The organism is Pseudomonas sp. PvP025 (genome assembly GCF_017832155.1).
Lineage (GTDB): Bacteria > Pseudomonadota > Gammaproteobacteria > Pseudomonadales > Pseudomonadaceae > Aquipseudomonas.
This window is the reverse complement of the sequence record NZ_JAFIBJ010000001.1, coordinates 575,760-806,445: the sequence shown is the minus strand read 5'-3', so window position 1 is coordinate 806,445 and position 230,686 is coordinate 575,760. Positions and strand designations below refer to the sequence as shown.

Annotated in this window: 168 protein-coding genes, 4 pseudogenes and 2 riboswitches (1 of these 174 running past the window's edge); of the genes and pseudogenes, 74 read left to right on the top strand and 98 right to left on the bottom strand. The window is 62.8% G+C overall.

The features are described 5' to 3' along the window. The 3 genes from JOE32_RS03310 to JOE32_RS03300 form a co-directional block, all read left to right on the top strand. Positions 1–58 carry the 3' end of a 3-hydroxybutyrate dehydrogenase gene (locus JOE32_RS03310; RefSeq protein ID WP_209981403.1) on the top strand. Its footprint begins 716 nt before the window's first position, so 58 of the gene's 774 nt are visible here — the last part of the coding sequence; the start codon falls outside the window, past its left edge; its stop codon occupies positions 56–58. A 161-nt stretch (positions 59–219) separates the two neighbouring features. Next, entirely contained in the window at positions 220–2,757 is a 2,538-nt protein-coding gene (locus JOE32_RS03305) for a PAS domain-containing protein (RefSeq protein WP_209981400.1), read from the top strand. Positions 2,758–2,800: 43 nt separating this feature from the next. After that, entirely contained in the window at positions 2,801–3,076 is a 276-nt protein-coding gene (locus JOE32_RS03300; RefSeq protein ID WP_057010175.1) for a peptidylprolyl isomerase, read from the top strand. Positions 3,077–3,542: 466 nt separating this feature from the next. Here JOE32_RS03300 and JOE32_RS03295 read toward each other — a convergent pair whose 3' ends face one another. From JOE32_RS03295 to JOE32_RS03260, 8 genes are all read right to left on the bottom strand, one after another. After that, entirely contained in the window at positions 3,543–4,451 is a 909-nt protein-coding gene (locus tag JOE32_RS03295) for a sugar kinase (protein ID WP_209981398.1), read from the bottom strand. Between the two features lie 65 nt (positions 4,452–4,516). Beyond that, complete coding sequence (locus JOE32_RS03290) at positions 4,517–5,725, bottom strand: amino acid deaminase (RefSeq protein WP_209981396.1); 1,209 nt, start codon at positions 5,723–5,725, stop codon at positions 4,517–4,519. Between the two features lie 9 nt (positions 5,726–5,734). After that, positions 5,735–6,499, bottom strand: a complete 765-nt coding sequence (locus JOE32_RS03285; RefSeq protein ID WP_209981394.1) for an IclR family transcriptional regulator — start codon at positions 6,497–6,499, stop codon at positions 5,735–5,737. A 6-nt stretch (positions 6,500–6,505) separates the two neighbouring features. Further along, on the bottom strand, positions 6,506–6,895 hold the full coding sequence (locus JOE32_RS03280) for a RidA family protein (protein WP_209981390.1): 390 nt from the start codon (positions 6,893–6,895) through the stop codon (positions 6,506–6,508). Positions 6,896–6,911: 16 nt separating this feature from the next. Beyond that, the gene (locus JOE32_RS03275; RefSeq protein WP_209981388.1) at positions 6,912–7,694 is read right to left on the bottom strand and encodes an amino acid ABC transporter ATP-binding protein; all 783 of its coding nucleotides are present in this window, start codon (positions 7,692–7,694) and stop codon (positions 6,912–6,914) included. Further along, a complete protein-coding gene (locus JOE32_RS03270) occupies positions 7,691–8,353 on the bottom strand; it encodes an amino acid ABC transporter permease (protein ID WP_003238123.1) in 663 nt (220 codons plus the stop codon). Before JOE32_RS03270 ends, JOE32_RS03275 begins: the two co-directional genes overlap by 4 nt. Before the next feature lie 11 nt (positions 8,354–8,364). Continuing rightward, entirely contained in the window at positions 8,365–9,027 is a 663-nt protein-coding gene (locus tag JOE32_RS03265) for an amino acid ABC transporter permease (RefSeq protein WP_015372301.1), read from the bottom strand. 52 nt (positions 9,028–9,079) lie between these two features. Further along, positions 9,080–9,928 carry a transporter substrate-binding domain-containing protein gene (locus JOE32_RS03260; protein ID WP_209981386.1) on the bottom strand — a complete coding sequence of 283 codons (849 nt, stop codon included), beginning with the start codon at positions 9,926–9,928 and terminating at the stop codon, positions 9,080–9,082. Between the two features lie 319 nt (positions 9,929–10,247). On the opposite strand from JOE32_RS03260, the gene JOE32_RS03255 reads away from it, so the two are divergent. Then, positions 10,248–10,496 carry a hypothetical protein gene (locus JOE32_RS03255; RefSeq protein WP_209981383.1) on the top strand — a complete coding sequence of 83 codons (249 nt, stop codon included), beginning with the start codon at positions 10,248–10,250 and terminating at the stop codon, positions 10,494–10,496. Positions 10,497–10,587: 91 nt separating this feature from the next. After that, positions 10,588–10,941 carry a thioredoxin family protein gene (locus JOE32_RS03250; protein WP_209981381.1) on the top strand — a complete coding sequence of 118 codons (354 nt, stop codon included), beginning with the start codon at positions 10,588–10,590 and terminating at the stop codon, positions 10,939–10,941. Here the strand turns inward: JOE32_RS03250 and JOE32_RS03245 are convergent. From JOE32_RS03245 to JOE32_RS03235, 3 genes are all read right to left on the bottom strand, one after another. Beyond that, positions 10,901–12,466, bottom strand: a complete 1,566-nt coding sequence (locus JOE32_RS03245) for a TerC family protein (protein ID WP_209981378.1) — start codon at positions 12,464–12,466, stop codon at positions 10,901–10,903. The two genes, JOE32_RS03250 and JOE32_RS03245, sit on opposite strands and share 41 nt — an antisense overlap. A gap of 1,061 nt (positions 12,467–13,527) precedes the next feature. Then, a complete protein-coding gene (yghU, locus tag JOE32_RS03240; protein ID WP_209981376.1) occupies positions 13,528–14,361 on the bottom strand; it encodes a glutathione-dependent disulfide-bond oxidoreductase in 834 nt (277 codons plus the stop codon). Positions 14,362–14,451: 90 nt separating this feature from the next. Beyond that, positions 14,452–15,219: an SDR family NAD(P)-dependent oxidoreductase gene (locus JOE32_RS03235; protein ID WP_057010163.1), complete on the bottom strand. Its 768-nt coding sequence runs from the start codon at positions 15,217–15,219 to the stop codon at positions 14,452–14,454. Between the two features lie 137 nt (positions 15,220–15,356). Between JOE32_RS03235 and JOE32_RS03230 the strand changes: the two genes are divergently transcribed. Further along, positions 15,357–16,505, top strand: coding sequence for an aldose epimerase family protein (locus JOE32_RS03230; protein ID WP_209981374.1), 1,149 nt, complete (start codon positions 15,357–15,359; stop codon positions 16,503–16,505). A gap of 115 nt (positions 16,506–16,620) precedes the next feature. Here JOE32_RS03230 and araH read toward each other — a convergent pair whose 3' ends face one another. Genes araH through JOE32_RS03195 form a run of 7 tightly spaced genes read right to left on the bottom strand, consistent with a single transcriptional unit; the run spans position 16,621 to position 24,957 of the window. Next, on the bottom strand, positions 16,621–17,589 hold the full coding sequence (gene araH / locus JOE32_RS03225) for an L-arabinose ABC transporter permease AraH (RefSeq protein WP_069665466.1): 969 nt from the start codon (positions 17,587–17,589) through the stop codon (positions 16,621–16,623). Between the two features lie 9 nt (positions 17,590–17,598). Beyond that, entirely contained in the window at positions 17,599–19,101 is a 1,503-nt protein-coding gene (araG, locus tag JOE32_RS03220; RefSeq protein ID WP_209981372.1) for an L-arabinose ABC transporter ATP-binding protein AraG, read from the bottom strand. Beyond that, positions 19,098–20,102, bottom strand: a complete 1,005-nt coding sequence (locus JOE32_RS03215) for a substrate-binding domain-containing protein (protein WP_015372308.1) — start codon at positions 20,100–20,102, stop codon at positions 19,098–19,100. The genes araG and JOE32_RS03215 overlap by 4 nt, the downstream gene beginning before the upstream one ends. A gap of 44 nt (positions 20,103–20,146) precedes the next feature. Then, positions 20,147–21,010 carry an SMP-30/gluconolactonase/LRE family protein gene (locus JOE32_RS03210; protein ID WP_209981370.1) on the bottom strand — a complete coding sequence of 288 codons (864 nt, stop codon included), beginning with the start codon at positions 21,008–21,010 and terminating at the stop codon, positions 20,147–20,149. Positions 21,011–21,032: 22 nt separating this feature from the next. After that, entirely contained in the window at positions 21,033–22,613 is a 1,581-nt protein-coding gene (locus JOE32_RS03205; RefSeq protein ID WP_209981368.1) for an aldehyde dehydrogenase (NADP(+)), read from the bottom strand. Between the two features lie 13 nt (positions 22,614–22,626). Then, the gene (gene araD1 / locus JOE32_RS03200; RefSeq protein ID WP_209981366.1) at positions 22,627–23,619 is read right to left on the bottom strand and encodes an AraD1 family protein; all 993 of its coding nucleotides are present in this window, start codon (positions 23,617–23,619) and stop codon (positions 22,627–22,629) included. A 15-nt stretch (positions 23,620–23,634) separates the two neighbouring features. Beyond that, positions 23,635–24,957: an MFS transporter gene (locus JOE32_RS03195; RefSeq protein ID WP_209981364.1), complete on the bottom strand. Its 1,323-nt coding sequence runs from the start codon at positions 24,955–24,957 to the stop codon at positions 23,635–23,637. 192 nt (positions 24,958–25,149) lie between these two features. On the opposite strand from JOE32_RS03195, the gene JOE32_RS03190 reads away from it, so the two are divergent. Both JOE32_RS03190 and JOE32_RS03185 read left to right on the top strand, forming a co-directional pair. After that, positions 25,150–26,886, top strand: a complete 1,737-nt coding sequence (locus tag JOE32_RS03190; protein ID WP_209981362.1) for an IlvD/Edd family dehydratase — start codon at positions 25,150–25,152, stop codon at positions 26,884–26,886. Between the two features lie 48 nt (positions 26,887–26,934). Beyond that, a complete protein-coding gene (locus tag JOE32_RS03185) occupies positions 26,935–27,657 on the top strand; it encodes a FadR/GntR family transcriptional regulator (protein ID WP_209981361.1) in 723 nt (240 codons plus the stop codon). Positions 27,658–27,881: 224 nt separating this feature from the next. On the opposite strand, the gene JOE32_RS03180 is transcribed toward JOE32_RS03185, so the two are convergent. Continuing rightward, complete coding sequence (locus tag JOE32_RS03180) at positions 27,882–30,014, bottom strand: TonB-dependent receptor (RefSeq protein ID WP_209981358.1); 2,133 nt, start codon at positions 30,012–30,014, stop codon at positions 27,882–27,884. Between the two features lie 203 nt (positions 30,015–30,217). Then, on the bottom strand, positions 30,218–31,309 hold the full coding sequence (locus JOE32_RS03175; protein ID WP_209981355.1) for an NADH:flavin oxidoreductase/NADH oxidase: 1,092 nt from the start codon (positions 31,307–31,309) through the stop codon (positions 30,218–30,220). A 93-nt stretch (positions 31,310–31,402) separates the two neighbouring features. Between JOE32_RS03175 and JOE32_RS03170 the strand changes: the two genes are divergently transcribed. Beyond that, complete coding sequence (locus JOE32_RS03170; protein ID WP_209981353.1) at positions 31,403–31,702, top strand: helix-turn-helix domain-containing protein; 300 nt, start codon at positions 31,403–31,405, stop codon at positions 31,700–31,702. 1 nt (position 31,703) lies between these two features. Here the strand turns inward: JOE32_RS03170 and JOE32_RS03165 are convergent, their stop codons facing one another. Together JOE32_RS03165 and JOE32_RS03160 are read right to left on the bottom strand one after the other, a co-directional pair. Then, a complete protein-coding gene (locus JOE32_RS03165) occupies positions 31,704–32,762 on the bottom strand; it encodes a GGDEF domain-containing protein (RefSeq protein WP_209981350.1) in 1,059 nt (352 codons plus the stop codon). 26 nt (positions 32,763–32,788) lie between these two features. Then, on the bottom strand, positions 32,789–33,625 hold the full coding sequence (locus JOE32_RS03160) for a hypothetical protein (RefSeq protein WP_209981349.1): 837 nt from the start codon (positions 33,623–33,625) through the stop codon (positions 32,789–32,791). 262 nt (positions 33,626–33,887) lie between these two features. On the opposite strand from JOE32_RS03160, the gene JOE32_RS03155 reads away from it, so the two are divergent. Further along, a complete protein-coding gene (locus JOE32_RS03155; RefSeq protein WP_209981346.1) occupies positions 33,888–34,778 on the top strand; it encodes a bestrophin family ion channel in 891 nt (296 codons plus the stop codon). Between the two features lie 140 nt (positions 34,779–34,918). After that, positions 34,919–36,862, top strand: a complete 1,944-nt coding sequence (locus JOE32_RS03150) for a methyl-accepting chemotaxis protein (protein ID WP_209981344.1) — start codon at positions 34,919–34,921, stop codon at positions 36,860–36,862. Positions 36,863–36,886: 24 nt separating this feature from the next. On the opposite strand, the gene JOE32_RS03145 is transcribed toward JOE32_RS03150, so the two are convergent. Beyond that, positions 36,887–37,240, bottom strand: a complete 354-nt coding sequence (locus JOE32_RS03145; protein WP_307497609.1) for an MFS transporter — start codon at positions 37,238–37,240, stop codon at positions 36,887–36,889. A 241-nt stretch (positions 37,241–37,481) separates the two neighbouring features. Here JOE32_RS03145 and JOE32_RS03140 point away from each other — a divergent pair, with 241 nt between their 5' ends. The 3 genes from JOE32_RS03140 (at position 37,482) to JOE32_RS03130 (ending at position 42,360) form a co-directional block, all read left to right on the top strand. Further along, positions 37,482–39,890, top strand: coding sequence for a glucose/quinate/shikimate family membrane-bound PQQ-dependent dehydrogenase (locus JOE32_RS03140; RefSeq protein ID WP_209981342.1), 2,409 nt, complete (start codon positions 37,482–37,484; stop codon positions 39,888–39,890). Between the two features lie 55 nt (positions 39,891–39,945). Continuing rightward, positions 39,946–41,187 carry a carbohydrate porin gene (locus tag JOE32_RS03135; RefSeq protein ID WP_209981340.1) on the top strand — a complete coding sequence of 414 codons (1,242 nt, stop codon included), beginning with the start codon at positions 39,946–39,948 and terminating at the stop codon, positions 41,185–41,187. Between the two features lie 96 nt (positions 41,188–41,283). Further along, on the top strand, positions 41,284–42,360 hold the full coding sequence (locus JOE32_RS03130; protein WP_209981338.1) for an aldo/keto reductase: 1,077 nt from the start codon (positions 41,284–41,286) through the stop codon (positions 42,358–42,360). Between the two features lie 292 nt (positions 42,361–42,652). On the opposite strand, the gene JOE32_RS03125 is transcribed toward JOE32_RS03130, so the two are convergent. Further along, on the bottom strand, positions 42,653–43,174 hold the full coding sequence (locus JOE32_RS03125; RefSeq protein ID WP_209981336.1) for a chemotaxis protein CheY: 522 nt from the start codon (positions 43,172–43,174) through the stop codon (positions 42,653–42,655). Between the two features lie 214 nt (positions 43,175–43,388). Between JOE32_RS03125 and JOE32_RS03120 the strand changes: the two genes are divergently transcribed. The 10 genes from JOE32_RS03120 (at position 43,389) to JOE32_RS03075 (ending at position 58,517) form a co-directional block, all read left to right on the top strand. Beyond that, entirely contained in the window at positions 43,389–44,072 is a 684-nt protein-coding gene (locus tag JOE32_RS03120) for a molecular chaperone (RefSeq protein ID WP_245228946.1), read from the top strand. Positions 44,073–44,088: 16 nt separating this feature from the next. Further along, entirely contained in the window at positions 44,089–45,069 is a 981-nt protein-coding gene (locus JOE32_RS03115) for a fimbrial protein (protein WP_209981332.1), read from the top strand. Positions 45,070–45,126: 57 nt separating this feature from the next. Further along, complete coding sequence (locus JOE32_RS03110) at positions 45,127–47,925, top strand: ATP-binding protein (protein WP_209990297.1); 2,799 nt, start codon at positions 45,127–45,129, stop codon at positions 47,923–47,925. Continuing rightward, a complete protein-coding gene (locus JOE32_RS03105; protein ID WP_209981330.1) occupies positions 47,912–49,105 on the top strand; it encodes an EAL domain-containing response regulator in 1,194 nt (397 codons plus the stop codon). Before JOE32_RS03110 ends, JOE32_RS03105 begins: the two co-directional genes overlap by 14 nt. Before the next feature lie 83 nt (positions 49,106–49,188). Beyond that, positions 49,189–52,371, top strand: coding sequence for a hybrid sensor histidine kinase/response regulator (locus JOE32_RS03100; protein ID WP_209981328.1), 3,183 nt, complete (start codon positions 49,189–49,191; stop codon positions 52,369–52,371). A 12-nt stretch (positions 52,372–52,383) separates the two neighbouring features. Continuing rightward, positions 52,384–53,031, top strand: a complete 648-nt coding sequence (locus JOE32_RS03095) for a response regulator (RefSeq protein WP_209981326.1) — start codon at positions 52,384–52,386, stop codon at positions 53,029–53,031. A 184-nt stretch (positions 53,032–53,215) separates the two neighbouring features. Next, positions 53,216–53,818, top strand: coding sequence for a fimbrial protein (locus JOE32_RS03090; RefSeq protein WP_209981324.1), 603 nt, complete (start codon positions 53,216–53,218; stop codon positions 53,816–53,818). Positions 53,819–53,890: 72 nt separating this feature from the next. Continuing rightward, complete coding sequence (locus tag JOE32_RS03085; RefSeq protein WP_209981322.1) at positions 53,891–54,619, top strand: molecular chaperone; 729 nt, start codon at positions 53,891–53,893, stop codon at positions 54,617–54,619. A gap of 89 nt (positions 54,620–54,708) precedes the next feature. Continuing rightward, a complete protein-coding gene (locus tag JOE32_RS03080; protein ID WP_209981320.1) occupies positions 54,709–57,219 on the top strand; it encodes a fimbria/pilus outer membrane usher protein in 2,511 nt (836 codons plus the stop codon). 149 nt (positions 57,220–57,368) lie between these two features. Continuing rightward, entirely contained in the window at positions 57,369–58,517 is a 1,149-nt protein-coding gene (locus JOE32_RS03075; RefSeq protein ID WP_209981318.1) for a hypothetical protein, read from the top strand. Positions 58,518–59,141: 624 nt separating this feature from the next. On the opposite strand, the gene JOE32_RS03070 is transcribed toward JOE32_RS03075, so the two are convergent. After that, on the bottom strand, positions 59,142–59,843 hold the full coding sequence (locus tag JOE32_RS03070) for a FadR/GntR family transcriptional regulator (RefSeq protein ID WP_209981316.1): 702 nt from the start codon (positions 59,841–59,843) through the stop codon (positions 59,142–59,144). A gap of 262 nt (positions 59,844–60,105) precedes the next feature. Between JOE32_RS03070 and JOE32_RS03065 the strand changes: the two genes are divergently transcribed. Both JOE32_RS03065 and gudD read left to right on the top strand, forming a co-directional pair. Then, positions 60,106–61,512, top strand: a complete 1,407-nt coding sequence (locus JOE32_RS03065) for an MFS transporter (RefSeq protein WP_245228944.1) — start codon at positions 60,106–60,108, stop codon at positions 61,510–61,512. Positions 61,513–61,525: 13 nt separating this feature from the next. Continuing rightward, entirely contained in the window at positions 61,526–62,875 is a 1,350-nt protein-coding gene (gene gudD, locus JOE32_RS03060) for a glucarate dehydratase (protein ID WP_209981313.1), read from the top strand. Positions 62,876–62,892: 17 nt separating this feature from the next. Here the strand turns inward: gudD and JOE32_RS03055 are convergent, their stop codons facing one another. Continuing rightward, positions 62,893–63,321 (bottom strand): helix-turn-helix domain-containing protein, encoded by a 429-nt coding sequence (locus tag JOE32_RS03055; RefSeq protein ID WP_209981311.1) that lies wholly within the window; start codon positions 63,319–63,321, stop codon positions 62,893–62,895. Positions 63,322–63,425: 104 nt separating this feature from the next. On the opposite strand from JOE32_RS03055, the gene JOE32_RS03050 reads away from it, so the two are divergent. Then, a complete protein-coding gene (locus JOE32_RS03050; RefSeq protein ID WP_209981308.1) occupies positions 63,426–64,124 on the top strand; it encodes an SDR family oxidoreductase in 699 nt (232 codons plus the stop codon). Between the two features lie 37 nt (positions 64,125–64,161). Here the strand turns inward: JOE32_RS03050 and JOE32_RS03045 are convergent, their stop codons facing one another. After that, the gene (locus tag JOE32_RS03045; protein WP_209981306.1) at positions 64,162–65,607 is read right to left on the bottom strand and encodes a mechanosensitive ion channel domain-containing protein; all 1,446 of its coding nucleotides are present in this window, start codon (positions 65,605–65,607) and stop codon (positions 64,162–64,164) included. 339 nt (positions 65,608–65,946) lie between these two features. Beyond that, positions 65,947–66,813 carry a pirin family protein gene (locus tag JOE32_RS03040; RefSeq protein WP_209981304.1) on the bottom strand — a complete coding sequence of 289 codons (867 nt, stop codon included), beginning with the start codon at positions 66,811–66,813 and terminating at the stop codon, positions 65,947–65,949. 278 nt (positions 66,814–67,091) lie between these two features. Between JOE32_RS03040 and JOE32_RS03035 the strand changes: the two are divergent. Together JOE32_RS03035 and JOE32_RS03030 are read left to right on the top strand one after the other, a co-directional pair. Next, positions 67,092–71,922, top strand: a pseudogene (locus JOE32_RS03035) (RHS repeat-associated core domain-containing protein). Between the two features lie 7 nt (positions 71,923–71,929). Continuing rightward, positions 71,930–72,346 carry a hypothetical protein gene (locus JOE32_RS03030; protein ID WP_209981302.1) on the top strand — a complete coding sequence of 139 codons (417 nt, stop codon included), beginning with the start codon at positions 71,930–71,932 and terminating at the stop codon, positions 72,344–72,346. Positions 72,347–72,469: 123 nt separating this feature from the next. Here the strand turns inward: JOE32_RS03030 and JOE32_RS03025 are convergent, their stop codons facing one another. The 7 genes from JOE32_RS03025 to JOE32_RS02995 all read right to left on the bottom strand — a co-directional run bounded on the left by JOE32_RS03025 (position 72,470) and on the right by JOE32_RS02995 (position 80,092). Then, a complete protein-coding gene (locus tag JOE32_RS03025; RefSeq protein ID WP_209981300.1) occupies positions 72,470–73,699 on the bottom strand; it encodes a M20/M25/M40 family metallo-hydrolase in 1,230 nt (409 codons plus the stop codon). A 48-nt stretch (positions 73,700–73,747) separates the two neighbouring features. Further along, positions 73,748–74,806: a diguanylate cyclase gene (locus tag JOE32_RS03020; protein ID WP_209981298.1), complete on the bottom strand. Its 1,059-nt coding sequence runs from the start codon at positions 74,804–74,806 to the stop codon at positions 73,748–73,750. Between the two features lie 354 nt (positions 74,807–75,160). Continuing rightward, positions 75,161–76,042 (bottom strand): LysR family transcriptional regulator, encoded by an 882-nt coding sequence (locus JOE32_RS03015; RefSeq protein ID WP_209981296.1) that lies wholly within the window; start codon positions 76,040–76,042, stop codon positions 75,161–75,163. Positions 76,043–76,160: 118 nt separating this feature from the next. Continuing rightward, on the bottom strand, positions 76,161–76,778 hold the full coding sequence (gene ycaC, locus JOE32_RS03010) for an isochorismate family cysteine hydrolase YcaC (protein ID WP_209981292.1): 618 nt from the start codon (positions 76,776–76,778) through the stop codon (positions 76,161–76,163). A gap of 23 nt (positions 76,779–76,801) precedes the next feature. After that, positions 76,802–78,640: an amidohydrolase gene (locus JOE32_RS03005; protein WP_209981289.1), complete on the bottom strand. Its 1,839-nt coding sequence runs from the start codon at positions 78,638–78,640 to the stop codon at positions 76,802–76,804. After that, the gene (locus JOE32_RS03000; RefSeq protein WP_209981287.1) at positions 78,637–79,227 is read right to left on the bottom strand and encodes an antibiotic biosynthesis monooxygenase; all 591 of its coding nucleotides are present in this window, start codon (positions 79,225–79,227) and stop codon (positions 78,637–78,639) included. Before JOE32_RS03000 ends, JOE32_RS03005 begins: the two co-directional genes overlap by 4 nt. 91 nt (positions 79,228–79,318) lie before the next feature. Further along, the gene (locus JOE32_RS02995; protein WP_209981285.1) at positions 79,319–80,092 is read right to left on the bottom strand and encodes an L-iditol 2-dehydrogenase; all 774 of its coding nucleotides are present in this window, start codon (positions 80,090–80,092) and stop codon (positions 79,319–79,321) included. Positions 80,093–80,337: 245 nt separating this feature from the next. Here JOE32_RS02995 and JOE32_RS02990 point away from each other — a divergent pair, with 245 nt between their 5' ends. The 4 genes from JOE32_RS02990 (at position 80,338) to JOE32_RS02975 (ending at position 83,985) form a co-directional block, all read left to right on the top strand. Beyond that, positions 80,338–81,258, top strand: a complete 921-nt coding sequence (locus JOE32_RS02990) for an AraC family transcriptional regulator (RefSeq protein ID WP_209981282.1) — start codon at positions 80,338–80,340, stop codon at positions 81,256–81,258. A gap of 214 nt (positions 81,259–81,472) precedes the next feature. Beyond that, positions 81,473–82,381, top strand: coding sequence for a nucleoside-specific channel-forming protein Tsx (locus JOE32_RS02985; RefSeq protein ID WP_245228942.1), 909 nt, complete (start codon positions 81,473–81,475; stop codon positions 82,379–82,381). 14 nt (positions 82,382–82,395) lie between these two features. Beyond that, positions 82,396–83,424, top strand: coding sequence for a purine nucleoside permease (locus JOE32_RS02980; protein WP_209981278.1), 1,029 nt, complete (start codon positions 82,396–82,398; stop codon positions 83,422–83,424). Between the two features lie 288 nt (positions 83,425–83,712). Next, complete coding sequence (locus JOE32_RS02975; protein WP_209981276.1) at positions 83,713–83,985, top strand: hypothetical protein; 273 nt, start codon at positions 83,713–83,715, stop codon at positions 83,983–83,985. Positions 83,986–84,169: 184 nt separating this feature from the next. Here the strand turns inward: JOE32_RS02975 and JOE32_RS02970 are convergent, their stop codons facing one another. The 3 genes from JOE32_RS02970 to JOE32_RS02960 form a co-directional block, all read right to left on the bottom strand. Beyond that, positions 84,170–84,340, bottom strand: a complete 171-nt coding sequence (locus tag JOE32_RS02970) for a metallothionein (RefSeq protein ID WP_209981273.1) — start codon at positions 84,338–84,340, stop codon at positions 84,170–84,172. An 89-nt stretch (positions 84,341–84,429) separates the two neighbouring features. Further along, on the bottom strand, positions 84,430–84,882 hold the full coding sequence (locus JOE32_RS02965) for a DMT family transporter (protein ID WP_057009398.1): 453 nt from the start codon (positions 84,880–84,882) through the stop codon (positions 84,430–84,432). A 4-nt stretch (positions 84,883–84,886) separates the two neighbouring features. Then, positions 84,887–85,375, bottom strand: coding sequence for a DMT family transporter (locus JOE32_RS02960; protein ID WP_057009399.1), 489 nt, complete (start codon positions 85,373–85,375; stop codon positions 84,887–84,889). Positions 85,376–85,493: 118 nt separating this feature from the next. Between JOE32_RS02960 and JOE32_RS02955 the strand changes: the two genes are divergently transcribed. The 3 genes and pseudogenes from JOE32_RS02955 to JOE32_RS02945 all read left to right on the top strand — a co-directional run bounded on the left by JOE32_RS02955 (position 85,494) and on the right by JOE32_RS02945 (position 87,295). Next, positions 85,494–86,426: a LysR family transcriptional regulator gene (locus JOE32_RS02955; protein ID WP_209981271.1), complete on the top strand. Its 933-nt coding sequence runs from the start codon at positions 85,494–85,496 to the stop codon at positions 86,424–86,426. Positions 86,427–86,566: 140 nt separating this feature from the next. Next, positions 86,567–86,920, top strand: a complete 354-nt coding sequence (locus JOE32_RS02950) for a type II toxin-antitoxin system Phd/YefM family antitoxin (protein WP_245228939.1) — start codon at positions 86,567–86,569, stop codon at positions 86,918–86,920. Further along, positions 86,917–87,295 (top strand): annotated as a pseudogene (locus JOE32_RS02945) (type II toxin-antitoxin system VapC family toxin). Before JOE32_RS02950 ends, JOE32_RS02945 begins: the two are co-directional and overlap by 4 nt. Positions 87,296–87,322: 27 nt before the next feature. On the opposite strand, the gene JOE32_RS02940 reads toward JOE32_RS02945, so the two are convergent. From JOE32_RS02940 to JOE32_RS02925, 4 genes are all read right to left on the bottom strand, one after another. After that, a complete protein-coding gene (locus JOE32_RS02940) occupies positions 87,323–88,642 on the bottom strand; it encodes an Nramp family divalent metal transporter (RefSeq protein ID WP_209981269.1) in 1,320 nt (439 codons plus the stop codon). 38 nt (positions 88,643–88,680) lie between these two features. After that, positions 88,681–90,237 (bottom strand): DUF726 domain-containing protein, encoded by a 1,557-nt coding sequence (locus tag JOE32_RS02935; protein ID WP_209981265.1) that lies wholly within the window; start codon positions 90,235–90,237, stop codon positions 88,681–88,683. A gap of 87 nt (positions 90,238–90,324) precedes the next feature. Beyond that, entirely contained in the window at positions 90,325–90,630 is a 306-nt protein-coding gene (locus JOE32_RS02930) for an XRE family transcriptional regulator (protein WP_209981264.1), read from the bottom strand. Continuing rightward, positions 90,623–90,988, bottom strand: a complete 366-nt coding sequence (locus tag JOE32_RS02925; RefSeq protein WP_209981262.1) for a type II toxin-antitoxin system RelE/ParE family toxin — start codon at positions 90,986–90,988, stop codon at positions 90,623–90,625. The genes JOE32_RS02930 and JOE32_RS02925 overlap by 8 nt, the downstream gene beginning before the upstream one ends. A gap of 196 nt (positions 90,989–91,184) precedes the next feature. Here JOE32_RS02925 and JOE32_RS02920 point away from each other — a divergent pair, with 196 nt between their 5' ends. Next, the gene (locus JOE32_RS02920; RefSeq protein WP_209981260.1) at positions 91,185–92,993 is read left to right on the top strand and encodes a monovalent cation:proton antiporter-2 (CPA2) family protein; all 1,809 of its coding nucleotides are present in this window, start codon (positions 91,185–91,187) and stop codon (positions 92,991–92,993) included. Between the two features lie 74 nt (positions 92,994–93,067). Beyond that, positions 93,068–93,619: a hypothetical protein gene (locus tag JOE32_RS02915; protein WP_209981258.1), complete on the top strand. Its 552-nt coding sequence runs from the start codon at positions 93,068–93,070 to the stop codon at positions 93,617–93,619. Between the two features lie 599 nt (positions 93,620–94,218). Here the strand turns inward: JOE32_RS02915 and JOE32_RS02910 are convergent. Genes JOE32_RS02910 through JOE32_RS02900 form a run of 3 tightly spaced genes read right to left on the bottom strand, consistent with a single transcriptional unit; the run spans position 94,219 to position 96,305 of the window. Next, positions 94,219–94,938 (bottom strand): alpha/beta fold hydrolase, encoded by a 720-nt coding sequence (locus JOE32_RS02910; RefSeq protein WP_209981256.1) that lies wholly within the window; start codon positions 94,936–94,938, stop codon positions 94,219–94,221. Between the two features lie 11 nt (positions 94,939–94,949). Then, on the bottom strand, positions 94,950–95,705 hold the full coding sequence (cobF, locus tag JOE32_RS02905) for a precorrin-6A synthase (deacetylating) (RefSeq protein WP_209981255.1): 756 nt from the start codon (positions 95,703–95,705) through the stop codon (positions 94,950–94,952). Positions 95,706–95,714: 9 nt separating this feature from the next. Further along, positions 95,715–96,305, bottom strand: coding sequence for a histidine phosphatase family protein (locus JOE32_RS02900; protein WP_209990288.1), 591 nt, complete (start codon positions 96,303–96,305; stop codon positions 95,715–95,717). A 278-nt stretch (positions 96,306–96,583) separates the two neighbouring features. On the opposite strand from JOE32_RS02900, the gene JOE32_RS02895 reads away from it, so the two are divergent. Then, the gene (locus JOE32_RS02895; RefSeq protein ID WP_209990286.1) at positions 96,584–97,252 is read left to right on the top strand and encodes a helix-turn-helix transcriptional regulator; all 669 of its coding nucleotides are present in this window, start codon (positions 96,584–96,586) and stop codon (positions 97,250–97,252) included. 110 nt (positions 97,253–97,362) lie between these two features. On the opposite strand, the gene JOE32_RS02890 is transcribed toward JOE32_RS02895, so the two are convergent. The 9 genes from JOE32_RS02890 to JOE32_RS25090 form a co-directional block, all read right to left on the bottom strand. Beyond that, a complete protein-coding gene (locus JOE32_RS02890; protein ID WP_209981253.1) occupies positions 97,363–99,321 on the bottom strand; it encodes a MacB family efflux pump subunit in 1,959 nt (652 codons plus the stop codon). Positions 99,322–99,324: 3 nt separating this feature from the next. Continuing rightward, on the bottom strand, positions 99,325–100,476 hold the full coding sequence (macA, locus tag JOE32_RS02885; RefSeq protein WP_209981251.1) for a macrolide transporter subunit MacA: 1,152 nt from the start codon (positions 100,474–100,476) through the stop codon (positions 99,325–99,327). Positions 100,477–100,849: 373 nt separating this feature from the next. Then, entirely contained in the window at positions 100,850–115,315 is a 14,466-nt protein-coding gene (locus tag JOE32_RS02880) for a non-ribosomal peptide synthetase (protein WP_209981249.1), read from the bottom strand. Further along, positions 115,312–128,226 carry a non-ribosomal peptide synthetase gene (locus JOE32_RS02875; RefSeq protein WP_209981247.1) on the bottom strand — a complete coding sequence of 4,305 codons (12,915 nt, stop codon included), beginning with the start codon at positions 128,224–128,226 and terminating at the stop codon, positions 115,312–115,314. The genes JOE32_RS02880 and JOE32_RS02875 overlap by 4 nt, the downstream gene beginning before the upstream one ends. Before the next feature lie 1,543 nt (positions 128,227–129,769). After that, positions 129,770–130,501: a VWA domain-containing protein gene (locus JOE32_RS02870; RefSeq protein ID WP_307495564.1), complete on the bottom strand. Its 732-nt coding sequence runs from the start codon at positions 130,499–130,501 to the stop codon at positions 129,770–129,772. After that, the gene (locus tag JOE32_RS02865) at positions 130,426–131,424 is read right to left on the bottom strand and encodes an AAA family ATPase (RefSeq protein ID WP_209981244.1); all 999 of its coding nucleotides are present in this window, start codon (positions 131,422–131,424) and stop codon (positions 130,426–130,428) included. The genes JOE32_RS02870 and JOE32_RS02865 overlap by 76 nt, the downstream gene beginning before the upstream one ends. 228 nt (positions 131,425–131,652) lie before the next feature. After that, on the bottom strand, positions 131,653–135,414 hold the full coding sequence (gene cobN, locus JOE32_RS02860) for a cobaltochelatase subunit CobN (RefSeq protein ID WP_209981242.1): 3,762 nt from the start codon (positions 135,412–135,414) through the stop codon (positions 131,653–131,655). 3 nt (positions 135,415–135,417) lie between these two features. Continuing rightward, a complete protein-coding gene (cobW, locus tag JOE32_RS02855) occupies positions 135,418–136,479 on the bottom strand; it encodes a cobalamin biosynthesis protein CobW (RefSeq protein ID WP_209981239.1) in 1,062 nt (353 codons plus the stop codon). Positions 136,480–136,571: 92 nt separating this feature from the next. Then, positions 136,572–136,772, bottom strand: a riboswitch (cobalamin riboswitch). Between the two features lie 51 nt (positions 136,773–136,823). Continuing rightward, positions 136,824–138,164, bottom strand: coding sequence for a M10 family metallopeptidase C-terminal domain-containing protein (locus JOE32_RS25090; RefSeq protein ID WP_280922745.1), 1,341 nt, complete (start codon positions 138,162–138,164; stop codon positions 136,824–136,826). Positions 138,165–138,414: 250 nt separating this feature from the next. Further along, positions 138,415–138,630, top strand: a riboswitch (cobalamin riboswitch). A 94-nt stretch (positions 138,631–138,724) separates the two neighbouring features. On the opposite strand from JOE32_RS25090, the gene JOE32_RS02845 reads away from it, so the two are divergent. The 4 genes from JOE32_RS02845 to cobM all read left to right on the top strand — a co-directional run bounded on the left by JOE32_RS02845 (position 138,725) and on the right by cobM (position 140,820). Continuing rightward, the gene (locus JOE32_RS02845) at positions 138,725–138,913 is read left to right on the top strand and encodes a CbtB domain-containing protein (RefSeq protein ID WP_209981235.1); all 189 of its coding nucleotides are present in this window, start codon (positions 138,725–138,727) and stop codon (positions 138,911–138,913) included. Between the two features lie 11 nt (positions 138,914–138,924). Next, entirely contained in the window at positions 138,925–139,617 is a 693-nt protein-coding gene (locus JOE32_RS02840; protein ID WP_209981233.1) for a CbtA family protein, read from the top strand. Further along, positions 139,614–140,006, top strand: a complete 393-nt coding sequence (locus tag JOE32_RS02835) for a cobalamin biosynthesis protein (protein ID WP_209981231.1) — start codon at positions 139,614–139,616, stop codon at positions 140,004–140,006. The genes JOE32_RS02840 and JOE32_RS02835 overlap by 4 nt, the downstream gene beginning before the upstream one ends. A 67-nt stretch (positions 140,007–140,073) precedes the next feature. After that, positions 140,074–140,820, top strand: a complete 747-nt coding sequence (cobM, locus tag JOE32_RS02830) for a precorrin-4 C(11)-methyltransferase (protein ID WP_209981229.1) — start codon at positions 140,074–140,076, stop codon at positions 140,818–140,820. Between the two features lie 144 nt (positions 140,821–140,964). Here cobM and nfuA read toward each other — a convergent pair whose 3' ends face one another. Next, complete coding sequence (gene nfuA, locus JOE32_RS02825) at positions 140,965–141,549, bottom strand: Fe-S biogenesis protein NfuA (RefSeq protein ID WP_003190728.1); 585 nt, start codon at positions 141,547–141,549, stop codon at positions 140,965–140,967. A 182-nt stretch (positions 141,550–141,731) separates the two neighbouring features. Here nfuA and JOE32_RS02820 point away from each other — a divergent pair, with 182 nt between their 5' ends. Beyond that, positions 141,732–145,775, top strand: a complete 4,044-nt coding sequence (locus JOE32_RS02820; RefSeq protein ID WP_209981228.1) for a membrane-targeted effector domain-containing toxin — start codon at positions 141,732–141,734, stop codon at positions 145,773–145,775. A 23-nt stretch (positions 145,776–145,798) separates the two neighbouring features. On the opposite strand, the pseudogene JOE32_RS02815 reads toward JOE32_RS02820, so the two are convergent. Further along, positions 145,799–145,980, bottom strand: a pseudogene (locus tag JOE32_RS02815) (fatty acid cis/trans isomerase); the annotation flags it as partial. A 161-nt stretch (positions 145,981–146,141) separates the two neighbouring features. On the opposite strand from JOE32_RS02815, the gene metH reads away from it, so the two are divergent. Then, the gene (gene metH, locus JOE32_RS02810) at positions 146,142–149,852 is read left to right on the top strand and encodes a methionine synthase (RefSeq protein ID WP_209981226.1); all 3,711 of its coding nucleotides are present in this window, start codon (positions 146,142–146,144) and stop codon (positions 149,850–149,852) included. A gap of 36 nt (positions 149,853–149,888) precedes the next feature. Here the strand turns inward: metH and JOE32_RS02805 are convergent, their stop codons facing one another. Continuing rightward, entirely contained in the window at positions 149,889–150,956 is a 1,068-nt protein-coding gene (locus JOE32_RS02805; protein ID WP_209981224.1) for an ABC transporter substrate-binding protein, read from the bottom strand. A 424-nt stretch (positions 150,957–151,380) separates the two neighbouring features. Between JOE32_RS02805 and JOE32_RS02800 the strand changes: the two genes are divergently transcribed. Both JOE32_RS02800 and JOE32_RS02795 read left to right on the top strand, forming a co-directional pair. Then, positions 151,381–153,039, top strand: a complete 1,659-nt coding sequence (locus JOE32_RS02800) for a nitrite/sulfite reductase (protein WP_209981222.1) — start codon at positions 151,381–151,383, stop codon at positions 153,037–153,039. Then, entirely contained in the window at positions 153,023–153,517 is a 495-nt protein-coding gene (locus tag JOE32_RS02795) for a DUF934 domain-containing protein (protein WP_003235539.1), read from the top strand. The genes JOE32_RS02800 and JOE32_RS02795 overlap by 17 nt, the downstream gene beginning before the upstream one ends. Positions 153,518–153,647: 130 nt before the next feature. Here the strand turns inward: JOE32_RS02795 and JOE32_RS02790 are convergent, their stop codons facing one another. Further along, positions 153,648–154,049 carry a MerR family transcriptional regulator gene (locus tag JOE32_RS02790; RefSeq protein WP_209981220.1) on the bottom strand — a complete coding sequence of 134 codons (402 nt, stop codon included), beginning with the start codon at positions 154,047–154,049 and terminating at the stop codon, positions 153,648–153,650. A gap of 71 nt (positions 154,050–154,120) precedes the next feature. Here JOE32_RS02790 and JOE32_RS02785 point away from each other — a divergent pair, with 71 nt between their 5' ends. Beyond that, positions 154,121–155,353 (top strand): NADH:flavin oxidoreductase/NADH oxidase family protein, encoded by a 1,233-nt coding sequence (locus tag JOE32_RS02785; protein ID WP_209981218.1) that lies wholly within the window; start codon positions 154,121–154,123, stop codon positions 155,351–155,353. 77 nt (positions 155,354–155,430) lie between these two features. Beyond that, positions 155,431–157,155, top strand: coding sequence for a ubiquinone-dependent pyruvate dehydrogenase (poxB, locus tag JOE32_RS02780; protein WP_209981215.1), 1,725 nt, complete (start codon positions 155,431–155,433; stop codon positions 157,153–157,155). Positions 157,156–157,221: 66 nt separating this feature from the next. Here the strand turns inward: poxB and JOE32_RS02775 are convergent, their stop codons facing one another. After that, a complete protein-coding gene (locus tag JOE32_RS02775; protein WP_209981214.1) occupies positions 157,222–157,779 on the bottom strand; it encodes an NADPH-dependent FMN reductase in 558 nt (185 codons plus the stop codon). A gap of 227 nt (positions 157,780–158,006) precedes the next feature. On the opposite strand from JOE32_RS02775, the gene JOE32_RS02770 reads away from it, so the two are divergent. Continuing rightward, positions 158,007–158,243 (top strand): hypothetical protein, encoded by a 237-nt coding sequence (locus JOE32_RS02770; RefSeq protein ID WP_057009432.1) that lies wholly within the window; start codon positions 158,007–158,009, stop codon positions 158,241–158,243. 62 nt (positions 158,244–158,305) lie between these two features. Here the strand turns inward: JOE32_RS02770 and JOE32_RS02765 are convergent, their stop codons facing one another. Beyond that, the gene (locus JOE32_RS02765) at positions 158,306–158,650 is read right to left on the bottom strand and encodes a hypothetical protein (protein ID WP_209990280.1); all 345 of its coding nucleotides are present in this window, start codon (positions 158,648–158,650) and stop codon (positions 158,306–158,308) included. A 183-nt stretch (positions 158,651–158,833) separates the two neighbouring features. Here JOE32_RS02765 and JOE32_RS02760 point away from each other — a divergent pair, with 183 nt between their 5' ends. Beyond that, positions 158,834–159,751, top strand: a complete 918-nt coding sequence (locus JOE32_RS02760) for a LysR substrate-binding domain-containing protein (protein ID WP_209981212.1) — start codon at positions 158,834–158,836, stop codon at positions 159,749–159,751. A gap of 31 nt (positions 159,752–159,782) precedes the next feature. On the opposite strand, the gene JOE32_RS02755 is transcribed toward JOE32_RS02760, so the two are convergent. From JOE32_RS02755 to JOE32_RS02740, 4 genes are all read right to left on the bottom strand, one after another. Then, complete coding sequence (locus JOE32_RS02755; protein ID WP_209990277.1) at positions 159,783–160,361, bottom strand: GNAT family N-acetyltransferase; 579 nt, start codon at positions 160,359–160,361, stop codon at positions 159,783–159,785. 283 nt (positions 160,362–160,644) lie between these two features. Beyond that, positions 160,645–161,385 (bottom strand): DNA polymerase III subunit epsilon, encoded by a 741-nt coding sequence (gene dnaQ, locus JOE32_RS02750; protein WP_209990274.1) that lies wholly within the window; start codon positions 161,383–161,385, stop codon positions 160,645–160,647. 72 nt (positions 161,386–161,457) lie between these two features. Further along, positions 161,458–161,910: a ribonuclease HI gene (rnhA, locus tag JOE32_RS02745; protein ID WP_003207474.1), complete on the bottom strand. Its 453-nt coding sequence runs from the start codon at positions 161,908–161,910 to the stop codon at positions 161,458–161,460. Positions 161,911–161,944: 34 nt separating this feature from the next. After that, positions 161,945–162,703 (bottom strand): methyltransferase domain-containing protein, encoded by a 759-nt coding sequence (locus JOE32_RS02740; protein WP_209981210.1) that lies wholly within the window; start codon positions 162,701–162,703, stop codon positions 161,945–161,947. Positions 162,704–162,768: 65 nt separating this feature from the next. Between JOE32_RS02740 and gloB the strand changes: the two genes are divergently transcribed. The 9 genes from gloB to JOE32_RS02695 all read left to right on the top strand — a co-directional run bounded on the left by gloB (position 162,769) and on the right by JOE32_RS02695 (position 173,381). Then, a complete protein-coding gene (gene gloB / locus JOE32_RS02735; RefSeq protein WP_209981208.1) occupies positions 162,769–163,536 on the top strand; it encodes a hydroxyacylglutathione hydrolase in 768 nt (255 codons plus the stop codon). Between the two features lie 98 nt (positions 163,537–163,634). Beyond that, on the top strand, positions 163,635–165,041 hold the full coding sequence (locus JOE32_RS02730; RefSeq protein WP_209981205.1) for a transglycosylase SLT domain-containing protein: 1,407 nt from the start codon (positions 163,635–163,637) through the stop codon (positions 165,039–165,041). A 210-nt stretch (positions 165,042–165,251) separates the two neighbouring features. Further along, positions 165,252–167,081 carry an extracellular solute-binding protein gene (locus tag JOE32_RS02725; RefSeq protein ID WP_209981203.1) on the top strand — a complete coding sequence of 610 codons (1,830 nt, stop codon included), beginning with the start codon at positions 165,252–165,254 and terminating at the stop codon, positions 167,079–167,081. Beyond that, complete coding sequence (locus JOE32_RS02720; protein ID WP_209981199.1) at positions 167,078–168,916, top strand: extracellular solute-binding protein; 1,839 nt, start codon at positions 167,078–167,080, stop codon at positions 168,914–168,916. Before JOE32_RS02725 ends, JOE32_RS02720 begins: the two co-directional genes overlap by 4 nt. Beyond that, a complete protein-coding gene (locus JOE32_RS02715; RefSeq protein WP_209981197.1) occupies positions 168,917–169,990 on the top strand; it encodes a microcin C ABC transporter permease YejB in 1,074 nt (357 codons plus the stop codon). It begins immediately after the preceding gene. Position 169,991: 1 nt separating this feature from the next. Next, positions 169,992–171,011 carry an ABC transporter permease gene (locus tag JOE32_RS02710; protein ID WP_003235508.1) on the top strand — a complete coding sequence of 340 codons (1,020 nt, stop codon included), beginning with the start codon at positions 169,992–169,994 and terminating at the stop codon, positions 171,009–171,011. 1 nt (position 171,012) lies between these two features. Next, positions 171,013–172,623: an ABC transporter ATP-binding protein gene (locus JOE32_RS02705; protein WP_209981195.1), complete on the top strand. Its 1,611-nt coding sequence runs from the start codon at positions 171,013–171,015 to the stop codon at positions 172,621–172,623. A 151-nt stretch (positions 172,624–172,774) separates the two neighbouring features. Beyond that, on the top strand, positions 172,775–173,029 hold the full coding sequence (locus tag JOE32_RS02700; protein ID WP_209981193.1) for a hypothetical protein: 255 nt from the start codon (positions 172,775–172,777) through the stop codon (positions 173,027–173,029). A gap of 22 nt (positions 173,030–173,051) precedes the next feature. Then, a complete protein-coding gene (locus tag JOE32_RS02695; RefSeq protein WP_209981191.1) occupies positions 173,052–173,381 on the top strand; it encodes a DUF6388 family protein in 330 nt (109 codons plus the stop codon). A gap of 7 nt (positions 173,382–173,388) precedes the next feature. Here the strand turns inward: JOE32_RS02695 and JOE32_RS02690 are convergent, their stop codons facing one another. From JOE32_RS02690 to tssA, 16 genes and pseudogenes are all read right to left on the bottom strand, one after another. Beyond that, on the bottom strand, positions 173,389–174,225 hold the full coding sequence (locus JOE32_RS02690; protein WP_209981189.1) for a serine/threonine-protein kinase: 837 nt from the start codon (positions 174,223–174,225) through the stop codon (positions 173,389–173,391). Next, on the bottom strand, positions 174,222–174,941 hold the full coding sequence (locus JOE32_RS02685; RefSeq protein ID WP_209981187.1) for a PP2C family serine/threonine-protein phosphatase: 720 nt from the start codon (positions 174,939–174,941) through the stop codon (positions 174,222–174,224). Before JOE32_RS02685 ends, JOE32_RS02690 begins: the two co-directional genes overlap by 4 nt. Then, a complete protein-coding gene (gene tssM / locus JOE32_RS02680; RefSeq protein ID WP_209981185.1) occupies positions 174,938–178,300 on the bottom strand; it encodes a type VI secretion system membrane subunit TssM in 3,363 nt (1,120 codons plus the stop codon). The genes JOE32_RS02685 and tssM overlap by 4 nt, the downstream gene beginning before the upstream one ends. 14 nt (positions 178,301–178,314) lie before the next feature. After that, a complete protein-coding gene (gene icmH, locus JOE32_RS02675; RefSeq protein WP_209981183.1) occupies positions 178,315–179,181 on the bottom strand; it encodes a type IVB secretion system protein IcmH/DotU in 867 nt (288 codons plus the stop codon). Between the two features lie 5 nt (positions 179,182–179,186). Then, positions 179,187–180,515, bottom strand: a complete 1,329-nt coding sequence (tssK, locus tag JOE32_RS02670) for a type VI secretion system baseplate subunit TssK (protein ID WP_209981181.1) — start codon at positions 180,513–180,515, stop codon at positions 179,187–179,189. Position 180,516: 1 nt separating this feature from the next. Continuing rightward, on the bottom strand, positions 180,517–181,002 hold the full coding sequence (tssJ, locus tag JOE32_RS02665; RefSeq protein WP_209981179.1) for a type VI secretion system lipoprotein TssJ: 486 nt from the start codon (positions 181,000–181,002) through the stop codon (positions 180,517–180,519). Between the two features lie 5 nt (positions 181,003–181,007). Next, positions 181,008–182,180, bottom strand: coding sequence for a type VI secretion system-associated FHA domain protein TagH (gene tagH, locus JOE32_RS02660; protein ID WP_209981177.1), 1,173 nt, complete (start codon positions 182,178–182,180; stop codon positions 181,008–181,010). A 2-nt stretch (positions 182,181–182,182) separates the two neighbouring features. Next, positions 182,183–182,326, bottom strand: a complete 144-nt coding sequence (locus JOE32_RS02655) for a type VI secretion protein (protein ID WP_209981176.1) — start codon at positions 182,324–182,326, stop codon at positions 182,183–182,185. A 68-nt stretch (positions 182,327–182,394) separates the two neighbouring features. Continuing rightward, a complete protein-coding gene (locus tag JOE32_RS02650) occupies positions 182,395–183,915 on the bottom strand; it encodes a sigma 54-interacting transcriptional regulator (protein ID WP_209981173.1) in 1,521 nt (506 codons plus the stop codon). Then, a complete protein-coding gene (locus JOE32_RS02645; RefSeq protein WP_209981171.1) occupies positions 183,912–186,350 on the bottom strand; it encodes an AAA family ATPase in 2,439 nt (812 codons plus the stop codon). Before JOE32_RS02645 ends, JOE32_RS02650 begins: the two co-directional genes overlap by 4 nt. A 12-nt stretch (positions 186,351–186,362) precedes the next feature. Then, complete coding sequence (gene tssG, locus JOE32_RS02640) at positions 186,363–187,370, bottom strand: type VI secretion system baseplate subunit TssG (RefSeq protein ID WP_209981169.1); 1,008 nt, start codon at positions 187,368–187,370, stop codon at positions 186,363–186,365. After that, positions 187,334–189,121: a type VI secretion system baseplate subunit TssF gene (gene tssF, locus JOE32_RS02635; RefSeq protein WP_209981167.1), complete on the bottom strand. Its 1,788-nt coding sequence runs from the start codon at positions 189,119–189,121 to the stop codon at positions 187,334–187,336. Before tssF ends, tssG begins: the two co-directional genes overlap by 37 nt. Continuing rightward, positions 189,111–189,512 carry a type VI secretion system baseplate subunit TssE gene (tssE, locus tag JOE32_RS02630; protein ID WP_209990271.1) on the bottom strand — a complete coding sequence of 134 codons (402 nt, stop codon included), beginning with the start codon at positions 189,510–189,512 and terminating at the stop codon, positions 189,111–189,113. The genes tssF and tssE overlap by 11 nt, the downstream gene beginning before the upstream one ends. A 14-nt stretch (positions 189,513–189,526) precedes the next feature. Beyond that, positions 189,527–191,002: pseudogene (tssC, locus tag JOE32_RS02625) on the bottom strand (type VI secretion system contractile sheath large subunit). Between the two features lie 25 nt (positions 191,003–191,027). Next, positions 191,028–191,525 (bottom strand): type VI secretion system contractile sheath small subunit, encoded by a 498-nt coding sequence (tssB, locus tag JOE32_RS02620; RefSeq protein ID WP_209981164.1) that lies wholly within the window; start codon positions 191,523–191,525, stop codon positions 191,028–191,030. A gap of 36 nt (positions 191,526–191,561) precedes the next feature. Next, positions 191,562–193,115, bottom strand: a complete 1,554-nt coding sequence (tssA, locus tag JOE32_RS02615) for a type VI secretion system protein TssA (RefSeq protein ID WP_209981161.1) — start codon at positions 193,113–193,115, stop codon at positions 191,562–191,564. 472 nt (positions 193,116–193,587) lie between these two features. Between tssA and JOE32_RS02610 the strand changes: the two genes are divergently transcribed. Continuing rightward, positions 193,588–194,103, top strand: coding sequence for an Hcp family type VI secretion system effector (locus JOE32_RS02610; protein ID WP_003235468.1), 516 nt, complete (start codon positions 193,588–193,590; stop codon positions 194,101–194,103). Between the two features lie 69 nt (positions 194,104–194,172). Here the strand turns inward: JOE32_RS02610 and JOE32_RS02605 are convergent, their stop codons facing one another. Continuing rightward, positions 194,173–194,994, bottom strand: a complete 822-nt coding sequence (locus JOE32_RS02605; RefSeq protein ID WP_209981159.1) for an aldo/keto reductase — start codon at positions 194,992–194,994, stop codon at positions 194,173–194,175. Between the two features lie 106 nt (positions 194,995–195,100). Between JOE32_RS02605 and JOE32_RS02600 the strand changes: the two genes are divergently transcribed. After that, positions 195,101–195,595, top strand: coding sequence for a DUF1543 domain-containing protein (locus JOE32_RS02600; RefSeq protein WP_209981156.1), 495 nt, complete (start codon positions 195,101–195,103; stop codon positions 195,593–195,595). 9 nt (positions 195,596–195,604) lie between these two features. On the opposite strand, the gene JOE32_RS02595 is transcribed toward JOE32_RS02600, so the two are convergent. Continuing rightward, a complete protein-coding gene (locus JOE32_RS02595; RefSeq protein WP_209981154.1) occupies positions 195,605–196,804 on the bottom strand; it encodes a TPM domain-containing protein in 1,200 nt (399 codons plus the stop codon). A gap of 130 nt (positions 196,805–196,934) precedes the next feature. Here JOE32_RS02595 and JOE32_RS02590 point away from each other — a divergent pair, with 130 nt between their 5' ends. Both JOE32_RS02590 and JOE32_RS02585 read left to right on the top strand, forming a co-directional pair. Then, a complete protein-coding gene (locus tag JOE32_RS02590) occupies positions 196,935–197,750 on the top strand; it encodes an alpha/beta hydrolase (protein ID WP_209981152.1) in 816 nt (271 codons plus the stop codon). After that, complete coding sequence (locus JOE32_RS02585) at positions 197,740–198,885, top strand: PAS domain-containing sensor histidine kinase (RefSeq protein ID WP_209981151.1); 1,146 nt, start codon at positions 197,740–197,742, stop codon at positions 198,883–198,885. The genes JOE32_RS02590 and JOE32_RS02585 overlap by 11 nt, the downstream gene beginning before the upstream one ends. A 19-nt stretch (positions 198,886–198,904) precedes the next feature. Here JOE32_RS02585 and JOE32_RS02580 read toward each other — a convergent pair whose 3' ends face one another. From JOE32_RS02580 to JOE32_RS02570, 3 genes are all read right to left on the bottom strand, one after another. Then, entirely contained in the window at positions 198,905–201,016 is a 2,112-nt protein-coding gene (locus tag JOE32_RS02580; RefSeq protein ID WP_209981149.1) for a TonB-dependent receptor, read from the bottom strand. Positions 201,017–201,089: 73 nt separating this feature from the next. Further along, the gene (locus tag JOE32_RS02575) at positions 201,090–201,362 is read right to left on the bottom strand and encodes a hypothetical protein (RefSeq protein ID WP_209981147.1); all 273 of its coding nucleotides are present in this window, start codon (positions 201,360–201,362) and stop codon (positions 201,090–201,092) included. A 127-nt stretch (positions 201,363–201,489) separates the two neighbouring features. Next, entirely contained in the window at positions 201,490–202,236 is a 747-nt protein-coding gene (locus JOE32_RS02570; protein ID WP_209981144.1) for a hypothetical protein, read from the bottom strand. A gap of 278 nt (positions 202,237–202,514) precedes the next feature. Between JOE32_RS02570 and JOE32_RS02565 the strand changes: the two genes are divergently transcribed. From JOE32_RS02565 to JOE32_RS02535, 7 genes are all read left to right on the top strand, one after another. Continuing rightward, positions 202,515–202,970 carry a (2Fe-2S)-binding protein gene (locus JOE32_RS02565; protein ID WP_209981143.1) on the top strand — a complete coding sequence of 152 codons (456 nt, stop codon included), beginning with the start codon at positions 202,515–202,517 and terminating at the stop codon, positions 202,968–202,970. Then, positions 202,970–205,207, top strand: a complete 2,238-nt coding sequence (locus JOE32_RS02560) for a molybdopterin cofactor-binding domain-containing protein (RefSeq protein ID WP_209981142.1) — start codon at positions 202,970–202,972, stop codon at positions 205,205–205,207. Before JOE32_RS02565 ends, JOE32_RS02560 begins: the two co-directional genes overlap by 1 nt. Positions 205,208–205,222: 15 nt before the next feature. Continuing rightward, a complete protein-coding gene (locus JOE32_RS02555; protein ID WP_209981140.1) occupies positions 205,223–206,560 on the top strand; it encodes a cytochrome c in 1,338 nt (445 codons plus the stop codon). 440 nt (positions 206,561–207,000) lie between these two features. Beyond that, the gene (locus JOE32_RS02550) at positions 207,001–207,729 is read left to right on the top strand and encodes a response regulator (RefSeq protein ID WP_209981137.1); all 729 of its coding nucleotides are present in this window, start codon (positions 207,001–207,003) and stop codon (positions 207,727–207,729) included. Beyond that, positions 207,726–208,787: an ATP-binding protein gene (locus JOE32_RS02545; RefSeq protein WP_209981135.1), complete on the top strand. Its 1,062-nt coding sequence runs from the start codon at positions 207,726–207,728 to the stop codon at positions 208,785–208,787. Before JOE32_RS02550 ends, JOE32_RS02545 begins: the two co-directional genes overlap by 4 nt. A gap of 241 nt (positions 208,788–209,028) precedes the next feature. Further along, on the top strand, positions 209,029–209,340 hold the full coding sequence (locus JOE32_RS02540) for a hypothetical protein (RefSeq protein ID WP_209981133.1): 312 nt from the start codon (positions 209,029–209,031) through the stop codon (positions 209,338–209,340). 128 nt (positions 209,341–209,468) lie between these two features. Continuing rightward, positions 209,469–210,338, top strand: coding sequence for an oxaloacetate decarboxylase (locus JOE32_RS02535; protein WP_209981131.1), 870 nt, complete (start codon positions 209,469–209,471; stop codon positions 210,336–210,338). On the opposite strand, the gene JOE32_RS02530 is transcribed toward JOE32_RS02535, so the two are convergent. Then, complete coding sequence (locus JOE32_RS02530) at positions 210,328–213,357, bottom strand: FAD-binding and (Fe-S)-binding domain-containing protein (protein ID WP_209990269.1); 3,030 nt, start codon at positions 213,355–213,357, stop codon at positions 210,328–210,330. The genes JOE32_RS02535 and JOE32_RS02530 overlap by 11 nt on opposite strands. A gap of 148 nt (positions 213,358–213,505) precedes the next feature. Here JOE32_RS02530 and JOE32_RS02525 point away from each other — a divergent pair, with 148 nt between their 5' ends. Next, a complete protein-coding gene (locus tag JOE32_RS02525; protein WP_209981128.1) occupies positions 213,506–214,390 on the top strand; it encodes a LysR substrate-binding domain-containing protein in 885 nt (294 codons plus the stop codon). 109 nt (positions 214,391–214,499) lie between these two features. Here JOE32_RS02525 and JOE32_RS02520 read toward each other — a convergent pair whose 3' ends face one another. Both JOE32_RS02520 and JOE32_RS02515 read right to left on the bottom strand, forming a co-directional pair. After that, entirely contained in the window at positions 214,500–219,974 is a 5,475-nt protein-coding gene (locus JOE32_RS02520) for a YDG domain-containing protein (RefSeq protein WP_209981126.1), read from the bottom strand. 45 nt (positions 219,975–220,019) lie between these two features. Continuing rightward, positions 220,020–221,741 (bottom strand): ShlB/FhaC/HecB family hemolysin secretion/activation protein, encoded by a 1,722-nt coding sequence (locus JOE32_RS02515; protein ID WP_209981124.1) that lies wholly within the window; start codon positions 221,739–221,741, stop codon positions 220,020–220,022. A 78-nt stretch (positions 221,742–221,819) separates the two neighbouring features. Between JOE32_RS02515 and JOE32_RS02510 the strand changes: the two genes are divergently transcribed. Continuing rightward, positions 221,820–222,095: a hypothetical protein gene (locus JOE32_RS02510; protein WP_209981122.1), complete on the top strand. Its 276-nt coding sequence runs from the start codon at positions 221,820–221,822 to the stop codon at positions 222,093–222,095. 74 nt (positions 222,096–222,169) lie between these two features. Here the strand turns inward: JOE32_RS02510 and JOE32_RS02505 are convergent, their stop codons facing one another. Then, complete coding sequence (locus JOE32_RS02505) at positions 222,170–222,319, bottom strand: hypothetical protein (protein ID WP_209981120.1); 150 nt, start codon at positions 222,317–222,319, stop codon at positions 222,170–222,172. A gap of 189 nt (positions 222,320–222,508) precedes the next feature. Here JOE32_RS02505 and JOE32_RS02500 point away from each other — a divergent pair, with 189 nt between their 5' ends. After that, positions 222,509–222,745 carry a hypothetical protein gene (locus JOE32_RS02500; protein ID WP_245228931.1) on the top strand — a complete coding sequence of 79 codons (237 nt, stop codon included), beginning with the start codon at positions 222,509–222,511 and terminating at the stop codon, positions 222,743–222,745. Between the two features lie 114 nt (positions 222,746–222,859). On the opposite strand, the gene JOE32_RS02495 is transcribed toward JOE32_RS02500, so the two are convergent. From JOE32_RS02495 to JOE32_RS02455, 9 genes are all read right to left on the bottom strand, one after another. Continuing rightward, entirely contained in the window at positions 222,860–223,747 is an 888-nt protein-coding gene (locus JOE32_RS02495) for a glycine betaine ABC transporter substrate-binding protein (RefSeq protein WP_231421785.1), read from the bottom strand. A gap of 39 nt (positions 223,748–223,786) precedes the next feature. Continuing rightward, a complete protein-coding gene (locus tag JOE32_RS02490) occupies positions 223,787–224,455 on the bottom strand; it encodes an ABC transporter permease (protein WP_209981115.1) in 669 nt (222 codons plus the stop codon). A gap of 2 nt (positions 224,456–224,457) precedes the next feature. Next, positions 224,458–225,429, bottom strand: coding sequence for an ABC transporter ATP-binding protein (locus JOE32_RS02485; RefSeq protein ID WP_209981113.1), 972 nt, complete (start codon positions 225,427–225,429; stop codon positions 224,458–224,460). After that, entirely contained in the window at positions 225,426–226,115 is a 690-nt protein-coding gene (locus tag JOE32_RS02480; RefSeq protein WP_209981111.1) for an ABC transporter permease, read from the bottom strand. The genes JOE32_RS02485 and JOE32_RS02480 overlap by 4 nt, the downstream gene beginning before the upstream one ends. 208 nt (positions 226,116–226,323) lie before the next feature. Further along, positions 226,324–227,253 carry a GlxA family transcriptional regulator gene (locus JOE32_RS02475; protein WP_245228929.1) on the bottom strand — a complete coding sequence of 310 codons (930 nt, stop codon included), beginning with the start codon at positions 227,251–227,253 and terminating at the stop codon, positions 226,324–226,326. Positions 227,254–227,596: 343 nt separating this feature from the next. After that, positions 227,597–228,565 (bottom strand): alpha/beta hydrolase, encoded by a 969-nt coding sequence (locus tag JOE32_RS02470; RefSeq protein ID WP_209981106.1) that lies wholly within the window; start codon positions 228,563–228,565, stop codon positions 227,597–227,599. 34 nt (positions 228,566–228,599) lie between these two features. Next, positions 228,600–229,490 carry an amidohydrolase family protein gene (locus tag JOE32_RS02465; protein WP_209981104.1) on the bottom strand — a complete coding sequence of 297 codons (891 nt, stop codon included), beginning with the start codon at positions 229,488–229,490 and terminating at the stop codon, positions 228,600–228,602. A gap of 236 nt (positions 229,491–229,726) precedes the next feature. Further along, entirely contained in the window at positions 229,727–229,975 is a 249-nt protein-coding gene (locus JOE32_RS02460) for a hypothetical protein (protein WP_003235658.1), read from the bottom strand. A 2-nt stretch (positions 229,976–229,977) separates the two neighbouring features. Beyond that, entirely contained in the window at positions 229,978–230,679 is a 702-nt protein-coding gene (locus JOE32_RS02455) for a glycosyltransferase family 2 protein (protein WP_209981102.1), read from the bottom strand. Positions 230,680–230,686: the final 7 nt, after the last annotated feature.

Sequence of the window (230,686 nt, the reverse complement as noted above, 5' to 3'; positions counted from 1 at the left end):
CGGCAGTCAGGTACGCGGCGCCGCCTGGAACATCGACGGCGGCTGGCTGGCGCAATAGTGCAAGGCTTTACCCCTGAAGATGAAAGGTTTCAGCTCATCGGAGGGTTTTAGAGAAAAACCCCCAGGGCATGCTATTTTTCGAGGGTAGTCACCCGGCCGTTTCCCACGGGATAATGGGTGTTGTCATTTTTTCAAAGCGTCAGGCTCAGGGCTTTTTTCATGAATGGAACATCCACCGGTAGCGAAGCCGGCGCATTGATTGCGCGGCTGGACTGGGCACGAAGCCCCCTCGGTGAGGCCAATGACTGGCCGCAAAGCCTGCGTACCGCAGTGGATATCGTCGTGCATTCGCCGATGCCGATGCTGCTGCTGTGGGGCCACGACCTTATCCAGTTGTATAACGATGGTTTTGCCCAACTGGCCGGCAACAAGCACCCGGACGCACTGGGGCAGCCGGCGCATCACACCTGGCCGGAACTGCAGGACTTCACCGCCCCCATCTACGATGCCGTACTCGGCGGCCAGGTGCGCACCTTCAGCGAGCAGCGCTTTGTGCTGCAACGCGAGGGGCGCGACGCCGAGATCTGGCTCGACCTCACCTACAGCCCGGTGCGCGATGAAAGCCGCCAGGTCGCTGGTATCCTGGTCACCGCCATCGAGACCAACGAGCGCCGCCGCAAGGCCATCGAGCTGCAGCAACGCTCCGAAGACAGCCTCAAGGCCCAGCACAATACCGAGCAACGCCTGCAACTGGCACTGGCGGCGACCGACGCGGTGGGCACCTGGGACTGGGATATCGGCGAAGACCGCTTTATCGCCGACGCGCATTTCGCCTTCCTCCACGGCGTCGACCCCGATCAGGCCAGCCTGTTGCCGATCAGCGACTACCTGTTGGGCGTGCACCCCGAAGACCGTGGCATGGTCACGCGCAGCATCAAGCATTGCATCACCTTCGGCACCGAATACGCCGAGGAATACCGCCTGATGCAGGCCGACGGCGAAGTGCGCTGGGTATTCGCCCGCGGTCGTTGCTACAAGGACCCCCAGGGGCGGCCGGCGCGCTTCCTCGGCGCCGCGCTGGACCTCACCGAACGCAAGCACACCGAACAGGCCCTGCGCCAAAGCCAGACCGAGCTGCAACTGATCATCAACGCGATGCCGGTGCTGATCGGCTATGTCGACCATGAACAGCGGTTTCGCCTGAACAACAGCGCCTACCTCGAGTGGTACGGCATGACGCCCCAGGAGCTGTACGGCAAGACCATCCGCGAAGTGCTCGGCGACGAGGTGTATGCCGGCCGCCAGGACAAGATCGCCGCTGCCCTGCGCGGCAAGGCCTGCAGCTTCATGACCCTCACGCCGCATCGCGACGGGCGCCCGCGCCATGCGCTGATGAAGTACCTGCCGCGCTTCAGCAACGACGGTTCGGTAAACGGTTTTTATATCTTTGTGATCGACGAGACCGAACGCAAGCTCACCGAAGAAGCCCTGCGCCACCTCAACGAGAACCTCGAAGAACGCGTGGCCCAGCGCACCCAGGCGCTGGCCGAGGCCAACCAGCGCCTGCAGAACGAGATGTACGAACGCGAGCGCGCCGAAGACGCGCTGCGCCACGCGCAAAAAATGGAAGCGGTGGGCCAGCTCACCGGCGGCATCGCCCATGACTTCAACAACATGCTCACCGGCATCATCGGCAGCCTCGACCTGATGCAGCGCTACATCGCCGGCGGGCGCAGCGAAGAGATCGGCCGCTTTGCCGACGCCGCCGTGTCCTCCGCCCATCGTGCGGCCGCCCTCACCCACCGGCTGCTGGCGTTCTCGCGGCGCCAGTCGCTCGACCGCCAGCCCACCGACCCCAATCAACTGGTGGCGTCGCTGGAGGATCTGTTCCAGCGCACCAAGGGCGCGCACATCTCGCTCAAGGTGCAACTGGGCCAGGACATCTGGCCGGTCAACACCGACGCCAGCCAGCTGGAAAACGCCCTGCTCAACCTGGTGATCAACGCCCGCGATGCGATGCCCGATGGCGGCGAACTGCTGATCGAAACCGCCAACAGTTACCTGGACGGCACCGATATCACCACCCTCGAACCGGTCAAGGCCGGCGACTACGTGATGCTGGGCGTGAGCGACAACGGCAGCGGCATGGCGCCGAAAATTCTCGCCAAAGCGTTCGATCCGTTCTTCACCACCAAGCCCATCGGCCAGGGCACCGGCCTGGGCTTGTCGATGATCTACGGGTTCGCCCAGCAGTCCGGCGGCCACGTCACCATCCAGAGCGAACCGGGCCAGGGCACCTGCGTGCGCCTGTACCTGCCGCGCCTGCACGGCACCGCACTGGAAAGCAGTTTGCCGACGCACTTGAGCGAAGCGCCGGTGGCCCTGGCCGGTGAAGCGGTGGTGGTGGTCGAGGACGACGCGGCGGTGCGCATGCTGGTGGTCAATGTGCTCGACGAACTCGGCTACACCGCACACCAGGCCGCGGATGCCCGCGCGGCGCTGCCGTTGCTGGAGTCGGATTTGCGCGTCGACCTGCTGGTGACCGACGTCGGCCTGCCGGGCATGAACGGCCGGCAACTGGCAGAAATCGCACGCCAGCATCGTCCCGGTCTGCGCGTGTTGTTCATGACCGGTTACGCCGAGAAAGCCGCCGAGCGCCAGGGCTTCCTCGAGGACGGCATGGACATGGTGGCCAAGCCGTTTTCGATTGATCTGCTGGCCACCAAAATCCGCAGCATGATCGGCGTGACCGAATGAGTTCAGGCATAATCGCGCGCCGTCGCCCACCTGGTAGAACACGATGAAAGCCCAAGCCCGTCATATCCTGGTGAAAACCAGCGAAGAAGCCGAACAACTCAAGCAGCGCATCGCCAAGGGCGAAGCCTTCGATGTGCTGGCCAGGAAGTATTCCACCTGCCCATCGGGCAAGCGCGGCGGTGATTTGGGTGAAGTGCGACCGGGGCAGATGGTGGGGGCGATTGATGCGGTGATCTTCAAGAAGCCCGTGAAGGTGGTTCACGGGCCGATCAAGAGCAAGTTCGGGTATCACCTGGTGCAGGTGTTTTACCGGGATTGAGGGGTTGGCCTTGCACCGCTATCGTGGGCAAGCCCTAATGCCGTTCAGTTAAGCCAATGTGATGCTCGAAGCTACGAGCGGTGCGACTTTTCGGTGTACATATCGGTTTGTTCGGTAACGGCGACTTAGGGTTCCGCCCTGACGGCGGGTCACTTTTGGAAAAGAGCCCCAAAAGTAACCAAAAGGGCTCTTGCCCCAACACTCGGCACCTCGCCCAGGCTCGGTGTGCCCGAACGCAGGCTTTGGAGCGTGGGCCGCCGCGATGGGCCATCCTTGGCCCAGCGCGGCTAACCCGGCGTCCTGCCGGGTTACCCACGCTCCAAAACCTGCGTTCGGCCAGCGTGTTTGACGGGGCGCTCCAGATCAAAAGCAAAAGCGCGGCGGCCTGAGAGCCGACCGGAATGGGGAATGTGAACGCGATTAAATGTGGGAGGGGGCTTGCTCCCGATCCGCCCCGGGCGGCCATTCACCCCCGAGGTATCAGCGCCCCCGGCACCTGAATCACTCGACTCGCCAACCGATGCCCCGCCAGTGCAGCCTCCTGCGGCGAACCGCCCTTGAGCCGGGCGGCCAGGTATGCCGCGCTGAACGAATCTCCCGCCGCTGTCGTATCCACCACCGTTTCGACCTTCAATGCCGGCACGGCAACGCGTGCGCCGTCGCAGCGAATCCGGCACTCATCCGCGCCGCGCTTGAGCACCACCTCGGTGATCGCCGGGTACGCCGCGAACACCTGCTCGCTGTCGGCATAACCGAACAACGCTTGTTCGTCGTCTTCGGTGAGCAAGGCGATGTCCACCTCGGCCATGACCTTGCGATACGCCACCCGCGCTGCCTCGATATCGGCCCACAGGCGTGGCCGGTAATTGTTGTCGAACACCACCTTGCCGCCGCGCCTGCGGGTTTCGGCCAGCGCCAGCAACAAACGCCCGCGGCCGATTTCACCCAATACCGCCAGGGTGATACCGCTGAAATACACCAGGTCATAGCCCGGCAACGCCGCCAGGATCGGCTCGGCCGCAGGCGTGGTGAAACAGTCGCGCACCGCTGCTTCGTTGCGCCAGTAGAGAAATTTACGCTCGCCATTGGCGTCGGTCTGGATGCAATACAAACCCGGCAGACGCCCCGGCAGGCGTTGGACCATGCTCAGCCCCAGGCCCTCGTCGGTCCACTGCCGGCACATGGCATCGCTGAAACTGTCATCGCCCAGGGCGGTGACGTAGTCGACGGTGCCGACTGCGCCCAGCTCGCGGCGCAGGTACACCGCCGTGTTCAGGGTATCGCCGCCGAAGCTCTGGTGCAGGCTGCCGTCGGCGCGGTGTTGCAGTTCGATCATGCATTCGCCGATCAGGGCGATGCGCGGTTGGGTGGTCATGGCGATGCTCTCCGGTGTGGCGGATGGCCTCATCGCAGGCAAGCCAGCGATGAAGGCAACGCGGTCTAAAAACAGGTACGCAGGGACTCGATCACGCGCAACTCGTCATCCACCAGGCAGCCCACCTGCCACTTGTCAAAGGTCAGGCAAGGGTGTGACGTGCCGAACGAAATGATGTCGCCAATACGCAGTTCAACCTGCGGCGCCACCGTCATGAACGCATGCTGGTCCATCACCGCAGTGACCTGGCACGCACTCACGTCATCGCCCTCGGCCGGCACGATGCCAGCCCTGTAGCGTTTGAGCGGCACCGGCAGACCGGCGTCAAAGGCCACGTCGCGCTTGCCCAGGGCAATCACCGCAAAGCCGGGTTCGGGCAGCGACTGCACGTGGGCCCAGACTTCCATGGCCGGGCGCAGCCCTTCGTCGAGGTCACTGCGCCGGTCGAGCACGCAGCATTGCGCGTCCTTGTAGATACCGTGGTCGTGGGCCACGTAGCTGCCCGGGCGCAATACGCTGAGGAAACGGCCGGCGGCGTTCTGCTGTTCGAAGGACGCGGCGATCAGGTCGTACCACGCCGAGCCCGAGGCGGTGACGATGGGCTTGGCGAGGTCGAATGCGCCGTTGTCCTGCAGGTCCACCGCCAGGCGCACCAGGCTCGCGGCGAAGTCGCGGATGCCGCTGATGGCGTGCTCGCCGTGGATCACCCCTTCGTAGCCTTCGATACCGGTGAGGGCCAGGGCCGACTGGGCTTTGATCGCCGCCGCCAGGTCGCGCACCTGCTGCTCGCTGCGGCAACCGCAGCGGCCGCCGACCACGCCGTATTCGATCATCACGTTCAGGCGCAGGCCGCGCGCGGCGAAGAACAGGCCCAAGTCGGCGACGTTGTCCGGGTGGTCGACCATGCAATGGAAGTCGAACTGCGGGTCCTCCAGCAACTCGGCGATCAGCGCCATGTTCGGCGCGCCCACCAGTTGGTTGGCCATCAACACCCGGCGCACGCCACCGGCGTAGGCGGCGCGGGTCTGCACCGCGTTGGCGAGGGTGATGCCCCAGGCGCCAGCGGCAAGCTGACGCTGAAACAGCGCCGGCATCATGCTGGTCTTGCCGTGGGGCGCGAGTTCGGCGCCGCTGCTGCGGACAAAATTCTGCATCCAGCGAATGTTGTGTTCCAGGGCGTCGCGGTGCAGGACCAGGGCCGGCAGGCTGACGTCGCGGACCAGATGGGCACCGACGGCGGCGGCGCCTTTTTCAACGGCGTTGAGGGCGGACATGCAAAACTCCTATTCGTTGATGCGCCGGGCCAACTGGTTGGCGCTGTCGATCAACACCCGGCGGTAATCGTTGTAATGGGTAATTGCGTCGGCCCGTGGCGCGACGATGCACAGGGTGGCAATGCTTACCCCCTGGGCGTCCCGTACCGGGGCGGCGAAGCAGTGGGTGAAGGTGTCGGCCACGCTGTCGAAGGAAAAGAAGCCGTCGAGGGTGGCCTGGCGGATCTGCGCCAGGAAGGTGTCCAGCGCCAGGCGCTGGCCGTCCGGCAGGATGAAGTCGTCGGGGTCGATCAGGTCGATGATCTGCTGGTCGCTCAGGTGCCCGAGCAACAGGCGCCCGGAGGCAGTCCACGGGATCGGCGCGTTTTCGCCGATGTCCGAGGAAATACGGAAATGCCGCTCGCCCTCGCGCATCAGCGCCACCGTGTATTTGCGCCCGTTGAGCAGGCACATCTGCGCGGTTTCGTGGGTCTGGCTGACGATTTCCTGCAAGGCGTGGTCGGCCTCGCGGGTCAGGTCGAAATGGCGCAGGTGCGCCTGGCCGAGAAAATACAGCTGGCGGCCCAGATAGACGTGGCCGTCCTTGCCCACGGTCTCCAGAATGCGCCGCTCCAGCAGCGAGGCGACCAGTTCGTAGACCGTGGATTTGGGGCTGCCGATGCCGCTGGCAATATCATTCGGACGCAGGGGCTGGCCGACCTCCTTGAGAAAATCGAGGATATCGAATGCCCGGTCCAGGCCCTTGGCGCGGCGTTTGATGGGGTCTTCGGTCATGGCAGTTCAGCCCTTTTTCCTGTAGGCCACACAATCGATCTCCACCTTGCAATCCACCATCATGCTGGCCTGCACACAGGCCCGCGCCGGGGCGTGTTCCGGGGTGAAGTATTCGCCGAAGACCTTGTTGAAACTCCAGAAATCGCGCGGGTCTTCCAGCCAGACGCCGACGCGTACCACGTCTTTCAATTCGTAGCCGGCCTCTTCGAGGATCGCCACCACATTGCGCAGGGTCTGCCGGGTTTGCTCGATGATGCCGCCGGTGATGATTTCGCCGTCCACCGCAGGCACCTGGCCTGACACATAAAGCCAACCATCGGCTTCCACCGCGCGGGCAAAAGGACGAGGCTGACCACCTCCGGCGGTGCTGCCGGCTCCGTAACGAGTAATGCTCATAAAAACAGGCTCCTGATTAAAAACGAATGTTCTTCAAAAATTCTGCCAGGCGCGGCGATTGCGGACGCTCGAACACCTCTTTCGCGCTGCCCTGCTCTTCAATGCGGCCCTGGTTCATAAACACGATTTTGTCCGAGACTTCATAGGCAAAGCGCATCTCGTGGGTGACCAGCAACATGGTCATGCCCTCCTCGGCCAGGCCCTTGATCACACTGAGCACTTCGCCGACCAGCTCCGGGTCGAGGGCCGAGGTGACTTCGTCGAACAGCATCAGGCTGGGGTTCATCGCAATGGCCCGGGCGATCGCCACACGTTGCTGCTGACCGCCGGACAACTGGCCGGGAAAGTGATTGCGCCGTTCCAGCAGCCCCACGCGGTCCAGCCATTTTTCGGCCAGTGCCACCGCTTCGTCCCTGGGCATCTTCTTGACTTTCAACAGGCCCAACGTGACGTTCTGCAACGCCGTCAGATGGGGGAACAGGTTGAACTGCTGGAACGCCATGCCGGTCATCGCGCGGTGCCGGGCGATCATACGCTCCGGGTGGCGCACGCGCTTGCCGCTGCTTTCGCTGTAGCCGATGGACTCACCCTCCAGGGTGATCTGCCCGCCCTGGAACTCTTCGAGCAGGTTGACGCAGCGCAACAGCGTGGTCTTGCCCGAGCCGCTCGAGCCGATCAGCGTTACCACGTTGCCGCGCTGCAGGCTCAGGTCGACGCCCTTGAGCACTTCGAGCTCGCCGTAGTGTTTGTGCAGGCCGCGAATGTCCAGCAGCGGCTGGGTTGTTTGAGGCTGGTTCATGGCAAGGCCACCCGTTTTTCAATGTAGCGCCCGAATAATTCAATGGCGTAGTTGATGACAAAGAACAAAAAGCCCGCGAACAGGTAGAACTCCAGGGTCATGAAGGTGCGTGCGATCACCTGCTGGGTGCTGAGCAGCAGCTCGGCCACGCCGATCACCGAGAGCAACGTCGAGGCTTTGACGATTTCCGTGGACGAATTGACCCAGGTCGGCAGGATCTGGCGCAGCGCCTGGGGCAACAGCACGTAGCCCAGGGACTGGTAGAACGTCAGCCCAATCGCCCGGCCCGCTTCGAGTTGCCCACGGGGGATGGCCTGCAGGGCGCCGCGCACGATTTCCGCCACATGGGAACCGCAGAACAGCGTGAGCCCGACCGCACCGGCCTGGAACGCGCTGATCTGCCAGCCGAGCGCCGGCAGCATGTAGAAACATGCCAGCACCAGCACGAACACCGGCGTGCCACGGATCAGGTCGACATACAGGCGAAACGGCGCGCGCATCCAGAACCTGCCGTAGGTGAGGATCAAGCCGGCGACAATGCCGATCAGGGTGCCGAAAAGTATCGCCAGGGCCGACACGTAGACGCTGGCCTGGAACCCGGCCCAAAGCGTGTCACGGGCGATCCACAGTTCCTGCAGCCAACTGGGGGATTGATACATGGAGGCCGCTCCTAACGACGGATCGCCAAGCGCTGTTCCAGGTAGCGGAGCAGCATGGCGATGAGGTAACAGGCAGCCACGTAGAGCGCCGTCGTGACCAGCCAGGTTTCGATCACCCGGTAGCTTTCGACATTGATCTTACGGGCGTAATAAGTCAGCTCGGGCACCGCGATGGCGGCGGCCAGTGACGTGTCCTTGAACAGCGAGATAAAGTTGTTCGACAGCGCCGGCAGCACGTTGCGCAGCATGACCGGCACGCTGATGTACGCGCGAATCCGCCACTCGCCCAGGCCGATGGCCAGGCCGGCTTCGCGCAGGCCCTTGGGGATATTCAACAGGCCGGCGCGGAACACTTCGGTGAGGTAGGCACCGGCGTACAGCGACAGGGTTATGATGAACGAGGGGATCTTGTCCAGGCGGATACCCAGGCTCGGCAAGGCGAAGTAGATCAACAGGATCAGCACCAGGATCGGCGTATTGCGCACCACTGTGACGTACACCGAGGCGAGGATGCGCAAGGCACGGTGCCGGGACAGCATGGCGAAGGCCATCAACAGGCCAATCACGCAACCGATGGCGATCGAGATCAACGCCAGTGTCAGGCCCAGGCCGAGCCCCGCCAGCAAGGTGTCGAAGTCGCGCCACACGGCGGCAAAGTTCAACTGATAGTTCATGGTTGGCAGCACCTGCTCGGGGCGTCGTCGGCGACGCCCCAGGGTTTACGATTTACTTGAACTCAACCGGGAAGCCGATCGCGGGTTCCGGCAGGTCCACGCCAAACCACTGCTTGAACGAGGCCTTGTAGGTGGGGAACTCCACGCCGGTCATGGCTTCATGCAGGGCGGTATTGACGAAGTTCAGCCAGTCCTGATCGCCACGCTTGACCGCGCACGCATAGGTCTGCGGGCTCCAGGCGTAGGTCGGGCTGCGGTAGCGGCCGGGGTTCTGCACCATCAGGTACTTGACCGAAGACTGGTCGGTAGCGGCGGCATCGGCGCGCCCGGAGTTCACGGCCTGGTACATCAGGTCGACGCTGTCGTACTGATCGACCCTGGCCTTGGGCAGTGCCTGGTGCACCAGTTCTTCGGCGTACACGTTCTGCAGCACGGCCACGGTGACGCTGTCGCCTGCGGCCTGCAGGTCTTCGATCTCTTTATATTTGCTGTTGTTGGGCAGCAGCAGGCCCACGCCTTCGCGGTAGTACGGCAGGGTGAACGCCACCTGTTGCGCACGGCTGGCGGTGACGGTGATGAACTGGCACGTCATGTCGACCTTGTCGGTCAGCAGGTTGGGAATGCGCGCGTCAGACGACTGCACCACGAACTCGACCTTGCTCGGATCATTGAACAGCCCCTTGGCGACGATGCGGCCGATATCGATATCGAACCCCTGCAACTTGCCATCCGCGCCCTGGAAGTGCCACGGCGCATTGGTGCTGCCGGTGCCCACGATCAGATGCCCGCGCTTGAGCACGGCATCGAGCTTGCTGTCCGCCGCCTGCACCAGGCCGGCAAGGGACGCCGAGGCGGCGAAAAGAAAAACACACGCGTTGAACACGAAAGGTCGGTGATGCATGGCGAGCACTCCAGGGGCTGTATATTCCGCTATACCGGAACTTGGTATGTAACAACGGAATAGACAGCAGAAAGTGTGCCACTGCCGCTGACAGAACACCATGGCAGGAATAAACCTGTTGATAATCAAGTGGATGAATAGCGCGGCGAAATGCAGCAGTGCGTCGGCATTTCCTATTGCAGTGCTACCCAGGGCCTCATACAGGCGTGACAGCGCCACGCCAGTGCGTCACGCCCTGTTACCGGGCGCAGCGCCCTCTGGAAAAATCCCGGCGCTGGACTAGCCTTTGGCACACCTCTGACGACAAGGAATGCGCCCGATGAAGCTTCGTCTCACCCTGCTGCTGCTCACCCTGCTGGCAGCCAACAGCGCCTGGGCCAGCAACGACCGCCGCGAATGCAAGGAAGAACTGCAGAAACTCAAGGAGGCGTTCAACGTCGACTACACCAGCCAGAACCACCATGGCTACCGCGAGGCGAAGGCGTCCCGCGACAATGAGGAATACCGCAAATGCGCCGGCCAGGCGCGCAAGGCGCGCGAACGCATAGAGCGTGACCGCGATGCTTGATACCTGTGAAGGTTGACAGTAGACGCTGAGGATCGGCCGCTTTAGCGTACCGGTGGCGGCTGTTCAGGCCGGGTGCGCAAGGAGGATCGTCATGGGCGCTGCAAATAGGGTCATCAATGACCTCAAGGAATACGAGAGCATCCTCAAGGAACACGAGCGGGTAATCGTTCTGTTTACTTCACCCTACTGCCAGGCGTGCCTGGGAGTCGGCCCGCGCTTTGAACGCATCGCGGCAAAATACGCCCACAGCATCAAGAGTCTGCTGTTGGACACCACGCAGACACCGAAGATCGAAGGCGTGGACGGCACCCCGACCCTGGTGGTGTATAAAAATGCCCAGGAGGTGGAGAACCTCAAGGGCATCGGTGACCCGCAGGACCAGGAAGCATTTCTGGAGGACGTGTTTAAAGACTACGTGCCGACGGCACCAGCACCACCTGTGTGACCCGCCGCTCCTCCACCGCCGCCACCGTCAGGCGCCAGCCCTCATGCTCCAGGCTATCGCCCAGTACCGGCAGGCGGTCCAGCAGGCTCATCACCAGCCCGGCCAGCGTCTGATAGTCCTCGGTCGCCGCCGCCTTGAAACCGGTGCGCTGACGCACCTGGTTCAGGTTCAACGCACCATTGGCGCGAAAGCCCGCGCCCTCCTCGACGATATCCGGCCCTTCGATCTCGCTGGCGTCCGGTAATTCGCCGGCGATGGACTCGAGGATGTCGGTCATGCTCAGCACCCCCATGAAGTCGCCGAATTCGTTGATCACGAAGGCGATGTGGGTGGATTCCTGGCGCATCTGTTCCAGGGCATTGAGGATCGAGAAACTGTCCAGCAGGTTGATCGCCCGGCGCGCGAGGTGTTCCAGGTTAGGCGCGTTGCCGGCCAGGTACTCCTTGAGCAGTTCCTTTTTGTGCACAAAGCCCAGCGGTTCATCCACCGCGCCGTTGCGGATCAGCGGCAGACGCGAGTAGGACGAGTGCATGAGTGTTCGACGAATCGTCTCGGCATCGTCCGCCAGATCGATGCAGTCGACCTTGGCCCGTGGCGTCATCAGGGTGCGGATCGGCCGTTCGGCCAGTTGCAGCACGCCGCTGATCATTACCCGTTCACGTCGGTCGAACAGTGGGCCCTGGGCGGCATCCGCCTCGCCCAGCAGGTCGGCGACGTCGTCATCCACCTCTTCCACCGCCAGGCGGCGGCCGCCCAGCAGGCGCATCACCGCATGGGCGGTGCGCTCACGCACCGGCAACACGCCCTGCGCCGACTTCTTGCGGCGCGCCCGCGCGATCTGGTTGAAGATCTCGATCAGGATCGAGAAACCAATCGCGGCGTACAGGTAGCCCTTGGGAATATGGAAGCCCAGGCCTTCGGCGGTCAGCGCGAAGCCGATCATCATCAAAAAGCCCAGGCACAGCATGATCACCGTCGGGTGTGCGTTGACGAAGCGGGTCAGCGGTTTGCTGGCCACGATCATCAGGCCGATGGAAACAATCACCGCGATCATCATCACCGCCAGTTCATCGACCATGCCCACGGCGGTAATCACCGCGTCGAGGGAGAACACCGCGTCGAGCACCACGATCTGCGCCACGATCGGCCAGAACATCGCATACGCCACATTGCCGCTGCGCTGGGCCACATGGCCTTCAAGGCGCTCGTGCAACTCCATGGTGGCCTTGAACAGCAGGAATACACCGCCAAACAGCATGATCAGGTCACGGCCGGAGAAGCTCTTGTCGAACACCTCGAACAACGGCTGAGTGAGAGTGACCAGCCAGGAAATACTCGCCAGCAGGCCCAGGCGCATCAGCAGCGCCAGGGACAGGCCGATCAACCGCGCACGGTCGCGCTGCTCAGGGGGCAGTTTGTCCGCCAGGATCGCGATAAACACCAGGTTGTCGATGCCCAGCACCAGTTCCAGCACAATCAGGGTCGCCAGGCCAAGCCAGGCCGTTGGGTCCGCTAACCATTCCATTTGTATAAGTCTCTGTGTTCAGTTTTCAGGAGACCGGGCACGGCAGTGCGCGATCAGTGGACCGGGACAGGGTTGGCAGTCGGAATACGGGGTGCTTGAGCGGGAACAGCGACGGTGCGTGTCTTGGGGAAAGACGACTGGGAGGGTCCAAGAGGGTGTTCATGCAAGTCCTGCGATGGGAAAAGGACTTGAATCCTACAGCTGAAATATAAATTTCCCACAACGCAAAACTATTACAAGATCTGTAAAGGCGCTGTGGCAACGGTGCCCGCAGTGGCGAGCGCCTCTATGGCGAGCGTGCTTGCCCTAATGCCGTTCAGTTAAGCGCAGATTCCCTGTGGGAGTGGTGGTGCGACGATTCGACTTGCCCGCGAAAGCGGTGGGTCTTCAACATCAATGTTTTCTGGGCCGACGCCATCGGGAGCAAGCCCCCTCCCACATTTTGTACAGCGTTCGGCAGACCATTCCGGTCGGCTCTCAGGCCGCCACGCTTTTGCTTTTGCTTTTGCTTTTGCTTTTGATCTGGAAGCGCCCCGTCAAACACGCTGGCCGAACGCAGGTTTTGGAGCGTGGGTAACCCGGCAGGACGCCGGGTTAGCCGCGCTGGGCCAAGGATGGCCCATCGCGGCGGCCCACGCTCCAAAGCCTGCGTTCGGGCACACCGAGCCTGGGCGAGGTGCCGAGTGTTGGGGCAAGAGCGTTTTGCTTACTTTTGCGCTTTTCAAAAGTGAGCCGCCGTCAGGGCGGAACCCTAAGCCGCCGTTACCGCACAAACCGATAGGTACACCGAAAAGTCGCACCGCTCGTTGCTTCGAGCATCACGTTGGCTTAACTGAACGGCATTAGGGCTTGCCCCGCGTTAGGCTGCGAAGCAGCCCCAGTAAAGCACCCCCGCAGGGTAAGACAGATCCGATTGGCAGGTTTTGGGGCCACTTCGCGCCCCAACGCGGGGCAAGCCCGCTCGCCACAACAAATCCACTCCCCACAACAAATCCATTCCCCACTACAAATCCATTCGCCATCATTCGCCACAACGAGCCCGGCAGCCAAAACCGCTGAAATCAATCCAGGTCCGCAGCCTCATGCCGCTCCGCCAGTTGCTCGGAAACCTCGCCGAACACCCGGTTGACCCGACGCCCGCGCTTGACCGCCGGCCGTGAGTCGATCGCCTTGGCCCAGCGCATCACGTGGGTGTACTCATGCACCGAAAGAAACTCTGCGGCGTCATACAGGCGGCCCAACACCAACCCACCGTACCAGGGCCAGATCGCAATATCGGCAATGCTGTATTTATCCCCGGCAATGTATTCACTCTCGGCCAGGCGCTTGTCCAGCACATCCAACTGACGCTTGGCTTCCATGGCAAAGCGATTGATCGGGTACTCCATCTTGCTCGGCGCATAGGCATAGAAATGCCCGAAACCACCGCCCAGGTACGGCGCACTGCCCATCTGCCAGAACAGCCACGACAGGCACTCCGCCCGCGCTGCCGGCTCCGTCGGTAATAACGCAGCGAACTTCTCCGCCAGGTACTGCAGGATCGCGCCGGATTCAAACACGCGAATCGGCGTGGCGCCGCTGTGGTCCATCAGCGCGGGAATCTTGGAGTTCGGGTTCACCGCCACAAACCCGCTGCCGAACTGATCGCCGTCGCCGATCTTGATCAGCCACGCGTCGTATTCGGCACCGGTATGCCCCAGCGCCAGGAGTTCTTCCAGCAGGATCGTGACCTTCTGCCCATTGGGCGTGGCCAGGGAGTACAGCTGCAACGGATGCTTGCCCACCGGCAGCGCCTTGTCATGGGTGGCACCGGCGATGGGCCGGTTGATGCTGGCGAAGGTGCCGCCACTTTCAGCGTCCCAGGTCCAGACTTTCGGCGGCTGGTAGTCAGTCATGCTCGGTTCTCCCGTGGGTTGCAACAGTAGGTTGGAAACATTTCGATACTGCCAGCCGGGCGACGTTCCATCCAGCGCCAATCGGTGTGCCTACACCCAGCCGCCGTCGACAATGAAGTTCTGCGCCGAACACATCGCCGCCGCGTCCGACGCGAGGAACAACGCCATATTGGCAATATGCTCCGGCAACACGCTGCCCGGCAGGCACTGGCTGCGCGCGATCAAGTCCCTGGCGGCATCGTCCACCCACATCGCCAGTTGCTTCTCGGTCATCACCCAGCCCGGCACCAGCGTGTTCACGCGGATATGGCTGGGCCCCAGCTCACGCGCCAGGGCACGGGTCATGCCGTGGGCCGCCGCCTTGCTGGCGGCATAAACGGGGTAGCCGGCCGAGGCCATCATCCAGCCGACGGAGCCCAGGTTGATGATCGAACCGCCGCCCGCCTCTTTCATGCCCGGTACCACCGCCTTGGCGGCAAAGAATGCATGCTTGAGGTTGACCGCGATCAGCCGGTCGAACGTCTCCGAGTCGACTTCCTCCAGGGTGTGGCGCACGTCATTGGCAGCATTGTTCACCAGCACCGTGATCGGCCCCAGCGAATGCTCGAACCGGCCGATAGCCGCGCGATAGCCAATCTCGTCGGTGATGTCGCAGCACACGAACTCGACGGTGTGCCCCTGCGAACTCAACAGCGCCGCCAGGCGTTCGCCCTGGCTTTGCGCGCGGTCCACAAACGCCACCTTGGCGCCCTGCGCGGCAAAGGCTCGCACCATGAACTCACCAATGCCCGAAGCACCGCCGGACACCAGCACGGTTTTGCCCTTGAGGTCGGGATACACAGCCTGCGGAATACTCATATAACGGTTGCCTCGATCAATTAGTCTTATTTTATTTTACGAAATCGGCGTTAAAGGCTATAAATTCGCTGTCACACTGACAAAATATCGCTATTAGTAGAACTATTCCACTCAAAACAACAAAAGGAAGTTCGACCATGAAGCACCCTCGATACCTGCTCTCCGGCCTCGCCCTGTCCATGCTGGTTGCCAGTGGCGGCGCCCAGGCAGCCGGCCTGAGCAGCGAGCACAAGCCGTTCGGCAAGACCCATGACGGCACGCCCGTCGAACAGTACATTCTGCGCAACAGCCACGGCATGCAAGCCACGGTCATCACCTACGGCGGCGTGTTGCAGTCGTTGAAGGTGCCGGACAAGCACGGCAAGGTCGAGGACGTGGTGCTCGGGTTTGATGACGTGCAAGGCTACCAGGCCGGCACCGCGTTCTTTGGCGCGACCATCGGGCGTTTCGGCAACCGCCTGGCCGGCGGCGCCTTTGAACTCGACGGCAAGCGCTTCCAGGTGCCGCTCAACGACGGCCCCAACTCGCTGCATGGCGGCGCCCAGGGCTTCGACAAGCATGTGTGGAAAGCGGCGCAGGTCAAGGACAAGGACTCGGTGGGCGTCACCCTCACCTACCTGTCCAAGGATGGCGAAATGGGCTTCCCCGGCAACCTGAAGACCGAAGTCACCTACCGCCTCAATGACAAAAACGAACTGCACATCGACTACAAGGCAACCACCGACAAACCCACGGTGCTCAACCTCACCAACCACAGCTACTTCAACCTGGCCGGCGCGGGCAATGGCGACATCCTCAAGCAGGTTGCCACCCTGCACGCCAGCCACTACACGCCGGTGAATGCCACGCTGATTCCGACCGGCGAACTGGCACCGGTGGCGGGCACGCCGATGGACTTCCTCAAACCCACGCCTATCGGCCAGCACATCAAGGACGATCACCCGCAGCTCAAGTTCGCCGAGCCCAAGCAAGGCGGGTTCGACTTCAACTGGGCGCTGGATACCAAGGGCGACGTCAGGCAACTGGCTGCCGAGGTGCATGACCCCGAGTCGGGCCGCCGTCTGCAGCTCTACACCAGCGAGCCGGGAGTGCAGTTCTACACCAGCAACTTCCTCGATGGTTCAGTGAAGGGCAAGGCCGGCAAGACGTACCTGCACTGGAGCGGGTTTACCCTGGAGACCCAGCATTTTCCGGATGCGCCCAACCAGCCCAACTTTGCCTCGACCCGCTTGAACCCGGGGCAGACCTACACCCAGAACACAATCTTCAAATTCTCCGCCGATTGAAATTGTGGGAGGGGGCTTGCTCCCGATGGCGGTGGGTCAGCGACTGATGTGTTGACTGATTCACCGCTATCGGGAGCAAGCCCCCTCCCACATTGGTTCCTCGTAAGGCTTGAGGTCAGCGTTGCTTCATGCGGTCGATGACCACCGCCAGCAACAGGATCGAGCCGCGGATCACGTATTGATAAAACGTGTCGATGTTCTTCAGGTTCATCGCGTTTTCAATGATCGCCAGAATCAGCACGCCGGCAATCACGTGGCGGATCATGCCGATGCCGCCGCTCAGCGACACCCCGCCCAGCACGCAGGCGGAAATGACCGTCAGCTCGAAACCCTGGCCGATCATCGGCTGGCCCGAGGTCATGCGCGAGGCGAGGATGACGCCGGCCAGGGCGCCGATCAGGCCGTGCACGGCGAAGATGATGATCTTGGTGCGGTCAACGTTGACCCCCGCCAGCAGCGCCGCTTCCGGGTTGCCGCCGATGGCCATGGTGTTGCGCCCGTAGGTGGTGTAGTTGAGCAGCCAGCCGAAGAACACGAAGCACACGATGGTGATCAGGATCGGCACCGGCACGCCCAGCAACTGGCCGTTGCCGAAGATGAAGAACTGATCCTGGGACACGCCCACCGCCTTGCCGTCGGCAAAGATATAGGCCAGGCCGCGCACAATCTGCATGGTCGCCAGCGTGGTGATCAACGCATTGACCCGCAGCTTGGCGATCACGATGCCGTTGATCAGCCCCACCAGCAGGCCCATCCCCAGGGCGGCGCCGATGCCCAGCATCACGCTGTCGGTGTCGCGCATCACAATGGCCGCGACCACGCCGGCGCAGGCGATCACCGAGCCCACCGATAAATCGAAGTGCCCCGACGCCAGGCAGAACAGCATGGTGCAGGCGGCGATGCCCACCGTGGAAATCGCCAGGCCCAGGCCGCGCATGTTCAGCGGCGAGAGGAAGTTGTCGATGAGCAAGGCGCACAGCACGAAGATGCTCACCGCCGCCAGCAGCATCGCCCAGTTATCCAGCAGCGCGCGCAGGTCCAGGGGTTTGCGCGCTTTGGGCAGCGCGTTGTCTTGGGTCGTCATAGTCGTCTCTCAGTGGGCCGGGCCGCGCGGCAAGGCCAGCTGCAGCAAGTTGGATTCAGTGGCGTGTTCACGCCGTTGTTCGCCGCGCAGGGCGCCTTCGCACAGCACCAGGATGCGGTCGGAAATCCCCATCACTTCCATCAGGTCACTGGACACCACGATCACCGCAATGCCGCTGGCGGCCAGGTTATGGATGATCTGGTAGATCTCCGACTTGGCGCCGATGTCGATGCCCCGGGTCGGCTCATCGAGCAGCAGCACCTTCATCGGCATCGACAGCCAGCGGCCGAGAATGGCCTTCTGCTGATTGCCGCCGGACAGGTACATGATTTTCTGCTCGGCGTTGGGCGTCTTCACCTTCATCGCCTGGATCTGCTGGCCGGCGTTGCTCTTCTCCCACTTCTCGCGCAGCAGCCAGCCAAACGCGGCATGGGCGCCACGGGCGCTGATGTTGATGTTTTCCGCCACGCTGGACAGCGGAATGATGCCTTCCTTCTTGCGGTCTTCCGGGCACAGCAGCACGCCGGCGTCGATGGCATCGCGCGGTGAGCGCAGGTGCAGGGTTTCGCCGCACAGCTCCAGCTGCCCTGCGGTGCTGCGCTCCAGCCCGGAGAGCAGCCGAAACAGCTCGGTGCGCCCTGCCCCCACCAGCCCGAACAGCCCGAGAATCTCGCCCTTGCGCACCGCAAAGCTGACCGGCTCACGCAAGCCTGGCCCAAGCAGCCCATCGACCTTGAGCGCCACCTCACCGTGCTCGCGCGGACGGTAGTCGTAGATGTCCTGGATATCGCGCCCGACCATGCAGGTCACCAGCTGGTCGTGGGTCAGCGCGCTCATGTCCTCGAACGTGCGCACGTAGCGCCCGTCCTTGAACACCGTGACCGCGTCGCAGATGCGGAACACCTCTTCCATGCGATGCGACACGTAGAGCACCACTTTGCCCTCATCGCGCAGGCGCGCGATGATCGCCATCAGCCGGTCGATTTCCCGCGCCGAGAGGCTGCTGGTGGGTTCATCGAAGGCGATCACATGGGCGCCACGGGACAGCGCCTTGGCGATTTCCACCAGTTGGCGCTGGCCCAGGGACAGGCGACCGAGCTTTTCATCCGGGTCGATTTCATCGGCCAGGCCCTTGAGGCAGGCCAGCGCCTGCTTGCGCAGCAGGCCGCCGTTGACCACGCCCAAGCGCGACGGCATATGCCCGAGGAACAGGTTCTCCGCCACGCTCATTTCCGGCACCAGGTGCAGTTCCTGGTGAATCACCGCCACGCCGCTGGCAATGCTGTCAGCGGCGCATTTGAACGCCATGGTCTGCGCGCCGATCTGCACCGAGCCACTGCTGGGAATGTAGGCGCCGCCAAGAATTTTCAGCAGCGTCGACTTGCCCGCGCCGTTCTCGCCCATCAGCGCATGCACCTGGCCCGGCTGGGCGGTAAAGCAGATGCCGTCCAGCGCCTTGACCCCGGGAAAGGTTTTGCCGATACCCTCAAAACGCAGGGCGGCCGCACTCATTTCCACAGCCCGATTTTGGTCAGTTCTTCCTTGAAGTTTTCCCGGGTGATCAGCGTCACTTCGTCCATCGCCGTGTATTTCGGCGGTTCGGTGCCCTTGGTGACCCACTCGTACATCATCAGCGCCGTGTTGTAGCCCTCGATGTGCGGGCTGGGCAGCATCGAGCCGAAGAAACCGCTGTTGGCCTTCTTCAATTCGCCGATGGCGTCGGTGCCGTTGATGCCGATGCCGATCACGTTGGCCGCCGCAAACCCGGCGCTTTCCGTGGCGCGCACGCCGCCGAGCACGGTGTTGTCGTTCATGCCGCCGATGATCAGGTTTTTCGCGCCGCTGGGCAGCTTGACCAGCGCCGAGTTGGTGGCGTCCATGCTGCCCGGAACGTCGAGGGTTTTCAGCGCGGCAGTGAGGATATGGTCCTTGGGAATGCCGGCTTCTTCGAGGGATTTGATCGAACCGTCGGTGCGTTTTTTACCGGTGTCGAGCTCGTTGAAGGTGTTGATCACCGCGTAGGTGTCCTTCCAGTCCCAGCCACGTTTTTTCGCTTCGGCAGCCATCGCGGCGCCCTGCTTCTGGCCCACTTCGAACGCGGCCATCCCCAGGTACGGCACGTCTTCCATGAACGCGCCCTTGGCGTCGACGAAACGGTCGTCCACGGCAATCACCTTGAGGCCGTTGGCCTTGGCCTTGGCGACGATGGCCGGGCCGAGGGACACGTCCGGCGGGCAGATCACAAAGCCCTTGGCGCCGTTGGCGGCCAGGCTGTCGATGGCCGAGAGGGTTTTCTCGCCATCGGGCACGGCGATCTTGATCACGGTGAAACCGTGTTCCTTGCCGGCTTTTTCGGCGAACGCCCATTCGGTCTGGAACCAGGGCTCTTCGGCCTGTTTGACCAGGAAGCCGATTTTTACTTCTTCAGCAGCCAGCAGCAGGCCGCTCAGGCTCATGGCCGACACCGCGACAGCGGCGCAGCACAGGGAACGCAAACCACGACGACGATTCATAGGGTGACTCCTTGTTGTTGTTTTTGAATGTTCGTTTTTAAGGTTTATCCGGCAAAGCGGTGACAGGGCTTGCCTGGCACGTCGACCTCCATGGCCAGCACCGCCCCATCCAGCGGATGGCCCAAGGGGCTGGCGGCACTGGTGATGTACAACGTGGTGAGATCCGGCCCGCCGAACACGCAACTGGTGGGACGACTGACGGGCAGTTCGACGATACGGTCGACCTCCCCGGCAGGCGTCAGGCGCAGCAGACAACTGCCGTCCCAACGCGCGTTCCAGATATAGCCGTCGGCGTCCATGGCCGAGCCGTCGGGCCCGCCGCGCGCGTGCGGGCCGAACCACAGCTGCGCCGGCTCAAGCTGACCGTCCGCCTGGATGCCATGCCGATACAGCGTGGCGTCCAGGCTGTCGCCAAAATGCACCTGACGGCCGTCGTCGCTCCACAGCAAGGTGTTGGGAATGCCCAGCCCGCTCAGCAGCGGCGTGACCGTCGCATCGGCATCGATGCGAAACAGCCCGCCGGAACGCCGGGTGATGGGCAGGTCCTCACCCTGCTCGCCGATGTTGTTCTGCATGGTGCCCAGCCACAGCCGGCCCTGGGCATCGCAGCGCGCTTCATTGCCACGGTTGCCCGCCTGCGGGTCGGCCACGCACAGCAGGGTCAGCGCCTCGGTGACCAGGTCCAGGCGATACACGCCACTGCTCAAGGTCACCAGCGCGTCGCCGCTTTCGCACGGGATAAACGCCGAGACGTGCTCGGGCAATTGCCACACCTGCAGTTGCCCGCCCATCAGGCGCAGGGCCTGTTTGCCGGCGATATTCACCCAGTACAGCGCCTGGGTGGGCGCGTCCCAGAATGGCCCCTCGCCCAACTGCGCACGGTGCGGGGTAACGGCGATAAACGACATGACGCCTCCTGATCCGGGTTGTTTACAGCGCCTCGCGCGACGGCGTGCCGTCCACCAGCCGCTGGATACGCAGCGGGTTGGCATTCTTCAGCGCCTCGGGCAGCAGGCTGTCAGGGTAGTTCTGGAAACACACCGGGCGCAGGAAGCGGTCGATGGCCAGGGTGCCGACCGAGGTGCCACGGGCATCGGACGTCGCCGGGTACGGGCCACCGTGCACCATCGAATCGCACACCTCCACGCCGGTCGGATAGCCGTTGAGCAGGATGCGCCCGACTTTCTGTTCCAGCAGGGGGGTGAGCTCGGCGAACTGTTGCAGGTCGGCCGGCTCGCCGATCACCGTCGCCGTCAGTTGACCGTGCAGGCCGTGCAGGGCGGCGCTGAGTTGTGCCTGGTCGGCCACTTCGACGAACACCGTGGTGGGACCGAACACTTCTTCCTGCAGGACTTCATCGCCGTCGATCAGCAACTGCGCATCGGCCTTGAACAACTGCGGTTGGGCTTGATTGCCGGCCTGCGCGGTGCCTGCCAGATGCTGGATGCCCGGGTGTGCGAAAAGTTTTTCCAGGCCCTTGCCGTAGCTGCCCAGGGTGCCGGCATTGAGCATGGTTTGCGCCGGTTGTTCACCGATCAACTGCGCCACCTGCCGAGTGAATGCGGTAAAGGCCGGCGACGCAATGCCGATCACCAGGCCCGGGTTGGTGCAGAACTGGCCGCACCCCTGCACCACCGAGGCGGTCAGGTCGCGGGCGACGGTTTCGGCGCGGGCTGCGAGGGCCTGGGGCAGCACGATCACCGGGTTGATGCTCGACATCTCGGCAAACACCGGGATCGGTTGCGCACGCGCCGCCGCCATGTCGCACAGTGCGCGGCCACCCTTGAGCGAACCGGTAAAGCCCACGGCCTGGATCGCCGGGTGCTTGACCAGGGCTTCGCCGACGCCACCGCCGAAGATCATATTGAACACACCGGCCGGCATCTCGGTGGCCTCGGCCGCACGGATGATCGCGTTGGCCACCTGCTCGGCCGTGGCCATGTGGCCGCTGTGGGCCTTGAACACCACCGGGCAACCGGCCGCCAGCGCTGCGGCGGTGTCGCCGCCGGCGGTGGAGAATGCCAGTGGGAAGTTGCTTGCCCCGAACACCGCGACCGGGCCGAGGCCGATGCGGTATTGGCGCAGGTCCGGACGCGGCATGGGCTGGCGGTCCGGCAGTGCCTTGTCGATACGCGCACCGTAGAAATCACCTCGGCGCAGCACGGTGGCGAACAGGCGCATCTGGCCGCTGGTACGCCCGCGCTCGCCCTTGATACGCGCGGCCGGCAGTGCGGTTTCGCGGCATACCAGTTCAATGAAGTTGTCGCTCAACCCGTCCAGCTCGTCGGCGATGGCATCGAGAAACTGCGCACGGCGCGCGGCGCTCAAGGCACGGTAAGCCGGGTAAGCCTGGGCGGCGGCCAGGGCGGCGGCGTCGACCTCTTCGGGGGTGGCCTGGTAGAAATCCTGGGGCAAGGCCTCGCCGGTGGTCGCGTCGACGCTGTGCAGCTTGACGCTGCCGTTGGCGCTGCGCTGGCCGCCGATGTAATTGTGGCCGAGGAACTGGGTCATGGTGAGGTCTCCTTTAAAGGGTGATGACGTTGCCGGGTTCGAATGCCGCGGCACTGCTGCCGACACGGTTGACCAGCGGCGCGCCGAATTCGGCCTGGCTGATCTCGAACACATCGCCGGCCTGGGTACGTATACCGTCGGCGAATGACAGCGTGGCGGTGCCGAAGAAATGAATGTGCACGTCGCCGGGTTTGAGGAACTGGCGGTACTTGAAGTGGTGGTATTCGAGGTTTTCCAGGCTGTGGCACATATTGGCCTCACCGCTGAGGAATTCGTTCCGCCAGATTTCTTCGCCGTCGCGCAGGATGCGGCTGGTGCCGGCCAGGTGCTGGGGCAGCTCGCCCACGCGCAACTCCGGGCCGTAGCTGCAACTGCGCAGTTTGGAATGGGCCAGGTAGAGGTAGTTCTTGCGCTCCATGATGTGGTCGGAGAACTCGTTGCCCACCGCAAACCCCAGGCGATACGGCTTGCTGTCGGGGCCGATGACGTACAGGCCGCCGATCTCCGGTTCTTCACCGGCGTCTTCGGCGAACGGCGGCACCGGGAAGGCCTCGCCCGGGCGCACCACGGTGCTGCCGTCGCCCTTGTAGAACCACTCTGGCTGCACGCCCGCCTGACCGGCTGCGGGTTTGCCGCCCTCCACGCCCCATTTGAAGATGCGCATGGTGTCGGTCATCGCGCCTTCGTCGCCGGCCTGCTGGTGCATCTTGTCGCGCGCCGAGGCGCTGCCCAGGTGGGTCAGACCGGTGCCGCTGATCAGCATATGCGCCGGGTCCGGGTGGTCCAGCGGCGGCAGGATCTTCAGGTCGGCGAGCAGCGCCGGGTAATCATGGCGGTCGCCCAGGCCCAGGCGCTCGACGTGCTGCGCCAGGCCCACGCCTGCGTCGATGGCCGCCAGGGCCAATTCGCGCACGCTGTGGGCGCCCTGCACTTCACGCAACGTGTCGCCATCGACAACACCGACGCGACGCTCACCGTTGCGCAATTCGAACTGGACTAAACGCATATCTGTTCTCCTGAGTTAAGTACGTGTGGCGCCACGGGCGCTGGCGGCGAACTGGTCGACAGGCAGTACATGCCGGCGCTCGAGCAGACGATAGACCACCAGGGTCAGCACCAGCCCGAACAGCATCACCGCAGACAAAAAATACAGGCCCGACGCCAGATTACCGGTGTATTCCTTCAGCGCGCCGATCACGAACGGGCCGATGTAGCCACCGAGGTTGCCCACCGAGTTGATCAGCGCAATGCCCGCCGCCGCACTGGCGCCGGCAAAGAACCGCCCCGGCAAGGTCCAGAAGACTGCCGTGCAGGAAAACATCGCGAATGCCGCCAGGCACAGCGCGGCCATCTGCAGCACCGGCGCATTCAGCCAGGCGCTGAAGAACAGGCCGATGGCGCCCAGCACATAAAGCACAGCGAGGTGGCCGTAGCGATCATTCAAACGGTCGGAACTGCGCGGAATCAGCAGCAGGCCGATGATGCCGAACAGATAGGGCACGGCGGAGATGAAACCGGTGGTGAGGTCGCTGCCGCCGAACTGCTTGATCAGGGTCGGCAGCCACAGGCCCAGGCCGTAGATGCTCAAGGTCACCGGCAGATAGAACAGCGCCAGCAGCAACACGCGCGTGTCCTTGAGGGCGTGCAGCGGGTTGCCGTGACGGGTCTGGCCGTAGGCTTGCAGGTCTTTGTGCAGTTCGCCGCTGAGCCAGGCTTTTTCGTCCTCGCTCATCCACTTGACCTGGTGCGGGCCATCCGGCAGGTAGCGCAGCACCGGCCAGGTGAGCAGGATCGCCGGGGTGCCGATCACGATGAACAGCCATTGCCAGCCGTGCAGGCCGAGAATGCCGTCCATGCCGAGCAGGCCGCCGGACACGGGGCCGGTGATCATCATCGCAATGGGCTGGGACAGGATGAACAGCCCGAGGATCTTGCCGCGATGGCGCACCGGGAACCACTGGGTGATGTAGTAAAGCACCCCGGGAAAGAAACCCGCCTCCGCCGCGCCGAGCAGAAAGCGCATCACATAGAAGCTGTGCGGGCCTTGCACGAAGGCCATGCCGATGGTGATGACGCCCCAGGTGATCATGATCCGCGCGAACCAGCGCCGCGCGCCGAAGCGGTCGAGCATCAGGTTGCTGGGAATCTCGAACAGGAAGTAGCCAATGAAGAACAGCCCGGCGCCCAGGCCGTAGGCCGCGTCGCCGATACCCACGTCGGCGCCCATGTGCAGCTTGGCAAAGCCCACGGCGGAACGGTCCACGTAGGCAATCAGGTACAGCAGGATCAGGAAGGGAATCAGTTTCAGCGTAATGCGCCGAACAAGCCGCAGTTCCTGGCTCATGGGGGTCGATCTCCGATTGTTGTTCTTATAGAAGCTCGGGGACGCCTCTGACGAAAAAACGCCAGGGTCATACCTCAATTGAAGCTGACTATATAGTAGGACTATTTACAAAACAACACTTCCAAAGCTGCGAATTTGCGCTTATGTTTAGCCGCAGATAGAACATATAGTCATACAATAAGAGAATCGATCATGTCTGATAAAACGCCCGGCCTACGCTCCGCCCAGTGGTTTGGTACTGCCGACAAAAACGGCTTCATGTACCGAAGCTGGATGAAGAATCAGGGCATTGCCGACCATCAGTTCCATGGCAAGCCGATCATCGGTATCTGCAATACCTGGTCGGAGCTGACCCCGTGCAACGCGCATTTCCGCCAGATTGCCGAGCATGTCAAACGCGGCGTGATCGAGGCCGGTGGTTTCCCGGTGGAGTTTCCGGTGTTCTCCAATGGCGAATCCAACCTGCGCCCCACCGCCATGCTCACGCGCAACCTGGCGAGCATGGACGTGGAAGAAGCGATTCGCGGCAACCCGATTGACGGCGTGGTGCTGCTGACCGGTTGCGACAAGACCACCCCGGCGCTGTTGATGGGCGCCGCCAGTTGTGACGTGCCGGCCATCGTGGTCACCGGCGGGCCGATGCTCAACGGCAAGCACAAGGGTCAGGACATCGGCTCGGGCACCGTGGTGTGGCAGCTCAGTGAACAGGTCAAGGCCGGCACCATTACCCTGGATGATTTCCTCGCGGCCGAAGCCGGCATGTCGCGCTCGGCGGGCACCTGCAACACCATGGGCACCGCCTCGACCATGGCTTGCATGGCCGAGGCGCTGGGCACTTCACTGCCGCACAACGCGGCGATTCCGGCGGTGGATGCGCGACGTTATGTGCTGGCGCACATGTCCGGCATGCGCGCGGTGGAGATGGTGCGCGAAGACTTGCGGCTGTCGAAGATCCTTACCAAGGAAGCGTTTGAAAACGCAATTCGCGTGAACGCGGCCATCGGCGGTTCGACCAACGCGGTGATTCACTTGAAGGCCATTGCCGGGCGCATCGGTGTGGAGCTTGACCTCGACGACTGGACCCGCATCGGTCGGGGCATGCCGACCATCGTCGACCTGCAGCCGTCGGGGCGCTTCCTGATGGAAGAGTTCTACTACGCCGGCGGCCTGCCGGCGGTGCTGCGCCGGCTGGGTGAAGCCAATCTGATCCCGCACCCGAACGCGCTCACCGTCAACGGCAAGTCCCTGGGCGAAAACACCAAGGACTCGCCGATCTACGGCCAGGACGAAGTGATCCGTACCCTCGACAACCCGATCCGCGCCGACGGCGGCATTTGCGTGCTGCGGGGTAACCTGGCGCCGCTGGGTGCGGTGCTCAAGCCCTCGGCGGCGAGTGCCGAGTTGATGCAGCATCGCGGCCGCGCGGTGGTGTTCGAGAACTTCGACATGTACAAGGCGCGCATCAACGACCCGGACCTGGACGTGGATGCCAATTCGATTCTGGTCATGAAGAACTGCGGGCCCAAGGGTTATCCGGGCATGGCGGAAGTGGGCAACATGGGCCTGCCGGCCAAGCTGCTGGCCCAGGGCGTGACGGACATGGTGCGTATTTCCGACGCACGCATGAGCGGCACCGCGTACGGCACGGTGGTGTTGCACGTGGCCCCTGAAGCCGCTGCGGGCGGGCCGCTGGCCACGGTGCAGGAAGGTGACTGGATCGAACTGGACTGCGCCAATGGCCGCCTGCACCTGGACATCTCCGACGCCGAGCTGGCAGCGCGCATGGCTGACCTCAAGCCTGTGCAGAACCTGATCGTCGGCGGCTATCGCCAGCTGTACATCGACCATGTATTGCAGGCGGACCAGGGCTGCGACTTCGACTTTCTGGTGGGTTGCCGCGGCGCGGAAGTCCCACGGCATTCCCATTAATCGGGATGCTATGATGCGCCGAATCTAAGCCAGAGCCTGCCTGTCGTTATGGATCACCAGCCGCCCAAGCCGCGCAAAAGTATGCATGCCCAGATCGTTCAGGACTTGGGCATGCACATCGTTTCCGGTCGCTTCAAGCCCGAAGAGCGGCTGCCCATGGAAGCCACGCTGTGCGAGGAATACAAGGTCAGCCGTTCGGTCCTGCGTGAGGCCACCCGGGTGCTGAGCGCCAAGGGTCTGGTGTATTCCAAGCCCCGGGTGGGCGCGGTGGTGCGACCCCGGCTGAAGTGGCACCTGCTCGACCCGGACGTGCTGTCCTGGTTGATGCAGTCCACGCCCCACAGTGAGTTTTTCAACACACTGGCTGGCGTGCGGCGCATCCTCGAACCGGAAATCGCCGCGATGGCCGCGACCACTGCCACCGACGAAGACATCGCCGGCATCGAGCAGGCCTACCAGGGCATGGAAACCGCGAAAACCCACGAGCAGCTGTTGCAGGCCGACCTGGACTTTCACCGCGCCATCGCCGACGCCACGCGCAACGACCTGCTCGCCTACATGTGCAACATGCTGTCGCTGCCGTTGCGCGAATCGATCAACATCACCAACCGCCGCCCGGATATCCAGGGCCTGAGCCTGCCCCGGCACAAGGCGATCCTCACCGCAATCCAGAACCGCGACGCCCTGGGCGCACGGCACGCCTCGCTGGTGCAGCTGGATGACACCCGTGTGGCGCTGGATACGGTGATGAACGTGTTGACGCCGCTTTAGACTGGCTCCCGGCCCTGTGGGAACAGGGTTGTGGCGAGCGGGCTTGCCCCGCGTTGGGGTGCGAAGCAGCCCCAAGACCACACTGTGCAGTATCAGGTACACCGCGTTTTCCCTGATTGGGGGCGCTTCGCACCCCAACGCGGGGCAAGCCCGCTCGCCACAGTAAGCCCGCTCGCCACAGCAAGCCTACTTGCCAGCCCGTTCGTCATAGGGATAGCTCAGGGTCAGAGGGTGTAGGAAATCCCCACCTGCACGGTGCGCGGTTCACCCGGATACGCATAGAAGTTCAGGAACGAGCCTTCTTCATACTCCTTGTTGAACAGGTTCTTCACGTCCAGGTTCAGCCTGACCTTTTCGTTGACCTTGTAGTAACCAAGCAGGTCGACCACGGTGTAGGAGCCCATGGTGAACGTCGAGTTGCTGGTCTGCCCGGCGCGCTCGGCGACGTATTTGCCGCCTGCGCCCAGCCCCAGCCCCTTGAGCGTGCCGTCCTGGAACTCATACACGTTGAGCAGGCTGAAGCTGTTGCGCGGGATGTTGGCCAGGCGCGTGCCGGTGCGCACCGTGGTGTCCTTGGTAACGGCGGCATCCACGTAGGCATAGCCGCCGATCACCCGCCATTCCGGCGTCAGGTTGCCGGCCACGTTGAGGTCGAACCCGCGACTGCGCACCTGGCCCGTCGCAACGTTGAAGGCTGAGTCGAGCGGGTCGGTGCCCTGCACGTTTTTCTTCTCGATCTGGTAGATCGCCGCGTCAACGCTCAACTGCTCCAGCGCCTCCCACTTGAGCCCCATCTCATAGGACTTGCCCTGCTCCGGATCGAACCCGCCACCCAGGCGGCTGGCTCCGGTGTTGGGTTTGAACGAACGCGCGGCATCGGCGTACAGGGCTACGGTGTCGGTCAGGTCATACAGGATGCCGACCCGTGGGGTGACGGCGTTGTCGGCCGCGTCCCAGGGTTTCACGCCCGGCACATAGGACGTGTACTGATGCTCGAAACGCTCGAAGCGCGCACCGGCCAACACACGCAGGCGTTCGGTCAACGCCACCTGGTCCTGGACGAAGACGGCGTAGGTCTTGAGGTTTTCCTTGTCGTGGGTGGGGGTGCGGGTCAGCGCTGGACGCGGCTGGCCGTAGACCGGATTGAAGATGTCGATGGGGAACGTACCCGTCGCCGCGCTGGAACGCTGGATGATCGACTTGTAGTCGTAGTCTTCGTACTCGACACCGGTCAGCAGCGTGTGCTCGAAACCGCCGGTGGAGAAGTGCCCGGTCAGGTTGAGCTGGTAATCCTGGTCGGTCCATTCCAGCTTGCGGTAGTTGAAGTTGCGCTGCAGGGTGCGGCCGTCGGCGCCCAGGCTGGCGGCGTTGTTTGCCTCGACGCCGTCGCCCTTCATGGTGCCGTCCAGCCACTGGACACCGCCGCCGAGGGTCCAGTTGTCGTTGAGCATGTGCTCGAAACGCAGCTGGGCCATGTTGTTGTCGTTGTGCAGGTCACCGGCGTACTTTTCGCCCCAGAAGGTGTCGCGCGACGGCGTGCTGCGCTGGTTGGCGAAGCGCGTCAGGCCACGATCCAGCGGATGGTTGTTGCGGATGAAGTCGCCTTCGAAGATCACCTTGGTCGCGTCGTTGGCCTGCCAGGTCAGCACCGGGGCCACACCGTAGCGTTCGGTGGATACGTGGTCGCGGAAGGTATCGCCGCCCTCGCCCACCACGTTCAGGCGATAGGCCAGGCGGCCTTCTTCATCCAGCGGGCCGGACGCATCGAGGGTGCCGCGCTTCATGCCCTGGTCATCGAGCTGGCTGCCAAGGGTGACGGTGCGCTCGGCCAAGGGTTGCTTGGAGACCACGTTGAAAGTGCCGCCGGGATCGCCGCGGCCGTAGAGCATGGTCGCCGGCCCACGCAGTACTTCCAGGCGTTCGATGGTGTTGGCGTCCGGCATGGCCGGGTAGCCACGGTTGATCGGGAAACCGTTGCGGTAGAACTCGGCAGTGGTAAAGCCGCGCACGGTGAAGCTGGTGAGGCCCTGACCGCCAAAGTTGTTCGCCCGACCCACACCGCCGGCATAGTCAAGGGCTTCCTGCAGGCGCGTGGCGCCGATGTCTTCGACCACATCCTTGGGCACCACGCTGATGGACTGCGGGGTTTCATGAATCGAGGTGTCGGTACGCGTCGCACTGGCCGAGCGGGTGGCGCGGTAGCCCTTGACCGGCCCCTGCGCGGTTTCGTAGTCGGCCGCGCCGGTCACGTTGGTGGCTTGCAGCTCGATACTGGCCTTGTCGGCGGGAGCATCTTCTGCCCAGGTGAACGGAGAAAACGCCTGAAGCACACAGATGGAAATCAGGGTACGACGCATGGATAACGGACCTAGTAAAGAGCCAGATGGGACGGCATCCCTGCCAATTTCGAGGCGCATGGTATATCAATGCATTCTCGTTTGACATGCATTCTCATTTGTTATTTTTCTTGTGTCCACTTTGTATCAAAGGTTCTACCAAACAAAATCCACGCAAAAAAAAGCCACTCGATCGAGTGGCTCATGCAGCGGTACAGCTCGCCTTAGCGATAGCGCTCCAGCCAATGCGCGTAAGGCGCGGGCAAGGTCCACGAGGCTTTTTCCACACCCAGTTCCTTGGCGGCAAAATACGCCCAGTGCGGGTCGGCCAGGTGCGCGCGGCCTACCGAGACGAGGTCCAGCTGGCCATTTTGCAACGCAGCTTCAGCCAGGTCCGGCGTGCCGAAGCCCCAGGCCGAGGTCACTGGAATACCGGCTTCGCGGCGTACGCGCTCGGCCACCGGCCCAAGGAACGCCGGGCCCCATGGGATGTTGGTGTCAGGAATGGTGAAACCTACGCTGACGCTGAGCAAATCCAGGCCACCGGCCTTGAAGCGGCGGGCCAGCTCGATGGATTCGGTGAGGGTCTGCTCGTCGCGGCCGTCGTATTCGATCACGCCGAAACGCGCGGTCAGCGGCAGGTTCTCCGGCCAGACTTCACGCACGGCGGCCAGGGTTTCGAGAAGGAAACGGCTGCGGTTGTCGAAGCTGCCGCCGTAGGCGTCGGTACGCTGGTTGGAATGCTCGGAGAAGAAGCTCTGGCCCAGATAGCCATGGGCGAAGTGCAGCTCGATCCACTCAAAGCCGGCGTCACGGGCGCGGCGCGCGGCGTCGACGAAGTCCTGCTTGACGCGGGCAATGTCGTCCAGGGTCATGGCGCGCGGAACGTTGGGCAGGTTGGCACCGAAGGCAATCGCCGAAGGCGCAATGGTTTCCCAGCTACGCGGGTCGGAGGGTGGCATGTGGTCATCGCCTTCCCACGGGCGGTTGGCACTGGCCTTGCGGCCGGCGTGGGCGATCTGGATGCCCGGCACGGCACCGGCGGCCTTGATCGCCTTGACCATCGGCACGAAAGCCTGGGCGTGGGCATCGCTCCAGATACCGGCGCAGCCTGGCGTGATGCGCCCTTCCGGTGACACTGCGGTGGCCTCGACCACCAGCAACCCGGCGCCGCCACGGGCCATGCTGGCCAGGTGCACGAGGTGCCAATCATTAACCATGCCGTCATCGGCGCTGTATTGGCACATTGGAGGGATCGCAATGCGATTGCGCAGTGTCACATCCTTGAGCGTGAACGGTTCGAACAGTGCAGTCATCGGGAAACTCCAGAAGTGAAGTGGGTAATTCGATAGTTCGATGGTAATCGAACTATGGTATTCGGCGCTACCCCCCTGTTATCATCCGCCGCCATGCGAGCCTTCAAACACCCAGCCCTGCAAGACCTCACACTCGAGCGCCTGCTGTATGCCCTGAGTGATCCCGTGCGCCTGGATATCGTGCGCTGCCTGGCCGGCGTGCCGGAGGCCTCCTGCGGCGAACTGGACGGTGGGCGCCCCAAGTCGAGCATGTCCCACCATTTCCGCGTGCTGCGTGACGCCGGGCTGGTGCACACCCGCAGCGTCGGCACCACTCACATGAACTCGCTGCGCCGCGAGGAACTGGAGACGCGCTTTCCCGGGCTGCTGGCGAGCATCCTGGCCCAGGGCTGATTCAGACCCTGGTGGTGACGCGAGTGTCCGCGTCACCGCACTGCTCCCGCACCGGCGCGCCGTCCAGATAGACACAGTCCTTGCCGTTGCGCTTGGCCATATACAGGTTGCGGTCGGCATTCTTGAGCACCGTCGACATGTCCGCTCCCGCCGCGAAGCCGGTCATGCCCGCGCTGCAGGTGTAATGATGGGGCGGCGCAACACTGCAGCGAATGTTGTGCAGCAGGCGCAACGCAAACGCACTGGCCACTGAAGGGTCGTCCCCCACCAGCAATACGCCGAATTCCTCACCGCCGATGCGGCCGAAACTGTGACTGCCGGGTGTGGCCTTGAGGCAATCGGCCATCGCGCACAAAATCCGGTCGCCGACATCGTGGCCGAACTGGTCGTTCTTGAGCTTGAAACTGTCAATGTCCAGCATCAGGAAATAGCCGCTCTGCCCCGCAGCAATCAACTTGGCAAAACTCTCCATGAGTGCGCGCCGGTTGAGAATGGAGGTGAGGTAGTCCGTCTGCGCCAACACACGAAACTCGCTTTCCACCAGCAGCACGGAACGCAGGTTCTTCAGGTAGGAAAAACTCAGGATGAACCCGATCGACACCGACGCCGCGCAGAAGATGAACAGATAAACCTGCGCGCCCTCGTAGAACGACTCGGAGAGGATCGGCCACATCACCGCCCACACCAGCGCCGCGCAGAGCAAAAAGTCCTGTACCGAGATAAACAGCAGCGCGCTGCTGACCACCAGGGTCACCGCCAGCGGCAAGGCAAACACGCGCAGCTCCAGGTTGGCGCCGATCACATGGAAGAAACCGACGCACAGCAACACCATGTACACCACACCCAGCACACGCCAGACGAAAAAGTTGGTGGCCACACGGTGGTAGCCGCACACCAGCAGCAGCCCCAGCGTGACCAGCCCTTCCGCAATGCCGGCTGTCTTCAGCGGCCCGGCCAGCAACACGCCCAGCCAGGCGATGATGCCGATCAGTTCGGCTTGAGTCACCGCCGGAGACAACAGACGTTGCATGCGCGGCCTGAGTTTCACGTTATTCGGCATCCCTTGACTCTCCGTGCGCTGGCGGTCTATGTGCGGCTGACATGACTCAGTTTAAGACTGTGCAAGCAAGTGGCAAATGAATACGCCATGAATCTTCGGACCAGGTTTATAAAGGACGGCAGTACTTCCAATTGGGTTTTCGAATGCACCTTGAAATACCCCCGATCAGCGCCTTCCTGCACGAGGCGAATAACATGGGTCTTGGACACGGACAGTTGTTCGGCGATAGACAAATAGGAGGACACGCGGAAACTTGCCCCCGAATTATCCGGTGCACAGGCATCGTTATAAATCGCCAGCATCAACATATGCCCGGCATCGCGCTTGACCAGCCAATAACAGTCAGGCAACAACAGATCAATCGACAGGTCATTGCCGAGCAGGGTCGCATAACCCTTGAAATAACGGGACAGATAGGCGTGATCGTCCAACTGCTCCACGCCCGCAAAAATGTCCTGCCCGGCGCACATCATCTGCGTCGGTTCCACCACCGACCTGAGCAGTAACCTGACCTCCTGACAGGCCTGGGGCGACGGGCCGAATACCCGCAGGCGGCTGTCATCCGGGTGCCCCGCCACCTTCATGAACCCCAATGCGCGAAACAGCAGGAATATCGACTCAAGACTGTTCCGGGAAGAAAAACCGCGCGCCACACAAAACTCTTTGACCTCGGACAGTAACGGCACCGGTTTGGAAAAATAGGTGCCGAGCAACGTAAACGACACCATCAAACGGTTGAACTTCAAAGCCGTCTTATAAAAAAATGCTCTTTTTGCATAGGTCTCCAGCAACATCTTGTAATGAATACGCATGCAAGCGTCAAACTCCACATGCTGCTCAAACGCTTGCACCGACTCTTCCATCGCCAACTTCAACGAACTGCCACACATGAGAAAAAGCCCTGATCAAACAACTTGGATGCACTGATCTCAATTGCAGTACCGATAATGGCGTTTTGCCTTGAGCGCAATCTATAGTGATTAAACAAGCGGACCGCGTCGTTACCAAAATTGTTCCGAAACAACCTAAGTGGCTTAACCGATTCAGTCCCGCGCCGAACCTTCCCCGCACGCTGGCGTCCGAGCTAGAGCATAGTCGCTCACCGCCCCGCCGCGAGGTCCTCATTTGAAAGCCGCCATCCTCAAAAAATACCGCCTGATCATCAAGACCATGGGCTACGTGGGCTGGTCCCTGTTCTGGCTGCTGTTGTGGGATATCGCCGTGACGGTGGACTTCATGCTGTTCCTCAACGCCAAGGTCAACCTGCCGCTGATGCCGCTCACGCTGCTGGGTTCGGCGTTGATCGTGCTGATCAGCTTTCGCAACAGCAGCGCTTACAACCGCTGGTGGGAAGCGCGCACGCTGTGGGGGGCGATGGTCAACAATTCGCGCAGTTTCGCGCGCCAGGTGCTGACCCTGCTTGACGACCCCGGCAGTGACGTGAACCCGATCAAGTCCACCTTGCTGCGCCGGCATGTGGCCTACGTGAACTGCCTGGCCGCTCACCTGCGGGGCAAGCCATGCCCGGATGAGGTCCGTGCGTTTATTCCCGCCGAAGAATTCGCGCGCAATGGCGCCACCAACAACTTTGCCAATGACATTCTCACCGGCTCCGCAGCGATACTGTCGCGCGAATACAAGGCCGGGCACCTGGACAGCATTCGCCTGGCGCGGATCGAATCGACGATGGTCGATCTGTCCAACGCCCAGGGCGGCATGGAGCGCATCGCCAATACGCCACTGCCCTACCCCTATGTGTACTTTCCCCGGTTGTTCATCTCGCTGTTCTGCCTGATCGTGCCGGTGGGCCTGGTGGAATCCCTGGGTTGGTTCACACCGCTGGCGTCCACCGTGGTGGGCTTCATGCTGCTGGCCATCGAGCGCATCGGCACCGACCTGCAAAGCCCGTTCCGCTCCAGCGAACACCAGATCCAGATGGAAGCCATCTGCGAAACCATCGAGAAAAACCTGCAATCGATGCGCCGTGACACCCTCGCCGACTCCACCCCCGGCTGATCCACCACTCTCCTCAAGTGAATGCCCCCTCGGTCGATAAACCGGGGGTACGCATGGCAATCTCCCCTCAAAACAAACCATGCGACATTCAGCGCTAGCGTTTCCCCTTGCCAAAACTATAAATATCCGCGGGTGAAGTCATGAATATCAAGCAGAAGCTGACCTGGGCGTTCGCGGCTATCGCGTGCGTGCCGGTGATCCTCGTCGCGGTGTTGGTCGTGCTCAATGTGCGCGAGGGGGCCAAGGCCAATTTCCTCGACAGCAGCGGCCGCGAAATCCGTCAGATCGACAATGGCATGAAGCAGTTTTTCGACGGCATCAGTCAGAACGTCGACTACCTGGCCAAGGACCCACGCATGGTCGCGGCCAAGGATCTCAAGAGCTACGTGGGCGCCGACGCGGCGAAAATCCCGCTGACCCCGACCAATCAGGAACTGCTGGCGATTTTCGACCAGTTCGCCAAAAGCCATGCCAGCACCGCCTACCTGTCTCTGGGCTTGAGCGACGGCGGCTACGCCAGTTGGCCGGATGACCCCAAGATCAGCAACTACGACCCGCGCCTGCGCCCCTGGTACCAGGCCGCCGTCGCCGCGCCAGGCACCACCGTGCGCACGGGCGCCTATTACTGGGCGGCCGACGATGTGACGCTGATCGGCACCGTGCACACCGTCGCCGATGCCGCCGGCAAGATCGTCGGCGTGGTTGGCCTGGATGTGTCGCTCAAGCAGCTCACCGAACTGGTGCGCAACATCAAGCTGGGCGACAGCGGCTACCTGATGCTGGTGGAAGCCAATGGCAACGTGCTGGTCGACCCAAGCGATGCCAAGCACAACTTCAAGCCCCTGGCCGAGCTGGGCCCCAACTACGCGCAGCTGTCCAAGCGCGGCGACGGCGTGACTCAGGTCGAGATCGACGGCGTGCCCTACATGGCCAACGTGGTCAGCTCCAAAGACCTGGGCTGGCGCTTTATCGGCCTGATCAAACGTGACGAGGTGATGGCCGACGCCACCCGTCTCACCTTGTTGATCGCCGCCATTGCTGCCGCCCTCGCGATTGTCTTCGCCATCGTCGGCGCCAGTTTCGCCCGGGTGATCGTGCGCCCGATTCGCGGCGTGGCCGACGGCCTGCAGGAAATTGCCGAAGGTGAAGGCGACCTCACGCGCCAGCTCAAGGTGCAGGGCAAGGACGAAACCGCCATTCTCGCCGGCTGGTTCAACCAGTTCCTGGGCATGATCGCGCAGTTGGTGCAGCGCATCGGCAACGCGTCCGCCGACCTGCAAACCGCCGCCGCCGACACCAGCGATGTGGCCAACAACCTGAACCAGGCCGCCGGTCGCCAGCGTGAAGCGGTGGAACTGGTGAGCACCGCGTTCAACGAAATGGTGGCCACCGCCAACGAAGTCGCACGCTCCTGCAGCGCCGCCGCCGCGAGCGCCGACCAGGGCTACCGCGACGTGCACACCGGCGAGCAGCATATCGGCGAAGCCACCGGCAGCGTGCTCAAGCTCAGCGAAGACCTGCAGAAGTCGACCCATACCATGCAGTTGCTGGAGCAGGACAGCCACAACATCAACACCATCCTTGACACCATCCGCTCGATTGCCGAACAGACCAACCTGCTGGCGCTCAACGCCGCCATCGAAGCCGCGCGCGCCGGTGACCAGGGCCGTGGCTTTGCGGTGGTCGCCGACGAAGTCCGCGCCCTCGCGCGCCGCACGGCCGACTCCACCGGCGAAATCGACAGCCTGCTCGGCAACCTCGCCCGCCGCACCCAGGAAGTGACCCAGCAGATGCAGGGCAGCCTGCAGGTGTCACACACCAGCGTGGAGCGCATCCAGCAGGCCCGCGACAGCTTCGACAAGATCCGTGGCTCGGTGGATTCGATCCGCGACCAGAACACCCAGATCGCCACCGCCGCCGAGGAACAGCACCAGGTGGCCGAGGAGATCAACCGCCATATCGCGCAGATCCATGCCGATGCGCAGTTGGTCGAAGGCTTCGCGCATTCGGCGCAGACCGGTTCGGGGCGCTTGACGGATATTTCCGCGCAGCTCAAGGGGCTGGTGGGGCGCTTCAAGTTCTAGCCAGCCAGGGCGGCGGCAAGCGTTTTAGCGCCGCCCTTTCTCGGCCCTTTTATGCAGCAACCCACTGCACACCTGGTAGGCCCCCAACAACACCCCCGCCACCAACAGGGTCCATTGCACGTTCAGGGCTGCCGCCAGCAGGCCGGCCAGCAAACCGCCAATCGCTTCAAAGCCGAAACGCATGGCGATATAAAACGCAATGACCCTGCCCCGCAGCGCTTCCGGCGCGGCGCCTTGCAGGGTCATATTGCTGCTGACATTGCTCACCGTGATGCCGAACCCCAGCCCGGCGAGTGCCGCCAGGGTGAACCCCAGCGGCGGGTTGGCCGCCATCGCGCACAGCGACACCGCACGCACCACGGTGCCCAGCACAATGATGCGGCTCAGCCGCGAGGCGCTGCCGGCAAAGGCCAGGAAAATCGTCGCACCGCCGCTCCCACAGGGGAGCTGCGCTTAACTGACTGGCATTGGGGCTTGCCACAGTGATGGCCTCACCCCCCCCCTCTCAATTGACTGTGGCAGTCTCGGTAACAGTCTATTGCGAGACTGTAATGTACTAACCGGTTACTTATGTTGCTAAAATCCGGTCTTTGCCCTCTCTCAATCGAGTCCTTTCGACATGAAACGAGCACCGCGCGCCGCTGGCGTCTCTAGATTCTTCCTGCTGGGCCTGGGCGTGATCATCGCCCTGCTCGGCCTTGCGCTTGCCGTCGGCGGCGCCAAACTGGTCAGCCTGGGTGGCTCCTGGTACTTCCTGATCGGCGGCGTGGCCATGGCGATTGCCGGGCTGTTGATCGCCAAACGCAAAGCGGCGGGCGCGTGGCTGTTCGGCGCGTTCCTCGTCGGCACGGCGATCTGGGCGGTGGCGGACGTGGGCCTGGTGTTCTGGCCACTGTTCTCGCGGCTGTTCATGTTTGCAGCCATTGGCCTGGTGGTGGCGCTGGTGTACCCGCTGCTGGTCGGCCGGCCTGCGCGTGGCGCGTATGGCGTGGCGGCTGTGCTGGCGGTGGGCGTGGCTGTGGCGGCGGGCAATATGTTTGTCGCCCATCCGAGCGTTGCCCCTACCGGCGCCGGTCCTGGCGTCACGCCGGTGACTGCAGCCGATGCGCAGAAAGACTGGGCCCACTACGGCAACACCGAAGGCGGCAGCCGCTTCGCCGCGCTGGACCAGATCAACCGTGACAGCGTCGACAAGCTCAAAGTGGCCTGGACCTACCGCACCGGTGACGTGGCCATCAGCGACGGCAACGGCGCCGAAGACCAGCTCACGCCGCTGCAGATCGGCAACAAGGTGTTCATCTGCACGCCGCACAACAACCTGATCGCACTGGATGCCGACACCGGCAAGGAATTGTGGAAGAACGAGGTCAACGCCCAGTCGGCGGTGTGGCAGCGTTGCCGTGGCATGGCGTATTTCGACGCCACCGCGCCGCTCAAGCAGCCCACCCAACCGGGCAGCTCGCCGGTCATCGCCGCCAGCGTACCCGCCGGTGCGCAGTGCCAGCGCCGTCTGCTGACCAACACCATCGACGCACGCCTGATCGCCGTGGACGCCGACACCGGCCAGTTCTGCGAAGACTTCGGCACCCATGGCCAGGTCGACCTCAAGGCGGGCCTGGGCAATGTGCCGGACAGCTACTACCAACTGTCCTCGGCGCCGTTGATCGCTGGCACCACCGTGGTGGTGGGCGGCCGCGTGGCGGACAACGTGCAGACCGACATGCCGGGCGGCGTGATCCGTGGTTTTGATGTGATCAGCGGCCAGATGCGCTGGGCCTTCGACCCGGGCAACCCCGAAGACAAGCAGGCGCCGGCTGCTGGCAGCACCTACGTGCGCAGCACGCCCAACAGCTGGGCGCCGATGTCCTACGACCCGCTGATGAACACGGTTTTCCTGCCCATGGGCAGCTCGTCCACCGACATCTACGGCGTGGAGCGCACTGCGCTCAATCACAAGTACGGCGCCTCGGTGCTGGCGCTGGACGCCTCCACCGGCGCGGAAAAATGGGTGTACCAGACCGTCCATAACGACCTGTGGGACTTCGACCTGCCAATGCAGCCGAGCCTGATCGACTTCACCCCACCGGGCAGCGACAAAGCCGTGCCGGCAGTCGTGATCGGCACCAAGGCCGGGCAGATCTACGTGCTTGACCGCGCCACCGGCAAACCGCTCACCGATGTGCAGGAAGTGCCGGTCAAGGCCGCCAACATTCCCAACGAGCCCTACGCGAAAACCCAGCCTAAATCCGTCGGCATGCCGCAGATCGGCGCGCAAACCCTCAGCGAATCGGACATGTGGGGCGCCACGCCGTACGACCAGTTGCTGTGCCGCATCGACTTCAAGGGCATGCGCTACGACGGCCTCTACACCGCACCAGGCACCGACAAATCCCTGAGCTTCCCGGGTTCGCTCGGCGGCATGAACTGGGGCAGTCTCTCCACCGACCCGGTGCACGGCTTTATCTTCGTCAACGACATGCGCCTGGGCCTGTGGATCCAGATGGTGCCGTCGCAGAACAAGGCGCTGGCCGCCTCCGGTGGTGAAGCACTGAACACCGGCATGGGCGCCGTGCCGCTCAAGGGCACGCCGTATGCGGTGAACAAGAACCGCTTCCTGTCGGTGGCCGGCATTCCGTGCCAGGCGCCGCCGTTCGGCACCCTCACCGCGATTGACATGAAGACGCAAAAAATCGCCTGGCAAGTGCCGGTCGGCACGGTGGAAGACACCGGCCCTCTGGGCATCCGCATGCACCTGCCGATCAAGATCGGCCTGCCCACCCTGGGCGGCACCCTGTCGACCCAGGGCGGCCTGATCTTCATCGCCGGCACCCAGGACTTCTACCTGCGCGCCTTCAACAGCGGCAACGGTGACGAAGTGTGGAAAGCCCGCCTGCCCGTGGGCAGCCAGGGCGGCCCGATGACCTACGTCTCGCCCAAAACCGGCAAGCAGTACATCGTGGTCACCGCCGGTGGCGCTCGCCAGTCCACCGACCGTGGCGACTACGTGATCGCCTACGCCCTGCCATAACCCTGCGCGCGCGGTGCCCCACGTGGCACCGCGCCTTCTGTATGGAAGTCCCCCCATGACTGCATTTTTTTCCGACCCCCGACTCGGCGGCCTGCTGCTGGGCCTGACATTTGCCACCGCGCTGCCCGCATACGCCGACAACACCACCCTCACCGGCGACTGGGGCGGCCTGCGCCGTGAACTGGAAGCGCAAGGTATCCGCTTCACCGGCGACTACAGCGGCGAGACCGCCTACAACGCCAAGGGCGGCACGCACCGTTCGGCGCGCTACTCGCAAAACCTCAAGCTCGGCGTGCAGTTCGATCTCGGCAAGCTCTACGGTCTGAGCAACAACGACCGTATTCAACTGACCGTCAATGACCGCCGTGGCAACAGCGCCTCCGAGGACCTGGTGGGCAACCGCCTGCCGATCCAGGAAAACTACGGCGGCCTCTACACCCGGCTCACCGAATTGAGTTACGAACGCACGCTGTTCACCCAGGCGCTGAACGTCAAGCTCGGCTACATGGCCATGGGCAACGACCTCGGCGGCCTGGACAGCGGCATCCTGTGCAACTTCATGAACGCCGGACTCTGCGGCCACCCGCTGAACATGTCCGGCGGCAGTGGCTGGACCAACTACCCGAATGCGCGTCTGGGCGTGCGGCTCAAATACGACTTTTCCGCGGCCTGGCAACTGCGGGTGGCGGCGTTCAACGTCGACCCGGACAGCAACGGCAACGCCAGCCGCGCCTGGCACCTGGGGCCCAAACGCACCACCGGCACCGTCGTGCCGGTCGAGCTGGTGTACAAACACGCAGGCGCCCTGCCCGGCGAATACAAGCTCGGTTACTACCACGACAGCTCCGAGGTGAAACGCATCGGCAGCGACCGGCAGGTCAGCGGCCGCAGCGGTCACTACCTGTTGATGGATCAGGCGGTGTGGGCCAGCGACGTGAGCAAGGGCCGCAGCCTGCATGTGTTCGGTCAGTACTCGGCGGCCAGCGAAGCGGCCTCGCCGTTCAGCAAGTGGTACGGCACCGGTGTGGTGCTGTACCAGCCGTTCACCGGCAGGCCGCGCGATACCCTCGCCCTCGGTTACGGGCGCGCCGTGCCAAACCCGCGCAGTCGGGTCGGTGCCGGCTTTGACGGACTGGACAGCGCCGAACAACTGATCGAACTCAGCTACGGCTACCAGGCCACGCCGTGGCTGAGCCTGCGCCCGGATGTGCAATACATCATCGAGCCAGGCGCGTTTACCGGCGAACACATCGACAATGCCCTGCTGCTGGGGCTGCAGGTCAAGGCGGTGTTCTAGCCAGCAACAGCTCGGCGTTTTTTCAGGTAAAAAAATTCAAACTATCGCGCCCTGTGTCGTTCACAACCCTACGTTCAATGTGAAACAGGAGGCGACATGCAGTATCGACAACTGGGCCATTCGGGCTTGCTGGTATCCGAAATCGTCCTGGGCACCGTGCCCTTCGGCGGGCGCGCCGAGTTCGAAAAATGCGGCGCGGTGGATGTGCCCCAGGCCAGGCGCATGTTTGATATCGCGTTCGAAGCGGGCGTGAACATGGTCGACACCGCCGACCTGTATTCCCACGGCCTGGCCGAGGAAGTGGTCGGCAAGGCCCTGGGCGACAAGCGCCACGACATCCTGCTGGCCACCAAGGGCCGCAGCCCCGTGGACGACAACCCGAACAACTCCGGCTCCTCGCGCTACCACCTGATTCGCGCCTGCGAAGCCAGCCTCAAGCGCCTGGGCACCGACCACATCGACTTGTATCAACTGCACAACTGGGACGGCCTGACGCCGATCGAGGAAACCCTCGAAGCCCTGCGCCTGCTGGTGGGTTCGGGCAAGATCCGCTACTTCGGCACCAGCAACTTCACCGCCTGGCAAATGATGAAAGCCCTGGGCAAGGCCGAGTTGCATGGCATGCTCAAGCCCATCACCCAGCAGATCTACTACACCCCGGAATCCCGCGAGGCCGAGTACGAACTGCTGCCGCTGGCGCTGGACCAGAACATCGGCACCCTGGTGTGGGGCCCGATGGGCGAAGGCCTGCTGACCGGTTCGACCCGACGCGGGCAAAAGCCGCCGGCCAACACCCGCCAGGGCAGCGACTGGCCGGAACCCTACGTGCATGACCAGGAACGCGCGCTGGACATCATCGAGACCCTCGCCGCCGTCGGTGACGAGCACGGCGTATCGGTGGCACGCACCTGCCTGGCCTGGCTCAAGGACCGTCCGGGGATCACCTCGCTGATCATCGGCGCCCGCACCGAGGAGCACCTGCGCGACAACCTGGCCGCCACCGAGCTGAAACTCACCGAGGAACAGTCATCGCGCATCGAGGCCGTCACGCGGCGCCAGCCGTTGTATCCGTACTGGCACCGCTTCACCGCCGGGATCGATCGCTTTGACCCGGCCGAGCAGCCGTTCCTGGCGGAGCATCGCAAGACCATGGACGCGCGCAAGGACAAGTAGCGCTTTCGAAGCCTATCAATCCCGCCAGGCGCCGCCACACCTGTCGTGGCAAGCCCGCTTGTTGTGGCAAGCGGGCTTGTCGTGGCGAGCGGGCTTGTCGTGGCGAGCGGGCTTGCCCCGCGTTGGGGTGCGAAGCAGCCCCAAAAACCAGGCACTGTGCAGTGTCAGGTGTACCGCATGCTCGTTGAATGGGGCTGCTTCGCACCCCAACGCGGGGCAAGCCCGCTCGCCACAACCGTGTGACGGTCTGGATAGCGGCCCCCAACAGTGCGGTTACCTGAAATAGCTGCCCTCAGCCCTTGGGCGATAACCCCACCGCGCACGCCACCACCGCCGCATCGCCCTTGAACGGTGTGCGCGGCAAAGCAGCAGGTGGGCTCGGCCGTGTGTCAACCGCGCGCAAGGTTGGCCGCTCGACAAGCGGCAGGCTGTGCGTCGGGTCGACAATCTCCATGCAACAGCGCAGCGAGTTGAAGTCCGGCGATTGCGACAGGGCGAGGTGAAGGGTCTGGCTCACCGACACCGACATCATCGAGGGCTGTGCGCATTGCCCGTCGTAGATCAGCGTGTGGCGGATCAAGGGGTTGTCGTGGCAGTACTTCAACAGGTTGATCTGCCGCGAATGCACCAGCGCGGTATTGATGATCAACAGGTCGAACGCCACACCGCCCGCGCGCGTCAACGCCTGCAGCTCATCGAACGAACTCAGCGGGGCGATACGGTGATAGCCCAGCTGGTTGAGCATTTTCTCGATCTTGATCCGAGGCAGCAGCTCGGCATCGGCAATCACAAGGCGTAAGGCTTTATTGGGCATAGGGTAAACCTGACAGTTGGGCATCAACGTCGATCATTCAACGCCGACCACGTTAACCGTCACGGGTCAGACCTGACTTTAAGGCGATTCTGAAACGGCACAGCGCGGGCGCGCCCAAGGCAAGTGCTTTTAAGAATCGCCTCAAAGCCATCGCGCCGACCTCTCCCTACCATGGCCTGCGTTCCCCTACGCTTCCATGGATGTTCCCGTGCTCATGTTCCTACTCAGAATGCTGCTTCTGGCCAGTGCGCTGCTGGCCCTCGCGCCACCGCCCGCCCATGCGGCGCTGAAAATCGAAGGCACGCGCCTGATCTATTTCGGCCAGGACAGGGACGCCAGCATCAGTGTGGTCAACCAGGCCAACCGTGAAATGGTGGTGCAAACCTGGATCACCGGCGACGCTCCCGACGACCGCACGGTGCTGTTCGCCGCGACCGAACCTTTGGTAAAGCTGGGCGCCGGCGAGCATCACAAGCTGCGCATTCTGTACGCCGGCGAAGGCCTGCCCAGCGACCGTGAATCGCTGCTGTGGCTCAACATCATGGAAATCCCTCGGAAACCGGAAAGACCCAACGCCGTGCAGTTCGCGATTCGCCAGCGGCTCAAGCTGCTCTATCGGCCGCCCACGCTCAAGGGGGGTTCAGCCGAGGCGCTGCCACAGTTGATATGGCGCAGTGACGGCGGGCAAAGCGTTACGGTGAGCAACCCCAGCGCGTTTCACCTGTCGCTGGTGGACGTGCACACCGACACCCAGGTGCTCAGCGACTACCTGCTGCTCAAACCCCGCGAGAGCAAAACCCTGGCCGCACCGAGCCCCTTGTCCGCAGGCGCCACCCTGCACTTCACCAACATCAACGATATCGGCTTGCAGACCCGCCACAGCGCGGCGCTCAAGTAACCAACACGAGGCCCCCATGTCCCTTATCAAACGCTGCCTGCCGCTGCTGCTGTGGGCCTGCGCCGTATTGCCTGCCACCAGCCATGCGCTGGCGTGCCGCGAGGACGGCACCGACTCGATCATCACCCAGGAAGCGCTGGGCACCGCGCTGGCGGTGGCCGCCGACGCGCCCAACGGCACCATTATCTGGGAGTCCGGGCCACGTTCCACCAACGTGATCTGCAAGGACGATTACCGCGTTGGCCGCGAGCTGGTGTATTTCTACGTCAACCCGGCAAACGTGAGCATCGGTAAGGGGATTCGCGTGGGCATCCGTTATAACAACCAGCCGATCACCCAAAGCAGCGGCAAGGTCAGCACCGGGTTCTATTCCGACCGTGGCTGCACGTCCAATTGCATCGGCTGGGACAAGGCGCGCTTCACCCTCAACTTCAGCGTGTTCATCGAAAAATACGACCCCACGCCCCCCAGCGGCCAGGCGAGCACCCTCACGTCCTATCGCGTGTTTCAACTGGACGGCGTGCGCGGGCTCAACTCTCGGCCCAACAGCAACTTCAACTACGTGGTCACCGGCATGAACGACATCCGCTTCGTGCCCTGCACCCCCGACCTGACCATCACCCCCAGCGTGGTCACCTTCCCCACGCCCTCGCGCCAGGCGGCCATCGGCGAAGTCGCCAGCAGCGCCAACTTCAGCCTGAACCTGCGCAAGGGTTGCGACACCCCCTACACCGTCAGCGCGCGCTTCGCCAGCACGGCGGGCGGCGGCAGCGTGATCAACGGCCTGCTGGTGCCGGACAACAACCGTTCGGTGGGCATCTCGCTGTCACGCGCCGAGAGCCAGCAGCCGCTGGCGTTCAATACCTGGTTCACCCTGCAGCAGTTGATGGGCCTGGGCCAGAGCCACGATGAATTTCGCGCCGATCTGAAATGGCGCTCCCTGCCGATTCCCGGCCCGTTCGAGGGCGCCGTGGTGGTGGATATGTACTACAAGTAGCCGGCTTTTAAGGATCGTCTTATGCCCCCGGCGCACACGCCTGCTTACAGTGCGCCGATGCGATTGAAAAGTTACCTGCTGCAGATCAACCCCGTCCTTTCCCGACCCGAAGCCGCCAGGCGGCTGTTGCGAATCTTCGCGGCCGTGCTGCTGATCGGCATCCTCAGCGGGGTCTACACCTTCCTGCTGTCCACCTTCAACAACGATATTTCGCAACGGCGCGGCTACATGAGCAGCGCCATCGCCCAAGCCCACACCTTTTTCACCAACCGCCAGGCCCTGCTCGAAAGCCTCAGCCTGTCGGCGGTACGCAAGCGCTCGCCGATCTACCCCGCCTCCGCAGAAGAACAACACCTGCAACTGGGTGACACGCCGGGCAGCCAGTGGAGCCTCTGGCTGACCACGCGCATGCGCGATTACCTCAAGGCCAGACAAGTCAACCTGCTCTACGTGAGCGCCAGCCCCGTGCCGCAGGTCACACGGCTGTATGACGCCACCGCACAGGTGCTGCCGATTTCCAGGTGCATGCTCAATCGCCTCAAAGCGCTGCAACACAGCGACCCGGCCACGCTCAAGGAACTGTGGCTCAGCGACAAGACCGAGCAACACGCGCACCTCTACATCTTCATTCGCCTCGACGACCGCGACCCCGCCTCCGGCTGGCTGGGCCTGGAAATGGAAAGCCGCGGAGTGTCCCAGGCCCTGGGCGATCACAGCGCCGGTGAGTTCATGATGCTCAACTCCCAGGGCATGCTGGTGTTCAGCAACCGCGCCGATGCGCAGCTGCGCCAGCAACCTCTCAAACCGCGGGAAGACAGCTTCTTCGGTTTCGTCGGCAACGGCTGGCTGCCCGACCACCTGGTGATTCGCAAACACCTGAAGTCCTCGGACTGGCAACTGATGTACTCCATCGACCTGCGCGCAGTGGTCACCGGGCTGTGGAAACAATTGCTCGGCTCGCTGGTGTTCTGCCTGTGCAGCCTGGCGCTGATCTGGCTGGTGATGCGCCGCGTCGACCAGCGCTTCATCATTCCCTCGATCCATCGCATACAGGCGTTGATCGAAAGCGAAGCGTTCGGCCGCGACGTGATCCAGACCGCCCCCGTCGCCCTCTGTGTGCTGCGCCGCACCGATGGCCAGGTGGTGCTGGAAAACACCCTGGCCCAGCAATGGCTGGGCGACGGCCCCGAGCGCGAGGCCCTGCGCGCCGGCTGGATCGAGCAGGCATTCGACGCGCAGGCAAGCGAGCACTGCGATTACTTTGAAACCGTCGACGGTCGCCACCTGTACCTGAGCAGCGCCCCCACCCGCTATCGCGGCGAAGATGTGCTGTTTTGCGCCTTCAGCGACATCAGCACGCGCAAGCAGGTCGAGGCGGCGCTCGAAGACGCGCGGCAGTCGGCAGATGCGGCGAATGCAGCCAAGACCCTGTTCCTGGCAACCATGAGCCATGAAATCCGCACGCCGCTGTACGGCGTGCTCGGCACCCTCGAACTGCTGGCGCGCACGCACCTGGACGCACAGCAGAGAGACTACCTGCAAGCCATCGAAGGCTCGTCCTCGACCCTGTTGCAGCTGATCTGCGACGTGCTGGATGTTTCGAAAATCGAAGCCGGGCAACTGGCCCTGGAGTTGAGCGAGTTCTCGCCGCTGGAGGTGGTTCACGACATCATCCAGGGCTATGCCGCAGCGGCTCAGGGCAAAGGCCTGCAACTGTATGCGTGCCTGGACCCCCAACTGCCCGAGCGGCTGATCGGCGACGTGACGCGCCTGCGCCAGATTCTCAACAACCTGCTCAGCAACGCGGTGAAGTTCACCGACTACGGCCGCGTAGTGCTGCGGGTCAAGGTGCTGGGCCGCGACGGCGAACGCTCCAGCCTGTTGTGGCAGGTGTCGGACACCGGCAAAGGCATCGCCCAGGAAGACCAGCCGCGGATCTTCGAGCCGTTCTACCAGAGTGAAGGCAACACCAACGTGGTTGCCGGCACCGGCCTGGGCCTGCCGATCTGCCAGCGCCTCACCGAGTTGATGAACGGCAACCTCCGCATGGTCAGCGAGCTGGGCCTGGGCAGCAGCTTCAGCCTGATCCTGCCGCTGGAAGAAGCGCCCACCGACCCCATGCCCCCCCTGCTGGCCGAAACCGTCTACGTGGTCTCGCCGATCCCGGAATTGGCGCACGCCATCAGCGGCTGGTTGCGCCGCTGGGGCGCACGGGCCCAGGCCGGCCTGCCGACACTGGCGGACAATCACCTGCTGCTGCAAGTGCACCCCGGCAGTGTCGATCCCTCGCTGGTGCCCGACTGGCCGGGCCCGGTGATCCACGTGAGCGCCAGCGCGTGCACGGCGCTGGAGGTCGACGCCGGCGGCTGGCACGTCAACCTCAATCACCTCAGCGCGATTCACCAGGCCGTCAGCCAGGCACAGGGCCTGTGGGTGGCCCGCACCGATGCACAGACGCGCCCGCGCGACCTGAGCCAACTCAACCTGCACCTGCTGGTGGCCGAAGACAACGTCATCAATCAACTGATCTTGCGCGACCAACTCGAGGAGCTCGGCTGTACCGTGGAGCTGGCCGCCGACGGCCGCGAAGCCTTGCAGTTGTACGCCGCCGGCCACTTCGATGTGGTGCTGACCGACGTGAACATGCCCCACCTCAACGGCTACGCACTGGCACGCGAACTGCGTCGCCAGGGCTGCCCGCTGCCGATCATCGGGGCCACCGCCAACGCCATGCGCGGCGAGGCCGACCTGTGCCTGGCCGCAGGCATGAACCATTGCCTGGTCAAACCCTTTGCGTTGCGGGCTCTCTTCAACTCCCTGGCGCCTTATGCACGGATCACCCATGAAGCCCATTAGTATTCTGATTGTCGAGGATCACCCCCTGCAGCACATCTACCTGCAGCACCTGCTCGGTGAGTTGGGGGATTTCAGGCTCGAAGCGGCCCTGGACGGCAAGCAAGCGCTGGAGCGCCTGCGCCAGAGGGATTTCGACCTGGTGCTGACCGACCTGCTGATGCCCGGCATGGACGGCGTGCAATTTATCCAGTGCCTGGCCGGCCTGCGCTGCAAACCGGCGCTGGCGATCATGAGCGCGGCGTCGCGGCGCATGCTGATGGCCGCAAGCCTGGTGGCGAAGAACCTCGATGTGGAGGTGATCGGACTGATCTCCAAACCGGTCGCCATCGACGCCCTGCGCAGCCTGGTGGACCAATTGCACAACCAGGTGCGCAAGCCCTGCCCGGCGCTGGCCGAGCACCTGGACATCGACCGTCACGCGCTGCTGCAGGCCATGAGCAGCGGCCAGTTGCAGGCGTGGTTCCAGCCGAAAAAATCCCTGGCCAACGGGCGCATCGTCGCCGCCGAAGCGCTGGTGCGCTGGATGCACCCCGAGCAAGGCGTGATGCTGCCGGCCGCGTTTCTGCCGGCGATCAAAGCGTTCGAACTGGAAGAACGCCTGCTGTGGCTGATGCTCAAGCAGGCGATCCAGGCCCAGGAGCGCTGGCGCCAGCGCGGCTACGAAATTCCGGTGTCGATCAACCTGCCCACGCACCTGCTCAACAGCCACGACCTGGCCGACCGCCTGCTGGAATTCGTGCTGCACCACGACGGCATCCCAGGGCTGATCTGCTTCGAATTGATGGAATGCTCGGTGCCCCAGGACATCAGTAATTTCTACGCCGGAGCCTGTCGCCTGCGCATCAAGGGCTTTGGCCTGTCGCAGGATGATTTCGGCAAGGGTTACAGCTCGTACCTCAACCTGGTGTCCACGCCCTTTACAGAATTGAAGATCGACCAGGCGCTGGTCCAGGGCAGCCACGACAACGAAGGCATCGCCCAGGCCCTGGCAAGCATCATTGCCCTGGGCCGCAAGCTCGGCCTGACGGTGGTCGCCGAAGGCGTGGAAACGCCCCAGCAACTGGCCTTGCTGCGCAAGATCGACTGCAACCAGGTGCAGGGTTTCCTGATCTCCCACGCCGTGTCTTCAGAGCAATTTCAGCAACTACTGAACAATGATGGCCCTGCGACATCTCACTAGCAGACGGCCCCGGATTATTTGCCCTTTTATAAGGAGTAAGCTCCATCCAGTGCCGATTTCTCCTGCGCCTGCGGAAACCCTTGATGAAGCACAACAACGCGGTCCTCGAAGCCTTCACCCGTAGCTCCCTGCGCCTGAACAAGGGCCTGATGGTACTGATCGGCATTGCGTTGCTGCTGGTGCTCACCAATTACTGGTCGCTGCAACGGGCCATCGAAACCCGCTACGGCGCCACGCGCTTTCACTTTGCGCGGCTGATGGAAAACCTGCAGGAGCAGGAGTCCTACCTGCGCAGCCTCACCCATCCCGGCATCCAGGCCGAGCTGCTGCGCGCCACCCATGTGCAGGTCAGCCTCAAAAGCCGCATGGTCGACACCCGGCGCACCTTGTACGAAGGGCAGAAGTATTCGTTTTCAGTGCCGTTCGGCGTCAAGTTCGACGAACAGGAAGTCGGCGCCGCCGCCAGACCGCAGATCTTCGCCCTCGGCGCGCACCTGACCAGCTACTACAGCGCCTTCTGGTCGTCGTCGCCGTACGAGGCGCCGCAAACCTTCCTCCTCGATCGGCATACCCGCTACACCATCACGGTTCCATCGGTGGGCTACCAGCGTCGCGAAAACACCGAAGACACCGGCAATCTGGTCGCACAGGTCAACGCAGTCCAGCAAGCCCTGGAGCAGACGCCGCAGCCGCTGGAACCCAACCGCGTGTACTGGCAAGCGGGCCCGGCGCCCGATGATCTGCTGGCCTACATCGGCCTGCCGCTCGACAGCCCGGAGCAGTCGGTGGTCGGCACCTTGCTCGACCTGTCCCGGGTCGACGACGTGCAACGGGTGCTCGAACACTCCGCGTTTGACCGTCTTACCCTGTTTGCGCCGGACGGCAGCCGGCTGGTCGGGCCAGCGACCCAGGCGCCGCTCGGCGATGGCGTGCATTTCACCGCCGACGGTTTTGAATTCAAGATCACCCAGCCCGGCGAGCAACCCTGGAGCGCGGTGTATGGCCTGAACTACTCGCACTTCTTCCACTCGGCGCTGTGGCCGTTGAGCACCCTGGCGCTGTTCCTTGTCGGCCTGGTCACACTGGGCTGGGGCGGCAGCCGCTGGTATCGGCGCCAGGTGATCAACCCGGCGCGCCTGGCACATGAGCGCATTGCCGAGAGCGTGGCGTTCAGCCGCGTGATCATCGACACCGCGCCCACCGGCCTGTGCGTGGTACGGCGCAGCGATGGAAAGGTACTCATCGAAAACCAGCGCGCCCAGCAATGGCCAGGCACTGCACGCCTGGTGGCCGCCATGGCCGGCACCCATGACGGTGCCGACAGCGGCGAAATCCACCTGGAGATCGAAGGCCGGCACCTGCAGATCGGCTTCGTGTCGACCCGCTATCAGGCCGAGGACGTGCGCCTGTATGCGTTCAACGACATCACCCGGCACATCGACGATGCCCAGGCGCTGGAAGATGCACGCCGCGCCGCCGATGCCGCCAACGAGGCGAAGACGCTGTTCCTGGCGACCATGAGCCATGAGATCCGCACGCCGCTGTACGGCGTGCTCGGCACCCTGGAGCTGCTCGGCCTGACCGACCTTGACGCGCACCAGCAAACCTACCTGCAGACCATCCAGCGCTCATCGGCCACCCTGTTCCAGTTGATCAGCGACGTGCTTGACGTGTCGAAGATCGAGTCCGGGCAAATGGCGATCGAAGCCGTGGAGTTCTGCCCGCTGGACATGCTCGAAGACACCTTGCACACCTACGCGGCCTTCGCCCGCCGCAAGGGTTTGCAGCTCTACAGCTGCATTGACGCACAGTTGCCGGACGCCGTACTGGGCGACCCCATGCGCATCCGCCAGATTCTGAATAACCTGGTGAGCAACGCGATCAAGTTCACCGACATCGGGCGCGTGGTGATTCGCGCCAGGGTCACGGCGCGCGACAGCGACCATGTCGAGCTGGAATGGCAGGTCACCGACTCCGGCGCCGGCATTGCAGAGGCTCAGCAGGCCAAGTTGTTCGACCTGTTCTACCAGGCGCCGGCCACCGCCAGCGAAGGCGGCGCGGGCCTGGGCCTGCCGATTTGCCGGTGGCTGGCGCAGATGATGGACGGCGAGATCCGGGTGGTCAGCGAGCCGGGGCTGGGCAGCAGCTTTACCTTGAAAATACGCCTGCCGCTGTGCGGCGGCGCGCTGACCCAGCCGCCGCTGATCGAGCCCAGCGCCACAGCGGTGTATGTGCAGGCGCCGGTGCGCGAGCTGGCCCAATCGGTGACCGACTGGCTCAATCGCCTGGGCATCGCCGCCCACCTTGCCGCCCCCGGTCAGGAACCTGACCCGCGCCATGGGGTGCTGGTCGACCTGCTGCCGGACACGCCCGCGCGGCCCTGGCCCGGCCAGCGCGTGCAGTGCGTGCCGGGCGCCCATAGCCCGCCGTTGCATACCGCCCAGGGCTGGGTGGTCGACCTGCACGACCTGCGCGCCCTCGCCACCACGGTGTCGCTGGCACAGCACGGCAAGCACGAGCAACCGCCAGCCGCCCGCCGGCAAAGCGCCGGGCAATTGGGGCTGCGCATCCTGGTGGCCGAGGACAACCCGGTCAACCAGGCGATCATCAAGGAACAACTGGCGGCGCTCGGCTGCTCGGCGACCCTGGCCGACAACGGCGAGCAGGCGCTGCAACTGTGGCAACCGCAGGCCTTTGACCTGGTGCTGACCGACGTGAACATGCCGCTGATGAATGGCTATGAGTTGGCCAAAACCCTGCGCGAGCACGACCCGCACCTGCCGATCATCGGCGTCACCGCCAACGCGATGCGCGAGGAAGGCGTGCGCTGCCTGGCGGTAGGCATGAACGCCTGGATCGTCAAACCGCTGAGCCTGCAAACCCTGCGCGCCCAGTTGATCAAGCTGTGCCAGGTCAAGCCGCCGCCGGAAGTGCCCATCGCCGCCTTCGTCGACCGCGTGCAGCTGTCGGACGCAATGCGTGCGCTGTTCATCAGCAGCATGCGCCAGGACCTGCAACGCATCGGCGCGGCACTGGCGCAGCGCGATGTGCGCAGCCTGGGTCAATTACTGCATGCGGCCGCCGGCGCCCTCGGTGCCGTGCAGGCGCTCGACCTCGCCCAGGCCTGCATCGAACTGGAAACCGCACTGGACCATGGACTGCTCGACCCCGTACTGGAAGACCAGATAAACGCTGTAATGCAACGACTGTCGGCCGTGCTGGAAACACTCCAGCCCGGGCACGCTCCCCCCTCTGAACCGGCATGACGGACGGTCCTTATGAAAACATTCAACGTGGTTATCGCGGACGATCACCCGATCGTGCTGCTGGGCGTACGCGAATTGGTGGAGCGCGACACGCGCTTTCAAGTGGTCGGCGAGGCAGTGTGCTCGGCCGGTTTGATCGAGCTGTTGCAGCGCCAGGGCGCGGACATCGTGATTACCGACTACAACATGCCGGGTGACTCGCCCTACGGCGACGGCCTCAAGCTGGTGGAATACCTGAAACGGCACTTTCCACAGGTGCAGGTGCTGATCCTGACGATGATTTCCAACCACTTGATCCTTACCCGCCTGCAGGAGCTGGGCGTGGTCGGCATCATCCAGAAAAGCCAGCTGCACACCGAGATTGAACTGGCACTCCAGGCGATTGCGCAGCGCAGCCCGTACCGCAGCCTGGAACCGCCCAGGACCTCGGTGATCGAGACAATCACGGCCATCGACGAACGCTTCACCAGCCTGTCGCCCAAAGAGTTCGAAATTCTGCGCCTGTTTGTATCCGGCCTGAGCGTGAGCGATATTGCCCGTCATCAGAATCGAAGTTCCAAAACCATCAGCGCGCAAAAAATATCGGCCATGCGCAAACTTGAAGTAAGCAGCGATCAGGACCTTCTCGCTTATTGCCTGGCGCGCAATATTTTCAACTAAGCCCGCACTGGCAAGCCATTCTCGCCAATGGCTTGGCCCCTCTCCCGCTGCGCTTTCAGCGGTCCGCAAAGCAACTTTCGCGGCTTATAAGAATCGTCTTATTTTCCCCAGCCCTCGAACTTTCTATTCTTTCCCGGCAGTTCAACAACCGCATTTTCTCCAACTAACACTGACGGACATCATCATGAAGAAGTTCTCCCTGGCTGTTCTTGCCTCGGCCATGCTGTGCACCAGCGGCGCAGCCTTCGCCGAAGGCGAAACACCAAAGCCAATCCTGGGCGGCAGCGGCAAAATCACCTTCACCGGCGTGATCAACAATGATGCGTGTTCGGTCGACGGTGCCAACTCCGACCGTACCATTTCGGTGGACATGGGCAACGTCTCGATCAAGGACATGGGCACTGCAGAAAACCCGACCGCAGGCCGTGTGACTGCCAAGGACTTCAAGCTGAACGTCAACTGCAACCAGGGCACCAAGGTCGCGATGATCTTTGACGCCAACAACGGCGGTTCGGGCCTGGTCACCGGCAAGAACGTGCTGGCCCTGACCCCGGGCTCGGCCACCGCACAAAACGTCGGTATTGCCCTGCTCGACAGCAAAGGCAGCCTGATCAACCTCAGCTCGCCAACCACCGCACGCATCGAAAGCAGCATGCACAGCGCCAGCGGTACCGGCGGCGATGCCACCCTGAGCTTCGCAGCCGCCTACGTCACCACCGGCGCCGCCGGTGCATCCACCGCCGGTCGCGGTGATGCCACCCTGCCGTTCATCCTGCAATACGAATAACCCGCGCGCGACGTGCGAGGCCCTGCGGCCTCGCCATTGTTCAAGCCTTTTTGATACCACCGGATAACCCTCATGCTGCCTCGTTCTTTCGCTGCATGCCTGGGGCTGCTGGGCATGCTTATGGCTAGCCACGCCGCCGCCAGCATTTCCCTGAATGCCACCCGCATCGTGTTCGATGGCGACCACAAGGAAGCCAATATCACCGTGCGCAACGGCAATCAGGATGTGTTGATTCAGTCCTGGGTCGACAACAATGATGCCGGCGCCAGCCGTGCGCCTTTCGCCGTCACCCCGCCGCTGGCGCGGGTGTTTGCCAAGGAGCAGCAGCTGTTGCGCATTCTCTATGAAGGCGCCGGCATGCCCACGGACCGTGAGTCGGTGGTGTGGCTCAACGTGCAGGAAATCCCCAGGGCCAGCGAAACCGAAAACACCTTGCAGTTGGCCATCCGCCAACGCATCAAGATCTTCTACCGGCCTGCGGGCCTGCCAGGCAGCGCGCTGCAGGCACCGGCGCAACTTGAGTGGCGCCTGGTCAAACAGGGTGTGCAGGTGACGAACCCGACGCTGTACCACGTGTCCATGGCCGATCTTAAAGTGCAGACGCAACTGGCCAGCGACTCCACCATGATTGCGCCCGGCGAGGTCCGCACCTTCCCGCTCGGCGCGCCCCTCCACCCTGGCCCGGTGCTGTTGTCGTTCTCCAGCATCAATGACTACGGCGCGCAGAATCACTACAGCGCAGCGCTGTCGGGTAACGCTTCGACCTCGGTGTCCGCGACCGAATCACGCCGCAACCCCTAAGCCGTTTCTCTCACCCACAGGCTCACTTCACGTGCGTAGCTGCGTGCGTGCGCGCCTGTCTGCCAATCCGGGATGCCACAGGTCTTCGCATGTCTTTTCTTTCCAGCAACAGCCCCGCGCGTGGCGCACTGAAATTGAAGACGCTGTGGCTGGCGATGGTCGCCTGCGTGCCCGCCCCGGCGCTGGCCGATGACGCTGCGCAAGGCTTCAACACGACCTTCCTGCAAGGCGCGCAGTCGCAGGTGGACCTGCAACAACTGCTCGCCGCCGACAGCGTGTTGCCGGGCAACTACCGCGTCGATCTGTACAGCAACGAGGTGCTGGTAGGCCGGCGCGATATCGACTTCAAGCGCAACCGGCACACCGAGCGGGTCGAAGCCTGCCTGAACCTGGAGCTGCTCAAGCAACTGGGTGTCGACCTGGCCCGCCTTGAGGCCGAAGGCAAACTCGACCCGCAACACCCGCAGGACTGCTATGCCCTGGCCGACCTGATCGACGCCGCCAGCGTGCGCTACGACAGCAGTCGCCTGCGCCTGTTGGCGAGCATCCCGCAAGTGGCGATGCAGCGCGGCTTGCGCGGCTATGTCGACCCGCAGCTATGGGATGCAGGCGTGCCCGCCGCCTTTATCAATTATCAGCTCAACAGCAGCCGCACCGCCGGCGACTACGCCACGCGCACCACCACTAACCTTGGCCTGCGCAACGGTATCAACCTGGGGGGCTGGCGCCTGCGCAACGAGTCCAATCTGAGCAGCGGCACGGGGCGCTCGAACACCTTCACCAGCAACCGCACCTACGCGCAGCACGACGTCACGGCGATCAAGGGCCAGTTCAGCGCCGGTGAAATCTTCTCCGACACCGACCTGTTCGACAGCGTGCGCTATCGCGGGGTCAAGCTGGCCTCCGACGACGGCATGCGCGCCGACAGCGAGCGCGGCTATGCGCCGGTCATACGCGGCGTGGCGCAGACCAACGCCACCGTGGAAATCCGCCAGAACGACTACATCCTCTATACCGCCAACGTCGCGCCGGGGCCGTTCGAGATCAACGACATCTACCCCAGTGGTTCCAACGGCGACCTGCAGATCACCGTGATCGAAGCCGACGGCAGCCGCCGCGTGACCACCCAGGCGTTTTCCAGCCTGCCGATCATGGTGCGCGAGGGCCAGCTCAAGTACAGCGTCTCGGCGGGCACCTTCAGCAGCAATGCCGATGGGCTGGCGTCGCCGCGCTTTCTCAGTGGCACCCTGGCGTACGGCCTGACCAGCAACCTGAGCGGCATCCTCGGCCTACAGGCCAGCGAGGACTACAGCGCGCTGTCGCTCGGCGCCGGCCGCAATACCGCCTTCGGCGCCTTCTCCCTGGACGCCACGCACTCCTCGAGCAAGGCACACGGGCAAACCACCCAGGGCAGCAGCGTGCGGGCGCTGTACGCCAAGACCTTCACCGGCACTGACACCAACTTCACCCTGGCCGCCTACCGCTACTCCACCGAGGGCTACCGCACCCTCACCGACCATGTGCAGGACAACAGCGATGACCTGCGCTTGCGTGGCGGCCACTCGAAGACCCGCACCGACCTGACCCTCAACCAGAGCATCGGCCGCAACCGCGAACTGGGCAGCCTGTACGTGACGGCCAGCGACCAGCGCTACTGGAACCGCGGCGGCTCGCGCAACTTTACCGCCGGCTACAGCAACAACTGGGGCGACCTGAACTACAACCTCAACGTGACGCGTACCGAGCAGATCGTGACCTGGGGCGAGTCAGGCAGCGACACTCAACTCAACCTGTCGATCTCCTTTCCGCTGGGCGGCCAGGCCCGCGCGCCACGGGCGTTCGTGACCAGCAGCCGACAGCATGGCAACACCACCACCCAGGCGGGCATCAATGGCTATGTCGCCGACGCCAGCGACACCTCCTATTCGGTGCAGGCGGGCCATAGCGACACCAGCGGTGACTCCGGCTCGGTGACGCTCAACAGCCGCACGTCCATGGGCGACGTCGGCTTCGGCTTCAACCAGGGCCAGGGTTACACCTCGCAGAACCTCAACGTGGCAGGCTCGGTGGTGGCTCACGCGGGTGGAATCAACCTGGGGCAGACCCTCAGCGAAACCTTCGCCCTGGCCGAGGTGCCGGGCATTTCAGGGGCGAAAATCAGCAGCTACAGCGGCGTGGAGACCGGATACAACGGCTACGCGGTCATCCCCACGGCGCAACCCTACCGGGTCAACTGGATCAGCCTGGACACTCGCGACCTGGGCGCCAACGTCGAAGTCACCAACGCCACCCAGCAACGGGTGCCGCGCCGGGGCGCCATCGTGGTGGCGCGCTACAGCGGCACCACCGGCCGGCGGGTGTTGTTCGAGTTGTTTGATGCGCAGCACCAGCCGCTGTCATTCGGCGCCTCGCTGGAGGATGCGGCGGGCAAGCAATTGGCGATTGCCGACCCCAATGGCAACGCGCTGGCGTTGGTGGAGCAGGACCAGGGCAGCTTGGTGATCAAGTGGGGCGAACACCGCTGCACGGCAGACTATGCGCTGCCGGCGCAGAACAAGGCATTGAATTATGAGCGCCAGGCGTTGGTGTGCACGCCGTGATGCACGGCAAGCACGGCTGTGGGATCGGCTGAAGGCGATACGGGAGAAGGTGGGAGTACCTGACCGTTCGGCCAGTGCCCGACGCGTCGCGAGTTTGGCAAAATAGCGCTTCACCCTGCCACTGTGTGCAGCCACACAAGGACACGACGATGAACAGCATGGACTCCATTCTTCGACAGTTTTCGGCCGAAGGTGCCACCCATCTCTACTCCAGCCCGCCCTCGGTATTGACCCCCGCCGACCTCTACCGGGCCAAGGATGACGCCCTTTATCGGGAGATGATCGCCGGCAGCAATATCTACCTGATCACTGCGCGCCGACGGGTGCTGATCAATCCTTACGATCTGCAGTTGCAGGGCCGCACCGTGCACGGCAGTTTTTTCCTGGTGATGGACGAGACCGGCGAGCAGCCGATCCCCTTCAGCTACGAGATCCCGCCGATCACGCCGGGGGATCGCGACGCCATCGAGCAGGTGCAGGTCGCCCCCAACGGCACCCATCTGCTGATCACCACCGCCACACGCCAGGTCATCACCGCCGCCCATATCGTGGTCGCCAACGCCAGCAGTGCGCTGCACACCGAGCAACGGGACATGAACGTGCTGTATGTCGGCCAGGGCCTGGGCAAGGTCAACGCGCTGACCGCCGTCGACCGTTTGCTCAACCACACCACCCTGCAACGCATCCTGGCCGAAGCCTCGACCCACACCCCGGAGCTGGAAATTTCGCTGCTGCTGTATCGCTTCGAACACGGGCGCACCGTGATCAGCAATGGCGGCGACCTCAACCTTGATCCCCAGGCCTGCGAGCAAGAGGATCACGCGCACTTCGAACGGCTGCGCGCGGTGCGCCTCAATCGCGACGAGGTGGTCACCCTGGCGGAAGCGGCGCTGATCAACCACTTCAAGCCGCAGTACAACACGCTGCTCAAGTCGACCAACTTTGCCGCCCAGACCCACAAGAAGATCAAGCCGCTTAAAAAGCTGCTGGCCAAGGGCATTACCGGTTTGACCGTGGAGATCTGCAGCGCAAACATCAACGCGCGCCTCTTCACCCGCGATGCATTGCCGCTGGAGCCGAGCGAGCTGATGCCCGCCCATGTCCTGGAGGGGCAGGCGTTTGATAATGAGGAGGATAAACGGGCGTGGTTCGAGCAAGTGCGGGAAATGGCGCATACCCATCTGGCGCAGTTCCCGCTGACCACACCGCAAGAGCGCGAGACGTTCATGCACGGCATGGTGTGGCTGGGGCAGACGCAGCGGGAGCGGATCTGGCCGATGCAGGGCAAGGCTGAATAGCGCGCTGCGTTCGGGCAGTATTCCCATGTGGCGCTTGGGAATACTCTTTCGCGCGGTCATGAAGTTCTTGTCGGGGAATTCCTGGAGTTTTGGGGTGGGGGGGGGTGGGGGGGGTACTTATCCGTTGTTTGGGTGATGGCTGATATGGGTTCCGCCCTTACGGCGGGTCACTTTTGGAAAAGAGCCCCAAAAGTAACCAAAAGGGCTCTTGCCCCACCACTCGGCACCTCGCTTAGGCTCGGTGTGCCCGCACTCCGGCTTGAATCCGTGGGCCGCCGCAATGGGCCATCCCTGGCCCAGTGCGGCTAACCCGGCGTCCTGCCGGGTTACCCACGGATTCAAGCCTGCGTGCGGCCAGCGTGGTTGACGGGGCGCCTCAGATCACGATCAAAAGCCAAAGCAAAGCAAAGCAAAGCAGATCAAAAGCAGACGGTGTTGTATCTGATGCATGGAGATCACATGTGGGAGGGGGCTTGCTCCCGATAGCGGTGGGTCAGCTAACAATAAGCTGACTGACACTCAGCCATCGGGAGCAAGCCCCCTCCCACAGTTTGTACAGCGTTCGGCAGACAACCCCGGTCGGCTCCGGGGCCACCGCGCTTTTGCTTTTGATCTGGGGCGCTCTTACTCCCCGGTCATACGCTCCAGGCTATTGCTCAAATGCAGCAACATGGCCGCACGCGCCGCATCCGGATCCTGGCGGCGGATAGCCTTGAGAATCGCCTCGTGTTCCAGATTGGCCAATTGCCCCAGTTGCACCAGGTCCGCATCACCCCGCTCCTGAGCGTTGATGCGCGAACGCGGAATCACCGAATGGCCCAAGTGCTGAATCACGTCGGTGAAGTAGCTATTTCCCGTGGCCTGGGCGATCAACTGATGAAAGCGCACATCGGGTTCGACGCTGCTGTCGTGGCTGCCCAGCGAATCCTGATAGTCATCCAGGGCCTGGCGCATCTGCTGCAACTGCGCGTCGGTGCGGCGCAGCGCTGCCAGGGCGGCGGCCTGGGTTTCCAGGCCCATGCGCAGTTCGAGGATGCCGCGCACACTCACAGCGGTGTCGTGGGTCAGGTGCAGGCCCTGGCGCGAGTCGCGCGCCAGCACAAACGTGCCGACGCCATGCCGGGTTTCCACCAGCCCGGCCGCCTGCAATTTCGACAGCGCCTCGCGCACCACCGTGCGACTGACACCGTACTCGCCAACAATGGCGGACTCGGACGGCAGCTTCTCGCCGGGCGCCATCTGCCCCAGCAGAATTTGCTGGGTCAGGTCGCTGACGATGTCATGGGCCAGGCCCTGGGAGCGCTTGCGTGGGAGGTCGGTGAGCATGGGCGGGTCCATCGAAAAGACCGCGCAATACTAGCACCCTGCTTGAGCAGCAACTTGTATGACAACAAACAAATTTTCCCCGAAATGCACCCGTCTTTTGTGGGAGCTGGCTTGCCTGCGATGCAGACGCTGCGGTGCGTCAGGTACAGCAATGTGAAGCTATCGCAGGCAAGCCAGCGTCCGCCGGGGTCATCACAGGTCTGGAGATAGGGGTTGCCACTTTAAAAATCTCAGTTGTATGATGTCTGGCAAGTTGTCAGACATGTCCGACGACCCTGAACCCAACCCGCACAACAATAATCAGTGGGAGTTCTACCTCGTGACCCCTTCCAGCCCCGCCACAGCTGCGCCTGCCCACGACCCCGTGCTGGCCCGCGCGATCAAGAAAGTGAAGCGCCATGTGCTGCCACTTTTCGTGATCATGTTCATCGTCAATTACATCGACCGCGTCAATATCGGCTTCGTGCGCACCCACATGGAACATGACCTGGGCATCGGCGCCGCGGCCTACGGCCTGGGTGCCGGTCTGTTCTTCATCGGCTACGCGCTGTTCGAAGTGCCCTCCAACCTGCTGCTGCAAAAGGTCGGCGCGCGTATCTGGCTGACCCGCATCATGTTCACCTGGGGCATCACCGCCACCTTGATGGCCTTCATCCAGAACGAAACCCACTTCTACATCCTGCGCTTTCTGCTGGGGGTGGCCGAGGCCGGGTTCTTTCCGGGGGTGATCTATTACTTCACGCGCTGGCTGCCCGGCGTGGAGCGCGGCAAGGCGATTGCGATCTTTCTCAGCGGCTCGGCGCTGGCCTCGCTGATCTCCGGCCCGCTGTCCGGCGTGCTGTTGCAAATCACAGGCCTGGGCCTGCACGGCTGGCAATGGATGTACATCATCGAGGGCATGGCGTCGGTGCTGCTGTGCTTTTTCGTGTGGTTCTGGCTCGATTCCAAACCCCACGATGCCAAATGGCTCAGCCGTGAGGAACAGGACGCGCTGGTGGGCGAGATCGACCGCGAGCAACGCGAGCGCGATGCCGCCAACACGGTCAAGCCAACCCTGGGCACCTTGCTCAAGGACCGTCAGATCATGCTGTTCTGCGCCTTGTATTTCTGCATCCAGCTGACCATCTACGCCGCCACCTTCTGGCTGCCGAGCATCATCAAAAAGATGGGCGACCTGAGCGACATCCAGGTGGGCTTCTACAACTCGATTCCGTGGTTGATTTCGATCATCGCGATGTACTCGTTTGCGGCGTTGGCCGGCAAGTACAAGCACCAGCAGGCCTGGGTGGCCACGGCGCTGTTGATTGCCGCCGCGGGGATGTTCTTTTCCACCACCGGCGGGCCGATCTTCGCCTTCATCGCCATCTGCTTTGCGGCCATCGGTTTCAAGTCGGCGTCGTCGCTGTTCTGGCCGATTCCCCAGGGCTACCTGGATGCGCGCATCGCAGCGGCGGTGATTGCGCTGATCAACTCCATTGGCAACCTCGGAGGGTTTGTCGCGCCGACCACCTTCGGCTTTCTGGAGCAGACCACCGGGTCGATCCAGGGCGGCCTGTACGGGCTGGCCGGGACGTCGATCCTCGCGGCCATCCTGGTGTTTTTCGCCAAGACCCGCCCCGGCGCCCACACCGCCAGCGTGCTGCACCCTGCCCCCGCCCTGAGCAAATAAGGAACGCTTCTTCATGAACACAGAACATCAGCACCACGCCAGCAACGCCCCGATGGTCACCAGCCTGCAAGTGATTCCGGTGGCCGGCCACGACAGCATGCTGCTCAACCTCAGCGGCGCCCACGGGCCGTTCTTTACGCGCAATATCGTGATCCTGCAGGACAGCGCCGGGCATATCGGCGTCGGTGAAGTGCCCGGCGGCGAGCGTATCCGCGAGACCCTGGAAGACGCGCGCAGCCTGGTGATCGGCAAACCCATCGGCCAATACCAGAGCGTCCTCAATGACATGCGCCGCACCTTTGCCACCCGCGACAGCGGCGGACGCGGCCTGCAGACGTTCGACCTGCGCATCACCATCCACGCTGTAACCGCCATGGAAGCCGCGCTGCTCGACCTGCTCGGCCAGTTCCTCGACGTGCCGGTGGCCGCCTTGCTCGGTGAAGGCCAGCAGCGCGACGCAGTGAAGATGCTCGGCTACCTGTTCTACATCGGCGACCGCAGCCGCACCGACCTCGCCTACCGCAGCGAAGCCGACGCCGACGACTGGTTCCGCCTGCGTCACGAGCAGGCCATGACCCCGGACGCCATCGTGCGTCTGGCCGAAGCCGCCAAGGCCAAATACGGTTTCAACGACTTCAAGCTCAAAGGCGGGGTCCTGCGCGGCGCAGAGGAAATCGAAGCGGTGACCGCACTGGCCGAACGCTTCCCCGACGCGCGCATCACCCTGGACCCGAATGGCGCCTGGTCACTCAAGGAAGCCATCGCCCTGTGCCGCGATCAGCACCACGTGCTGGCCTACGCCGAAGACCCGTGCGGCGCGGAAAACGGCTATTCAGGTCGCGAAGTCATGGCTGAATTCCGTCGCGCCACCGGCCTGCCGACCGCGACCAATATGATCGCCACCGACTGGCGCGAAATGGGCCATGCCATCCAGCTGCAATCGGTGGACATTCCCCTGGCCGACCCGCACTTCTGGACCATGCAGGGCTCGGTGCGCGTGGCGCAGATGTGCCACGAGTGGGGCCTCACCTGGGGCTCGCACTCCAACAACCACTTTGATATTTCCCTGGCGATGTTCACCCAGGTGGCGGCGGCGGCGCCGGGCGACATTACCGCAATCGACACCCACTGGATCTGGCAGGACGGCCAGCGCCTGACCAAGGCGCCGTTGCAGATTGTCGACGGCCACATCCGAGTACCGGCCAAGCCGGGCCTGGGAGTGGAGATCGACATGGACGCCGTGGCGCATGCCCACGAACTCTACCAAGGCATGGGCCTGGGCGCGCGCAATGACAGCGTCGCCATGCAGTTCCTGATTCCCGGCTGGAGCTTCGACAACAAGCGCCCGTGCCTGGTGCGCTGAACCCTCGTTATCAAGGCCTACGGGGCCTGGGTGACAATGTCCCCAAGCCCCAGCACCCGGCCGTCTTCGGACACGATCTCGACCTTGCGCAGCGGCTTGAGCAGACGCGCATCCAGCACCTGCGTACCGACGTCTTCGGGCTCGGTATGCGCCTCTCCCCACTGGGCCAACGTGACCAGCACCGGCATCAGCGCGCGGCCCTTGTCCGTGAGTTGATAGTCGCTGCGCGCGCCGACTTCGCGGGTTTCCAGCAGGCCTTGCTCGACCATGTCCTTAAGGCGCGTGGCGAGAATATTTTTCGCCACGCCCAGGTGCTTCTGGAAATCACCGAAGCGCGTGACGCCGGCGAATGCATCGCGAATGATCAGCAGCGTCCACCAGTCGCCCACCACATCGAGCGCGCGCGCCACCGGGCAGCCGTTCCCTTCCAGGCATTTGCGTTTCATCGTATCCCTGCGCCTGCGTGAAAAATAAGGTTGCATTATAGGACCCAAACGCACAGGATAAAAATGGTTTCATCATTAAACCCAACTGGCGCGTGGAGCATCTCATGGATATTCGTGGAAAAGTGGTACTGGTGACCGGTGCCAATCGTGGCCTGGGCAAGGCGTTCGTCACTGCGCTGCTGGCCGCAGGCGCGGCCAAGGTGTACGCCGGCGCGCGGGATCCGGGCAGTGTCGAGATTCCCGGCAGCACGCCGATTGCGCTGGACATTACCGACCCGGCCAGCGTGCAGCGCGCCGCCGAGCAATGCGGCGACGTCAGTGTGCTGATCAATAACGCGGGCTTCTTGAAGTACGGTTCGTTGCTCGCTGAAGACAGCGTCGAAAACCTGCAACAGCACTTTGAAGTAAACACCCTCGGCACCCTGCGCATGAGCCGCGCGTTTGCGCCGATCCTGGCCAGGCAAGGCGGCGGCGCCCTGATCAATATCCTCTCGGTCCTGAGCTGGCTGAGCCCGCCCGGCTCCGGCGGCTACAGCACTTCCAAGTCCGCCCAGTGGGGCCTCACCAACGGCCTGCGTGGCGAACTGCGTGGGCAGAACACGCTGGTCATCGGCGTGCACCCGGCCTACATCGACACCGACATGGTGGCCGATGTGCAGGCGCCGAAAAGCACGCCGGCCGAGGTGGTCGCGGTCACCCTGCAAGCCCTGAGTGAAGACCGCCAGGAAGCGCTGATCAGTGACACGGCGCAGGGGGTAAAAGCCTCGCTGTCCACTGCCAGCCCGGTCTATCTGACGTTCTGACGCAACGCGGCGGCGCTGTCGGATCGCGACAGCGCCGTTACAGGCCGCGCGTGCGCAACCACTGCAAAAAGCCCTTCTTCACCGGCACCACCGGCGCGTCCTCGGTCAACACCTGTGCGGCATGCAGACGAAAATCCAGCAGCGCCTTCATGGCTTCGCCGATGTCGTGACGCGCATCCAGGCACGGTTTGAGGTATTCGTTTTCGATGCGGTACAGGGTGCAAAACGTCTTCGCGGTAAAGTCCGCCAGCGCCGCCTGATCGGACAGAATGCCCGCCTCGCCGATCACCTCCCCCGGCCCCATGCGTCCGGCTTCGAAGGTGTGCCCGGCCTTGGTGAGCATCACCGACACAACGCCGGACTCGACGATAAACAAATGATCGCTGACCTCGCCTGCCGGCAGGATCATCTCGCCGGCACGGTAGGTGTGCAGGGTCATGTTCTGGCTGAAGGTTTCTTTCTCTTCCTGGCGCAGCGTAGAGAAAATCGACGAGCGCTCCAGCAACGCGCGCGCGCCGGACATCTCGGCCGGCGCGCTGCTCTCGGTCGACGAGAGCAGGCCCACGCCCGCCGCCTGCAAATGCCGGAACGCCAGGTCGTAAAGCTGGTTGCGCACTTCGCGCTTGAGGGTCATGGCCGGCACGAAACCACTGATTTCATACTCCACGCCGCCGCTGGCGGACGCCTTGAACGCCACGCTCGGCGCGGGTTTGGCCAGCAACGGTCGACAGCCCTGCATGGCGCGCTCTAGCGCATCGATCACGGTTTGCGGACGGGCATGGGGGCTGACCTGCAGGCTGACCGTCAGGCCGAACATGTCCGCCGGGCGCGAGAAGTTGATGATCTTGGCCTTGGCCGCCAGCGAGTTGGGAATCACCGCCAGGCTGCCCTGAGAAGTCTGCAACCGTGTGGCGCGCCAGTCGATATCGGTGACACGGCCTTCGGTGCCGTCGATGGAGATCCAGTCATCCAGTTGATAGGGTTTGGTGGTGTTGAGCACGATCCCGGAAAACACATCGCTCAAGGTGCTTTGCAAGGCCAGGCCGACAATGATCGCCACCGCGCCGGAGGTGGCCAGCACGCCCTTGACCGGCAGGTCGAGCACATAGGCCATGGCGGCGATGATCGCGATCAGGAAAATCACCGCGCCCATCAAGTCCTGCAACAACCGCCCGGTGTGCCCGACCCGCTGCATCATCAACGCGCCGAGCAGCACCGTGAGCGTGCGCGCCGCGAACAGCCACCAGCCGATCTGCAAAGCGGTGGCGGCCATATGCAGCGCGGTGTCGTCGGCATAGGGCGCCACCAGCATCGGGTTCATGCCATCGTTGAACAGCACCGCGCTGAACACCGCAAAAATCACCAACCGCGCCGCCAGCTTCCAGTTGGCCAGGTTGGCGGAAATCAGCCGCCACACGGCGATGTCGATCAGGATCAATACCAGTGCGCACAGCATCGGGTGATCGGCGATAAATGAGGGCATCCAGGCGACTCCAGTGGCAATGACGGGAAGATCGCATGAAATCAAGATGGCGGGTATAGCGCAGCACAAAATGTAGAAGGCTGCGCCAAACCTGTGGCGAGCGGGCTTGCCCTAATGCCGTTCAGTTAAGCGCAGATTCCCTGTGGCGAGCAGGCTTGTCCTGCGTTGGGCTGCGAAGCAGCCCCAAAACCAGGCTCTGCGCAGTGCCAGGTAGACTGCGTTTTCCTTGATTGGGGGCTGCTTCGCAGCCCAACGCGGGGCAAGCCCGCTCGCCACGACAAGCCCGCTCACCAGAGGGAGGTGGTTGCCTTCTATGTGGCTGGGCCACCTCCCACAGAGTCAGGCATGCATCTGACCGAATTTGCCGGCCTGGAAATCGGCAAACGCCTGATGAATCTCCTGCTCGGTGTTCATCACGAACGGTCCGTGCCCGACGATAGGCTCGTCGATCGGCTCGCCGCTGAGCAGCAGCACCATGGCGTCGTCGTCCGACGCCAGTGAAAGCTGCTGGCCGTCACGCTCGAACAGCGCCAGTTGCCCTTGGCGCGCCACCTCTTCGCCATTGATCTGCACCGTCCCGCGCAGGATCACCAGCGCGGTATTGCGCCCGGCATGCAGGTCCAGGGTGACGGCCTTGCCGGCATTCAGGCGCAGGTCCCACACGTCAATGGGCGTGAACGTGCGCGCCGGGCCTTGGGTGCCGGCGAACTCTCCGGCGATCAGGCGCAGCTTGCCGGCGTCGTTGGCCAGTGGCAGCACAGGAATGTCACCGTCGACGATGGTCTGGTAACCGGCATCGGCCATTTTGTCCTTGGCCGGCAGGTTGACCCACAGTTGCACCATCTCCAGCGCCCCGCCGCTGCGGGCGAAGGCATCGGAGTGGAATTCCTCGTGGAGAATGCCCTTGGCCGCCGTCATCCACTGCACGTCGCCGGGGCCGATTTTGCCACCGGCGCCAGTGGAGTCGCGGTGTTCGACCTCGCCGTCGTACACGATGGTCACGGTTTCAAAGCCGCGATGAGGGTGCTGGCCGACGCCGCGCCGCTGCTCGGTCGGCGTGAAATCGGCCGGGCCGGCATGGTCCAGCAGCAGGAACGGGCTGATGTGCTTGCCCAGGTTGTCGTAGGAAAACAGCGTGCGCACCGGGAAGCCGTCACCGACCCAGTGGCCACGAGGGCTGGTGTAAAGACCGATAAGCTTTTTCATGATGTACCTCCAAAGTGCATACACCTTAAAACCGATAGCAATTGTGCGCTAGACGGTAAAAACAGCGTTGATCGTTCCATGTATGGAACGATACATCAGTGCGCGCTGTTGCGGAGCATCGTATGGGAGACAAGCTCTACTGAAACATCCCACAGCGCCGCCGGATAACCTCTACTCCCCTCCTACTCCGACCTCTGCAAAGTCCTTCGCCTGATCACACAGTGCGAGGGATTGCAGATGGAGTTGCTGGCTAAGGCCCCCGGTTGCGGGGCTGCTTCATGATTCCGGTCATTGCCAAGCTGGTGCTGACGCCAATGGATGCCAAGGCACCGGACGTCGAAAGCGTTTTTCGTGACTTTCGCGATTGCCTGAACACCTTCGACGCATGGGCCGAGAGCTTCTGGAGCGGCTCGGCGCTGGAGCTTGAACAGATCTTCAAGGTCGGCGAAGACATCACGCTGAGTGCACCGCTGTCTTCGCGCACGCCAAGCGCTGTTGTCGCGACCTGCCCCCGCCCAGGGTTCGCTGACCCTGGTGCATCTGTTCGAAAGCACTCGCTTCGTGCCCATCGGCGATACGCCGGTGATGGTGCAGGCCATCGCCCCGGATGGCAGCGCTCTGGGCGCCCCGCTCCATCGCACGATAGATGCCAGCGGCAGGCTTGAAATCCCGGAATGCACCCGCGGCCAGCCGTATCAAATTACCTTCTACCCCAATGTTTCCAAAGACCACATCAAGGCGCTGTATGCGTCTTATCAGTCGCTGACCGCCGGGCTGGAAACTCGCCTGCGCGAGGAATGGAAAGACACCTTCCAAGCGCAGTGGACTGAGTTCGCCAAAGTCCCACCCTTAAAGCGCAGCGCCCTGCAGGGCGCCGCCTTCGCGGGCGGTTTGGCCAAAGCCCTCTACAACCTGTGGGACAACATCACGCAGCTGTACGACCTGATCGCCAACCTCAAGGCCAACAGCGAGCAGTTATTGCGCTATGTCTCCCAAAGCGAGCTGGATGAGCTGCTCACACTGGGCAAGGACGCCATCGCCCATGGCCTGCTGGTGCTCAGTGATGAGCCGCTGCTGTTTATCTACCTGTCGGCGATGACCAGCTGGATTCGCCTGCTGCCGCCACCGCTGATGGTTGAGCTGGTGGGCGAAATCACCGGCGAGGTGCTGATCAATCTGTTGCTGATCTGGGCCACGCGGGGCATGGGCGTGAAGATTCGCCTGGGCGTGCAGGTGGTGGGTCATATCAAGTCCGGGCGGGTACGCCGCTGGCTGGAGATGCTCGCCGAGCAGTTGGCGCAGCCGGGGTTGGCGCGGCATGTTGAGGCGGCCAAGCCGTTGCTGCTGGGGAGCGCGGCCACGCCGATCAAGACGGTGGCGTCGCTGAAAATTGGCGAGGAACTGGTGCCGAACGCCGTGCCGGCGGTGCGCAGCAAGCAGCAGCGCACCGCACTCGTGCGCGAATCGCCTGTGGATGATGTGCCGGTTTCGGCGAAGAACCCGGCGGGGGATGCGGCTGCGCCTGCGGACAAGACCGTCACCCACGGCTGCCCGGTGTCGATGGTCACCGGCGAGGAATTGCTCACCCTCACCGACGGCACCTTGGACGGAATTCTGCCGTTTGAGTGGACGCGGGTGTATCGCACCAGTGCGGTGGAAATCGATGTTGGGCTGGGGTTTGGCTGGAGCCATGCCCTGGCGCAGCGGCTGGTGGTTGCGGGCGATTCGGTGGTGTGGACCGACCATGAAAATCGCTCGACCACCCTGCCCTTGCCGACCGCTTCGCGCCCGGCGATCACCAACAGCCTGGCCGAAGCGGCGATCTTCCTGGGCGATTTACCGGATGAACTGGTGCTGGCCCAGGCGTCGCGGCTTTATCACTTTCGTGATGGCGTGCTGGTGTCGATCAGCGATGCGTATGACAACCGGCTGCGCATTTCCCGCGACGTGCTGGGGCGCATTGAACGGCTGGACAACGGCGCCGGGCGCTCGCTGTGGTTGCGTTATGCGCAGGGCCGGATTGGCGCGGTGGACTATCAGGTGCATCGCGCCAAGGGGCGTGAGCCTTACGAGTGGGTGACTGAACAGACGGTTGTGTCCTACGCCTACGACGACACAGGCCGACTGGTGTCGGCGACCAATGCTGTAGGTGAATGCGAGGTTTATCGGTACGACGAGCAGCACGTGATTCTGGAGCGTGGGCTGGCCGGTGGGGCGAGTTTCTTCTGGGCGTGGGAACGTTCCGGCAAGGCGGCGCGCTGTGTACGGCATTGGGCCAGTTTTACGCAGATGGACACGCGCTATGTGTGGGGTGATGACGGGCGCGTCACCGTGCATAACGCCGATGGCAGTCAGGAAGTGTATGTGCATGACCCGCGGGCGCGGCTGGTGCAGCGGGTTGATCCGGACGGCGCTCAACACTTCAAATCCTACGATGAAAAAGGCCGGCTGACGGTTGAGCAGGACCCGCTGGGCGCGGTGACGGCGTATCAGTACGACGACGCTGGGCGCTTGGTGGCGCTGTTTCCGGGGGACGATGAGCCGACGTCCTACGAGCATGACAATGGCTTCGTACGGGTGGTGCGCCGAGGCGAGGCGGTTTGGAAGTACGAGCGTAATGAACAAGGCGACGTAACGCGTAAGACCGATCCTGACGGCCATGTAACCGACTACAGCTACAACAAACACGGGCAACTGATTGGCGTCTGGTATCCCGATCACAGTTGCCAGCGGCTGGTGTGGAATGAGCGCGGGCAACTGCTTGAGGAACAGTTGCCCAATGGCGGGATCAAGCGCTATCGCTATGACGACCTGGGACGGGAGGTTGCCCGCGAGGATGAGCATGGGGCGCTGAGCCAATACCAATGGGACAGCGTCGGTCGATTGACTCGCCTGATATTGCCGGGCGGTGCATGCAGGGAATACAGCTACAACGCCTACGGAAAAATCACCGCCGAACGCGATGAACTGGGCCACGTCACTCGCTACGAGTATGCCGACGGGCTGCACCTGATCAGTCGACGGTTCAATGCCGATGGCTCGCAGGTCCAGTACCGCTACGACAATACTCGGTTGCTGCTGACCGAGATCGAAAACGAGGTGGGCGAGACCTACCGGCTCGCTTATCACCCCAACGGGTTGATCCAGCAGGAAATCGGCTTTGACGGCCAGCGTACCGCCTACGTTTATGACCTCAACGGCAATCTGCAGGAAAAGACTGAATACGGCGACGATGGCAGTCAGTTGGTTACCCGCTACGCGCGTGACCACGCCGGACGCCTTGTCAGAAAAACCCTGCCCGATGGCGCCCTTGTTGACTATGCCTACGACCGCCAGGGCAATCTCCTCAGCGTCGTAGACGGTCACTGGGCGCTGGCCTACGAATACGATCGACAAAACCGCCTGACCGCCGAGCATCAAGGCTGGGGCACCTTGCGTTATGGCTATGACGCCTGCGGACAACTGCAACGCCTGCGCCTGCCGGACAACAACCGCGTCACGTTTAACCACGATAAAGGTGGCCACCTCGCGACGGTTCAGCTCAACGGTGAAGTGCTCACTTCGCATCTATTCAAAACCGGTCAGGAGCAGCAACGACAGCAAGGCGAATTAATCAGCCATTACCATTACGACGACCAAAACCGCCTGCACGCCCACGCCATCACGCAACGGGAAAACCGCCACTACCGCCGCCAATACGACTACGACAAATCCGGCAACCTCGCCCGCATCGTCGACACCCGCAAAGGCGAACACCGCTACGCCTACGACCCGCTCCACCGCCTGACCCGCGCCAATCATTCGCAGGACCTGCAGGAACGCTTCGGCCACAACCCGGCCGGCAACCTGCTGATGCACGACCGCCCCGGCCCGGACATCGTCGCCGGCAATCGCCTGATGATCCAGGGCGACCGGCATTACGACTACGACGCCTTCGGCAACCTGATCCGCGAACGCCGTGGCAAAGCTCACGCACTGGTCACCGAATACCGCTACGACTGCCAGCATCGTTTAACCAGCCTCACCCAACCCAGCGGACAAACCGCCCACTACCGCTACGACCCCTTTGGCCGCCGCATCAGCAAAACCGTTGACGGCGTAACGACGGAGTTCTTCTGGCAAGGCGACAAACTGATCGCCGAACACCACGCCGACCGCCACCGCAGCTACCTCTACGAACCCGACAGCTTCCGGCCGTTGGCCCTGCTGGAAGGCTTCGGTCCCAACGCCACCAAACCCTACCACTACCAACTCGACCACCTCGGCACCCCACAGGAACTCACCGCCGCAGACGGCGAAATCGTCTGGTCCGCCCACTACCGCGCCTACGGCCAGATCAGCCGCCTCGACGTCGGAAAAGTCGACAACCCGCTGCGCTTTCAAGGTCAATACTTCGACGAAGAAAGCGGCCTGCACTACAACCGTCATCGCTACTACAATCCGGATGTTGGGCGCTATCTGACGCCGGACCCGGTGAAGCTGGCGGGTGGGATCAATGCGTACCGATATGTGCCCAATCCTACGGGGTGGGTGGATCCGTTAGGCTTGAGTTCATGTCCCGGTGACGGTGGATGTAAACCCACCGCAGGGCTCGAAAACCCAATTGGAAAGGCCAAGGTAAACGAGCGACTGCCAACGCTGCCCATGCCGGTAGGAAAAGAGCGACGTGCGCGCATTGACGAGCTAACGGAGGAAAATGCAAAACGGCGCGTGATGGAAATTGAAAAAAAATATGATATGCATACAGTGGCTAAACACGGAAAAGAAATACCCAGCACCGCCATGCAAATGCGTTCAATAGATGGAACAAATCCCGCAAATGGAAAAAAAGGGAAAGTAAACTCCAGTTCTCAATTCAAAAGCTGGAAGGTGCATCTACACGCGCTTAATAAAGCCATCTATAAAATGCAGGGAGCCAATCCCCGCTATACAGAGCATGACGCTTCTGGCAACCCTGTGATCAAAATGGAAATAACAAACTCCGGACACGGTTACAAGCCCAACAAAAAAGACAAAAACAATCCAAAATATATGGAGAATATGAATAACGCTGAGGTCAGATTTGACAAAAATGATATAACTCGACCATTTACCGCGTTCCCATATTGAGATAATCATGTTGAAGTCACCTTTCAGAGACTCACCGTTCACACCAAAAATCTCCTACATTCTAGCCGCTCTATCTATTTACGACCTTGAAGAAACTAAAGGCGAGGCGCTTTGGGCATATGATCCTAACAGCAGTAAAGACCGGGAAATCATAATAAAAAATTATATCCTCGATGACCTTATGTATTTATCTTACAGGCATCGATTTATTCTGATATCGATGCTTAAAGATTCGCTGGATAGTCCGAATTTTGATTTTGCGAAAGAGTTCGAGAGTGACTATGATGAGCACATCACAATAGCTTGGGATGAAACAGAGATAGCCGACCCTAGAGGTTTTTTCGCCGACATCTACCGCTTAGCCCATGAGGTATGGAAGGATGACCTTCATAAAGCCAGCCTCGAAGATCAATCTACATGGTAGAACCAACACAACTTTTCCTGACACAACTAAGACCCTGTAGCGAGCTCGCAACAGCAACTGACTTTACACAGAGTAGTCTCACAAAAAAGGCTCACTCAACACCGAGTGAGCCCCCCCCCCCACTCACCGCTTCGAAAGTTCCATAATCATCCGACTCAACAAATACACCCGCGGCACCACACTCTCCACCTCCGCATATTCCTCCGGTGTATGAATATTGCCCCCCACAATCCCGAATCCATCCAGCGTTGGCGTACCCACTCCGGCCGACAAACTGGCATCCGCTGCACCGCCGCTGCCTTCGATGGTCAACTGCTTGCCCAACTCCCCATAAATGCCCTGGGCAATTGCCACCAACTTGTCGGACTCTGCTGTCTGCGGCATTGGCGGCAAGCCGCGTTTGAGCGTGGTGGTCACTTCGGTTTCCGGGATCAGCTTGTTGGCGGATACGCGCACCAGGTCCTTTTCGATCCGATCAAACTCTTCCGGCAATGCTGCGCGTACGTCAGCCTTGGCGGTGGCGTGGTCGGGGATGACGTTGGTGCGGTCGCCGGCGTTGATCACGGTGAAATTGATGGTGGTTTTCTTGTCTTCGTCGCCGAGTTTGCCCAGTTGCAGGATCTGGTGCGCAGCTTCCATGGCGGCGTTGCGTCCCAGTTCCGGGGCGACGCCGGCGTGGGCGGCTTTGCCTTTGACGTCGACCACGGCGGTGGCGCTGCCTTTGCGCCACACCACCAGGCCGTCGGCCGGGCGACCGGGTTCCAGGTTGAGGGTGACGTCGTGGTCCTTGGCGGTTTTGCGGATCAGGTCGGACGCGATATCGGAGCCGGTTTCTTCGCTGGCGTCGAGCAGGAACGTGATTTTTGCGTAGTCCTTGAAGCCCTGGTCTTTGAGGACTTTGAGCGCGTAGATACCGGCGACGATACCGCCCTTGTCATCCATCACGCCGGGGCCATAGGCGCGTCCGTCCTTGATGTGAAACGGGCGCTCGGCGGCCGAGCCTTCCTTGAATACAGTGTCCATATGCGCCATCAGCAGGATGTTGGCCTTGCCGCTGCCCTTGAGCGTGGCGATCACATGGCTGCTGTTGGCGGCGGCATCCGGGACGCGTTCGATGCTGAAGCCGAGTTGCTTGAGCTCATCGACCGCGATGTCGCTGACTTGTGTCAGGCCTGGCCCGTAGCCGGAGCCCGAATCGATGTTCACCAGGCGCTCCAGCAGTTTCAGCGCCTGGCCTTTGTATTGCTCGGCACCCGCCTGAATCTGTTTATGGGGTTCGGCGCTGTAGGCCGGGACTGCGAAGGACAAGGCCAGCGTGACGGCCAGAAGGGTGCGCGGGAAGGTGAAAAGCATAAACCGATCCTTGTTAAGTGCTGGTAGGAAAAGTCACACCCTACCCCACTAAACGGACCGCAACCAACTGCCTTGTACACAACTGACGCGGTTGCGCCCGCCGCTTTTGGCCTCGTACAGCGCGAGGTCGGCATCGTTGAGCCACCGGGTGCAATCGGCATGCTCCGCTTGATACGGCGCCAGGCCGATGCTCAAGCTGGCGCGCAAGGTCGGGTCCTGGTCATAGACCAGCGCGTTGAAGCGATCACGCAGGGTATCCATCACGTCGGTGGCACGATTGAGCGGCATGCCCGGCATGATGATGCAGAACTCATCACCCCCGTAACGCCCGGCCAGATCGGTGATACGCAAGTTCTGGCGCAACACTTTGCCCAACTGGCGCAGGACGATATCACCGGTGACGTGGCCGTAGGTGTCGTTGATGAGTTTGAAATGGTCGATGTCAATCAGCGCAATCACCGCGCCCTGCTGCTCCCGGCGACAGCGTTGGAACTCGATCTCCAGATGATCCTTCCACGCGCCATGGTTGAGCAAGCCGGACAGGCTGTCGGTACGGCTCAAGGCCAGCAGTTCGCGCTTATGCCGGGCCAGGGTCCGGGCCTGTCGATAGCAGATCCAGCCCAGTGCCAGCGGGTACAGCATCAGGATTGGCAGGCAGCCATACAGCTGGGCCTGGGTGGTCACGGCGACAAACGCCGGGGCGAACACCAGCAGCGCTGCACAAACGCCCAAGCCCTGCGCGATCCACCCTGCGCACATGAAGCGCGGGCCACCAATGGCGACGTTGTTCATCGTCATCATCGACAGTGTGGTGACGCTGGGCAGCGGATTGAAGTGCATGGCACCGACCCAGAACCCGCCGCAGAAGGAATCGAACAGTAAATTGCGCCGCTCGCTGCGCAGGGTGTGCACCGCCCGCAATGACAATTGAAACGCCACATGGGGCCAGACAAACGCGTTCACCAGCATCCACGCCCACACCCACGGCGATGGATCGAGGGGGTACATGCCAAACAACACGCACACAAAGCCGAGCGTCAGCCCCAGCGCGCGGGATTTATACAAACGGGTAGCGAGCGGAACTTCGTTTCCTCCTGGGGCAGCCATGGTCGCGTGTGATCCTGGATGAATGCCTGGAGTCTATCAGGGTAACGGCCATTAGCCACTAACGCTTATCGGCCGGTCGCTCATGCGCACCGAAGATCGAACGGGAGCCTCTGTGGCGAGCAGGCTTGTCCTAATGCCGTTCAGTTAAGCGCAGATTCCCTGTGGCGAGCAGGCTTGTCCTGCGTTGGGCTGCGCAGCAGCCCCAAAGCCAGGCGCTGAGCCGTATCAGGTACACCGCGTTTTGCTTGATTGGGGGCGCTTCGCACCCCAACGCGGGGCAAGCCCGCTCGCCACAACAAGCCCGCTCGCCACGACAGGCCCGCTGCCACAGGGATAAAGGGTCCATCTCCCCTGTCAGCAGCCACTCGCCAAACGCTCGCGCAAAAACTCAACCAGCGTCTGCACCGGCCTGGAGCTTTGCCGATGCTGCGGGTACACCGCCGACAACGCCAGGGCCTCGGGTGCGAAATCGTCCAGCACCGTCACCAGACGGCCGTCCTTCAACGCTTCACCGACGATGAACGTCGGCAAATAGGTGATGCCCAGACCTGCGATGGCCGTATCACGCAGCAGGTCGCCGTTGTTCACACGCATGCGCCCGCTGACATTCAGCGCCTGCACCTTGCCTTTGAACCGCCATTGCACCTGGCGACCGTGGCCGTAGGGCAGGCAGTCGTGTTCGGCGAGGTCGTCAGGTTTTTGCGGCGTGCCGCGCAGGGCCAGGTAGTCGGGGCTGGCGCAATACACGCGGGGGATGCTGGCGATGCGGCGGGCGATCAGGGTGGAATCTTCCAGGGTGCCGATACGCAGCACCAGGTCGTAGCCTTCGCCGATCAGGTCGACGGGGCGATCGCTCAAGTCGACCTCCACCGCGACGTGCGGGTAGCGCTGTAAAAACAACGGCAACAGGCAGCCCAGGTGCGCCATGGCAAACGACAACGGCGCACTCAGGCGCAGGGTGCCGCGCGGTTCGCTGTTCTGGCCAGCGATGCCCTGCTCCATTTGCTCGACATCGCTGAGCAGGCGCAGGGCGGATTCGTAATAGCGCTGGCCCAGTGGCGTCACATCCAGGCGCCGCGTGGAGCGGTTGAGCAGACGCACGCCGAGGCGGTCTTCGAGCTGGATCAGCCGACGGCTGACAAATTGCTTGGACAGGCCCAGTTGCTCGGCAGCGGCGGTGAAGCTGCCGGACTCCATCACCTGACAGAACAGGCGCATGTCTTCGAAGGGGTTCATTGTCACTTCTCGGTAGACAGTTGGCAGGTTTATAGCGGTTAACCAGGCACACCACAAAACACATTGTGGGAAGGGGCTGGCCCCCTCCCACAGGCAGCATCGGCCTGTTCTAAACGGATTACTTGGCAGTAAACGCCGAGTAGCTGTTCATCAGGTTGCGGTAGTTGGGGATGCGCGGCGACAACAGGTTGGCCAGGCCTTCCATGTCGTTGCGCCAGTCAACCTGCAGTTCGCAGGCCACGGAGAACCAGTTCACCAGCTGTGCACCGGCGGCGGTCATGCGGGCCCAGGCCGCTTGTTGCACGGTTTCGTTGAAGGTGCCGGAAGCGTCGGTGACCACAAACACTTCGAAGCCTTCAGCGAGGGCACACAGCGTCGGGAAAGCTACGCACACATCCGTGACCACACCCGCGATGATGATCTGCTTGCGCCCGGTGGCTTTCACGGCCTTGACGAAATCCTCGTTGTCCCACGCATTGATCTGGCCTGGACGCGCGATGTACGGCGCGTCCGGGAACAGTTCCTTGAGCTCCGGCACCAGCGGGCCGTTGGGACCGCCTTCGAAGCTGGTGGTGAGGATGGTCGGCAGGTTGAAAAACCTGGCGACGTCGGCCAGGGCCAGCACGTTGTTCTTGAATTCGTTGGGCGAAAAATCCTGTACCAGGGAGATCAGGCCAGTCTGGTGATCCACCAGCAGTACCACGGCATCATCTTTGTTCAAGCGCTTGTAGGTCATGGGTCAACTCCTTCAGGGGGGGTTTAAAAGGCAAAGCACGAGCAGCCAAACGCACCCCAGAACCCCTGGAAGTCGCTGACCGGCACGCTGGAAAGGCGCGCTGTTTCATGGCGGTGGGCATGCACGCCACAGGGGCCGCTGCACTGGTGAACCTGAGCCTGCATCGGTGCACCGGGGCGCCAATGGCCGGGTACCTTGACCACCGGCGACCAGTCCGGCAGCACCGGCACGCGTGGTGGCGCGAAATCCTCGAAGTCGCCGGCGCCGTACACCACCTTGCCGCCAACCACGGTGAGCACCGACTCGATCCACTTGATGGCTTCTTCGTCGACACTGAAAAAGTCCGCCGACAACGCAGCGACGTCCGCCAACTGGCCGACCTTGATCTGGCCCTTCTTGCCCTGCTCCGACGAAAACCAGGCGCTGCCATGGGTGAACAGCTCAAGCGCGGTGAGGCGCGGCAGGCCTTCGGCGTGCAGCGCCAGGCCGCCCACGGTGCGGCCGCTGACCATCCAGTACAGCGAGGTCCACGGGTTGTAGCTCGACACCCGCGTGGCATCGGTGCCCGCCCCCACCGGCACGCCTTCGGCGAGCATGCGCTGGATCGGCGGCGTGGCTTCGGCGGCCTTGGCGCCGTAGCGTTCAACGAAGTACTCGCCCTGAAAGGCCATGCGGTCCTGAATCGCGATGCCACCGCCGAGGGCGCGCACGCGCTCGATGTTGTGCGGGGTGATGGTTTCGGCGTGGTCGAAGAACCACGGCAAGCCATTGAACGGGATATCGCGGTTGACCTTCTCGAACACGTCGAGCATGCGCGAGATGGATTCGTCATAGGTGGCGTGCAGGCGGAACGGCCAGCGCTGCTCGACCAGATGACGCACCACCGGCTCCAACTCCTGCTCCATGGTCAGCGGCAGGTCGGGGCGTGGCTCGAGGAAGTCTTCGAAGTCAGCCGCCGAGAACACCAGCATTTCGCCGGCGCCGTTGTGGCGCAGGTAATCATCGCCCTGGTGCAGCGTGACGCTGCCGGTCCAGTGTTTGAAGTCGCTGAGCTCTTCCTTGGGCTTCTGGGTGAACAGGTTGTAGGCGATGCGCACCGTCAGTTGCTCGTCCCTGGCCAGTTGCTCGATCACCGCGTAGTCGTCGGGGTAGTTCTGGAAACCGCCGCCGGCGTCGATGGCACTGGTGAGGCCCAGGCGATTGAGTTCGCGCATGAACTGGCGGGTGGAGTTGACCTGGTACGCCAGGGGCAGCTTCGGGCCTTTGGCCAGGGTCGCATACAAAATCATCGCGTTGGGCCGCGCCACCAGCATGCCGGTGGGGTTGCCGTGGCTGTCGCGCACGATCTCGCCGCCCGGCGGGTTCGGCGTGTCTTTGCTGTAGCCGGCCACGCGCAGGGCCGCGCAGTTGAGCAAGGCGCGGTCGTACAGGTGCAGCACGAACACCGGCGTGTCCGGCGCGGCCTGGTTCAACTCGTCCAGGGTCGGCATGCGTTTTTCGGCGAACTGGAATTCGTTCCAGCCACCGACCACGCGCACCCACTGCGGGGTGGGCGTGCGGTCGGCCTGGTCCTTGAGCATGCGCAGGGCATCGGCCAGGGACGGCACGCCTTCCCAGCGCAGCTCGAGGTTGTAGTTGAGCCCGCCGCGAATCAGGTGCAGGTGGGAGTCGTTGAGGCCCGGGATCACCGTGCGGCCCTTGAGGTCGATGACCTGGGTGCCGCTGCCGCGCAGAGCCATGGCCTCGCCGTCGGTGCCCACCGCGACAAAGCGGCCCTGGTGGATGGCGACGGCGGTGGCGCGCGGGTTTTCACGGTCGACAGTGTGGAACTGGCCATTGAACAGGATCAGGTCGGCGTTCATAGGGTTTCCTTTACGGAGGCTTCGAGCCAGGGCGCGAACAGCCGGGTGGCCGCCGGCATCAACAGGTACACCACCAACAGCACGATGGTCAGGGTGACCAGAAAGGTGGAGACCACGTAATTGGAGAGGAACGGGTGCAGGCGCAGGATCGGCCCCCAGATAAAGGGCAGGATCAAGGTCTGCGGCAGGATCACGCACAGGCTCACCACCGCCTGCTTCCAGCGCGGCGGCTTGGCCGCGCTGTCGGCAAGGGGGGTGAACCAGAATTCGTTGGCGCCGCCGACTTCGGTGTGGTCGCCATCGGCGAGCATCGGCGCGGCTTCGTCGATCAGCAGCTTGCGCTGCGCGGAGTCGAGCCACACTTCAAGGTCGTGGGTGGAGCGATAGCGCAATACGCAGGTGAACAGCGCCTGGCCGTTCTGCGTGACGCGCACCACGTCGACGCCGAGGTGGCCGGGGCGCTCGCCGGCGATGTGCACGATGCGCCGCAGCCAGGCTTCGTAGTCGGCCTCGCGACCGCGCTTGATCAGGTGTTTGACGACCAGGGTGACGACTTCGTCGGGGCCGGTGCCGGATGTTGCGTCCATGGTGTTGAGTCCCCCATGCAGCGTTGAGCAATGGGGGAATTCTGCCGGTATTGGCGGCGCGGGAATTGGATGTATGTGCTGTAAAAAGCGCTCAATTCATCCAGTTGCCACCGTCGACATTATAGGTCTGGGCCACCACGTAATCGGCGTCCGTGGACGCCAGGAACACCGCCATGCCGGTCAGGTCATCCGCCGTGCCCATCCGGCCGTACGGCACCTCGGCAGCGACCCGGCGTTTTTTCTCGCCCGGTGCCAGGCCTTCATGCCTGGCGAACAGGGCGTCGACGCCGTCCCAGTGCTCGCCGTCGACCACCCCCGGCGCGATGGCGTTGACGTTGATGCCCTGCCTGATCAGGTTGAGCCCGGCCGATTGAGTGAGGCTGATCACCGCGGCCTTGGTGGCGCAGTACACCGCCACCAACGGCTCGCCGCGCCGCCCGGCCTGGCTGGCCATATTGATGATCTTGCCGCCATGGCCCTGGCGGATCATCTGCCGGGCCGCGGCCTGCAAGGTGAACAGCGTGCCGGCGACGTTGATCGAAAACAACCGGTCGAAGCTGGCGCGGGTGATATCGACGATGGGCGCCAGGTCAAACAGCGCGGCGTTGTTGATCAGAATGTCGAGCTTGCCGGCGTGGGCCACTACCGCGTCGATGGCCGCATCGATGGAAGCCTGCTCGGTCACGTCCATCGCCACAGCGTAGGCGTGCGGGCCCAGTTCGGCGGCCGTGGCGCGGGCCTGCTGCAGGTTGATATCGGCGATGGCAACCGTTGCGCCTTCGGCAATATAGGCCTGGGCAAAGGCCCGGCCGATGCCCCGCGCCGATCCGGTGATCAGCGCGCTCTTGCCTTGGAGTCGTTTCATGGGGTCAGTGTCCGTCAACAGTCGTTGCGAGAGCCATGGCGGTGTGCGCCTGCTGTTTTTGTTGTGGAGCAACGATTACAGCAGCTTGGCCTGACCCTCACAAACGCCTGGCGCATGCGCGACCGGTACTTTTTTAACCGGCGCGCCAGGCGCAAAAAAGTACCGGTTGCACGCGATAACAGAGGTAGCGCAGGCAGGCTCCGGGCGAGTATTTTGGCGTGACCCAACGCACAAGAGGCAGCCACATGCCCGTTGACCGCGCCACCCTGTTTGAACATCGCCCCGCCGAGCTGGAAGTGATCCTGCCCGAGCCGGAGCATTGTTTCCGCTGGTTCGAACACGACTATCCCTTCGAGCTGGCACGCTGGAACCACCATCCCGAGTTCGAGATCCACCTGATCCGTCAAGGCAGCGGCAAGCTGGTGGCGGGCGACTACATCGGCGCCTTCAGTGCCGGGCACGTGGCCCTGATCGGCCCCGACCTGCCCCACGACTGGATTGGCGAGCTGGCGCCCGGCGACTGCCTGCGCGGCCGCGACGTGGTGCTGCAATTCGACGGCGCCGCCCTGCTGGCCCTGCGCAACACGCTGCCGGAACTGGGCGACTTGCAGCCCCTGTTCGATAGGGCCCGGCGCGGCCTGCAATTCAGCGGCGCCACCGCCGTGCAGGCGGCGGCCTTGATGGAAGACATCGGCCATGCCCACGGCCTGCAACGCCTGATCCTGTTCCTGCAGTTGCTCGACACCCTGAAAAGCGCCCCGGCACCGCAGGTGAAAGCGCTGGCGAGCGCCTGCTACGCGCCAACCCTGGACGCCCGTAGCGCCGAACGCATCAACACGGCGTTCGATTACCTGATGCGTGAGTTGACCGGCGACCTGCGCGTGTCGGTCATTGCCCAACAGCTGCAGATGAGTGAGCCGGGATTTTCGCGCTTCTTCAAGCGCAACACCGGCCACGGTTTTATCGACCTGATGCGCAAGTTCCGCGTGCAGCGTGCCTGCCGCCTGCTGCTGCAAAGCGATCGGTCGGTGGCCGATATCTGTTTTGAAGTGGGCTACGCCAACCTGTCCAACTTCAATCGGCACTTCCGTATCGAGATGCAGCAGACACCGAGCGAATACCGGCGTGGCAGTGCGGTTCATCTGTTTGATCCCGGCGAAAAATGACACCCAGTCATTTCTGATCAACAGGTCGACTAATTTCGCTTTTTTCCATGCCATTCAGTCCATTGGGCAAAGTTGGTACGGCCCGTGCAAACGTTTGCGCTACGAACCTGCCAGGCGGGTTCATGTCGGCCTGAATAATCGGGTCCCCACCGCGTACGAATAGGGATTTTCAATGCACCTGAACTCAAGGCCCCGGGCCTGCTTTGGTGTTTCCATGGTCCTGGCCGCCGTTACGGGAGTACTCAGTGCACCCATTTTGGCGCAGGAAAAGCCCACCGATGACTCGGCACAGGGCGAAACCCTGAGCCCTGAAGCCAGCCCTGCGACGAAAAAGGGCGTTTATCTTTCTGAATGGTTCAACCAGGACCTGACCTTGATCGGCAGCAAGGACATCAGCTTCGGCCCCCGGCCGCAGGATGATGTGTATCTGGAATACGAGTACTTCGGCCGCAAGGGCCCGTTCGAGCTGTACGGCTATGTCGATGTGCCGAAGATCCTCACCATCGGCAACAGCAACGACAAAGGCGTGTGGGACCACGGTTCGCCGGTGTTCATGGAGCACGAACCGCGTATCTCCATCGACTACCTGGCCGGCCGCAGCCTGGCCATCGGCCCGTTCAAGGAATGGTACGTGGCGTTCGACTGGATCTACGACCACGGCAGCCACAAGGAAAACCGCGCCAACACCCTTTACAGCGGCCTGGGCACCGATATCGACACGCACTCGCGGGTCAACCTCTCGGCCAACTTCTACGGCCGGTACCAGTGGGAAAACTACGGCGCCAGCAATGAATACTCGTGGGACGGCTACCGTGCACAGATGAAGTACATCGTGCCCATCGGCAAGTTCGACAACGGCGCCTCGCTGACCTACATCGGCTTTACCAATTACGACTTCGGCTCGGACCTGCACAAGGACAACCCGGCGCGCACCGCCAACTCACTGGTGGCGACTAACGTGTTGCTGTACTCGTTCACGCACCTGCGCTTCACCCTGGTCGGCCGTTACTTTCACAACGGCGGCAACTGGGAAGATGGCAGCGAGTTGAATTTCGGCGAAGGCAACTTTCGCGCACGCTCGGACGGCTGGGGTTACTACGCCGGCGTGGGCTATCAATTCTGATCAAGGAGTTTTGGATGAAAGCGTTTACCCGTCTGTCGATTGCCATGAGCCTCGCGCTGCTGCCCTCTGTGGTGCTGGCGCAGACCGCACCGATCAAACCCAAGGTGATGCTGATCACCATGTTCGCCCCCGAGGCGCAAACCTGGATAGACCGCCTGGCGCTCAAGCAGGAAGTCCGTGTGCCCGGCCTGTCCGCCGAATACCCGGTGATTCGCTGCAACACCCAGGACGTGTGCCTGTTGGTGACCGGCATGGGCCAGACCAACGCCGCAGCGTCGACGCTGGCACTGGCGCTGTCGCCCAAGTTCGACCTGCGCCAGAGTTACTTCCTGATCGCCGGGATCGCCGGCATCAGCCCCAAACACGGCACCCTCGGCACGGCGGCCTGGGCCCATTATCTGGTGGAGTTCGGCACCCAGTGGGAGCTGGACTCGCGGGATGCGCACAAGGACTGGCCAACGGGTTATATCGGCATCAACACAAAAGGCCCCAACGAAAAACCGCCGCTGGACTACAAGACCGAAGTGTTCGAGCTGAACCCCAAGTTGCAGGCCAAGGCCTTTGCGCTGTCGCACAAGGTCACGCTTTCCGAAAGCAAGGAATCGGCGGCCTGGCGCCAGCACTACCCCGCCGCTCCCGCCAACCAGCCGCCGCAGGTGACCCGTTGCGACACCCTGGCGGGCAATACCTGGTTTTCCGGCACGCGCCTGAGTGAGCGCGCCGAGGTGTGGACCAAACTGCTCACCGACAACAAAGGCGAGTACTGCACCACCCAGCAGGAGGACAACTCCACCTACGAAGCCTTGCTGCGCGCCAGCCGTGAAGGCCTGGTGGACATCCAGCGCCTGGCCGTGGTGCGCGCGGGGTCCGACTTCGACCGCCCTTATCCGGGCTACAGCGAGGTGGACAACCTGCTCAAATACGCCGACCAGGGCGGCTTCGTGCCGGCGCTGGAGAACCTCTATCGCACCGGTAACTCGCTGGTGCAGGCGATCCTCAGCAACTGGTCGGCCTGGGAAAAAGGCGTGCCCGAGGTCGAGTAACCTACACACCTTTCCAGACCCGCCGAATGCTTCTGTGGCGAGCGGGCTTGCCCCGCGTTGGGGTGCGAAGCGCCCCCAATTAAGGCGCATACGGTGTGCCTGACACTGCTCAGAGCCTGGTTTTGGGGCTGCTGCGCCCCCCAACGCGGGGCAAGCCCGCTCGCCACAAAGCGCTATCTATTAGGATTAGTGAATTTTTAACCTCCATGGCGATCACTTGTTTACATCACAGGCCTGGCAATAGCGCCACTCGGGACGTGCGCCCAGGCTTGATCAAGGAGAAAAATCATGGACTCAACAGCACAGGTCAACGGCAAAGCGCAGATCGACTACACCCAGGACACCTTGTTCGGGCCACTGGCCAAACACGCGGAATGCCAGGTGAGCGTGCGGCACGAACCCGACGGCCTGGTGCTCAAGGTGCTTCAACCCCTGCCCGACGACCTGCACCATGCGCAGACGGTGGTGTTCGCACTGGAAGGCAAGCGCACCAGCGCCGTGGTCAAGGACCGCAAGCGCCTGTCCGACCACAGCCTGCGTCTGGAGCTGGAGACCCAATAGCCAAGCCGGATGCAATCACACAGATGGGCGGGGGGGCTTGCTCCCGATGGCGGTGGGTCAGCTACACATAAGCTGACTGACCCACCGCTATCGGGAGCAAGCCCCCTCGCACATTTTTTAATATCGCCAGCCAGGAAAACGTCGGTCAACTCTAAGACCGTCGCCTCCCAAAGCCCGTAAGCGTTCAGCTATGGGCCGACTTGGCACACTCACAATTGGCCTGCGCAGCACACGGCTCACCATGCGCATGATGCTGAGCACAGCCCTCACAGCAATAGCCCTTACCGTCTTTCATTACCGCATCAACACCCAACACGCACTTGCAGTGTGGGCAGGCACAGGTTTGATCTGGCATGGTCAGACTCCTTCTTCATGGTCGTCATGGCGCGGCGAACACCGCCACCTTAAGCAGTGACTGTGGCCCGCCGCGGATGGTTCAAACCATCACTCGCTGCGCGTATTACTGCGGTACATGAACACCAGCGCCAGCGCCAGGCAGACCATCGCCACGATGCGGCTGCCCGACAATTCAATGGCCGGATTCCCCAGCCAGCCGAAATTGTCGATCAGCATGCCCATCGCCAATTGCCCGGTGATCACCGCCACCGTGGCGACGGCCGTGCCGACCACCGGCACCGCGCCGACCATCACGATCATGTACACCACGCCGAACAGCGCGCCGGTGAGTTGCCATTTCGGCACGTCCAACAGGCTCACGGCGTGCGCCGGTTCGAAGAAGAAAATCAGCAGCGCCGTCACCAGTGCGCCGATGCCGAAGGTCACCAGGCTGCTGCGCAGCACGCCGACCGTCTGCCCCAGGCGCCCGTTGATCGCCGCCTGCACGCTCAATACCGCACCTGCGGCAACCACGACCACCAGTAATAAAATCAGATTCATCGCCTCAACCCCGCGCAATCAAAACAAGTGCCACCACAATCAACGCCAGGGCAATCCAGCGCTCACTATTGACCCGCTTGCGGGCCGTGCCGAACCAGCCGAAATGGTCGATCAACACGCTCTTGCCCACCTGACCCGAGAGGATCGCGATCATGGTCATGGCAATCCCGATGTGGGGCGTGGCCAGGGTCAGCACCACCACATAGATCGGCCCCAGGAAACCGCCGATCAACTGCCAGCGCGGCAGCTCGCTCAGCGCCGGGCCCTTTCGCGCACCGCTGAAGAACAGCAGCAGAAACAGCAGCGCCGAACCCACTCCGAAAATACTCAAGGTCGCCCACAGATGCCCGACCTGCTCACCCAGCGGGCCGAGCAAACCGGCTTCCATCGACAGCCCCATGCCCGCCAGAATCACCAGCGGCAACAGCAGCAACTTCAAAATGTTTCGTTTTGGCCTGGCCTGCGCCACGCCCTCGACAGAACTTGCCTGCATACATCACCTGCGCTTCAACAAAAAAATGGATGGCGCGCATTATCCAGTGGCTGCCCTGTGCGATAAATGGGAGCATGCGGACAACACCTTTGCGCAATACGCACAACAAGGAGACCTGATGCAGGGTTTGAATGAACTGAGTTTCAAGGCGCTGCGCCTGTTCGTCGCCGTGCTGGACCATGGCAGTTTTTCCGAAGTGGCCCGCCGCGAAGGCCTTGCGCCCTCCTCCATTTCCCGGCAGGTCCAGTTGATGGAGCAGGCCCTCGGCCAGCAACTGCTCTATCGGCACACCCGCGCGGTGAGCCCGACCGAAGCCGGACGCCTGCTCGGGCGGCATGCGCGGGTGATGCTGGAGCAACTGGAAGCCGCTGGCCAGGCCCTGCAGGAACAGGAAAGCGAGCCCAGCGGCCTGGTGCGCATCAATGCCCCGATGGTGTTCGGCCAGCGTCACCTGTCGCCGTGGCTCGGCGAGCTGTGCCGGCGTTACCCCAAGCTGCAACTGGACATCCAGCAAACCGACACCTTCGTCGATCCATTGCAGGATGGCACCGACCTGCTGTTTCGCATCGGCGTACTCAACGACTCCGGCATGCAGGCACGCATCTTCGCGCCCCAGCGCTTCCGTCTCGCTGCCAGCCCCGCTTATCTGGCGCAGCACGGCACGCCCAGCCACCCCGATGAACTGCTCAACCACCACTGCCTGGCCTACAAGGGCGTCACCGGCCAGCAACGCTGGTTCTTCCGCCGCGCCCAGGGCGAATGGACGCCCTACAGCGTCAAAGGCCCGATCACCGGCAACCACGCCGACACCCTCACCCACGCCGCAGAACAGGGCCTGGGATTCGTGGTATTTCCATCATGGCTGATCGGCGAAAGCCTGCGCGCCGGCACCTTGCAGGCGGTGCTGAGCGACTACGAAGTGGCCACCACCCTCGAACCGCAACAGATCGCCGCGCTATGGCCGGGCAGCCGACGGTTGTCGCTGAAGGTGCGTACGGTGATCGATTACTTTGCGGCGTGTTTTGGGACAGTGCCGTATTGGGATCGGTGAGCGTTCAGGCGACGCGGGCGTTATGCGTGAGGAAATTTCCTAGTAGGAAAAGTAGTCCGGGTCCGATTTTACGGGCCACTATTTATGACACCCGTCTTCAAGAGGCAGACTCCAGCAACGTCCTTCTTCGGAGAATTGCCATGAATGTCCTGTACTACAAAAAAATACGATCTGGCCGGTCTGACAGCTGTCTACCCGTCTTTGATAGCTCAGCTGGTTTTGACTATATTTGGCCAAAACATGGAGAGAACTCTATGGTTACCGTACCGCTGGGCGAAGCAAAGAATAATCTGTCAAAACTGGTTGATGAGGCCGCCGCTGGCAACATCATCACCATCGCCAAGCATGGCCGCGCAATGGCCCAACTCGTCCCGATGACCAAGCCCAACGGCAAGAGGGTTGGTGCAATGAAGGGGAAACTCGTCATCCCGGACGACTTTGACGCTCCCCTACCGGACGATCTGCTGGATTCGTTTCAGGGCAAGGCGTTATGAGGGTACTGTTGGACACTCACATCCTCCTTTGGGCACTCAGTGTGCGATCCCAAACTGTCCAGCAAAGCACGAAAGCTCATCGAAAATGCAGCCGACGTTTACATCAGCGCGGCGACATTCTGGGAGATGGCAATCAAGGTAAGCCTGGGAAAGCTCCATGTCGATCTGGACGAAATTCGTGGGTACTGTCTGGAGAGCGGTGTCGTCGAATTAGCCATCACCTCCGAGCATGCCATCGCGGTAAAGGATCTGGAGCATCATCACAAAGACCCTTTTGATCGACTTATCGTTGCAACCGCCATCAGCGAACCGATGAGACTATTGACCACCGATCCGCAGGTTGCTCAGTACACATCGCTGGCGATCCTCGTCTAGATCACCTCCGACACTCGGATACTCAGATCAAAACAACCATTGCCCAATCAACCACGCATTCGCCCCGCTGATCACTGCAAACAGGAACCACGCCAGCAAGCGCGTGGGCAGGCGATTGACGAACGGGCCCATCAGTTGCTTGTCACCCGTCATGCGAATCAACGGGTACAGCGCAAACGGCAACTGCAGGCTAAGCACCACCTGGCTGAGAATCAGCAGCTTGCCGATGGCATCGTCCCCCATCAGCCACACCCCGAGGAATGCAGGGATCAGCGCCAGGCCGCGGGTGATCAGGCGTCGTTGCCAGCACGGAATACGCAGGTTGAGGTAACCCTCCATGATCACTTGCCCGGCGATGGTGCCGGTGAAGGTGGAGCTTTGCCCGGAGGCCAGCAATGCGATGCCAAACAGGATGCTGGCAAACGCGCCACCCACCAACGGGTCAAGCAGATGGTAAGCGTCCTGGATTTCCACGACGTCGGTGTGGCCGGTCTTGTGGAAGGCGGCCGCGGCGAGTACTAGGATCGCGGCATTGACCAGCAGCGCCAGCGCCAGGGAGCCAATGGTGTCGATGCGTGCCAGCTTGACCGCGTCCTGCTTGCTGGCCAGGTCCTTGCCGATCATCCGGGTCTGCACGATCGAGCTGTGCAGGTAGAGGTTATGCGGCATGACCGTGGCGCCAAGGATACCGATGGCCAGGTACAACGGCGCCGCATCGCTGATGGCCGAGAGCGACGGGGTGAATCCGCTCAACACATCCGGCCAGTAGGGTTTGATCAGCACCAGCTCAATAAAGAAACACACGCCGATGGTGGCAACCAGCGCCAGCATGATCGCTTCCAGGCGACGAAAGCCACGGTTCTGCAGGGCCAGGATCAGCAAGGTATCGAAGGCGGTGATGACGATACCGGTGGTCAGCGACACCCCCAGCAGCAGGTGAAATGCCAACGCGCAGCCGAGCACTTCGGCGAGGTCGGTGGCAATGATGGAGATTTCGGCCAAGGCCCATTGGGTGCGGGCCGAACGCTTGCTGTAGCGTTCACGGCACAGCTGCGCCAGGTCCTTGCCGGTGGCGATGCCGAGCCGCGAGCACAGGCACTGCACCGCCATCCCGGCGAGGCTGGCCAGCAACACCACAAACAGCAGGCTGTAGCCATAACGCGAACCGGCTTCGATGGCCGTGGCCCAGTTGCCCGGGTCCATATAGCCGATGGAGATGAGCAGGCCGGGGCCTGCAAACATCAGCGCGCGCTTGAAAAACGACGCCTTGGGGTCAACGGCAACGGAGCCGGCCACTTCCGGCGGGCAAAAGGGGGCGGTAGCGATTTTTGGCAGGCTGAATTTCACGCGCGATTCCAGGTAAACACACAAGACAGGCACGCAGCTTAGCAGTCAGACACAACCGTGCGCATCACCGTGTCCCGAGGCAGATCGAACGCTTCGACCACCTGCACCACCAGGTCCAGCTCCTGGTTCAAGGCTTCGCGCTCCATGCGCTGGCGAATCACCCCGACCACCAACACCGCGAGGGTGGTGATGGAATACGCAGGGCCTGAGAACGCCCGTACGCCACTCACCAGCAACATCGCCGCCGCAAGCGCCTGGCCGACCACCGGAATCGCCGAGGCAGCGCCGCGTCTCAGCATGAATCCGGTCAGCCCCGCCAGCGCAGTGCCGCTCAAGGCAGTGGTGGCCGAGCGGCCGACAGCGAAGCGATTGAACAGGCCCTGCTCCTTTTGCGCCGCGGCCCGCAGTTCGGCGTCGAACCGTTGACGGTCGGCCTGGCTGAGTTTGTCCTTATACTGCTCGATCAGTTTCTCGGCGACCTGCGCTTCAAGGTCGGCAAGCGCCACACTGGCGATCGGCTCGGCGAATTTGATCCCCAGCCGCCCCGCCACGTCCTGGGCGATCTGGCGATAACTCACGCCATGCCCGCGGGCAATGTTCATGAGGCTGTCGCCGCCCATGCGCTGCAGTTCGATGGCCAGCTTGCGGGGTTCGCGCACCGAGGCGTCAATCGAGGCGCTGCGCTTTTGCGCCATCAGCTCGGCCAAAAACTTCAACTCGTCCGGCCGTGCCTGCACCAGCACAGGGAACAGGTCGACATCCTCCTCGGCAAACCGCACCTCGCTGCTGCGCGGGTCAAAGCGGATCATGCCGCGCCGCTCCTGCAACAGGTCGGTGTACTGCACCACCGTCTTCAGCTGGGGCCAATACGCCGCATGGTCGAAGCTGGCCAGATGCACATTGGTCACCTTGGCCTTGAGCGCAGGCGTGACGGGGATGGCATAACGGCCGATACAGCGCTCGGTGTCGGGCTTTATCGCCAATGCCCAGTCCTTGCTGGAGTGGCAATTGATGACACGCCCCGTCAACGGCGCCGCCACCTGCTCCCAGGGGCTCGATGTACAGATGGCGCCGCCCATCAGCAGCACATTGTTCAGCGGCAGCTCGCGCGCGGTTTCAGGGCTGGCGAGCAGGCTTTTGACGAGAATGCGCGCGCCCAGGGAATGGCCGATCAGGTTGATGCGGCGCACCGTCAGTGACTCGCCATGCAGGTAATTGGCCAGCTCCGGCAGCAAGCTTTTGGCCACCTCATCCACCCGCGTCTCGACGCTTTTGTAGTGGTCGAGAAAATACGCAATCGCCTTGCCCAGCCCCACGGTTGCCGCGCCCAGGCCGCCACCGCCGAGCATCGAGGCGATCACGTCCTTGAACGGTGCAAACAGGTTTTCCAGAAAATGCCCGGCCGGCCAGAACAGCATCAGGTTGGTCGAGCCTTCGATACCTGCCAGCTGTTGCTTGAAGTTACCCAGCTGTTGCTGGTTGAAGAATGCCGAGTAACCGTGGACATAGAGATTGAGCACATCGCCCTGAGGCTCGCCACACAATACGAACGTGGGCTTGCGGGTGCGGTGCATTTCATCCCACTGGTGCTGCATGGGGCGGTGACTCCTGGCGACGATGGAAGGCGATGGTAACAAAGGGCAGCCAGGGGCAATGTGAAAAAAGCATGGCGCTCGCGGCCTTCAGCAAGCGAAGTTGTCGATCTTCACCTGCCCGTCGGGAAACGTCGCGATGATTTCCAGCTCCCCCCCCATGGCGCGTATGTAGTCACGCAAGGTACTGATATACATGTCAGTGCGGCGTTCCATTTTAGAGACCGCAGCCTGGTTGATCTTCAACGCCTTGGCCAGGCTCTCCTGGCTCAACTGCTGGGCTTTACGCAGCTCATGCAGCGGCATTTCTCTCACATGCTGCGCGAATATCTGCTCGGCCTCAGCCCGCGATTCGGGTGACATGCGAGCTTGAAGTTCAGCGAATTTTCTAGCCATGGTTACGGCCCTCTCTACGCAATGTTTCCAAATGAACGTCATACAACTTATCTGCCACGGGGACGTGCTCTTCGTACCATCGATGTCGCGATGTTTTATCGCCACCTATCAGCAGCAATGCGCAACGGCGGGGATCGAATGCATACAGCACCCGATAAGGGCGACCGGCGTGCTGCACCCTTAGCTCTCGCAGGTTACCGTGTCGAGATCCCTTGACATCGCTGCTGTGGGGAAAGCGCAGACCTGGTCCAAACAGCCCCAGCAGATCAACGCTGGCAGATACCGAGGATTGCTCTCCTGCATCCAGATCAGCCCACCAGTCTCCGAATTCGTCCGTGTATTCTATGTCCCAACTCATGCAAATATGCCACCCATGGAATATAAACTCAATGGCATAACCCTAGACCGTAAGACTTTCCTCGCCAGTGGCAAATTATTTGTACGTACTACAAGTCTTGGCCGATGCGCACGCGCGGCAAAAATACAATTCTCAGTCGGCAAAAAGCGCTCTAATAGCGCCCTGTTGACTGGCTTTGAAGATTCTGGAGTTCGCAATGCCCCATGAAGGCAACCTGTTACAAGCAGCCGTGGTGTTTCTGCTCGCCGCCGTGCTCACCGTGCCGTTGGCCAAGCGCCTGCAACTGGGCGCGGTGCTCGGCTATCTGTTCGCCGGGGTGATCATTGGGCCGTCGGTACTGGGCCTGGTGCGTAACCCGCAGAGCGTGGCGCAGTTCTCCGAGCTGGGCGTGGTGCTGCTGCTGTTCATCATCGGCCTGGAGCTGTCGCCCAAGCGTTTATGGGTGATGCGCAAGGCGGTGTTCGGCGTCGGCCTGGCGCAGGTGCTGCTTACCGGCCTGGTGATGGGCGCGGTGGCGCTGTGGCTGTTCGGTCAGGCGTGGAACAGCGCGATTGTGCTGGGCCTGGGCCTGGCGCTGTCGTCCACGGCGTTCGGCCTGCAAAGCCTGGCCGAGCGCAAGGAACTCAACCAGCCCCACGGGCGCATGGCCTTTGCGATCCTGCTGTTTCAGGACATCGCCGCCATCCCGCTGATCGCCATGGTGCCGTTGCTGGCCGGCGGCAGCCACCCCACCACCGAGTCCGAAGGCCTGCAGCACGGCTTGCAGGTGCTGGGCAGTATCGCCGTGGTGATCATCGGCGGGCGTTACCTGTTGCGCCCGGTGTTTCGCATCGTGGCCAAAACCGGCCTGCGCGAAGTGTCCACCGCCACCGCGTTGCTGGTGGTGATCGGCACGGCCTGGTTGATGGAACTGGTCGGCGTGTCCATGGCTCTGGGCGCCTTCCTCGCCGGCCTGCTGCTGGCAGACTCCGAGTACCGTCACGAACTGGAGTCGCAGATCGAACCGTTCAAGGGCCTGCTGCTCGGGCTGTTCTTTATCAGTGTGGGCATGGGCGCCAACCTCAGCCTGCTGCTCAGTTCGCCGCTGGTGGTCATCGGCCTGACCCTGCTGTTGATCGGCCTCAAGCTGCCGATCCTGTATGCCGTGGGCCGCATGGCCGGTGACCTCAATCGCGAAAGCGCCCTGCGCCTGGGCGTGGTGCTGGCGGCCGGCGGTGAGTTTGCCTTCGTGGTGTTCAAGATCGGCCGTGACCAGGGCCTGTTCGAACCGCAGTTGTACGACATTCTGGTGCTGACCATCACCCTGTCCATGGCCATCACGCCGCTGTTGCTGCTGATCTGCCCGAAGCTGTTCAAGCGCAAGACCAGGCCGGTGGAAGTGCCCGAGGAATACCGCGCCATCGAAGGCGATGCGCCACGCGTGGTGATCGCCGGCATGGGCCGCATGGGGCAGATCGTCGCGCGAATCCTGCGCGCGCAGAACATTTCGTTCATCGCCCTCGACACCTCGGTGGAAACCATCGAGTTGACCCGCAGCTTCGGCGGGATGCCGGTGTTCTACGGCGATCCGCAGCGTCCGGAAATCCTGCACGCGGCCAAGGTCGACCAGGCGGAATTTTTTGTGATCGCCATGGACGACCCCGAAATCAACATCAAAACCGCCGAACTGGTGCGCAACCTCTACCCGCACATGAAGATCATCGCCCGCGCACGTAACCGCCAGCACGTGCACCGCCTGGTGGACCTCGACGCCTCGCCGATTCGCGAGACCTTCTACTCCAGCCTCGAAATGAGCCGCCGTACCCTGGTTGGCCTGGGGTTGAGCCAGGCACAGGCCGATGCGCGCATCAGCCGCTTCAGGAACCACGACCTGCAAGTGCTCGCCGCCCAGCATGCGGTATACGACGACGCGGCCAAGGTCATGCAGACCGCCCAGGAAGCCCGCACCGAACTGGCGCGGCTGTTTGAGATGGATCGGCTTGAGGAAGAGTCCGACAAGGTGTGAGGCCGGGGGAGGAACGATCTTGCAAATTTTCTGACAGAATAAGGCGCAATTTCGTTTTATCACCGGAGTGCTTCATGGCCACTTTCACCAAGACCGCCGTCCTGCTTGCCCTCGCACTGACCGCCGGCAGCGTGTTCGCTGCCGCCAAGCCAAGCACACAGACCATCTCCACCCTGGGCGGCAAGTTCACCTTCAGCCTGCCCAAGGCCTACGTCGCCGATACCCTGCCGGCCGGCAAGGCCGAGGATGGCACCGGCGACACCCAGGGCACCCTGTACGCCAATCAGAGCACGAAAAGTGTGGTGATCGTCGCCGAAACCGTGCGCAAGGACGGGGTAAAGATCGAGGACAACGACCCCAAGTTCCTTGACGGCGCCGTCGCCGGTTTCATCAAGGACCAGAGCGCCGCCCTGCCCGACTTCAAGAAACAGAGCGAGAAAAAGCTCAACTTCAAGGGCCTGGGCATGCGTCAGGTCGACAGCACCGCCACCCAGGGCGGCGGCAAGACCTTGAACTCCACGTTCCTCGGCGGCTCGGGCAACCAGTTGCTGGTGATCCAGGCCATTTCGCGGGCCGATGATGTGAAGGGGCACGCCGAACTGGTGAAACAGATCACCGGCAAATAACCCACTTCCCACAACCAACACAAAACCCCTTGTGGGAGGGGGCTTGCCCCAATGCCGTTCAGTTAAGTGCAGCTCCCCTGTGGGAGCGGCGGTGCGACGATTCGGCTTGCCCGCGAAAGCGGTGGGTCTTCAACATCAATGTTTGCTGGGCCGACGCCATCGGGAGCAAGCCCCCTCCCACATTTTGTACAGCGTTCGCAAACCATTCCGGTCGGCTCTCAGGCCGCCGCGCTTTTGATCTTGATCTTAGGCGCCCCGTCAAACACGCTGGCCGAACGCAGGCTTTGGAGCGTGGGTAACCCGGCAGGACGCCGGGTTAGCCGCGCTGGGCCAAGGATGGCCCATCGCGGCGGCCCACGCTCCAAAGCCTGCGTTCGGGCACACCGAGCCTGGGCGAGGTGCCGAGTGTTGGGGCAAGAGCGTTTTGCTTACTTTTGCGCTTTTCAAAAGTGAGCCGCCGTAAGGGCGGAACCCTAAGTCGCCGTTACCGCAGAAACGGATATGTACACCGAAAAGTCGCACCGCTCGTTGCTTCGAGCATCACGCTGGCTTAACTGAGCGGCATTAGGGCTTGCCCCCCTCACACATTGCAACCGTGCTCACTTCAGATTCGATTCAAGCCAGGCCTTCAGGTCCTGCACCTCCGCTTCGCTGATCGTGTGGTTCATGCCTTCATAGGTATGAAATTGCGGCTTCAACCCCAACCTCACCAGCACCTCGTTCGCCCGCGTCGCCGACGCATACGGCAGCGCCTGATCCAATGTGCCATGGCCAATAAAGATCGCCAGCCTGCCCAGCGCGTCATCGGGCTTGAGCTCAGCCTTGAGTACCGGCAGCACGCTGCCGCTCAGCGCCGCGATGCCCCGCAGCAGCTCAGGCTTACGCAAGCCCACCTCGTAGGACATGATCGCGCCCTGGCTGAACCCCACCAGGAACACGCGATCACTCTGGGTGTGGTACTTGACCGTGGCCTTGCGCACAAAGTCTTCAATCAGCGCGGCGCTGCGCTGCAGGTCGGCGGTCTCGCCGTTGTAGTCACGCTCGCCGGTGGTCTTGGTGAACCAGCGATAGCCATGGGGGTCGACCGGCGTTGGCGCGCGGGCCGACAGGTAGGTCCAGGTCGAGGGCAACGCGTCCTTGATCCCGAACAGATCCTCCTCGTCGCTGCCGAACCCGTGCAGGAAGATCACCAACGGCTGGTTGCGCGCATCGCCCTGGGTCTGTTCCAGGTAGGACAACGGCAAATCGGTGTGCAGGTTCGAGTCGGCGTGGGCGGCAGCGGCCACCAGGGTCAGTGCCAGGGCAAACAGTTTGAGCATGGGAGGTCACCTCAGGGTTTGCGCAATAGATAAGTGTCCATGATCCAGCCATTTTCCAGGCGCGCGGCCTTGCGCACCCGTTCGATTTCTTCAGCCACTTCACTGACCTTGCCGCTGATCAGGATTTCATCCGGCGTGCCCAGGTAGGCCCCCCAATAAATATCAAAGCCCTGCTCAGCCACGCTGCGGTAGGAGTCTTCGGCATCGAGCATCACCACCAGCGTATCCGCATCACTGGCCTGCCCTGCCGCCAAACGCCGGCCGGTGGTAATTTCGACGGACTTGCCGATGCGGTTCAACGCTACTTTATGTTGCGCGGCCAGGGCCTGCACGCTGGTGATGCCGGGGATCACTTCGAACTCGAATTCGCACTGCCCTGCGGCCAGAATCGCCTGCAGGATACGAAGGGTGCTGTCGTACAGCGCCGGGTCGCCCCAGGCCAGGAACGCACCGACCTCGCCGTCGGCCATGTGCTCATTGATCAGGCGTTCAAAAGTGGCTTGCTTGTCGCGGTTAAGCACCTGCACCGCCGTGGTGTAGTCGATCTCACCGCGCACGCGCTCGGGGCAATCGGCCTCGACGAAGCGGTAGCCGGGTTCGGTGATGTAGGTTTCGCAGATCTCGCGGCGCAGGTCGATCAGCTTGTCCTTGCTCTGGCCCTTGTCCATCAGGAAGAACACGTCGGTGCGGTTCAGCGCCTTCACCGCCTGCATCGTGATGTAGTCAGGGTTGCCGGCGCCAATGCCGATGATCAGGATGCGTTTCATGGGGTGCTCTCAGTGCGGGGCGTGGATGTTGCCATGTTCGGACGGCCAGGGGTGAGTGTCCAGGCGCAGACGCCACACGCCGGTAAAGCGCAGCTCGATGCAGGACAGTGGCGCGACGTCGATCCGGTAGACCATCTCGACCGGCATCTGCAGCACCTGCAGCATCGCCGCGCGGATCACGAACGGATGGGTCACGGCCAGCACATGGCCGGGTTGGGTTTGCAGCTGCTTGAGCCACTGCGCGATCCGCTCGCACAACGCATCCACCGATTCGCCACCATGGGGCGCACCGGCGCTGTCGGCGAGCCAGGCCCTCACCGCGTGAGTGTCGAGCTGGTCAATCGCCTGGCCTTTCCAGCGGCCCATGTCGAGGTCACGCAGAGCGGTTTCCAGCGTGGCCTCGTTACCGAACAGGCTCGCGGTCTGACGGGTTCGCAGCTCGGGGCCGCACACCAGTTGCGGGGGTTTGCTGAAGCGACCGGCCAGGGATAACGCGTCACTCTGCCAATCCATTACCACCGAGTCGTCATCGGCAAATCGCGCGTATTTCTGCGCGGGAGTGGCGGCGTGGCAGACAAGGGTCAACCGGGTGGGTTGCATCGCGGGTTCACTCTGGGTTGGCATGCAGTCCGCCCTGAAACGGCGAAGTTGTATTCATATGTTACAACAAACCTGGAAAAGGCCGCTGGACGCTGGGCCAACAGCCCGCAGCGTGCGGCCTTGAGCCGTTTTTTTCAAATTGGATCCCCTTCCTGTGGCGAGGCTGTACTAGCATAGGTGCTGGCGGGATGGACTATCACTGTGGGTTATTCGTATTGGCACCTGAACCCCGTCGCTGCAAGGCCGAATACCCGCACCTGACACTCATGGACGATTGGATGAACGCTCAGCTGTTTCCTCATATAGGCAAAGTCATTGCCAGCACCGGGAGCCGACATTTCCCGCGCATGCTGCACGACCTGATCCTCACCCAACTGGCGGTGGACGCTACCCATATCACCCAATTGCGAGTGAGCCCCGAGGGGCATACGCGGCGCAAAATCAGCCCGGTCTACACCGATTCGATGGCAACGCTGGGCGAGGAACAGCCCGCAGCGCAACTGCACCTGACTCGGCGCAAGGATGACGTGCGCTACATCCTCTCGGTCTACCGTTCGCACCAGTCCGAAAGCTTTTCGCCGCAGGAACGCAACATGCTGCAGGAGTTTTCCACGCTGTTGCTGCCCATGGTGGAAAAACACATCACGGCGATCCAGCCTGGCAACGACAGCGAGCCGGTGGCGGCAAAACATCAGGGCATCGAAACCCTGCGCAAGCGCATCGAGGAGCGCCTGGTGCAATCGCGGCTGACCCTGTCCACCCGCGAGCTGGAAGTGTGCGTCGGCCTGCTGGCCGGGAAAACCGCGCCAGAGCTGGCCGAACAACTGGCGTTGAAGGTCAACACCATCGAAAGCTACCTCAAGCGCGCGTCGATCAAACTGGGTATCAGCGGGCGGCATTCGCTGTTGCGGTGGATGTATGCCACCGAGAACAACAGCGGTCTTTAAGCCAGCATCCAGCAAATTGTGGGAGGGGGCTCGCTCCCGATTGCAGCGTGTCAGCCACTGCATGTGCGACTGAAACACCGCGATCGGGAGCAAGCCCCCTTCCACCTTTGTCAATCTCTGGCCAACGCCTCAATCGGATCCAGCCGCGCCGCATTCCTTGCCGGCACAAACCCGAACACAATGCCGATCAGCGTGGAACAGGCAAACGCGGTGACCACCGAGCCCACCGAAAACACCATCTCCCACTCTTTCACAAACAGCGAAAACAGGTAGCCGATGGCGTAGGACAGCGAGATCCCGATGATCCCGCCGATCAGACACACCATCACCGCCTCCACCAGAAACTGCTGGCGAATATCCGACTGCCGCGCGCCCACCGCCATACGAATGCCGATCTCGCGGGTCCGCTCGGTGACCGACACCAGCATGATATTCATCACACCGATACCACCCACCAGCAACGAAATCACCGCGATCAGCGACAGCAGCAAGGCCAGGGAGCGGCTGGTGTTCTGCACGGTCTGCATGATGCTGTCGAGGTTATTGGTGAAGAAATCCTTGGTGCCGTGGCGTTGCAGCATCAGCTTATTGACGTTGTCCTCCACCACCTTGCTCGGCTGGCCGTCCTTGATGCGCACGGTGATGCTGTCCAGATGACGCTGACCCAGCACGCGCCCCGCCGCCGTCTCGTAAGGCACCCACACGTTCAGCGACTTGCTGGCGGCGAACATGTTTTTATTCTCGGCCGTCACCCCGATCACCGTGCACGGCAGGTTGCCCACCAGAATCACCTGGCCGAGCGGGTCGACATGCGCGCCAAACAGGCGCTGGCGGGTGTTGTGGTCGATCACTACCACCTGGGCCTGGCGCCGCGCATCGTTTTCGCTGAAGGCAATACCGGCTTCGAGCTTCAGGCCCTTGACCTTGAAGTAGCGCTCGCTCACCCCGTTGACCTGCGCATCCAGGTCGATATTGCCAAAGCGCAGCAGCAGGTTGCGGCCCACCACCGGCGTGGCGCTGTCGACGTAATACAGCTGGTTCAACGCGTCCACATCCGAGGGCATCAGCGTCTCGATGGCCGAAGCGCGGCTGTCGCCGAAACTGGTGCCGGAAAAGATATCGATGGTATTGCTGCCGATGGCCTGAATGTCCTTGAGCACGTAGCGCTTGGCCCCTTCGCCGATGGCCGAGATCGACACCACCGAGGTGATGCCGATGACGATGCCGAGCATGGTCAGCAGGGTGCGCATGCGGTGCGACACCAGCGCGACCCAGGCCATGTTGAACGCCTCCTTGAACAACCCCAGGCTCGCCACCAGCCGCCGCGCACCACTGCGTCGTGACTCGATGGTCGTTTCGCCGGGCAGCTCGAGGCCGACACTGGCATTGGCCTTGTCGCTGACGATCTCGCCATCGCACACCTCGACGATGCGCTGGGCATTGGCCGCCACCTTGGGGTCGTGGGTGACAATGATCACCGTATGCCCAGCCGCGTGCAGCTCGGCGAGGATGCGCATCACCTCCTTGCCGCTGTGGGTGTCCAGCGCCCCGGTGGGCTCGTCGGCAAGGATCACTTCGCCGCCGTTCATCAAGGCCCGGGCGATACTCACCCGTTGCTGCTGACCGCCGGACAACTGACTGGGCCGGTGGCGGGTGTGCCCGGCCAGGCCCAGCCGCGTCAGCAGTTCGCGGGCGCGGCTGTGGCGCTGAGTCTCGGGGGTGCCGGCGTAGATCGCCGGCATTTCCACGTTGTGCAACGCGCTCAGGTGCGCCAGCAAATGGTAGCGCTGGAAGATAAACCCGAAGTAATCGCGGCGCAGCTCCGCCAGTTGCTCATCGCCCAGGGAGCGGGTCTCGATGCCGTTGATTTTGTAGCTGCCAGCGGTGGCGTAATCCAGGCCGCCGAGGATGTTCATCAAGGTGGACTTGCCCGAGCCGGACGCGCCGATGATCGCGACCATCTCCCCCGCCTGGATGGTCAGGTCGATGCCCTTGAGCGCAATGAATTCACGCTCGCCGGCCATGAAACTGCGGGTGATGCCCTTGAGCTCCAACAGTGGCTGGGTCATGGCTCAGTTCCCCGCCACGGCAGGCGTGGCGTCGCCGATCACCACTTTGTCGCCCTCGACCAGGCCGTCGAGGATCTGCACCTTGACGTTGTTGTTGATGCCGGTCTTCACGTTGCGCGCCAGCGCCTTGCCCTTGGCATCCAGCACCCGCAGCGCATAGCTGCCATCGTTGTTGCGCGCGCCCAGCGCCGCCACCGGCACCATCAGCGCCCCCTGGGCGGTGTCGAGCACGATGCGCACCTGGGCGGTCATGGCGATGCGCAGGCGATGGTCGGGGTTGGGCACGTCGAACAGCGCGTTATAGAACACCGCCGTGTTCTGCTTGGGCGTACCGGCGCTCTGGGTCTCAAGGAAGTTCTGCGGCGCCGGCTCCGTGCCGCGCAGTTTGGCGTAGTAGCGCTTGTCGGCCTCGCCGAGAATGGTGAAATACACCTGCTGGCCGGGGCTGATATGAATCACATCCGCCTCGGACACCTGGGCCTTGACGGTCATGGTGTCCAGGTCCGCCAACTTGAGCAGCACCGGCGCCAGCTGGTTGGCGATCACCGTCTGGCCTTCCTGGGTGACGATGCCCACCACATCGCCGTCGATCGGCGCATTGATGCGGGTGTAGGTCAGGTTGACCTTGGCGGTGTCGATCTGGATATGCGCGCTCTTGATCTGCGCATCCAGCGACAGCAGGTTGGCCTGCTGCACCTGGTAGGTTGACTCGGCGTCTTCGAAGTCCTGACGGGACACTGACTCGTCGATCTGCAGGCCCTTGTAGCGCTCGTACACCGACTTGGCCTGCTTGAGCTGCGCCGCCGTGGCGCGGCGCTGGGCCTGGAGGTTTTCTTCGTCGACCTGGGCCTTGCGCAGGGTGTTCTGCAGGATCAGGGGGTCGATTTCGGCGAGCCACTGGCCCTTTTTTACCTTGTCGCCGACTTTGACCTTGAGTGATTTCAACTGGCCGGAGACCTGGGCGCCGACGTCGACTTGTTTGATGCCTTCGAGCAGGCCGGTGGCCAGGACGGCGTTTTCGATATCGCCGCGTTCGGCGGTGGCCGTCAGGTATTGGGGGGTGTCGGCGGGGGCCTGTAGGGTGTAAATGATCAGGCCGATGGCGATGGCCAACAGGGTGAATAAGCCGATTTTGCGGAATTTAGACGTTTGCATAAATGCCCATAAAAGATGATGAGGTTTTTGGGGGTATATCCGTTGCTGCGGTTACGGCTGCTTAGGGTTCCGCCCTTACGGCGGGCCACTTTGGAAAAGCCGGAATGCCGGCCCAGCCCAAAGTAACCAAAGGGCTCTTGCCCCAACACTCGGCACCTCGCCCGGGCTCGGTGTGCCCGAGATCAGAAGTAAGATCAAAGGCCAAAGCGAAAGCCAACGCAGAGCCAAGCAGATTGATACTCTCCTGAAAGATGGCGATCCAAAGGTGGGAGGGGGCTTGCTCCCGATGGCAGTGTGTCAGCTACCAATAAGCTGACTGACCCACCCTCATCGGGAGCAAGCCCCCTCCCACGTTTTGAGCGGCATACACCCGTCACGACACCACCTCCCCAACCACCAACGACTCAAGCCACCACTTGGCCAACCCAGAAACATTGGGCGCCTTGAGCAACGTGAAGTGATTCCCCCCGCCATACCAAACCTCAAAGCCATCCCCCTGGCCACGCCACCCCTCAATCATCGCCCCCTGCTCCCGCAGATTGCCCACCGCATCCAGCGCAGGATCCTGCGCCAACACCAACCTCACCACCCCGCCATACCGCCGCCCAGGCCGATACACCGTGCGCAACGCCGCCGCATACGTACGCGCCGGCCCCACCATCGCCTCCACCGCCGCCCGCGCGGGCAGCAATCCGACCGCCACCATCCCGGCATGCAACGCGAGCCGCTGCGCCACCTCATCGCGCCCGGCAAATTCCACCGGATCAATCCCCAGCGGCCGGCCGGCCGACAACTGCATCGCCTCGATCAACCGCAACAACGCCGCCGTCGACGTATACGGCCGTCCCACCACGCCATTGCCGCCCGGCGCTTCACTGTCGATCACCGTCAACGACGCCACCTCGCGCCCGGCCGCCTGCAAGCGCAGCGCCATCTCCAGCGCCACCCAGCCGCCGAACGAATGCCCGAGCAGATGCACCGGCCCGTGCGGGCATTCCTGTTCCAGCGCCGTGAGGTAACACTGCGCCGCCGCCTCGACCTGGCTGTGAGGCACCGCCTCGCCGTCCAGCCCGCGCGGCTGCAGGCCGAACAGCGGCCAGTCACGCCCGAGCGCTTCGCCCAAGCCGACGAACCCGGTGACGCTGTCGCCCGCCCCCGGTACGCAGAACACCGGCGCAAACCCCGGCCGCCCGCTTTGGATACGCAGCAGCGGCTGATGGGCCGCCTGCGTCACCGGTAACGAGGCTGCCAGGGCAGCCGACATCGCAGCCCCCAGCTCGCGGATATGCGGCGCCTTCATCATGCTCTGGTGCGTGCCAGGCACTTCGATCTGGCGCAGTTGCCCCGGCGCCAGCGCGTCGCTCCAGCCCAGCGAATCACTGCGCCGCGACAGCTCGGTGAGCCGCTCCTGCGCGCTGAACAAATGCACCGCCACCGGCAGCGGGAACAGGCTGTAATGGGCCAGCGCGTGGCCGTGGCCGACCTCGCGTTCGATGAAGCTGATCAAGTCGGCGTCTTCGGCCGCCGCCATTTGCGGGTGCAGCAAACCTTCATCGCGACAACATTGCAGCAAGCCAGCAAGGTCCAGCTGTTGAGTGTCTGCTTCCAGTTGCGCCAGTCTTGCCACTTCATCAACACCTCCTTGTACGGTCCAATGTGCAGTGCACTGCAGTAGCAGATGCCGCTTGAGCGCCTGCGGTCCTTCCCAGCGCGCCTTGCCCTGGTCGGTCATGCGCGGCACGAAGCTGTCGATCAAGCCGAGGAACGCCACCGGCTCATCCAGCCCCAGCAACTGCATCGCCACTTCATAAGCGAGCACGCCGCCAAACGACCAGCCCGCGACCCGGTAAGGTCCGTGCGGCTGAATCTCGCGGATCAGGCCGACCATGCGCGCCGCCAGGCCTTCCATGGTGTTCAGGTGCGACTCGCCCAGCGCCAGGCCCGGCAAGCCGTAGATCGGGTAGTCACCGGCCAGATGCTGGCCCAGCGCCGGGAAATACACGTCCATGCCGCTGAACTCGTGCACCAGAAACAACGGCGGCTGCGTGCCGCTGCTGCGCACGGTGATCACCGTGGTGTCGCGCACCGTCTGCGCATTGCGCTGGCGCAGCATCGATGCCACGTTCGCCACGCTGGCGTGCTCGAACAGTTCGGCCAGGCTCACCGCAAGCCCTGCGTCCTCCATCAGGCTGACCAGACGGATCGCGAGCAATGAATGCCCGCCCAGTTCGAAGAAACTGTCATCGCGCCCCACCTGCTCCAGCTTGAGTACCTCGGCCCACAGGTGCGCCAGGGTCTGCTCCAGAGCATCGCGCGGTGCTTCGAACACGGCCCCGGCCAGGGCCTGCACAGCGGGAACCGGTAAGGCCTTGCGGTCGATCTTGCCGTTGCCGGTCAGCGGCAGCCGCGCCAGTGGCAGGTAGGCCGACGGCACCATGTAGTCCGGCAGTTGCGCCTGCAGATGGGCGCGCAGGCTGTCGCTGCCGACGGGTTCGCCCGCCCAGGTGAAATAGGCCACCAACCGCTTGTCACCCGGCACGTCTTCACGGGCCAGCACCACCACGTCCTGCAGTGCGGCGTGGGTCGCCAGGCGCGCTTCGATCTCGCCCAACTCGATGCGGAAGCCGCGAATCTTCACCTGATCGTCGTTGCGCCCGATGCACTCCAGCAGCCCGTCCGCCGTCCAGCGGCCCAGATCCCCGGTGCGGTACATTAGTGACCCGACATTGAACGGGTTTTGCACGAACTGTTCGGCGCTCAATTGCGCACGGTTCAGATAGCCCAGGGCCACGCCGTCGCCGCCAATGCAGATTTCTCCGCTCACGCCCACCGGTACCGGCTGCAACTGCGCATCCAGCACATAGACCCGGGTATTGGAAATCGGCCGGCCAATCGGCACGCTGTCGGCGTCCTCGGCCAGTGCGCGCACTTCATAAGTGGTCGCGTAGGTGGTGGTTTCCGTCGGCCCGTAGCAATGCACCAGGCGCAGCGCCGGTGCCCGCGCCAACAGGCTGCGGAACGCCGCCGGGTCGGCACGCTCGCCGCCGCACAACAGAATGCGCAACCCCGCCAGCGCATCGGGTATCAACTGCACGTACTGGTTGAACAAGGCCGTGGTGACGAACAGCACCGTCGCCCCCTCCAGCGCCGCGCCAAAGGCGGCCGGGTCGAGCAAGGTGGCGTGATCGATGACCTGCACCTGCCCGCCGTTGAGCAGCGGCCCCCACACATCCATGGTGCTGGCGTCGAACGCCGGGTTGGAGGCGAACGCCACGCGGTCACCGGCGTTGAAGTCGGCGTAGCCATTGTTGATGACCAGCCGGGTGATGCCACGGTGGGGCACCAGCACGCCCTTCGGCGTACCGGTGGAGCCCGAGGTGTACATCACGTAGGCCACACTGTCCGACGCCTGCGACAGGTCGGGGTTGTGCGCCGGTTGCGGATCGAACACCTCGGTGTCGAGGTCCAGGCGCGCAACCGTGTAGTCGACGGCGATGTCGCTGCGGGTCAGCAGCCGCACCGCGCCGCTGTCCTGCACCATGAAACCCTGGCGTTCGGCGGGCGCGTTGATGTCCAGCGGCACATAGGCGGCGGCACATTTCAATACGGCCAACTGGCCGACAATCAAGTCAATGCCGCGCGGCAGCAGGATCGCCACGCTGTCGCCGGCACACACGCCCAGGCCAAGCAGGTAATGGGCCAGACGGTTGGCGCGGGTGTTCAGCTCGCCGTAGCTCAAGCGCTGCTCGCCGTGCACCACCGCCAACGCACCGGGACGCGCCTGCGCCTGGGCCTCGAACAGACGTTGCACCGTGTGCGCACGGGGGAATTCCCGGTCCGTGGCATTGAATGTCTCGATCACTTGCCGGCGCTCGACGGCTGGCAGGATCGACACCGCACTGATGGCGCTGTCGACGTTATGCTCCAATGCCTCCACCAGGTGCTCCAGCGCCGTCTGCAGGTAATCGCACAAACGCTGCGCGCCCTGCCCTGCGGCCGTCAGGCTGAAACCGTCGCCCAGGTCGTCGACGCTCATCGACAGGCCGTAGCTGGAACGTTCCTCGGCCTCGAGCAGATGAATACCCTGCCACGCCATGGCGGCCTCGGCGCTCATCGCTGCCGCCGCCCCGGCACTGTGGCGATAGTTGAACAGCACGTTGAACAACGGCGTGTTCGCCGGCACGCTGCTGCAGCGTTGGGCCAGGGCCAGCGACGCGTGCTCATGACGGAGCAGGCGCGACAGGCGCGCATGGGTGTCGCGCAGCGCACTGCGCACCGAGTGTTCACCGAGGTCGACGCGCAGCGGCAAGGTGTTGATGAACACCCCCATCGCGCGCTCGGCGCCTTCGCCACCCTGCAGGCGGCCCAGCATCACGCTGCCGAACACCACGGTGTCGCGACCGGCCACCTTGCCCATCACCTGCGCCCAGCCCAGGTGCATCAGGCTGGCGGCACTCACACCCGCGCGGCGGGCCTGGGCACGCAGGCGCTGGCTCAGCGCGCTGTCGAGCAGGCGTTGCGCTTTTTCATCCGCGCCCGGCACACAGAGCAGGGTCGGCTCGTCGACCTGACCCAGCATGTCGCAAAAGAACGCTTCGTGCTCCTGCTCGGTCATGCCCAGCCGGGTCTGCGCCACGTAGTTGCGATAAGGCACCGCCGTTCCCAGTGCTGCGCCCTCGCCGCTCAGCAACGCCTGCATATCGTGCTTGAGGATTTCCAGGGTGACGTGGTCCATCACCAGGTGGTGAAACAGCAGGGTCGCGACCACGCCTTGTGCCTGCTCGGTGTAGACCAGGCGCATCACCGGCGCCTGAGTCAGGTCCAGGCGCTGCGGCAACGGCCCGCTTTCAACGCGCAGCGCGGCGCTACGCCACACCACTTGCACCGGTTCCTCAAGGCCTTCCCAGTGGAACGACGAGCGCAGGATGTCATGGCGCTGGATCACCGCCTGCAACGCCTCGGCAAAGGCCTGCAGCCGCACAACGTTGTCGAACGCAAATTGCGCCTGCAACACATACACATCACCCTGCTGCACTGCGCGGTGGTGATAGAGAATCCCCGCTTGCAGGGGCGCCAGCGGGTAGATGTCCTGCACATTCGCTGCACCGCCGGGGATGGCCGCAACCACCCGGTCGATGGCCGGCTGGTCCAGCGTCACCAGGGTCAGCATGTCCGGGGTGATCGCGCGGCAATCGGCGGCGATGCCGTTGGCCGGCACGGCCACTTCGCGACTGCCGCCCAGGGTTGCCGCCAGCGCTGCCAGCGTCGGCTGGCTGAACAACACGTTCACATCCGCCGACAAGCCAAGGTGCCGCAGGCGCCCCATCAGGCTGACGGCCATCAGCGAATGCCCACCCAGTTCGAAGAAGTTGTCGTGACGCCCTACGCGCTCCACCTCCAGCAGCTCGGCCCACAGGCTGGCCAGGGCGATTTCGGTATCCCCCTCGGGCGCCTCATAGTCGCGCGCCATCACCGATTCGGCGCCCGGCGCCGGCAGGGCCTTGCGGTCGAGCTTGCCGTTGGGACTCAGCGGCAGCGCGTCCAGGTGCACAAACGCGGCCGGTACCATGAACGCCGGCAGGTGCTGCGCCAGATGATTGCGCAGCACATCGATGTCGCTCTGCTCGCCGGTGTAGTAAGCAATCAGGCGCTGTTCGCGGGCCAGCACCACGGCTTCGTTGACTGCCGGATGTTCGGTCAGCCGCGCCTGGATTTCCCCCAGTTCGATACGCAGGCCGTGGATCTTCACCTGGTCATCATTGCGCCCCAGGTATTCGAGGGTGCCGTCGGCCAGGTAACGACCGACATCGCCGGTGCGGTACAGGCGCCCACCGGTAAATGGATCGTCGAGGAAGCGCTCGGCGCAAAGCTCGGGCCGGTTCAGGTAACCGCGCGCCACCTGCACGCCGCCGATGTACAGCTCGCCGACCACGCCGAGGGGCACCGGCTGCATCTGCGCATCCAGCACATACATGCGGGTATTGGCGATCGGTTTGCCGATCGGTGTGTTATCCGGCATCTCGGCGCGTATGCAGCGCCATGCCGTCACATCCACCGCCGCTTCGGTGGGGCCGTACAGGTTGTACAGGCCGATCCCCGGCAGTTGCTGCTTGAAGCGTCGCACCAGGCTGCCTGGCAACGCTTCACCGCTGCACATCACCTGCCGCAGCCCCGCCGCCTGGCTGACATCGCCGTGGGCGAGGAACACATCGAGCATCGACGGCACAAAGTGCAAGGTGGTGATCGCTTCGGCTTCGATGACCTCGCACAGATAGGCCGGATCCTTGTGCCCGCCCGGACGCGCCATCACCAGGCGTGCGCCGGTAAACAGCGGCCAGAAGAATTCCCACACCGACACGTCAAAGCTGAACGGGGTTTTCTGCAGCACCGCGTCGGCGGCCGTCAGGGCATATTCGTCCTGCATCCACAGCAGACGGTTGACCACCCCACTGTGGTCGTTGATCACGCCCTTGGGCTGGCCGGTGGAGCCGGAGGTGTAGATCACATAGGCACTGGCCGCGGCCACGTTCGGGTTAGCGACCGGCAGGTGCTGCCAGCACGGCACATCCAGCTCGACCACCGGGACTTCGCCGAGCAAACCACGGGTGGCGACCTGGGCCAGCACCACCTGTGGTGCGCTGTCCTGCAGCATGTAGGCAATACGTTCCCGGGGATACGCCGGGTCCAGCGGCACGTAGGCAGCACCGGCCTTGAGCACTGCGTACAGGGCGATGACCATGTCCAGGCCGCGCTCGGCGCACACCGCCACTCGCGCATCCGGTTGCACCCCCAGCGCCAGCAGGTGATGGGCCAACTGGTTGGCCCGGGCATTGAGTTCGGCGTAGGTCAGTTGCTGGGTGCCGGCCTTGACCGCCAGCGCATGAGGCGTGCGCTCGACCTGTGCTTCGAACAGGCCGTGCACGGTCTGCTGGAGGTTGTAGTCGACGCTGGTCGCGTTGAATTCGAACAGCAACTGCTGGCGCTCGCGCGCGCTTACCAAAGGCACGTGTTCGAGCACTGCCTGGTCGTCATCGACCATCGCCTGCAGCACGCGGGTGAGGTAACCGACGTAACGCTGCGCCGTCGCCTCGTCGAACAACGCCACCGCGTATTCCAGCGTGCCGAGAATGCTGCCGCCGACTTCGCCCAGGCTCAGGGCCAGATCGAACTTGGCAAAGTGACTCTCCTCGACAATCGCTTCCAGCGTCAGGTCGCCCAGACGCAGGGCCGGCGCGCTGCTGTCCTGCCAGGTGAGCAGCGCCTGGAAGATCGGGCTGTGAGAGAGGCTGCGCGGCGGCCGCACGATTTCCACGACTTTTTCGAACGGCAGGTCCTGGTGCGACTGGGCGGCCAGGGTCACCGCCCTGACCCGCGCCAGCAGCGCCTCGGTGCTCGGCTCACCGCTGGTGTCGATGCGCACCGCCAGGGTGTTGACGAACAGGCCGATCAGCCCTTCCACTTCGCTGCGCGTGCGGTTGGCCACCGGCGAACCGATCACCAGATCCTGCTGGCCGGACAGCCGCGCCAGCAAGGAGGCCCAGGCACTCATCACGGTCATGTACAACGTCACGCCGTGACGCTGACTCAAGGCCTTGAGCCCGGCGCTCAGGTGATCGTCCAGGCGCACTTCGACGGTATTGCCGGCATAGTTCTGCTGCGCCGGGCGCGGGCGGTCGGTGGGCAGCGTCAGCAACGGCGGCGCACCGGCCAGGGCCTGCTGCCAATAAGTGCTTTGACGGTGCAGCACTTCACCGCTCAACCACAGGCGTTGCCACACGGCAAAGTCGGCGTACTGGATCGCCAGCGGCGGCAGCGGGTCGGGCTGACCGTGGCTGAACGCCTGGTACAGCGCCATCAGCTCACGGGTCAACACGCCCATGGACCAGCCATCGGAGACAATGTGGTGCAGGGTCAGCAGCAGCACATGATGATCGTCGGCCAGTATCACCAGGCGCCCACGCAGCAGCGGGCCGCGCTCCAGGTCGAACGGCGCCGAGGCCTCACCGTGGATCAACGCGTCCAGCGCCTGCTGCGGCTGCGGATGGCGACGCAGGTCCTGCACCTGCAGCGGCAGCACATCTTCCGGCGCTGCGATCAGCACCTGGGCGTCGTCACCGTGCTGGGCGAAGCGACTGCGCAGGGTTTCGTGCCGCGCGACGATGCGCGCGAGGGCACGTTGCAGCGCCTGCACATGCAACTGACCACGCAAGCGCAGGCCAATCGGAATGTTGTAGGCGGTGTTGGCGCCTTCCAGCAGCGCCAGGAACCACAGGCGCTGCTGAGCGAACGACAGCGGCACCTCGTTATCACGGTTGGCCGGGAGAATGTCCGGCAACACACTGCGCCCCGCCAGGGCCAGCACCTGAGCAACCGCCGCCAGTTCGGCATTGGCAAACAGGTCGGCCAGCAGCAGCTCGACCCCCAGGCGCTGACGCACCTGGGACACCATGCGCATGGCCAGCAGTGAGTGCCCGCCCAGCTCGAAAAAGTGATCGCGACGCCCCACCTGCGCCACCTGCAGCACCTCGGCCCAGATCTGCGCGAGCACGCTTTCAATCTCACCCTGCGGCGCCTCGTAGTCGCGGATGAACAGCGCAGCCAGGTCCGGCGCGGGCAGAGCCTTGCGGTCCAGCTTGCCGTTAGCGGTCAGCGGCAGCGCATCAAGGCGCACGTAAGCGGCCGGAACCATGTAGTCCGGCAGGTGCGCGACGAGGTGGCCGCGAATCTCGCCGGCGGTCAGGCTGCCGGCCGACGGATGCTCGGTGAAATACGCCACCAGCCGCTCGTCACACACCAGCACCACGGCTTCCTGAATGCCCGGCAGTTGGTTGAGCCGGGTCTCGATTTCGCCGAGTTCGATACGCACGCCACGAATTTTCACCTGGTCGTCGTTGCGGCCCAGGTATTCAAGGGTGCCATCGGGCAACCAGCGCGCCAGGTCGCCGGTACGGTACATGCGCCCGTGGTTGAAGGGGTCGCGCAGGAAGCGCTCGGCGGTCAGGTCCGGGCGGTTCAGGTAGCCACGCGCCACGCCGGTGCCGCCCACGTACAACTCACCGGCCACGCCCAGAGGCACCGGGCGTTGCTGTTCGTCCAGCAAATACACCTGGGCATTGGCCACCGGCTTGCCGATATGCAGCGGCCGACCGACTTCGAGCAGGCCGGAGGTGGCAACCACCGTGGCTTCGGTAGGGCCGTAGTTATTGACTAGCGCAAAGGACTGCGCATGGCTGAACTGGCGCAGGCGGTCGCCGCCGATCAGCAGGGTGCGCAGGGTCGGGTGTTCGATGTGCTGGCTGAAGGCGTATTCGGCCACCGGCGTGGGCAGAAAGCACACGTCCAAGGGTTGCGCGCACCACCAGGCCAGCAACGCGTCGATGTCTTCGGCGCCGTCGTGGGCCGGCGGCAGGTGCAAGGTAGCGCCCACGCACAGCGCCGGCCAGACTTCCCAGGCCATCGCATCAAAGCCGAAGCCGGCAACGCTGGCGGTGTGGCACCCGGCGCGCAGGTCGAATGCGCGGCAATGCCAGTCCACCAGGTTGACCACGCTGTGGTGTTCCACCATCACGCCTTTGGGCAGGCCGGTGGAGCCGGAGGTGTAGATCACGTAAGCCAGGTTCGACGGCGCGACTGCGACCGTCGGATGCGCAGGCTGATCCCAGGCACTGCCATCGAGTTCGATCACCGGCACGTCCACGGCGGGCAGGCGCTCGAGCAACGCATGTTGGGTGAGCACCGCCACCGGCGCGCAATCGCTGAGCAGGTAAGCCAGGCGCTCGGCCGGGTGCGACGGGTCGACCGGCACATAACAGGCGCCGGCCTTGAGAATCGCCAGCAGCCCGACCAGGGTGTCGAGGCCGCGCCGGGCAACGATGGCCACGCGGTCGTCGGGCTGTACGCCCAGGCCCAGCAAGTGATGAGCCAGGCCATTGGCCTGGCGGTCGAGTTCGGCGTAGGTCAGCTGCCGCTCACCCGCCTGCGCCGCAATCGCGTGGGGCGTGCGCGCCGCCTGGGCAACGAACCGGCCGTGCAGGGTCTGCTCGTCGCGAGCCGGCATCGCCGTCGCGTTGAACTCCACCAGCACCTGCTGATGCTCGTGCTCATCCAGCAGCGGCACTTGGGCCAGCACCGCCTGATCGTCCGCGACCATCGCCTGCAGCACGCGGGTGAAGTAACCGACGTAGCGGCGCACTGTCGATTCATCAAACAGCGCCACGGCGTATTGCAACGCGCCACTGATGCGGCCCTGCCCTTCGCACAGGTCCAGGGTCAGTTCGAACTTGGCAAACAGGTTCTGTTGGGCAACGTTTTCCAGGGTCAGGTCCCCCAGCGCCAGTGCCGGCGCGCTGCTGTCCTGCCACGCCAGCAAGGTCTGGAACACCGGCGTATGGGCCAGGCTGCGCACCGGCCGGGCGATCTCCACCACCTGTTCGAACGGCAGGTCCTGATGGGCCTGGGCCGCCAGGCTCTGCGCCTTGACCCGCGCCAGCAGCGCCTCGGTGCTCGGCTCGCCGGACGTGTCGATGCGCACCGCCAGGGTGTTGACGAACAGGCCGATCAGCCCCTCAACTTCACTGCGCGTGCGGTTGGCCACCGGCGAACCGATCACCAGGTCGTGCTGACCGGACAAGCGCGCCAGCAGCGCCGCCCAGGCACCCATCAACGTCATGTACAGCGTGACGCCATGGCGCTGACTCAAGGCCTTGAGCCCGGCGGTCAAGCGTTCGTCAAGGCGCACCTCGACGCTGCCGCCAGTGTAGTCCTGCTGCGCCGGACGCGCGCGGTCAGTGGGCAAGGTGAGCAAGGCCGGCGCACCGGCCAGGGCCTGCTGCCAATAATCGCTCTGACGCTGCAGCACCTCGCCGCTCAACCACAGGCGTTGCCACACGGCAAAGTCGGCGTACTGGATCGCCAGCGGCGGCAGCGGGTCGGGTTGACCGTGGCTGAACGCCTGGTACAGCGCCATCAGCTCGCGGGTGAGCACACCCATGGACCAACCATCGGAGACAATGTGGTGCAGGGTCAGCAGCAGCACATGATGATCGTCGGCCAGTACCACCAGACGCCCGCGCAGCAGCGGGCCGTGTTCCAGGTCGAACGGCGCCGAGGCGTCCTGGTGAATCAGGGCCTGCAGGGCGTGTTGCGGTTCGGCGTGATGGCGCAGGTCCTGCACGTGCAGCAGCGCACCCTCCTCCACCGGCACGGTCAGCACCAGGGTATCGTCGCCGTACTGGACAAACCGGCTGCGCAGGGTGTGATGGCGCACCACAATCCGCGCCAGCGCCTGTTGCAAGGCATCTGCCTGCAACGGCCCGCGCATGCCCAGGGCGATGGGAATGTTGTAGGCACTGTTGCCGCCGTCCATGCGCGCCAAAAACCACAGGCGCTGCTGGGCGAACGACAGCGGCACGTCGCTGTTGCCGCTGATCGGCAGAATATCCGGCAAGGTGCTGCGCCCGGCCTCGGCCAGCACCTGAGCAACCGCCGCCAGTTCGGCATTGGCAAACAGATCGGCCAGCAGCAGCTCGACGCCCAGGCGCTGGCGAATCTGCGAGACCATGCGCATCGCCAGCAACGAATGCCCGCCCAATTCAAAGAAATGATCGCGTCGGCCCACGCGTTCCACCTGCAAGACATCGGCCCAGATCTGCGCCAGCAGCGTCTCGATGTCGCCCTCGGGGGCCTCGTAGTCACGGCTGAACACGGCGGCGCTGTCCGGGGCCGGCAGGGCCTTGCGGTCGAGTTTGCCGTTGGCGGTCAGCGGCAGCGCGTCGAGTTTCATGTAGGCGACCGGCACCATGTAGTCCGGCAAATGCGCCACCAGGTGCGCTCGGAGGGTGCCGACATCCTGGGGTTCGAGTTGCGGGTTCTCGGTAAAATACGCCACCAGCCGCTCTTCACGCACCAGCACCACCGCTTCCTGAATACCCGGCAACTGGTTGATCCGGGTTTCGATTTCGCCGAGTTCGATGCGCATGCCGCGAATCTTCACCTGGTCGTCGTTGCGGCCCAGGTACTCGATATTACCGTCGGGCAACCAGCGCGCCAGGTCGCCGGTGCGGTACATGCGGCCCTGGCTGAACGGGTCCTGCAGGAAGCGTTCGGCGGTCATTTCGGGCCGGTTGAGGTAACCGCGCGCCACGCCGCTGCCGCCCACATACAATTCACCGGCCACACCCAACGGCACCGGGCGCTGTTGTGCGTCGAGCAGGTAGACCCGCGCATTGGCGATGGGTTTGCCGATGTGCAAGGCGCGGCCCGCCTCGACCTTGCCGGAGGTGGCGACCACCGTGGCTTCGGTGGGCCCGTAGTTGTTGATCACCTCGAAGGTTTGCCCACGGTTGAACGCGCGCAGGCGGTCGCCGCCGATCAGCAGGGTGCGCAGGGTCGGGTGTTCGATCTGCTGGCTGAACGCGTACTCGGCCACCGGCGTGGGCAAAAAGCACACGTCCAGAGGTTGCGCGCACCACCAGCCCAGCAACGCGTCGATGTCTTCGGCGCCGTCACTGGCCGGCGGCAGGTGCAGGGTCGCGCCCACGCACAGCGCCGGCCAGACTTCCCAGGCCATCGCGTCAAAGCCGAAACCGGCGACGCTGGCGGTGTGGCGTCCGGCGCATAGGTCGAAGGCGCGGCAATGCCAGTCCACCAGGTTGGCCACGGTGTGGTGCTCGACCATCACGCCCTTGGGCAGGCCGGTGGAGCCGGAGGTGTAGATCACATACGCAAGGTTCGACGGCACAACCGCGACCTGCGGATTGCTTGCCGAGTGATGCTGCCAGGTGTAGCGGTCCAGATTGATCACCGGCACGTCCAGCGCGGGCAGGCGCTCGAGCAACGCATGCTGAGTGAGTACCGCCACCGGTGCGCTGTCGCTGAGCAGGTAGGCCAGGCGTTCGGCCGGGTGCGAGGGGTCGACGGGCACGTAGCAGGCGCCGGACTTGAGGATCGCCAGCAAGCCGGCCAGGGTGTCCAGACCGCGGCGGGCGACGATGGCGACGCGGTCATCCGGTTTCACGCCCAGCGCCACCAGGTGATGGGCCAGCAGGTTGGCCTGCTGGTTCAACTCGGCATAGGTCAACTGGCGGCCTTGATGCACGGCGGCGATCGCATCCGGCGTCAGCGCAGCCTGGATCTCGATGCGCCCATGCAGGGTGGTGCCCTGGGGGAAATCGGCGGCGGTCGCGTTGAGTGTTTCCAGCAACAGGTGCTGCTCGGCGGCGGGCACCACCGGCAGTTGATCGAGCGCGGTGTGCGGTGCCTGTTCCAGGGCCGTCACCAGGTTTTCCAGGGCGGTTTGCAGATAGGCGCAGACGCGTTGCGGGTCAACCTGGGTGCTGGCCAGCAAGCTCAGGCCGAAGCCGTCGCCCAGGTCATCGACGCTAAGGGTCAGCGGGTAATTGGTGCGTTCCTCGGCGCGCAGTGCCGAGATGCCCTGCCAGGCCGCAACCGCTTCGGCACTCGCCGCCGGGGCACTGTGGCGATAGTTGAGCAACGCGCTGAACAATGGCGTGGGCGCGGTCACGCCGCTGCAACGCTGGGCCAGGGCCAGCGCTGCATGCTCATGGCGCATCAAGGTGGTCAGCCGCGCGTGGGTGGCCTTGACCCCGGCGCGTACCGCCTGACCGTCGACGTCGACGCGAAACGGCAGGGTATTGATGAAAATACCCAAGGCGCGGTCCGTGGCATGGCTGCCCTGCATACGCCCCATCAGCACGGTGCCGAACACCAACTGTTGCTTGCCGGCCAGTACGCCCAACACCTGGCCCCAGCCCATGTGAAACAGGCTCGCGGCGCTCACCCCCAACAACCGCGCCTGCGTGCGCAGGCGCTGGCACAACTCGGCCGCCAGCGGCAGGCTGACCTCGGCAATGCCGCGCGCATCGCCCTGCACATCCTGCAGGCCAAATGGCAGCGTCGGCTCACTGATGTCGCCAAGCATCTGCCGGAAGAAGCTTTCGTGTTCCTGCTCGCTGATGCCCAGACGGGCCTGTGCCACATAGTTGCGAAACGGCACGGCCTGGCCCAGCACCGCGCCCTGCCCCAACAGGCATGCCTGCATTTCGTGGCACACCACGTCAAGGGCGCTGTGATCCAGGGCCATGTGATGGAACAGCAAGGTAGCAACGAGGCGCTGGTTGGCCAGGTCCTCGGCGTATACCAGGCGCAGCAGCGGAGCCTGCGTCACATCCAGCCGGTAGTGACGAGCGTCGAAGCGCGCGTGCAGTTGCGCGGCGATATCGCCGTCGGCCGGGTCCAGCTCAAGGGCCTGCACCGGCAGGCGCGCCTGGCGCCACACCACCTGCGACGGCTGTTGCAGACCGTCCCACACCACGCCGGTGCGCAGAATATCGTGCCGGTCCATGACACTTTGCAGCGCCTGGGCAAACGCGTCGAAACGCTCAAGGCTGTCGAAGGCGAACTGCGACTGCATCACATAGGGGTCGCCCTGTTCGGCGCTGACGTGATGAAACAGAATGCCTTCCTGCAGCGGCGCCAGCGGGTAAATGTCCTGGATATTCGCCACGCCGCCGTCGACGCTGGCGACAATGCGCTCGATCTCTTCCTGGCTCAGGGTGGACAGGGTCAGCATGTCCGGGGTGATGCGCGTTGCGCCAGCGGGGATGCCATTGACCGGCACCTGCACCTCACCGGCCTTGGTCGCCGTGTAATCGCCGGCCTTGATCAGCTCGATCAGCGCCGGTTTGTGCTCGCGCAGCGCGGCGAGTATCGCCGGCTCGCTCAATGCCTGTTTGTTGCCTTGCACCGACAACTGTTCGCCCTTGAGGGCCAGTTGGATGTCCTTGGTTTTCAGCGTCGCCAGCAGTTGATTGAGGCTCATAGGACGATCTCCATTCGTTCGGTTATAGCGGCGTAGCCGGCCAGGGTTGGCTGTTCGAACAGCGCCCGCACATCGGCTTCCATGCCTTCCTGGCGCAAGCGCCCGATCAAGCTCACGGCGAGCAGCGAATGCCCGCCCAGTTCAAAGAAATTGTCATGCCGCCCTACCCGCTCCACCTTGAGCAGCTCGGCCCACAGCGCGGCCATCAGGGTTTCGGTGTCGCCTTCGGGCGTTGCGTACTCACGCACACTCAGCGCCTGCAGGCCGGGTTCGGGCAGCGCCTTGCGGTCAAGCTTGCCGTTGGGGCTCAGGGGCAAGGCGTCCAGGTGCACGAACAGCGCGGGCACCATGAAGTCCGGCAGGTGCTGCAGCAGGTGCGCACGCAGGCTGTCGATCTCGGCCGGTGCGCCGGTGTAATAGGCGACCAGGCGTTCGTCACGGGCCATCACCACTGCATCCTTGACCGCCGGATGCTCGATCAGGCGCGCCTGGATCTCGCCCAGCTCGATGCGCAGGCCACGGATCTTCACCTGGTCATCGTTGCGCCCCAGATACTCGATATTACCGTCGGGCAAGTGGCGGCCGATGTCGCCGGTGCGGTACATACGGCCGCCGTTGAACGGGTCATCGAGGAAGCGTTCGGCGCTGAGGTCCGCGCGGTTGAGATAACCGCGCGCCACCTGCACCCCGCCAATGAACAGCTCACCCACCACCCCCAGGGGCACGGGCTGCAACTGCGTATCCAGCACGTACATGCGGGTATTGGCGATGGGTTTGCCGATGGGCGTGTTGTCCGGTACGTCCGCACGCGCACAATTCCACGCGGTGACGTCCACCGCCGCCTCGGTCGGGCCATACAGGTTGTACAGGCCGATGTCCGGTAACTGCTGCTTGAAGCGTCGCACCAGGCTGCCCGGCAATGCCTCGCCGCTGCACATCACCTGCCGCAGCCCCGCAGCCTGGCTGACATCGCCGTGGGCGAGGAACACATCGAGCATCGACGGCACAAAGTGCAGCGTGGTGATGCGCTCGGCCTGGATCACCTCGCACAGGTACGCCGGCTCCTTGTGCCCGCCCGGACGCGCCATCACCAGGCGTGCGCCGGTAAACAGCGGCCAGAAGAACTCCCACACCGACACGTCGAAGCTGAACGGGGTTTTCTGCAGCACCGCATCGTCGGCGTTGAGGCCATAGGCGTCTTGCATCCACAGCAGGCGGTTGACCACGCCGGCATGCTCGTTGATCACGCCCTTGGGCTGGCCGGTGGAGCCGGACGTGTAGATCACGTAGGCCTGGTGCCGTGCGGTCAGCGCCGGCACTTCGGGGTTGGTGGCGCGCTGGTGCTGCCAAGTGTCGTGGTCGAGGTCGATCACCGGCACATTCCCCAGCAGTGCACGCGTTGCGGATTGGGCCAGCACCACCACCGGCGCGCTGTCGTGCAGCATGTAGGCGATGCGCTCCCGGGGATAGGCCGGGTCGAGCGGCACATAACCGCCGCCGGCCTTGAGGATCGCGAACAGGCCCACCACCATGTCCAGGCCACGCTCCACGCAAATGCCCACCCGCGTATCCGGCTGCACGCCGAGGTCACGCAGGTGATGGGCCAAACGGTTGGCGCGCTCGTTGAGTTGCTGGTAGGTCAGCTGTTGATGATCAGCCTTCACCGCCACCGCGTGCGGCGTACGCACCACTTGCGCTTCGAACAGGCCGTGCAGGGTCTGGTCAAGGTTGTAAGCCACCTCGGTGGCGTTGAAGCCCTGCAGCACTTGCCGGCGCTCCTGCTCGCCGAGGATCGACAGGCGATTGATCGGCTGCTGCGGTGCCTGCTCCAGCGCTTCGACCAGGCGGGCCAAAGCCGTCTGCATGTAGCCGCACACCCGTTGCGCGTCCAGGCGGGCCAGAGCAGTGACATCGTAACCGTCGCCCAGGTCGTCCACATTCAGGCTCAGCGGGTAGTTGGTGCGCCCGTCGTTGGCCAGGGTCTGCATGCCTTGCCAAGCCTGCTGTGCTCCAGCCGAGCGCGTGGCCATGCCGCGATGGCGGTAGTTGAGCATTGAACTGAACAGCGGCGCCGGGGCCGCCACGCCGCTGCAACGCTGGGCCAGCGCCAGGGAGGCATGCTCATGCCCAAGCAATGCGCTGAGTCGATCATGGGTGGCGCGCACCGCCGTCTTGACGCCCTGAGCGTCGATATCCAGACGCAACGGCAAGGTATTGATAAACACCCCCAACGCACGGTCGGCGCCTTCGCCACCTTGCAGGCGGCCCACCAGCACGGTGCCAAATACCACGTTGTGGCGACCGGATGTCGCGGCCAGCACTTGGGCCCAGGCCAAATGAAACAGGCTCGCGGTGCTCACCCCCAGTAAACGTGCCTGGGCACGCAGGCCGCGATTCAATTGGGCGTCCAGACGCAGGCTGTATTCTTCGATTTGATGGCCGTCGCCGCGCACGTCCTGCCAACCGAACGGCAGCGTCGGCTCGTCAATGTCGCCGAGCATGTCGCGGAAAAATGCTTCGTGCTCCTGCTCGCTGACGCCCAACAGCGCCTGGGCCACATAGTTGCGATACGGCATCGGCGCTGCCGTGGGCGCGCCGTGGCCGAGCAGATGGCCCTGCATTTCGCGCAGCACCACGTCGAATGCGGTGTGGTCCAGGGCGATATGGTGATAGAGCAACACCACCGCTACGCGCCCGTTGGCCGGATCCTGGGCATAGTTCACGCGGATCAGCGGCGCCTGGCTGATGTCCAGACGAAAGCGCCGCGCATCGAAGCGTTCATGCAGCCCTGCCAGTACGTCGCCTTGCAGGTGCAGTTCCATCATGCTCAATCGGGCTTCGCGCCACACCACTTGCAGGGGTTGCGCCAGGCCTTCCCACACCACGCCGGTACGCAAGATATCGTGACGGTCGATCACCTGTTGCAACGCCGCTGCAAAGGCGTCCAGACGCTCGAGGCTGTCGAAGGCCAGGTGCGATTGCAGCAGGTACGGGTCGCCTTGCCCGGCGCTGATGTGGTGGTAAAGGATGCCCTCCTGCAACGGCGCCAGCGGGTAAATATCCTGCACATTGGCGGCGCCACCCGGTACCTGCGCGACCACCTGATCGATCGTCGATTGGTCAAGGCTGACCAGCGCCAGCATGTCCGGCGTGATGCGTTGGCAATCGGCCGCAATACGGTTGGCCGGCACCTGCACTTCGCGCCCGCTGCCCACGGCAGCGGCCAGCGCAGCCAGGGTCGGCTGGCTGAACAACACGCGCACATCGGCGCTCAGGCCGACCTGACGCATGCGCTCGATCAGGCTCACGGCCAGCAACGAATGCCCGCCCAGCTCGAAGAAGTGGTCATGGCGACCGACTTGCTCCACCTGCAACACCTCGGCCCAGATGCGCGCCAGGGTGGTTTCGACGTCACCCTGCGGGGCTTCGTACGCGCGGCTGAGCAAGGCGGATTGATCCGGCTCCGGCAGCGCCTTGCGGTCCAGCTTGCCGTTGGCAGTCAGCGGCAACGCATCCAGGCGCATATAGGCGACCGGCACCAGCGCCTCGGGCAACTGCGCCTGCAGGTGCGCGCGCAGGCTCTCGATATCCAGCGCGCGCTGCTCGGTGAACCAGGCCAGCAGGCGGCCTTCGCGCACCAGCACCACCGCTTCGCGAATGCCATCCAGTGCCGCCAGGCGGCTTTCGATTTCTCCGAGTTCCACGCGCATGCCGCGCACTTTCACCTGATCGTCGTTGCGGCCCAGGTATTCCAGGTTGCCGTCGGGCAGCCAGCGCACCAGGTCGCCGGTGCGGTACATACGGCCCTCGTTGAACGGGTCTTGCAGGAAGCGTTCGGCGGTCAGGTCCGGGCGGTTCAGGTAACCGCGCGCCACGCCGCTGCCGCCCACGTACAACTCACCGGCCACGCCCACCGGCACCGGGCGCAGTTGGGCATCCAGCACGTAGCTGGTGGCGTTGGCCACGGGCCGGCCGATGTGCAGGACCTGCCCGGCGCGCATGCGGCCGGAGGTCGCGACCACCGTGGCTTCGGTGGGGCCGTAGTTGTTGATCACCGCAAAGCGCTGCTCGTGGGTGAACTGGCGCAGGCGATCACCGCCGATCAGCAGCGTGCGCAAGGTCGGGTGCTGCAGCGGCTGCCCGAACGCGTATTCGGCCACTGGCGTGGGCAGAAAGCTCACGTCCAGCGGTTGCGCCAGCCACCAGGCCAGCAGTTCGTCGATGTTTTCATTGCCCACGTAAGCGGGCGGCAGGTGCAGGGTCGCGCCCACGCACAGCGCCGGCCAGACTTCCCAGGCCATCGCATCGAAGCCGAAGCCGGCTACGCTGCTGGTATGTCCTGAAGCTTTCAAGCCGAAGGCCGCGCAGTGCCAATGCAGCAGATTCTCGACACTGCGGTGTTCCACCATCACACCCTTGGGCTGGCCGGTGGAGCCGGAGGTGTAGATGACGTAGGCCAGGTGCGCCGGGGTCAGGTTGGCGAGCTGCGGATTATCAACCGCCTGCTGCTGCCAGCGTGGGTCGTGCAGGTCGATACTGCTGACCTCGCCCAACAGCTCGCGAGTATTGGATTCGGCCAGCACCGCCACCGGCGCGCTGTCCTGCAGCAGGTAGGCGATACGTTCGGCCGGGTACGCCGGGTCGATGGGCACGTAGCCGGCGCCGGCCTTGAGAATACCGAGCAGGCCTACCAGCATCTGCGGGCCGCGCCGGCAGCAGATCGCCACGCGGTCGTCCGGTTGCACGCCCAGTGTCAGCAGGTGATGGGCCAGTTGGTTGGCGCGTTGATTGAGTTGCTGATAGGTCAGTGATTCGCCGTCCTGCTGCACGGCAACCGCGTGGGGTTGGCGCTCGGCCTGGACTTCGAAGGCGCCATGCAGGGTCTGGCCGCGCGGGAAATCCCGGGCGGTGGCATTGAAGTCACGCAGCAGGGTGTCGCGCTCGGCCGGCGGCAGAATGTGCAACTGGTTGAGCGCGGTTCTCGGGCTGTTTTCCAGGGCGCCGACCAGTTGCTCCACGGCGTTGTGCATGTAGCCACACAGCCGCTGCGCGCCGATCTGCGGCACGGCCAGCACGCTCAGGCCAAAGCCTGCACCCAGGTCATCGACGCTCAACACCAGCGGGTAGTTGCTGCGTTCTTCGCCGCCGAGCAGTTGCACACCCTCCCAGATACCCTGGCCATCGCGGGCCATTTCGCCGGGGGTGCTGTGACGGTAATTGAGCAAGGCGCTGAACAGCGGCGTTGAGTTCGCCACGCCACTGCAACGCTGGGCCAGCGCCAGCGACGCGTGTTCATGGCCCAGCAACGCGCTCAAGCGTGTGTGGGTGGCCTTGACCGCCACCGCCGCACTGGCGGCCACATCGACGCGCAATGGCAGGGTGTTGATGAACATGCCCAGCGCGCGGTCGGCGCCGTCGCCGGCCTGCATGCGGCCCATCAATACCGTGCCGAACACCACGTCGTCGCGCCCGGATACCAGCCCCAGTACCTGCGCCCACGCCAGGTGCATCAGGCTGGCGGCACTCACGCCCAGCTGCCGCGACTGCTCACGCACGCGCTGAGCCAGCGCGGTGTCGAGAGGCAACTCGGCCTCTTCGATAGCGCGCCCGTCGCCCTGCACGTCCTGCACGCCAAACGGCAGCGTCGGTTCATCAATGTCGGCGAGCATTTCGCGGAAGAACTGCTCATGCTCGGCGGTGCTCACCCCCAGGCGCGCCTGGGCCACGTAGTTGCGAAACGGCGCAGGCTCGGGCAAGGCATCGGCCTGGTCGAACAGGAACGCGCGCATTTCCTGGCTCACCACCTCCATGGCGGTGTGGTCCAGCGCCAGGTGATGGAACAGCAGGATCGCCGCCACGCGGTTATTGGCCGGATCCTCGGCGTAGACCATGCGCAACAGCGGCGCCTGGGTAATGTCCAGGCGGTAATGCCGCGCATCGAAACGGCCGTGCAACTGCTCGATGATGTCGCCATCCGCCGGGTCCAGGCCAATGGCTTGCACCACCAACTGCGCCTTGCGCCATACCACTTGCACCGGGCTGTCGAGACCTTCCCAGACCACCCCGGTGCGCAGAATATCGTGGCGCGCGACCACGTGTTGCAGCGCGCCCATGAAGCTGTGCAAACGCTCAAGACTGTCGAACGCCATGCGCGATTGCAGCAGGTACGGATCGCCCTGCTCGGCGCTGATGTGGTGGTAGAGGATGCCTTCCTGCAACGGCGCCAGCGGGTAGATGTCCTGCACATTGGCCGCGCCACCGGGCACGGTCGCGACGATGCGCTCGATGGCCGCCGGGTCGAGCTGCACCAGGCTCAACATGGATGGGGTGATGTGCGTGCAGCCCGCCGCGATGCCATTGGCCGGCACCACAACCTCCCGCCCGCTGCCCACGGCGGCAGCCAGCGCGGCCAGGGTCGGCTGGCTGAACAGCACGCGCACATCGGCGCTGAGGCCGACCTGGCGCATGCGCTCGATCAGGCTCACGGCCAGCAACGAATGCCCGCCCAGCTCGAAGAAGTGATCATGGCGCCCGACCTGCGCCACCTGCAAGACCTCGGCCCAGATGCGCGCCAGGGTGGTTTCGACGTCACCCTGGGGAGCTTCGTACACGTGGCTGAGCATGGCGGATTGATCCGGCTCGGGCAGCGCCTTACGGTCCAGCTTGCCGTTGGCGGTCAGCGGCATGACGTCGAGTTTCACGTAGGCCACCGGCACCAGCACCTCGGGCAACTGCTGTTGCAGTTGCGCGCGCAGGGTACCGATGGCAAGGGGGCGATGTTCGGTAAACCACGCCACCAGACGCCCTTCGCGCACCAGCACCACCGCTTCGCCGACGTCGTCCAGGGCCGCCAGGCGGCTTTCGATCTCGCCCAGTTCCACGCGCACACCGCGCACTTTGACCTGGTCATCGTTGCGGCCCAGGTAGTCGAGATTGCCATCGGGCAGCCAGCGCACCAGGTCGCCGGTGCGGTACATGCGGCCTTCGTTGAACGGGTCTTGCAGGAAGCGTTCGGCGGTCATCTCCGGCCGGTTCAGGTAACCCCGCGCCACACCGCTGCCGCCCACATACAGCTCGCCCACCACGCCCAGCGGCATCGGGCGCAAGTGCGCGTCGAGCACGTACACGCAGGCATTCGCGATGGGCCGACCGATATGCAGCGGCTGCCCCACCTGCATGCGCCCGGAGGTGGCGACCACCGTCGCTTCGGTGGGACCGTAGTTGTTGATCACCGCAAAGCGCTGCGCCTGGCTGAACTGGCGCAGGCGATCACCGCCGATCAGCAGCGTGCGCAGGCTCGGGTGTTGCAGTTGCCGGCTGAACGCGTATTCGGCCACCGGCGTGGGCAGAAAGCTCACATCCAAAGGTTGCGCCAGCCACCAGGCCAGCAGTTCGTCGATGTTTTCATTGCCCACATGAGCGGGTGGCAGGTGCAGGGTCGCGCCCACGCACAGCGCCGGCCAGACTTCCCAGGCCATCGCGTCAAAGCCGAAGCCGGCCAGGCTGCTGGTGTGCCCGGAAGCGTTCAGGTCGAACGCGTCGCAGTGCCAGTGCACGAGGTTTTCCACGCTGTGGTGTTCCACCATCACGCCCTTGGGCTGGCCGGTGGAGCCGGAGGTGTAGATGACGTAGGCCAGGTGCGCCGGGGTCAGGTTGGGCAGTTGTGGATTGCTGACGGGATGCTGCTGCCAGCGCGGGTCATGCAGGTCGACGCTGTTGACTTCGCCCAACAGCTCGCGAGTACTGGATTCGGCCAGCACCGCCACCGGCGCGCTGTCCTGCAGCAGGTAGGCGATGCGTTCGGCCGGGTACGCCGGGTCAACGGGCACGTAGCCGGCGCCCGCCTTGAGAATACCGAGCAGGCCCACCAGCATCTGCGGGCCTCGACGGCAGCAGATCGCCACGCGGTCATCCGGTTGCACGCCCAGTGTCAGCAGGTGATGAGCCAGTTGGTTGGCGCGTTGATTGAGTTGCTGATAGGTCAGTGATTCGCCGTCCTGCTGCACGGCAACCGCGTGGGGTTGGCGCTCGGCCTGGACTTCGAAGGCGCCATGCAGGGTCTGGCCGCGCGGGAAATCCCGGGCGGTGGCATTGAACTCACGCAGCAGCGTGTCGCATTCGCCCGGCGGCAGAATCGACACCGCCTGCAACGCCGTGGTCGGCGCCTGTTGCAGCGCGATCAGCAGGTTGCGCAATGCGGTCAGCATGTAGTCGCCCACACGCTGCACGTTGACCTCGGCGACGCCCTGCACCGCCAGCGCGAAGCCCGTGCCCAGGTCATCGACACTCAGCACCAGCGGGTAGTTGCTGCGCTCTTCGGAACTGAGGATATCGATGCCAAAGCCCGCGAACGGACTGGCGCCTGGCGCCTCGTCCGGTGCGCTGTGGCGGTAGTTGAGCAAGGTGCTGAACAACGGCAGCGAAGCCGGCACACCGCTGCAACGCTGGGCCAGGGACAGTGAAGCGTGCTCATGGCCGAGCAATTGCGCCAGGCGTGCGTGGGTGGCGCGCACACCGGCCTGCACGCCAACGGTGCCGAGGCTCACCCGCAGCGGCAAGGTGTTGATGAACATGCCCAGCGCGCGGTCGGCGCCCTCGCCGCCCTGCATGCGCCCCAGCAACACAGTGCCGAACACCACGTCCTGCTGGCCGGACACCTGGCCCAATACCTGCGCCCAGGCCAGGTGCATCAGGCTGGCCGGGCTCACGCCCAGCTGTCGTGCCTGTTCGCGCAGGCCCAGGCTCAGCGCCGGCTCCAGCGGCAAATGAACCTCGTTGATGCCGCTGCCGTCGCCGTTCACATCCTGCAGCCCGAAGGCCAACGTCGGCTCGTCGATATCGCCGAGCATCTCGCTGAAAAACGTTTCGTGCTGGGCCTGGCTGACCCCCAGGCGCGCCTGGGCCACGTAGTTGCGGTACTGCACCGCGTCGGGCAGCTGTGCGCTGCGACCGCACAGGCTGGCGCTCATTTCTTCCACCAGCACTTGCAGCGCGGTGTGGTCGAGCAGGATGTGGTGCAACAGCAGGATGCCGACGAAGCCACCCCGCTCCTCGGCGTAGGCCAGGCGCATCAGCGAAGCGCGGGACAGGTCGAGGCGATAGTGACGTGGGTCGAAGCGCTGTTGCAGTTGCGCCAGTCCATCGCCGCCCTGATGCTCAATGCGCTCCACCGCCAGCCGCGCCTGGCGCAGGACCACCTGCACCGGCTCATCCAGGCCTTCCCAGAGGATCGCGGTGCGCAGAATGTCATTGCGCTCGATCACGCTGTGCAGCGCGTCAACGAAGGCGTCCAGCGCTGCCTGGTGTTCGAAGCGCAACTGCACCTGCAACACGTAGGGATCGCCCTCGGTGGTTGCCAGGTGATGGTAGAGAATGCCGGCCTGCAACGGCGCCAGCGCATAGATGTCCTGCACATTGGCCACGGGCACGCTGTGCAGGATGTGGTCGATGGCCGCCTGGTCGAGGTCGATCAGCGGCAGCATGTCCGGGGTGATGCGCTCGCTGCCGGCGCTGATCAGGTTGGCCGGCACCTGCACTTCGTGCTGCCCGCCCACCGCCGCGGCCAATGCCGCCAGCGTAGGCTGACCGAACAGCACGCGCACATCGGCGCTGAGGTCGACCTGGCGCATGCGCTCGATCAGCTTGACCGCCAGCAAAGAATGCCCGCCCAGCTCGAAGAAGTTGTCGTCGCGGCCCACCCGGTCGAGCTTGAGCAGCTCCTGCCAGATGCCCGCGAGGGTGCTTTCCACTGCGCCCTGAGGGGCCGCGTAGCCGCGCCGGGCCACGGCATCGGCGTCGGGCGCGGGCAAGGCCTTGCGGTCGAGCTTGCCGTTGGTGGTCAGCGGGAACTGGTCGAGCAGCACGAAGGCGGCCGGCACCATGTGTTCGGCCAGGCTCAGTTGCAGGTGGTCGCGCAGTGCAGCGATATCGGGCGTGCCGTCGGCAATCACGTAGGCCACCAGGCGTTTGTCGCCCGGCTCGTCTTCGCGCACGACAACCACCGCGTCACGCACGCCCGGCGCGGTGGCCAGGCGCGCCTGGATTTCGCCCAGTTCGATGCGGAAGCCGCGGATCTTCACCTGGTCATCGTTGCGCCCCAGGTACTCGACGCTGCCATCGGCCAGCAGGCGGCCGAGGTCGCCGGTGCGGTACATGCGCAGGCCGGTGGCCGGGTCGGCCAGGAAGCGTTCGGCGTTCAGTTCATCGCGGTTCAGGTAGCCGCGCGCAACGCCGGCGCCGCCCACGTACAGCTCGCCGACCACGCCCATGGGCAGCGGCTGGCGCTGGGCGTCCAGCACGTAGAGTTGCAGGTCGGGAATGCGCACGCCAATCGGACTGACGCCCACCAGACGCGCGTCCGCCGCCTCGAGGGCGCGGTAGGTCACGTGCACGGTGGTTTCGGTGATGCCATACATGTTCACCAACTGCGTGCCGGCGTTGATCGCGCGGGCATACCAGGGTTTGAGCATGCCCGGCTCCAGTGCTTCGCCGCCGAAAATCACCTGGCGCAGGGAGTGCGCTTCGCTGCTGTGGCCCTGGGCCGCAATCAATTGGCGGAACGCGCTCGGCGTTTGGTTGAGGATGCTCACGCCGGCTTCGCAGAGCAGCGCATAGCACGCATCCGGCGAACGGCTGACCAGTTGCGGCACAATCAGCAACTGGCCGCCGTGCATCAACGCGCCCCAGATTTCCCACACGGAAAAGTCGAACGCGAACGAGTGGAACAGCGCCCACACATCGGTGTGATTGAAACCGAACCAGTGCTCGGTGGCACTGAACAAGCGCGCGACCTGGCGATGCTCGATCATCACGCCCTTGGGCAGGCCGGTGGAACCCGAGGTGTAGATCACATAGGCGAGGTTGGCCGGGCTGAGCGGCACGCGCGGGTTGACGATGGACTCACCGCGCAGGTCGTTCAAGTCGATCTGTGCCAGGTCGCCCACCCGATGGCGGGTATTGGCCTGCACCAGCACGGCCAGCGGTGCGCTGTCGGCCAGGGTGTAGGCGATGCGTTCCTGCGGGTAGGCCGGGTCGATCGGCACATAGCCGGCGCCGGCCTTGAGGATGCCGAGCAGGCCGATGATCATTTCGGCGCCGCGCTCTACGCAGATCGCCACGCGGTCGTCTGCACGGATGCCCTGGGCCAGCAGGCGGTGGGCGACCTGGTTGGCGCGTTCGTTGAGCTGGCGGTAGGTCACGCGCTGCTGGTCGTAGCGCAATGCGATGGCGTCGGGATGAGCGGCGGCGTGGGCTTCGACCTGCTGGTGGATCAACGCAGTGTCGGCATAAGACGTGGGGCTGTGGTTGAGCGTGTGCAGCAGGTGCTGGCGTTCGGGGTCAGGCAGGATGTTCAGGCCGCAGAGCGGCATGTCCGGTCGCTCGTGCAGCGCGTCGGCCAGGCTGTGCAGGGCGACATGCAGGTAGTCGGCCACGCGCTGCGCGCCGATGGACGCGTCGACCATCACCGTCAGCGCAAAGTCTTCGCCCAGGTCGTCGACGTTGACCGTCAGCGGGTAGTTGGTGCGCTCTTCGGCGCCAAGCACCTGGATGCCTTCGGCGATGTCGATCACCTGGGCCATGTCCGTCGCCGCGCTGTGGCGGTAATTGAGCATCGCGCTGAACAACGGCGTGGGCGCCATCACGCCGCTGCAACGTTGGGCCAGGGCCAGGGACGCGTGCTCATGGTCGAGCAAGGCGGTCAGGCGCGCATGGGTCGCCTTGACCTCGGCGCGCACGCCCTGCCCGCCCACATCCACGCGCAACGGCAGGGTGTTGATGAACATGCCCAGCGCACGTTCACCGCCTTCACCGGCGCCCATGCGCCCCAGCATCACGGTGCCGAACACCACCGCATCGCGACCGGACACTACGCCCAGCACACGGGCAAAGGCCACGTGCATCAGGCTTGCCGCGCTCACCCCCAGTGGGCGTGCCAGGCTGCGCAGGCGGCGGCTGAGGTCGCTGTCGACGGGGATGCGCGCCTCGTCGATGCCCTGGCCGTCGCCCTGCACATCCTGCAGGCCGAACGGCAGCGTTGGCTCATCGATATCCGCCAGCATCGTGCGAAAGAACGCTTCATGGGCCTGCTCGCTGACGCCATGGCGCACCTGGGCGATGTAGCTGCGAAACGCCACCGGCTCACTCGCCAGTGCCTGCTGGCCGGCCAGGTACAACTGGACTTCATGACGCACCACGTCGAGGGCGGTGTGATCGAGAATGGTGTGGTGGAACAGCAGCATCGCCACCACACGCTGGTTGGCCGGGTCGTTGGCGAACACCAGGCGCAGCAGCGGCGCCTGACCCAGGTCCATGCGATAGCTGCGCGGGTCGTGGCGCGCGCCGAGTTGCGCGAAGACGTCACCACCGGTGAAGCGGGCTTCTTCGCAGGCCAGGGTTGCCTTGCGCCACACCACTTGCAGCGGCTCGTCGAGACGCTCCCACACCAGCGAGGTGCGCAGGATGTCGTGGCGGTCGATCACCCATTGCAGCGCCTGGGCGAAAGCGTCCAGGCGGGTGCGGCTGTCGAACACGAATTGCGCGTGCAGCACGTAGGGGTCGCCCTGCTGCGCCGAGAGGTGGTGGTAGAGCATGCCTTCCTGCAGTGGCGCCAGCGGGTAGATGTCCTGCACGTTCGCTGCGCCGCCGGGGATGGCCGCGACGATGCGGTCGATGGCGTCCTGGTCGAGGCTGACCAGCGCCAGCATGTCCGGGGTAATGCGGTAGGCGGGACTGAGCCAGTCGCCGCCATGCTCGGCCACCAGTTCGAGAAGCTGAGGTTTGTGGGCAATGAGTTGATCCCATAGCGCGTCATCCAGGGCCTCGTCGTCACCGAGGATGATCAGGTCGCCTTCTTCCAGTTGCAGACGGATCGCGTGGGTGGAAATCGCTGTCAATAATTCGCTGAACTGCATGGGGGTAACCTGCCTGATAAGTCACGGGGGAGAAGAAAGTCCGTTTTCAGCTGCCGTTTGAATCGGGCGTGCTGGGCGCCTTGAAATAGCGGGCGCAGCCGGGGACCTGAAGAGGCTTCCGGCAGGCTTGGAAAATTAAGGGATTTGGCAGGCGGGAGGTGACATGGGAAGCGGGGACAAGCGGAATGGGAAAAGGTTTCACTTGAGGCTTATTGTGGAGAGCGAGCTTGCCCTGATGCCAGTCAGTTAAGCGCAGAGTCCCTGTGGCGAGCAGGCTTGTCCTGCGTTGGGCTGCGCAGCAGCCCCAAAATCAGGCGCTGAGCCGTATCAGGTACACCGCGTTTTGCTGGATTGGGGGCGCTTCGCACCCCAACGCGGGGCAAGCCCTAATGCCGTTCAGTTAAGCCAACGTGATGCTCGAAGCAACGAGACGTGCGACTTTTCGGTGTACATATCGGTTTGTGCGGTAACGGCGACTTAGGGTTCCGCCCTGACGGCGGGTCACTTTTGGAAAAGAGCCCGGAATGCCGGCCCAGCCAAAAGTAACCAAAAGGGCTCTTGCCCCAACACTCGGCACCTCGCCCGGGCTCGGTGTGCCCGAACGCAGGCTTTGGAGCGTGGGCCGCCGCGATGGGCCATCCCTGGCCCAGCGCGGCTAACCCGGCGTCCTGCCGGGTTACCCACGCTCCAAAGCCTGCGTTCGGCCAGCGTGTTTGACGGGGCGCCTAAGATCAAGATCAAGAGCGCGGCGGCCTGAGAGCCGACCGAAATGGTCTGCCGAACGCTGTACAAAATGTGGGAGGGGGCTTGCTCCCGATGGCGTCGGCCCAGCAAACATTGATGTTGAAGACCCACCGCTTTCGCGGGCAAGTCGAATCGTCGCACCGCCGCTCCCACAGGGGAGCTGCGCTTAACTGAACGGCATTAGGGCAAGCCCTGATGCCAGTCAGTTAAGCGAACGCTATGCTCATAGCGACGCAGATCAAATGTGGGAGCGGGCTTGCCCGCGAAGGCGTTGGCCAAGCAAACATTGACGCTGGCTGACCCACCGCTTTCGCGGGCAAGCCCGCTCCCACATGTTGTACCTCGTTCGGCAGACCATTTCGGTCGGCTCTCGGGCCGCCGCGCTTTTGCTTTTGATCTGGAAGCGCCCCGTCAAACACGCTGGCCGAGCGCAGGCTTGAATCCGTGGGTAACCCGGCAGGACGCCGGGTTAGCCGAACTGGGCCAGGGATGGCCCATTGCGGCGGCCCACGGATTCAAGCCTGCGTTCGGGCACACCGAGCATTAGCGAGGTGCCGAGTGTTGGGGCGAAGGCTTTTTGGTTACTTTTGTGCCCTTACAAAAGTGACCCGCTGTAAGAGCGGAACCTTAAGTCGCCGTTACCGCAGAAACGGATATGTACACCGAAAAATCGCCTTCGTGGGCAAGCCCGCTCCCACAGGGGGACCTGCGCTTAACTGACTGGCATTAGGGCAAGCCCCGCACCCACAGGACCCGCTCGCCACAGATTGAAACGGCTTACACAGGATGCTCTGCAGCGCTACCTGGCGTCGATATGCTGATAGTCCAGGTTCAATCCGTCTGCCAGCTGTTGCGCCCTTCCCAGCCGGATCGGACCGCGTTCGATATCCACCAGCAAGCCCGGACAGTCGAGTTGGGGCAGTTGATCGATGGCCTTGAGTCGGCCATCCGTGATGATCAACAGGCGTTGCTGCTCAGTGGGATGACGTTTGCGCCGCACCTGCAGCCACTGCGCGGCCTCGCTCAATGCCGCGAGCAAGGGCGTGCCGCCGCCGGCGCCCAGTTGCGCAAGCCAGTCGGCCAGGCCCTTGGCAGCTTTCAGGCCTTGTACCTGCCACTGCGGCGATGGCCCGCTGGCGGTCAGCAAGGCCATGCGCGCCCGTTGCCGGTAAGCGTCATCGAACAGCTGCGCGAGCAGGCCCTTGGCATCGGTCAGTGCGCTGTGCCGTCGGGTGGAGGCCGAGGCGTCGACGATGAGCAGCCACAGCTCATGGGTCGCTCGATTGCGCTGCTGGAAGCGTAAATCCTCACGCGAATGCGGGCGACCGCCGAGCAGGGTGCCCGACCAGTTGATCGTGCCCTGCTCGGCGTCGCGCGCCTTGCCGTGCCTGCCGCTGGTGACTCTGCCCGCTCGGGGCCGTGCATCCGCCCCCGGGTCAGGTCGAGGGCGGATGCCTAGGGCTTTTTTGGCCAGGCGGGCACTTCGCGGCGCGCGCCGGTGGGCAGTGCCGGTGCGGGCAGGTCGCCCCACTGGCCCTGGCCCGGCGAGGTGTCCGACGGCTGCGCAGACTGGCCTTGAGCGGGCGGGCTCGGCGGTGGGGATTGCTGCTGGCGGCGATGACGCAAGGCAAACTCGGCCACGGCCTGGATGTCTTCCTCGGCGATGGCATCGGCGCCGCGCCAGGCTGCATGGGCACGGGCGCCGCGCAACCAGACCAGGTCGGCGCGCAGGCCGTCGACACCGGCGGCGAAACAGCGCTCGGTGATCTGCGCCAGCGCCTCGTCATCCAGGGCAATACGCTCCAGCCGCTCACGCGCCTGGGTGCAACGCGCGCGCAAGGCGACCTGGGGCTCGGCCCATTGCGCGCAGAAGGCAGCGGGGTCGCTGTCGAAATCCAGGCGGCGGCGGATGATCTGCCCACGCTCGGCCGGCAAGGTGTAGCCGCTCAACGCCACGTTGAACCCGAAGCGGTCGAGCAGCTGCGGGCGCAACTCCCCCTCCTCCGGGTTCATGGTGCCGATCAGCACGAAGCGGGCCGCATGCCGGTGGGAGATGCCATCGCGCTCGATCAGGTTGGTGCCGCTGGCGGCAACGTCCAGCAGCAGGTCGACCAGGTGGTCGGGCAGCAGGTTGACTTCATCCACATACAGCACACCGCCATCGGCCTTGGCCAACACACCGGCGGAAAACTGCGCGCGGCCTTCGCCCAGCGCCGCGTCGAGGTCGAGGGTGCCGACCAGCCGCTCTTCGGTGGCGCCCAGGGGCAAGGTGACGAACTGCCCGCTGGCGAGCAGGTCCGCCAGGCCACGGGCCAGGGTGGACTTGGCCATGCCGCGCGGACCTTCGATCAGCACACCGCCGATCTTCGGGTCGATGGCGGCCAGGCACAGCGCCAGTTTCAGGTCGCCGGCACCGACGACGGCGGACAGCGGGAAATGTGGAATATCGGTCATGCCGGTTCTCTTTAAATTCTGCTACTTATTGTGGCGAGCGGGCTTGCCCCGCGTTCAGTTAAGCGCAGATTCCCTGTGGCGAGCAGGCTTGTCCTGCGTTGGGCTGCGCAGCAGCCCCAAAGCCAGGCGCTGAGCCGTATCAGGTACACCGCGTTTTGCTCGATGGGGGGCGCTGCGCACCCCAACGCGGGGCAAGCCCGCTCGCCACAGTGTTGGTACGCTCACTCATCAGCTGTCTTCTTCTATATCGAGCAACAGGTTTTCCAGCGCTTCACGGTAGGCGCCCGGTGCTTGCCACTGGCCGCGTTGCTGGGCTTCGAGCATGCGTTCGGTCATGTCACGCAACGCCGCCGGGTTGTGCTGCTGCACGAAGGCGCGGGTGTCCGGGTCGAGCAGGTAGGCGTCGGCGAGCAAGGCGTATTGGTGATCGTCGATCAGCTCGGTGGTGGCGTCGAAGGCGAACAGGTTGTCCACGGTGGCGGCCATCTCGAACGCGCCTTTGTAGCCATGGCGCTTCACGCCGTCGATCCACTTGGGGTTGGCCGCACGGGAGCGAATCACCCGGTTGAGTTCTTCCTTCAGCGTGCGGATTTTCGGCAGGTCCGGCTGGCTGTGGTCGCCATGGTAGCTGGCGGCCTTGTCGCCGCTGAGGGTTTCCACGGCGGCGAGCATGCCGCCCTGGAACTGGTAGTAGTCGTTGGAATCGAGCAGGTCGTGCTCGCGATTGTCCTGGTTCTGCACCACCGCCTGCACCTGGCTCAGGCGCCGCGCGAAAGGCTCGCGGGCCTCGGTGCCTTCATCGGCACCGCCGTAGGCGTAGCCGCCCCAATTAAGGTAGACCTCGGCCAGGTCCTCGCGGCTCTGCCACAGGCGCCCGTCAATCGCGCCCTGCACACCGGCACCGTAGGCGCCCGGTTTGGCGCCGAAGATGCGCCAGCCCGCCTGTTTCGCCGCCGCGTCTTCGTCCAGGCCGGCCATGCGCAGAGCCTCGCGCTCACTGCGCACATTGGCCGCCAGCGGGTTCATGTCGTCCGGCTCATCGAGCGCCGCCACCGCCTGCACCGCCGCATCGAACAGGCGGATCAGGTTGGCGAAGGCGTCGCGGAAAAACCCGGACACACGCAGCGTCACGTCCACGCGCGGGCGGTCGAGCAGGCTGATCGGCAGGATCTCGAAGTCGTCCACGCGCTGGCTGCCGGTGGCCCACACCGGGCGCACGCCCATCAGTGCCATGGCCTGGGCGATGTCATCGCCGCCGGTGCGCATGGTGGCGGTGCCCCACACCGACAGGCCGAGCTGGCGCAGGTGGTCGCCGTGGTCCTGCAAGTGCCGCTCGAGGATCAGGTTGGCCGACTGGAAACCGATGCGCCAGGCGGTGGTGGTCGGCAGGTTGCGTACGTCCACGCTGAAAAAGTTACGCCCGGTGGGCAGAACGTCGAGGCGCCCACGGCTCGGCGCGCCGCTGGGGCCCGCCGGGACGAAGCGGCCACTCAAGGCATCCAGCAAACCGCGCATTTCCGCCGGGCCGCAGGCATCCAGGCGCGGCGCGACGATGATGCGCAAATGCTCGATCACCGCTTTCACGTCCTCCCAGCCCGGCGCCTCAAGCTGCTCCAGCGGGCCTTCGAGCGCCTGCTCGATCAAGCGCGCCGCGTACAGTTCCAGACGTTCGCGGGTGTCACCGGCGGTGCGCCAACGCTGTGGATCGATGCGCTGCAATACGTCGGGGCGCGGGCCGCTCCACGGCTCGGCCAACGCGCAGTCCAGCGGGTCGAAGCCCAGCGCGAATGCCTTGGCCAACACGCGCAGCAGACTCGATTGCGCGCCGCGACCGTCGTCACGCGGAATGCGCAGCAACGCCAGCAACGTGTCGATGCGCAGGCGGCCTTGGGGCGACTCACCAAAGATATGCAGGCCGTCGCGGATCTGCGACTCCTTGAGATCGCACAGGTAGGTGTCAAGGCGCGGCAGCCACACGGACGCCTCGGCGTCGCTGTCCAGCGCCAGCTCCTGGTCGATCCGGGTTTCGCGCACCAGCGCGAGGATGTCCTTTTGCAGCGCCAGCGCGCGCCGCGGGTCGAGCAACTGCGCTTCGTAATATTCGTCCGCCAGCAGCTCGAGGTTGCGCAGCGGGCCGTAGGTTTCGGCGCGGGTCAGCGGCGGCATCAGGTGGTCGATGATCACCGCCTGAGTACGCCGCTTGGCCTGGGCGCCCTCCCCCGGATCGTTGACGATGAACGGATAGATATTCGGCAACGGGCCGAGCAATGCGTCCGGCCAGCAGTTCTCCGACAGGCCCACGCCCTTGCCCGGCAGCCATTCGAGGTTGCCGTGCTTGCCAACGTGAATCACACCGTGAGCGCCGTAGGTGTGGCGCAGCCAGAAGTAAAACGCCAGGTAGCCATGGGGCGGCACCAGGTCGGGGTCGTGGTACACGGCGCTGGCGTCCACCTGATAACCCCGCGCCGGCTGGATGCCGACGAAGGTCAAGCCCAGGCGCAACCCGGCGATCATCAGGCGGCCATCGCGGCACATCGGATCATTCTGCGGCGCGCCCCAGCGCTCGAGCACCGCCTGTTGATTGGCGGCGGGCAGGCGCGCAAACATCGCCGCGTAGTCGTCCAGGCCCAGGCTCTGGTGGCAGGGCCGCAGGTCGAGGCTGTCGAGGTCGTTGGTGACGCCGCCGAGCAGCTCGTGGATCAGCGCCGTGCCGCTTTCCGGCAACGCGTCCGGCAGCGGATAACCTTCGGCCTGCAAGGCACGCAGGATATTCAGCGCGGCGGCCGGAGTATCCAGGCCCACGCCGTTGCCGATGCGGCCGTCGCGGGTCGGGTAGTTGGCGAGGATCAGCGCGATGCGCTTGTCGCCATTGGGCACCCGCGCCAGTTCGACCCAGCGTCGCGCCAGCTCGGCGACGAAGTCCATGCGCTCGGGCGCGGCGCGGTAGCACACCACGTCCGACTGGCTGCGCTCGCTGCGCCAGGCCAGGTCCTTGAAGCTGATGGGCCGGCTGATGATGCGCCCGTCCAGCTCCGGCAAGGCGATGTGCATCGCCAGATCGCGCGGGCCGAGACCCTGTGCGCTGGCTTCCCAGCCGGGCTGGTTGTCTTGCGCGCAGATCGCCTGGATCACCGGGATATTGCGGCGAAACGGGCGCAGATGCGGAGCTTCGGGGCTGGACTGGGCAAACCCGGTGGTGTTGAGGATCACCGCCGCCTGTACCTCGTCGAGCAGGTCCTCGACCACCGTGAGGCAGCCGGGCTCTTTGAGGCTGGCCACCGCCATCGGCAGCGGGTTGAGGCCCGCCGCCTGCAAGCGTTGACAGAACACGTCGATAAAACCGGTGTTGGCCGCCTGCAAATGCGAGCGGTAGAACAGTACCGCTGCGACCGGCAGATCAGCGCGCCACGCCGCCTGCCAGTCCTGCAGTGTGGCATTGGCGTTATGCGGGTGATAAATGGCAGTCCGCGGCAGGGTCTGCGGCTCGGCCCACGCATAGTCGCGGCCCAGATAGCCCGAGGCCAGACAGCGATAGAAATTCAGCGCATTGCCCAAACCGCCCTGGCGCAGGAAGTGCCATAGACGGTCGCGCTCCTGCGCCCCGACGGTGCTCAGGCTGCCCAGCTCCGGGTCCGGGCGGTCGCACCCCGGCACCAGAATCAGCTGCACGCCGCGCTCGGCCAATGCCACCAGACGCTCGACGCCATAGCGCCAATAGCCGATGCCGCCATGCAGCGAGATCAGGATCACCTTGGCGTGGCGCAGCACCTGGTCCACGTAGAGGTCGACCGAGGCATGGTTCTGCACCTGCATCGGGTTGGCCAGGCGCAGGCTGGGATAGTCGTCGGGCAACTGCCGGGCCGCTTCGGCCAGCAGCGCCAGGCTCGAGTCACCGCTGCACAGAATCACCAGTTCAGCGGGGGTCTGGCCAAGGTCGGCAATATTGTCGTCCGAGACGAAACCACCGGGCTGGGTCCTGAGCAGGTGCATGGCTTAAACGCTGAGCGCGGCGCGCAGTTGCGCTTCGAGGCCAGCGGCGTCCAGCTCCTGGCCGATCAGCACCAGGCGCGTGATGCGCGCTTCGTCGGCACCCCAGGCGCGGTCGAAGTGCTTGTCAAAGCGGGTGCCTACGCCCTGGATCAACAGGCGCATCGGTTTGTTGGGAATGGCGGCAAAACCCTTGATACGCAGGATGCCGTGCTGCACTACCAGTTGGGCGAGCGCATCGAGCAGCAGGGCTTCGTCGGCTTGCGGCAGGTCGATGGAGATGGAGTCGAAGGCGTCGTGATCGTGGTCGTCTTCACCTTCGTGGTGCGCATCGTGATGGCTGTGGCGCGCGTCGATGTGTTCTTCGGAGCCGGCGCCAAGGCCGATCAGTACGTCCAACGGCACACGGCCGCTGCTGGCTTCGATGACCTTGACCGCCGGCGGCAGCTCTTCGGCGACTTCCAGACGCACGCGGGCCAGGTCTTCGGGGCTGATCAGGTCGGCCTTGTTGAGGATCACCAGGTCTGCGCTGGCCAGTTGGTCGGCGAACAGTTCGTGCAGCGGCGATTCGTGGTCCAGGTTCGGGTCGAGCTTGCGCTGGGCGTCGACCTGGTCCGGGAAGGCGGCAAAGGTGCCGGCGGCCACGGCCGGGCTGTCGACCACGGTGATCACCGCATCCACGGTGCAGGCGCTGCGGATTTCCGGCCACTGGAAGGCCTGCACCAAGGGTTTTGGCAGGGCCAGGCCCGAGGTTTCAATAAGGATATGGTCAAGGTCGCCGCGACGGGCCACCAGTTCGCGCATCACCGGGAAGAACTCTTCCTGCACGGTGCAGCACAGGCAGCCGTTGGCCAGTTCATACACGCGGCCGTTGGCTTCTTCCTCGGTGCAACCGATGGAGCACTGCTTGAGGATTTCACCGTCGATGCCCAGCTCGCCGAACTCGTTGACGATCACCGCGATGCGGCGGCCCTGGGCGTTGTCCAGCATATGGCGCAACAGGGTGGTCTTGCCCGAGCCGAGGAAGCCGGTGACGATGGTGACGGGAAGTTTGGCCAGTGTTTTCATCGGATGCCCTTTGGGGCGGGCATACGGGACGATAGGCCCTGCGACAGCGCGCAGCAGCGGATTTCGTCACCGGATCACCCCGCCCGGTTGAATTGGAAAATCGGTTGCGAGGCAGGTCTCCTGGCTTGGGGCTTGCGGGTCATGCGACCGGCGCCGACTGCGCCTTCCCGCCGGATCGGCAGTGGCGTGGCAGTCAGCAGAACCCTTCACAGTTGCGGGGGCAGCCGCGGCTTGAACCGCGTTCCCTTCTTAGCTTCGACCTGGGCCGAAGAACCTCGAAGGCGCAAGGCTACGCAGTGCATGGCAAGCGGTCAATGTCGGAAACCCGGGACCCGGACGCCGCTCTACACATAGCGGTGTTTGATGGGCACATTCGTCACGATGTCGGCGAGCGCTATGCGCCCCTCGCCTTCAAGGTAGAAATCAATTTCGCCGTTGCCTGTCAGATCAAGCACCAGCCACGACTCGTTATTTTGCGGATTGTAGCCCAGCCCCGCCTCCCCGGGTCGGCCGGAAAGCCGGTTGACGAAGGTGAGGTCGTGGAGGCCATGCTTGCGCAGCAATCCAGAAATATCGATTTTGTCCTGACCGGTGACGAAGTCCGTCAACACGTCAGGGCTGCGTAACGTCGAATCGGTGGCGGTGTCGTACACGAAGGTATCGCGGCCTGCGCCGCCGTACAGACGATCGACACCGCCACCGCCTTTGAGCCGGTTGTCGGCGGCGTTGCCGATCAACACATCATTGCCGGAACCGCCGATGGCGTTCTCCACGGTAACGTCCCTGGCGATGGAGACATTCCCCGTCTTCCCACCAACATTGGAGAAGGTTTCAGCGTTCAGGTTGATCACCTGGTTCTGGTAATAGCGAGAGAAATCCAGCGTATCGTTACCACCGCCGTCCCAGACGCAAAAGACGGCGCCGTCCCACGGGGACACCAGTGAAAGATCGTCTCGCCGGGTATTGGAATTGAAGCCGTAGGTGGTATCCGTGTTACGGGTCGTGTAATTGGCGCCGTAGACCTTTTGGGCCCAGGCAATGTCGGTCATCAACGGTGCCGAGGCGTACTCGCCCTTGTGATCATGACCTGTATCGCTCGCTTCGAAATAGCTCATGACCGAGTAGGCCCGGCTGTCCTCGGCGAAAATGGCATGCGTGCCGTACTTGATCGGGCCCTTTAACGCTTCATAGTTTCCGGGGTGGGCAGCGCCCAGCCAATGGCCGATTTCGTGGGTTAGCGTTTGGCGTCCAAAGCCATTTACGGTGGGCGCGTGATTGAACGAGTGTCTGGAGTTGAGGCGCACTCGCCCAGAATTGCCGGAACGCATGGCATCGGCGACACTTGGCCTCGCGCTATTGACGAAACGTAACAGGGCGTCGGGCGTAACGGCGTCTTCCTCGAACTCGATATTCGCTACATCTGCCCAGGACCGCATTGAAAGACGGGCCTGCGATTGCTGGGTTTGATTAAACCGAGTTTCCTCTGGTGCAACTTCACGAAACGTATAACCCACCCGCACTACTTTATCGTTATTACGGTCCTGCAATCGGCGCTGCCTTCGATCTATTTGGCTGGCGGCTTGACCGGTGGACCAGGACGGCTTGCTGGAGACCGCATGATAGTGCGGGTTGCGAGCATCCTGTGCCTTGTAGTGCGGGCCGGCGGCTTCAACGTGCGAATTCATAATATCTTGACTGACAATCGGAGGATTTAAACTGGCGCGCGATATAACAGACATAAAAAGGCCTTATCAACTTAATGGATAACATCAACTTCAGCGCGCCTACCTTCCGATATCCACTCACGGAAAAAAAGTGCATCAGACCCGCAAAATAATAGGAGATATTACTTGGTAAAAATGCCATTACGCCTTTTACGCCGCGATTCTTAATCAGAATCGGCTTCAATTGACGCCCCGGTCATGCTCGTGTTTTCCTGTACATCTTGTTTCGGGTGCCCTTCACAGGGTGAAACGGGAAACCGGTGAGTCATGGCCTGCAATGCCAGGGTATGACGAGTCCGGTGCTGCCCCCGCAACGGTAAGCGAGTGAAGCGTCAGATCCACTGTGCCAGCCGGCATGGGAAGGTGATGCTTTTTGACCCAGCGTCCCTCGCAAGCCCGGAGACCGGCCCGAAAAATCAGATAACAAACCCGCGGTGGGCGGGCGCTGTTCGAACCTCGCGTGCCCGGCTCGCGGGGTTTTCATGCGCTCGTTTCGCCCAGACACTTGATAGGGACGCGCCATGTCGATCATCAGCAGCACCTCACCCGCCGCCAGCCACACCGCCACCCTGAGCCAACGCCTCACTGCCGCCATCGGCGCGTCGGTTCTCGGCGCCTGCCTGGTGTATTTTGCCGGGTTCTCGCATATCGAGGCGGTGCACAACGCGGCCCACGATACCCGCCACAGCGCCGCGTTCCCGTGCCACTGAGGCCTGCCGACATGATCAAGCGTATTGCGCAAACCGCCGGCTTTACCGGCCTGCTGGCCGCCCTGCTGCTGACGCTGCTGCAAAGCTTCTGGGTCGCCCCGTTGATTCTGCAGGCCGAAACCTTCGAGAAGGCGCCGGCTGCAACCGAGGTGGCGCATGAGCACACTGCCCATAGCCACGACGCCGAAGCCTGGGAGCCGGAGGATGGCTGGCAGCGCGTGCTGTCCACCACCGGCGGCAATTTGGTGGTGGCAGTGGGTTTCGCGCTGATGCTGGCGGGTCTCTATACCCTGCGCGCCCCAACCCGCACGGCCCAGGGTTTGCTATGGGGCCTGGCCGGTTACGCGACTTTTGTGCTGGCGCCCACCCTGGGCCTGCCGCCCGAATTGCCGGGCACTGCCGCCGCCGACCTGGCACTGCGCCAAACCTGGTGGATCGGCACCGCCGCCTCCACGGCCGCCGGTATTGCGCTGATTGTGTTTGGCCGCAACTGGCTGCTTAAGGTCCTCGGCGTGGCGATCCTCGCGGTGCCCCATGTGATCGGCGCGCCGCAGCCCGAAGTGCATGCAATGCTGGCCCCGGAGGCCCTCGAAGCGCAGTTCAAGATCGCGTCGCAATTGACCAACATCGCATTCTGGCTGGCCCTGGGCCTGATCAGCGCCTGGCTGTTCCGACGCAACCGCGACGGTCAATACCCGGCATGATTCTGGCGGTGGGCCTGGGTTGTCAGCGCGGTTGTGATGTTGACACCCTGCTGGCTCTGCTTGACGGCGCCCTTGCCGAGGCGGGAATCGAGCGCCAGCGTGTCACCGCGCTGGCCAGCATCGATCGCAAACAGGATGAGCCGGGGCTGATCGCCCTGGCCCAGCGGCTGCAATTGCCATTGCAGTGTTTCAGCGCTGCGCAACTGGAGGTTTATGAGGACCGCCTGAGCCACAAGTCAGCCGTCGCCTTTGCCCACACCGGTTGCCATGGTATTGCTGAAAGTGCCGCACTCGCCCTGGCAGAACAGCTGTCGGGCGCCCCTGCCCGCCTGTTGATCCGCCGCAAAAACAACGCCAAGGCTACCTTTGCGTTGGCCTGCGCCGACTGAAACCTCGATAATCACCCTGATCGATCATGAGCATTTTTCATGCTCGCCCCCTTCCACAGGAACTCCCATGACCGTTTACTTTATCGGCGCAGGCCCCGGCGACCCGGAATTGATCACCGTCAAAGGCCAGCGGCTGATCCGCAGCTGTCCGGTGATCATCTACGCCGGTTCGCTGGTGCCGGCGGCGGTACTGGAGGGCCATCAGGCGCATCAGGTGGTCAACAGCGCTGAACTGCATCTGGAACAGATCATCGCGTTGATCAAGGTCGCCCACGCCAGCGGCCAGGATGTGGCCCGCGTGCACTCCGGCGATCCGAGCCTGTACGGGGCGATTGGCGAACAGATCCGTCATTTGCGCGAGCTGGGCATTCCGTTCCAGATCATCCCGGGCGTCACGGCGATAGCCGCCTGCGCCGCGCTGCTGGAAACCGAACTGACCCTGCCGGATATCGCCCAGAGCGTGATCCTGACCCGCTACGCCGACAAAACCCGCATGCCCGATGGCGAAGACTTCGACAGCCTGGCGCGCCATGGCACCACAATGGCGATTCATCTGGGGGTCAATCACCTGGAGAAGATCGTTGCCCAACTGCTGCCGCACTATGGCGCCGACTGCCCGATCGCCGTGGTGCACCGGGCAACGTGGCCGGATCAGGACTGGGCAGTGGGCACGCTCAGTGATATTGCTGAAAAAGTCGCGGCCAAGGGCTTTCGGCGTACGGCGTTGATCGTGGTGGGCAGGGTGCTGGCCAGTGACAGCTTTGGTGATTCATCGCTGTATCGCGCGGGTCATGCTCACCTCTACCGCCCTTGAAGGAACGCGGGCAAAACGGTGGGAGGCGAGCAAGTCCCCTCCCACATTTGATCTGATTAGTTGGATAGCTGGTGTAAGCTTCTGAATTCAAGGAAAAAAACGGCGCTCACGGGCGCCGTTTTTTGTTCGCAGTGAACGCCTTACTCAGTAGTAGGCGTTTTCTTTCTGCGTGTGGTCGGTCACATCGCGAACGCCCTTGAGCTCCGGAATGCGCTCAAGCAAGGTGCGCTCGATGCCTTCGCGCAGGGTCACGTCTGCCTGGCCGCAACCTTGGCAGCCGCCGCCGAACTTGAGGACGGCGATACCGTCATCTACCACGTCGATCAGGCTGACCTGACCGCCGTGGCTGGCCAGCCCCGGGTTGATCTCGGTTTGCAGGTAGTAGTTGATACGCTCGTTGACCGGGCTGTCGGCGTTGACATTCGGCACCTTCGCGTTGGGTGCCTTGATCGTCAACTGGCCGCCCATGCGGTCGGTGGCGTAGTCGACCACGGCATCGTCCAGGAAGGCTTCGCTGAAGGCGTCGATGTAGGCGGTGAAGCTTTTGAGCCCCAGCGCGGTGTCTTCAGGTTTCTCTTCGCCAGGCTTGCAGTAGGCAATGCACGTCTCGGCGTACTGGGTGCCGGGCTGGGTGATGAAGACGCGGATGCCGATACCCGGGGTGTTCTGCTTGGACAGCAGGTCAGCCAGATAATCGTGGGCGGCGTCGGTAATGGTTATGGCAGTCATGGAAACTCCTCACAGGCTTGCTGGCAGTTTACGCCAAAATAATACGCAGGTACAAAGTCCTAGTATTTTTGTCGGAAAAGCATTGATCGGTGCGCCACGTCGGGCTTTCTTTCAAAGCGATAGATAGGCACCGCCGCCCAGAGGGAGCGCCTCGCCACACTTGCCTCCTTTGAGAGGCGATCATGATGAACCCGTCCCCCGCTGGGATCGAAGCCAGCCAGTCCATCTATCTCAAGCAGTTGCTGGAACAACAAAGGGCCTTGGAGCAATTGCTGAACCAACAGCCCGAGGCCGCCAGATCCCTCAGCGCACTACTCCTGGCGAAAATCCAGTCGGGATTCCCCGGATTGCCGTTGCCTATTGCACTGAAAGCTGTGAGTTATGACGAAGATATCCAACTGTGCATCCGCCCTGGGACGCACACCCTGGTGTCAACGGACACACCGGCTCGCCCATTGTCTGCGCTATTCACTGACACGCCCTGGGGCGGCGAAAACCATAACGCGCCCAACCGGCGCTACCGCTACCACGCCACGTCCACCTATCAGCTCCAGCCTGGACACCGCGTCAGTGCCACAAGTGGTGGCACCCCGGCATTCGAAACCTTTCTGGACACGTTGATCCGCCAGCCGGACCAGTGTTTTCAACAGTTACTGGATGAGTATTGGCGGGGCCCGTTCGCACCAGGCGAATCGACAACCCGGCGTCAATGGCTTGCCAGCCAGTTGGGCAAAACCCTGCAGGCCGAAGCGGCGCTGCGCGTAGAGGACGGCACGCTCGACACCGCCTGCAAAATCCTCATCGGCCAGCTCGTCGAGCGGCCCTGCAGCCAGGCTCGCGCGGGCCTGCCGCCAGACCAACGCCCCGCAGCCTTCGCCGTGAGGCTCAAGGGCCGCGCCAACAAACCCGATATCGCGCTGGTGGAGGTGTTTGTAATTGCCGGCAAAACCCCGGCGGCCAACGTCTCGGCAAGCACCGATATCGGCGCTGTTGTGCTGTTCACCCCTCACCAGGGCATTGAGACGCATGCCTCGCTGCAAGCCCTCGACCAGTCGCTGCGCATGCAGATGGCACAGGGTACGGCCCGCGAACAGCTGCTGAGCCTAGCCTGTTGGCAAGACCAGGCACGCGCACGCCGGTACCTGAAAAGTGCCCCCGCCTTCGTTTACACCGCCATCGACGAGCATCTGTTCCAACATCGCGTGGAGCGGCTGCTCAGATTGCAGAAAGCCGATATCGAATATGCTTGGCAGCAGGCACGCCAACAGGGTTCGAATGGTCAGCAGGTGTATGAACAATTCAATCGCCTGGCGCATCTCGGCACTTTCCTGGATCTGCGCGAACTGATGGTTGCGCGCAGTCGGCGCTACCTCGAAGCCGCCTTGCCAGCGTGGTATCAGGCGGCAAGCAAGACACACAAACAGGCGCTCAAACAGCGAGCCCATGCCGAACTGGAGGCCAATAAACGCCTGGCCGGCCAATTTCGCACCGCGGCGATCCCCACTCTGCACGCGTTCGCCAGCAGTCAACTCACGCAGCAATTGCAACGCGATTATCCCGACTGGGACACGGTCCCGGATAAGGTTCAGGTCCACATCAGCACCTCCTTCAACCCCGCCAGCATGGGGGGCGGCGCGGGCGTGGACCACGTGCCCCCGACCGATGACCCGGCCACACGGCCCAGCAGTGCGGCGGTCTTGACACTGACCCAACTGGCACTGAAGAACAACACGCCGTGGGATGTCAGCGTGTACCAGTTGCTCATCGGTAAACGCACTTCGATGTCAGCCGAGGGCAAGGCGACGTCCGGCAGGCCTATAACCCTGGATGACGCCTACCTCAAATCGCTGATTAAAAAGCTCGACGTGGGCGCAGGTTACGACCGGTTGTTGCAGTTACGCCTGCTCGATCAGGGCCTGCCCCTGCGCCAGGCCTGGAGCGGCGCTTATCTCGCCAGCCTGAAAACCCAGGCACTGACCGCCAGGCTGCTCAGCGGCAGCTTCCTGAAAGACCGCGAGAACAGGGGCTATAAATGGGTCAACGCGATTATCGAGACCTTTTTGCTCAACGCCTATACCACTGTCAGTGGGCACAAGGTCGTGGCAAGCGCGCTGATTATCGCCAACTCCCCGGCAACGGCCAACGGCTACTCACTCAATGACAGCCTCATAATCAGCGTGGAAAATCGCCGCTCCGTGCCCAACGTGATCCTTTTCACTCCCTCGTGCCCCGCCGAGCACGATATTCAGGAATTTACCGACAGTGCCGCGATGCAGCAGTTTCTCCAATTGCAGTGGGACACCTCCAGCGAATGGCGCGACTACGTCCTCCAACACTTGACAGAACTCGGCAAGGCACGCGTCACGGAGCGCAAGAACCGCATCTACAACCCGTTCGATAACCTTTACTTCGAGACGATCAACGCACCGGTCTGCGATGCACTGTACGAGCAGCAGGTCTGGACCCTGCGACACAACGCCGACGTTGCGTCGACCAGCAACGCTGAAGTCGAACGCGAATCGCTGTGGAACAAGGTCACCTTCGGCATCGATTTGGCAATCGACCTGATCGGCTTTTTACCCATCACCAGCGCTTTCAATGCGGTACGCAATATCACGCGGACCCTCATGCTGCTCAAACAGATGGGGCGCTCCAAGTCTGCCGCGCGCGCGCTGTGGTCCATCACCGGCGCCCGCAGCCGCCCACTCCTGGCCCCCCAATTTGATGCCGTCCCCGCGCTTCGACCGACGCCGGATCTTTCCGGGCTGGACGTGGCGGTCGACCCGCTGACCCTTGAGCGAATCCGCGGCAACCTCTACCAGAGCGCGACGTCGGTTCAGCAATATGTGCGGGTCAACGGCAAGCACTACCTGACCGACATTGCTCAGGGGCAACGCTTTCTCCACCCCGAAGGTGCAGCCGGAAAAAACCTGCGCTATCCACTGACACTGGATGCCTCCCTCAAGCATTGGCAGGTCGAACCGAAGCCCCGATTGCCTGGCGGCATGGTTCCTGTCGAAAGATCGGCGCTGCAAACCACTTATCGGGACTATGAATTATCACCCGCCGACCTCGCCGCGCTACCGAGTGTCAATCAGGCGAGGCCAGGATCTTTCAACCTGGAAAAGCTGCCACCGGTGATCCCTGTTACCGATAATTGCGCAGCGATATTTCATGTGTTTGGCATTCAGGCAAGATTGCGTCGCCATGCCAGAAGTTATTACCGGGCGTTCGTTGCGCCTTCAAGGTCGATCGCCCTGCCGCCCCCGCGTCTGTCGACCGATGATTTGTTAAATCAGTTGTTCAGCCAACGTAGAGGCTTGATTTTCGGTGAACACCATTCGTTCCCGCTCACACGGCAGTATTTGACCAGACACGCAGTCAGCCTGAGCCGCGCGGGGGTCGCAGCGTTCTACATGGAGGTGTTCAATACAGATATGCATCAGGCTGCACTGAGGCTGTACAACGCTTCACCCAACAATCAATTGCCTCAATTACTGAGAAGCAGGATTGAACGCATGGGCGAACCAGCGGCCGGACAATCGCCATTCGACTACGTTCGATTGGTCGAAGCGGTACACGCCCAGGGCATTCCGATCCATGCGCTGGATACCACTGCCAGCTACCTCTATAGAGCAGGTGATCTCGAACTGCCACACCCGCTGACCCTCGCCGAGTACCTTGATCGCGTGACCATGTTCAACTTCTTTGCCTACAAGAGAATCAATTTCGATCAATCATCCATTGGACCGCATCGCTGGGTAGCCCTCGTCGGGGTCGGTCATTGCAACACCATGCAGGACATTCCCGGGCTGGCCGAGTTGACCGACGCAATCGGCATCCGAATGACCACACGTGTTGCCACCCAGCCGATGACACGGGTGACCCATGATCCTGGCAGGTTGATCGATTACCGCGCGCCCTCCGGACGGTTTCTTTACAGATGTGATTTGCAGGTTTGCCTGCACAGCACCGTAAACGATCATGAACTGGCCCTTCGCCTACACAGCCCGTTCACTTTCACCACCGTCATGGCGCCCACCAACCAGGCTCTGTTGCTTTACATCAACGCACAGCACGCGGCGGTGGAAGTTGCGGTACTCGCCGACGGCTCCCAGGCGTATGTCAATCATGCGCCGTTCGGCGCGGTCAGCCATCGACGCTTCGCCGACCTTGATGCATTGACCGAAGCCTTGATCGATGAACTGGGAATGATCGAGGTTTGAGACTTGGACCGTTTGTCCCTAGAGGTCACGTTGCCGAACACATCGAAACTCACCGCCAACTGGTCATAGATGCGCTCCAACAACGGGTAGTCGAACAGCCACATCGTCTGCGGCACTTCGCCGATAGGCCTTTGGTCACCGAGGCGCTGTCGAAGTGGCGCCAGATGCTCGGCAGCGCATTGTCATTGCCTGCCCACAGCGTCGTTCTGCGCCGATTCAACGCGTGCAATTGAAGTGAGGGCAATGCTACTGGGACAGGAGGCTCGCCAACATGAGCAACATTCATGCAAAACCCTCTCATGCTCCAAATGCGCACAAGTTTGCTATGATTCACGCCCTCCGTAATGCCTGACCCAGAGTAGTCCCATGTCCGATCGTAGCGCTCGCCTGCAAGCCCTTCACCAAGCCCTCAAGGACCGTATCCTGATCCTTGACGGCGGCATGGGCACGATGATCCAGAGCTACAAGCTCGAAGAACAGGATTATCGCGGCAAGCGCTTCGCTGACTGGCCAAGCGACGTCAAGGGTAACAACGACCTGCTGGTGATCACCCGTCCGGACGTCATCGGCGGCATCGAAAAAGCCTACCTGGACGCCGGCGCCGACATTCTGGAAACCAACACCTTCAACGCCACGCGCATCTCCATGGCCGACTACGGCATGGAAGCACTGGCCTATGAGCTGAACGTGGAAGGCGCACGCCTGGCGCGCCAGGTGGCCGACGCCAAGACCCTCGAAAACCCGGCCAAGCCGCGCTTCGTCGCTGGCGTGCTCGGGCCTACCAGTCGCACCTGCTCACTGTCGCCGGACGTGAACAACCCCGGCTATCGCAACGTAACCTTCGATGAGTTGGTGGAAAACTACACCGAGGCCACCAAGGGCCTGATCGAAGGCGGCGCCGACCTGATCCTGATCGAGACCATCTTCGACACCCTCAACGCCAAGGCTGCGATCTTCGCCGTGCAGGGTGTGTTCGAAGAACTGGATGTCGAACTGCCGATCATGATTTCCGGCACCATCACCGACGCCTCCGGCCGCACCCTCTCGGGCCAGACCACCGAAGCGTTCTGGAACTCCGTGGCCCACGCCAAACCGATTTCCGTGGGCCTGAACTGCGCCCTCGGCGCCAGCGACCTGCGCCCTTACCTGGAAGAGCTGTCGAACAAGGCCAACACCCATGTGTCTGCGCACCCCAATGCCGGCCTGCCCAACGAATTCGGCGAGTACGATGAACTGCCATCGGAAACGGCCAAGGTCATCGAAGAGTTCGCCCAAAGTGGCTTCCTCAATATCGTCGGCGGCTGCTGCGGCACCACGCCCGGCCACATTGAAGCCATCGCCAACGCGGTGGCCGGCTATGCGCCGCGTGCGATCCCGGACATTGCCAAAGCCTGCCGACTGTCGGGGCTGGAGCCGTTCACCATTGATCGCAGCTCGCTGTTCGTCAACGTCGGCGAGCGCACCAACATCACCGGTTCCGCGCGCTTTGCCCGGCTGATCCGTGAAGACAACTACACCGAAGCCCTGGAAGTTGCCCTGCAGCAGGTGGAAGCCGGCGCGCAGGTGATCGACATCAACATGGACGAGGGCATGCTCGATTCGAAGAAGGCCATGGTGACCTTCCTCAATCTGATTGCCGGCGAGCCGGACATCTCCCGCGTGCCGATCATGATCGACTCCTCCAAGTGGGAAGTGATCGAAGCCGGCCTCAAGTGCATCCAGGGCAAGGGCATCGTCAACTCCATCAGCATGAAGGAAGGCGTGGAGCAGTTCATTCATCACGCCAAACTGTGCAAGCGCTATGGCGCCGCCGTGGTGGTGATGGCCTTCGACGAAGCCGGCCAGGCCGACACCGAAGCGCGCAAGAAGGAAATCTGCAAACGCTCCTACGACATTCTGGTGAATGAAGTCGGCTTCCCGCCGGAAGACATCATCTTCGACCCGAACATCTTCGCGGTCGCCACCGGTATCGAAGAGCACAACAACTATGCCGTCGACTTCATCAACGCCTGTGCCTATATCCGCGACGAGCTGCCGTATGCGCTGACCTCCGGCGGCGTGTCCAACGTGTCGTTCTCGTTCCGCGGCAACAACCCGGTGCGTGAGGCGATCCACTCGGTGTTCCTGCTGTATGCGATCCGCAACGGCCTGACCATGGGCATCGTCAACGCCGGCCAACTGGAGATTTACGACCAGATTCCCGCCGAGCTGCGCGACGCGGTGGAAGACGTGGTGCTCAACCGCACCCCGGAAGGTACCGACGCCCTGCTGGCCATCGCCGATAAATACAAGGGCGACGGCAGCGTAAAAGAGGCCGAGACCGAAGAATGGCGTGGCTGGCCGGTGAACAAGCGCCTGGAGCACGCGCTGGTCAAGGGCATCACCACCCACATCGTTGAAGACACCGAAGAATCCCGGCAGTCGTTCGCGCGCCCGATCGAAGTGATCGAAGGCCCGCTGATGTCGGGCATGAACATCGTTGGCGACCTGTTTGGCGCCGGCAAGATGTTCCTGCCCCAGGTGGTGAAATCCGCCCGTGTGATGAAACAGGCCGTGGCGCACTTAATTCCGTTCATCGAGCTGGAAAAAGGCGACAAGCCGGAAGCCAAGGGCAAGATCCTGATGGCCACGGTCAAGGGCGACGTGCATGACATCGGCAAGAACATTGTCGGCGTGGTGCTCGGTTGCAATGGCTATGACATCGTGGACCTGGGTGTCATGGTGCCTGCGGAGAAAATCCTGCAGGTGGCCAAGGAACAGAAATGCGACATCATCGGCCTCTCCGGCCTGATCACGCCGTCCCTGGATGAAATGGTGCACGTGGCCCGCGAGATGCAGCGCCAGGACTTCCACCTGCCCTTGATGATCGGCGGCGCGACCACCTCCAAGGCGCACACGGCGGTGAAAATCGAGCCCAAGTACAGCAACGACGCGGTGATCTACGTCACCGATGCCTCACGCGCCGTGGGTGTGGCCACGCAGTTGCTGTCCAAGGAACTGAAGGCCGGTTTTGTCGAAAAAACCCGCCTGGAATACATCGACGTACGCGAGCGCACCGCCAACCGCAGCGCGCGCACCGAGCGCCTGAGCTACCCCGCCGCCATCGCCAAGAAGCCGCAGTTCGACTGGAGCAGCTACACGCCGGTCAAACCGACGTTTACCGGCGCCAGGGTGCTGGACACTATCGATCTCAGGGTGCTGGCCGAATACATCGACTGGACGCCGTTCTTTATCTCCTGGGACCTGGCCGGCAAGTTCCCGCGAATCCTTGAAGACGAAGTGGTCGGTGAAGCCGCCACTGCGCTGTACGCCGATGCCCAGGAAATGCTCAACAAGCTCATCGACGAAAAACTCATCAGTGCCCGCGCGGTGTTCGGTTTCTGGCCGACCAACCAGGTACAGGACGATGACCTGGAAGTCTACGGCGACGATGGCCAGCCGATTGCCCGGCTGCACCACCTGCGCCAGCAGATCATCAAGACCGACGGCAAGCCGAACTTCTCGCTGGCCGACTTTGTGGCGCCCAAGGCCAGCGGTGTAACCGACTATATTGGCGGCTTCATCACCACCGCCGGCATCGGCGCCGAGGAAGTGGCCAAGGCCTACCAGGACGCGGGCGACGACTACAATTCGATCATGGTCAAGGCCCTGGCCGACCGCCTGGCCGAGGCCTGCGCCGAGTGGCTGCACCAGCAGGTGCGTAAAGAGCATTGGGGTTATGCCCAGGACGAAGCGCTGGACAACGAAGCGTTGATCAAGGAGCAGTACAGCGGCATCCGCCCTGCCCCGGGCTACCCGGCGTGCCCGGACCACACCGAGAAAGCCCAGTTGTTCCAGTTGCTGGACCCCGAAGCACGCGAAATGCATGCCGGGCGCAGCGGCGTGTTCCTCACCGAGCACTACGCGATGTTCCCGGCGGCGGCGGTCAGCGGCTGGTACTTTGCCCACCCGCAGGCCCAGTACTTTGCCGTGGGCAAGGTCGACAAGGATCAGGTAAACAGCTACACCGCACGCAAGGGCCAGGATCTGGCCGTGACCGAGCGCTGGCTGGCGCCGAACCTGGGCTATGACAACTAGGATTGTCAGGCCAGTCGTGCTGCTCGCGACCCGCGTTTAGCGCAGCAGCAGTTGCAGGCTGAACGGGTAACGGTAGGACGCGGGCTTGCCCACCGCCGACAATGCGCGAAAGTCCACTGCGGTCGGCGGCCCCAGTAAATGCCGGGCCTGGTTGGCATCGATCAATTGGAACAAGGCTGCCTGGCGATCGCGGCCGCCGTGGGCGTCGAGGTCTACGCCCTTGGCGTGATCATTGATCAACACCATGGCCCAGCCTCCCAGCGTGAAATGCCCGGCCACCAGGGTGGTCAGCCGTCCGTCCAGCCGCGCCTGCAGAATTTCCGGCGAGCTGTTAACGGCACTGAAGAGCACATCCTTGCCCGGCATTCGCCCGCTCGCTTGCACGGCCTGCATCGCGCCCAGCGCCATCTCATCGTTGGCAGCCCACACCAACGCCGTCTGCGGGTTGCGTTTGAACAACTGCGTGGCCTGCTCAAAGGCCCGCTGGCGGTTCCATTCGCCATAGACCAGTTGGCGCAGACGCACTTCGGGATGCTCGGCCAGGGCGCGGTGCAGGCCGCGCTCGCGCAACTGCGCAGCCGGGGTGGTCTTGCTGCCGGAAAATGCCAGCAGGTCGATGGACGCCCCGGGCGCCAGCGGGCCGTACTGGCGCAACAGATCGATGAGCATCAGGTAGCCGGCCTGCTCGTCATCGGCCACCAGGCTGGCAATCCAGTCGGGATGCTGGTGGGTGCCCAGCAGTTGAGCCTGATCGGCCGTCAGCGCGTTGTTCACGATCAGCAACTTGACCCCGCTGCCCTCGGCCATGCGCAGGATCTGCGGGGCGATGTACTGCTCATTCACCAATACCAGGTAATCCGGCCGCGCACTGCCCAGCAGCGCTTCACGGGCCTGGGCCAAGGTAGTGTCGGAAACGCGCTCGGAATAGCGCACGCGCAAATCCAGGCCGAGGTCAGTGGCGGCAGCCTGCATGAATTGCGCGTAGTTGACCCAGAAGGCTTCCGTCGACATACCCGGATTGAGAAACACCACGGACGACGCCTGGACCATCGCCGCGCATGTCGAGCCGAGCAGCCATACACACGCAATCAGAACTTTCAACATGGTTGTCCAAGCCTTGAATATTGACCGCCATCATAGTGGCAATACGACAGGCAATCGAGACACCAGCGAAAAGGTCGTTATGGATGCCCAACCCAGAAAAGCGCTGTGCCCACCACCAGCACAACCAGGAACAGAATGGCCCAGGCATCCACGGTAATGCCGGGTTTACGGACTTTTGTAGAATTGCTCATCGCATCGCCTCTTGTCGGTTTTATAGGTGATTGCATCAAGACTCGAGCACAGTAAAGTTCATGCTTGCCCATATGACAAATGTGGGTATCGCGATAACGGTTCGCATTAGTCATTTTGGTTATTTGCATATACTCAAACATCACTTTTGCGCATAAACGCAACCTGTTATCGTGCGCCGGCTCCGTTGGGAGTGCGCGGCCGTGCGCGCAGATTTGCCGAGAACAGGACCTATATGTACGTATACGACGAATACGATCAGCGCATCATCGAGGACCGCGTCAAGCAGTTCCGTGATCAGACCCGACGCTATCTGGCAGGCGAACTGAGCGAAGAAGAGTTCCGCCCTCTGCGCCTGCAAAATGGCCTTTACGTTCAGCGCTTTGCGCCGATGCTGCGGGTGGCTGTGCCCTACGGCCAACTGACCTCGCGCCAGACGCGCATGATGGCCAAGATTGCCCGCGACTTCGACAAGGGCTACGCCCACATCAGCACGCGCCAGAACGTACAGTTCAACTGGCCGGCGCTGGAAGACGTGCCGGACATCCTTGCCGAGCTGGCCACCGTGCAGATGCACGCCATTCAGACCAGCGGCAACTGCCTGCGCAACGTCACCACCGACCAGTTTGCCGGTGTGGCCGCCGATGAGCTGATCGACCCGCGCCCCTGGTGCGAGATCGTGCGTCAGTGGACAACGTTCCACCCCGAATTCGCCTACCTGCCGCGCAAGTTCAAGATCGCCATCAACGGCTCGACCTCGGACCGCGCCGCCATCGAGGTGCACGATATCGGCCTGGAGCCGGTGCACAACGCCGCAGGCGAGCTGGGTTTCCGCGTACTGGTGGGTGGCGGCCTGGGCCGTACCCCGGTGGTCGGTGCCTTTATCAATGAGTTTCTGCCGTGGCAGGACCTGCTCAGCTACCTCGACGCGATCCTGCGGGTTTACAACCGCTACGGCCGCCGTGACAACAAGTACAAGGCCCGGATCAAGATCCTGGTCAAGGCGCTGACCCCTGAAGTGTTCGCGCAGAAAGTCGATGCCGAGATGGAACACCTGCGCGGCGGCCAGACCACCCTGACCGAAGCCGAAGTGCATCGCGTGGCCAGGCACTTCGTCGACCCGGATTACAAAACCCTGAGCAATCAGGACGCCGAGCTGGCGGCGCTCGATCAGCAGCACCCGGGTTTCGCCCGCTGGCGCACCCGCAATACCCTGGCGCACAAACAGCCGGGCTACGTGGCCGTGACCCTGTCGCTCAAACCCACCGGCGTTGCGCCGGGCGATATCACTGACAAGCAGCTGGACGCCGTCGCCGACCTGGCCGAGCGTTACAGCTTCGGCCAACTGCGCACCTCCCACGAGCAGAACATCATTCTCGCGGACGTCGAACAGAGCCAGTTGTTCGCCCTGTGGGGCGAGCTGCGCGAAGGCGGTTTCGCCACGCCGAACATCGGCCTGCTGACCGACATCATCTGCTGCCCGGGTGGCGACTTCTGCTCCCTGGCGAACGCCAAGTCGATCCCGATTGCCGAATCGATCCAGCGTCGTTTCGATGACCTGGACTACCTGTTCGACATCGGCGAGCTGGACCTGAACATCTCCGGCTGCATGAACGCCTGTGGTCACCACCACGTCGGCCATATCGGCATCCTGGGCGTGGACAAGAAAGGCGAAGAATTCTACCAAGTGTCCCTGGGCGGCAGCGCCAGCCGCGATGCGAGCCTGGGCAAGATCCTCGGCCCGTCCTTCGCCCAGGAAGCCATGCCCGAAGTGATCGGCAAGCTGATCGATGTGTACGTCGAACAGCGCACCGAAGATGAGCGTTTCATCGACACCTATCAGCGCATCGGCATTGACCTGTTCAAGGAGCGCGTCTATGCAGCGAATCATTAAGAACAACGAAGTCCTCGACGAAACCTGGCACCTGCTGCCCAAGGACGCGAGCTTCGATGGCATCTCCAACTGCGACGACCTGATCGTGCCGCTGGCGCTGTGGCGCGAACACGGCCACGCCCTCAAGGCCCGCGACGGCGGCCTGGGTGTGTGGCTGGACGCCGACGAGGAAGCCGAAGAGATCGGTGCCGACGTGGAACACTTCCAGGTCATCGCCCTGAACTTCCCGGCCTTCACCGACGGGCGCAACTACTCCAACGCGCGCCTGCTGCGTGACCGCTACGGTTACAAGGGCGAACTGCGCGCGATTGGCGACGTACTGCGCGACCAACTGTTCTACCTGCGCCGCTGCGGGTTCGATGCCTTCGCCCTGCGCGCCGACAAGGACCCGTACGAAGCGCTGGAAAGCCTGAAGGACTTTTCGGTGACGTACCAGGCCGCGACCGACGAACCGCTGCCGCTGTTTCGGCGACGCTGAGTTCACGAAACGCCGCAGGACCTAATGTGGGAGGGGGCTTGCTCCCGATAGCGGTGGGTCAGTCAACATCTGCGTGACTGACCCACCGCTATCGGGAGCAAGCCCCCTCCCACATTGGCACTGTGCACATTCAGGACTGTTTTATCGACGCCAGCACCCGCTCCTGCCCCATCGAACACGGCACGCCTTCCGGCTGCGCCCGCACCGCCTCGATCACCCCCAGCAACTGTGCCTTACTGTGCTCAAGCTGCGCCTGCATCACCTCGATCTGCGCTACCTTGCGTTCCAAACCCTCAATCAGTTCGTCTCGTTTGTACTCGCCCGGTGCGGGCATCAACGCCTTGAGTTCCTGCAAAGTAAATCCAGCCTGCTGCGCGCTTTGGATCAATTGCAGAGTCTGCAGCGCATCCGGCCCGTAGCGTCTGTACCCATTGGCTTGACGCCCCACCTGGCTGATCAGGCCTTCAGCCTCATAAAAACGGATGCGTGAAGCCGCCAGTCCGCTCTGTTTTGCCAGCTCACCTATGTTCATCAAAACGCCTGCTTGACATTAAAGTTAACTTTAAGCTTAGCCTGAGGCCTCCCCTGCTCAGGAGTCAACCCATGTCACCTTTCGAACCCTTGCAACTGCCTAACGGCCAAGTTATCGCGAACCGTATCGCCAAAGCTGCTATGGAAGAGAACATGGCCGATGCTCGGCAAGCACCTTCCCGCCAGCTGAAACAACTGTACAAAGCCTGGGCCGATGGTGAGCCTGGCCTGCTGTTGACCGGCAACGTGATGATCGACCGCCATGCCATGACCGGTCCCGGCGGCGTCGCCCTGGAAGACGAGCAGCATTTGGACAGCTTTCGTGAATGGGCGGATGTGGCCCGCGCCAAAGGCACGCACTTCTGGGTACAGCTCAGCCACCCCGGTCGGCAGACCATGGCCAACCTTGGCCAGCAGGCTTTGGCACCTTCTGCCATCGCGCTGGACCTGGGCAGTTTTTCCAGGTTGTTTGCCACGCCCAGGGCCATGACGGAAGAGGATATCCAGGACGTGATCAAACGCTTCGCCACCAGCGCACGCCTGGCCGAAAAAGCCGGCTTTACCGGGGTGCAGATCCACGGCGCCCACGGTTATCTGCTCAGCCAGTTTCTCTCGCCCTTGAGCAACCACCGCACCGATCGCTGGGGTGGCTCGTTGGAGAACCGCGCGCGCCTGTTGCTGGAAGTGGTGCATGCGGTGCGCGCGGCGGTCAGTCCGTCATTCTGCGTGGCGGTCAAACTTAACTCGGCCGACTTCCAGCGTGGCGGGTTTGATGACGCCGATGCGCGTGCGGTGGTTGAGATGCTCAACCCCCTGCCCATCGATCTGCTCGAATTGTCCGGCGGCAGCTACGAAGCCCCGGCCATGCAAGGCGAGGCGCGCGACGGGCGCACCCTGGCGCGTGAGGCGTACTTCCTCGAATTTGCCAGGGAGCTGGCAATCATCGCGAAAATGCCGCTGATGGTCACCGGTGGGATTCGCCGTTTGCCGGTGGTGCAGCAAGTACTGGACAGCGGCATTGCCATGGCTGGCATCGCCACCGCCTTGACTCTGGAGCCGCAGTTGCTCAAGCACTGGCGCGAAGGCCGCGATCTAAACCCACAGCTACAGCCCATCAGTTGGAAGCGCAAGCCTCTGGCCGCCCTCGCTACTCTCGCCGTAATGCGCGACCAGATGCGCCGCCTGAGCCTTGGCCGCCTACCCAATGCCAAGATGGCACCGTGGCTGGCATTGCTGCGCGATCAATGGTTTATCGCCCAGCGTGCTCGACAATACCGCGCAGCCATGAAGCAATCTTCACGTTAAAAACGGAGCATTCGCCGTGATCGAACTGTCCCCTATTGATCAGAAATTTTTTACCTCACTGACGATTGGAGTTCTTCATGGCGAAAATCAACCTGGCCCAGCAATTGGCGACCACCCTTGAACAGGCGGGCATCAAGCGCATCTGGGGCCTGACCGGCGACAGCCTCAACGGCCTCACCGACGCCCTGCGCACCATGGACAGCATCGAGTGGATGCACGTGCGCCACGAAGAAGTCGCCGCGTTCGCCGCCGGTGCCGAAGCCGCCGCCACGGGTGAACTGACGGTGTGCGCCGGCAGTTGCGGACCGGGCAACCTGCACTTGATCAACGGCCTGTTCGACTGCCATCGCAACCATGTGCCGGTGCTGGCAATCGCTGCGCAGATTCCGTCGTCGGAGATCGGCCTTAACTATTTTCAGGAAACCCATCCTCAGGAGCTGTTCAAGGAGTGCAGCCATTTTATCGAGCTGGTCAGCAACCCCGAACAGATGCCCCAGGTGCTGCACCGCGCCATGCGTTCGGCGATCCTCAACCGTGGCGTGGCGGTGGTGGTCATTCCGGGGGATGTGTCGCTGCTGGAGGTAGACGCCAAGCTCAAGCCGTGGCCGGCCCTGCATGCGCCGCGTAGCGTGCCGGCCGAGCCAGACCTGCAGCGTCTTACCGAGATGCTGCAGAGCAGCCAGAAAGTCACGCTGCTGTGCGGCAGCGGCTGTGCAGGCGCCCATGACCAGGTGGTGGCGCTGGCCGACGCGCTGGGCGCGCCGGTGGTGCATGCCCTGCGCGGCAAGGAGCATGTGGAGTGGGACAACCCGTTCGATGTGGGCATGACCGGTCTGATCGGCTTCAGTTCCGGCTACCACGCGATGCTCGATTGCGACACGCTGATCATGCTCGGCACCGACTTTCCGTACCGCCAGTTCTACCCGACCGACGCGAAGATCATCCAGGTCGACCGCGACCCGCAGGCCCTGGGCCGTCGTGCCACGCTGGACCTGGGAATCGCCGCCGACGTCGGCGAGACCATCGCCGCGCTGCTGCCACGCCTGACGCGCAAATCCGATCGCAGCTTCCTCGACACCTCCCTGAAGCATTACCACAAAGCGCGCCAGGGCCTGGATGACCTCGCACAGCCGTCAAAAGCCGACCGGCCGATCCACCCGCAATACGTTGCGCGCCTGCTCAGCGAACTGGCCGACGACGATGCAATCTTCACCGCCGACGTCGGCTCACCCACCGTGTGGGCTGCGCGTTACCTGAAGATGAACGGCAAACGCCGCCTGATCGGTTCGTTCAACCACGGCTCCATGGCCAATGCCATGCCTCAGGCGATTGGCGCACAGGCGGCGTTCCCTGGCCGGCAGGTGATTTCGATGTCCGGCGACGGTGGTTTTGCCATGCTGATGGGGGATTTCATCTCGTTGGCGCAACTGAACCTGCCGGTGAAAGTCATCGTGTTCGATAACTCATCCCTGGGTTTTGTCGCCATGGAGATGAAAGCGGCCGGCTATCTGGACACGGGCACTGAGCTGAAGAATCCGGATTTCGCCGCCATGTCCAACGCCATGGGCATCCTCGGGATTCGCGTGGAGCAGTCCGAAGACCTGGAGCCGGCCCTGCGCCGCGCCCTGGCCCACGATGGCCCGGTGCTGGTGGACGTGGTCACCGCCACTCAGGAACTGGTGATGCCACCGACCATCAAGCTGGAACAGGCCAAGGGATTCAGCCTGTACATGCTCAAGGCAGTGATGAGTGGGCGTGGGGATGAGGTGATTGAACTGGCACGGACCAACTTGCTGCGCTGATCCTGAGCTGACTACATCGTCCAGGGTGGGAGCAGGCTTGCTCTCACCCTGGATATCAGTGGTCGCTCAACCGTTGTGTTTTTCTACCCACTGGCCAAAGGCATCGATAAATGCCTGCAGGAACGGCCGAGTCTTTTCCGACACGTTCCCCGACTCATCAAACACATTCCCGGCCCCACCGAGGTAGGCTTCCGGCTGCTGCATGCACCACACGTCCAGAAACACCAGGGACTGGCGCAGATGGTGGTTGGCGCCAAAGCCGCCGATGGCGCCTGGCGACACGCTGATGATCGCACCGGGCTTGGCGCTGAAGGCGCTTTTGCCATACGGGCGGGAGCCCACGTCAATCGCGTTTTTCAACGGGGCCGGCACTGAACGGTTGTATTCGGGGGTCACGAACAGCACCGCGTCGGATGAACCCACCTGACTACGGAAAGTGCTGTAGGCTGCCGGCGGTGATGCACCGTCAATGTCCTCGTTGTAGAGCGGCAGATCGCCAATTTCGACAATGTTCAACCTGAGGTTGGCAGGGGCCAGTTCGGCCAGTGCCAGCGCGACTTTGCGGTTGATCGATTGTTTTCTCAAGCTGCCAACCAGGACGGCAATCGTGTAGACCTTGCTCATTGAGGTTTCCCGACGTCTGACTAAAGGAGCCTGTAGTTATAAAGTCTTCGGGGCGTGTTCACCAGAAGCTTTTTGCGATTCACGCCGGGTTTGCCTCGCAGACTCTTGTGTAGGAAGCGGCTGAACTCGTCAGCGAATAGTATTTTTTTCCCATAGGTAAACTACCCGGCTTCTTGACGGTCTACACCACCGCAAATCGAGTGTTTATCTCCAGAGGTTCTAAGCAGATGGCAGCAGTACTTGTCGGACAGTTTCATGCCAGAGACGCGGAAGGCCGCGTGTATTCCGTGCATGAGTTCCAGGAATCCAACCCGGCGCAAGGCGACCTGGCTGGCTCGGCGCCCACCACTACCTACAAGCTGGCCATTGGCGACCGTGTAGAGAAACTGGAAGGCGATGAATTCAGACTGATTCAATCGGGCACGGTTATCGTCCGCGAATCAAAGACCACCCTCGCCTCATAAGATCTCGCCTCATCTACCCGCTCAGTCCTGGCCATTGACGGCGTTGACTGGGCCGGGGTCGATCAGGGACGACGCATCTCCGTCAGCTCTATGCCCTCCTCTCCCTTGATCTGCTTGAGCGTCACCATCAGGCTGCCCCGCTCCCCCTCGACCGCAAACAATGAACGCAGGTAACCCGGCGAATCGGCCACCGGATAGGCCTCGACCTGCCTGACCAGCGTGATCCCCAGAATCGCGCCCACCTGCTCGTCCACCTGTTGCTGGGCGCGGATATAGCGTTCCAGCACCGAGTGCTCCGGGATGATTTCGTCTTGATTGTGCAGGAGATAAGCAGCCGCACACCCCACGGTCACCAGGACCAGGAGCTGCTTGACCGTTACCCCGCGAAACAGCGAGGGCATGCGCATTTGAGACCAGACCTGTTTTTGTTGTAAGTACCGGCGTGCCGGCAGTGGTCGTTGATGATCAGACGGCGTCATTCTAGTGAGATCGTGGCCCAACGCCATATGCATGGCCGACGCCAACTGTCTTTTTTGCGCACAATGGCCTGCGCCATTGAATACCCACGGCGCTGCACATAGACTCCGGCCATGCGTTTACGTCATATCGAAGTCATTCAAGCCATCCTGCAGACCGGGCACCTCGGCACGGCCGCCGAGTGGCTGCAACTCCCCGTGGGCGATGTACAAGCCTCGCTCAAGGATGCCGAGCAACAACTGGGCTTCATGCTGTTTGCCAGCGTGCGCGGGCGCCTGCAGGCGACGCGCGAGACCCTCGAATTACAGGCGCACATTGCCCACCTGTACGAAGCGCTGGAGCCGGTGCAACGCCTGGCCAGCCGCTTGAAACATCACCATGCGCCCACCCTGCATGCCCTCTGCACCCCGCCCCTGGCCAATCAACTGCTACCGCAAAGCATTGCCGCATTGCGTCGCCGCTTTCAGGACACGCCGTGCAGCCTGTCGAGCCAGCCGACGCGCGAGATCGTACGGAGCCTGTTGCTTCACGAAGCGCAGGTGGGGCTGAGCCTGCATGATCCGGAACATCCGCAGATCCGGAGTACCCAAGTAGCCCAGGGCAAACTGCAAGTACTCGCCCCCCGAGGCTGGCTCAAGCCACGGCAAAAGTACATCGCACTGCAGGACCTGGCCGGGCAGTCGCTGATCGGGCTTGAAGGGCACGACCCCTTGAGTCGTCTGCTGGACGCCAAACTGCAAGCCCTGCGCCCGCTGCCGGTGGTGCAGACGCGGGTGCAGACTTACCAGATGATGCGCAGCATGGTGGAGGCCGGCGAAGGCCTGGCGATTGTCGACCCGTTCACGGCAGCCGGCGCGCAGGAGGCCGGACTGGATGCCTGCCCGCTGTCGCCGCCCATCCCGGTGGTCCTTTACGCATTGATGTCGAAGAACGTCGAACCCACGCCCGCGCTGAACGCGCTGCTGGAGATCGTTGCGCACAAGGCCGAGGCTCTGCTGGCGGGCACTTCGCCCCATACGCCTGTCGCGTAACAGGCTCTCCAGGCCCCAGCGCTGGATCGGTTCATGACTGCGCTTTCAGCACCGTCTCGGACTTGAATAACCGATACCAGAAAATCGCCACTTCGCGGGTTTGCGGGTCGATGCCGCGATAGCGCAGGTGGTCGATACCCCCCATCACATAGCCGCAGCGCTCATACAACCGGCACGCGCCGAGGTTGTTGTTCTGGGTTTCGAGCATCATGCCCGGCAGGTTTTTCTTGCGGCTCCAGAACTGCGCCACATCCAGCAACGCCTTGGCCACGCCGTGACGCCGTGCCGGCAGGATCACCGCCAGTTCGTCGACATGGGCAAACCCGTTCCAATTGGTGCTGACCACGATATGCCCCACCGGGCAATCATCCAGGTAGGCCATAAAGATCGCACTGTCGGGCGCATCGCGAAAACTGGCGAACTCCTCGGGGTCGATGCCATAACACTTGCGGTACGGCAGGATACGCTCCACCTGCCATTGATCAACGCGCTTGCCCATCTCCGGCACGCCATAGGCACTGACCTCAAAGCTGAAATCGTTGCCCCACACATAGGCATCAAAGCCTGCATCGGCGACCCGCACACTGAGCCCTGGATACTTCGGGTTCATGACAGCTTGCATAACGTTCCTCAACCCTTGATGCCATCTACGGTGTAACAACGACCACTGCCGTCATCCTCATGTTGAACCCATGCAGATCGGCATCCATCGACACCGCCTCCACTTCGCAGCGCGCAACGTTTGGCCAGGGCGCGGCGAAACACAAACACTTCCTGCCACAAGGGTAGAAGCCGGAAGCGGATGTGGCGAATGAAGATTTCACGGTTCAAGGCGATCAACCGTGGGAGGAGACCTATTCCCTCCCACACGGTCGATCGCATTTGAATCCGAGTCATTGTTGAGTCAGTTGAGTCCACAGCGCCGGCGCACCCGCAGACTTGGCAATCGCCTCCAGCCGCGCCACATGCTCGGCCAAATCCTGCTCACTGGCGCGGATGATCGGTGTGGGTGTGCGATCGGCCGGCAGGCGGCGGATTTCCGAAGGGCGGTTGCCCGAGCCTTCCGCCGAACCGCTGCCGTCGGACGCGTTACCGGCCAGGGAGAGGCTGGTCTGCCCGCCGGTCATGGTCAGGTAGACGTCGGCGAGAATCTCGGAGTCGAGCAAGGCGCCGTGCAGTTCACGGTTGGAGTTGTCGACGCCATAACGCTTGCACAACGCATCGAGGCTGTTGCGCTGGCCCGGGTGACGCTCACGGGCCATCATCAGGGTATCGAGGATCGAACAGTGCCGGGAAATATCCGCACGGTCCGTCTGCCCCATCAGGGCGAACTCGTTATTGATAAAGCCGATGTCGAACGCCGCGTTGTGGATGATCAACTGCGCGCCATTGATGAACTCGAAGAACTCGTCGGCCACCTCGGCGAAACGCGGCTTGCCCTTGAGGAATTCGTCGGTGATGCCGTGGACGCCTATCGCGCCTTCGTCACTTTCCCGGTCCGGTTGCAGGTACACGTGGAAGTGCCGCCCGGTGAGGCGACGACCCATCAGTTCGACACAGCCGATTTCGATGATCCGGTGGCCGTCGGTCACCGGCATGCCGGTGGTTTCGGTATCGAGTACAACAGATCGGATGGCCATCAGGGTTCAGCTCTCAACGGTGTGGTGGAGTGTGTAGAAGGCGCGATGTTAACACGGCAGCCGGCCTCAGCTCTGCTTGTAGCCGCGCACCTCATCCACGCCACGGTTGGCCAGTTGGTCAGCGCGCTCATTGCCTGGATGGCCGATATGCCCGCGCACCCATTTCCAGGTGATGTTGTGGCGATTGCATTGCTCGTCGAGCAGTTGCCACAGGTCGGCGTTCTTGACCGGCTCCTTGGCCGCCGTCTTCCAGCCGCGCTTCTTCCAGTTGACCATCCACTCGTTGATGCCCTTCATCACGTATTGCGAGTCGGTCACCAGCAGCACGTCGCAGCGCCGCTTGAGTTCCTCGAGGCCGCGAATCGCGCCCATCAGCTCCATGCGGTTGTTGGTGGTGTTGGCTTCGCCGCCCCACAGTTCCTTCTCCACGCCCTTGCACACCAGCAATGCGCCCCAGCCGCCAGGGCCAGGGTTGCCCTTGCAGGCGCCATCGGTGAAAAGTTCTACGGTATCGGTCATCGTTTGCTCGGTCTTGAATCAATAAAGAGGGGGTTTACGGTTCGCTTTGCTTGCGATTGACCTTGGCCATCGGCATCGGCACCAGCTTGCCCATGGGCTGGCGGGCCACCTGACGCACCGGACGCAGGCCGACCACGATCTTGCGCGCCACCAATAGATAGAAGCCGCCACCGGCCAATTGCCAGGTCCCCGCGCGACGTTCCCAGCCGGCCAGACGGCCCTGCCACCGGGTCGAGGCAAGCGGCGGACGATAGCACCCGAAGCGGCGTTTCTCCAGCGCGAAGCCCAGCAGGTTCAGCCAGTCACCCACCCGTGAAGGCGCGATGCAGCGTGCCTGGCGCAGGCCGTCCTGGGCGAACACATGGCGCAGGCCCCAGGTGCTCCAGGGGTTGATGCCGATAATCAGCAAATGGCCACCGGGGCGCACGCTGCTCGCCGCTTCACGCAACAGGCCGTGGGGCGACAGGCAGAAATCCAGGCCATGCTGCAACACCACCACATCAGCGGCGTGCTCGCTCAACGGCCAGGCCTGTTCCTCGCAGACAATCTCCACACCGGGCAACGGGGCCCCCAGGCGCACATTGCGCTGCACCTGCGGCGCGGCGGGCGGGGTCTGGGCCGATGGGCCGTAATGCACCAGGTAGCCGCCAAAGAACCGGCCCAGCTCGTCTTCGAGCATGCGCCGCTCCTCCTCCAGCAAAAATTGCCCGATGGGCCCGGACAGCCATTCGCGGGCTGCGCCGATCAGCGCGAGCCACTCAGGATCGGCCTGGGCGAACGCTTTATCAGTCATTGCATTCTCCTACTCGCCTGGACGTTCTAAGATGCACCAATGTGTTCAGCTTGGCGAATCGAAGAATGATACAGATCAGTGCCCTGCCCGCCTTCACCGATAACTACATCTGGTTATTACAGGACCCGCATACCCGCCGCTGCGCCGCTGTCGACCCCGGCGATGCCGCGCCGGTGCTGGCCTGGCTTGGGCAGAACCCGCAGTGGACCCTCAGCGACATCCTCGTTACCCACCATCACCACGACCATGTGGGCGGTGTTGCGCAGCTCAAGGACGTGACCGGCGCCAAGGTCTACGGCCCGGCCAGCGAGAACATCCCGGCGCGGGACGTGGCGCTGCACGACAACGACCGCATCAGCGTGCTGGGCTGGGACTTTGACGTTTACAGCGTACCCGGCCACACCCTCGGCCATATCGCGTTTTATCACCAGGGCGTGCTGCTGTGCGGCGACACCCTGTTCGCCGCCGGTTGTGGCCGTCTGTTCGAGGGCACGCCGCAGCAGATGTACGCCTCGTTGCAGCGTCTGGCCGACCTGCCCGACGACACGCAGGTGTATTGCACCCACGAATACACACAAAGCAACCTGAAATTTGCCCAGGCGGTGGAACCGCACAACGCCGATATCGCCGAACGGGTGGAAAACGTCCGCCAATTGCGGGCTCGCGGCGAGATGACGCTGCCCTCGAACCTGGCTCTGGAAAAGCGCACCAACCCCTTCCTGCGCACCTCTGAAACATCCGTTAAACAAAAAGCGGACGAACGGGATGGTCGTGACAACCGGGCTGGGGCCGAGGTGTTTGCCAGCTTGAGGGCATGGAAAGATACGTTCTAAGCCTACGTATTCTGATACGTAATTTCTGAATGGTTGACCGGAACCAAAGCGCTTTCTAGAATCGCCCGACATTTTTGCCCGGAACTTACTTCCAGCCAATGTCGTCATCTATTCGTAAATCCATCTCTTCAGACGCATTGACCCGCCTGGCTCAAGCCGTGGCGGTGGCCGTTTCCGCAACTCTGGCGGGCTGCCAATCCACACAATATGCTGCACAATCCACCGTGCAACCCAAACCGAATCTTGCTGCCAAGATCAAGCAAAAACCCATCTGGCTTTCAGAGAAGCCCAGCCCCGAAGTGCCCCAGGATGTCTGGGAACGCATGCGTCGGGGCTTTCAATTACAGGACAGCGCAGGCGTAAACCCGCGCATCGAGCAACAGCGCCTGTGGTTCGCCAGCAATCCATCCTTTCTGGAAAACGCCGGCGAACGCGGCAGTCTCTACATTCATTACATCGTCGAACGCCTCGAAGAGCGCAACATGCCGCTGGAACTGGCGCTGCTGCCAGTGATTGAAAGCGCCTACAACCCGATGGCCTATTCGCGCAGCGATGCGGTCGGCCTGTGGCAGTTCATTCCCTCCACCGGGCGTTACTTCAATCTGCGCCAGACCCGCGCCTACGATGGCCGCCGTGATATCACCGCATCCACCACCGCCGCCCTGGATTACCTGACGCGCCTGCATGACATGTTCAACGGCGACTGGCTGCTGGCCCTGGCGGCCTACAACGCCGGTGAAGGCACGGTAAGCCGCGCCATCGAGCGTAACGAAAAGCTCGGCCTGCCCACTGACTACTGGAACCTGCCCCTGCCCCAGGAAACCCGCGACTACGTGCCCAAGTTCCTGGCGCTGTCCCAAGTGGTGCTGGCGCCTGAAGCCTATGGCGTCAACCTCAGTCCGATTGCCAACACGCCCTACTTCGAAGTGGTTGAGGTCAAGCAGAGCATGGACCTGTCGCGGGTCGCCGCGCTGGCGGAAATCGACGAGGACGAACTGTTCCAGCTCAACCCGGCCCTCAAGCAACGCACCACCCTCGACGGCCCCCAGCATCTGCTCGTCCCCAGTTCCAAGGCGCACCTGCTGACCAGCACGCTGTCGACGATGAAACCCGAAGAACTGCTGGCCATGCGCCCGAAAAAGCAGGTACTCGACGAAGTCGAGACCGCACGCGTGGCCGGGCGTACCCGCAACTACAAGGTGCGCAGCGGCGACAACCTCACGCTGATCGCCAAGGCCAACAAGGTCGACGTGCATGACCTGCAGCGCTGGAACAAGCTCAATGGCCAGGCGCTCAAGGTTGGCCAGACCCTGGTGATGCAGGACACACGCCGCGCCGTGGCCAGTGCCAAAAAACCGGTGCAGTACAAGGTCAAGAAAGGCGACTCGCTGTCTATCGTCGCCAAACGCTTCAACGTCGAGATGCAACATCTCAAACGCTGGAACCCGCGCACGGGTCAGGCGCTGAAGCCGGGGCAGATGCTGGTGGTTTCGGCACCGCGCTGAATCCTCGGCAACACTGAAAATCCAATGTGGGAGGGGGGTTGCTCCCGATAGCAGTGATTCAGCCAGCGCATGTACTGGCTGACACACCGCCATCGGGAGCAAGCCCCCTCCCACATTGGTTCTCCATCATCTAAACCGGCTTTTTCCAACCGGAACAAGCTGTTACTGTACCGACCATAAAGCCCAAGCCGCCTGGATCGGATCTCTGACTTGAAGCGTCCCCTCCTTCTACTAATAAGTCTGGCCTTGAGCTTTGGTGCGCACGCGACGATAACCGAGAGCCACGGTTACACGCAGTTCGGCACGCTCAAGTACCCGGCCAAATTTACCCATTTCGATTGGGTGAATCCTGCAGCGCCGAAAGGCGGTACCCTGCGGGTGATGGCGTTTGGCACCTTCGATACCCTCAACCCCTACACCTTCAAGGGCTCAAGCCCGGTTTCCACGCCCAACTTCCTGCAATACGGCGTTAACGAGTTGAACGAGCCGCTGATGGTCGGCACCGGCCAGTACGCGCCGTCCGGCGACGAGCCTGCGTCCAGCTACGGCCTGATTGCGCAGTCGGTGGAATACAGCGAGGACCGCAGCTGGGTGGTGTTCAACCTGCGCCCGCAAGCGCGTTTTCACGATGGCAAGCCGATCACCGCCTACGACGTCGCGTTTTCCTATCGCACCCTGCTCACCGAAGGCCATCCGCAATACCGCACCAACCTGCAGGAAGTAGCGCGGGTGGACATTCTCAACCGCCATCGCATCCGCTTCGTGTTCAAGCGCGCGGGCAACCCGTTGCTGATCCTGCGCCTGGGCGAACTGCCGGTGCTGCCCCAGCATTACTGGAAGCACCGCGACTTCAAGGCCACTACCTTCGAGCCGCCCCTGGGCAGCGGCCCTTACCGCATCAGCAAGGTCACCCCGGGCCGGCAACTGGTGTTCGAGCGGGTCAAGGACTACTGGGGTAAGGACCTGCCGGTCAACCGGGGCTTTTACAACTACAACAAGGTCGAAGTGGAGTTCTACCGCGACAGCGATGTGGCGTTCGAGGCATTCAAGGCCGGTGAGTTCGACATTTATATCGAGCACCAGGCCAAGAACTGGGCCAATGGTTACAACTTTCCGGCGGTCAACCGTGGCGAGGTGATCAAGGCGCAGATCGCCCACCAGATCCCCACCCAGAGCCAGGGCCTGTTCATGAACACCCGACGGCCCACCTTCAGCCAGACCAAGGTGCGCGAAGCGCTCGGGCTGATGTTCGATTTCGAGTGGACCAACCGCGCCCTGTTCAGCAATGCCTATAAGCGCGCCCTCAGCTATTACCCCAACAGCGAGTTCGCCGCCACTGGCATACCGGTCGGCCATGAATGGCTGATGCTCTCGCCTTACCGCGACCAGTTGCCGCCCAACCTGTTAACCCAAGCCTTCAGCCTGCCGCAGACCGACGGGCGCGGCATCCCTCGCGAAACTCTGCGTCGTGCCCTCGGCCTGCTCGGCGAGGCCGGCTGGAAACTGTCGGGCCAACGCCTGTTGAACAAGGACGGACAACCGCTGCGCTTCGAGATCCTGCTGGTCAATCCGAACCTGGAGCGCATCCTGCAGCCCTATGTCGAGAACCTGATCAGCATCGGCATCGATGCCCGCCTGCGCACCGTCGACCGCGCACAATACAAGCAGCGCCTGGATCAGTTCGACTTCGACATGATCCTGATCACCCTCAACCAGACCCTCAGCCCAGGCCTGGAACAGTGGCAGTACTTCCACTCCAGCCAGGCCGCGATCAAGGGCAGCAAGAATTTCGCCGGCATTGCCAACCCGGTGGTCGATCACCTGCTGGACCAACTGCTCGCGGCCCAGACCCGCGAAGAGCAACTGGCCGCCGGCCGCGCCCTGGACCGGGTGCTGCTGTGGCAGCACTACAGCATTCCCAACTGGTACCTCAACTATCATCGCCTGGCCTACCGCAACCGGTTCGCCTTTGTCACCACGCCGCCCTACAGCCTGGGCCTGAGCGCGTGGTGGCTGAAAGCTTCGGAGAAAGCCCAATGATGTCTTTGCGCAACGTCCTGCTGGGCAGCCTGTTGCTGTGCAGCGCCGCCCAGGCCGCGCCGCAGCATGCGCTGACCCTGTACAACGAGCCACCCAAGTACCCAGCCGACTTCAAGCACACCGATTACGTCAATCCGGACGCGCCCAAGGGCGGCACGTTCCGCGAGTCGAGCCTGACCGGCTTCGACAGCTTCAACCCGTTCATCAGCAAAGGCGTGCCCGCCGACAATATCGGCCTGATCTACGACACCCTGGCTACCCAGAGTCTGGATGAGCCCTTCACCGAATACGGCCTGGTGGCCGGCAAGATCGAAAAGGCCCCGGACAACAGCTGGGTGCGCTTCTACCTGCGCCCCGAGGCGCGCTTCCACGATGGCCACCCCATTCGCGCCGACGACGTGGTCTTCAGCTTCCAGACCCTGATCAAGGACGGCACCCCGCTCTATCGCACCTACTATGCCGATGTCGACGAAGTGATCGCCGAAGACCCGTTGCGCGTGCTGTTCAAGTTCAAGCGCACCAACAACCGCGAGCTGCCGCTGATCCTCGGCCAACTGCCGGTGCTGCCCAAGCACTGGTGGGCCAACCGCGACTTCAACAAGGGCAACCTCGAGTTCCCCCTCGGCAGCGGCCCTTATCAAGTGGCCGAAGTGAAGGCCGGGCGTTCCGTGCGCTATGAACGGGTCAAGGACTACTGGGGCAAGGACCTGCCGATCAACAAGGGCCTGTACAACTTCGACAACCGCATCACCGACTATTACCGTGATGCCACCGTGGCCCTCGAAGCGCTCAAGGCCGGGCAGTTCGATTACTGGTCCGAGTTCAGCGCCAAGAACTGGGCGAATGCCTACAACGTTCCGGCAGTCACCCAGGGTCGGCTGATCAAGGAAGAAATCCCCAACGGCAACCCCACCGGCATGCAGGGTTTTGTGTTCAATATCCGCAAGCCGATGTTCCAGGACGTGCGCGTGCGCAAGGCCATCAGCCTGTTGCTGGACTTCGAGTGGAGCAACAAACAGCTGTTCAACGGCGCCTATACCCGCACCCGCAGCTATTTTGAAAACTCCGACATGGCCGCCACCGGCCTGCCCGGCCCAGATGAACTGAACATTCTCGAACCGCTGCGCGACAAAATCCCGCCCGAGGTATTCACCCAGGCCTTCGAGCCGTCCAGAACCGACGGCAGCGGCATGATCCGCGCGCAGCAGCGCGAGGCCTACCAATTGCTGCAGCAGGCCGGCTGGAAGATCGTTGACGACAAGATGGTCGACACCACCGGCACACCGGTGACCATCGAGTTCCTGCTGGCCCAGACCGAGTTCGAACGCATCCTGCTGCCGTTCAAGCGCAACCTGGCGGACCTGGGCATCAACCTGGTGATTCGCCGGGTCGACGTGTCCCAGTTCGTCACCCGCCTGCGCTCGCGGGACTTCGACATGGTGGTGGGCAGCTTCCCGCAATCCTCGTCGCCGGGTAACGAACAACGCGAGTTCTGGAAGTCCACCAGCGCCGAAAAGCCCGGCAGCCGCAACTACATCGGCCTCAAGGACCCGGCCATCGACCAACTGGTGGAGGAACTGATCGATTCGGACTCGCGCACCAGCCTGATCGCCCACGCCAAGGCCCTGGACCGCGTGCTGCAATTTGGCTACTACGTGATTCCCAACTGGCACATCAAGACCTTCCGCGTGGCCTACTGGAACAACCTCGGCCATCCGAAAGTGTCCCCGCTGTACGACGTCGGCACCGCCACCTGGTGGGCCAAACCCAATGTGCCGCCGGTAACCGCCGCAGGCACCCAAGCTGACGCCGATCCGGCGAAGGGAGGCGATTGAATGCTGGCCTATATCGTTCGCCGCCTGTTGCTGATCATCCCCACCCTGTTCGGGATCCTGCTGATCAATTTCGTCATCATTCAGGCCGCCCCCGGTGGCCCGGTGGAACAGATGATCGCCAAGCTCGAAGGCTTTGAAGGCGCCACCAGCCGCATCGCCGGCGGCGGTGCCGAGGTGGCCGTGGCCGGCTCCAGCTACCGTGGCGCGCAGGGCCTGGACCCCGCGCTGATTCAGGAAATCGAGAAAATGTACGGCTTCGATAAATCGGCGCCGGAACGCTTGTGGATCATGGTCAAGAACTACGCCCGGCTGGATTTTGGCGACAGCTTCTTTCGTGACGCCAAGGTCATCGACCTGATCAGGGAAAAGATGCCGGTGTCCATCTCCCTTGGGTTATGGAGCACGCTGATCATGTACCTGGTGTCGATTCCCCTGGGGATCGCCAAGGCCACGCGGCACGGCAGCCATTTCGACGTGTGGACCAGCTCGGCAATCATCGTCGGCTACGCGATCCCGGCGTTCCTGTTCGCCATCCTGCTGATCGTAGTGTTTGCCGGCGGCAGTTACCTGGACTGGTTCCCCCTGCGCGGGCTCACCTCCAACAACTTTGACGAGCTGAGCGTGAGCGGCAAGATCCTCGATTACTTCTGGCACCTGGCGCTGCCCGTCACGGCGTTGGTGATCGGCAACTTCGCGACCATGACCCTGCTGACCAAGAACAGCTTTCTCGACGAGATCAACAAGCAATACGTGGTCACCGCCAAGGCCAAGGGCTTGACCAACCACCGCGTGCTCTACGGTCACGTGTTCCGCAACGCCATGCTGCTGGTGATCGCCGGATTCCCCTCGGCGTTCATCGGCATCTTCTTTACCGGTTCGCTGCTGGTTGAAGTGATCTTCTCCCTCGACGGCCTGGGCCTGATGAGTTTTGAAGCCGCGATCAACCGCGATTACCCGGTGGTGTTCGGCACGCTGTTCATCTTCACCCTGCTGGGGCTGGTGGTGAAACTCATCGGCGACCTCACCTACACCCTGGTCGATCCGCGTATCGACTTCGCCAGCCGGGAGCATTGAGATGAATCTGTCCCCCCTCAATCGCCGCCGGTTCGAGCGGTTCAAGGCGAACAAGCGTGGCTGGTGGTCGCTGTGGCTGTTCCTGATCCTGTTCGGCCTGAGCCTGGGCGCCGAGCTGATCGCCAACGACAAGCCACTGGCCGTGCACTACGACGGCGACTGGTATTTCCCGGCGCTCAAGCGCTACCCGGAGACCACCTTCGGCGGCGAATTCCCGCTGGAAGCCAACTACAAAAGCCCGTACATCCGCGAACTGCTCAAGGCCAAGGACGCCTGGACCCTGTGGGCGCCGATTCCGTTCAGCTACCAGAGCATCAACTACGACCTTAAGGTGCCAGCTCCCGCGCCACCGTCCAGCGTCAACCTGCTGGGCACCGATGACCAGGGTCGCGATGTGCTGGCGCGAGTGATCTACGGGTTTCGTGTGTCGGTATTGTTTGCGCTGACGTTGACCGTGCTCAGCTCGATCATCGGCGTAATCGCCGGCGCCTTGCAGGGCTTCTACGGCGGCTGGGTGGATCTGGCCGGGCAGCGCTTTCTGGAAATCTGGTCCGGTTTGCCGGTGCTTTATCTGCTGATCATCCTGGCCAGTTTTGTGCAGCCCAACTTCTGGTGGCTGCTGGGAATCATGTTGCTGTTCTCGTGGATGAGCCTGGTGGACGTGGTGCGCGCCGAGTTCCTGCGCGGGCGCAACCTTGAATACGTGCGCGCAGCCCGGGCACTGGGCATGCAGAACGGCGCGATCATGTTCCGCCACATTCTGCCCAATGCCATGGTCTCCACCATGACCTTCATGCCCTTCATCCTCACCGGCGCCATCGGCACCCTCACCGCCCTGGACTTCCTCGGTTTCGGCCTGCCGGCCGGCTCTCCGTCGCTGGGCGAACTGGTGGCCCAGGGCAAATCCAACCTGCAGGCGCCGTGGCTGGGCATCAGTGCCTTTGCCGTGCTGGCGATCATGCTGAGTTTGCTGGTGTTTATCGGCGAGTCCGCTCGCGATGCCTTCGACCCGAGGAAATGAGATGAATCAGGACAATCTGATCGAAGTCCGCGACCTCTCCGTCGAGTTCGTCACGGGCGAGCACCACCACCGGGTGGTCAACAACCTCAGCTTCGACATCAAGCGCGGCGAAACTCTCGCCCTCGTAGGCGAAAGCGGGTCCGGCAAATCGGTGACCGCGCATTCGATTCTGCGCCTGCTGCCCTACCCGCTGGCGCGGCATCCGAGCGGCACTATCCGCTATGCCGGGCAAGACCTGCTGACGCTCAAGGAAAAGACCCTGCGGCATATTCGCGGCAACCGCATCGCGATGATCTTCCAGGAGCCGATGACCTCCTTGAACCCGCTGCACAGCATCGAAAAACAGATCAACGAAGTACTCGGCCTGCACAAGGGCCTCACCGGCAAGGTGGCCACCCGACGCACCCTGGAACTGCTCGAACTGGTGGGCATTCCCGAGCCACACAAGCGCCTCAAGGCCCTGCCCCACGAACTGTCCGGTGGCCAGCGCCAGCGCGTGATGATCGCCATGGCCCTGGCCAACGAGCCGGAACTGTTGATCGCCGACGAGCCGACCACCGCCCTCGACGTCACCGTGCAACTGAAAATTCTCGAACTGCTCAAGGAACTGCAGGCGCGGCTGGGCATGTCGCTGCTGTTGATCAGCCACGACTTGAACCTGGTGCGGCGCATTGCCCATCGGGTGTGTGTGATGCAACAGGGTTGCATCGTCGAACAGGCCGACTGCGAGACCTTGTTCCAGTCGCCGCAGCACCCTTACACCCAGGAACTGCTGGCGGCGGAACCCAGCGGAGGGCCGGCCACCAATGAAGTTGGGCCACCCTTACTGGAAGTCGACGACCTGAAAGTCTGGTTCCCGATCAAGAAGGGCTTTTTGCGCAACACCGTCGATTACGTCAAAGCGGTGGACGGCATCAACTTCAGCCTGCCCCAGGGCCAGACCCTGGGCATCGTCGGTGAGAGCGGCTCGGGCAAATCCACCCTGGGCCTGGCGATCCTGCGGTTGATCGCGAGCAAGGGCGGCATTCGATTCGAAGGCCAGCAGTTGGATCAGCTCACTCAGCAACAGGTGCGGCCGTTGCGTCGGGAGATGCAGGTGGTGTTCCAGGACCCGTTCGGCAGTTTGAGCCCGCGGATGTGCGTCAGTGAAATCGTCGGTGAAGGCCTGCGCATTCACAGGATGGGCACGGCGGCCGAACAGGAAGCGGCGATTATTGCAGCGCTCAAGGAAGTAGGCCTGGACCCGGCGTCGCGGCACCGGTACCCCCACGAGTTTTCCGGAGGGCAACGCCAGCGTATTGCGATTGCACGGGCGCTGGTGCTCAAGCCCAGGCTGATTTTGCTCGACGAACCGACTTCAGCGCTGGATCGCACGGTGCAGCGCCAGGTGGTGGAGTTGTTGCGTGGGTTGCAGGCCAAGTACAACCTGACCTACTTGTTCATCAGCCATGATTTGGCGGTGGTCAAGGCGTTGAGTCATCAGTTGATGGTGGTAAAACAGGGGCAAGTGGTGGAACAGGGCGATGCGGCGACGATCTTTGCCAATCCCCAGCATGGGTATACGCGTCAATTACTGGAGGCTGCTTTTCTGGTGCCTGCTGCGGGGGCGTAACTTCGGTATTCGTCACTAAATAAATGAACTTTCTGCTCTGGATCAATCCCTAAACCTGCCTAATCGTTATCATCGGTGACGCTTTCAGGCGCGGTGGCTCTCCTCCACCCTCGCCTGAGAGGAAGTCATGCACCGCAGAGGTAAGCCCGGGATGCAACACAAACTGTCGAACAACCTGCAACCATTGCTGTTCAAGGCCTTGCTGTGGCTGGGCGGGGTCGCCCTGCTGTTCCTGATCAAGGACGTAGTCGAGATATTTTCAGACGAGCCGGTCGCCGGAACCTGGGTGGACCTGACGCTGGTACTGACGGCCTACCTGATGTTCTTTCTGTTGCAGCCGATCAGTTCCAGAATCGACCGTCGTCTGCGCAAACGCGCACGGCGCAACCTGCAGACCGACCTCTGAGATCTTGCAAAGGAGCACGCCCTTGTCCCAACCCGGCGATAACCATCAACTGGCTCTGGATCGCTTCCTGAGCGATCACCCGGCACTTGCAACCGAGCTGGACACCCTGAACCCGCTCGCCGCCCGGGCCAAGGGTGAAACCCTGGCCGAATACCGCGCCGAGCGCCTGAACGAAGCTTTTGAAGCCGAAGCCGAGCGTCAGGGCCTGTTCGCCTGGGAGTTGACACTCAAGCTCACCGCCGAATCGCCCGAAACCTTCGCCGCCCAACGCCTCGAAGTGCACAGGGAAGTGGCACAAATGGCCGGCCTGAGCTGGTCGGAATATTGCGAGCTGTATGACGTGGCCGAGTAGCCCCGAGCTACACGAACCAGCGCCATGATCGACCAGCCACTGCCTCGCGCATTTCCGCAACCGTGATCGTTCGTTGCTGCGGATCCGTCGCCAACGCCGCGCGCAAGGCCGACCAGCAATGGCGCGGTAACTGGCGGGGTCGTTTGAGCACATGAGTGGGGTGGCGTTCACCCGGACGCCGCCTTTGCGCCATTGCGTACAACACGCACGCTACGCCATACACATCCGCCGACGCTGAAAGCTCTCCCCCGCCCAGCAGCTCCGGCGCGGCATAAGCGGGCGTCCAGGCGCTGATGCGATGGCGGTCCAGACCTGGCAGCCCGGTCACTGCCTGCGACTGGCCCAGGCCAAAATCGAACAGGCGTATCCCCGTCTCCCCCACCATGACATTGCCCGGCTTCACGTCGCCATGCAGCACGCCCCGCCCATGGGCGTAGGCCAATGCGTCCAGCAGTTGCGATGCCATTGGCTGCCACTCATGCCAGCCGAGGCCCTCAGGACGTTCCAGCATGAGCCGGTCCAGGGTCATGCCGTGCATCAACTCCATGGTGAAAAACGCCAATTGGCGGGAGGTGTCGACGTCGAACCCGAATAGGCGAACCACTCCAGGGTGCGACAGGCCGCGTGTCAGGGAGAACTCGCTGTACAACAGCACATGGCCATCGGGGCACTCGGAAAAACATTCGCCGAGCACTTTCAAGGCGACGCTGGAGCAAGGCTCGCCAAACTGCTCATGCAACAGGTCGCGGGCACGGTAGACCACGCCCATGCCTCCGATGCCCAGCACGCGTTCGAGCCGATAGCGACCGGCGAGCAGGTCGCCGGTGCACAGGAGCGTTGTCATCGCTGGATCACCACGGCCGTGAGGTCGTCTCGCGCCGCGCCGCACAATACCGACTCAAACACCCGATCCAGCATCTGTTGCGGTGTGTCCAGGCTCAACGCCTGGCCCAGCTCGCCATGATCGAGTGCCTGGTAGACACCGTCGCTGCACAGCAGAAATACATCGCCAGGACGTGTACCGAGTTCCAGCACCTCAAGATGCAAGCGCTCGCGCGCGCCAACCGCCCGGGTCAGCGCCCTGGCATCCGGCTGGGCACCGGCCTGCTGCGCGCTCATCCGGTGCTCTTCCATCAGTTGCCGCATCCGCGAATGATCCCGGGACAGCAGGTAAAGCCTGCGCCCACGCCACAGATAGCAGCGGCTGTCCCCCGCCCAGACACACGCCGCGCGATCGCCTTCCAGCAGCAGTGCTACAACGGTGCTGCCGATAATGTCATGCGGGCCCTGGGCCGTATGCCGCAGCTTCCGGTTGACCTCTTGCAGGCAACACCGGACAGCGCCCACGCGCTGATCAAGGTCGCCGTGGCCAGCCATTGACGCCAGGCTGCTCACCACCCACTGGCTGGCCACGTCCCCGGCGCGATGCCCACCCATGCCATCCGCCACCGCCCAACACCCCCGCTCGGGGCAGTCGAGCAACGCGTCTTCATTGCGTGAGCGATCCTTGCCGCATAGCGTATGACCGGCACTGCGCCAGCGCGCAGGCGCCTGGCTCACAATTGCTCCGGCAACCGGAAGGTGCGCCAGTCCGCCATCTGGAACGGGCTGGGCGTCCGCTGACTGGTCAGCAGGTAATTGGCGCGCAAGCCTGCGAGGTCGGACTTGAGCACTTGCGCATCCCGACCGCTGGCGGGCTCGCTGTGCAGCAAGTCAAACAGCCTGAACAGCGACCAGGCTCCGCTATTTTTTTCAATACCCAGCGGCCGCTCGGCGCCCCGTTCCAGCACCAGGCTGCTGCGGCCATTGTCACCCTCGACAGGCCACTGGAACGCCATGGGTACGATGGGCCCATGGCGGTATTCCAGCTGTTGATCGCCCAGGCGCAGGATGGCGCGATTGACCGCCTGATCCAGGCTGTAGGGCGCCAGGCTGAAGCGCACCGACAACTCGCCCTGCTCGCTGAAAAATCCGCGCCGGATAAGCTGCACCTTGCTCAGTTGATCCAGCAGCGCGCGCGACACAGGCAAACTGCGACCGTCGATGCCCCGCAGGCGATGCCGACTGCCATCGGCGCTGATAAAAGGTCGCAGGTAAGTCTCCTGAAACCTTGCCAGCACGCCCTGAGGGCCGAAAAATTCCTGAAAGTCACTGAGGGCGACATCGCCGCCCGCGGTGGCATTGAACGGATACCGCTGGCGAATGGCTTTGCTGTAAACGCTGTACACCTCGCTCTGGTAACGCTGGTTCACATGCACGTAGGCCTCCTCCAGCAGGCGCTGCCAGGTGTCATCCGCAATCGCGCCGACCCACGCAGACAGCGGCAGCGGCAACCGGGCGGCGCCGTCGCGCAAATTGCCGAGCAGATCCTGCTGGCCATCCATGCGCCGCTTGACCCTGTGAAAGGCCGCCTGCTCCGGCGAACTTTCCCGAGTCAGCGTCGCCAGTTGCAGCTGCAACTGATCGGACAGTTGCAGCACATGGCTCACTGCCGTGCCAGGGTTGTGCTGCTCATCCAGCAACTGGTGCAAGGGCTCAAAACGTCGCTGCAACGCGCGTCGAGCGGTATCCGCCTGGGTATGCCCCAGCAATGGGCTGGCCAATATGGCGCCTGCCGCTTCGACCTTTGCGCCGAGCTCCCCGGCCTGACGCGCAACGTCGCCCAGGCGCTCGTTCGTGGGTAACAACCGGGTATTTTCCCTGACCTGCTGCAACACCTGCACCAGTGGCGACTGGGCTGAAGTGAGACCGGCCAGTTGCTCGGCAGCTCTTTTGAGGCTGTCGGTTTCCTGCAGCCGGATGCGCCCCAGTGCATCGCTCCAGGCCTCGGCGTACTCGCTGAAGTAGCGTTGTTCCAGTTCGAGCATCAGCCGGCGCAAGTCCATCGCGCTGAGGTCACTCGCCTCACCGAGCACCCAGTTATCCTGGGCGATGGCATTCACCAGGCGCGCACCCTGCGCCTCGAAATACAGCCAGTATTTTTTGCTGTAGAACCCCGGTATTGGCTGATCACTCGCAGCGAACAGGCTGCCCTCGGCAAGCCGCAAAGGCTCCAGGTTACGTGCCTGCTCTCGCAGCATCCGATAAACCACATCGGCCAGGGACTCACCGCGCAAGGTCTGGCGTGCCTGCGCCACCAGGTCATCGTCAAGCGGCGCCACGAAGGTTTGCCCCAGCAAACGCGCCAGGTGCAGGTTCAAGCGCGTTTGCGCCGAGCTGTCGGTGGCGTGGCGTGCAGACCACAGCGCGGCCATATGCTGCGTCAGCCAAGGATTGTCACGACGTTCCGGCAGCGCCAGCATCAGGTAGGCGCGCAGGTTGTCCAGCAGACGTTCACGGTCACCGAGATTGTTGCGCACCTGCTCTTCAAGCAACGCAGCCACGCGCGGCAACAATTGTTGCTGCAGGGATTGTGCGTAGGCATCCATCAACGTCGGGCGGCTCGCCGCGCCCTGATACAGTCCCGCGCGCTCCAGCCAACCGACCTCCCGCGATGCTGGAAAAACTCCGGTTGCCGCCAGGCGCGCATCCAACAGCGGCAATGCCTCCAGCGTATCGTCCGTCACCGGCAGCTCCACGGCCAGTGCCACCAACCGCGTCAGACGCTGCTGATTGAGCGCATAACTGTTTGCCCACAACCACCCCGCCGCACCGATAACAAGCGACGCGGCCAGCGCCCCTGCCCACTGGCGCCGGCGAATGCGCTGTTGCTCCTGGCCGTGGAGCGCAGCCAGGCCTGCCTCGGCGAAAATCACCCGGTTGAACAGGCCCTGGATAAAACGGGCACGCGGCTCGGCAGCACTGGTCAGGTAAAAGCCGCGCAAGCCGTTGATGCGCTGGTAGCGATGCGCTGAAAAACCCGATTCGATAAACACGCACAGGCGCTCGCCCAGTTGCGCCGCGTGCTGTGCAAAATCCAGCATCGGCCCACGATGCTGCAGGTTACGCTGCTGGTGCAGACGCGGGATCAGCTCACCACTCAAGCGCTGTAACAAGGCTTCGAACGCCTGGCGCACCTGGGCTATTTCGACTCCCCCCGCGTCTGCAACCAGGCACTCCCCCAGTACCGCTTCGGCAGCATCACCCTGGGTTGAATCGAAGTATTCGGCAAAACCCGTCAATCGGTCGGCCTGGGTCAGGACCAGGTAGACAGGCACGTCCACATGCAGGCTTCGCTGAATGTCCTGCAGCCGTGTATGCACATGCCGCGCGTGATGGTCCAGATCGTGATCGTTCAGGCCCAGCAGCGTTTCCACCGACAGAGTCACCACGACGCCATTGAGCGGACGCGCACGCCGGCGTGTCCTCAGCAGTCGCAGCAGCATCGACCAGCCCGCCGCGTCCACCGCCTGATCGGCCTGGGTCAGGTAGCGGCCGGCGGTGTCGATCAGGACCGCGTCATCGGCAAAATACCAATCACAATAAGGTGTCTGCCCGGTCGATGTGGGTTCGAGCCGGTCGAGCGGAAATTGCAGGCCACTGGCGGCCAGCAGGCGTGTCTTGCCACTCTGCGTCGCACCAATCAACAGGTACCAGGGCAAATCGTCACGCCAGCGCTGGCTGCGCTCGCCGTATCGGCCAGAGGTTTTCAGGGTGTGCAGCGCTTCCTTGAAGCGACCTCGCACGTGGTTCTGCTCGCTTTCAATGCGCTGGTATTGCGTCTGGTCGGCCTGGTGCTCAGGCGTTCGAAGGCGCGCTGCACGCCGCGCGCCGGCCACAACCATGGCCAGCCCCCACAGCAGAAACAACACGCTGATGGTCAACAGGCGAGCAGTCGACGACGCCCAGAACCGGTAATCGTCCACCGCCAGCAAAGGCCCTACGAACCAGACCAGCAGCGCGCTTGAAAGCACCAGCAGCAGGCTCCACACCCACATCTGAGCCAGCACGGCGCCCGCGTTCCTTACGAATGCGTTCATTCATTGCTCCATCGTTACAGGGGCGTCCGAGTCAGGTCCGGCGCCGAAAATTGAAAGGGTTGCAGGACCTTCGTACGCTCGGTGGCCAACACCCAGGCAAAACCCGAGTACATCGCCAACAGGCAGAGCAGGCACACTGCCGCCGCCCAGGGTGCAGAGATCAGCAACAGCCTTTTGCGGCGTACCGGCTCGATTGCCGACGGCAACGCCAGCACGGCAGGCGGGTCTCCCCTCACCTGCCGGATCTGTCGATACAGCCCGTCGCGTACCGCTTCGAGCTGCACCACGCCGCGTTCCATGACCCGGTATTTGCCCTCGAAACCCAGCGACAGGCACAGGTACAGCAGTTCAAGCAGCGCGAGGTGCTTGAGCGGGTCGCGGGACACTCGCTCCAGCAACTGAAAGACCTTTTCGCCACCGAAGGTCTCGTTATGAAAGCGACTGAGCAGGCTCATCTTCGACCAGTCGCCGGCGGTCCCCCATGAGGTGGTCACCACGGCTTCATCCAGCACGCTGCAGATCACATAGCGCGCCGACATGACTGCGGCGTGATCCGCGCCTTCATGCAGGGCGCGTGTCTCGAACTGCGTGACCCCCGCCGACAGCCGCTCATTGAGGCTATGCAAACTCTCGCGGCCGACGCTGGCACTGAGCCGATGCGGCTGCGACAGCAGCTCCCAGGCAGCGGATACCAGGGGATTGAGCCCGGCATTGAACATCTGCAGACCCTGCGCCTGTGCGGCGTAGATCATGCGGTCTTCCAGCTGTTCGAAACGCGGCGGCAACGCGAAATCCGTCAGCGGCCCCTGCACCGGTCCCGGACCGTCGCGGTCGAGCAGAACGGTTTTCTCGTCCTGAGGGTAGTCACTGTCCCTGTTCATGATGTTCAGTTCCTGATGGCCCAGAAGTTGAGTTCGAGCGCGCTAAATTCGCCGCCCACATGGAAGGCAAAACCACCTGACTGCTCCAGTTGCGTGATATCGCGGGCGCTGAGTTCGAGCATGAAATAGGTTTTGCCGGCATGAAACGGCAGTTGGCGCGGCGCCACCGGCAGCGGCTTGACCTTGATACCGGCCAGGTGCAGGTTGACCAGCTCGCGTATACGCTCCACCGGTCCGACCTTGAGATGCGCCGGCAAACGCTGGCGCAGCTCCTCCGACTCACAGTGGGCGCTGGCCGCGAGAACGAAGGTCGCGCTGCCCAGCAACTTGAGGTCGCCCACGGGGCAGACCAGCACGCCGTACTGACGCGGTTGCAGCACCAGTTCCATGGCATGCTGCTCCAGCACCATGGACAGCGCGCTTCGCAGCCCTTCCATCAAGCCGCGAAAACTGGCGCCCTGGTCGTTGTGCCGATAACGCACGTCCCACTGCGCCCGCCGGGTGTCATGGGCAAAGGTCGACAATTCGCCGAGGATGCCCAGTAACTCTCGGTACAACGCTTGCGGACGAACCTGGGCCTGGCTCAGGTAATGGCGCAGCACCAGCTCGCCCCGATTGATCAACTGCAGCATCAGAAAGTCCGCAATGTGCGTACCCGAAGCCGCACCATTGCCCTGAACCCGCCCGGCAATGGCGTCCCCGCGACACGCCAGCAGACTGATCACTTCCTTGAGGCACGCGCCCATATAACCCGCGCCCTGGAGATAGATGAAGGTCGGCACGAAGTCCGCATCCAGGCTCACACCGTCGTCCTGCGTGGCGTCCAGGACTTGAGCGACCTGCAGCGTCACGAACGTCTGGTTACTGTGCTGTTCGCCCAGCAACAGGCGCAGATTCGGATGTCCGCAGCTGATCTGGCAGCGTGAGTCGACCCCGGCATTCGAATCACCGACCTCTGTGGTACAGGTGACATAGCGGGCCACCACCTCGGCCTGCTCCGGTTGACGGGCCTCGATCTGGTTACCGATCGCCAACGGTAATGCCAGGTAAATACCCTGTCTGCCGACGTTGGCCGGCACCTGCAGCATCAGCGGTTCCATGGCGCCGCTCAGCTCGAACAGGCTGCCATCGGGCAGTACGCCACTGGCCTGGGTCACGACAAACTTGCCGAGCTTGAGGTACTGCACATCCACTTCGAGGCTGAGAAACCCCCAGGCATCACTGCCCAGCAAGCGGGTGCGATTGAGTTGCTGGTTGTAGTAGCGGTCCTGGTGTTGCAGGTGCTGGGGCCGCAACAACATGCCTTCCTGCCAGATAACGTTATGAACCTGCATATCAGTTCTCCAACGCATCGGCGGGCAGGTTGGCAAGACGTATGCCGTCCTCGTCCAGCACCAGATCGGCACGGGTCAGTCGGCCCGGGGTCACCGGCACTACCAGCCGCCATTGCACGTGAGGCAAGTCGCGATAGGCTGCGAGCACACCCACATAGCGACTGTGCGGCCCGACGCTGAGCTTGAGTGCCAGGCGATCGCCGGGGCGCATTTCAAGTTCTTCTGCGCTCACCCAGTCCTTGGGCAGCGTCTGCTCGGCACGCCCATACAGGCTGAAGAAGTCCGCGTTTTCGAACGCTGCGGGGTGGCGCAGCTCAATCAGTTGCATGACCACCGGAGAGGGACGACCGTGCAGGTCAGGATTGACCCGTTCGCTGGCCGCCACTGTCAGGTCGAGTTTGGTCAGGGTCGAAAAGGGCGACAATGCGCTGCACCCGGCCAGCAAGCCGAGCAGCACCAGCATTGATACAAAGGTGACTCTGTGCATGAAGATCATCCCGGGCAAGCCGCATGAATGGTGGAAATCAGGCGAACCTGCTCGTCGTAGGCCTTGGCAAAGTCATTGCCCAACAGGCCCTCGTTTAACGGCTCTTCCTCGAGCAGGCGCTGATAGTGGCGTTGGTAGGCGCGCCAGTGCGCACCGTCGGCGTTGAACCTGGGCGCTTTTGCCTGGCGCTCGAAGCACAACATCAGGTGGCTTGGCGCGAACACGCGGTACCCATTGCGCAGCGCGGTACGACACGCCGTCAGCAGGGCAACCTGATGGGATTGCAGGTCCCGGTGGGCTTGGACCATGGCGGTCTCGGCCGGCAATTGCCCCCACTCGTTCATGCCCAGCAAAGCCGCCAATGCGGCTTCACTGTCGGAACAATGGCGCAGGGGGTTGGCGCTCTGTAAGCGGGATTCTGGAGGTGTCAGGTTCGACTCTTTTTTCAGCTCGTCGCAGGTGCGCAGACTCTGCTGCAAGCCCTCGACACCCTGCTTGAGCAAACTGGCAACCTTGATCGCCAACGCTTCGCGCCGTGGGGTGTCGACGCCATTGAGGTCAAGCCCGAGTGCCGCCGAAAACTGCCCCCAGAACGACGCATGCAAAGCCGGCGTCTTTTCACGGTATTCGCGCGCAGGCGCATCGGGAACAGGCTCGGCCCGGCGCGGCAGACTCATATAGTCCCTTTCCGGCGCCTGCTGATAAACCCGTTGTGAGGGTTCGTCGTTGGTTGCGACGGTTTCATCCGGTGACGACTGAGCCCGATCCATCGCCCGGAGAGGATCCAGCCCGAGAAAAGCATCATCGGGAATCGGCTCACTGGCTGCCATCTGCAGTCCGCCATGCCGGGCCGGTGATGTGTCCAGCCGCGCCCTTATGGCCAGTGCACCCAACTGGAATATGTCGCCATCTTCGACCAGGCGCGCCTGCCCTTTGCACAGCCGCTCGCCGCTGCCCGCCACGCAGATTCCATTGCTGCTGATGTCGGTCAGAAAATACTGACCTTCGCGAAAACTCACCAACCCATGGTGGCTGGACAGCAGCCGACTCGGGTCGGGAATGACCCAGTCGCAACCGGCGCCACGCCCAATAACGCCGCCGGCCTCGGTGAACCGTTTGGGGGCCGTGGATGCGGAGTCTGCGCCTGCGCTTTCATACACTTCAAACACCAGTTGCATGGTCATACCTCCTTTTGCAGGCTACGCGTGCCGGCCTGCGGATCGCCCAGCGGACGGTAATCAGCATCGTCAAACACGTAGTTGGCGTTGCAGCCGCTCAGCAAAAACAGCGCAAGCACCAGGGCCTGCCACGGACAGTCAAGCATCAGGTATCTCCCGGAAAGTGACGCGGGGCGGCCCGGATAGACGGGGCGCCGGTGATAAGAAGAAATAGTCAGCATTCGCCCCTGGCCTCGCCGCAGGGAATATTCAAACGCGCAAGGCGGTAGAGCAGCGTGCGCCGCGCCACCCCCAACTCACGCGCGGTGCGGGTGCGATTGCCGCGATTTCTGTGCAGGCAATCGATCAGCACCGTGCGCTCAACGCGTTCCATACGCTGGCGCAACGTGGTGTCCACGACAGTGACCGGGCTGGGGGCCAACGCGAGGTGCACCGGCAGGATCACGTCTTCGTCACACATCAGCACGGCACGCTCCACCAGGCATTTGAGTTCGCGCACATTGCCGGGGAAGTCGTGATTCGTCAGTTGGTCGAGGGCCTCACTGGACCAGCCGACGGGCCCTCGTCCAAGTGCCACACAGGCCTTGTCCGCGAAATGCCGGGCGAGCTGCAGCATGTCGCCGTCTCGATCACGCAGCGCCGGCAGCTCGATCGGAAATTGTGCCAACCGGTAATACAGATCCTCACGAAAACTGCCATCGGCGACCATTGCCGCGAGGTCGCGGTGCGTCGCGGCAATGATTCGCACGTCGACCCTGTGCGAGGCATTCGCCCCCAAGGGCCGAATCTCGCCTTCCTGCAACACACGCAGCAACTTGGCCTGTAACGACAGCGGCATATCGCCGATTTCATCCAACAGCAACGTGCCACCGTCGGCCGCGTCGAATAGCCCCGCGTAGTCACGCAGCGCTCCGGTGAACGCACCTTTGCGATAACCGAACAGTTCGCTCTCCAGCAGCCCCTCTGGAAACGCCGCGCAGTTCTGCACCACAAAGGCCTTGTTACTCCTCTGGCCTGCGGCGTGGATGGCGCGCGCCACGACTTCCTTGCCGGTACCGGTTTCGCCGCGCAACAACACCGTATAGGGCGTGCGCAAAACCTTGCTGATCAGACGGCAAGTCGCTTCCATCGCCGTACTGCTGCCAATCAGGCCAAACACGCGCGCCAGCGAAGCGCCAGACTTCAACTCGGTGAGCTCAGGCGCGGCACGCGACGCTCTGGCCAGTTGCCCCAGGGCAAAGCTGCCCAATTGCGCCAACGACGCCACATAGCCTTGCAACGCAAGCGGACGCTGGCTGGCACACAGCAGCACTGCACTGACGGCGTCGCCTCGGCAACACAACGGGATAGCGCAAAGAGAGCGCCAGGGTGTCGTCGCCTCAGGCAAAAAACCGCAGTCATACACACACTGGCTCACGTCATCCAGGGCGACGGCTTGCCCCTGGGTCAGGACGTACTGCAACAGCTGCTCATCCTGCGCTCCCTGGCCCAGAGCCGGATCGCTCGATGACCGACCTCCGTGCAAATGCTGGGCAATCAGCTCAAGCCTGCCGGTGGCTTTATCAAGCCGGTACAGTTGGCCAAGCTCGCACTGACTCAGTTGTGCCACACCCGCCACGCAAAGGTCGGCCAGGGTGTTTTCATCAGCCCCCCGGCCCAGCCGGCAGAACCAGCCCATCAAGGTTTCTGCGTATGCCAGGGGCTGCGGCAGTCGGCTAAACATTTCGTCGGTCATTGGCTGAACTCACACGCCGGTCGACCGGTACTGTCCAGCGACGCATGGACCAGCGAGAGAGACTCTCCTACGGCCGTTGCCGCGAGCAGGCGGTCCACGATCTGTGGCAGCAGGCCGGTCTCGATCCATTGGTCGATGTAACGTGCGCCGCTGTCACCATGGGCACAGCGTTGGGCCATGTGCGCAAGCAGTTGCGGCGTATAGGTGAAGGCCAGCTTGCGCCGGACCAGCCGGTGCCCGAGACGAACGAGCTTGAGCCTGACCACCTCACCCAACACCTCGGCGGTAATCGGGTAATAGGGCACCACACGCATCCGCGCCAGCAATGCGGGTTTGAAGCAGGCGCGCAACGACGGAAGAAGCGCCTCGTGCAAAACCTCGAGCTCGGGGCGCCGACCGTGGGCACACAAGGCACTGATGCAATCGCTGCCGAGGTTGGAGGTCATCAGGATCAGAGTGTTGCGAAAATCGATCTCACGACCTTCGCCATCATTGGCCAAGCCCTTGTCAAACACCTGGTAGAACAGGTTCAGCACTTGCGGGTCAGCCTTCTCCACTTCATCAAGCACCACCACCGAATACGGACGCTGACGCACCGCTTCGGTGAGGACGCCGCCTTCGCCGTAACCGACATAACCGGGCGGCGCGCCGATCAACCGGGACAGTGAGTGTTGCTCCTGGTATTCCGACATATTAAGGAAGGTGACAAACCGCCGTCCGCCGTACAGCAGGTCCGCCAGCGCCAGTGCCGTTTCGGTCTTGCCCACGCCGCTCGGTCCGACCAGCAGAAACACACCCACTGGCGCGTCAGGCTCGTTCAGCCCGGCCGCCGTGGCGCGCATGCAGCGGTCAAGCGCCTGCACCGCGTGATCCTGGCCGAGGATCCGTGCGCCCAGCGCATCGGCAAAACCCAGCACCTTGTCGCTGTGTTCAAGCACCAACTGCTCGGTGGGAATGCCGGTCCATGCGCTGATGACCTGAGCCACCAGGCGTGGGCAAACCTCAGGCTGTTCGGGTGATTGTTCGCGCTGTTCAAGCCAGGTCTGCTCCAACGCCTGGTGCTCGCGTTCGACAGCCTCGAGCCGCGATTCCAGCGCTTGCAGCACGGACCCATCGACACGCAAGCCGGCATCAGCGTCGCGGCGCAGCGCATGGTGTTGCTGCCGGCCTTCGGCCAGTTCGGCACTCACACGCTGCAACGCCTCGGGGGGCACGGCCAGATGTGTACGCGCCCTTGCGCACGCGGTGTCCAACACATCCACCGCTTTATCCGGTAGCTGGCGCCCTGCCAGGTAACGCGCGCTCATGTGTGCCGCCGCGACGACGGCATCGTCGCGTACGTAGACACCGTGGCTGGCCTCGTAGACCGGGACCAGCCCGCGCAGGATGGCGACAGCTTGCTCGACACCGGGTTCGCCCACCCGTACCGGTTGAAAGCGTCGCGCCAGCGCCGGGTCTTTCTCGATATGCTTTTTGTATTCCGACCAGGTGGTGGCGGCGATGGTACGCAGCTCGCCACGGGCCAGCGCGGGCTTGAGCAGGTTCGCCGCGTCGGACGCCCCGCCCTGCCCGCCCGTGCCCACCAGGGTATGGGCCTCATCGATAAACAGGATCACTCGTTGGGGCGACGCATTGACCTCGTCGATCACGCCCTTGAGGCGGCGCTCGAACTCGCCCTTGATCCCCGCCCCCGCTTGCAGCAGGCCCAGATCCAACGTGAGTACACGCACCTGCTGGAGCGACGGCGGCACCCGCGATGCGACGACTTGCAGAGCAAAGCCCTCGACAATCGCGGTTTTACCCACCCCGGCCTCCCCGATCAGAATCGGGTTGTTCTTGCGCCGGCGGGTGAGGATGTCGACCAGCTGTCGAATTTCGGCATCGCGACACAGCACCGGGTCAATCAGACCTTCGCGCGCCTGATGCGTGAGGTCATGGGTGAAGCGTTGCAACAACGAGTCCGCCGCCGGACTATTTGCGTGCGGCTGCTGACTCAGCAGAAAGTCGCGCACGCGGTCGGCATCCAGGCGGCTCAGCACCTTCTGGCAGGCGCTGCCTGCGTGTTCCAGAGGATGACGCAGCAGCGCCAGCAACAAGGCGCCCTGATCGACCTCCGGCTGCCCCAGTTCCACCTGTGCCACCCTCCGTCCCTGTTGCAACCAGTGCACCAGCGTCGCAGCGAAAACCGGGTTGCAGGTTGCACAGTGTTCGCTCTTTGGATAAAGCGTCGACTCGAGCTCCGACACTTGTACACCCGCGTCTGCCAGGGCCCGCGCCAGCAGACCGTCGACGTGCTCCAGCAGCACCAGCAGCAGGTCCTCTACCAGCACCTCGCGGCCACCGCGTGCGACACAGCGCTCAGCCGATCGCTCAAGGTCGTATCGGGTCTGCGCGGCCAGGGTGCGGATAAGTTGTTGCAGATCTACATTCATCATAATCATCGATCCCTAATCAGAGTGGCCGGCGAGCGTCACCGCTCCATCAGCACGTTCGTGGGCCAGCCAACTGGTCCAGCCAAGGCGACAGACATTGCGCTCGCCGAGGTGCAGCGCACGCATTTCGCCCTCGGCCAGCACCAGGCGCAGGTCATACTCCAGGGGCGCGCGTGCGGTTAACTGCACCAATGAACACAAGGGCCGAAACGCCTCACCGGAGGGCAAAAATTCGTGAAAGCGCTGCCAGCTCAGCCCCAGCATGTGCACCTTGAACTTGCCGCAGCGATCCGCTATTTGCTGCCCCAGCACCAGATCGTGGCCGAGCGCGTGGTGGCTAACGCCCAACTGGTTGCGCTGCTGCGGGTCGATGCAGACACGGCGCGCCACCCACTGCTCGATGAACACTCGGCTGTGCTTGAAGTAATGGCGCAACACCGTCTCGATCATCGACGCCGAATGTGCCCGCAGCCCCAATAAGCCCAGGTAAGGCAGCAGACGCCTGCAATCCAGATGTGCCGCTGCGCGAACTTCCCGACTGCCCAGGCCGATCAGGGCGAACATCTGTGCCGAAAACCCATCGCTGGCACCGGTTCGGAAACGCGCTCGATAACGGTACTTGCGCCAGATCTGCAACATCAGCCGCTGCAGTCGATGGTGAAAGACGTTCAGGAAGTCTCGCGTGATGTTGGCCCCCATGGGTTCTGCACACGCCTGCTCGCCATAGAACGCCGGCAGCGGTGAACCTGCGCCAAACAGCCCCAATACATTGAGGCGCAGCCGCGCGCGTAACTGGCCCTGCTCCACAAAGAACTCCACTTGGTCTATGTCGTGTCCGGGAAAGCCGAGACTGGGATTGGCCTGGAATTCCAGCTGGTCATACAACGCGTCCTCGTCCAGCAACGGATGAGCCTCACGCAGGCGCTCAACCACCAGGAGCACCGCCTGGAACAGCGAATACTCGCGAATACAGCGCGACAGTTCGCTTAAAGCAGGGGCTGTTGGCCCAACCGGGGTGGCCATAGGTACACATCTCCTTGTGTGCTGATAACGCGCAGTTCGTGGTACGAATTCAGGTTGGCGTAAAGCGCAAAAAACTCGTTGAGTACCGAGGCAAAGACAAAAACATCGCCTTGACCGAGGAAACCCCGGGGATCGATCGTCAGGTCCACGCGCAACCCGCGAAACGGCAGGCCCTGGTGCAGGCGGTCCACCGCTTTGTGACTGATGGCCTGCAATGCGCCGAGCCTCTTCAGGCTGATCTGCTGCGCTTGCCGACCGTGATAACGCGGCAGGTCGTAGGTTTCCAGAACCACTTTCAAGGCGTTGATATCGGTCAGCGACAGATAATTGAGCGAGAGGTTACTGATCAGCCGCCACAGGAAATCCTGGTCCAGGGGGGGCGCGAAACTTGCGGTAGGCACCGTGATATTGCCAAACGTCAGGAATTCCGGAGTGTGCTCGCCGGGTTGGTTGATCTCGCCGATGGCCAGTTGCTGTGGAAGGTTCTGATTGGTGCAGGTCAGCTCGATCGACAGTGTTTCCTGCTCACTCCTGTGGCCGTTACCGAATGCCATCCAGGTGTCGATCCCGGCATGCTGTACAGATGGACGCTGACGGATGCTGAAACTGGGCGCCGCAACTGATGCCCCGGCATCGGCGTCATGTTCGAAGGACTCGAACGGCACAAACGCCCGATGGCCTAGCCCGCCTGGGCGCCAGCCCGTCACGCAGTCCACGCAAAACACGCCTGCATGGCCCCGGGTGTATTCGCCAGGCACCAGCAGGTATTCGTCCTGCTTGCCATCCAGGCGGATCGGCACCGCATCATGGCTGAACAGGTTGACGATGGGTGTGCAATGCAGCTTTACGTTATCCAGCCCCGGGCGCTGCGGCTCATGCCCCTGGGTGCGCAGTTCGAAGCGCATCACCATGCTGCGCACCTGTTTGAGCTGTGCGTGGGGAACCCCGTGCAAGGCGTCCAGGCCCGCAACATCGACGAACAGGTATTTGTCGGGAAAGGCAAAGTACTCCTGCAGATGGCGATAGCCACTGAAGGTATTCGGCGGATAAGGAATCAATGCCTGGTCTTCGCTGAACCCGACCGGCTGTACCTGGCTGGCAGCCAGCCGTAGCGACAGCGGTCGTCCGTCAGGACCGTCAACGGGGCATGCATTCTCGTCCAGCAGCAACAGCTCAATGCCTTCAAGATGACGCAGCAGGCTCAAATAGAGTCCCTGGCTGACATAACGATCGCCTGCCAGGTGCAAACGCAGAGGCTCAAACGCCAACTCGGTGAAATTGCCCGGTGCACTCATGTCCAGGTGCAGATCCAGCAAGGCGCGCTCACCCTGGAATGCGTAGTCCACACGACTGAGTTGCAGCGGCATCACCTGGGTGAGGTAGCAGGTGCGAAAACGGCAGCGCTCGCCATTGATCGCCACGCTTTCCACTGCGGTATCCCGCTCTACCCGGATGGCCGGCCCCGCACGTTTGAGCGGGTCGAACTGCAGAATGCTGAACGAGGGCAACGGCCGCATGTAGTTGGGCCACAGCAATTGCATCAGCGAGTGGGTCAGCTCCGGTAACTCGTCATCGAGCTTTTGTCGCAAGCGCCCAGTGAGAAACGCGAAACCTTCCAGTAAACGCTCGACATCCGGGTCCTGCCCGCCTGCGGCCAGGAAAGGTGCCAACGCCGGATTGCGCTCCGAGAAACGTCGCCCAAGCTGGCGCAAGGCGCTGAGCTCACTCTGGTAATAGCGATTAAGGGCCATCCGGCGTGACCTCCACCTGCCCGCCGCCACCCAGGCGCGCGCTGAAAGCCACGGCTCGCGTCTCACCCTCAATCGTCAGCATCGCCGCGATGGAAAATGCCAGGACCAGAGGATCGCGATCACGCGGCAGTGCCCTGACCCGCACATTCGTCAGGCGTGGTTCGTAGGCCTGAATAAAGCGCTCGATCGAGAGGCGCGACTGGCTCAAGGACTCATGCAGGCTCTGGCGCATGTCATTGAGATCCGGCAGGCCGTAATCGCTCGCGGTCTGGGCACTGCCGGCGCGCGTGCTGAGCATTTTCCCCAAGTGGGCGGCCACCGAGGCCATGCCGCCCGATTGGGCGGATGCGGGGCCTTCAAGGCGTTCGAAAAGGCTGTGGTGACAGGTTATCCCTGGGTGCCTGCTCATTCTTTGTCGAGCTTGCCGACCAGGGACAGGGTGAAGTCCGCCCCCATGTACTTGAAGTGAGGTCGCACACTCAGGCTGACGCGATACTAGCCTGGCTCACCGTCAACATCGCTGACGACGATGCGTGCCGCACGCAGGGGACGACGACCACGCACTTCGGCACTGGGGTTTTCCTGGTCGGCGACGTACTGACGAATCCATTTATTGAGTTCAAGCTCAAGGTCGGTGCGCTCCTTCCACGACCCCAGTTGCTCGCGCTGCAGCACTTTCAGGTAATGGGCCAGTCGGTTGACCACCATCATGTACGGTAACTGGGTGCCCAGCCGGTAATTCAACTCCGCTTCCCGGCCCTCGACACTGGTGCCGAAATACTTGGGCTTCTGCACCGAACTTGCGGAGAAAAAGGCGGCGTTGTCACTGCCCTTACGCATGGTCAACGCGATGAAACCCTCTTGGGCCAGTTCATATTCGCGTCGATCGGAGACCAGCACCTCGGTGGGGATCTTCGTTTCGATTTCACCCATGCTGTGAAAGTGATGCAAAGGCAGGTCTTCCACCGCCCCGCCGCTTTGCGGACCGATGATATTGGGGCACCAGCGAAACCTGGCGAAGCTGTCAGTCAAGCGCGTGGCGAATGCGTAAGCCGTATTCCCCCACAGATAGTGTTCGTGGCTGTTGACCACGTTTTCCTGATAGGCAAAGGTCTTGACCGGAGATTCGAGCGGATCGTAAGGCGTGCGCAGCAAAAAACGCGGTACGGTCAGGCCAATGTAGCGCGCGTCTTCGCTCTGGCGGAAGCTCTGCCATTTGGCAAATTGCGGGCCTTCGAAATGGTCCTTCAGATCCTTCAGGTCAGGCAGACCGGTAAAGCTTTCCAGGCCAAAAAAGGCCGGCCCGGCCGCTGCGATAAAAGGCGCGTGAGCCACACAGGCGACATTGGAGACGTACTGCATGAGCTTTACGTCGGGCGCACTGGGTGAAAGGAAATAATTGGCGATGATGGCTCCCACGGGCTGGCCACCGAACTGGCCGTACTCGGCACTGTAGATGTGCTTGTAGAGCCCGGACTGGCTGACCTCCGGCGAGTCTTCGAAGTCATCGAGCAAGTCCTCGCGGGACACATTCAGCAATTCGATCTTGATGTTTTCACGGAAATTGGTGCGTTCGATCAGCAACTGCAAACCTCGCCACGCAGCTTCCAGTGCCTGGAACTGCGGGTGATGGAGGATTTCGTCCATCTGCTGGCTGAGCTTGCTGTCGATCTCGGCGATCATTCGGTCCACCAGGCGTTTCTTGACCGGTTCTGCGCTGTTATGCGGCTTGACCAATTCTTCGATAAACGCCGAGACGCCGCGCTTGGCGATGCCATAGGCCTCGTCATCCGCCGTCAGCAGGGTCTGCGCAATGATGTTGTCGAGGATGCTCGACTCGTCCGCCCTGGGGGCGGCCAATGAGGTGGCTTGAGTGTTCATGGATCAGTGTCCCTTTACTGAAAAATCATACGGAAGGCCGGTCCAGCCCCAATTCGGCGAGTACACGCGTGCGCGACTCGTCGTCGGCCAGGGCCTGTTCGATAGCCTTGCGAAAGCTCGGCGTGTTACCCAACGGGCCCTTCAATGCCATCAGCGCTTCACGCAGCGCCATCAGCTTTTTCAGTTCGGGAATCTGCTCGACCAGGCTCGCCGGATTGAAGTCCTGCATTGAATTGATGTGCACCTGAATACCCAGCTCCTCCACTTCGGCGTCGTCCTGAAGACGATTGGGTACGCTGAGCGTCAAGCTCAGTGCCTGCTTGGCCAGCACCTCATCCAGGTTGTTCCTGTCGATCCCGACAGGCTTGCGGTCTTCGAGCTTGCGCAGGTCCTCGCGTTGGGTGAAGTCTCCCAGCACCAGCAGTTTCAACGGCAGTTCGACTTCTTCCTGCGCGCCACCAACGGCGGGTTTGAAGGTGATATTGATGCGTTCCTTCGGTGCTACCGAACCCTCTTTGGGCATGGTTTTCTTCTCCTTTTTTGCGTGCGGCTCTGCAGCCTATTCAAGTACCGCTTCAAGATCGAAGTGGCACAACCTGCGATGGGTTTGTTCCTTGCGCTCACGCACGGCCTGGTCTTGCGGCAGCAGCTCACAGCAGCGAAACAGCAGCTGTGCCACTTGCAGCGCCAGGTCAGGCTCCCAGCGCTCAAGCCCTGCGTGCTGCAGGTGATCATCCAGTTGTTCGAGCTGGATCTTCGCCAACTCGTGCTTGCCTGCCAGCACACATAGACGGGCCTGGGCCAGGCGCCAATGGAAACGGTCGCGCTCGCTTCGCTCGGCGTGCAGGCTTTGCGTGAACTCGCCGACGACAGCCTTGAGCCCGTCCTTGCGCAGCCTGGGCAGCCCTTCCCGCAATGCCGTCTCCCACGGTGCGGCGTCGATGTTTTTCGCCTGCGCCAGGGGTTGGTTTGTTTGCAGATGGCGGGCCACATGGAGCGCAATCCAGTCACGGGTGCTGGCATCGGCAAACGGCACTCCGTCGTAAAAGCGATACTCAGGCAGGTCCGGCAGCCGCTGCAGCAACAGCGCAAAACTCACTTCCAGCTCGGCCTTCGCCAGGTTGGCGTGCAGTGCGTCAAGGCACTCCCACTGCATGCGCAGTCCGTCAAACCAGAACATTGCGCTGCTCAGGCTCGCATCGAATTCAAGTATCAGATCGGCGTAATGCCCCTGGGCAAGACGCTCCTGGCACCGCTTGAGCTTGTCGCCTGCAGGGCCACGCAAGGTCGTGGTTCTCTGGCTGTCTGCGTCCGGATAACCGGTCAGTGAGAGCCAGGCCAGTGTTCGACTCAGGCGCAAGGCGCGCAGGTCTGCAGCGCCCTGGCCCAACCACCACTTGCACAGGGGGCGGGCCTGGTCCTGCAAGGTACGCAGGCGTTTCGCCGCGTCCCTTTCGTTTTCGATTGCGGGCTCGGGCTTGAGCAATTGAGCCGCCACCTGTTTGACCTGGGTCATCCCATGCGGCAATGCTGCTGGAGCGGGATTGCCTTGCGCGGCATGTTCAAGGCGCTCCGACAATTGCCTGCGAATCGGCAGCAGCAATGGAGCATCATTACCCAGACGCTGACGCCAGCACTCATCGAGGCGCGACAGGTGTTCGTGGAGCAGATGAAACACCTGCTGCTGGCCTGCAACCGACAGGCTTTGGTCGAACACCGGTTCAAGGCGCAATACCAGCCAGCCAAAAGCCGCACTGCGGGTGCGCAGCTTGAGCGGGTAGACAACCGCCCAATGTTGCTCGCAGAGATGCAACAGGAGGCCGAGTCCGGCCAACAGGCCGGCAAACGATTCACGCTGGTAAAGCGCCCAGACCAGCCATACCGCGACACGCAGATCCCTGGAATGCTCGCGCAACATGCACTCGCTGGTTTCAACGACTTTTTGCCAATCCGGCTGGCGTTCACCGTGTATCGATTGCATTTTCGCCAGCTCGTTTTCCAGGGCCTCATATTCGCTGGAAAAGCGCATTTCATTGCCGGCGAAACTTGCATGCGAGCAAGGTTGCCGCGCCAACTCAAGATAATAATCACACAGCGTTTTCAAATAATCCATTTTGCTCCACGCACAACTACTCACCTCATAAAACACACTGAACACGCAATAAAGCATTAAAACGCTATTGAGGCAGCGATGAGAAGCCTCTTTAAGAGTTGCAAACACTAGCCACGATAAAGAGATTCATCAAGCGAAAAAAATAAACTTGAGACTTATCCTACAACACCCGCAAAACAAGGCCTGCGCAGAAAATTGCGCAACTTTTTTTGAAAAAAAACTCAAATATGGTTTATCCAGCCCACTGCCGCCCGCCCGATGAAACGGCAACTAATTGCGCACTCATGCGCAAACAACCTCAATAAACTTACACACTTATTCACAGCAACTTATTAAAAGACACTCGCCGACTAACCCTGCCCCCATATTTCATTAGGCCTTGCACTTTCCGGCACGTTTTTTGTTAAGGAGACAGGGCCATCCGGTTTCAATATGGGATGGACTCCCTATCAAGCAGACAAGGAAACCCGTCATGCCAACACCCGCGTATCTCTCCATCACTGGCGTCAAGCAAGGTTTGATTACGGCAGGTACTTTTACTCAGGACTCGGTAGGCAATATTTACCAGGAAGGGCACGAGGACCAGATTCTCGTCCAGGCGTTTGCGCACCAGGTCATCATCCCGCGCGATCCGCAATCCGGTCAGCCAACAGGGCAACGGGTGCATAAACCATTGATGATCAGCAAGGTGTTCGACAAGTCATCGCCCCTGCTTTTCAGCGCACTCACCAGTGGCGAGGAGGTGAAATGCCGGCTGGAGTGGCTGCGCACTTCATCGGCCGGCACCCAGGAGCATTACTTCACCATCGAACTCGAGGGCGCGACCATCGTCGATATCCAATCGCGCATGCCCAACTGCCAGGACCCGGACAACGCGCACTTCACGCATCTGGAAGACGTGTATTTCACGTATCGCAAGATTGTCTGGACCCACGAAGTGTCGGGCACCTCCGGCTCGGACGATTGGCGTAGCCCGGTGTCCAGCTGACGTAATGTGATGTGTAAACGACGCCCAGGGACGGGCGCCGTTTCTATCGAGATGGGTTGTTACTGAGGGCTAGACCATCGCCAGCGGATGCTTGCGCTTGGGCGCGCCGAATACCCGATCGATCGCGTCCAGATCATGTTCATCCAGCACCAGGTTCGCAGCACGGGCATTGAGTCGCACATGCTCCGGCGTAACGGCCTTGGGGATGGCGATCACGCCGTCCTGACGCAGTACCCACGCCAGGGAGACCTGGGCAGGCGTTGCCTCGTGACGCTGGGCGATCTGTTTGAGCGTCGGGCTGGACAGCAATTTGCCGCCCTGGGCGATGGGGCAGTAAGCCATCAGCGGCAAATGATGTTGTTGCCACCAGGGCAGCAGGTCGAACTCGATCCCCCGCTCCTCGATGTTGTAGAGCACCTGATTGGTGGCGCAGGCCGGTGAGGCGAGTTCCTGCAAGTCGGCTACGTCAAAATTGGAAACACCCCAACGGCCGATCTTGCCGGCTTCGCGCAAACGCTCGAATGCCTCGACCGTTTCTTCAAGAGGATACTGGCCGCGCCAGTGCAACAGGTACAGGTCGATATAGTCGGTGCCCAAGCGTTGCAAACTGGCTTCGCAGGCACGAGGGATGCCCGTTCGGCTGGCATTGTGCGGGTAGACCTTGCTCACGAGGAACACCTGGTCACGCTTGCCGCGTATGGCTTCGCCGACGACGGACTCGGCGCCCCCTTCACCGTACATTTCGGCGGTATCGATCAGGGTCATGCCCTCGTCGATCCCCAGTTGCAATGCCGCCACTTCAGCACGGTGCTGGTCGGGGTCTTCCCCCATGCGCCAGGTGCCCTGGCCGATGACGGGGACCGGTACGCCGGCCAGATCAATGGTACGCATGACAACCTCCTGATGAGTTCGCAAGTAAACAGTGGGGCATTGACCGGACAAAAGGGTTCAATCGAAGTATGGTTGCCCTCTGCCAAGTCGCCAGGAAGAACCTGCAATGCTGTTTGTCGTGATGCTCGGGGGCAAGCACCCGCGGGCGAGGATCGAAGTCCATGATGTGGTATTCGCCGTGGCGGATACCCTGCAAGCCACTTACCCGCAATTGCGTGAAAACTGGTTCGGCAGCGCCAAGGGCGTACACATCGACGCCTGGATGGCGGTGGATGGTGTCGATGGCTGGAAGGTCGAGCTCAGCCCGCTGGCCCCGCAAGCCGGAGCGCCGCGCCTGTATTTCATCAACCTTGGCGGGTACGACACCCACAGTTTCGGCGAGGCCCATCACTACCTGCTGGTCGTCGCGCGCAACAAGCAGGAGGCAAAGACGCTGGGCAAACGCCAGATGCTGCGCGGCTGGTCCCAGGCGCATACCGATGCCGTGATGGATGTGGATGACTGCCTGCCCATCGACCTGGTGGACGGTCGCTATGTGCATCTGGTGCAGGGCGCGCACGCGCCCATCGTGCAACGCAATGATTACCTCGTATTGTCCTGAGTGCTCGTGTCACCAACTGCCCGACGCACCGCCGCCGCCACTGGATCCGCCGCCGCCGGACGAGCTGCCGCTGGAGCGCGAGCTGCCGGAGCTTGAACTGGAGCGGCTGCTCGAGCCCGAGCCTGAACTGGAGACGCTCTGCACGAACAGGATAAACGCCGCAATCGTCGCCACCGGTATCGCCACCCACCAGCCTTGAGCACCGTGCCCCAACAGCAGGCCCGCCGCGGTATAAATCGCGACAACCGCCAGTACGCGCACGAGGAAGAAACGCGGGCTGCTTTTCCATGATGCCTTGATCAGGAAGAACAACCCCACGTACAGACCCAGCACCACGGCCGCGCCCAACGGCCACAGCAGCCAGTGAACAAGACTGAGTTCGACAAACCGAGCCGCTGCCAGCACGCCGACGATATACGCCAGTGCAGCCATCACGCAGTAAAAGACTGCGCGCGCCAGCCACAACGCGCCAAACGTGGCACCGCCGATCAGCATCGTCAGCGGTAATACCAGCAGGAATATCGGCCACTCACGTCCACCGATGTACACCGTCAGCAGCAGGGTCACTCCAGCCGTGGCAATCAAGGCACGGCGCCAGTGCAACATGCCTGCGGCCATCAACACACCACCGATGCCGCCGGCGATCAGTGCCAGCAGTATCGCCATGGCCTGGGGACTGACGCCCGGAACGGCGACTGCCGGCAAGTCGCCGCCCTCAACCAGCACAACGAGGTCGTTCACACCCTGGCTGACGCCACCGGCAAAATCGCCTTGGCGAAACGCCGGGGTGATGTGTTCCTCGATGATCCGGCGGGCAAGCAAATCGGTGACTGTGCCTTCCAGCCCGTACCCGACTTCGATACGCACCTTGCGGTCGTCCTTGGCCACCACCAGCAGGATGCCGTCGTTGACGTCCTTGCGGCCCAGTTGCCAGGCGCGAAACAGTTGATTGGCGTAATCCTCGATGCTGGCTCCGCCGGTTCCGGGCACCAGCAACACGGCAATCTGCGAACCTTTGCGCTGTTCGAGGTCGGCTAGCCGGCTTTTCAGACGGGCGGTGGTGTCGGCGTCGAGGGTGTTGGTGAGGTCGATCACCCGCTGATCGAGGGCCACGCCAAGCGGCGAAACATCAGCCTGGGCGGCAGTAAACACGCCGAAGCACATCAGTGCCAGCAGACTCAAGACGGACAGCCGTACCCACCGCATCATGTTTTGTTACCTGAAGTTTCGTCCTGAATGGCGCTGACTGTAACCTATCGGCGCTATAACGCGTGACCCAAAGGCGTTGACTATCTAAACTGCGCCTCACATAGCAATACGCCATAATTTTGAGACCTCCATGGACCTACGCCACCGCAACAATGTGAATGTGATGGGCGACGGCATGGCGACCCTGGTGTTCTCCCATGGCTTCGGCTGCAACCAGGCGATGTGGAACTATTTGGCGCCGCATTTTACCGAGCGTTTCCGCGTAGTGATGTATGACTTGGTGGGTGCAGGCCTGTCGGACCTTGTCGCCTTCGACAAGACCAAGTACAGCACGCTGGACGGTTATGCTCGTGACTTGAATGAAATCATTGACGCCTATGCCCGGGGCCCGGTGATTCTGGTGGGCCACTCGGTCAGCGCGATGATCGGCGTCCTCGCCGACCGCCTGCAGCCCGGGCGCATCGCGGCCCATGTGATGATTGGCCCATCGCCCCGCTACATCGACGACGCAGGCTACATCGGCGGTTTCAAGCGCAGCGACATCGATGACCTGCTTGACACACTCGACAGCAATTACCTCGGCTGGTCCAGTGCCATGGCCCCGGTGATCATGGGTGCGCCCGGGCAACCGGAACTCGGCGAAGCGCTGACCGAGAGCTTCTGCCGCACCGAACCGGACATTGCCAGGCAATTCGCACGCGTGACCTTCATGGCGGACAACCGTGAAGATGTGACCGGCCTGGCCGCCCCGGTGTTGATCCTGCAATCGAGCGACGACCTGATTGCCCCGGTCGTGGTGGGTGAATACCTGCATCGCGTAGTCCCCAACAGCACTTATTGCCTGATCGACAACGTAGGCCATTGTCCGCACATGAGCGCGCCAGTGGCGTGCGCGGCGGCGATGCACAGCTTCCTGGCGCCGTGGGCAGCCGCCCATGCCCATTGACCTGTTCGACAGCGCCGCCTGTGCGCTGGCCGTGACTGCCGAAGACGGCACGATTCTGCAGGTCAATGCACGCTTCACCGACTGGTTGGGGTTCAGTGCCCAGGAGCTGTGTGGCCGGCGCTTCCAGGACCTGCTGACCATGGGCGGGCGAATTTTCCATCAAACGCACCTGGCGCCGATGCTGCGCATGCACGGCAGCGTCACCGAGGTGAAGCTCGACACCGTGCACCGCGACGGGCAGAAAGTGACGGTGCTGCTCAATGGCAATCGTCGCCAACTCGGCGACGCCGTGGTGTACGACCTGGCGCTGTTCGGTACCACTGACCGTGACAAGTACGAACGCGAGCTGTTGAACGCGCGCAAGCTGGCCGAAGCCCTGTTGCAGGAAAAAACCGCCACTGAAATCGCCCTGCATCAGGCGCAGGCGGAACTCAAGCAAGCCTATGCCATCTCGCAGCGGCGCGCGATGTTCGCCGAACAGATGGTGGCGATTGTCAGCCACGATTTGAAAAACCCGCTCACGGCCATTCGCATGGCTTCGGATTTTCTCAGCCGTGGTGAGTGCACGCCAAAGGAGCGCCAACTGCTGGGGCATATCGACCAGTCATCCGAGCGCGCCCAGCGCATGATCGCCGACTTGCTTGACTTCACCCAGGCCAGGGTTGGTCAGGGCATCATTATCCGCGCCGCGCCGCTGGACTTTCACACAGTCATTCACCATGCCGTCGAGGAACTGCGTGTCGCCTTCCCCAAGGCGACACTGGTGCACCATATCGAGGGCTTTGGCAGCGCGAGCCTGGATGCCGACCGCGTACAACAGATTATCGGCAACCTGGTGGCCAACAGCGTGGCGTATGGCGACCTGCAGCGCGAAATCCGCATCACCTCGCGAATCGGTAATAACGTCTGTGAAGTCGCCGTACACAACCATGGCACCGCGATTCCCGAGGGGCTGCTCGCCAATCTGTTCGAACCCATGACCCGTGGCACCGATCAAGGCAGCCAGGTGCGCAGCGTGGGCCTTGGCCTGTATATCGTGCGCGAACTGGCCAAGGTGCATGGCGGTGATGTGGCGGTAAGTTCATCGGCAGAGGCCGGCACAACCTTCACCGTGAAATTGCCTGCCACCCATTAATCCGTTGCGGATCCTGAACTCAACGCCAGCGCCAGGACACTCCGGTATAGATGCCCCGCCCATCCGCCGGGGTCGAACGCGCGACGTCCAGCCCCTTGTCGTCATACCCCGGCGTGACCGTATTGGCATAGCGGCGGTGGGTGAGATTGCGCAGATCGACCCACGCCTGCCAGTCCTGCTTCGGCGCGTCGTAGCCAAAGGTCGCGCCCAGCAAGGTATAGGCGGCCGCGTAATAGGAATTGGCATAGTCCACCGCCACCCGCGAAGAGTGCTCGGTGTTGAGGCTGGTGTAGAAGCCGCTCGGGTGACTGTAGCGAACTTGCGCCTGGTAATAATGCCTGGGGATGCCCGGCAGCGTGTTGCTGCCAAAGCGGTCATCGTCACGGTAGTGGAAGTCGCTGAAGGTGTAGGCCTGGCGCAGATCGAGCCGGCCCTCGCGGCCGCCGTCCCACAGCGGGCTGAGCAGGCTCAGTTCCACGCCCTGATGCACCGTGGGGCTGGCGTTGGCCTCGGCAATCACGGCGTTGCTGGTGGCGGTCTGGGCCTGGGTTTCCACGGCCAGCAGTTCGTGGCGCACTTCGGAGCGGTACAGCGCCAGGTCCCAGGCACCAAGCCACGCTTCACCCCGTCCGCCGACTTCCAGGGTGGTGGCGGTCTGGTTTCTCAGGCTCACGCCTTCACGCGCCAGCCCTTTGGCCGGGCCGCTGGTGAAGTATTTGTTGGAACCCCAGATCATCGACCACGCATGCGGCGGCTCGACCGAGCGACTGAGGTTGCCGTATACCTGCAATTGCGGATTGAAGTCATAACGCAGGCCAATGCGCGGTGCGTAATCCCAGTCATGCTGACTGAGCGGCGCCTGACCTTGCGGGTAGGTAACCTGGGTTTCGCGGCGCGTATAAATGGCCGCCAGGCCGGTGGTCAGCCACAGGTCCGGCAACAGTTCCAGGTCATTACCAATATGCAGCACGGTGTCGGACCCGAGGTAGGAATAATCGCGGGTCTTGGTGCCTGGCGCGTAGCTGGCGGTATTTGCGGCCGGCGTACGTACATATTCCGACGCGCCATTGTTGGGCATCGCCTGGGTGGTGCGCAGGCCGAGGGTGGTTTTGCTGTCATGGCCGAACAGGCTGTCCTGCCGGATGTAGTTCAGGGTGCCGCTGATATCGGTGTAGGCGACTTTCAGGCGGTTGGTGCCTTCGCGCAGGTCCATGGGGTAATCGTGATAGGCCAGGCCGACCTCGACCTTTGAGTTTTCATCCAATTGCAGGGTGGTTTTGTTGGCGATCCAGGTGGAGCCTGGTTGCAGGCGCTTGGAATCGCGGGCGGCGTTGAGGCTGTTGGCGGCACGCGGATCATGGCTGATCTGGTAACGCGTGAGCTTGCCGGGGGTGTCGTTGGCGGTTTCGCGGTAACGAAAATAGAAGCGGGTTTCCAGGTCCGGGTTGAAGCGATAGCCGAAGTTGGCGGCAATACCCTTGCCGCTACCGGCGCTCTGCTGCTGATAGCCGTCGGACGCGGCGTCGGTGAGGCTGATGTAGTAGTCGGCGTCGCCCAGCACCTGGCCGGAACTGATTTCACGCTGGGCATAACCGCGACTGCCCGCCTCATAGCGCAGTTGCAAAGTCGGCGCGTCATAGCCGGTACGGGTGATGTAGTTGACCGCCCCCCCCAACGCCAGCGCACCGCGATCAAAGCCGTTGGCGCCGCGCAGCACCTCAACGCGGCTGTGCCACAGTGGGTCCTTGAGTTCATAGGGCGTGCCGCCGGGCCCGGTGAGCGGCAAACCGTCGAGCATCTCGAACAGGCCGGACGCATGGGACCCAGGGCTGCGGTTCAGGCCCGAGCCACGGATGGACAGCTTCACCCCTTCATTATTCGCAGCCTTGGCATACACCCCGGCCTGATACTTGAACACATCCTCATTGGTGCTGACGCGCCCCTGTTGCACGCTGTCCAGGTCGATGTAGTTAGTGGCGCCAGGCACGCTCTTGAGCTGCGCCTGAGCCATTTCACCGGCACTGGCGGGCGCCGTGCTGACTTCGACCGGTGCCAGTTGCAGGGTTTCGGCGTGCACCGTCAGGCTGAGGGTCAGGGCGGCAAACAGGAGCGGGGATTGGCGCAACAGCATGGGGCAGGTCCTTGGCATTCGGAAGCGTAAGAAGCCTGGCGGCTTCGACGGGTCACTCCTTACAAACGAATCATCAGCTTGCGGCAACAGCCTCCAGTGCCTGCATGAAGTCATCGGCCTCCGACCCCGGGGGAAACCTGAAACCATACATTTCATCTGTGGCCAGAATCGCGTCCAGGGTGTTGCGCAACTGTGCTTCGGTCGGCGAGTCCTGCAGCAGTTTCTGCGCCGGCAGCAGCAGCCCCGCCGCGACGCCCTGGACGCTTGCGGTGTCGATCACCGCAAACAGGATGAAGCGCAAACGAATGTCGCGATCCGTGAGCCAAACCGTTTTTCGCTTACCCAAGGTAGGCCTCGACTTTTAGGAAAAGTCCGAGGCTATTGCCGCTGGAGGGGTGTTTCAAGCGGCCTGTTGCAAGATAGGCCAGTTCCTACATGGGAAAGCGAAACGCCGCACTCCCCGGCCCTGGGTATCACTGCACCGGCAGAAAATTCATCAACAACAGGCTTTGCGCATAATTGAGACCAATGCGGCGGTAGCGCTCGTCGAGGATCTGGGTGAGCAGGTCCAGGCGCGCGACGATCTTGCCGAATTCCACGGCGAAACTGAGGTTGCTGCCCTCCTCCGAGATCTCGTTGGAAAACAGCAGCAACACGCCATTGGCGTCCTGGCGCTGGCCGAGCAGCCAGGTGGCCTTTTCAATATTGCGCGCGGCGTTGCTGACGAATTGCGGGTTGATCGAATCGGTCACGTAAAACTGGGTGCGCCCGCCATGGGCGGTGACCAGCATGCTGCCGATGGCGTAGATGAATGCGCCGACGCGGTCGCCGCGAAACTCCGGGCTCAGCGAGTAACTCAAGGCTGCCAGGTCGCGACGCTCGCCAAGTGCCGGCAACGGCTGACGGTTTTCAATGGCCTGGCGGATTGTCCGCGCGGCGGTCACGGCATCCGGGTAGCCCGACTGACGCCACTGGCTCGGGTTGCGCAGGTAGAGCTTGTTCATCAACAGATACAGGCTTTGCAGGTTATCGCGCATGCCCAACGTTGCCATGCGGTCCACGCTGGTCTGGAAGAACTCATCAGGTTTGCCTTCGCTGAACTGCCGGGCCATATCGCGGCCCTGCTGCTGGCTGCACGCCGTGGCACAGAGCGCCAGAATCGCTGCGAACAGCAGCGGCCAGCGTTTGATTAAACAGGTTGAAAGGTGGTTCATCCGCATCCGGTCGGGTCCTGCTGCCTGCGCGCGGAATGCGCGCGCTCGTGACAGGGATAGATCAGAAGAATGAAAAAAAGTGCAGCCCTGCCCGGCAGATCAGTAAAGGACTACACCCCTGCACTAGCGCATTCCTGTTGAATACTTGCCTGATCCTACGGAGTTGCCGCCGATTGGATAGATAGCCCTGGCCCGGTGGTCTAGAGTGCAAACATGGGCGACCTGCGTCGCACCTCTTATAAGAACTCAGCTACACCGACCGATGATCAGCAGGTGAACCCGCCATGGAATTACGCATCAACCAAAAAGCCTATCAAGTCGAGGCCGACGCCGACACGCCCCTGTTGTGGGTGATCCGCGATGACCTGGGCATGACCGGCACCAAGTACGGCTGCGGCCTGGCCCAGTGCGGCGCCTGCTCGGTGCTGGTGGACGGCAACGTGGTACGCGCCTGCGTTACACCGGTGGCCGCCGTGGCGGGCCGCGAAATCACCACCATCGAGGCCATCGAAGCCGATGACGTGGGTAAGCGCGTGGTCGCCGCCTGGGTCGAGCATCAGGTGGCGCAATGCGGTTATTGCCAGTCCGGGCAGGTGATGGCGGCCACCGCGCTGCTCAAGCACACCCCCGCGCCCACCACGGCGCAGATCGACGCGGCCATGGTCAACCTGTGCCGTTGCGGCACGTACAACGCGATCCACACCGCCATGGATGACCTGGCCAAGCAGGAGCGTGCCTGATGAATACGCATCTGCCCCTGCCTGAATTGCCCCTGGGTGATCCGGTCAACCTGTCGCGCCGACGCTTTCTGGCCAGCACCGCCGTGGGCGCGCTGGTGATCGGCTTCGGCCTGCCGATGGGCTCGGCCCGGGTGCAGGCTGCCACGGCCAACGCCGCAGAGCGCGGCACCCAGGTGCCGGCGTTTCTGGAAATTCGCCCGGACGGCAGCGTGCGTCTGCTCAGCCCCTTCATGGAAGGTGGCCAGGGCACCCACACCGCCATGGCGCAGATCGTCGGCGAAGAGCTGGACGCCGATCCCGCCACTTTCGTGGTCGAGGCCGCTCCACCGGGCGAAGCCTACGTGGTGATGGAAAACGGCATGCGCATTACCGGCGGCAGCATGTCGGTGCGCATGAGCTACCCGACCATGCGCCGCCTGGGCGCCCTCGCGCGCGCCATGCTGCTGCAGGCCGGCGCCGAACAGCTCGGCGTGCCGCTCGCCGAACTCACCACCCAGCCCGGCCGCGTGGTGCACGCAGCGTCCGGCCGTTCGCTGGGCTACGGCGAATTGGCCGGGCGTGCCCTGGACATGCCGGTGCCCGACCCGGCCAGCATCACCCTGCGCGACCCGAGCCAGTTCCGCTGGATCGGCAAACCGGTGAAACGCCTGGACGCCTACGACAAATCCACTGGCAAGGCGCTGTATACCATCGACCTGAAAGTCGACGACATGCTCCATGCCGCCGTGCAGCACGCGCCCCGCCTGGGCATGACCGTCGGCAGCCTGCGCAATCAGGCGCAGGTCGAAGCGATGAAAGGCGTGCATTCGGTGCACACCCTGCCCGGCGCCGTGGCGGTGGTGGCCGAACGCTGGTGGCACGCCAAACGCGCCGTCGAAGCGATTCAGGTGGATTGGCTGGAAGCGGCCGCCGATTCGAAGCTGCGCGCAATGCCTGCCGACTTTTCCAGCGACAAACACCGCGAATTCCTCGCCGCCCAGCAAGGTCCGACCCGCGACGACGAGAACGAAGGCGACGTGGCCGGCGCGCTGAAAAACGCCAAAACCCGGGTCGAGGCCACCTACCACAACCAATACCTCAACCATGCCCAACTGGAGCCGCCGTCGGCGCTGGCGCGCTTCAACCCCGATGGCTCACTCGAGGTGTGGCTGCCCAACCAGGCACCGGACATGTTCCGCGCCGACATCGCCAAGCGCACCGGCCTTGATCCTGCGAACATCACCCTGCACTCGCCGCTGCTGGGCGGATTTTTCGGTCGGCACTTCCTCTATGAGTCGGCCAATCCCTACCCGCAGGCCATCGCGCTGGCCAAGGCCGTGGGCCGCCCGGTCAAACTGATCTGGAGCCGCGAGGAAGAGTTTTTGCGTGACGTGTTGCGCCCGCTGGCGGTGGTCAAGTTCCGCGCTGCGCTGGATGACAAAGGTTTGCCGGTCGCCATCGAAGCAGTCAGCGCCACCGAAGGCCCGACCGAAGCCCTCGCCGGCAAACAGGGTGACAAGATTGACCCTGCGGCCCTTGAAGGGTTGTCGGGCAAAAGCTACGCAATCGCCAACAAACGCACCGCGCAGATCTACGTCAAAGGCCCGGCCATGCTCGGGTACTGGCGTTCGGTGGGCAATTCGCTCAACGATTTTTTCTATGAAGCGTTCCTCGATGAACTGGCGGACAAGGGCGGTCACGACCCCTATGAGTTGCGCTTGCACCTGCTGCGCGACAACCCGCGACTGACTACCTTGCTCAAGGCTGCAGGCGAGTTGTCCGGCGGCTGGAAACGGGGCCCTTACACCGCCGAAGACGGCAGCCGTCGTGCCCGTGGCGTGGCGATGGCGTCGCCGTTCGGCTCCCATGCGGCGGTGGTCGCCGAAGTGTCGATCGAGCACGGCCAGGTCAAGGTGCATCACATCTGGGAAGCGATCGACCCCGGCAGCATCGTCAACCCTGCCATCGTGCAGGCGCAGGTGGCCGGCGCTGTGGCGTTGGGTCTGTCGCAAACCCTGATCGAGGAAGCGGTGTACGTGGACGGCAAGCCACGCGCACGCAACTACGACCTGTACCCGATCCTGCCGCCCTCGCGCATGGCGCAGGTGCACGTGAAGATCGTCGAGAGTGGCGAAAAAATGGGCGGTATCGGCGAACCCCCGCTGCCCGCAGTGGCGCCGGCCGTGGCTAACGCGGTGGCGCAGTTGACCGGCCAGCGCATCCGCAGCTTGCCATTGAGCCGATACACCTTCAGCTAAGGACAGGGAACGCCCATGAACACCCGACGATTCGCCCGAACCGCAGGCTGGCTTGCCCTGCCCTGCCTGATCGCTGCCGGCCTGCTGGCCTGGTATGTCACCCGTGAGCCTGCCTCGCCGTTCGAGCAGGAACAGGCCACAACCTTCGACCCCGCGCTGGTCAGCCGTGGCGAGTATGTCGCGCGCCTCGGCGACTGCGTGGCCTGCCACAGCCTCGCCGGCAAGGCGCCCTTTGCCGGCGGCCTGGAAATGGCCACGCCGCTGGGGGCGATCCACGCCACCAATATCACCCCGGATCGAGACGTCGGCATCGGCGCCTACAGCCTGGCCGACTTCGACCGCGCGGTACGCCAAGGCGTGGCGCCGGGCGGCCGCCGACTCTACCCGGCCATGCCCTACCCGTCTTATGTGAAGCTCAGCGACGATGACGTGCGCGCGCTGTATGCGTTCTTCATGAAAGGCGTGCAACCGGCCAGCGAGCCCAATATTCCCGGCGCCATCCCCTGGCCGCTGAATATGCGCTGGCCCATCGCCCTGTGGAACGGCGTGTTCGCCCCCACGGCCACCTACGCCGCCAAACCCGGCCAGGATGCGCTGTGGAACCGTGGCGCCTATATCGTCCAGGGCCCTGGTCATTGCGGCAGTTGCCATACGCCGCGCGGTTTGGCCTTCAACGAAAAAGCCCTGGATGAGACCGGCACGCCGTTCCTCGCCGGTGCGCTGCTCGATGGCTGGTACGCGCCGAGCCTGCGCCAGGACCACAACACCGGCCTGGGCCGCTGGAGCGAGCCGCAGATCGTGCAATTCCTCAAGACCGGGCGCAACCAGCACGCGGTGGTGTACGGCTCGATGACCGAGGCCTTCAACAACTCCACGCAGTTCATGACCGACGACGACCTGGCCGCCATCGCCCGCTACCTCAAGGCACTGCCCGGCGATCCGCAGCGCGACGGTGCGCCCTGGCAGTACCAGGCCGCCGCCACCGACGCACGCCCCGGCGCCCATCTGTACGCGACACGCTGCGCCTCCTGCCACGGCCCGGACGGCAAGGGCCAGCCCGACTGGATGCCACCCCTGGCCGGCGCCACCTCGGCGCTGGCCAAGGAAGCCGCCTCGGCCATCAACATCACCCTCAACGGCTCCCAACGCATCGTCGCCGCTGGCGTACCAGATGCCTACCGCATGCCGGCGTTCCGCGAGCAACTGTCCGACCAGGAAATCGCCCAGGTGCTGACCTACATGCGCAGCACCTGGGGCAACACTGGCGGCGCAGTCGACGCCAAGGACGTCAACAAACTGCGCGGCCACACCGACCCGGCCAGCAGTAGCCCGATCATTTTGCATATGCGCTAAGAGCGGGGCAGCCTGAGAGCCGACCGGGATGGTCTGCCGAGCGCTGTACAACAAGGGGGCTTGCTCCCGATGAGGGTGGGTCAGCTTATGTGTAGCTGACCCACTGCCATCGGGAGCACGCCCCCTCCCACATTTTGATCTCCATTGGTCTGATGGATATCACACTGCTTTTGATCTGCTTTGGCTTGGCTTTTGATCGTGGGCGCCCCGTCAACCACGCTGGCCGAACGCAGGCTTGAATCCGTGGGCCGCCGTAAGGGCGGAATCCATAGCAGCCATCCTCGCAGCAACGGATATTCCCCCATCAAATGCCTCCAAATCCGTAACATTTTTGGCAATATCCCCCTCTCCATCATTTCTCCACAAACCCTCCCACAAAAGCGCATGGTAATTACGCACAATCCCCCCAGCCCCACGGCAACCACAACACCGAGCCCGCCATGAATGACCTGCCCAACAGCCCCCGGGAAACCCAGGCGCTGGTACTGATCGCCGAAGACGAACCCGAAATCGCCGACATCCTCATCGCCTACCTCAAGCGCGCCGGGTTTCGCACCGCCCATGCGCTGGACGGCCGGCGCGCGCTGGAGCTGCATCAGACGCTCAAGCCGGACCTGCTGCTGCTCGATGTGCTCATGCCCCATGTGGACGGCTGGAAGGTGCTCGCCGAAGTACGCCATCGCGGCAATACGCCGGTGATCATGCTGACCGCGCAGGACCAGGACCTGGACAAGCTGATGGGCCTGCGCATCGGCGCCGACGACTACATCGTCAAACCGTTCAATCCGGCCGAAGTGGTGGCGCGCACCCAGGCCGTGCTGCGCCGCACCACCGACTATCAATACGTGTCGGCCAGCAGCGTGCTGCGCGTGGATGCGTTCGAGATCGATATCGAAAGCCACGAAGTCACGGTGCGCAGAGCGGGTGAGGCATTAACGCTGCTGCTCACCGCCACCGAATTCAAGTTGCTCGCGCAACTGGCCAAAGCGCCCAAGCGCGTGTTCAGCCGCGCCGAGCTCCTGGCGCTGTGCTCGCCGGAAAGCGACAGCCTGGAACGCACGGTGGACAGCCACATCAGCAAGTTGCGCCGCAAGATCGAAGACCTCGGCCTGCAAGGCGTGCCCGAAAGTATCCGGGGCGTGGGTTACCGGTTTGGGAGTGTGACGTGAAAATCCTCAACGGTTTGAGCCGCCAGATCATTGTGTCGATGTCGGCCGTGGTGCTGTGCGTCATCGCCCTCGCCGTGATCGGCTCCTACGTGTTCTATTCGCTGTTGTGGGCCTATTGGCCGCTGTCCGAAGAAGACGTGGACACGTGGATGCCGTCCAATATCGAATGGGCCTGGATGGGGCTGATCACCCTGGTGGGCCTGGCCGTGGGCGCGGTGGTGGCGTTGAAGTTGTCGCGCCGGATTCTGATGCCCTTGAACTCGGTCGCCGAGAACCTGCGCAAACTGGCCGACGGTGACCTGGAAGCGCAAGCCGTGGCGGGTGAACACCCCATCGGCGAGGCGGCGATTCTGGTGGATGACTTCAACAGCATGGCTCAGCGCCTTAAACGCATGGCCCAGGAGCAGGCGTTCTGGAACGCGGCGATTGCCCACGAACTGCGTACGCCCCTGACCATCCTGCGCGGACGCCTGCAAGGCCTGGCCGAAGGCGTGTTCGAACCGGACAACGCGCAGTTCTACAGCCTGCTGGGTCAGGTCGAAGGGCTGACGCGGCTGATCGAAGACCTGCGGGTGGTCGGGCTGGCCGACAGCGGCTACCTGGAACTGCACCTGCAGAACGCCGACCTCGCTGCCGGGATCGAGGACGATGTGCGGCTGTTCGAACCGAGCCTCACGGCCGCCGGGTTTGTGCTGCACCTGGACCTGCAACGCCGTTTGATGCGCTGCGATCCCGGGCGGATCCGCCAGGCCTTGCTCGCCCTGCTGGACAATATCCGCCGCCACGCCACGCCGGGTAACGTCAACATCCACCTGAGCACGCGCGACGCGATCCATTATCTGCGGGTGCGCGATGACGGCCCCGGCATCGACGCCGAATTTGCCGTGCACCTGTTCGAAGCTTTCCAGCGCGGCGAAAACTCGCGCTCCCGGGCCCAGGGCGGCAGCGGCCTGGGCCTGGCGGTGGTGCGCGCGATTGCCCTCGCCCACGGCGGTGCGGTGAGCTGCCGACGCATGGAAAACGGCGGCACTCTGTTCGAATTCAGCTGGCCCATTTGATCAATCGGATACCGCGATGCGCGTCTTTGCCTGGCTGTTCAGCTCTACCCCCGACTACCGGGACTTCGCTTTACTGGATAACCAGGGCGTGTGTATCGCATTCAAACGCTGTACCGCCCAGCCTGCCAACGGGGACTGGGTCGCCGTCCATGAGATCAACCTGAGCTGGCTGGGCAGACCGTTGCCCGGCAGAGCCCGAACCGTTTAACAACCTTCATCCTGTACGCAGTGGCCTACTCTTATGTCGAACACGTATCTGTCCAAGCTTGAAGACTCACTGAGACTGCACACCACCCGGTTGAAAAAGTGGCAGCGGCTGTGGGTGCCCTTGCAGCAGCGCGCACCAAAATGGGTCCTGGGACTGTGGATTCTGGGGGTGTTCTTCTCCTTGATCACCGAGTTCTATGCGCACTGGATGGTGACCGCGCCGTTGATCCTTGCGTTGATCGTCGCCGAAATCGTGATTGACGAGCGGCAAATGACGCTGGCGTTGCAGGCCGATAAACTGCGCGACCTGCTCAGGACCGCCAGGCATCGCTATGCCTGCCCTTGAGGGTTATGTGCCTGGCGCATGGCCCATTCTTAAACGTCATAACGCTGATTTCATCTGCGTGGTAGGCTCGCTGGTTTATAAACAGGCATTGATCGTGCATTAGACGATGGCCAGAACCAGGAAAGATCATGCCAAAAATTTCCCACTCAGCGCTTCGCTGCAATTTTCGTGAGTTGCTTGCCGCCCCCCAGTGCGTCGAAACAGCTTCTGTATTCGACCCGATGTCCGCACGCATTGCGGCCGACCTGGGTTTCGAGGTCGGCATCCTGGGCGGCTCGGTCGCCTCGTTGCAGGTGCTGGCGGCGCCCGATTTCGCGCTGATTACCCTCAGCGAGTTCGTCGAACAGGCCACGCGCATCGGTCGCGTCGCCCAACTGCCCTTTATCGCCGATGCCGATCACGGTTACGGCAATGCCCTGAACGTGATGCGCACCGTCGAAGAACTCGAACGCGCCGGCGTGGCCGCACTGACCATCGAAGACACCCTGCTGCCCGCGCAATTCGGGCGCAAATCCACCGATCTGATTTCCATCGACGAAGGCATCGGCAAGGTCAGGGCAGCCCTCGAGGCTCGGGTCGATCCCGCGCTGTCGATCATCGCGCGCACCAACGCCGGCGTGCTGCCCACCGAGGACGTGATCAAGCGCACCAGGGCCTACGAAAAGGCCGGTGCCGACGGCATCTGCATGGTCGGCGTCAAGGACTTCGAGCACCTGGAGCAGATCGCCGAGAACCTCAGCGTGCCGCTGATGCTGGTGACCTACGCCAACCCCAAGCTCAACGACGCAGCACGCCTGGCCAGCCTCGGTGTGCGCGTGGTGGTGGCCGGCCATGGCGCCTACTTTGCGGCCATCAAGGCCACCTACGACAGCCTGCGCGCGCAGCGCCAACTGACCCACCGCACCTCCAACCTCAGCGCCACCGAACTCACGCACACCTACACGTTGCCGGCCAGCTACATGGCGTGGGCCGAAGAGTTCATGGACGTCAAAGAGTAAGGCTGACGGCATGCTCCAGCACCACTTGCAACGGGTGGCGCAGGTGCTTGCCGGCTTGACGCTTGACCTGACTGCGGCAGGAATACCCGGTGGCCAGCGCCTCACCGGGCCGGTCCAGCTTGCCCGCCCATGACTGCTCGAAAATGGTCTTCGACGTGTGCTGATTGCGGGCCTCATGCCCGTAAGTGCCGGACATCCCGCAGCAGCCACTCGCCTCGCTGACCAGCGTGAGCCCCAATCGGGCAAACACGGCTTGCCACTGCGCGGTACTTGCCGGGGCGTTGGTCTTTTCGGTGCAGTGCGCCAGCAGCCGGAAGGTCTGCGAGCGGTGGGTCGCGCGCTCCGGCAGCGCGTCGACCAGCCATTCCTGAGGCAGCAGCACCGTCGGGCATTCGCCAATCCCCGGCACCTTGCGGTACTCCTGGCGATACACCAGCGTCATCGCCGGATCCAGCCCCACCAGCGGCACGCCGCAGTCGGCCAGCGCCTTGAGTTGCGTGGCATTGCGAATCGCCGCTTTCGCGAAGGCGCCGAGGAAGCCCTGCACATGCAAGGGTTTGCCATTGGCGCTATAGGGCGCCAGAAACACCCGATAGCCCAACTGATGAGCCAGTTGGATAAAGTGCGCCAGCAACGGTGTTTCGAAGTAACGGGTGAATGCATCCTGCACCAGCACCACGCTGCGCTCGCGTTGCGCAGGCGTCAGCTCGCGCAGGGTCGGCACGCTGGCAACCTTGACCTTGCACGCGTTGAGCGTGGCCTGCAGGTCGTGGCGGTGGATCAGCGGGCTGTCGAGCATGCCGACATGGCGCGCCAGCAGGCGACTCATCCAACCGGCGCCCATGACCGCGTTGTAAAGGCCCGGCGCGTAAGCCAGGTAGGGAATGCTGAACTCCAGCGAGCCGATCAGGTAGTCGCGCAACGGACGTTGATAGCGACCGTGATACAGCTCCAGGAACCGCGAGCGAAACTCCGGCACATTGACCTTGATCGGGCACTGGCCCGCGCAGGATTTACACGCCAGGCAGCCCGCCATGGCGTCATACACCTCATGGGAAAAGTCCGCCTTACCGCGCGAGCGCGCCAGGTTGTTGCGCAGCCTCGTCGGTAACCCGCCCAACCAGGCCAGTCGGCCACGGGCCACGGCCAGTACGTCGATATTGGCTGCGCCCTGCAGACGCAACCACTCGCGGATCAGCGACGCCCTGCCCTTGGGCGAATGCTGGCGTTCGCGGGTGGCCTTCCACGAGGGGCACATGGCGTCATCGGGGTCGTAGTTGTAGCAGGCGCCGTTGCCGTTGCAATGCATGGCGGTGCCGAAGCTCTGCCACACGCGTTCGTCGATGTGCCGATCGAGGTCGCCGCGCAGCGTCACTTCGTCAACCTTGAGCAACCCCTGGGCGGCATCTGGCGGCGTGCAGATCTTGCCAGGGTTGAGCTGGTTGTGCGGGTCAAAGGCGCCCTTGAGCGCTTGCAACGCCGGGTACAGTTCGCCGAAGAATGCAGGCACGTATTCGGAGCGCAAACCCTTGCCGTGCTCGCCCCACAGCAGCCCGCCGTAACGCTGGGTCAGGGCGGCCACGGCGTCGGAGATTGGTTTGACCAGGGCGGCCTGGGCCGGGTCTTTCATGTCCAGCGCCGGCCGTACGTGCAGCACGCCGGCGTCGACATGGCCGAACATGCCATAGGCCAGGCCATAGCTGTCGAGCAAGGCGCGAAACTCGGTGATGTAATCGGCCAGACGCTCCGGCGGCACGGCAGTGTCTTCGACAAAGGGCTGCGGGCGAATCTCACCGTCGACATTACCCAGTAGCCCCACCGAGCGTTTGCGCATGGCGTAGACGCGGGTCACCGCTTCGGCGCCTTCGGCCAGGGTGTGGCCCAGCCGTTCGAGGGTGGCGTCGCTCTGCAAGTGCGCGACAAAGGCCGCCACCCGTGCGTTGACCTGCGCCACATCGTCGCCGCTGAATTCCACCAGGTTGATGCCCAGCGTCGGGCGCACGGCCTCGGTGGGGAAATACTCGGCGACGCTGTGCCAGACAATGTCCTTCATAGCCAGCTGCAGCACCCTGGAATCCACGGTCTCGATGGACAGCGGCGCGTGCGCAAGCAAGGCGTTGGCGTCGCGCAGCGCGTCCATGAAGCTGGCGTAGCGCACATTGACCAACACCGAATAGCGCGGAATCGGCAGCACATTGAGCCGGGCCTCGACCACGTAGCCGAGCGAGCCTTCGGCGCCGCACAGCACACTGTTGAGGTTGAAACGCCCCTGCTCGTCACGCAGGTGCGCCAGGTCGTAACCGGTGAGGCAGCGATTGAGCGTGGGGAACACCAAGGCGATCAGTTCGGCCTGAGTATCATGGATCTGCCGCGCGGTACGGTACACCTCACCGATACGCCCGCCCTGCGCGCACGCCGCGTCAAGCTCGCTGTCGGACAGCGGCCGGCTATGCAGGTGCTCGCCGCCGAGCAACACACTGTGCAGTTCAAGGACATGGTCGCGGGTCTTGCCGTAGGTGCAACTGCCCTGGCCGCTGGCGTCGGTGTTGATCATGCCGCCCACGGTGGCGCGGTTGGAGGTCGACAGCTCCGGGGCGAAGAACAGCCCGTGGGGCTTGAGCGCGGCATTGAGCTGGTCCTTGACCACGCCTGCCTGCACCCGCACCCAGCGCTCGGCCACGTTGATCTCAAGAATCGCGTTCATGTGGCGCGACAGGTCGACCACGATGCCATCGGTCAGCGACTGGCCGTTGGTGCCAGTGCCACCGCCGCGCGGGGTCAGTTTGATCTGGCGAAAGCGCGGTTCGGCCATCAGGGTGGCGATGCGCGCAATATCGTCGGCGTCCAGGGGAAATACGGCCGCTTGGGGCAGGCGCTGATAGATCGAGTTATCGGTGGCCAACACGGTGCGGGTGGCGTAGTCGGCACTGAGCTGGCCGCGAAAGCCGCTGGCCTGCAAGACCTGCAGAAACTCCGGGTAATGCGGCGCAGGTGCAGCGGTAGGCAACGGGGCGATCATCGCGGGCAGGTCTCTGGTCACGGAAAGTCGAAATACTTGTCGCCTGGGCATTAATAGGTCAGCCTCAGGTCGTTGGTTTGGTCCATGATCCTGCAGGTTACGACGCACTACAAACGCATAATCCTGCCGCTATCGATGACTTTTACGAATGAATTACCGTCACCTCACCCCTTCGATGTCGCTGCTGCTGGCGTTTGAAGCCGCTGCGCGGCACGAAAGCTACACCCGCGCGGCCGTGGAGCTGTCCCTGACCCAGAGCGCCGTGAGCCGACAGGTTCAGGCACTGGAGCAGCAACTGGGCCTGACGCTGTTTCGCCGCGAAGGCCGGCACGTCCAGTTGACCGACGTGGGCAGGCTGTATCAGCGCGAGATGAGCCATGCGCTCGGCCTGATCCGCAGCGCCACGTTGCAGGCCCTGGCCTACCAATCGGGCAGCGGCACCCTGCGCCTGGCCACCTTGCCGACCTTTGGCTCAAAGTGGCTGTTGCCGCGCCTGCATGATTTTTACAAAAGCCACCCCGGCATGCTGGTGCACATCCATTCGCGGATCGACGCCATCGACTTCGAAACCAGCGGCATCGATGCCGCCATCGTCGTGGGCAGTGCCGATCTGCCAGGGCTGATCAGCCATCGGCTGCACATGGAAGAACTGCTGGTGATCATGTCGCCCGAAGCCGCCCTGGCCCATAAAGACTGGCAAGCGCAGCACCTGGCGCAGCAGATGCTGTTGAATGTGGCAAACAATGCCAGCGTCTGGGGCGAGTGGTTCAGCCATCACGGCCTGCCCCATCGCCTGATGCGCCTGGGGCCGAGCTTTGAGCTGACATCGCACCTGATCCAGGCCGTGCGCGCAGGCATCGGCATCGGCCTGGTGCCGCGTATCCTGGTGAGCGACGAACTGGCCAAGGGCGAATTGATCAGCCTGGGGCAGCCCTTCGCCAGTCAGCGCAGTTATTACCTGGTTTATCCGCCGCGCAATGAAAGGCTGCCTTCGTTGATTGCGTTTCGCACCTGGCTGTTGGAGCAACTGTGAGTGAGGCCGCAGCCCTTCAGGCATTTTTAAGCCAGCCCTGCAACTCCATGTGTCGTTAGCGGCTCCCGCCGATAATGTCGAAACGCGCTATGAACTGCGCAGCTCGGGGTTAATTGCCCGCGTGGATGAAACCACCAGGAGTGAAGTTAAGTGGCAGTCTGTAACGACCACTCCTTAAGTCGTCATCCCCCCGCAGTGGCACCGCCTCGACCCCCAAATACTCGACCCTCTGGGAGTGACTCAAACCACGCTCAATTTCGCCTGCTGGAGGAGGTATCAAGTTCGGTAAAACGGGAACTGATGTGATCCGCAAGCTCCCATTCTCGTAACCAATAATATAGTTGCCGAACGTTAGTGGCCCCAGCGGTGCAATAGAATAAGTTCCCGCTGCAACAGCGTTTTGGGCGGAGCCTGCATAGCGCAGGGGCAGACCAGCGAGTTCGTTTGCATCTTCGCCTGCCACGAATCCGGCATAACGGACGCCGTTACCTCCCGAATAGGGGCGACCGCTCCAAGGCACAACCTGGTCGTTCGCCGTTATCTTCAAGGTAGCCGGAAGTATTGAAGCGACGATGCTGCCATTACTCGGAGCGACAAATTGATAGTTGCCCGCATCGGCTCCGGTCAGGCTGCCGAAGACGCTGACGGCTTTGCCTTGACCGACGTTCTTATCGGCAAAAAGGCCGTTGGTGGTAACGCTCAAGTCATCACCCGCCACGACTGTGTTGCTGTCGAGACCGCCATGCACAGTGGCGATAGTCGTGCCGTCGTAGACCTTGTTGTCGGCGGTGAAGGCACCGCCAATCGTCCTTGGGGTGATGGCCGCGACAACATTACTCGGGGCAGTAAATTGATAGTTGCCTGCATCGGCTCCGGTCAGACTGCCGAGGACGCTGACGGCTTTGCCTTGACCGACGTTTTTATCGGCAAAAAGGCCGTTGGTGGTGACGCTCAAGTCATCACCCGCCACGACTGTGTTGCTGTCGAGACCGCCATGCACTGTGGCAGTGGTGGTGCCGTCGTAGACCTTGTTGTCGGCGGTGAAGGCACCGCCAATCGTCCTTGGGGTGATGGCCGCGACAACACTACTCGGGGCAGTAAATTGATAGTTGCCTGCATCGGCTCCGGTCAGGCTGCCGAAGACGCTGACGGCTTTGCCTTGACCGACGTTCTTGTCGGCAAAAAGGCCGTTGGTGGTGACGCTCAAGTCATCACCCGCCACGACTGTGTTGCTGTCGAGACCGCCATGCACTGTGGCAGTGGTGGTGCCGTCGTAGACCTTGTTGTCGGCGGTGAAGGCACCGCCAATCGTCCTTGGGGTGATGGCCGCGACAACATTACTCGGAGCGATAAATTGATAGTTGCCCGCATCGGCTCCGGTCAGGCTGCCGAAGACGCTGACGGCTTTGCCTTGACCGACGTTCTTATCGGCAAAAAGGCCGTTGGTGGTAACGCTCAAGTCATCACCCGCCACGACTGTGTTGCTGTCGAGACCGCCATGCACAGTGGCGCTAGTCGTGCCGTCGTAGACCTTGTTGTCAGCGGTGAAGGCACCGCCAATCGTCCTTGGCGTGATGGCCGCGACAACGCTGCCGTTACTCGGAGCGATAAATTGATAGTTGCCCGCATCGGCTCCGGTCAGACTGCCGAAGACGCTGACGGCTTTGCCTTGACCGACGTTTTTATCGGCAAAAAGGCCGTTGGTGGTGACGCTCAAGTCATCACCCGCCACGACTGTGTTGCTGTCGAGACCGCCATGCACTGTGGCAGTGGTGGTGCCGTCGTAGACCTTGTTGTCGGCGGTGAAGGCACCGCCAATCGTCCTTGGGGTGATGGCCGCGACAACATTACTCGGGGCAGTAAATTGATAGTTGCCCGCATCGGCTCCGGTCAGGCTGCCGAAGACGCTGACCGCTTTGCCTTGGCCGACGTTCTTGTCGGCAAAAAGACCGCTGGTGGTGACGCTCAAGTCATCACCCGCCACGACTGTGTTGCTGTCGAGACCGCCATGCACAGTGGCGCTAGTCGTGCCGTCGTAGACCTTGTTGTCGGCGGTGAATGCACCGCCAATCGTCCTTGGCGTGATGGCCGCGACAACATTACTCGGGGCAGTAAATTGATAGTTGCCCGCATCGGCTCCGGTCAGGCTGCCGAAGACGCTGACCGCCTTGCCTTGGCCGACGTTCTTGTCGGCAAAAAGACCGCTGGTGGTGACGTTCAAGTCATCACCCGCCACGACTGTGTTGCTGTCGAGACCGCCATGTACAGTGGCGCTAGTCGTGCCGTCGTAGACCTTGTTGTCGGCGGTGAATGCACCGCCAATCGTCCTTGGCGTGATGGCCGCGACAACATTACTCGGGGCAGTAAATTGATAGTTGTCTGCATCGGCTCCGGTCAGGCTGCCGAAGACGCTGACGGCTTTGCCTTGACCGACGTTCTTATCGGCAAAAAGGCCGTTGGTGGTAACGCTCAAGTCATCACCCGCCACGACTGTGTTGCTGTCGAGACCGCCATGCACTGTGGCAGTGGTGGTGCCGTCGTAGACCTTGTTGTCGGCGGTGAAGGCACCGCCAATCGTCCTTGGCGTGATGGCCGCGACAACATTACTCGGGGCAGTAAATTGATAGTTGCCCGCATCGGCTCCGGTCAGACTGCCGAAGACGCTGACGGCTTTGCCTTGACCGACGTTTTTGTCGGCAAAAAGACCGCTGGTGGTGACGTTCAAGTCATCACCCGCCACGACAGTGTTGCTGTCGAGACCGCCATGCACAGTGGCGCTAGTCGTGCCGTCGTAGACCTTATCGTCAGCGGTGAATGCACCGCCAATCGCGCGTTGGGAGATGGTGTATGTCCCCTGGACGTAACTGATGTCGTAGCCGAGCTGATCGGAGTAGAGGCCACTCATGCTCAGGGCGTAGGCGCCGGCATTACGGGCAGAGGTGCTAGCATAGATCGGCGTGCCCAGGACCTGGGCACTGCTAGCTGATAGCGTAAAGCCATTTCCACTTACCGTTGCAGTGCTCCCGTCGTAGACCCGGCCATTATCGTTCACCGTTGCATTCACTGGTTTGAGAAAGCTGCGCAGCAACGGCGTCGTCTGCCCCTCGTATAGGCGCCAAGCCCTCCCGGTCCCGCCCGTAGCATCGATGTCCCAGTTCTGGAAAGTGCTGAGCGTGGTCAGCTCGCTCCGGCTCTTACCGATGCCAAAGCTGTTGTAATTGCTCGCATTATTAATGCCCGCACCTGAGCTATCGGTGGTCGCGTAGAAGGAGTCGGTGATGGCATTGCCACTGTGCTGCCCGAGCAAACCGCCAACGAAGGTCCGATTACCCCGTAAGGCTGTTGCGCTGCCCAAGGCGTAACTTTGCTGCACTGTACCGATATTGCTTGCGACCAACCCGCCGGCATAGTTCGAATCGATACCGTCACTGGCGGACGCAGATCCCACGGCGTAACTTTGATAGAGGGTTCCCTGGACATTGGTACCGACTAAACCTCCCGCGAATGCAGACGTTTTGCCCTCGGACGCGATGACTGACGCCGTGGAGTAGCTGCCGCTGATAGTGCCCCCTTGCGCGGTACCGTTCACCGTTGTGGAGGTGTTATTGCCTACCAATCCTCCAGCGATATTTTGATCCGCGTTGGCGTCGCCAGTTGTAACGGAACCCGTGGAATAACTGCTGTCGATACTCCCCAAATTGCGCGCGGCGAGGCTACCAGCAAAATTATCATTGCCACCGGAAGCCGAGAAAAAACCGTCAGTAAGGCCCAAGTGGGTAACATGAGCCCCGCTTCCTAAAGTGCCAAACAGCCCGGCCTCAGCGTTGGTGCTTTGCGAGGAGGCATGGACCGAGACCTGAAGCTTATCGATCAGGTGACCGCCACCGTCCAAAGAGCCTGTGAAAGGTCGATCGAAGTTGCCGATAGGCACAAATCCACTGCAAGAGGAATCACAGTTCCAGTTCTGGGTACCTACAGCCTGGATATCATTGGCCAGTTTGAAGTGGCTGCTCAGGAACCCTTGCATCCCCTGCACACCATAAACGTCGGTGAGCAGGTAAGGGTTGCTTGAACTTCCATCCCCCCCGTTCGCGCGCAGGAAGGAGCCGCCATTCAAGCGAAAGTCATGGGCCTGAAATGTAGGTGGGTTTGCACTGTTTTGAGTCCAGGTTCCCCCCAGGAAGTTAAAGGTTCCCACATCAATCGCGGCGTTGACGTTAACGTTGCGCGCTATGCTCAGTGTCAGGCCGCCATTGACGGCGCTGATGGGCGCATTGATATTCAGGTCGCGCAACGTAAGCAGGCTCAGGGTAGTCGCGGCATTCCAGCTGATTGGCGCCTGGATATTCAGATCTCCAGGCTCGCTGCCTTGAGCGTCAGTTTGCAGAAGAATATTGGTGCTGGCCAGATTGGAGACGAGAGTGTCTGCACCAATGCCGCTGGTGGTTTGAGCTTGGCCACCCGCCGATACGGTGAAATCGGTGGGGTCGACAAGCCACTTGCCGGTCCGTCCCTTGGGCGCCTGAGTAGTGACTCGAGTCGCCGGTGCTATCTGTACCTGTGCACCACTCGTTTCGACGAAACCGCCGTTGCCACCGTTGATGGCGCTGGCATCCAGAGTGCCGGCCACCTCGGCACGCCCACCGTGCTCCAGATCGGCCAATAGCAGAATCTTGCCCTCGTGTTCCGCCACCGTGTGAGCCTGCAGCGTGCCAGTATTGCTCACCACTGCCGAGGCGAGCGCGTTGGCGCCCTGAGCATTGAGTACGATCTGCCCACCATCAGCGTAGATTGCACCGCCGTTACGGATGCTGGACTGCAACTCAGACGCACTGACGGCAATCTGCAGATGGCCGTCGGCACCCGCCGCGAAGCTGACTTCCTGACCGCCCGCGAGCACAACGTTGCCGTTATCGGCCGATATACTGCCGATGTTGCCGACGGTTCGCCCCAGCAGTGCTACGGTGCCATTTCTGGCGCTGATGTGACCTTGGTTGACAACCTCGCCCTTGCTCTGGTCTGTGAGCACGAATCGGTCCCGCCCGGCCAGGAAGTCCTCGTTGGCAATATCCAGCGTCGAGGCGACCAGACCTCCCGTGTTCACTTGGGCGCTGGGGCCGAAGAGTACGCCTGCGCCGTTGACCAGATACACCCTGCCATTAGCGGAAAGGCTGCCCTGAATCAGCGATTGACCACCGCCGCCCGTGACGCGATTAAGGGCTGTCGCATTCGCGCCTGGCTGGTTGAAGCGCACACTTGCGTTCTGACCTATGTCGAAGGATTGCCAGTCAAGGATGGCACGGTCGGAATGCTGCTCGACAACCAGCTGATTGCCCTGCTGATGAAGTGATGCCTGGCCGCCGACGACCTTCCCGCCCGTTGGTAGTGCGCCGGGCTCAAGCGCCACGCCAGGTGTGGACACCATCAACAGGCTTACCACCATCGCCAGGTGCACTGAATGAAACGCTGGTTTTCGATAGGGGACGTTAACCCTGAAAGTCCACCTCAACCACGCCGCAGGTTCGCAGTTCAGTGCACGTGACGCCGCAGGCCAGGGAGTTGCAAGGGGGGCTTGTCGTTTCATGGTTATGTCCCGCGCAAAAGTCTGAGCAGTTGTAAGTCAATGAACTTAGAAGCTTTGACTGGCGGTGAGCCAGACACGCGGTCCGGTCGAGCCACCATCCTGGTCTTGATCGCTGCGGGTACCACCGGGATTGTTGCCCAGCGGCACCGCGAATATCCCATTGATGGCGAAACCACGCGCATGGGTCCAGGCAAGACCGACGCCGCTGGCATAAAGGGGATAGGTGTTACGGCCGCTACCTGCAGTATCCCAGCCTCGCCAGGGAGTCTGATGTTGGCGTGTGACACCCGCATCAAAGAAGGCATAACCATCCAGGTTCGCAATACCCAGCATGGGTAGCAGGCTATGCAGTTCCAGTTGCATCAGGGCACCACTGTCGCCACTGCCCTCGTTGACCGGATACCCCCTCACGCCGTAGGGGCCACCCAGGCTGAACTGTTGCGACGAGGCAAGGTTATTGAAAGCGAGCTGACTGGCGAAGCGCCCTCTCAGATAGAGCGCCGGAGCCAGTACCTGATCGCGGCGAAGTTCGACCCCAAGCGCAGCGAAGCCGCCTTCAACGCCCGCGCTTTGGGCGTCCTGATCACGGTCCGCGGCAATCCGCAGCGCGGCGCGCCCGCCCTCCAGTGAGAGTCTTGCGGCGGTGACACCGCCACCGCCCCAACCATCCCTGGCGTCGCCGCGCAGTTCGAGCGTCGCCAGTTGAATATCTCGCCGGCGCAGGGTGACATCAAAGGCATCGTCTTCCAGACGCGCATGGCTGACGTCCAGCCCCACCGTGATATTGCGTTCTGTGCTGCGCAACAATGGATAGCTCAGGCCCGCATACAGGGTGCGACTCTGGCCGCGTGCGTCCAAATCGGCAAACTCTTTACCCAGTTGGTAATGCAATTGACCATAGCCGACGCTGGCGCGCAGGCCGTCATAACCCACAGGCGCGCTGTAGGAAACGCTCTCATAATCGAGTCGCTCACTAAGAATCCCACTGATCTGCAATTGATCACCGAAGCCACTGGGATTGTCGAGCCTGACGGTGCCGAAGCCCTGCCCTCGCCCGGTGAAACGGTTGCCAAAGTTGTTGGCGCCGACAAGCCCCGCGAATAAAGGCGTGTCGCTGATCTGCAACGCCAGATCACTGGTGCCCGGCGCCTGACCTGGGCGCAGCGTACCTTCAGCCCGAACTCCAGGTAGATCGTTGGCCAGCAATAGCCCGCGCTCAAGTTGTGACAGAGAGTACGGTTCATCAGCATTGAGATCTCGGCCGGCTAGAGTGGATACGAAATCTCTGCGGACACGACCTGTACCGGGTGCAACTTGCAGACGTCCAAAACGCCCTTCAACGATGTTGATGCGCAGCGTACCGTCGCTGACATCCTGCGTAGGCAATTGCACTCTTACAAACCATCCGCGCTCGCGGTAGTAACCTACCAGTTGTTGTGCGGCAGTCTGCACTTCACCCAACGTCAAAGGACGATTAAGGTAAGGGTCGAGTTGAGATGCAAGCTCGTTAACCGGTATCAGTTTGGCGCCGACAATATCGACACGCCGAATAACAACCTTGGGCCCGCGGTGATCAGCGCCTGAAATGGGCGCCGGTGCGGCTGGCGACGGTGCAACGACCGGCCTCTGCAGGTTCTGGTCTATCTGGCGCTGAAGCTGGCCCGCGTCCGGCGCAACCTGGGCTTGAGCCGCTGAAGCACAGAAAAAAGCGGCGCCTATGACCAGACGTGTTATTGGACGTTCACCACATGAGCACGTCGTTCGCATTGTTAATGTCCGGTTGAAAACACGTAACACACGAGCATTTAATCTAGATTATTTTCATATTTTATCCAGGCAGCTTTTATGAATTTTTCATTAGCGGTCGTTTTGGCTCCTGGCAATTGGAATGTAGCTCGCTCCTTTGTCCAACACGTGCTTGTCCAACACGTGCTGACGAACAACGTCAGAAATCACGCAAGCAAAAAAGGCATCAACATGAACAGTCCGACAATCAATCCTGGCGCCTCGCAAACCAAGCTGGCTGACATGATCAATCAAACTTTTACTAATAAGAAGAGAGTGTTCGGCCTGAAACCTGAGCAACTCTTCCACTGTCATTGCGGAATCAAAAACCGATAACTCAATAAAGTCACACGCAACAGACTGCCGCCCATCATGCACTTCAGGCGGCCCGCCATTGGCTCAACTACCACTCACTTCCCCCCCTCCACCTTCCCTTCCTGCATCTGCACCGACGACTTGCTTCCATCGGTATTGCCTTTGGTGGTGTTGTCGGCATTGTCAAAGCACCCGTGCAGCAGGAACACGCTGCACAGGCTCAGGCACATCGAGAGTCTTTTCATGATCATCTCCAGGCGAATTCAAACACGGGCCGTCAGCCCTTGTTTTATCTGGCCCGGACACACCTGTGCCTGTTCAACAAATAGTCTGCCTGGCTGACAGGCGGTCAAGGCACCGTCGGCAAAAAATCTGAATCATTCACCCAGGCGGCCCTCTGTGTTTTAACTGGAATAAAGAACGAGGACGCTGGCTTGAGCGATGTGGATTGGGTGCAATGGCCTGCCATGGCCGTCACCATAATGGCGGCATGGCTGATCGGGTCGCAGCGCCCGGCAAGGCGGATGGCAGGATTTTTCTGTTTTATCTTGAGCAATATTCTGTGGGTCATCTGGGGCGTGCATGCCCATGCGTACGCGCTGATCGTGCTGCAGATATGCCTGTGCCTGATGAACCTGCGCGGCTTCAGAAAGAACGTGCAAAATCGCTGATCAAGATCATCCGCATTGCGCTGCGCGCGCACGTTCTTTGTGAAGCCCCGCGCGGGCTTGCACAAAAAGCCTGCTCGCCAAAGAGGCCGGGGGTCGCCTCCAGACGGCGTTTAGTCAGTTCATCTGGAACAGTTGGCGTTGCTGGAGGAATTCCCGGGATACATTTTCGATGGATTCACGGCCCACTTCGATACGCGCATTAAGCGCGGCAATGGTGGCGTCATCCAGCGTGGAAGACAGTGCGTTGAGCAACTGCCCGACCTTCGGGTTGGCCTTCAGAACCTCGGTGCGGATGACGGGGGTGAGTGCGTAACTGGGAAAAAATCCCTTGTCGTCCTTCAGCGCAACAAACCCGAACGCGGACATGCGTCCATCAGTCGACATCACCAGCGCCACGTTCGTCTGGCTGTCACGCAGGGCCTGGTAAGTCAGGCCGCCGTCCATTCGGATCACGTTTTTACGCCCGAACTCGAACCCATAGGTTTGTTGCAGCGGTCGCAGCCCGTCAGAGCGCGAAAAAAATTCGGCATTGGAGGCAAATGTGTAGAGCTTGCCGTCGCCGATATTCCTGGCCAGGTCGCTGATCGAGGCAATGCCGTCCTTGTCCGCCTGCTCCTTGCGCATGGCCAGTGCGTAGGTGTTGTTGGCGCCGGATGGATTCAACCAGGTGATGCCCTTCTGCGCGTCCAGGGCGCTGACCTTGTTGTAGGCTGCTTCGGCATCCAGCTTTTCATTGACCTTATTGTGAACGATCAACGCAGTGCCGGTGTATTCCCAGTACACGTCGACCTGGCCGTTTTCCTGCGCCGCGCGCAGGATCGAGGAGCCCAGGTCCGGGCGTTTATCCACCCGATAGCCATTGGCGCGCAGCAACTGAGTGGTAAGTTCGGCCACCAGTTGCTGCTCGGTAAATTTCTTGCCGCCGACGACGAGGGTGCTGTTGGCGGAGGCACCGCCCACCAGACACAACGTAAACATCAGACTGACCAACGCTCGATACATCATCCTGCACCTCGTTTCAGTGTTGTGTGTCGACAGATTTCAAACGCGTCCGGCCAAACGCAATCCACGGGAAACGCTGAGGTTCTGGATCAGGCCGCACGCAAGGTCGATCACGATGGCCAGCAATGCGGTGGACACGGCACCGGCCAGCATCATGTCGAAATCGTTCAGGTCGATACCGGTAAAGATCAATTCGCCCAGCCCGCCCCCGCCGACCAGGAAGGCCAGCGGCGCCGTGCCGACGTTGATGGCCAGGGCCGTACGGATACCGGCGAAGATCACGTTCATCGCATTCGGTATCTCGACTTTCCACAGCACTTGCGTCGGCGTCATGCCCATGGCCTCGGCCGCTTCGATCACGTGCCGGGGCACCGCGCGCAAACCTTCGCAGGTGTTTACCGCCACGGGCAGCAAGGTTGCCACCCACAAGGCGAAGATGGCCGCGCTACTGCCCACGCCGACAAAGCTCATGGCCAGCGCCAGCAGGGCGAGCTTGGGAATGGCCTGTCCCACATTGAGAAGCTGCATGCACGCCATGGCATGGCGCTGGCTCGCCGTGCGGCTCATCCATACGCCAAGGGGCAGCGCCACCAGCAAGGCCAGTGCCGCGCTGATGGCGACGATTTGCAGGTGCTGAACGCTCAGGTAGCTGATATCGCCCCAATAGAGCTCAAGCCCGGCGCTCAATCGGCTGATGAACTCAGGCATCGTCAGTGCACCCCATGCGTCGTGTGGTCCGCCAGCCGCGCCAGGATATCGGCCTGGTGCACGTAGCCGACAAAACGTCCGTCACTGTCATTGCACAGCGCCCAGTCCTGACCGCACCCCAGCAATTGCGAAAACACCTGACGCAGGTCATCCCCAGGCTTGACCACCAGTTGCGCGGAGGAAGAACCGCCCTGCCGAGGCGGCACCTGGCTGGCCACATCCACCGAGCGCATCAGGCGCAGGCGCTTCATGATGCGGTCACCGCCCATGAAGCTGGCGACGAACTCGCTGACAGGCCGGGCCAGTAGATCGTCCGGGGTGCCGAACTGTTCGATCCTGCCGTCATGGAATAACGCGACACAATCGGCCATCTTCATGGCCTCGTCGATATCGTGGCTGACAAACAGCACGGTCTTGCCGACCTGGCGCTGGATGCGCATGAACTCGTCCTGGATCACTTCGCGATTGATCGGGTCGATGGCGCCGAACGGCTCGTCCATCAACATCACCGGCGGGTCGGCCGCCAGGGCACGGGCCACACCAACCCGCTGCTGCTGGCCGCCCGAAAGTTCACAGGGGTAGCGCTTGAGAAACGTCGCCGGGTCCAGTGCCACTACTTCCAGCAGCTCAGCGGCGCGCCTGCGGCTTTTGCTCTTGTCCCACCCGAGCAGATTAGGCACCACGCAGATGTTGTCCTCGACGGTCATGTTGGGGAACAGACCGACCTGTTGAATCACATAGCCGATGGAGCGTTTGAGGGTGACGCTGTCCAGTTCGGCGGTATCGCGCCCGGCAATCCTGATGGTGCCGGAGGTAGGCGCAATCAGCCGGTTGATCATCTTCAGGGTGGTGGTTTTGCCGCAGCCCGACGGGCCTAGCAGGATGCAGATCTGCCCCTCGGCGACGCTCAACGAGACGTCTTCTACCGCAGTGATGGCGCCAAAGGTCTTGTTCAAGTGTTCGATCTGGATCATGTCGTAGCCTCTTTCAGTCGACCGGCTATCAGCGTGCTGGTGTTCAGGCCGCGGGGTGTCAGCAGCCGCTGCAGGGCGTACAGCGCATAGTCGGCCGCGATGGCGATCACGCTGATGACCAGGGCACCGGCCAGCAATTGTCGCGTATCGGTTTGCGTGATACCGCGAATGATCAGACTGCCCAGGCCGCCGGCGCCGATGTAGGCAGCGATGGCTGCGATGCCGATATTGATCACCGTGGCCATCCTGACGCCCGCCATGATCAGCGGCACCGCCAGCGGCAGTTCGACCTTGCGCAGGCGCTGCCAGGCGGACATGCCCATGCCGATGGCCGCTTCGCGCAAGGCCGGGTCGATGTTGGAAATCGCAGTGCTGGTATTGCGGATGATCGGCAGCTGCGAATACAGAAACAGCGCAATGACCGCCGGTACGACACCGATTCCGTAGCCCACCAGGGACAGCACGGGGATCATCAGCCCGAACAATGCGGCCGAAGGAATGGTCATCAGCACGGCGGCGAAGGCCAGCACCCAGCGACGCAAGCCGGCGTGCTGGGAGATCGCGATGCCGACGGGCACACCGGTGAGGATCGCCAGACCGACGGCAAGCGCGACGATGAACAGGTGCTGCCCCAGCAGAAAGCTGATCAGGCCGTGATTGTCCAGAATGAAGCGCAAGGTTTCCATGGTTGCAGGGCCTTCTTCAGGTCATTGTTGTTGTGATTGGCACAGCGCCGAAAGGCGCGCTGAACCTGCCACGAACCTTACCCCGTCAGCGCACGGTACCTGCGCTGTATCCCCGACGAGCTATATCAAAAAATCGACGTTTCCGAGTGCGCCAGCGCCCGTATGACGAGGTGGCAAAAGATTAGCGCTGCCGGGTCATGCCCTGATATCAGGAATGGGTTTCATCAAATTTCCGCCGTTCCTCGCCGGGCGTGCAGCCCCATGTGCGCCGGTAGACATCGCCCAGGTGCGAGGCTGAAACGAAGCCGCAACAGTGGGCGATATGGGCGATAGGCTGGGCGCTCTCACGCAGCAGGCGGCGCGCTTCGTTAAGCCGCAGTTCCAGGTAGAATTTTTTCGGGGTCTTGCCGAAGTGCTGTTGCCACAGGCGCTCCAACTGACGATGGGACAGGTTGCAGCGCTCGGCGATCACCTCGATGCCAACCAGGTGCTCCAGGTTGTTTTCCATCGCGGCAATCGCCGCCGTGAGCCGCCGGTCGTGAACCCCGAAACGCCACTGGATCGACATGCGCTGGTGTTCTTCGGGCGCCCTGATTCGGGCATGCAAAAATTGTTCGGCGACGCCTGCCGCCAGCGGGTTGCCGAAATCCAGCGCTATCTGCGCCAGCATCAGGTCGATGGCCGCCGTGCCACCGGCGCAGGTCCAGCGATTGTCATGGTTGACGTAGAGGTCGCGGGTCACTTCGATGAGGGGAAATTCCTCGGCAAACTGGCCGATGCATTCCCAGTGCAGGGTGCAGCGTTTTCCATCGAGCAAACCGGCGCGGGCAAGAATGAAAGTGCCCGTGCTCAAGGCGCCTACCGTTATGCCCCGGGCCGCCGCGCGTTGCAGATAGCGCAGCATCTTCGGCGGTTTCTGTGTCTCGATATCCAGGCTGGCCAGCACGAACACGCGGTCCAGCGCGGGGGCGTGTTCGATCGCCACCGTCTGCAGTTCCAGGCCACTGCTGGAGCACACCGGCCCACCGGTTTCACTCAGCAGCGTCCACTCATACAACCGTGTGCCGCGAAGCCGATTCGCCGCCCGCAGCGGCTCGCTGGCGCCGGCAAGCGCCATCATCGAGAACTGGGGAAGCATGAGCAAACCAATGTGCCTGGGAGTCGTCATCGCCGAATTCTCGTGTGGGCGCCCACCTGGGGAAACGTGTTTAAACCAGACCCGTGGCGAGCCCTAATGCCGCTCAGTTAAGCGCAGATTCCCTGTGGCGAGCAGGCTTGTCCTGCGTTGGGTTGCGCAGCAGCCCCAAAGCCAGGCGCTGAGCCGTATCAGGTACACCGCGTTTTGCTTGATTGGGGGCGCTGCGCACCCCAACGCGGGGCAAGCCCGCTCGCCACAATAAGCCCACAAAATTTCCTTAACTGAACGGCATTAGGGCAAGCCCGCTCACCACATTTGCAGACCCTGAGGATTGACGGCCTATTCAGCCGCGCGTACGAATCGCCTCATCGATGCTGTGGATCATGCTCTGGAACAGCGGATTGTCCGCCTGATTCTGCTGGCCGTGCTGCATCTGCGCGATTAGCAGCACGCCCGCGCCGGCATCACCGGGATAGTGTCGATACAGCCGCTCGGATTCGGACGGCCTGTGCAGGGTATTGTCGGCGCCGTGGATAATCAATGCAGGCGCAAAGCCTGCTGCGCCTTCGATACCGCGCTCCGGGTCATAGGCGACACAGGCTTTGTAGGACTTTGCCGTCACGTGGCTGCAACCCGGCCAGCGATCAGCACCGCCCGCCTCGGTATAGCTGCCCAACTGCTGGTCCACGTAGGCCTGGGTTTCGGGGTCCAGCGGATAAAAGCCCAGGCGGGTTGATTGGGTACCGATATCGAACGGCGGAATCGGTGCGTCATCCGGCAACTGCTGGATCGCCGCATCGGCCGCTTGACTGTCGGTGCGCAAGGCTTGCAGTTGACGGGTGCCGGTGTAGTTCATCGGCACCCAGAAGCGGATCTGCTCGTCCCCGGCTGCCGCGAGTTCAGCCACGGCGCCAAGGCTTGCCACCGCGCCCAGCGCCCAGGACGCCACCACCGGCATTTCACCGAAGGTCTCACGTACCCAGGCAACGGCGCCGAGGACTTCGTCACGCTGGTCTTCGAGTATCACCCGGGTGATTTCCATGCCCTCGGCCTTGAGCGTGTTGCGTACGTATTTATTGGAAAAAAAGCCCGCCACGTCATAGGTCATCACGCGGTAACCCCGCGCCGCCAGCGCACGCCCGAACAACTGGCCGTACATGCTGACGCCGCCGGTGAAGCCCGAGTTGAAGACCACCGGTGGCAATGAGGTGGACGAAGCCGAATCGGGCTCGAACACCCAGCCCTTGAGGTTTAACGTTGCATCGCCATAGTGGACGGCGAAGGTCATTTCCTTGCTACGGATGCTGTTCATTACTGGGTATCCCCGGACGGTGAAAAGGAGTGGCTCAGCAAGTGCCTCGCAGCAACTGACTGACCGGCAGGCGGGTCGCCTCACCTACGTGCCGCGCAACGGCGTCGACAAACTCAAAGGCACTGGCCACGTCAAGACCGTGGGCATAGGGCACACCGTTTTCGTCGACTCCCACGTGCGGCGCATCGCTGGCTTGCAGCAGCAGCTTGTCGGCACCGACGGTGCGCACAATCTGCGTGACGAATTGGGCAGCCGTCTGCGGGTTGGTCGAGGTTCGATAACCCGGCCCCTTGAACCACACCGTACCGCGCCGTCGCGCTTCAGTGAGCAGCGCAAGATAGGCAGGCTCCATCGCGCCACGTTCGCCGTGGCAACTGCCCAGGTGATCGATGATGACCCGCACGACTTGCGGCACCTGACGTAACACGCACAGAGTGGTCGCGGCTTCCTTTGCATAAATATGCACGTGCTGGTGCGGCAGCAACCGAGCGTAGAACGCCAACCAGTGCGCGGTGCAAAAGCGTGTCCCATGAATGCTTTCAGGCGGCGCATCGTGCAGCACGATACGCGCGCCAATAACCTGCGGATGAGCGAGGCGCGCGTGGGTTGCGTAGACCGGGTGCGCCTTGATCGTGCCGACCAGCCTTACACCGCCATACCGCCGGGGGTCGGCAGCCTTAAGCGCCTTCAGCTCATCGAATGAGGCGAACACGTTGTGCGAGTCCGGCAGGATGCTCAGGTGAACATTGTTGATGACGGCGGGGAGCGTGCCGGCATCGATCAGCCGGTCCAGGTACGCCGTCAGCGGATGCGGTGCCGGCAAGCTGTAGGGCAACGAGCCTGACACGCGCTGAAGATCGGCTGACGAGTAGAAGTGAACGTGATTATCGAATCGACTGACGATGCTTGGGAGCGGCGGCTGCATGATGATCGTTCCTGCAAAGGTGCAGGAACAATAATCGTGGGAGGTGCCTGGCCGCTCCCGGCAATTCGACGGGGCTTATCAGATTCTCGCCATGCAAGGCATGCCTACCCGCGTCACCCGTCCACTTTGTCGGCGTAGGACTCAAAGAACCCGTCAGCCCTATCTTCCGTGTGATATTGATTTGCGGGTTTTGCGTCGATACGAAATAAAGACAAGTGCAAAATCGCTGATCAAGATCATCCGGCATTGCGCTGCGCGCGCAGGTTCTTTGTGAAGCCCCGCGCGTTCATGCCCAGCAGAACGCATTCGAGCACGATCAAGCCGTAGGCATTGGTATGCCAGCCCCAAGCCACCCACAGCGTGTTGCTGAGGATGAAGCCCCAGAACGCGAGCATGCGTCGGCGCGGGCGTTGCGAACCGATGAACCAGGCCGAAAGCACGGTCACGGCCATGGCGGGCCATTGCACCCAGTCAACCAGATCCACTTCTACTCCACCCCGAGCGCAGCGCTCGCTCCCGGACACGCGTCGACGCCAAGGCCGGGCACCAGCGTGGCCAGGTATTCGCCAAACCCTCCGCGACACTTGTAGTCGCGACGTGCGCTGGTGATCACCGGGTTGGTGGCGGTCCAGACGATGCGTGCACCGGTCCGTTCAAGATCTGCCACCAGGCGCACATCCTCGTGGGCAGCCAGGTGCTGAAAGCCGCCGGCCGTCAGATAGGCCTCGGCGCTCAGGCCGATGTTGGCGCCGTGGATATGGCGATGGTTTTCGATGAACTGGTACAGCGCCATGTACCGCGAGCGCACGGCTTCGTCGTGTTCACTCCAGCCATCCACGTCGACGGTGCCGCACACCGCGTCGGCCCCAAAGCCGATCTGGCGTGCCAGCCAGTCCGGCGGCACCACCGTGTCGGCATCCGTAAAGGCCAGCCAGCGCGCGCCGCGCTTCAAGAGCTGCTCGGCGCCTGTGGCCCTGGCCTTGCCGACATTGCGAAAGCACACGTCCAGGCGCTCTACCTGCTTTGCCGACACCTGCGCGGGCGTGCCATCCGAGCAGTCGTCCAGCACCACCAGAATCTCCAGCGTCTGACCCTTGAGGGCCGGATGCTCGGTGGCGCGCAACACGGAGTCGAGGCATTCGCCGATATAGTGCTCTTCGTTATGGGCAGGTATCACGATCCCTATCATTTACATT

Bases quoted from the DNA above. Each gene is read 5' to 3' on its own strand.
- JOE32_RS03290 (WP_209981396.1), bottom strand. From the start codon at position 5,725: ATGTCCGCCCTCAACGCCGTTGAAAAAGGCGCCGCCGCCGTCGGTGCC.
- JOE32_RS03015 (WP_209981296.1), bottom strand. From the start codon at position 76,042: ATGAACCCCTTCGAAGACATGCGCCTGTTCTGTCAGGTGATGGAGTCC.
- JOE32_RS03080 (WP_209981320.1), top strand. From the start codon at position 54,709: ATGTCTTTTCTTTCCAGCAACAGCCCCGCGCGTGGCGCACTGAAATTG.
- cobF (WP_209981255.1), bottom strand. From the start codon at position 95,705: ATGAAACGCATCCTGATCATCGGCATTGGCGCCGGCAACCCTGACTAC.
- JOE32_RS02570 (WP_209981144.1), bottom strand. From the start codon at position 202,236: ATGCGGATGAACCACCTTTCAACCTGTTTAATCAAACGCTGGCCGCTG.
- JOE32_RS02760 (WP_209981212.1), top strand. From the start codon at position 158,834: ATGCGTTTACGTCATATCGAAGTCATTCAAGCCATCCTGCAGACCGGG.
- JOE32_RS02585 (WP_209981151.1), top strand. From the start codon at position 197,740: ATGCCCATTGACCTGTTCGACAGCGCCGCCTGTGCGCTGGCCGTGACT.
- JOE32_RS02715 (WP_209981197.1), top strand. From the start codon at position 168,917: ATGCTGGCCTATATCGTTCGCCGCCTGTTGCTGATCATCCCCACCCTG.
- JOE32_RS02530 (WP_209990269.1), bottom strand. From the start codon at position 213,357: ATGATCGCCCCGTTGCCTACCGCTGCACCTGCGCCGCATTACCCGGAG.
- araH (WP_069665466.1), bottom strand. From the start codon at position 17,589: ATGACGACCCAAGACAACGCGCTGCCCAAAGCGCGCAAACCCCTGGAC.
- JOE32_RS02900 (WP_209990288.1), bottom strand. From the start codon at position 96,305: ATGCAACCCACCCGGTTGACCCTTGTCTGCCACGCCGCCACTCCCGCG.
- metH (WP_209981226.1), top strand. From the start codon at position 146,142: ATGTCCGATCGTAGCGCTCGCCTGCAAGCCCTTCACCAAGCCCTCAAG.
- JOE32_RS03230 (WP_209981374.1), top strand. From the start codon at position 15,357: ATGAAGCACCCTCGATACCTGCTCTCCGGCCTCGCCCTGTCCATGCTG.
- JOE32_RS03305 (WP_209981400.1), top strand. From the start codon at position 220: ATGAATGGAACATCCACCGGTAGCGAAGCCGGCGCATTGATTGCGCGG.
- JOE32_RS02775 (WP_209981214.1), bottom strand. From the start codon at position 157,779: ATGAGCAAGGTCTACACGATTGCCGTCCTGGTTGGCAGCTTGAGAAAA.
- icmH (WP_209981183.1), bottom strand. From the start codon at position 179,181: ATGAACAGGGACAGTGACTACCCTCAGGACGAGAAAACCGTTCTGCTC.
- JOE32_RS02970 (WP_209981273.1), bottom strand. From the start codon at position 84,340: ATGCCAGATCAAACCTGTGCCTGCCCACACTGCAAGTGCGTGTTGGGT.
- JOE32_RS02455 (WP_209981102.1), bottom strand. From the start codon at position 230,679: ATGATAGGGATCGTGATACCTGCCCATAACGAAGAGCACTATATCGGC.
- JOE32_RS02910 (WP_209981256.1), bottom strand. From the start codon at position 94,938: ATGCTCAAACTGTTTGCCCTGGCACTGACCCTGGTGGCCGCTGCCGCC.
- JOE32_RS02565 (WP_209981143.1), top strand. From the start codon at position 202,515: ATGGAATTACGCATCAACCAAAAAGCCTATCAAGTCGAGGCCGACGCC.
- JOE32_RS03275 (WP_209981388.1), bottom strand. From the start codon at position 7,694: ATGAACCAGCCTCAAACAACCCAGCCGCTGCTGGACATTCGCGGCCTG.
- JOE32_RS02595 (WP_209981154.1), bottom strand. From the start codon at position 196,804: ATGATGCGGTGGGTACGGCTGTCCGTCTTGAGTCTGCTGGCACTGATG.
- JOE32_RS03165 (WP_209981350.1), bottom strand. From the start codon at position 32,762: ATGCCGAATAACGTGAAACTCAGGCCGCGCATGCAACGTCTGTTGTCT.
- cobW (WP_209981239.1), bottom strand. From the start codon at position 136,479: ATGAAAACACTGGCCAAACTTCCCGTCACCATCGTCACCGGCTTCCTC.
- JOE32_RS02770 (WP_057009432.1), top strand. From the start codon at position 158,007: ATGGCAGCAGTACTTGTCGGACAGTTTCATGCCAGAGACGCGGAAGGC.
- JOE32_RS03020 (WP_209981298.1), bottom strand. From the start codon at position 74,806: ATGGCTGCCCCAGGAGGAAACGAAGTTCCGCTCGCTACCCGTTTGTAT.
- JOE32_RS03250 (WP_209981381.1), top strand. From the start codon at position 10,588: ATGGGCGCTGCAAATAGGGTCATCAATGACCTCAAGGAATACGAGAGC.
- JOE32_RS02600 (WP_209981156.1), top strand. From the start codon at position 195,101: ATGCTGTTTGTCGTGATGCTCGGGGGCAAGCACCCGCGGGCGAGGATC.
- JOE32_RS02515 (WP_209981124.1), bottom strand. From the start codon at position 221,741: ATGCGAACGACGTGCTCATGTGGTGAACGTCCAATAACACGTCTGGTC.
- JOE32_RS02840 (WP_209981233.1), top strand. From the start codon at position 138,925: ATGATCAAGCGTATTGCGCAAACCGCCGGCTTTACCGGCCTGCTGGCC.
- JOE32_RS02605 (WP_209981159.1), bottom strand. From the start codon at position 194,994: ATGCGTACCATTGATCTGGCCGGCGTACCGGTCCCCGTCATCGGCCAG.
- JOE32_RS02465 (WP_209981104.1), bottom strand. From the start codon at position 229,490: ATGCAGCCGCCGCTCCCAAGCATCGTCAGTCGATTCGATAATCACGTT.
- JOE32_RS02890 (WP_209981253.1), bottom strand. From the start codon at position 99,321: ATGACCCAGCCACTGTTGGAGCTCAAGGGCATCACCCGCAGTTTCATG.
- JOE32_RS02505 (WP_209981120.1), bottom strand. From the start codon at position 222,319: ATGAAAAGACTCTCGATGTGCCTGAGCCTGTGCAGCGTGTTCCTGCTG.
- JOE32_RS03050 (WP_209981308.1), top strand. From the start codon at position 63,426: ATGGATATTCGTGGAAAAGTGGTACTGGTGACCGGTGCCAATCGTGGC.
- JOE32_RS03055 (WP_209981311.1), bottom strand. From the start codon at position 63,321: ATGAAACGCAAATGCCTGGAAGGGAACGGCTGCCCGGTGGCGCGCGCG.
- JOE32_RS02765 (WP_209990280.1), bottom strand. From the start codon at position 158,650: ATGCGCATGCCCTCGCTGTTTCGCGGGGTAACGGTCAAGCAGCTCCTG.
- JOE32_RS02485 (WP_209981113.1), bottom strand. From the start codon at position 225,429: ATGATCCAGATCGAACACTTGAACAAGACCTTTGGCGCCATCACTGCG.
- JOE32_RS03095 (WP_209981326.1), top strand. From the start codon at position 52,384: ATGAAAACATTCAACGTGGTTATCGCGGACGATCACCCGATCGTGCTG.
- JOE32_RS02730 (WP_209981205.1), top strand. From the start codon at position 163,635: ATGTCGTCATCTATTCGTAAATCCATCTCTTCAGACGCATTGACCCGC.
- JOE32_RS25090 (WP_280922745.1), bottom strand. From the start codon at position 138,164: ATGAATTCGCACGTTGAAGCCGCCGGCCCGCACTACAAGGCACAGGAT.
- JOE32_RS03195 (WP_209981364.1), bottom strand. From the start codon at position 24,957: ATGAGCCAGGAACTGCGGCTTGTTCGGCGCATTACGCTGAAACTGATT.
- JOE32_RS02875 (WP_209981247.1), bottom strand. From the start codon at position 128,226: ATGCAGTTCAGCGAATTATTGACAGCGATTTCCACCCACGCGATCCGT.
- araG (WP_209981372.1), bottom strand. From the start codon at position 19,101: ATGAGTGCGGCCGCCCTGCGTTTTGAGGGTATCGGCAAAACCTTTCCC.
- tssB (WP_209981164.1), bottom strand. From the start codon at position 191,525: ATGCCCAAAGAGGGTTCGGTAGCACCGAAGGAACGCATCAATATCACC.
- JOE32_RS03140 (WP_209981342.1), top strand. From the start codon at position 37,482: ATGAAACGAGCACCGCGCGCCGCTGGCGTCTCTAGATTCTTCCTGCTG.
- JOE32_RS03130 (WP_209981338.1), top strand. From the start codon at position 41,284: ATGCAGTATCGACAACTGGGCCATTCGGGCTTGCTGGTATCCGAAATC.
- JOE32_RS02955 (WP_209981271.1), top strand. From the start codon at position 85,494: ATGCAGGGTTTGAATGAACTGAGTTTCAAGGCGCTGCGCCTGTTCGTC.
- JOE32_RS02925 (WP_209981262.1), bottom strand. From the start codon at position 90,988: ATGAGTTGGGACATAGAATACACGGACGAATTCGGAGACTGGTGGGCT.
- JOE32_RS02650 (WP_209981173.1), bottom strand. From the start codon at position 183,915: ATGACCGACGAAATGTTTAGCCGACTGCCGCAGCCCCTGGCATACGCA.
- JOE32_RS02700 (WP_209981193.1), top strand. From the start codon at position 172,775: ATGCAACACAAACTGTCGAACAACCTGCAACCATTGCTGTTCAAGGCC.
- JOE32_RS03085 (WP_209981322.1), top strand. From the start codon at position 53,891: ATGCTGCCTCGTTCTTTCGCTGCATGCCTGGGGCTGCTGGGCATGCTT.
- JOE32_RS03040 (WP_209981304.1), bottom strand. From the start codon at position 66,813: ATGAAAAAGCTTATCGGTCTTTACACCAGCCCTCGTGGCCACTGGGTC.
- JOE32_RS02690 (WP_209981189.1), bottom strand. From the start codon at position 174,225: ATGACAACGCTCCTGTGCACCGGCGACCTGCTCGCCGGTCGCTATCGG.
- JOE32_RS03105 (WP_209981330.1), top strand. From the start codon at position 47,912: ATGAAGCCCATTAGTATTCTGATTGTCGAGGATCACCCCCTGCAGCAC.
- ycaC (WP_209981292.1), bottom strand. From the start codon at position 76,778: ATGACCTACAAGCGCTTGAACAAAGATGATGCCGTGGTACTGCTGGTG.
- JOE32_RS02835 (WP_209981231.1), top strand. From the start codon at position 139,614: ATGATTCTGGCGGTGGGCCTGGGTTGTCAGCGCGGTTGTGATGTTGAC.
- gudD (WP_209981313.1), top strand. From the start codon at position 61,526: ATGAACACAGAACATCAGCACCACGCCAGCAACGCCCCGATGGTCACC.
- rnhA (WP_003207474.1), bottom strand. From the start codon at position 161,910: ATGACCGATACCGTAGAACTTTTCACCGATGGCGCCTGCAAGGGCAAC.
- JOE32_RS03045 (WP_209981306.1), bottom strand. From the start codon at position 65,607: ATGCCCTCATTTATCGCCGATCACCCGATGCTGTGCGCACTGGTATTG.
- JOE32_RS02550 (WP_209981137.1), top strand. From the start codon at position 207,001: ATGAATGACCTGCCCAACAGCCCCCGGGAAACCCAGGCGCTGGTACTG.
- JOE32_RS02865 (WP_209981244.1), bottom strand. From the start codon at position 131,424: ATGACCGATATTCCACATTTCCCGCTGTCCGCCGTCGTCGGTGCCGGC.
- JOE32_RS02555 (WP_209981140.1), top strand. From the start codon at position 205,223: ATGAACACCCGACGATTCGCCCGAACCGCAGGCTGGCTTGCCCTGCCC.
- JOE32_RS02610 (WP_003235468.1), top strand. From the start codon at position 193,588: ATGCCAACACCCGCGTATCTCTCCATCACTGGCGTCAAGCAAGGTTTG.
- JOE32_RS03175 (WP_209981355.1), bottom strand. From the start codon at position 31,309: ATGACTGCACTGTTCGAACCGTTCACGCTCAAGGATGTGACACTGCGC.
- JOE32_RS02920 (WP_209981260.1), top strand. From the start codon at position 91,185: ATGCCCCATGAAGGCAACCTGTTACAAGCAGCCGTGGTGTTTCTGCTC.
- JOE32_RS02960 (WP_057009399.1), bottom strand. From the start codon at position 85,375: ATGCAGGCAAGTTCTGTCGAGGGCGTGGCGCAGGCCAGGCCAAAACGA.
- JOE32_RS02790 (WP_209981220.1), bottom strand. From the start codon at position 154,049: ATGAACATAGGTGAGCTGGCAAAACAGAGCGGACTGGCGGCTTCACGC.
- JOE32_RS03065 (WP_245228944.1), top strand. From the start codon at position 60,106: ATGTCCGACGACCCTGAACCCAACCCGCACAACAATAATCAGTGGGAG.
- tagH (WP_209981177.1), bottom strand. From the start codon at position 182,180: ATGCAACTGGTGTTTGAAGTGTATGAAAGCGCAGGCGCAGACTCCGCA.
- JOE32_RS03120 (WP_245228946.1), top strand. From the start codon at position 43,389: ATGTTCCTACTCAGAATGCTGCTTCTGGCCAGTGCGCTGCTGGCCCTC.
- JOE32_RS03215 (WP_015372308.1), bottom strand. From the start codon at position 20,102: ATGAATCGTCGTCGTGGTTTGCGTTCCCTGTGCTGCGCCGCTGTCGCG.
- JOE32_RS02950 (WP_245228939.1), top strand. From the start codon at position 86,567: ATGAATGTCCTGTACTACAAAAAAATACGATCTGGCCGGTCTGACAGC.
- JOE32_RS02535 (WP_209981131.1), top strand. From the start codon at position 209,469: ATGCCAAAAATTTCCCACTCAGCGCTTCGCTGCAATTTTCGTGAGTTG.
- JOE32_RS03300 (WP_057010175.1), top strand. From the start codon at position 2,801: ATGAAAGCCCAAGCCCGTCATATCCTGGTGAAAACCAGCGAAGAAGCC.
- JOE32_RS02510 (WP_209981122.1), top strand. From the start codon at position 221,820: ATGAATTTTTCATTAGCGGTCGTTTTGGCTCCTGGCAATTGGAATGTA.
- tssK (WP_209981181.1), bottom strand. From the start codon at position 180,515: ATGCAGGTTCATAACGTTATCTGGCAGGAAGGCATGTTGTTGCGGCCC.
- JOE32_RS02495 (WP_231421785.1), bottom strand. From the start codon at position 223,747: ATGTATCGAGCGTTGGTCAGTCTGATGTTTACGTTGTGTCTGGTGGGC.
- JOE32_RS02785 (WP_209981218.1), top strand. From the start codon at position 154,121: ATGTCACCTTTCGAACCCTTGCAACTGCCTAACGGCCAAGTTATCGCG.
- JOE32_RS02880 (WP_209981249.1), bottom strand. From the start codon at position 115,315: ATGAGCCTCAATCAACTGCTGGCGACGCTGAAAACCAAGGACATCCAA.
- JOE32_RS03150 (WP_209981344.1), top strand. From the start codon at position 34,919: ATGAATATCAAGCAGAAGCTGACCTGGGCGTTCGCGGCTATCGCGTGC.
- cobM (WP_209981229.1), top strand. From the start codon at position 140,074: ATGACCGTTTACTTTATCGGCGCAGGCCCCGGCGACCCGGAATTGATC.
- JOE32_RS02915 (WP_209981258.1), top strand. From the start codon at position 93,068: ATGGCCACTTTCACCAAGACCGCCGTCCTGCTTGCCCTCGCACTGACC.
- JOE32_RS03000 (WP_209981287.1), bottom strand. From the start codon at position 79,227: ATGGACGCAACATCCGGCACCGGCCCCGACGAAGTCGTCACCCTGGTC.
- JOE32_RS02520 (WP_209981126.1), bottom strand. From the start codon at position 219,974: ATGAAACGACAAGCCCCCCTTGCAACTCCCTGGCCTGCGGCGTCACGT.
- yghU (WP_209981376.1), bottom strand. From the start codon at position 14,361: ATGACTGACTACCAGCCGCCGAAAGTCTGGACCTGGGACGCTGAAAGT.
- JOE32_RS03245 (WP_209981378.1), bottom strand. From the start codon at position 12,466: ATGGAATGGTTAGCGGACCCAACGGCCTGGCTTGGCCTGGCGACCCTG.
- JOE32_RS02980 (WP_209981278.1), top strand. From the start codon at position 82,396: ATGAAAGCGTTTACCCGTCTGTCGATTGCCATGAGCCTCGCGCTGCTG.
- JOE32_RS02935 (WP_209981265.1), bottom strand. From the start codon at position 90,237: ATGCAGCACCAGTGGGATGAAATGCACCGCACCCGCAAGCCCACGTTC.
- JOE32_RS03180 (WP_209981358.1), bottom strand. From the start codon at position 30,014: ATGCGTCGTACCCTGATTTCCATCTGTGTGCTTCAGGCGTTTTCTCCG.
- JOE32_RS03110 (WP_209990297.1), top strand. From the start codon at position 45,127: ATGCGATTGAAAAGTTACCTGCTGCAGATCAACCCCGTCCTTTCCCGA.
- gloB (WP_209981208.1), top strand. From the start codon at position 162,769: ATGATACAGATCAGTGCCCTGCCCGCCTTCACCGATAACTACATCTGG.
- JOE32_RS03070 (WP_209981316.1), bottom strand. From the start codon at position 59,843: ATGCTCACCGACCTCCCACGCAAGCGCTCCCAGGGCCTGGCCCATGAC.
- JOE32_RS03235 (WP_057010163.1), bottom strand. From the start codon at position 15,219: ATGAGTATTCCGCAGGCTGTGTATCCCGACCTCAAGGGCAAAACCGTG.
- JOE32_RS03255 (WP_209981383.1), top strand. From the start codon at position 10,248: ATGAAGCTTCGTCTCACCCTGCTGCTGCTCACCCTGCTGGCAGCCAAC.
- JOE32_RS02525 (WP_209981128.1), top strand. From the start codon at position 213,506: ATGAATTACCGTCACCTCACCCCTTCGATGTCGCTGCTGCTGGCGTTT.
- JOE32_RS03205 (WP_209981368.1), bottom strand. From the start codon at position 22,613: ATGACCCAGTTCCTCGGCCACAATTACATCGGCGGCCAGCGCAGCGCC.
- poxB (WP_209981215.1), top strand. From the start codon at position 155,431: ATGGCGAAAATCAACCTGGCCCAGCAATTGGCGACCACCCTTGAACAG.
- JOE32_RS02740 (WP_209981210.1), bottom strand. From the start codon at position 162,703: ATGACTGATAAAGCGTTCGCCCAGGCCGATCCTGAGTGGCTCGCGCTG.
- JOE32_RS03090 (WP_209981324.1), top strand. From the start codon at position 53,216: ATGAAGAAGTTCTCCCTGGCTGTTCTTGCCTCGGCCATGCTGTGCACC.
- JOE32_RS03160 (WP_209981349.1), bottom strand. From the start codon at position 33,625: ATGGAAGAGTCGGTGCAAGCGTTTGAGCAGCATGTGGAGTTTGACGCT.
- araD1 (WP_209981366.1), bottom strand. From the start codon at position 23,619: ATGCGTTTAGTCCAGTTCGAATTGCGCAACGGTGAGCGTCGCGTCGGT.
- JOE32_RS03285 (WP_209981394.1), bottom strand. From the start codon at position 6,499: ATGACCGAAGACCCCATCAAACGCCGCGCCAAGGGCCTGGACCGGGCA.
- JOE32_RS02720 (WP_209981199.1), top strand. From the start codon at position 167,078: ATGATGTCTTTGCGCAACGTCCTGCTGGGCAGCCTGTTGCTGTGCAGC.
- JOE32_RS03005 (WP_209981289.1), bottom strand. From the start codon at position 78,640: ATGAACGCCGACCTGATCCTGTTCAATGGCCAGTTCCACACTGTCGAC.
- nfuA (WP_003190728.1), bottom strand. From the start codon at position 141,549: ATGACTGCCATAACCATTACCGACGCCGCCCACGATTATCTGGCTGAC.
- JOE32_RS02540 (WP_209981133.1), top strand. From the start codon at position 209,029: ATGTCGAACACGTATCTGTCCAAGCTTGAAGACTCACTGAGACTGCAC.
- JOE32_RS03185 (WP_209981361.1), top strand. From the start codon at position 26,935: ATGGATCACCAGCCGCCCAAGCCGCGCAAAAGTATGCATGCCCAGATC.
- JOE32_RS02805 (WP_209981224.1), bottom strand. From the start codon at position 150,956: ATGTTGAAAGTTCTGATTGCGTGTGTATGGCTGCTCGGCTCGACATGC.
- JOE32_RS03075 (WP_209981318.1), top strand. From the start codon at position 57,369: ATGAACAGCATGGACTCCATTCTTCGACAGTTTTCGGCCGAAGGTGCC.
- tssM (WP_209981185.1), bottom strand. From the start codon at position 178,300: ATGAACGCATTCGTAAGGAACGCGGGCGCCGTGCTGGCTCAGATGTGG.
- tssG (WP_209981169.1), bottom strand. From the start codon at position 187,370: ATGGCCACCCCGGTTGGGCCAACAGCCCCTGCTTTAAGCGAACTGTCG.
- JOE32_RS02930 (WP_209981264.1), bottom strand. From the start codon at position 90,630: ATGGCTAGAAAATTCGCTGAACTTCAAGCTCGCATGTCACCCGAATCG.
- JOE32_RS03190 (WP_209981362.1), top strand. From the start codon at position 25,150: ATGTCTGATAAAACGCCCGGCCTACGCTCCGCCCAGTGGTTTGGTACT.
- JOE32_RS02655 (WP_209981176.1), bottom strand. From the start codon at position 182,326: ATGCTTGACTGTCCGTGGCAGGCCCTGGTGCTTGCGCTGTTTTTGCTG.
- JOE32_RS02475 (WP_245228929.1), bottom strand. From the start codon at position 227,253: ATGCTTCCCCAGTTCTCGATGATGGCGCTTGCCGGCGCCAGCGAGCCG.
- tssF (WP_209981167.1), bottom strand. From the start codon at position 189,121: ATGGCCCTTAATCGCTATTACCAGAGTGAGCTCAGCGCCTTGCGCCAG.
- JOE32_RS02985 (WP_245228942.1), top strand. From the start codon at position 81,473: ATGGTCCTGGCCGCCGTTACGGGAGTACTCAGTGCACCCATTTTGGCG.
- JOE32_RS03135 (WP_209981340.1), top strand. From the start codon at position 39,946: ATGACTGCATTTTTTTCCGACCCCCGACTCGGCGGCCTGCTGCTGGGC.
- JOE32_RS02490 (WP_209981115.1), bottom strand. From the start codon at position 224,455: ATGCCTGAGTTCATCAGCCGATTGAGCGCCGGGCTTGAGCTCTATTGG.
- JOE32_RS02560 (WP_209981142.1), top strand. From the start codon at position 202,970: ATGAATACGCATCTGCCCCTGCCTGAATTGCCCCTGGGTGATCCGGTC.
- JOE32_RS03170 (WP_209981353.1), top strand. From the start codon at position 31,403: ATGCGAGCCTTCAAACACCCAGCCCTGCAAGACCTCACACTCGAGCGC.
- JOE32_RS03030 (WP_209981302.1), top strand. From the start codon at position 71,930: ATGTTGAAGTCACCTTTCAGAGACTCACCGTTCACACCAAAAATCTCC.
- cobN (WP_209981242.1), bottom strand. From the start codon at position 135,414: ATGCACCTGCTCAGGACCCAGCCCGGTGGTTTCGTCTCGGACGACAAT.
- JOE32_RS03270 (WP_003238123.1), bottom strand. From the start codon at position 8,353: ATGTATCAATCCCCCAGTTGGCTGCAGGAACTGTGGATCGCCCGTGAC.
- JOE32_RS03125 (WP_209981336.1), bottom strand. From the start codon at position 43,174: ATGCCCAATAAAGCCTTACGCCTTGTGATTGCCGATGCCGAGCTGCTG.
- JOE32_RS03260 (WP_209981386.1), bottom strand. From the start codon at position 9,928: ATGCATCACCGACCTTTCGTGTTCAACGCGTGTGTTTTTCTTTTCGCC.
- JOE32_RS02710 (WP_003235508.1), top strand. From the start codon at position 169,992: ATGAATCTGTCCCCCCTCAATCGCCGCCGGTTCGAGCGGTTCAAGGCG.
- JOE32_RS02820 (WP_209981228.1), top strand. From the start codon at position 141,732: ATGATGAACCCGTCCCCCGCTGGGATCGAAGCCAGCCAGTCCATCTAT.
- JOE32_RS02990 (WP_209981282.1), top strand. From the start codon at position 80,338: ATGCCCGTTGACCGCGCCACCCTGTTTGAACATCGCCCCGCCGAGCTG.
- tssJ (WP_209981179.1), bottom strand. From the start codon at position 181,002: ATGCACAGAGTCACCTTTGTATCAATGCTGGTGCTGCTCGGCTTGCTG.
- JOE32_RS02975 (WP_209981276.1), top strand. From the start codon at position 83,713: ATGGACTCAACAGCACAGGTCAACGGCAAAGCGCAGATCGACTACACC.
- JOE32_RS02965 (WP_057009398.1), bottom strand. From the start codon at position 84,882: ATGAATCTGATTTTATTACTGGTGGTCGTGGTTGCCGCAGGTGCGGTA.
- JOE32_RS02480 (WP_209981111.1), bottom strand. From the start codon at position 226,115: ATGGAAACCTTGCGCTTCATTCTGGACAATCACGGCCTGATCAGCTTT.
- JOE32_RS03115 (WP_209981332.1), top strand. From the start codon at position 44,089: ATGTCCCTTATCAAACGCTGCCTGCCGCTGCTGCTGTGGGCCTGCGCC.
- JOE32_RS02795 (WP_003235539.1), top strand. From the start codon at position 153,023: ATGCAGCGAATCATTAAGAACAACGAAGTCCTCGACGAAACCTGGCAC.
- JOE32_RS03100 (WP_209981328.1), top strand. From the start codon at position 49,189: ATGAAGCACAACAACGCGGTCCTCGAAGCCTTCACCCGTAGCTCCCTG.
- tssA (WP_209981161.1), bottom strand. From the start codon at position 193,115: ATGGATTATTTGAAAACGCTGTGTGATTATTATCTTGAGTTGGCGCGG.
- JOE32_RS03295 (WP_209981398.1), bottom strand. From the start codon at position 4,451: ATGACCACCCAACCGCGCATCGCCCTGATCGGCGAATGCATGATCGAA.
- JOE32_RS03210 (WP_209981370.1), bottom strand. From the start codon at position 21,010: ATGTCGTTTATCGCCGTTACCCCGCACCGTGCGCAGTTGGGCGAGGGG.
- JOE32_RS02470 (WP_209981106.1), bottom strand. From the start codon at position 228,565: ATGAACAGCATCCGTAGCAAGGAAATGACCTTCGCCGTCCACTATGGC.
- JOE32_RS02580 (WP_209981149.1), bottom strand. From the start codon at position 201,016: ATGCTGTTGCGCCAATCCCCGCTCCTGTTTGCCGCCCTGACCCTCAGC.
- JOE32_RS02705 (WP_209981195.1), top strand. From the start codon at position 171,013: ATGAATCAGGACAATCTGATCGAAGTCCGCGACCTCTCCGTCGAGTTC.
- JOE32_RS03280 (WP_209981390.1), bottom strand. From the start codon at position 6,895: ATGAGCATTACTCGTTACGGAGCCGGCAGCACCGCCGGAGGTGGTCAG.
- JOE32_RS02755 (WP_209990277.1), bottom strand. From the start codon at position 160,361: ATGAACCCGAAGTATCCAGGGCTCAGTGTGCGGGTCGCCGATGCAGGC.
- JOE32_RS02895 (WP_209990286.1), top strand. From the start codon at position 96,584: ATGAACGCTCAGCTGTTTCCTCATATAGGCAAAGTCATTGCCAGCACC.
- JOE32_RS02800 (WP_209981222.1), top strand. From the start codon at position 151,381: ATGTACGTATACGACGAATACGATCAGCGCATCATCGAGGACCGCGTC.
- JOE32_RS02590 (WP_209981152.1), top strand. From the start codon at position 196,935: ATGGACCTACGCCACCGCAACAATGTGAATGTGATGGGCGACGGCATG.
- JOE32_RS02995 (WP_209981285.1), bottom strand. From the start codon at position 80,092: ATGAAACGACTCCAAGGCAAGAGCGCGCTGATCACCGGATCGGCGCGG.
- macA (WP_209981251.1), bottom strand. From the start codon at position 100,476: ATGCAAACGTCTAAATTCCGCAAAATCGGCTTATTCACCCTGTTGGCC.
- JOE32_RS02845 (WP_209981235.1), top strand. From the start codon at position 138,725: ATGTCGATCATCAGCAGCACCTCACCCGCCGCCAGCCACACCGCCACC.
- JOE32_RS02645 (WP_209981171.1), bottom strand. From the start codon at position 186,350: ATGATGAATGTAGATCTGCAACAACTTATCCGCACCCTGGCCGCGCAG.
- JOE32_RS03025 (WP_209981300.1), bottom strand. From the start codon at position 73,699: ATGCTTTTCACCTTCCCGCGCACCCTTCTGGCCGTCACGCTGGCCTTG.
- JOE32_RS03265 (WP_015372301.1), bottom strand. From the start codon at position 9,027: ATGAACTATCAGTTGAACTTTGCCGCCGTGTGGCGCGACTTCGACACC.